At 41.4% G+C, this 230,686-nt stretch carries 221 protein-coding genes, 1 tRNA gene, 6 pseudogenes and 2 riboswitches (2 of these 230 only partly in view); of the genes and pseudogenes, 205 read left to right on the top strand and 23 right to left on the bottom strand.

Going from position 1 to position 230,686, the window contains the following annotated elements; translation table 11 throughout:
* The 127 genes from plsX to ACXAD1_RS08245 all read left to right on the top strand — a co-directional run.
* A protein-coding gene (gene plsX, locus ACXAD1_RS07615) for a phosphate acyltransferase PlsX (RefSeq protein ID WP_206836283.1) crosses the window boundary here: on the top strand, window positions 1–655 show its 3' portion. 350 nt of this gene lie to the left of the window's left edge; the window shows 655 of its 1,005 coding nt (coding positions 351–1,005); its start codon lies off the left edge, out of view; the stop codon is at window positions 653–655.
* A 26-nt stretch (window positions 656–681) separates the two neighbouring features.
* Window positions 682–1,629 (top strand): ACP S-malonyltransferase, encoded by a 948-nt coding sequence (gene fabD / locus ACXAD1_RS07620; protein WP_474909764.1) that lies wholly within the window; start codon window positions 682–684, stop codon window positions 1,627–1,629.
* A complete protein-coding gene (gene fabG, locus ACXAD1_RS07625; protein WP_474909765.1) occupies window positions 1,626–2,369 on the top strand; it encodes a 3-oxoacyl-[acyl-carrier-protein] reductase in 744 nt (247 codons plus the stop codon). The genes fabD and fabG overlap by 4 nt, the downstream gene beginning before the upstream one ends.
* A gap of 92 nt (window positions 2,370–2,461) precedes the next feature.
* Window positions 2,462–2,695 carry an acyl carrier protein gene (locus ACXAD1_RS07630; protein WP_009330799.1) on the top strand — a complete coding sequence of 78 codons (234 nt, stop codon included), beginning with the start codon at window positions 2,462–2,464 and terminating at the stop codon, window positions 2,693–2,695.
* Window positions 2,696–3,184: 489 nt separating this feature from the next.
* A complete protein-coding gene (gene rnc / locus ACXAD1_RS07635; protein ID WP_206836291.1) occupies window positions 3,185–3,925 on the top strand; it encodes a ribonuclease III in 741 nt (246 codons plus the stop codon).
* 43 nt (window positions 3,926–3,968) lie between these two features.
* Entirely contained in the window at window positions 3,969–7,535 is a 3,567-nt protein-coding gene (smc, locus tag ACXAD1_RS07640; protein WP_206836294.1) for a chromosome segregation protein SMC, read from the top strand.
* Window positions 7,536–7,607: 72 nt separating this feature from the next.
* Entirely contained in the window at window positions 7,608–8,609 is a 1,002-nt protein-coding gene (ftsY, locus tag ACXAD1_RS07645; RefSeq protein ID WP_474909766.1) for a signal recognition particle-docking protein FtsY, read from the top strand.
* A 302-nt stretch (window positions 8,610–8,911) separates the two neighbouring features.
* Window positions 8,912–11,287, top strand: coding sequence for a hypothetical protein (locus ACXAD1_RS07650; RefSeq protein WP_474909767.1), 2,376 nt, complete (start codon window positions 8,912–8,914; stop codon window positions 11,285–11,287).
* Complete coding sequence (locus ACXAD1_RS07655) at window positions 11,284–12,219, top strand: ABC transporter ATP-binding protein (RefSeq protein WP_474909768.1); 936 nt, start codon at window positions 11,284–11,286, stop codon at window positions 12,217–12,219. The genes ACXAD1_RS07650 and ACXAD1_RS07655 overlap by 4 nt, the downstream gene beginning before the upstream one ends.
* Entirely contained in the window at window positions 12,216–13,064 is an 849-nt protein-coding gene (locus tag ACXAD1_RS07660; protein ID WP_206836305.1) for an ABC transporter permease, read from the top strand. Before ACXAD1_RS07655 ends, ACXAD1_RS07660 begins: the two co-directional genes overlap by 4 nt.
* A 55-nt stretch (window positions 13,065–13,119) precedes the next feature.
* Window positions 13,120–14,706 (top strand): hypothetical protein, encoded by a 1,587-nt coding sequence (locus ACXAD1_RS07665; protein ID WP_474911290.1) that lies wholly within the window; start codon window positions 13,120–13,122, stop codon window positions 14,704–14,706.
* A gap of 5 nt (window positions 14,707–14,711) precedes the next feature.
* A complete protein-coding gene (locus ACXAD1_RS07670) occupies window positions 14,712–15,716 on the top strand; it encodes an AAA family ATPase (RefSeq protein WP_474909769.1) in 1,005 nt (334 codons plus the stop codon).
* On the top strand, window positions 15,716–16,582 hold the full coding sequence (locus ACXAD1_RS07675; RefSeq protein ID WP_474909770.1) for a DUF58 domain-containing protein: 867 nt from the start codon (window positions 15,716–15,718) through the stop codon (window positions 16,580–16,582). The genes ACXAD1_RS07670 and ACXAD1_RS07675 overlap by 1 nt, the downstream gene beginning before the upstream one ends.
* Before the next feature lie 7 nt (window positions 16,583–16,589).
* Window positions 16,590–18,362 (top strand): vWA domain-containing protein, encoded by a 1,773-nt coding sequence (locus ACXAD1_RS07680; RefSeq protein ID WP_474909771.1) that lies wholly within the window; start codon window positions 16,590–16,592, stop codon window positions 18,360–18,362.
* A complete protein-coding gene (locus ACXAD1_RS07685; protein ID WP_474909772.1) occupies window positions 18,346–21,126 on the top strand; it encodes a VWA domain-containing protein in 2,781 nt (926 codons plus the stop codon). Before ACXAD1_RS07680 ends, ACXAD1_RS07685 begins: the two co-directional genes overlap by 17 nt.
* 258 nt (window positions 21,127–21,384) lie before the next feature.
* Window positions 21,385–21,717 (top strand): putative DNA-binding protein, encoded by a 333-nt coding sequence (locus ACXAD1_RS07690; RefSeq protein WP_009330786.1) that lies wholly within the window; start codon window positions 21,385–21,387, stop codon window positions 21,715–21,717.
* A 12-nt stretch (window positions 21,718–21,729) separates the two neighbouring features.
* Window positions 21,730–23,082, top strand: a complete 1,353-nt coding sequence (gene ffh, locus ACXAD1_RS07695; protein WP_474909773.1) for a signal recognition particle protein — start codon at window positions 21,730–21,732, stop codon at window positions 23,080–23,082.
* Window positions 23,083–23,191: 109 nt separating this feature from the next.
* Complete coding sequence (gene rpsP / locus ACXAD1_RS07700) at window positions 23,192–23,464, top strand: 30S ribosomal protein S16 (RefSeq protein ID WP_009330784.1); 273 nt, start codon at window positions 23,192–23,194, stop codon at window positions 23,462–23,464.
* Between the two features lie 11 nt (window positions 23,465–23,475).
* A complete protein-coding gene (locus tag ACXAD1_RS07705; protein WP_009330783.1) occupies window positions 23,476–23,706 on the top strand; it encodes a KH domain-containing protein in 231 nt (76 codons plus the stop codon).
* 148 nt (window positions 23,707–23,854) lie between these two features.
* Window positions 23,855–24,241, top strand: coding sequence for a YlqD family protein (locus ACXAD1_RS07710; RefSeq protein WP_206836325.1), 387 nt, complete (start codon window positions 23,855–23,857; stop codon window positions 24,239–24,241).
* Between the two features lie 12 nt (window positions 24,242–24,253).
* Complete coding sequence (gene rimM / locus ACXAD1_RS07715) at window positions 24,254–24,775, top strand: ribosome maturation factor RimM (protein WP_206836328.1); 522 nt, start codon at window positions 24,254–24,256, stop codon at window positions 24,773–24,775.
* Window positions 24,775–25,512, top strand: a complete 738-nt coding sequence (gene trmD / locus ACXAD1_RS07720; protein ID WP_206837649.1) for a tRNA (guanosine(37)-N1)-methyltransferase TrmD — start codon at window positions 24,775–24,777, stop codon at window positions 25,510–25,512. The genes rimM and trmD overlap by 1 nt, the downstream gene beginning before the upstream one ends.
* A 137-nt stretch (window positions 25,513–25,649) precedes the next feature.
* Complete coding sequence (gene rplS, locus ACXAD1_RS07725) at window positions 25,650–25,994, top strand: 50S ribosomal protein L19 (RefSeq protein WP_009330779.1); 345 nt, start codon at window positions 25,650–25,652, stop codon at window positions 25,992–25,994.
* Window positions 25,995–26,205: 211 nt separating this feature from the next.
* Window positions 26,206–26,757 carry a signal peptidase I gene (lepB, locus tag ACXAD1_RS07730; protein WP_035328928.1) on the top strand — a complete coding sequence of 184 codons (552 nt, stop codon included), beginning with the start codon at window positions 26,206–26,208 and terminating at the stop codon, window positions 26,755–26,757.
* Window positions 26,758–26,799: 42 nt separating this feature from the next.
* Window positions 26,800–27,672: a ribosome biogenesis GTPase YlqF gene (gene ylqF, locus ACXAD1_RS07735; protein WP_370222805.1), complete on the top strand. Its 873-nt coding sequence runs from the start codon at window positions 26,800–26,802 to the stop codon at window positions 27,670–27,672.
* An 86-nt stretch (window positions 27,673–27,758) separates the two neighbouring features.
* Window positions 27,759–28,538, top strand: a complete 780-nt coding sequence (locus tag ACXAD1_RS07740; RefSeq protein ID WP_474909774.1) for a ribonuclease HII — start codon at window positions 27,759–27,761, stop codon at window positions 28,536–28,538.
* An 11-nt stretch (window positions 28,539–28,549) separates the two neighbouring features.
* Window positions 28,550–30,409 (top strand): hypothetical protein, encoded by a 1,860-nt coding sequence (locus ACXAD1_RS07745; RefSeq protein ID WP_474909775.1) that lies wholly within the window; start codon window positions 28,550–28,552, stop codon window positions 30,407–30,409.
* On the top strand, window positions 30,406–30,702 hold the full coding sequence (locus ACXAD1_RS07750; RefSeq protein ID WP_370222801.1) for an EscU/YscU/HrcU family type III secretion system export apparatus switch protein: 297 nt from the start codon (window positions 30,406–30,408) through the stop codon (window positions 30,700–30,702). The genes ACXAD1_RS07745 and ACXAD1_RS07750 overlap by 4 nt, the downstream gene beginning before the upstream one ends.
* Before the next feature lie 305 nt (window positions 30,703–31,007).
* Complete coding sequence (sucC, locus tag ACXAD1_RS07755) at window positions 31,008–32,168, top strand: ADP-forming succinate--CoA ligase subunit beta (RefSeq protein WP_206836341.1); 1,161 nt, start codon at window positions 31,008–31,010, stop codon at window positions 32,166–32,168.
* A 131-nt stretch (window positions 32,169–32,299) separates the two neighbouring features.
* Window positions 32,300–33,202, top strand: coding sequence for a succinate--CoA ligase subunit alpha (sucD, locus tag ACXAD1_RS07760; RefSeq protein ID WP_009330772.1), 903 nt, complete (start codon window positions 32,300–32,302; stop codon window positions 33,200–33,202).
* Window positions 33,203–33,315: 113 nt separating this feature from the next.
* The gene (gene dprA / locus ACXAD1_RS07765; RefSeq protein WP_474909776.1) at window positions 33,316–34,191 is read left to right on the top strand and encodes a DNA-processing protein DprA; all 876 of its coding nucleotides are present in this window, start codon (window positions 33,316–33,318) and stop codon (window positions 34,189–34,191) included.
* Between the two features lie 496 nt (window positions 34,192–34,687).
* Window positions 34,688–36,763 (top strand): type I DNA topoisomerase, encoded by a 2,076-nt coding sequence (gene topA, locus ACXAD1_RS07770; protein WP_206836346.1) that lies wholly within the window; start codon window positions 34,688–34,690, stop codon window positions 36,761–36,763.
* Between the two features lie 246 nt (window positions 36,764–37,009).
* Complete coding sequence (trmFO, locus tag ACXAD1_RS07775; RefSeq protein ID WP_474909777.1) at window positions 37,010–38,317, top strand: FADH(2)-oxidizing methylenetetrahydrofolate--tRNA-(uracil(54)-C(5))-methyltransferase TrmFO; 1,308 nt, start codon at window positions 37,010–37,012, stop codon at window positions 38,315–38,317.
* 64 nt (window positions 38,318–38,381) lie between these two features.
* Window positions 38,382–39,284, top strand: coding sequence for a tyrosine recombinase XerC (gene xerC, locus ACXAD1_RS07780; protein ID WP_474909778.1), 903 nt, complete (start codon window positions 38,382–38,384; stop codon window positions 39,282–39,284).
* A 70-nt stretch (window positions 39,285–39,354) separates the two neighbouring features.
* Entirely contained in the window at window positions 39,355–39,897 is a 543-nt protein-coding gene (gene hslV / locus ACXAD1_RS07785; RefSeq protein ID WP_009330767.1) for an ATP-dependent protease subunit HslV, read from the top strand.
* Between the two features lie 18 nt (window positions 39,898–39,915).
* On the top strand, window positions 39,916–41,319 hold the full coding sequence (gene hslU / locus ACXAD1_RS07790; protein WP_370222794.1) for an HslU--HslV peptidase ATPase subunit: 1,404 nt from the start codon (window positions 39,916–39,918) through the stop codon (window positions 41,317–41,319).
* 138 nt (window positions 41,320–41,457) lie between these two features.
* A complete protein-coding gene (gene codY, locus ACXAD1_RS07795) occupies window positions 41,458–42,237 on the top strand; it encodes a GTP-sensing pleiotropic transcriptional regulator CodY (protein ID WP_206836360.1) in 780 nt (259 codons plus the stop codon).
* 429 nt (window positions 42,238–42,666) lie between these two features.
* The gene (gene flgB, locus ACXAD1_RS07800) at window positions 42,667–43,062 is read left to right on the top strand and encodes a flagellar basal body rod protein FlgB (protein ID WP_206836364.1); all 396 of its coding nucleotides are present in this window, start codon (window positions 42,667–42,669) and stop codon (window positions 43,060–43,062) included.
* Between the two features lie 2 nt (window positions 43,063–43,064).
* Window positions 43,065–43,517, top strand: a complete 453-nt coding sequence (gene flgC / locus ACXAD1_RS07805) for a flagellar basal body rod protein FlgC (RefSeq protein ID WP_474909779.1) — start codon at window positions 43,065–43,067, stop codon at window positions 43,515–43,517.
* A gap of 12 nt (window positions 43,518–43,529) precedes the next feature.
* Complete coding sequence (fliE, locus tag ACXAD1_RS07810) at window positions 43,530–43,835, top strand: flagellar hook-basal body complex protein FliE (protein WP_206836372.1); 306 nt, start codon at window positions 43,530–43,532, stop codon at window positions 43,833–43,835.
* A 133-nt stretch (window positions 43,836–43,968) separates the two neighbouring features.
* Entirely contained in the window at window positions 43,969–45,573 is a 1,605-nt protein-coding gene (gene fliF, locus ACXAD1_RS07815) for a flagellar basal-body MS-ring/collar protein FliF (RefSeq protein ID WP_474909780.1), read from the top strand.
* 12 nt (window positions 45,574–45,585) lie between these two features.
* A complete protein-coding gene (gene fliG / locus ACXAD1_RS07820; RefSeq protein WP_206836377.1) occupies window positions 45,586–46,602 on the top strand; it encodes a flagellar motor switch protein FliG in 1,017 nt (338 codons plus the stop codon).
* Window positions 46,586–47,371, top strand: coding sequence for a flagellar assembly protein FliH (gene fliH, locus ACXAD1_RS07825; protein ID WP_474909781.1), 786 nt, complete (start codon window positions 46,586–46,588; stop codon window positions 47,369–47,371). The genes fliG and fliH overlap by 17 nt, the downstream gene beginning before the upstream one ends.
* Window positions 47,368–48,684, top strand: a complete 1,317-nt coding sequence (gene fliI, locus ACXAD1_RS07830) for a flagellar protein export ATPase FliI (protein WP_370222784.1) — start codon at window positions 47,368–47,370, stop codon at window positions 48,682–48,684. The genes fliH and fliI overlap by 4 nt, the downstream gene beginning before the upstream one ends.
* A gap of 3 nt (window positions 48,685–48,687) precedes the next feature.
* Window positions 48,688–49,131 (top strand): flagellar export protein FliJ, encoded by a 444-nt coding sequence (gene fliJ, locus ACXAD1_RS07835; protein ID WP_474909782.1) that lies wholly within the window; start codon window positions 48,688–48,690, stop codon window positions 49,129–49,131.
* Window positions 49,132–49,139: 8 nt separating this feature from the next.
* Window positions 49,140–49,751: a MotE family protein gene (locus ACXAD1_RS07840; RefSeq protein ID WP_474909783.1), complete on the top strand. Its 612-nt coding sequence runs from the start codon at window positions 49,140–49,142 to the stop codon at window positions 49,749–49,751.
* Window positions 49,752–49,780: 29 nt separating this feature from the next.
* Complete coding sequence (locus ACXAD1_RS07845) at window positions 49,781–51,037, top strand: flagellar hook-length control protein FliK (protein ID WP_474909784.1); 1,257 nt, start codon at window positions 49,781–49,783, stop codon at window positions 51,035–51,037.
* 12 nt (window positions 51,038–51,049) lie between these two features.
* Complete coding sequence (flgD, locus tag ACXAD1_RS07850) at window positions 51,050–51,688, top strand: flagellar hook assembly protein FlgD (RefSeq protein WP_206836397.1); 639 nt, start codon at window positions 51,050–51,052, stop codon at window positions 51,686–51,688.
* An 18-nt stretch (window positions 51,689–51,706) separates the two neighbouring features.
* On the top strand, window positions 51,707–52,093 hold the full coding sequence (locus tag ACXAD1_RS07855; protein ID WP_370222780.1) for a TIGR02530 family flagellar biosynthesis protein: 387 nt from the start codon (window positions 51,707–51,709) through the stop codon (window positions 52,091–52,093).
* Window positions 52,094–52,176: 83 nt separating this feature from the next.
* The gene (locus ACXAD1_RS07860) at window positions 52,177–53,361 is read left to right on the top strand and encodes a flagellar hook protein FlgE (RefSeq protein WP_370222779.1); all 1,185 of its coding nucleotides are present in this window, start codon (window positions 52,177–52,179) and stop codon (window positions 53,359–53,361) included.
* A 54-nt stretch (window positions 53,362–53,415) separates the two neighbouring features.
* Complete coding sequence (locus ACXAD1_RS07865) at window positions 53,416–53,637, top strand: flagellar FlbD family protein (protein ID WP_206836406.1); 222 nt, start codon at window positions 53,416–53,418, stop codon at window positions 53,635–53,637.
* On the top strand, window positions 53,624–54,052 hold the full coding sequence (gene fliL, locus ACXAD1_RS07870) for a flagellar basal body-associated protein FliL (protein WP_370222778.1): 429 nt from the start codon (window positions 53,624–53,626) through the stop codon (window positions 54,050–54,052). Before ACXAD1_RS07865 ends, fliL begins: the two co-directional genes overlap by 14 nt.
* 40 nt (window positions 54,053–54,092) lie before the next feature.
* Window positions 54,093–55,091: a flagellar motor switch protein FliM gene (gene fliM / locus ACXAD1_RS07875; protein ID WP_206836413.1), complete on the top strand. Its 999-nt coding sequence runs from the start codon at window positions 54,093–54,095 to the stop codon at window positions 55,089–55,091.
* Window positions 55,081–56,379, top strand: a complete 1,299-nt coding sequence (gene fliY / locus ACXAD1_RS07880) for a flagellar motor switch phosphatase FliY (RefSeq protein ID WP_370222777.1) — start codon at window positions 55,081–55,083, stop codon at window positions 56,377–56,379. Before fliM ends, fliY begins: the two co-directional genes overlap by 11 nt.
* An 18-nt stretch (window positions 56,380–56,397) precedes the next feature.
* Window positions 56,398–56,760, top strand: a complete 363-nt coding sequence (locus tag ACXAD1_RS07885; RefSeq protein WP_206836421.1) for a response regulator — start codon at window positions 56,398–56,400, stop codon at window positions 56,758–56,760.
* 26 nt (window positions 56,761–56,786) lie between these two features.
* Window positions 56,787–57,473 carry a flagellar biosynthetic protein FliO gene (locus ACXAD1_RS07890; protein WP_370222776.1) on the top strand — a complete coding sequence of 229 codons (687 nt, stop codon included), beginning with the start codon at window positions 56,787–56,789 and terminating at the stop codon, window positions 57,471–57,473.
* Complete coding sequence (gene fliP / locus ACXAD1_RS07895) at window positions 57,466–58,131, top strand: flagellar type III secretion system pore protein FliP (protein ID WP_370222775.1); 666 nt, start codon at window positions 57,466–57,468, stop codon at window positions 58,129–58,131. The genes ACXAD1_RS07890 and fliP overlap by 8 nt, the downstream gene beginning before the upstream one ends.
* A gap of 17 nt (window positions 58,132–58,148) precedes the next feature.
* Entirely contained in the window at window positions 58,149–58,418 is a 270-nt protein-coding gene (gene fliQ, locus ACXAD1_RS07900; protein WP_009330744.1) for a flagellar biosynthesis protein FliQ, read from the top strand.
* Window positions 58,419–58,422: 4 nt separating this feature from the next.
* Window positions 58,423–59,199, top strand: a complete 777-nt coding sequence (fliR, locus tag ACXAD1_RS07905) for a flagellar biosynthetic protein FliR (RefSeq protein ID WP_370222772.1) — start codon at window positions 58,423–58,425, stop codon at window positions 59,197–59,199.
* A 1-nt stretch (window position 59,200) separates the two neighbouring features.
* A complete protein-coding gene (flhB, locus tag ACXAD1_RS07910; protein ID WP_474909785.1) occupies window positions 59,201–60,286 on the top strand; it encodes a flagellar biosynthesis protein FlhB in 1,086 nt (361 codons plus the stop codon).
* 193 nt (window positions 60,287–60,479) lie between these two features.
* The gene (flhA, locus tag ACXAD1_RS07915; RefSeq protein WP_370222768.1) at window positions 60,480–62,516 is read left to right on the top strand and encodes a flagellar biosynthesis protein FlhA; all 2,037 of its coding nucleotides are present in this window, start codon (window positions 60,480–60,482) and stop codon (window positions 62,514–62,516) included.
* Complete coding sequence (gene flhF, locus ACXAD1_RS07920; RefSeq protein WP_370222766.1) at window positions 62,513–63,661, top strand: flagellar biosynthesis protein FlhF; 1,149 nt, start codon at window positions 62,513–62,515, stop codon at window positions 63,659–63,661. The genes flhA and flhF overlap by 4 nt, the downstream gene beginning before the upstream one ends.
* Window positions 63,658–64,530: a MinD/ParA family protein gene (locus ACXAD1_RS07925; RefSeq protein ID WP_370222764.1), complete on the top strand. Its 873-nt coding sequence runs from the start codon at window positions 63,658–63,660 to the stop codon at window positions 64,528–64,530. Before flhF ends, ACXAD1_RS07925 begins: the two co-directional genes overlap by 4 nt.
* Before the next feature lie 6 nt (window positions 64,531–64,536).
* On the top strand, window positions 64,537–65,640 hold the full coding sequence (locus ACXAD1_RS07930; protein ID WP_474909786.1) for a protein-glutamate methylesterase/protein-glutamine glutaminase: 1,104 nt from the start codon (window positions 64,537–64,539) through the stop codon (window positions 65,638–65,640).
* 19 nt (window positions 65,641–65,659) lie between these two features.
* Entirely contained in the window at window positions 65,660–67,696 is a 2,037-nt protein-coding gene (locus ACXAD1_RS07935; protein WP_474909787.1) for a chemotaxis protein CheA, read from the top strand.
* Window positions 67,697–67,728: 32 nt separating this feature from the next.
* On the top strand, window positions 67,729–68,205 hold the full coding sequence (locus ACXAD1_RS07940; protein WP_206836446.1) for a chemotaxis protein CheW: 477 nt from the start codon (window positions 67,729–67,731) through the stop codon (window positions 68,203–68,205).
* The gene (locus ACXAD1_RS07945; RefSeq protein WP_370221912.1) at window positions 68,202–68,843 is read left to right on the top strand and encodes a chemotaxis protein CheC; all 642 of its coding nucleotides are present in this window, start codon (window positions 68,202–68,204) and stop codon (window positions 68,841–68,843) included. The genes ACXAD1_RS07940 and ACXAD1_RS07945 overlap by 4 nt, the downstream gene beginning before the upstream one ends.
* Entirely contained in the window at window positions 68,836–69,333 is a 498-nt protein-coding gene (locus ACXAD1_RS07950) for a chemotaxis protein CheD (RefSeq protein WP_370221914.1), read from the top strand. The genes ACXAD1_RS07945 and ACXAD1_RS07950 overlap by 8 nt, the downstream gene beginning before the upstream one ends.
* Window positions 69,334–69,614: 281 nt before the next feature.
* Window positions 69,615–70,370: a FliA/WhiG family RNA polymerase sigma factor gene (locus ACXAD1_RS07955; protein ID WP_206836454.1), complete on the top strand. Its 756-nt coding sequence runs from the start codon at window positions 69,615–69,617 to the stop codon at window positions 70,368–70,370.
* A 37-nt stretch (window positions 70,371–70,407) separates the two neighbouring features.
* Window positions 70,408–71,793, top strand: a complete 1,386-nt coding sequence (locus tag ACXAD1_RS07960) for a DUF342 domain-containing protein (RefSeq protein ID WP_474909788.1) — start codon at window positions 70,408–70,410, stop codon at window positions 71,791–71,793.
* Window positions 71,794–71,799: 6 nt separating this feature from the next.
* Window positions 71,800–72,111: a hypothetical protein gene (locus ACXAD1_RS07965; RefSeq protein ID WP_474909789.1), complete on the top strand. Its 312-nt coding sequence runs from the start codon at window positions 71,800–71,802 to the stop codon at window positions 72,109–72,111.
* 138 nt (window positions 72,112–72,249) lie between these two features.
* Window positions 72,250–72,711, top strand: a complete 462-nt coding sequence (locus ACXAD1_RS07970; protein ID WP_370221917.1) for a hypothetical protein — start codon at window positions 72,250–72,252, stop codon at window positions 72,709–72,711.
* A gap of 147 nt (window positions 72,712–72,858) precedes the next feature.
* Window positions 72,859–73,560 carry a 30S ribosomal protein S2 gene (gene rpsB / locus ACXAD1_RS07975; RefSeq protein ID WP_206836465.1) on the top strand — a complete coding sequence of 234 codons (702 nt, stop codon included), beginning with the start codon at window positions 72,859–72,861 and terminating at the stop codon, window positions 73,558–73,560.
* A gap of 190 nt (window positions 73,561–73,750) precedes the next feature.
* A complete protein-coding gene (gene tsf / locus ACXAD1_RS07980; RefSeq protein WP_206836468.1) occupies window positions 73,751–74,632 on the top strand; it encodes a translation elongation factor Ts in 882 nt (293 codons plus the stop codon).
* A 120-nt stretch (window positions 74,633–74,752) separates the two neighbouring features.
* Window positions 74,753–75,478 (top strand): UMP kinase, encoded by a 726-nt coding sequence (gene pyrH, locus ACXAD1_RS07985; protein WP_009330717.1) that lies wholly within the window; start codon window positions 74,753–74,755, stop codon window positions 75,476–75,478.
* Complete coding sequence (frr, locus tag ACXAD1_RS07990; protein WP_206836471.1) at window positions 75,478–76,035, top strand: ribosome recycling factor; 558 nt, start codon at window positions 75,478–75,480, stop codon at window positions 76,033–76,035. Before pyrH ends, frr begins: the two co-directional genes overlap by 1 nt.
* A gap of 354 nt (window positions 76,036–76,389) precedes the next feature.
* On the top strand, window positions 76,390–77,169 hold the full coding sequence (locus ACXAD1_RS07995) for an isoprenyl transferase (protein WP_206836474.1): 780 nt from the start codon (window positions 76,390–76,392) through the stop codon (window positions 77,167–77,169).
* Between the two features lie 17 nt (window positions 77,170–77,186).
* A complete protein-coding gene (locus ACXAD1_RS08000) occupies window positions 77,187–77,981 on the top strand; it encodes a phosphatidate cytidylyltransferase (protein ID WP_206836476.1) in 795 nt (264 codons plus the stop codon).
* A gap of 173 nt (window positions 77,982–78,154) precedes the next feature.
* Window positions 78,155–79,297 (top strand): 1-deoxy-D-xylulose-5-phosphate reductoisomerase, encoded by a 1,143-nt coding sequence (dxr, locus tag ACXAD1_RS08005; RefSeq protein WP_206836479.1) that lies wholly within the window; start codon window positions 78,155–78,157, stop codon window positions 79,295–79,297.
* Window positions 79,298–79,390: 93 nt separating this feature from the next.
* Window positions 79,391–80,653, top strand: a complete 1,263-nt coding sequence (rseP, locus tag ACXAD1_RS08010; protein ID WP_206836481.1) for an RIP metalloprotease RseP — start codon at window positions 79,391–79,393, stop codon at window positions 80,651–80,653.
* 139 nt (window positions 80,654–80,792) lie between these two features.
* Window positions 80,793–82,496 carry a proline--tRNA ligase gene (locus ACXAD1_RS08015; RefSeq protein WP_474909790.1) on the top strand — a complete coding sequence of 568 codons (1,704 nt, stop codon included), beginning with the start codon at window positions 80,793–80,795 and terminating at the stop codon, window positions 82,494–82,496.
* Between the two features lie 433 nt (window positions 82,497–82,929).
* Window positions 82,930–87,240: a PolC-type DNA polymerase III gene (locus ACXAD1_RS08020; RefSeq protein ID WP_474909791.1), complete on the top strand. Its 4,311-nt coding sequence runs from the start codon at window positions 82,930–82,932 to the stop codon at window positions 87,238–87,240.
* Between the two features lie 270 nt (window positions 87,241–87,510).
* A complete protein-coding gene (gene rimP, locus ACXAD1_RS08025) occupies window positions 87,511–87,978 on the top strand; it encodes a ribosome maturation factor RimP (RefSeq protein ID WP_474909792.1) in 468 nt (155 codons plus the stop codon).
* Window positions 87,979–88,070: 92 nt separating this feature from the next.
* Window positions 88,071–89,228 carry a transcription termination factor NusA gene (gene nusA / locus ACXAD1_RS08030; protein ID WP_206836495.1) on the top strand — a complete coding sequence of 386 codons (1,158 nt, stop codon included), beginning with the start codon at window positions 88,071–88,073 and terminating at the stop codon, window positions 89,226–89,228.
* Between the two features lie 17 nt (window positions 89,229–89,245).
* Window positions 89,246–89,530 carry an RNase P modulator RnpM gene (gene rnpM / locus ACXAD1_RS08035; protein WP_206836497.1) on the top strand — a complete coding sequence of 95 codons (285 nt, stop codon included), beginning with the start codon at window positions 89,246–89,248 and terminating at the stop codon, window positions 89,528–89,530.
* The gene (locus tag ACXAD1_RS08040; protein WP_009330704.1) at window positions 89,527–89,829 is read left to right on the top strand and encodes a YlxQ family RNA-binding protein; all 303 of its coding nucleotides are present in this window, start codon (window positions 89,527–89,529) and stop codon (window positions 89,827–89,829) included. The genes rnpM and ACXAD1_RS08040 overlap by 4 nt, the downstream gene beginning before the upstream one ends.
* Window positions 89,830–89,848: 19 nt before the next feature.
* On the top strand, window positions 89,849–92,080 hold the full coding sequence (gene infB / locus ACXAD1_RS08045; protein ID WP_474909793.1) for a translation initiation factor IF-2: 2,232 nt from the start codon (window positions 89,849–89,851) through the stop codon (window positions 92,078–92,080).
* Entirely contained in the window at window positions 92,080–92,361 is a 282-nt protein-coding gene (locus tag ACXAD1_RS08050) for a DUF503 domain-containing protein (RefSeq protein WP_206836503.1), read from the top strand. The genes infB and ACXAD1_RS08050 overlap by 1 nt, the downstream gene beginning before the upstream one ends.
* Before the next feature lie 16 nt (window positions 92,362–92,377).
* Complete coding sequence (rbfA, locus tag ACXAD1_RS08055; protein ID WP_370222687.1) at window positions 92,378–92,758, top strand: 30S ribosome-binding factor RbfA; 381 nt, start codon at window positions 92,378–92,380, stop codon at window positions 92,756–92,758.
* A gap of 65 nt (window positions 92,759–92,823) precedes the next feature.
* Window positions 92,824–93,741 (top strand): tRNA pseudouridine(55) synthase TruB, encoded by a 918-nt coding sequence (gene truB, locus ACXAD1_RS08060; RefSeq protein WP_474909794.1) that lies wholly within the window; start codon window positions 92,824–92,826, stop codon window positions 93,739–93,741.
* A gap of 66 nt (window positions 93,742–93,807) precedes the next feature.
* Window positions 93,808–94,758, top strand: a complete 951-nt coding sequence (gene ribF, locus ACXAD1_RS08065; protein WP_474909795.1) for a bifunctional riboflavin kinase/FAD synthetase — start codon at window positions 93,808–93,810, stop codon at window positions 94,756–94,758.
* A gap of 122 nt (window positions 94,759–94,880) precedes the next feature.
* Window positions 94,881–95,150 carry a 30S ribosomal protein S15 gene (rpsO, locus tag ACXAD1_RS08070; protein ID WP_009330698.1) on the top strand — a complete coding sequence of 90 codons (270 nt, stop codon included), beginning with the start codon at window positions 94,881–94,883 and terminating at the stop codon, window positions 95,148–95,150.
* A 318-nt stretch (window positions 95,151–95,468) separates the two neighbouring features.
* On the top strand, window positions 95,469–97,589 hold the full coding sequence (gene pnp / locus ACXAD1_RS08075) for a polyribonucleotide nucleotidyltransferase (RefSeq protein ID WP_370222691.1): 2,121 nt from the start codon (window positions 95,469–95,471) through the stop codon (window positions 97,587–97,589).
* Window positions 97,590–97,774: 185 nt separating this feature from the next.
* Entirely contained in the window at window positions 97,775–98,791 is a 1,017-nt protein-coding gene (locus tag ACXAD1_RS08080; protein ID WP_206836516.1) for a polysaccharide deacetylase family protein, read from the top strand.
* A gap of 42 nt (window positions 98,792–98,833) precedes the next feature.
* Complete coding sequence (locus ACXAD1_RS08085; protein ID WP_206836519.1) at window positions 98,834–100,069, top strand: M16 family metallopeptidase; 1,236 nt, start codon at window positions 98,834–98,836, stop codon at window positions 100,067–100,069.
* Window positions 100,070–100,211: 142 nt separating this feature from the next.
* On the top strand, window positions 100,212–100,466 hold the full coding sequence (locus ACXAD1_RS08090) for a YlmC/YmxH family sporulation protein (RefSeq protein WP_206837657.1): 255 nt from the start codon (window positions 100,212–100,214) through the stop codon (window positions 100,464–100,466).
* Window positions 100,467–100,841: 375 nt separating this feature from the next.
* Window positions 100,842–101,744, top strand: coding sequence for a dipicolinic acid synthetase subunit A (gene dpaA, locus ACXAD1_RS08095; protein WP_370222693.1), 903 nt, complete (start codon window positions 100,842–100,844; stop codon window positions 101,742–101,744).
* Window positions 101,741–102,340, top strand: a complete 600-nt coding sequence (dpaB, locus tag ACXAD1_RS08100; RefSeq protein ID WP_206836525.1) for a dipicolinate synthase subunit B — start codon at window positions 101,741–101,743, stop codon at window positions 102,338–102,340. The genes dpaA and dpaB overlap by 4 nt, the downstream gene beginning before the upstream one ends.
* Window positions 102,341–102,630: 290 nt before the next feature.
* The gene (gene asd / locus ACXAD1_RS08105; protein WP_474909796.1) at window positions 102,631–103,680 is read left to right on the top strand and encodes an aspartate-semialdehyde dehydrogenase; all 1,050 of its coding nucleotides are present in this window, start codon (window positions 102,631–102,633) and stop codon (window positions 103,678–103,680) included.
* Window positions 103,681–103,721: 41 nt separating this feature from the next.
* Entirely contained in the window at window positions 103,722–104,966 is a 1,245-nt protein-coding gene (gene dapG, locus ACXAD1_RS08110; RefSeq protein WP_206836529.1) for an aspartate kinase, read from the top strand.
* A gap of 136 nt (window positions 104,967–105,102) precedes the next feature.
* Window positions 105,103–105,969 carry a 4-hydroxy-tetrahydrodipicolinate synthase gene (dapA, locus tag ACXAD1_RS08115; protein ID WP_206836532.1) on the top strand — a complete coding sequence of 289 codons (867 nt, stop codon included), beginning with the start codon at window positions 105,103–105,105 and terminating at the stop codon, window positions 105,967–105,969.
* Window positions 105,970–106,136: 167 nt separating this feature from the next.
* The gene (locus ACXAD1_RS08120; protein ID WP_206836535.1) at window positions 106,137–107,804 is read left to right on the top strand and encodes a ribonuclease J; all 1,668 of its coding nucleotides are present in this window, start codon (window positions 106,137–106,139) and stop codon (window positions 107,802–107,804) included.
* Window positions 107,805–107,930: 126 nt separating this feature from the next.
* Entirely contained in the window at window positions 107,931–108,683 is a 753-nt protein-coding gene (locus tag ACXAD1_RS08125) for a ClpP family protease (RefSeq protein ID WP_206836540.1), read from the top strand.
* Complete coding sequence (locus tag ACXAD1_RS08130; RefSeq protein WP_206836543.1) at window positions 108,680–108,895, top strand: YlzJ-like family protein; 216 nt, start codon at window positions 108,680–108,682, stop codon at window positions 108,893–108,895. The genes ACXAD1_RS08125 and ACXAD1_RS08130 overlap by 4 nt, the downstream gene beginning before the upstream one ends.
* Window positions 108,896–109,065: 170 nt before the next feature.
* Window positions 109,066–111,411: a DNA translocase FtsK gene (locus ACXAD1_RS08135; RefSeq protein WP_474909797.1), complete on the top strand. Its 2,346-nt coding sequence runs from the start codon at window positions 109,066–109,068 to the stop codon at window positions 111,409–111,411.
* A gap of 428 nt (window positions 111,412–111,839) precedes the next feature.
* Window positions 111,840–112,565 carry a GntR family transcriptional regulator gene (locus tag ACXAD1_RS08140; RefSeq protein WP_113881995.1) on the top strand — a complete coding sequence of 242 codons (726 nt, stop codon included), beginning with the start codon at window positions 111,840–111,842 and terminating at the stop codon, window positions 112,563–112,565.
* 73 nt (window positions 112,566–112,638) lie between these two features.
* Window positions 112,639–113,745: a BMP family lipoprotein gene (locus ACXAD1_RS08145; protein WP_206836549.1), complete on the top strand. Its 1,107-nt coding sequence runs from the start codon at window positions 112,639–112,641 to the stop codon at window positions 113,743–113,745.
* Window positions 113,746–113,982: 237 nt separating this feature from the next.
* On the top strand, window positions 113,983–115,518 hold the full coding sequence (locus tag ACXAD1_RS08150; RefSeq protein ID WP_370222699.1) for an ABC transporter ATP-binding protein: 1,536 nt from the start codon (window positions 113,983–113,985) through the stop codon (window positions 115,516–115,518).
* A complete protein-coding gene (locus ACXAD1_RS08155; RefSeq protein ID WP_474909798.1) occupies window positions 115,511–116,557 on the top strand; it encodes an ABC transporter permease in 1,047 nt (348 codons plus the stop codon). Before ACXAD1_RS08150 ends, ACXAD1_RS08155 begins: the two co-directional genes overlap by 8 nt.
* The gene (locus tag ACXAD1_RS08160) at window positions 116,558–117,517 is read left to right on the top strand and encodes an ABC transporter permease (RefSeq protein ID WP_009330679.1); all 960 of its coding nucleotides are present in this window, start codon (window positions 116,558–116,560) and stop codon (window positions 117,515–117,517) included.
* Window positions 117,518–117,838: 321 nt separating this feature from the next.
* The gene (gene yfmF / locus ACXAD1_RS08165) at window positions 117,839–119,119 is read left to right on the top strand and encodes an EF-P 5-aminopentanol modification-associated protein YfmF (RefSeq protein ID WP_474909799.1); all 1,281 of its coding nucleotides are present in this window, start codon (window positions 117,839–117,841) and stop codon (window positions 119,117–119,119) included.
* A complete protein-coding gene (gene yfmH / locus ACXAD1_RS08170) occupies window positions 119,119–120,408 on the top strand; it encodes an EF-P 5-aminopentanol modification-associated protein YfmH (protein WP_206836561.1) in 1,290 nt (429 codons plus the stop codon). Before yfmF ends, yfmH begins: the two co-directional genes overlap by 1 nt.
* A gap of 59 nt (window positions 120,409–120,467) precedes the next feature.
* Window positions 120,468–121,190: an elongation factor P 5-aminopentanone reductase gene (gene ymfI, locus ACXAD1_RS08175; protein WP_370222703.1), complete on the top strand. Its 723-nt coding sequence runs from the start codon at window positions 120,468–120,470 to the stop codon at window positions 121,188–121,190.
* Window positions 121,191–121,306: 116 nt separating this feature from the next.
* Window positions 121,307–121,564, top strand: coding sequence for a DUF3243 domain-containing protein (locus ACXAD1_RS08180; RefSeq protein WP_206836571.1), 258 nt, complete (start codon window positions 121,307–121,309; stop codon window positions 121,562–121,564).
* 234 nt (window positions 121,565–121,798) lie between these two features.
* Window positions 121,799–122,590, top strand: a complete 792-nt coding sequence (locus ACXAD1_RS08185; RefSeq protein ID WP_159862727.1) for a YmfK family protein — start codon at window positions 121,799–121,801, stop codon at window positions 122,588–122,590.
* Window positions 122,591–122,611: 21 nt separating this feature from the next.
* Window positions 122,612–123,532 carry a helix-turn-helix domain-containing protein gene (locus ACXAD1_RS08190; protein ID WP_474909800.1) on the top strand — a complete coding sequence of 307 codons (921 nt, stop codon included), beginning with the start codon at window positions 122,612–122,614 and terminating at the stop codon, window positions 123,530–123,532.
* 115 nt (window positions 123,533–123,647) lie between these two features.
* Window positions 123,648–124,226 carry a CDP-diacylglycerol--glycerol-3-phosphate 3-phosphatidyltransferase gene (pgsA, locus tag ACXAD1_RS08195; protein ID WP_474909801.1) on the top strand — a complete coding sequence of 193 codons (579 nt, stop codon included), beginning with the start codon at window positions 123,648–123,650 and terminating at the stop codon, window positions 124,224–124,226.
* 27 nt (window positions 124,227–124,253) lie between these two features.
* Entirely contained in the window at window positions 124,254–125,504 is a 1,251-nt protein-coding gene (locus tag ACXAD1_RS08200) for a competence/damage-inducible protein A (RefSeq protein WP_474909802.1), read from the top strand.
* A gap of 270 nt (window positions 125,505–125,774) precedes the next feature.
* Window positions 125,775–126,815, top strand: a complete 1,041-nt coding sequence (gene recA / locus ACXAD1_RS08205) for a recombinase RecA (protein WP_206836583.1) — start codon at window positions 125,775–125,777, stop codon at window positions 126,813–126,815.
* 420 nt (window positions 126,816–127,235) lie between these two features.
* A complete protein-coding gene (gene rny / locus ACXAD1_RS08210) occupies window positions 127,236–128,798 on the top strand; it encodes a ribonuclease Y (protein WP_474911291.1) in 1,563 nt (520 codons plus the stop codon).
* 128 nt (window positions 128,799–128,926) lie between these two features.
* Window positions 128,927–129,724, top strand: a complete 798-nt coding sequence (locus ACXAD1_RS08215; RefSeq protein WP_206836586.1) for a TIGR00282 family metallophosphoesterase — start codon at window positions 128,927–128,929, stop codon at window positions 129,722–129,724.
* 281 nt (window positions 129,725–130,005) lie between these two features.
* A complete protein-coding gene (gene spoVS, locus ACXAD1_RS08220) occupies window positions 130,006–130,266 on the top strand; it encodes a stage V sporulation protein SpoVS (RefSeq protein WP_026585459.1) in 261 nt (86 codons plus the stop codon).
* Between the two features lie 154 nt (window positions 130,267–130,420).
* The gene (locus tag ACXAD1_RS08225) at window positions 130,421–131,344 is read left to right on the top strand and encodes a dipeptidase (protein WP_206836589.1); all 924 of its coding nucleotides are present in this window, start codon (window positions 130,421–130,423) and stop codon (window positions 131,342–131,344) included.
* A 300-nt stretch (window positions 131,345–131,644) separates the two neighbouring features.
* Window positions 131,645–133,381 carry a 2-oxoacid:acceptor oxidoreductase subunit alpha gene (locus tag ACXAD1_RS08230; protein WP_474909803.1) on the top strand — a complete coding sequence of 579 codons (1,737 nt, stop codon included), beginning with the start codon at window positions 131,645–131,647 and terminating at the stop codon, window positions 133,379–133,381.
* Window positions 133,382–134,248, top strand: coding sequence for a 2-oxoacid:ferredoxin oxidoreductase subunit beta (locus ACXAD1_RS08235; protein ID WP_009330663.1), 867 nt, complete (start codon window positions 133,382–133,384; stop codon window positions 134,246–134,248). It abuts the gene before it with no gap.
* Between the two features lie 307 nt (window positions 134,249–134,555).
* Window positions 134,556–136,106: a tRNA (N6-isopentenyl adenosine(37)-C2)-methylthiotransferase MiaB gene (gene miaB / locus ACXAD1_RS08240; RefSeq protein ID WP_474909804.1), complete on the top strand. Its 1,551-nt coding sequence runs from the start codon at window positions 134,556–134,558 to the stop codon at window positions 136,104–136,106.
* Window positions 136,106–136,531 carry a YlbF/YmcA family competence regulator gene (locus ACXAD1_RS08245; RefSeq protein WP_206836597.1) on the top strand — a complete coding sequence of 142 codons (426 nt, stop codon included), beginning with the start codon at window positions 136,106–136,108 and terminating at the stop codon, window positions 136,529–136,531. Before miaB ends, ACXAD1_RS08245 begins: the two co-directional genes overlap by 1 nt.
* A 102-nt stretch (window positions 136,532–136,633) precedes the next feature.
* On the opposite strand, the gene ACXAD1_RS08250 is transcribed toward ACXAD1_RS08245, so the two are convergent.
* The 3 genes from ACXAD1_RS08250 to ACXAD1_RS08260 all read right to left on the bottom strand — a co-directional run bounded on the left by ACXAD1_RS08250 (window position 136,634) and on the right by ACXAD1_RS08260 (window position 137,763).
* Window positions 136,634–136,984 carry a hypothetical protein gene (locus tag ACXAD1_RS08250; protein ID WP_009330660.1) on the bottom strand — a complete coding sequence of 117 codons (351 nt, stop codon included), beginning with the start codon at window positions 136,982–136,984 and terminating at the stop codon, window positions 136,634–136,636.
* A gap of 64 nt (window positions 136,985–137,048) precedes the next feature.
* Window positions 137,049–137,345 (bottom strand): hypothetical protein, encoded by a 297-nt coding sequence (locus tag ACXAD1_RS08255; RefSeq protein WP_206836600.1) that lies wholly within the window; start codon window positions 137,343–137,345, stop codon window positions 137,049–137,051.
* A gap of 43 nt (window positions 137,346–137,388) precedes the next feature.
* A complete protein-coding gene (locus ACXAD1_RS08260) occupies window positions 137,389–137,763 on the bottom strand; it encodes a hypothetical protein (RefSeq protein WP_206836603.1) in 375 nt (124 codons plus the stop codon).
* A 316-nt stretch (window positions 137,764–138,079) separates the two neighbouring features.
* Between ACXAD1_RS08260 and ACXAD1_RS08265 the strand changes: the two genes are divergently transcribed.
* The 6 genes and pseudogenes from ACXAD1_RS08265 (at window position 138,080) to mutL (ending at window position 145,438) form a co-directional block, all read left to right on the top strand.
* A complete protein-coding gene (locus ACXAD1_RS08265) occupies window positions 138,080–138,625 on the top strand; it encodes an outer spore coat protein CotE (protein WP_206836605.1) in 546 nt (181 codons plus the stop codon).
* Between the two features lie 163 nt (window positions 138,626–138,788).
* Window positions 138,789–139,100, top strand: a pseudogene (locus ACXAD1_RS08270) (VOC family protein); the annotation flags it as partial.
* A 288-nt stretch (window positions 139,101–139,388) separates the two neighbouring features.
* Window positions 139,389–139,838, top strand: a complete 450-nt coding sequence (locus tag ACXAD1_RS08275) for a VOC family protein (protein ID WP_370222759.1) — start codon at window positions 139,389–139,391, stop codon at window positions 139,836–139,838.
* A gap of 117 nt (window positions 139,839–139,955) precedes the next feature.
* On the top strand, window positions 139,956–140,573 hold the full coding sequence (locus ACXAD1_RS08280; RefSeq protein ID WP_113882021.1) for a PH domain-containing protein: 618 nt from the start codon (window positions 139,956–139,958) through the stop codon (window positions 140,571–140,573).
* Window positions 140,574–140,896: 323 nt separating this feature from the next.
* The gene (gene mutS, locus ACXAD1_RS08285; protein WP_206836611.1) at window positions 140,897–143,497 is read left to right on the top strand and encodes a DNA mismatch repair protein MutS; all 2,601 of its coding nucleotides are present in this window, start codon (window positions 140,897–140,899) and stop codon (window positions 143,495–143,497) included.
* A gap of 18 nt (window positions 143,498–143,515) precedes the next feature.
* Window positions 143,516–145,438: a DNA mismatch repair endonuclease MutL gene (gene mutL, locus ACXAD1_RS08290; protein WP_370222709.1), complete on the top strand. Its 1,923-nt coding sequence runs from the start codon at window positions 143,516–143,518 to the stop codon at window positions 145,436–145,438.
* A gap of 254 nt (window positions 145,439–145,692) precedes the next feature.
* Here mutL and mreBH read toward each other — a convergent pair whose 3' ends face one another.
* Window positions 145,693–146,700 (bottom strand): rod-share determining protein MreBH, encoded by a 1,008-nt coding sequence (gene mreBH / locus ACXAD1_RS08295; protein WP_206836618.1) that lies wholly within the window; start codon window positions 146,698–146,700, stop codon window positions 145,693–145,695.
* 275 nt (window positions 146,701–146,975) lie between these two features.
* Between mreBH and miaA the strand changes: the two genes are divergently transcribed.
* The 4 genes from miaA to ACXAD1_RS08315 all read left to right on the top strand — a co-directional run bounded on the left by miaA (window position 146,976) and on the right by ACXAD1_RS08315 (window position 149,868).
* Window positions 146,976–147,938, top strand: coding sequence for a tRNA (adenosine(37)-N6)-dimethylallyltransferase MiaA (gene miaA / locus ACXAD1_RS08300; protein WP_206836619.1), 963 nt, complete (start codon window positions 146,976–146,978; stop codon window positions 147,936–147,938).
* Window positions 147,939–147,965: 27 nt separating this feature from the next.
* On the top strand, window positions 147,966–148,199 hold the full coding sequence (gene hfq / locus ACXAD1_RS08305; RefSeq protein WP_035330690.1) for an RNA chaperone Hfq: 234 nt from the start codon (window positions 147,966–147,968) through the stop codon (window positions 148,197–148,199).
* 420 nt (window positions 148,200–148,619) lie between these two features.
* The gene (gene spoVK, locus ACXAD1_RS08310) at window positions 148,620–149,570 is read left to right on the top strand and encodes a stage V sporulation protein K (RefSeq protein WP_206836624.1); all 951 of its coding nucleotides are present in this window, start codon (window positions 148,620–148,622) and stop codon (window positions 149,568–149,570) included.
* Window positions 149,571–149,634: 64 nt separating this feature from the next.
* Window positions 149,635–149,868: a glutaredoxin family protein gene (locus ACXAD1_RS08315; protein WP_206836628.1), complete on the top strand. Its 234-nt coding sequence runs from the start codon at window positions 149,635–149,637 to the stop codon at window positions 149,866–149,868.
* 65 nt (window positions 149,869–149,933) lie between these two features.
* Here ACXAD1_RS08315 and ACXAD1_RS08320 read toward each other — a convergent pair whose 3' ends face one another.
* Window positions 149,934–150,548, bottom strand: a complete 615-nt coding sequence (locus ACXAD1_RS08320; RefSeq protein ID WP_206836631.1) for a trimeric intracellular cation channel family protein — start codon at window positions 150,546–150,548, stop codon at window positions 149,934–149,936.
* 218 nt (window positions 150,549–150,766) lie between these two features.
* Between ACXAD1_RS08320 and hflX the strand changes: the two genes are divergently transcribed.
* The 4 genes from hflX (at window position 150,767) to glnA (ending at window position 155,360) form a co-directional block, all read left to right on the top strand.
* Window positions 150,767–152,041: a GTPase HflX gene (gene hflX / locus ACXAD1_RS08325; protein WP_370222711.1), complete on the top strand. Its 1,275-nt coding sequence runs from the start codon at window positions 150,767–150,769 to the stop codon at window positions 152,039–152,041.
* 13 nt (window positions 152,042–152,054) lie between these two features.
* Window positions 152,055–153,326: a methionine gamma-lyase family protein gene (locus ACXAD1_RS08330; protein WP_474909805.1), complete on the top strand. Its 1,272-nt coding sequence runs from the start codon at window positions 152,055–152,057 to the stop codon at window positions 153,324–153,326.
* 188 nt (window positions 153,327–153,514) lie between these two features.
* On the top strand, window positions 153,515–153,922 hold the full coding sequence (locus ACXAD1_RS08335) for a MerR family transcriptional regulator (protein WP_035330681.1): 408 nt from the start codon (window positions 153,515–153,517) through the stop codon (window positions 153,920–153,922).
* 103 nt (window positions 153,923–154,025) lie between these two features.
* Window positions 154,026–155,360, top strand: a complete 1,335-nt coding sequence (glnA, locus tag ACXAD1_RS08340) for a type I glutamate--ammonia ligase (protein ID WP_035330680.1) — start codon at window positions 154,026–154,028, stop codon at window positions 155,358–155,360.
* 85 nt (window positions 155,361–155,445) lie between these two features.
* On the opposite strand, the pseudogene ACXAD1_RS08345 reads toward glnA, so the two are convergent.
* Window positions 155,446–155,721, bottom strand: a pseudogene (locus ACXAD1_RS08345) (site-specific integrase); the annotation flags it as partial.
* A 113-nt stretch (window positions 155,722–155,834) separates the two neighbouring features.
* On the opposite strand from ACXAD1_RS08345, the pseudogene ACXAD1_RS08350 reads away from it, so the two are divergent.
* From ACXAD1_RS08350 to ACXAD1_RS08360, 3 genes and pseudogenes are all read left to right on the top strand, one after another.
* A pseudogene (locus ACXAD1_RS08350) lies at window positions 155,835–156,064 on the top strand (HNH endonuclease).
* A 47-nt stretch (window positions 156,065–156,111) separates the two neighbouring features.
* Window positions 156,112–156,603 carry a CBO0543 family protein gene (locus ACXAD1_RS08355; RefSeq protein WP_474909806.1) on the top strand — a complete coding sequence of 164 codons (492 nt, stop codon included), beginning with the start codon at window positions 156,112–156,114 and terminating at the stop codon, window positions 156,601–156,603.
* Entirely contained in the window at window positions 156,600–157,067 is a 468-nt protein-coding gene (locus ACXAD1_RS08360; protein ID WP_206836643.1) for a CBO0543 family protein, read from the top strand. Before ACXAD1_RS08355 ends, ACXAD1_RS08360 begins: the two co-directional genes overlap by 4 nt.
* A gap of 395 nt (window positions 157,068–157,462) precedes the next feature.
* Here the strand turns inward: ACXAD1_RS08360 and ACXAD1_RS08365 are convergent.
* Window positions 157,463–157,959, bottom strand: a pseudogene (locus ACXAD1_RS08365) (DUF998 domain-containing protein).
* Between the two features lie 307 nt (window positions 157,960–158,266).
* Between ACXAD1_RS08365 and ACXAD1_RS08370 the strand changes: the two are divergent.
* Window positions 158,267–158,827 carry a CBO0543 family protein gene (locus ACXAD1_RS08370; protein ID WP_474909807.1) on the top strand — a complete coding sequence of 187 codons (561 nt, stop codon included), beginning with the start codon at window positions 158,267–158,269 and terminating at the stop codon, window positions 158,825–158,827.
* Between the two features lie 207 nt (window positions 158,828–159,034).
* Here ACXAD1_RS08370 and ACXAD1_RS08375 read toward each other — a convergent pair whose 3' ends face one another.
* Together ACXAD1_RS08375 and lexA are read right to left on the bottom strand one after the other, a co-directional pair.
* Window positions 159,035–159,319, bottom strand: coding sequence for a DUF4257 domain-containing protein (locus tag ACXAD1_RS08375; protein ID WP_009330566.1), 285 nt, complete (start codon window positions 159,317–159,319; stop codon window positions 159,035–159,037).
* Window positions 159,320–159,604: 285 nt separating this feature from the next.
* On the bottom strand, window positions 159,605–160,228 hold the full coding sequence (gene lexA / locus ACXAD1_RS08380; protein WP_053436273.1) for a transcriptional repressor LexA: 624 nt from the start codon (window positions 160,226–160,228) through the stop codon (window positions 159,605–159,607).
* 156 nt (window positions 160,229–160,384) lie between these two features.
* On the opposite strand from lexA, the gene yneA reads away from it, so the two are divergent.
* The 9 genes and pseudogenes from yneA to ACXAD1_RS08425 all read left to right on the top strand — a co-directional run bounded on the left by yneA (window position 160,385) and on the right by ACXAD1_RS08425 (window position 169,233).
* Window positions 160,385–160,717: a cell division suppressor protein YneA gene (gene yneA / locus ACXAD1_RS08385; RefSeq protein ID WP_206836649.1), complete on the top strand. Its 333-nt coding sequence runs from the start codon at window positions 160,385–160,387 to the stop codon at window positions 160,715–160,717.
* Window positions 160,718–160,726: 9 nt separating this feature from the next.
* The gene (locus ACXAD1_RS08390; protein WP_206836652.1) at window positions 160,727–161,374 is read left to right on the top strand and encodes a YneB family resolvase-like protein; all 648 of its coding nucleotides are present in this window, start codon (window positions 160,727–160,729) and stop codon (window positions 161,372–161,374) included.
* A gap of 142 nt (window positions 161,375–161,516) precedes the next feature.
* A complete protein-coding gene (locus ACXAD1_RS08395) occupies window positions 161,517–161,750 on the top strand; it encodes a DUF896 domain-containing protein (RefSeq protein ID WP_206836655.1) in 234 nt (77 codons plus the stop codon).
* A 236-nt stretch (window positions 161,751–161,986) separates the two neighbouring features.
* Window positions 161,987–163,993: a transketolase gene (gene tkt / locus ACXAD1_RS08400; protein ID WP_370222714.1), complete on the top strand. Its 2,007-nt coding sequence runs from the start codon at window positions 161,987–161,989 to the stop codon at window positions 163,991–163,993.
* Between the two features lie 268 nt (window positions 163,994–164,261).
* On the top strand, window positions 164,262–164,699 hold the full coding sequence (sirA, locus tag ACXAD1_RS08405) for a sporulation inhibitor of replication protein SirA (protein ID WP_035330668.1): 438 nt from the start codon (window positions 164,262–164,264) through the stop codon (window positions 164,697–164,699).
* A gap of 86 nt (window positions 164,700–164,785) precedes the next feature.
* Window positions 164,786–165,001: a YneF family protein gene (locus tag ACXAD1_RS08410; protein WP_009330559.1), complete on the top strand. Its 216-nt coding sequence runs from the start codon at window positions 164,786–164,788 to the stop codon at window positions 164,999–165,001.
* Window positions 165,002–165,135: 134 nt separating this feature from the next.
* A complete protein-coding gene (locus ACXAD1_RS08415; RefSeq protein WP_370222715.1) occupies window positions 165,136–165,576 on the top strand; it encodes a DUF6376 family protein in 441 nt (146 codons plus the stop codon).
* A 111-nt stretch (window positions 165,577–165,687) separates the two neighbouring features.
* Complete coding sequence (locus ACXAD1_RS08420) at window positions 165,688–167,436, top strand: ABC transporter transmembrane domain-containing protein (RefSeq protein ID WP_474909808.1); 1,749 nt, start codon at window positions 165,688–165,690, stop codon at window positions 167,434–167,436.
* Window positions 167,437–167,440: 4 nt separating this feature from the next.
* A pseudogene (locus ACXAD1_RS08425) lies at window positions 167,441–169,233 on the top strand (ABC transporter ATP-binding protein).
* Window positions 169,234–169,272: 39 nt separating this feature from the next.
* Here the strand turns inward: ACXAD1_RS08425 and ACXAD1_RS08430 are convergent.
* The gene (locus ACXAD1_RS08430) at window positions 169,273–170,034 is read right to left on the bottom strand and encodes an MBL fold metallo-hydrolase (protein ID WP_474909809.1); all 762 of its coding nucleotides are present in this window, start codon (window positions 170,032–170,034) and stop codon (window positions 169,273–169,275) included.
* Window positions 170,035–170,152: 118 nt separating this feature from the next.
* On the opposite strand from ACXAD1_RS08430, the gene ACXAD1_RS08435 reads away from it, so the two are divergent.
* Entirely contained in the window at window positions 170,153–170,560 is a 408-nt protein-coding gene (locus tag ACXAD1_RS08435) for an Lrp/AsnC family transcriptional regulator (protein WP_370222718.1), read from the top strand.
* A 60-nt stretch (window positions 170,561–170,620) separates the two neighbouring features.
* Here the strand turns inward: ACXAD1_RS08435 and ACXAD1_RS08440 are convergent, their stop codons facing one another.
* A complete protein-coding gene (locus ACXAD1_RS08440; RefSeq protein WP_009330553.1) occupies window positions 170,621–170,791 on the bottom strand; it encodes an aspartyl-phosphate phosphatase Spo0E family protein in 171 nt (56 codons plus the stop codon).
* A 347-nt stretch (window positions 170,792–171,138) separates the two neighbouring features.
* On the opposite strand from ACXAD1_RS08440, the gene ACXAD1_RS08445 reads away from it, so the two are divergent.
* The 3 genes from ACXAD1_RS08445 to ACXAD1_RS08455 all read left to right on the top strand — a co-directional run bounded on the left by ACXAD1_RS08445 (window position 171,139) and on the right by ACXAD1_RS08455 (window position 173,122).
* A complete protein-coding gene (locus ACXAD1_RS08445; protein ID WP_071156551.1) occupies window positions 171,139–171,846 on the top strand; it encodes a cytochrome c biogenesis CcdA family protein in 708 nt (235 codons plus the stop codon).
* A 275-nt stretch (window positions 171,847–172,121) separates the two neighbouring features.
* The gene (locus tag ACXAD1_RS08450; protein WP_206836678.1) at window positions 172,122–172,481 is read left to right on the top strand and encodes a response regulator; all 360 of its coding nucleotides are present in this window, start codon (window positions 172,122–172,124) and stop codon (window positions 172,479–172,481) included.
* Between the two features lie 152 nt (window positions 172,482–172,633).
* Complete coding sequence (locus tag ACXAD1_RS08455) at window positions 172,634–173,122, top strand: CcdC family protein (protein ID WP_206836681.1); 489 nt, start codon at window positions 172,634–172,636, stop codon at window positions 173,120–173,122.
* A 48-nt stretch (window positions 173,123–173,170) separates the two neighbouring features.
* On the opposite strand, the gene ACXAD1_RS08460 is transcribed toward ACXAD1_RS08455, so the two are convergent.
* Together ACXAD1_RS08460 and ACXAD1_RS08465 are read right to left on the bottom strand one after the other, a co-directional pair.
* Complete coding sequence (locus ACXAD1_RS08460; protein ID WP_474909810.1) at window positions 173,171–173,665, bottom strand: DinB family protein; 495 nt, start codon at window positions 173,663–173,665, stop codon at window positions 173,171–173,173.
* Between the two features lie 291 nt (window positions 173,666–173,956).
* Entirely contained in the window at window positions 173,957–174,382 is a 426-nt protein-coding gene (locus ACXAD1_RS08465) for a DUF2621 domain-containing protein (RefSeq protein WP_019381898.1), read from the bottom strand.
* A gap of 123 nt (window positions 174,383–174,505) precedes the next feature.
* Between ACXAD1_RS08465 and ACXAD1_RS08470 the strand changes: the two genes are divergently transcribed.
* Together ACXAD1_RS08470 and ACXAD1_RS08475 are read left to right on the top strand one after the other, a co-directional pair.
* Window positions 174,506–174,602: transfer RNA gene (locus ACXAD1_RS08470), tRNA-Sec, on the top strand.
* A gap of 197 nt (window positions 174,603–174,799) precedes the next feature.
* On the top strand, window positions 174,800–175,294 hold the full coding sequence (locus ACXAD1_RS08475) for a YehS family protein (protein WP_206837664.1): 495 nt from the start codon (window positions 174,800–174,802) through the stop codon (window positions 175,292–175,294).
* 251 nt (window positions 175,295–175,545) lie between these two features.
* Here the strand turns inward: ACXAD1_RS08475 and ACXAD1_RS08480 are convergent, their stop codons facing one another.
* On the bottom strand, window positions 175,546–176,514 hold the full coding sequence (locus ACXAD1_RS08480) for a helix-turn-helix transcriptional regulator (protein WP_474909811.1): 969 nt from the start codon (window positions 176,512–176,514) through the stop codon (window positions 175,546–175,548).
* A gap of 97 nt (window positions 176,515–176,611) precedes the next feature.
* On the opposite strand from ACXAD1_RS08480, the gene ACXAD1_RS08485 reads away from it, so the two are divergent.
* Window positions 176,612–177,523: an SDR family oxidoreductase gene (locus ACXAD1_RS08485; RefSeq protein WP_474909812.1), complete on the top strand. Its 912-nt coding sequence runs from the start codon at window positions 176,612–176,614 to the stop codon at window positions 177,521–177,523.
* A 167-nt stretch (window positions 177,524–177,690) separates the two neighbouring features.
* The gene (locus ACXAD1_RS08490) at window positions 177,691–179,757 is read left to right on the top strand and encodes a DUF4179 domain-containing protein (protein ID WP_474909813.1); all 2,067 of its coding nucleotides are present in this window, start codon (window positions 177,691–177,693) and stop codon (window positions 179,755–179,757) included.
* Window positions 179,758–179,804: 47 nt separating this feature from the next.
* On the opposite strand, the gene ACXAD1_RS08495 is transcribed toward ACXAD1_RS08490, so the two are convergent.
* On the bottom strand, window positions 179,805–180,515 hold the full coding sequence (locus ACXAD1_RS08495; RefSeq protein WP_206836693.1) for a FadR/GntR family transcriptional regulator: 711 nt from the start codon (window positions 180,513–180,515) through the stop codon (window positions 179,805–179,807).
* A 199-nt stretch (window positions 180,516–180,714) separates the two neighbouring features.
* Here ACXAD1_RS08495 and ACXAD1_RS08500 point away from each other — a divergent pair, with 199 nt between their 5' ends.
* The 10 genes from ACXAD1_RS08500 to argH all read left to right on the top strand — a co-directional run bounded on the left by ACXAD1_RS08500 (window position 180,715) and on the right by argH (window position 193,503).
* Complete coding sequence (locus ACXAD1_RS08500; protein WP_206836694.1) at window positions 180,715–182,106, top strand: FAD-binding oxidoreductase; 1,392 nt, start codon at window positions 180,715–180,717, stop codon at window positions 182,104–182,106.
* A gap of 4 nt (window positions 182,107–182,110) precedes the next feature.
* Window positions 182,111–183,085, top strand: a complete 975-nt coding sequence (locus ACXAD1_RS08505; protein WP_206836697.1) for a bile acid:sodium symporter family protein — start codon at window positions 182,111–182,113, stop codon at window positions 183,083–183,085.
* 262 nt (window positions 183,086–183,347) lie between these two features.
* Window positions 183,348–184,715 (top strand): glycerol-3-phosphate transporter, encoded by a 1,368-nt coding sequence (gene glpT, locus ACXAD1_RS08510; RefSeq protein ID WP_206836701.1) that lies wholly within the window; start codon window positions 183,348–183,350, stop codon window positions 184,713–184,715.
* 192 nt (window positions 184,716–184,907) lie between these two features.
* Window positions 184,908–185,672 (top strand): NUDIX domain-containing protein, encoded by a 765-nt coding sequence (locus ACXAD1_RS08515; RefSeq protein ID WP_206836703.1) that lies wholly within the window; start codon window positions 184,908–184,910, stop codon window positions 185,670–185,672.
* Window positions 185,673–185,700: 28 nt separating this feature from the next.
* The gene (gene pnuC / locus ACXAD1_RS08520) at window positions 185,701–186,396 is read left to right on the top strand and encodes a nicotinamide riboside transporter PnuC (protein WP_206836707.1); all 696 of its coding nucleotides are present in this window, start codon (window positions 185,701–185,703) and stop codon (window positions 186,394–186,396) included.
* Window positions 186,397–187,419: a multifunctional transcriptional regulator/nicotinamide-nucleotide adenylyltransferase/ribosylnicotinamide kinase NadR gene (nadR, locus tag ACXAD1_RS08525; protein WP_206836711.1), complete on the top strand. Its 1,023-nt coding sequence runs from the start codon at window positions 186,397–186,399 to the stop codon at window positions 187,417–187,419. It begins immediately after the preceding gene.
* 45 nt (window positions 187,420–187,464) lie between these two features.
* Window positions 187,465–187,564: riboswitch (purine riboswitch) on the top strand.
* Window positions 187,565–187,619: 55 nt separating this feature from the next.
* Complete coding sequence (gene add, locus ACXAD1_RS08530) at window positions 187,620–188,621, top strand: adenosine deaminase (RefSeq protein ID WP_206836714.1); 1,002 nt, start codon at window positions 187,620–187,622, stop codon at window positions 188,619–188,621.
* Window positions 188,622–189,139: 518 nt separating this feature from the next.
* Window positions 189,140–190,453 carry a hypothetical protein gene (locus tag ACXAD1_RS08535; RefSeq protein WP_474909814.1) on the top strand — a complete coding sequence of 438 codons (1,314 nt, stop codon included), beginning with the start codon at window positions 189,140–189,142 and terminating at the stop codon, window positions 190,451–190,453.
* Window positions 190,454–190,650: 197 nt separating this feature from the next.
* Window positions 190,651–192,174, top strand: coding sequence for a Na+/H+ antiporter NhaC family protein (locus ACXAD1_RS08540; protein ID WP_474909815.1), 1,524 nt, complete (start codon window positions 190,651–190,653; stop codon window positions 192,172–192,174).
* The gene (gene argH / locus ACXAD1_RS08545) at window positions 192,175–193,503 is read left to right on the top strand and encodes an argininosuccinate lyase (protein ID WP_206836724.1); all 1,329 of its coding nucleotides are present in this window, start codon (window positions 192,175–192,177) and stop codon (window positions 193,501–193,503) included.
* Window positions 193,504–193,647: 144 nt separating this feature from the next.
* Here argH and ACXAD1_RS08550 read toward each other — a convergent pair whose 3' ends face one another.
* The gene (locus ACXAD1_RS08550; RefSeq protein WP_474909816.1) at window positions 193,648–194,148 is read right to left on the bottom strand and encodes a GNAT family N-acetyltransferase; all 501 of its coding nucleotides are present in this window, start codon (window positions 194,146–194,148) and stop codon (window positions 193,648–193,650) included.
* 235 nt (window positions 194,149–194,383) lie between these two features.
* On the opposite strand from ACXAD1_RS08550, the gene ACXAD1_RS08555 reads away from it, so the two are divergent.
* The 11 genes and pseudogenes from ACXAD1_RS08555 (at window position 194,384) to ACXAD1_RS08605 (ending at window position 205,219) form a co-directional block, all read left to right on the top strand.
* Window positions 194,384–194,635: a hypothetical protein gene (locus tag ACXAD1_RS08555; protein WP_474909817.1), complete on the top strand. Its 252-nt coding sequence runs from the start codon at window positions 194,384–194,386 to the stop codon at window positions 194,633–194,635.
* Window positions 194,578–194,913: pseudogene (locus ACXAD1_RS08560) on the top strand (cell wall hydrolase); the annotation flags it as partial. The gene ACXAD1_RS08555 and the pseudogene ACXAD1_RS08560, both read left to right, overlap by 58 nt.
* Window positions 194,914–195,036: 123 nt before the next feature.
* Window positions 195,037–195,510 carry an AraC family transcriptional regulator gene (locus ACXAD1_RS08565; RefSeq protein WP_474909818.1) on the top strand — a complete coding sequence of 158 codons (474 nt, stop codon included), beginning with the start codon at window positions 195,037–195,039 and terminating at the stop codon, window positions 195,508–195,510.
* 114 nt (window positions 195,511–195,624) lie between these two features.
* Window positions 195,625–196,005, top strand: coding sequence for a DUF5367 domain-containing protein (locus ACXAD1_RS08570; RefSeq protein WP_206836734.1), 381 nt, complete (start codon window positions 195,625–195,627; stop codon window positions 196,003–196,005).
* 179 nt (window positions 196,006–196,184) lie between these two features.
* A complete protein-coding gene (locus ACXAD1_RS08575) occupies window positions 196,185–197,258 on the top strand; it encodes a Wadjet anti-phage system protein JetD domain-containing protein (RefSeq protein ID WP_474909819.1) in 1,074 nt (357 codons plus the stop codon).
* Window positions 197,249–198,760, top strand: coding sequence for a hypothetical protein (locus ACXAD1_RS08580; protein WP_474909820.1), 1,512 nt, complete (start codon window positions 197,249–197,251; stop codon window positions 198,758–198,760). The genes ACXAD1_RS08575 and ACXAD1_RS08580 overlap by 10 nt, the downstream gene beginning before the upstream one ends.
* Window positions 198,760–199,506 carry a DUF6063 family protein gene (locus ACXAD1_RS08585; RefSeq protein ID WP_474909821.1) on the top strand — a complete coding sequence of 249 codons (747 nt, stop codon included), beginning with the start codon at window positions 198,760–198,762 and terminating at the stop codon, window positions 199,504–199,506. Before ACXAD1_RS08580 ends, ACXAD1_RS08585 begins: the two co-directional genes overlap by 1 nt.
* Entirely contained in the window at window positions 199,484–202,876 is a 3,393-nt protein-coding gene (locus tag ACXAD1_RS08590; protein ID WP_474909822.1) for a hypothetical protein, read from the top strand. Before ACXAD1_RS08585 ends, ACXAD1_RS08590 begins: the two co-directional genes overlap by 23 nt.
* Before the next feature lie 238 nt (window positions 202,877–203,114).
* Entirely contained in the window at window positions 203,115–203,945 is an 831-nt protein-coding gene (locus tag ACXAD1_RS08595) for a hypothetical protein (protein ID WP_474909823.1), read from the top strand.
* Between the two features lie 75 nt (window positions 203,946–204,020).
* Window positions 204,021–204,127: riboswitch (SAM riboswitch) on the top strand.
* A gap of 93 nt (window positions 204,128–204,220) precedes the next feature.
* The gene (locus tag ACXAD1_RS08600) at window positions 204,221–204,799 is read left to right on the top strand and encodes an O-methyltransferase (protein WP_206836750.1); all 579 of its coding nucleotides are present in this window, start codon (window positions 204,221–204,223) and stop codon (window positions 204,797–204,799) included.
* Between the two features lie 39 nt (window positions 204,800–204,838).
* Window positions 204,839–205,219 (top strand): PH domain-containing protein, encoded by a 381-nt coding sequence (locus ACXAD1_RS08605; RefSeq protein WP_206836753.1) that lies wholly within the window; start codon window positions 204,839–204,841, stop codon window positions 205,217–205,219.
* A gap of 28 nt (window positions 205,220–205,247) precedes the next feature.
* Here ACXAD1_RS08605 and pdxR read toward each other — a convergent pair whose 3' ends face one another.
* Window positions 205,248–206,618: a MocR-like pyridoxine biosynthesis transcription factor PdxR gene (pdxR, locus tag ACXAD1_RS08610; protein WP_474909824.1), complete on the bottom strand. Its 1,371-nt coding sequence runs from the start codon at window positions 206,616–206,618 to the stop codon at window positions 205,248–205,250.
* A 92-nt stretch (window positions 206,619–206,710) separates the two neighbouring features.
* Here pdxR and ACXAD1_RS08615 point away from each other — a divergent pair, with 92 nt between their 5' ends.
* Together ACXAD1_RS08615 and ACXAD1_RS08620 are read left to right on the top strand one after the other, a co-directional pair.
* Complete coding sequence (locus tag ACXAD1_RS08615; protein ID WP_206836759.1) at window positions 206,711–207,283, top strand: GNAT family N-acetyltransferase; 573 nt, start codon at window positions 206,711–206,713, stop codon at window positions 207,281–207,283.
* Between the two features lie 70 nt (window positions 207,284–207,353).
* Window positions 207,354–208,544, top strand: a complete 1,191-nt coding sequence (locus ACXAD1_RS08620) for an aminotransferase-like domain-containing protein (RefSeq protein ID WP_206836761.1) — start codon at window positions 207,354–207,356, stop codon at window positions 208,542–208,544.
* Between the two features lie 126 nt (window positions 208,545–208,670).
* Here ACXAD1_RS08620 and ACXAD1_RS08625 read toward each other — a convergent pair whose 3' ends face one another.
* Genes ACXAD1_RS08625 through ACXAD1_RS08635 form a run of 3 tightly spaced genes read right to left on the bottom strand, consistent with a single transcriptional unit; the run spans window position 208,671 to window position 209,730 of the window.
* Window positions 208,671–208,952, bottom strand: coding sequence for a hypothetical protein (locus tag ACXAD1_RS08625; protein ID WP_474909825.1), 282 nt, complete (start codon window positions 208,950–208,952; stop codon window positions 208,671–208,673).
* Between the two features lie 9 nt (window positions 208,953–208,961).
* Window positions 208,962–209,351, bottom strand: a complete 390-nt coding sequence (locus tag ACXAD1_RS08630; protein WP_206836766.1) for an SHOCT-like domain-containing protein — start codon at window positions 209,349–209,351, stop codon at window positions 208,962–208,964.
* 13 nt (window positions 209,352–209,364) lie between these two features.
* Complete coding sequence (locus tag ACXAD1_RS08635; RefSeq protein WP_206836768.1) at window positions 209,365–209,730, bottom strand: DUF2089 domain-containing protein; 366 nt, start codon at window positions 209,728–209,730, stop codon at window positions 209,365–209,367.
* Window positions 209,731–209,959: 229 nt separating this feature from the next.
* Between ACXAD1_RS08635 and ACXAD1_RS08640 the strand changes: the two genes are divergently transcribed.
* Together ACXAD1_RS08640 and ACXAD1_RS08645 are read left to right on the top strand one after the other, a co-directional pair.
* Window positions 209,960–210,409, top strand: coding sequence for a GNAT family N-acetyltransferase (locus ACXAD1_RS08640; protein WP_206836771.1), 450 nt, complete (start codon window positions 209,960–209,962; stop codon window positions 210,407–210,409).
* A 140-nt stretch (window positions 210,410–210,549) separates the two neighbouring features.
* A complete protein-coding gene (locus ACXAD1_RS08645; RefSeq protein ID WP_206837719.1) occupies window positions 210,550–210,726 on the top strand; it encodes a hypothetical protein in 177 nt (58 codons plus the stop codon).
* A gap of 182 nt (window positions 210,727–210,908) precedes the next feature.
* On the opposite strand, the gene guaC is transcribed toward ACXAD1_RS08645, so the two are convergent.
* Together guaC and ACXAD1_RS08655 are read right to left on the bottom strand one after the other, a co-directional pair.
* Complete coding sequence (guaC, locus tag ACXAD1_RS08650) at window positions 210,909–211,898, bottom strand: GMP reductase (RefSeq protein ID WP_206836772.1); 990 nt, start codon at window positions 211,896–211,898, stop codon at window positions 210,909–210,911.
* 395 nt (window positions 211,899–212,293) lie between these two features.
* Window positions 212,294–212,692, bottom strand: coding sequence for a nuclear transport factor 2 family protein (locus ACXAD1_RS08655; protein WP_474909826.1), 399 nt, complete (start codon window positions 212,690–212,692; stop codon window positions 212,294–212,296).
* Window positions 212,693–212,868: 176 nt separating this feature from the next.
* On the opposite strand from ACXAD1_RS08655, the gene ACXAD1_RS08660 reads away from it, so the two are divergent.
* From ACXAD1_RS08660 to ACXAD1_RS08740, 17 genes are all read left to right on the top strand, one after another.
* Window positions 212,869–213,321 (top strand): SRPBCC family protein, encoded by a 453-nt coding sequence (locus tag ACXAD1_RS08660; RefSeq protein ID WP_206836775.1) that lies wholly within the window; start codon window positions 212,869–212,871, stop codon window positions 213,319–213,321.
* Between the two features lie 28 nt (window positions 213,322–213,349).
* Window positions 213,350–214,000, top strand: coding sequence for a YdeI/OmpD-associated family protein (locus ACXAD1_RS08665; protein WP_474909827.1), 651 nt, complete (start codon window positions 213,350–213,352; stop codon window positions 213,998–214,000).
* 349 nt (window positions 214,001–214,349) lie between these two features.
* Window positions 214,350–214,682, top strand: a complete 333-nt coding sequence (locus ACXAD1_RS08670) for a rhodanese-like domain-containing protein (protein WP_474909828.1) — start codon at window positions 214,350–214,352, stop codon at window positions 214,680–214,682.
* Window positions 214,683–214,787: 105 nt separating this feature from the next.
* A complete protein-coding gene (locus tag ACXAD1_RS08675) occupies window positions 214,788–215,837 on the top strand; it encodes a LacI family DNA-binding transcriptional regulator (RefSeq protein ID WP_206836781.1) in 1,050 nt (349 codons plus the stop codon).
* Between the two features lie 93 nt (window positions 215,838–215,930).
* Window positions 215,931–217,205 carry a Gfo/Idh/MocA family protein gene (locus ACXAD1_RS08680; RefSeq protein ID WP_370222750.1) on the top strand — a complete coding sequence of 425 codons (1,275 nt, stop codon included), beginning with the start codon at window positions 215,931–215,933 and terminating at the stop codon, window positions 217,203–217,205.
* Between the two features lie 217 nt (window positions 217,206–217,422).
* A complete protein-coding gene (locus ACXAD1_RS08685) occupies window positions 217,423–218,673 on the top strand; it encodes an ABC transporter substrate-binding protein (RefSeq protein ID WP_206836788.1) in 1,251 nt (416 codons plus the stop codon).
* A 56-nt stretch (window positions 218,674–218,729) separates the two neighbouring features.
* Window positions 218,730–219,683 (top strand): carbohydrate ABC transporter permease, encoded by a 954-nt coding sequence (locus ACXAD1_RS08690; RefSeq protein WP_474909829.1) that lies wholly within the window; start codon window positions 218,730–218,732, stop codon window positions 219,681–219,683.
* Window positions 219,684–219,697: 14 nt separating this feature from the next.
* Window positions 219,698–220,531, top strand: coding sequence for a carbohydrate ABC transporter permease (locus tag ACXAD1_RS08695; RefSeq protein WP_474909830.1), 834 nt, complete (start codon window positions 219,698–219,700; stop codon window positions 220,529–220,531).
* 141 nt (window positions 220,532–220,672) lie between these two features.
* Window positions 220,673–221,578: an ROK family protein gene (locus ACXAD1_RS08700; protein ID WP_474909831.1), complete on the top strand. Its 906-nt coding sequence runs from the start codon at window positions 220,673–220,675 to the stop codon at window positions 221,576–221,578.
* Window positions 221,579–221,600: 22 nt separating this feature from the next.
* Window positions 221,601–222,773, top strand: a complete 1,173-nt coding sequence (locus ACXAD1_RS08705) for an SIS domain-containing protein (protein WP_206836798.1) — start codon at window positions 221,601–221,603, stop codon at window positions 222,771–222,773.
* A gap of 94 nt (window positions 222,774–222,867) precedes the next feature.
* Window positions 222,868–224,043 carry an N-acetylglucosamine-6-phosphate deacetylase gene (gene nagA / locus ACXAD1_RS08710; RefSeq protein WP_474909832.1) on the top strand — a complete coding sequence of 392 codons (1,176 nt, stop codon included), beginning with the start codon at window positions 222,868–222,870 and terminating at the stop codon, window positions 224,041–224,043.
* Entirely contained in the window at window positions 224,040–224,978 is a 939-nt protein-coding gene (locus ACXAD1_RS08715; protein ID WP_474909833.1) for a hexose kinase, read from the top strand. The genes nagA and ACXAD1_RS08715 overlap by 4 nt, the downstream gene beginning before the upstream one ends.
* 11 nt (window positions 224,979–224,989) lie before the next feature.
* Window positions 224,990–225,976 carry a tagatose-bisphosphate aldolase gene (gene lacD / locus ACXAD1_RS08720; protein WP_206836805.1) on the top strand — a complete coding sequence of 329 codons (987 nt, stop codon included), beginning with the start codon at window positions 224,990–224,992 and terminating at the stop codon, window positions 225,974–225,976.
* A 172-nt stretch (window positions 225,977–226,148) separates the two neighbouring features.
* Complete coding sequence (locus ACXAD1_RS08725) at window positions 226,149–226,925, top strand: SRPBCC domain-containing protein (protein ID WP_206836808.1); 777 nt, start codon at window positions 226,149–226,151, stop codon at window positions 226,923–226,925.
* A 14-nt stretch (window positions 226,926–226,939) separates the two neighbouring features.
* Complete coding sequence (locus ACXAD1_RS08730; protein WP_206836811.1) at window positions 226,940–227,374, top strand: SRPBCC family protein; 435 nt, start codon at window positions 226,940–226,942, stop codon at window positions 227,372–227,374.
* A 182-nt stretch (window positions 227,375–227,556) separates the two neighbouring features.
* Window positions 227,557–228,000, top strand: coding sequence for an Rrf2 family transcriptional regulator (locus ACXAD1_RS08735; protein ID WP_206836813.1), 444 nt, complete (start codon window positions 227,557–227,559; stop codon window positions 227,998–228,000).
* A 160-nt stretch (window positions 228,001–228,160) separates the two neighbouring features.
* Window positions 228,161–228,556 carry a VOC family protein gene (locus tag ACXAD1_RS08740; RefSeq protein ID WP_206836816.1) on the top strand — a complete coding sequence of 132 codons (396 nt, stop codon included), beginning with the start codon at window positions 228,161–228,163 and terminating at the stop codon, window positions 228,554–228,556.
* A gap of 121 nt (window positions 228,557–228,677) precedes the next feature.
* Here ACXAD1_RS08740 and sstT read toward each other — a convergent pair whose 3' ends face one another.
* A complete protein-coding gene (sstT, locus tag ACXAD1_RS08745) occupies window positions 228,678–229,910 on the bottom strand; it encodes a serine/threonine transporter SstT (RefSeq protein ID WP_206836819.1) in 1,233 nt (410 codons plus the stop codon).
* Between the two features lie 292 nt (window positions 229,911–230,202).
* Between sstT and ACXAD1_RS08750 the strand changes: the two genes are divergently transcribed.
* On the top strand, window positions 230,203–230,686 hold the 5' portion of the coding sequence (locus tag ACXAD1_RS08750; RefSeq protein WP_206836823.1) for a GRP family sugar transporter. Its footprint extends 371 nt past the window's final position; the window shows 484 of its 855 coding nt (coding positions 1–484); its start codon is at window positions 230,203–230,205; its stop codon lies off the right edge, out of view.

Genomic DNA, 230,686 nt, shown 5'->3' on the forward strand with positions numbered 1-230,686 from the left:
TGAACGCCCGGCATTATCACCTACACTTCCAACGATAGGCGGGGAAGGGTTCCTTTTGCTGGATGTAGGTGCGAATGTAGACGCGAAACCTGAGCATCTTCTTCAATATGCGATTATGGGATCCATATATACAGAAAAGGTCCGGGGTGTCTCCAATCCGAGAGTGGGCCTTCTAAATATCGGAACTGAAGAGAAAAAAGGCAATGAGCTGGCGAAAAATACATTTGACCTTCTGAAGAATGCTGATATCCATTTTATCGGCAATGTGGAAGCGCGCGATTTGCTTGAAGGAGCTGCAGATGTTGTAGTGACAGATGGCTTTACCGGAAATATGGTGCTAAAGACAATTGAGGGTACTGCTCTATCTGTATTTAAAATGCTAAAAACAGCTCTGACCAGCAGCTTTAAAACGAAATTGGCAGCAGCTGCCTTAAAGCCTGACTTATACCAGCTTAAATCCAAGATGGATTATTCGGAATACGGCGGTGCTGGATTATTCGGATTAAAGGCGCCGGTTATTAAGGCTCATGGTTCCTCAGATGCAACAGCTTTATTCAGTGCAGTCAGACAGACCAGGAATATGGTAGAAAACAATGTCGCTCAAACGATTAAGGAAGCAGTTGAAAAAGAAGCAGAAAAATCAGCCATTAAATAAACTTATTTTACTTGGGGGGAAGCACGATGGGTAAAATCGCCTTTTTATTTCCTGGGCAGGGATCGCAGGCTGCAGGAATGGGAAAAGCACTAGCAGAACAGGATGAGAAAGTAAAATCATTTTTCGAGAGTGCTGATCAAAAACTTGGCTTTTCACTATCAGAACTTATTTTTGAAGGGCCTCAGGAAAAATTGACGCTAACAACAAATGCCCAGCCAGCTTTGTTGACTACTAGCATTGCTATCCTCGATTACTTTAAAAGGTCGGGCGTAGCACCTGATTTTGTGGCTGGCCACAGCCTTGGTGAATATACTGCACTCGTTGCATCGGAAGCTATATCCTTTGAGGACGGTGTTTATGCTGTCCGTAAAAGAGGAGAGTTCATGGAAGAAGCAGTTCCTAATGGCGAGGGAACAATGGCAGCGGTACTGGGACTTGACAGGGACAAGCTTACTGCAGTCACAGAAGAGGTATCTGCAGGCGGCAATCCGGTTCAGCTCGCAAATTTAAACTGTCCTGGACAGATTGTGATTTCAGGTTCAAGGGCAGGTGTTGAACTAGCTTCTGCAAAGGCTAAAGAAGAAGGTGCCAAGCGTGTGCTTCCACTGGAAGTAAGCGGTCCATTCCATTCTGAATTAATGAAGCCTGCTGCGGAGAAGTTCAGGCAGATCCTGGACGAGATTGAAATCAAAGATGCATCTGTTCCTGTCATTGCAAATGTTACGGCTTCTGAAATGACTTCCGCTGCAGAAATAAAAAGCAGATTGATTGAACAGCTCTATTCTCCTGTACTCTGGGAGGATTCAATCCGCAAGATGATAGAGCTTGGAGTAGACACATTTATAGAAATAGGACCTGGAAAAGTACTGTCAGGCTTAGTGAAAAAGGTAGATCGTTCCTTTAAAACGTATGCCGTTTCCGATGCTGAATCCTGCCAGACGGTTACAGAATCCTTGAAGGAGGAATTGAGATGAAGCTAGAGGGAAAAGCCGCTTTAGTAACGGGAGCTTCCCGCGGAATCGGAAGGGAAATCGCTTTGGGTCTTGCTAAGCAAGGTGCAGATATCGCGGTTAACTATTCCGGAAATGAGGCAAGGGCGAACGAAGTAGTTGATGAAATAAAAGCATTAGGCAGAAATGCATTTGCTATCCAATGCGATGTATCCAGCAGTGATTCCGTGGCAAGCATGGTAAAAGAAACAGTAGACAAGTTTGGCAAGCTTGATATTCTGATTAATAATGCTGGGATTACGAAGGATAACCTGATTATGAGAATGAAGGAAGACGAATGGGATGATGTAATTAACATTAACCTGAAAGGTGTATTCCTTTGTACAAAAGCTGTTACAAGGCAGATGATGAAACAGCGCAGCGGGCGTATTATCAATATTTCTTCGATTGTTGGAGTAAGCGGCAATCCTGGTCAGGCTAATTATGTCGCCGCCAAATCAGGTGTTATTGGCCTGACAAAGACCTCTGCAAAGGAACTTGCATCAAGAGGCATAACGGTCAATGCCATTGCACCAGGTTTTATCACAACTGATATGACTGATAAGCTGAACGAGGATGTAAAAGAGCAGATGCTTAAGCAAATTCCATTGGCGCGTTTTGGCGACCCTGCAGATATTGCGAATGTGGCAGTGTTTCTTGCTTCCGAGGACAGCCGCTATATGACAGGGCAAACCCTTCATGTTGATGGCGGAATGGTCATGTAACTTGTAACAGGCTTGTAATGCAAAAAACTTTTATAAAACCTTTCAATTAAGTCTAAAAATAATCTATAATACTTGAGGGGAGGTGAACAAGCATGGCAGAAGTATTAGAACGTGTAACAAAGATCATCGTGGACCGTCTTGGTGTTGAAGAATCTGAAGTTAAATTGGAAGCTTCTTTCAAAGATGATCTAGGTGCTGATTCCCTTGACGTAGTAGAATTAGTAATGGAATTAGAAGACGAGTTCGACATGGAGATTTCTGACGATGATGCTGAAAAAATCGCAACAGTCGGTGACGCTGTAAATTACATAAAAGCTAGCCAATAATCGTTAGTTGAACCACTCTGCAGTGAGGGTATGCCCCTCGCTGCAGCAATTTTTTTATCGCAGTCTAACGGGCAGTAAGACTCCCGTTTCTAGACTTAGAGGAACTCAAAAACTAATAAGCGTGAGCCAAACTGCCCGTGATGGCCAGATTGGTTCAACTAACAATCATTGTGGAAAAGCACCCCACTGATTGAGTTTCAATTTATCAGCAGATGTTTACTGTCCGGTGTTACCTGTGGCATTGAAGGCAGCATGAGAAAAATCTGCAGCCCGGAAGCAGGTGGCTGTGGACAGTAAATATGTAAGGCAAAAGCTCCGTTGAATAACGGGGCTTTCTTCTGTGAAGATGGCTGTACCCAAATGAAACTAAAATTGCTTTGGTAAATAGAAGTTTTTTTGCGTTTTTCATCTTTATTCCGTAAACTTAGGGAAGACCATTTAAGCTTTTTACTTATGCAGAATATTAATTTTTAGCAAGGTGGATGCATTATGCGCAGCAATAAGGATAAGGAAAGAAAATCATTTCGCGCAATCGAAAAACAATTTAAAGAATTCCAGACGGAAATCGGAATTCAATTTGAAAATGAAAAATTATTAAAACAGGCTTTTACCCATTCATCTTATGTGAATGAGCATCGGAGAAAGCCCTATGAAGACAATGAAAGGCTGGAATTTTTGGGTGACGCTGTCCTGGAACTGACTGTTTCAAAGTTCCTTTACCTAAAATATCCTATGATGAGCGAGGGGGAATTAACAAAGCTGAGGGCCGCGGTTGTCTGCGAACCCTCCCTGGTCTCATTTGCCCACGAATTGTCATTCGGCAGCCTTGTACTGCTTGGAAAAGGGGAGGAAATGACAGGGGGAAGAACCCGTCCTGCCCTGCTTGCAGACGTATTTGAAGCCTTTATAGGTGCACTATACCTGGATAAAGGATTAGATACGGTTGTCGGTTTTTTGGAAAAAGTTGTTTTTCCAAAGATTGATTCAGGTGCTTTTTCGCATGTGATGGATTTCAAGAGCCAGCTGCAGGAACTTGTTCAGCGGGATGGTGCAGGTGCAATTGAATATAAAATCCTTCAGGAAAAAGGGCCTGCTCACAATCGTGAATTTGTTTCCACTGTTTCCCTAAATGGCAGGGAGCTTGGGACAGGCACTGGCCGATCAAAGAAAGAAGCAGAACAGCATGCAGCCCAAATGGCCCTTGAAGTATTGAAGAATCATATCAAGTGACATCAAAGAATAGAAACTTGGAGGAGACAGAGGGGGAGCAGGGTTGTTTTTAAAAAGGCTTGATGTTATTGGATTTAAGTCATTTGCTGAGCGGATTACGGTTGATTTTGTTCCTGGCGTCACGGCAGTTGTAGGTCCAAATGGAAGCGGAAAAAGCAATATAACAGATGCCATACGCTGGGTATTGGGTGAACAATCAGCTAAGTCCCTTCGCGGCGCGAAAATGGAGGATGTCATATTTGCGGGCAGTGATTCCCGGAGAGCGCAGAATTTTGCTGAGGTGACACTGACCCTTGATAACGGCGATCAGGGTCTGCCGATCGAGTACAGCGAGGTCAGTGTTACAAGAAGGGTCTACCGATCTGGAGACAGTGAATACCTAATCAATAAGCAAACATGCAGATTAAAAGATATCGTAGATTTATTTATGGATTCAGGCCTTGGCAGGGAAGCTTTTTCAATAATAAGCCAGGGCAGGGTAGAGGAAATTCTAAACAGCAAAGCTGAAGAACGCCGGACGATATTCGAAGAAGCGGCTGGTGTGCTTAAATATAAGACAAGAAAGAAAAAAGCGGAAGGCAAACTTTCTGAAACCCAGGATAATTTAAACAGGGTGAATGATATTCTTCATGAACTGGAAAGCCAGGTAGAGCCTTTGAAAATTCAGGCTTCGATTGCGAAAGATTATCTGCAGCAGAAGGAAGAGCTTGAGAAAATAGAAGTTGCCCTTACAGTCTATGAGATAGAAGACCTGCATTCAAAATGGGAGCAGCTTTCACGTCAGCTTGAACGGCATACAGAAGATGAAATGAAGCTATCGGCAGTTATTCAGAACAAAGAAGCCAAAATGGAAGAGTTAAAGGATCATATTGCTGCAATCGATGAATCAGTAAATGATTTACAGGACGTACTCCTTCATGCCAGTGAAGAGCTTGAAAAACTGGAAGGCAGAAAAGAAGTCCTAAAAGAGCGAAAAAAAAATGCCAGCCAGAATAAAGACCAGCTTCATCGAAATATGGAAGAACTTTCTTCGAAGATAACTGAGTTAAAAGAGCAAGAAGAAAAGCAGTTGACTCTCAAAGGAAAAGTAAAGGCAGAAGCAGTTAAACTTCAGAAAGCATTAAAGGAAAAGCAGGATCAGCTCAAACTCTTCAGTGAAAATACGGAAGAGAAAATTGAATCGCTGAAAAGTGATTATATTGAAGTGCTGAATAGCCAGGCGGCTTCAAGAAACGAACTGCAGAATATTGAACAGCAGCTCAGCCAGCAGGGTCAGCGCAGTTCTAAGCTTGAGATGGATAACGAAAAGTATATTGCCGACCGCAAGAAAAACGAAGAGAAAAAGCAAAAGATACAATCAGAACTTGAAAGCCTGCAAAAAGAAATAGAGAGTCAGGTACATGTGTTCCGCAATGAAGACCGCAAGCTTGAATCATTAAAGAATAATTATCAAAAGCAGGAAAAAACATTGTATCAGGCTTATCAGTATTTGCAGCAGGCAAAATCCAGGCAGGAAATGCTTGAAGAAATGGAAGAAGACTTTTCGGGCTTTTTCCAAGGTGTAAAGGAAGTATTGAAAGCAAGGGGCAGCAAGCTGCAGGGAATTGAAGGAGCCGTAGCGGAATTAATTCAGGTGCCAAAAGAGTACGAAACGGCGATTGAAACGGCTCTTGGCGGTTCCATGCAGCATATCATCGTACAAAATGAGCAGGATGGGAGAAGTGCCATCCAATTCCTGAAAAAGAATTCATACGGAAGAGCAACTTTCCTGCCGTTAAGTGTAGTGAAGGGGAAAAGGCTTAATACCGGGCAACTGCAATCGGTTCAAGCCCATCCCGCCTTTATTGGTGAAGCTGCTTCGCTGATCCAGTTTGAAGGAAGGCATCAGTCCGCTATTGAAAACCTGCTTGGCAATGTTGTTATTGCCCGTGACCTTAAGGGAGCCAATGAACTGGCGAAGCTTCTTCAATACCGTGTGAGACTCGTTACTATTGATGGAGATGTGGTTAATCCCGGCGGGTCCATGACGGGAGGAGCCATGAAACAGAAAAGCACTTCTATTCTTTCACGCAAAGGTGAACTTGAAGAGCTGAAATCACGAATTGTGGACATGGAATCCAAAACAGCTAACCTCGAAAAACAAGTGAAACTGCAAAAAAGCGAAATTCAAAAACAGGAAACACGCATTGAACAGCTTAGAAAAACAGGTGAAGAGCTTCGTTTGATGGAACAGAGGGTAAAAGGAGAGCTTCTGGAAGTAGAGTTTGAGGAGAAAAGCATTAATGAGCGCTTATCTCTTTATGATATGGACAAAGCACAGTTTTCGGAAGATAGAGAAAGACTGCTGAACAGAAAGAGTGAGCTTGCAGATCTATTGGAGCAGCAGCAAAAACAAATAGCTGATCTTGATAATGAGATTAAAGCATTAACAGAAAGAAAAAACACCCAGCAGACTTCAAAGGAAACTGTTGTATCTGAAATAAATGAGCTGAAAATCGGCTTTGCTTCCAAAAATGAACAGCTGAATCATGCTGAGGACAAACTAGCCGCACTAATTTCTGAGCTTGCTGTTAACAGGGATAAGCTGAAGACAGTAAAAGAGGATTTAGAACTGCTATCATCCGAAATGACGAATAGCTCTTCAGGTGAGCAGCATCTGGAAGAGGCAGCACAGCAAAAATTAAAGGAAAAGAATGAAACGCTTGAATTAATTGCTTCAAGAAGGGATGAGCGCTTAAAGCTCCAAACATCCTTAGAGGAACTGGAACTTGAGGCAAAAGAATTAAAACGCCAGCATAAAGGCCTGGTAGAAGTTTTGAAAGATGAGGAAGTTAAGCAGAACCGGCTTGATGTTGAGCTGGAAAATAGGCTGAATCATTTAAGGGAAGAATATCTGCTGTCTTTTGAAGGTGCTAAAGAGGAATATCCGCTGGATATTGAGATTGATGAAGCGCGAAAAAAAGTAAAACTCATAAAGCTGGCAATCGAAGAGCTTGGGGCTGTGAACCTTGGGGCAATCGAAGAATATGACAGAGTATCTGAACGATATGAATTCCTGCTTGAACAAAAAACAGACCTTCAGGAAGCAAAAGATACGTTATTCCAGGTTATCGATGAAATGGATGTTGAAATGAAAAGGCGATTTGAAGAAACGTTCGAAGGGATCCGTTTTCATTTTGAGTCGGTTTTCCAATCTTTATTCGGCGGCGGCAGAGCCGATTTACGCTTGACCCAGCCTGATGATTTATTGAATACAGGTGTGGAAATTGTCGCACAGCCTCCAGGCAAGAAACTGCAGAACCTCGGATTATTATCGGGAGGAGAAAGGGCGCTTACTGCAATTGCATTGCTGTTTTCCATTTTGAAAGTACGTCCTGTTCCATTCTGTATCCTTGATGAAGTAGAGGCAGCCTTGGATGAAGCAAACGTGCAAAGGTTCAGCAAATACTTAAAGAGATACAGCGACGAAACCCAGTTCATCGTTATCACCCACAGAAAAGGAACAATGGAAGAAGCGGATGTCCTTTACGGTGTAACCATGCAGGAATCCGGTGTTTCCAAACTGGTATCTGTACGTCTGGAAGAAACCAGGGAACTAATTACTCAATAGCAGCTTTAATGCGGGACAGCTTATAACACTGTTCCGCACCTATACATATTGCTTTTAAAAGGAAGTGAAAACATGAGTTTCTTTAAAAAACTAAAAGATAAAATCACACAGCAGACAGATAGTGTTACTGAAAAATTTAAAGACGGATTAACCAAAACGCGCGATAATTTTTCAAATAAGGTAAATGACCTTGTTTCAAGGTATCGTAAAGTGGATGAGGAATTCTTTGAGGAACTGGAAGAAATCTTAATTGGGGCGGATGTTGGATTCGACACTGTCATGGAATTGGTTGAAGAGCTGAGAAGAGAAGTAAAGCGCAAGAATATTCAGGATCCTCGCGATGTGCAGGCTGTCATCTCAGAAAAGCTTGTAGAAATTTATGACAGCGCAGGTGAAACCTCCACAGAATTAAATATTCAGTCTGAGGGACTAACTGTTATCCTGTTTGTTGGTGTTAACGGAGTCGGAAAAACGACGACGATAGGAAAACTTGCCCATAAATTCAAAAATGAAGGGAAAAATGTCCTGCTTGCAGCAGGCGATACCTTCCGTGCGGGAGCGATTGAACAGCTTGAGGTGTGGGGCGAACGTGTCGGCGTTGATGTTATTAAGCAGGGAGCTGGCTCTGACCCTGCAGCTGTCATGTATGATGCCGTTCAATCTGCAAAGTCGCGCAAAGCTGATATATTAATCTGTGACACTGCGGGACGTCTGCAGAACAAAGTCAATCTGATGAAAGAATTGGAGAAAGTGAAGCGTGTAATTGAAAGGGAAGTACCTGGTGCCCCGCATGAGGTATTGCTTGTTCTGGACGCTACAACTGGACAAAATGCCATGATTCAGGCTAAGACCTTCAAGGAAGCCACTGATGTTTCTGGTATTGTTCTTACAAAGCTGGATGGAACTGCAAAGGGAGGCATCGTTCTTGCAATCAGAAATGAACTTGAAATCCCGGTGAAATTTGTAGGTTTAGGAGAAAAAATGGATGACCTGCAGGAATTCAATGCAGAACAATATGTCTATGGGCTCTTTGCCGACATAGTCGAAAAAGAAGTAGAAGAAGAGGAACAATAAGAATAGAAAAACAGCCGGAGAGCGAGTTCTCCGGCTGTTTTTCTATCGAAAATGATATATATTTCAATTTAATAAATAGTTTGAAATTTATATTTTTTAGTGTAAAATTACACTATACTGATAAATTTATTTCAAATGAGGTCCTGTAAACGAATTAAATAATTATCCACAGGAACTTTTTGTCAGTAAGCTGCGTCTATACTATGGAAGAAGTCATCAGGCTGTAATAAATTGTAGTTTTAAAGACTGCCTATAAAAAAACAAAAGGCTGATACTTACGATTTTTAATGGGGGAGATTGGGTTGTACAGAAAATTAAAAGTGATCATTATGGCTTTATTCTGCTTTGTGTTAATGATTTATCCATTCCAATCAGCAGAAGCTGCCAGCACAGACATCAAAGTTTCTCTAGATGAGGGCTTTGGAGGAAAAGTGAAAAGAGGAGAGGGGTTTCCTCTGCGGATTAAGATGGAAAATACAGGAGAGGCATTTAGCGGGGATTTGCTGATAAGTTACCATCCATCTTACAATACGAGCGGTGCGGTTACTGTAAAAGTAGAGCTTCCTGCCGGAACAGCTAAGGAATACCTGGTTTCCATCCCTGGCATGACAGAGGACCACCCTTCCATGTATCAGAACATTCCATTGCTGACTCTTTATGAAGGAGATTGGAAAGATAGAAAAAAGGTTAGTTTTAAAGGCGAAAATACATTAAAGCCGAAATTTATAGATATGGCAACTGAAGTAATTGGTGTTCTCAGTGAAAACTATGACCGTGTAAAAGAATTGAGGACACTTCCTTCAAAAACGATGATTGAACTCAATAAGGAAGATTTGCCGGATGAAGCGACAGGATTGGAAACACTCGATTATTTGCTGATTGATGAATACAAGATTTCCCAGCTTAGTGACAAACAGCAATCTGCTATAAGGGAATGGGTCTACAACGGTGGAGCATTGATTGCCGGAGGCGGACCTGATGCAAGTGGTGCCTATGGAGAGCTATATTCATTGCTGCCAATGAAATCTCAAAACGAATCCGCTGGTGCAGTGAAATTCCTGCAGGCGGCAAAGGGAGAGGAGCCGGATTTTAAAGAGCTCAACTTCTATACTGGTCCAGTTGATACGGGTACGGAAGTTATCGCGGAAAGCGGAGATCTTCCAGCAGCGGTGAAAAAGGAGTATGGAAGCGGGACGGTCCTGCAGACAGCTTTTTCACTTGGAGATGAGCCTTTATCTTCATGGCAGGGATACGACACATGGTTTGCCGACTTTATTAAACAGTCATCAGGTGCGGCCATTGGATCCAGCCCATATTCTCAGGATTACCTGGACCAGCTTTATTGGGAATTTGCAGAAGTGAATGAATTCTTCCCTGCATCCAATTTTTCTATAGGGCAGCTTATTGGGCTTTTTGCCGGTTATATTATTCTGATAGTGCCTGTTCTTTATTTTGTCTTAAGAAAGCTTGATAAGCGGGAGCATTCCTGGTGGATCATTCCTTCCATCGCCATATTAATGGGGACAGCTGTCTTTGGAATGGGAGCAAAAGACAGAATTTCTCAGCCTCAGCTGAACCAGATGGGGATCTATAAAGTGAATAACAATCTGCTTACCGGATATCAGGCTTCAACCCTGCTTTCAAATAAAAGCGGTGAATATATCCTCTCAATGCCCAAAGGTGAATTTAATGCAGTGGTTTATTCAAACAATTCCACTTCATCAGATCCCTTTAGAAGCGGAATTATGGCTGAAAAGGTAAAAAACAATGAGATTATTTTCCCTGAGGTAGAATATTGGTCATCCAAAACAATATACGGAAAGGCCAAGACCGAGATCAATGGGAAGTTTAAAGCGGACCTCACCCTTAAGGAAAAAAGATTAACTGGAACAATCAAAAACGAAAGTGAGTATGATTTTGAAGAATTATATATATGGTCAGGCAATGAAGCGATCAAATTAGGGCCAATCAAGAAAGATGAGACAATTAAAGTGGATAAAACCACAAAACAATCCCTGCTGAGCAGACCATATGGAGGAACTTTTAATGGCGCATACCCTGCCAATGGTCAAAATGATATAAATAGGTTAAGAAGAGAAAAGCTGGAATATGCATCCACTACATTTCTGCTTGGGGATGTTGCTCAGCCAGTCATTGCGGGAATCACAAAAGAATCAATTATTGATGTAGCCATGAGAGGGAAAAAGGAAAAGCAGAATAACACAAATATGATCCTTCAGCCATTTGAGGCCATAAATGAGTTCTCCGGAGCCTTTACACTGAAAGATGGAATGATGGCAGCTGATTGGAATGTGATTCAGGGCCAGATTTATGAAAAAGGCATGGGCAGCACGAATGCAGAAATGATGCTTGAAGACGGAGAATATGAATATATTCTCAGCCTCCCGAAGCAGCTGAAAGAGAAAACATATAGATTAGAAGAAATATCGGTAAGGATCAATAGCCAAAACGTACAGTATTCAATAAAAAACCAAAAGACAGGTGAGTGGCTGCCGATTGAATCGGATCAAAGGAGCGTAAAGCTGACAAGTAAAGATGACTTAACCCAGTTCGTTTCGAAAGAAGGCCGTTTTATTATGAAGCTGAATAAATCAGCTCAGGGTGATCCATTCGTTCAATTGCCTGCTATTACGATCAAAGGGGAGGTGGCGAAATGATCGAAATTATGGATTTATCAAAAAGATACGGAAAATTTACAGCACTTGATTCTTTAAATTTAAATATAGAAAAAGGCAGTGTATTTGGTTTTGTCGGACAGAATGGTGCAGGAAAATCCACAACCTTCTCCATTTTGGCAACCTTACTTGCTCCCACTTCGGGCTCTGCTTACGTAAACGGGTATGATGTTCAAAAGGATTCAAAGCTCGTGAGGAAGCAGATAGGCTATATGCCGGATTTCTTCGGGGTTTATGACCAGCTTAAGGCTGATGAATATCTGCACTTCTACGGTGCGAGTTACGGAATACCATTTGCAGAACGTGAGAAGCTGATACCGCAGCTTCTCGACCTTGTCAACTTGTCAAATAAAAGAGAATCATATGTAGACCTATTATCAAGAGGCATGAAGCAGCGCCTCTGCCTGGCCAGGTGCCTTATCCATGATCCTGAAGTGCTGATTCTGGATGAACCTGCATCAGGACTTGACCCAAGAGCTAGGGTTGAAATGAGGGAAATATTAAAAGAATTGAAAAGCATGGGCAAAACTATTTTAATCTCTTCACATATTCTGCCTGAACTTGCAGAAATGTGCGATACCATAGGTATTATTGACCAGGGAAAACTGGTGGCTCAGGGGTCTGTTGCTGATATTCAGTCACAGCTGAGGGGAGAAAGGCTGATCATAGTAAAAGTTCATGGAAGCTCGGAAAAGGCCGTCTCTTTCTTTGAGGATGATCCTAATATATTTAAAATGGCTTTACTGGAGGACGGAGCATCGTTTCAGTTTATTTATAAAGGGACAGCTGAAGAACAAACAGATCTGCTGAAAAGAGCCATTTTAAATAATTTAGCGATCACCAGCTTTGCTGAAGCAGAAACGGATCTGGAAGATGTCTTTATGGAAATTACAAAGGGAGTTGAGCTGACATGAAGAATTTAGTCGTAAATCCTGTTCTGAATAAAGAGTTTAAGCTCCGCTTCCGCAGCTTTAAAAGCTACCTTGGGGTACTCTTTTACCTCCTGGCATTAGGCCTGATCATTGTTGGATTTATCTTTATAGAATCATTGTCAAATAACATGCAGGGCTTTTTTAAACCTGATCAGAGCCGGACAATGTTTATGGTCCTATCAATATTGCAGCTTGGCTTGATTCTGTTTATTACTCCCGGTTTAACAGCAGGGGTTATCAGCAGTGAAAGAGAGAGGCAGACCTTAAATATCATGCTTACAACGACCCAAAGCTCTTCTAGCATTATTTTGAGCAAGCTGATTTCTTCCATTTCATATTTGATTTTGCTTATTGCGGCAAGTTTGCCTCTTTATAGCTTTGTGTTTTTATTTGGAGGTATTTCCCCAGGTCAGCTGCTTACGACAATGGGATTTTATTTATTTACCATCCTGGTTTATGGAAGTCTCGGGATATTATTTTCAACGCTCATTAGAAAAACAATTGTCTCGATGGTTACCACCTATGGGGTTACTTTATTCCTAGCTGGAGGAACGGCATTCCTGACTTTGATTTTTATGCAATTAACCAATGCATATGGCTATACAGGGACTCAGCCAACAAATCCTCTTGCATACTTCCCGGCTATGCTTAACCCGGTCATTATTCTAATGAGCACATTTGAGCCGGAAATGACCAATGAAATTGCCAGATCAACTGGCATTGAATTTCCTTTATGGATTTCATACTTAATATCGTACACTTTGATTTTCATTGGAGCAATTCTGCTGAGCATAAAAAAACTCCGTCCCAATATGAAAAAGGGCTAGTATTTATTCGGGCAAATCCCTGGAGACGGGATTGCCCGTAAATTTTAATAAGGGAATGATATCGGTGGAAAACCGCAATCAATATCTTAGACTTTTAAGACCGGTAAAAAGACAGCTCCTATTTCAGCTGTTCGTTAAGGAATTCCAGGTGTTCCTTTTATCAGCGGCTGTCTTAGCCTTTTTACTTATGATAGCAGCAAGATTTTTTGTTATCCCATTTCTGCAATACTATCTCCTGATGATTTTATTTCTGTCTGCTCTTTATGCAGCTTTTCGAATTTGGAAGAAGCGTCCTGGCATGATCCAGGCTGCATCATTGTATAACACATTTGTAGCGGAAGACAGGGTCATTACGGCCCATTCTTTCCTTCATGATGATGGCATTCTTGCAAGATTGCAGCTGGCAGATGCAGTAAAGCATATGAAAAAGGTGCACCATCATGTTTTAGGCAGGAAGAAGAATCTCCTTCTTCCCAAACCTTTTTTAATGTTTGTGGCTTTTCTTGGTCTTGCAGTCCTCTTATACATGGTTCCAGGTGAGAAAATGGAATTGGCTTTAAAACAGGAAAAAGAAATCAAGATTGTTGAAAAAGCAATAGAAGAACTAGAGAAAAAAGCTGATAAGGAAAAAAATCCTAAAGTGAAAAAAGCATTAGAGGAAGCAAAAGACAAGATTGCAGAAAAAAAGTCAGCTGATGAAGCTTTGAAGGAATTAGCGAAACAAACAAAAAGCTTGGAGTTAAAAGCAATGAAAGAAAAAGAAAGATCAATAGCCCTCCAAAACATGAAAAACAATCTTGATAAGAGCGGGTTAGAACAATTAAGCCGGAAGCTGAAAGAAAAAGATTTGGCTTCCTTCAGGGAAGAGTTGTCAAAGCTTGATAAGCAGAGGACGGAACTGGATGAAGATCAAAGAAAGGCTTTGAAGGAGATTACTGGCAGTGATTCGCAGTTGTCTGAAGAAGAGCTCTCAAGTCTCCTGGATCAGCTCGAAAAGGCATTGCAATCAGAAGAGCTTTTAAAACAGCTGGCTGCAGCACAAGAAGCCCTGCAGAGCTCAGGTGTTTCATTACAGCAGCAAATGGCTTCGAATGGAATGCCGCCTAACCAGCTCGCGTTTTCGCAGCCTGGCCAGACAGGCAGTTCAGGAAACGCTTCAAATACGTCTCAGCAGGGGCAGCAGAATAATTCAAATCAGCAAAATAATCCAAATCAAGCTGGCAATAGCACAAACAGTGGCAATGGCAGCGGAGCGGGTTCAGGCAGCGGCTCAGGCAATGGTTCGGGTTCTGGTACCGGATCTGGATCTGGTACCGGGGCAGGCTCAGGGAATGGGTCGGGCAGCGGTCTTGGAGGAGGTGCCGGGCTCGGACAGGGAGCCAGGGATCTGCTCACCATTCCATCTGGCATGGAAGGGAAGACGAATATTGAAAATGACAACGGCAGCCTTGGACAGGGGAGTACAGGACAGCAGTTTGAAGGGGAAGGTCCTGTCTTAAAAGGGAATATCAGACCGTACAGTGAAGTGTTTGGGAATTATGAAAAGGCATACAGGCAAAGTACGGACCGGTACAAGCTTCCGGCTGATTTAGAGGAAATCGTTAAAAGTTATTTTACTAGTATAGATCCTGACAAGGAGTGAATGCAATGTCGGTAATACAGGAAAAAGAACAGCAATTCGCACAAGCAACAGCTATTATTGCAAGAGTAAAAGATGAAATTCAATCATTTATAGTCGGCCAGGAAGAAGTGGTCGAACATGTACTATGGAGCATATTCTCAGGAGGGCATGTTTTGCTTGAAGGATTGCCAGGACTTGGTAAAACTATGCTGATTAAAACCATTGCTGAAGTACTTGATCTTAAATTTTCACGCATTCAATTCACCCCTGATATTATGCCATCCGATATAACTGGAACCATGCTGCTTCAGCCTGATGAAGCCGGCAGGCAAACATTCAGTTTTCATAAAGGGCCCATTTTCGCCAACATCATCCTGGCAGATGAAATTAACAGGGCAACACCAAAAACACAAAGTGCCCTGCTCGAGGCAATGGGAGAAAAAACGGTCACGATTATGGGCGAAACCAAAAAGATGGAAAAGCCATTTTTTGTACTTGCAACTCAAAACCCGATTGATATGGAAGGGACTTATCCCTTGCCGGAAGCACAAACGGACCGGTTTTTATGCAAGGTGAATGTAGTGTATCCGACGAAAGAAGAATTAAAAGAAATTGCCAGGAGGACTACGGGGACGCAAAAAATCCATTTAAATAAAGCTGCCGGATTGAAGGATGTCATTGCTCTTCAGGAGCTTTCGAGAGAAATTCTCCTATCAGATGAAATCCTGGATTATGCCGTTTGGATGGTCACTGCCACGCACCCGGATTCAGAGGGGGCACCAGAAACAGTGAAAAAGCACGTCCAATATGGGAGCGGTCCACGCGGCCTTCAGAGTCTGATAAGTATGGCAAAAGCAAGAGCCATGTGCTCCGGACGATTCCATGTATCAATAGGGGACATTAAAAACGTTGCCTATCCGGTTTTGCGGCATCGTCTTATTTTGAACTTTGAGGGAGAAGCAGCGGGTATTTCAGCGGATTCAATTATTGAAGCTTTGTTAAACGAAACTTCCTGGGGAGCTAAGAGCTGATGAACAGCCATCATGCTATTCTTGGAAGGCTTCAAAAACGAAAGATTGCTGCAAAGACAAGGAAAAGAGGATATCATTCAGGGTCCAGGAAATCCCATAAATTCGGATCTTCCATGGAATTCTCTGATTTCAGGGCCTATCAGCCCGGTGACGATATTCGGCAAATAGATTGGAATGTCTATGGCAGAACACAAAAACATTATATCAAGCGCTTCCTGGATGAGCAGGAGCTTTCTATTGCAGTTTACCTGGATGCAACGTCTTCAATGACAAAAATCCAGCAGAAATGGGAATATGCCAAAGCGCTGGCATCAGCTTTAAGCTTTATGGTGCTTTCAAGTGAAGACCGGCTTTTCTTTTCAGCTGTTTCTTCAGCAGGCGTACAGCCTATCAAAAGGAAAGGCTCTGTTTACAGCAGGCGAACGTTCATGGAAATCCAAAAAATTGAACCTGCAGCTCAGTCCACAAACTTTCTGGGCTGTCTGAAAGAAACTCTTTCTAAACATCAGCAGCTTGCTGTAATAATAGCGGATGGCTTTGAGCCCCTTCAGGATTGGGAAAGCCTTTTTAGGAAGCTCAGGGGGTTAAAACAGGAGTTCTGGCTATTTCAAGTGCAGGCAGATGAAGAGCTTACTCCTGCATATTCTGGAGATATAAAGTTGATTGATAGTGAAATAGGGACTGCTGTAAATGTCAGCATGAGCCCTTCCATATTAGCTGAATATGAAAAGCGCCTAAAAGAACATAATGAACAGCTTGAGATTTTATGCAAACGGTATGGCGGCCAGTATATCTTTGCTCCGGAAACAAGAGATCTTCAGTCCGTTCTTTTCAGGGATCTGTATGCGAAGGGGCTGGTCAGGTGAGGACACAATGCAATTCTTAAATCCTATCTATTTTGTATTAGCCATTTTCATAGGGGCAGTTATCTTATTTTATTTCTTTCGGAAGCAGTACACTGAAAAGACCGTTTCATCCAATCTGCTCTGGGAGCAGGTGATGAACGAATGGCAGGCTTCCCCTTGGCTGAAAAATCTTCAGCAGAATCTATTATTTTGGCTGCAATTATTGGCTCTGATCTTATTGATGCTGGCCCTTGTGCGCCCATTTTTGCTTGAAGATTCTTTAAAAGGAGAACATTTAATCATCATTATAGACCCATCCGCCTCTATGTCGGCTGAACACGGAGGAAAGAGCCGTTTTGAGATGGCAAAAGAGGAAATGCTTGACCTTGCCGGCAAACTTAATGGCCAGCAGGTAACCCTGATTAAAGCAGGAGAGAAAAATGAGATCCTATTAAGCCGTGAAGATGATCCAAATGCCATTCGCAGAACCATTGATGGGCTGAAACTTACTTATGAACATGAAAATATGGATAAAGCCATTCTTTTGGCAGGTTCCTTATCTTCTGGAAAAGACACAGCTCTTCATATTTTTTCAGATTCTGCTGTAAAGAATGATTTAATGGAGGAACTGGCTGGCCTATACACTGTTGCACATAATATCGGAGAGGGTGCAAGGAACGTCTCGCTGCAATCGTTTGGGACAGCTGCAGCTGGTGATGGTATCTCAGCCATTGCGGTGATAGAAAACCAGTCTTCCGAAAATATAGAAACAGGTTTTACCGTCCAATTTGAGGATGAAGTCTTGTTTGAACAAAACTTATCATTGAAAGCAAATGAACAAACAACCGTCCAAATTAAAAACCTGCCTGAAAAACCTTATTATGAGGCATCCGTTTCCATTAATGACGGCTACAGAGCAGATAATTTCGCAGCCTCTATTTACACAGACCCAAAACCAAAGGTATACACAATGGGGGATGTAAATCCGTTTGCGGTGAAGGGCTTTCAAACCATAGGAGCCGAATTGCTGCAGACGGATCCAGCTGCTCTCAAAGGTTTTGAAATGAAGGGTGTGGTTGTAGCAGAAGGAAGCACATTATCGGAACTTCCAGAGCTGCCAATGATCTTTTTTAACACAGGTAAGGAAAAAACAAAACTAAAAGAGGCAATTTCGGGGGATGAGGATCCTTTATTTGAATATGCAGACTTTGAGCGTGTGTATATCAGTTCCGTTTCCGCTGCATTGAAAGGAGAATGGGAGACTGTTTTGAAAAGTGGAGACATTCCTTTAATACAGAGGGGAATGCAGAATGGACAGCCAATTATTATTGTCAATTTCGATCTATCTGACACAGACTGGCCGCTCCTGCCAGGTTTTCCGATCTTTTTGTATAACTCTTACCAGTGGTTATCCCAACAATCAGATTTCCTTGGATATTTCAGCGCCGGAGAAGAGAGATGGATAAATATTGGCAAAGGAAATGGAAGATGGGAGATTTTCAATAATAAAGACGAAAATCTCTACTCCCTTGATTTAAACCAAGAAAACTTTAAAGCTCCTGTGATTCCCGGAACTTACCAGGCGGTATCAGGAAATCAAATTTATTATTTTTCTGTCCTTCTGGATGAAAGGGAGAAAAATGCAGAAATAGAAGAATCTTTCATAGTGAATGACAAATCATCTGAAAAAAACAGCATGATCCAAAGGCCCAACGAAAGCCTCTGGTTCTGGCTGGCTTTAATTGCTTTTATCCTGATTGCTATCGAATGGGAGGTATATCGCCGTGGGCATCGAGGTTAAATATCCCTTCCTGTTTCTGTTCCTGATTCCTGCTGTCATTATGGTTTTTTTGTTTATTCGAAATCACAGAGGAAAAGGCAACGAAAAATTTTGGATTGCCAGTCTAAGACTGGTCATTTTCTCATTGTTGATTTTTGCACTAACCGTCCCGCAGGTCCTCCTTCCGATTAAGGGGCAGACCGTCGTATATCTCGCAGACCGCTCTGCAAGCATCGGTTCAAATGATGAATCACTTGCCTGGATAGAAAACAGTGCCAGCAACAGGAAAAGTGAGGATCAATTTGCGGTGGCGGCTTTTGGCAAAAATGTAGTGCTTGAACAGAATTTGGGCAGGAACCGTGAAGCTATTACCGAATTTAACGGGAAAGCAGATGATTCTCAATCGAATCTGGAAGCAGGCCTGCAATTTGCCGCTTCACTCATTCCGAGGGATTCTTCTGGCAGAATTGTCTTGATGACGGACGGAAATGAAACGGCAGGCAAAAGCCTGGAGGCTGCCTCAGTTTTAAAGAATCGAAATATCCAGATTGACCATGTGCCATTAAGAACAGCAGCAGGTGACGATGTATCAATTTCAGAATTAAAGATGCCTCCATCACTTTATTTAGGAGAAGAGGCTCCGATTACAATAGAAGTTACCAGCAATATTGCCAAAGAAGCTGATATCAGATTATCTGTAAATCATAAAGAGGTTTTAAAGGAAAGCGTTCAAGTGAATGAAGGGAAAAATGTATATACCTTTACTCACAAGGCAGATACTGCAGGGTTAACGGTATATAAAGCAGAGATAGCTGCTGACCAGGACACCTTCTCTGAAAACAATACACTGCACTCGGTTGTTAATGTTAAGGGAACTCCTAAGGTCCTGATCGTACAAGGGAAGGACGCGGGTGATATTGCGAATCTGTTAAAAGGTTCCGGCCTGGAGACAGACACGGTTCTCCCAGAGAAGCTTCCAACCGTTCTCTCAGGGTATTTGCAATATCAGTCGATTATTTTTAATAATGTTCCTGCAACAGTTATCTCAGAGCATCAAATGACGCTGATGGAGAAGGCAGTTAAGGAATTCGGCACTGGTTTTATTATGTTCGGCGGTGAAGAAAGCTTCGGGCTGGGGGGCTATTTTAAAACTCCGATTGAGAAATTGCTGCCGGTGGATATGGATATCAAGGGCAAGAAAGAAATGCCTTCCTTAGGCCTGGTATTAGTTATGGACCGCTCTGGAAGCATGGCCGGTAATAAAATTGAATTGGCAAAAGAAGCGGCTGTCCGATCAGTGGAACTGCTGCGTGATGAAGATACACTCGGATTCATTGCATTTGATGACCGGCCATGGGAAATCCTTGAAACCGAGCCTCTCAAGGATAAAAAGAAGGCAATTGAAAAAATCAGATCTATAACTTCAGGCGGGGGGACAGAAATCTTTACTTCTCTGGAACAAGCCTACAGTGAGCTTGAAGAATTGCAGCTTCAGAGAAAGCATATTATTTTGCTGACAGATGGCCAATCTGCCACAAATGGAGACTATGAGCTTTTAATCGAAGGTGGGAAAGAGAAAAATATCACTCTATCAACTGTTGCACTTGGTCAGGATGCTGATAGAGGGCTTCTTGAAGATCTTGCGGGAATGGGATCAGGGCGTTTTTATGATGTTACAGACTCTTCCGTCATTCCGAGCATTTTATCACGTGAAACCGTAATGGCTACGAGAACCTATATCGAAGACAATCCATTCTTTCCAAGTGTTCAGCCCTACCCGGACTGGTCCTCACTCTTTGAAAAAGGTGTTCCAGAAATGAATGCCTATATAGCTGCTACGGCCAAGCCGCGAGCACAGGTGCCGCTGTTAAGCGAAAAAGAGGATCCTGTACTTGCTGAATGGCAATACGGAATGGGGCGGGCAGCTGCCTTTACATCCGACTCCTCGGGCAAATGGTCAGGAGATTGGGCCAGATGGGAAAAGTGGCCATCATTTATTAATCAGCTTGTCACCAAAACCCTGCCGCAATATGAAAGTGAACCATACAGGGTTGCTGTTGAGAATAAGGATGGCAATACAGTGCTCAGCCTGGAGTCTGCGGCAAGCAGATCTTTGCCAATTGAGGCATCCATCGTATCGGAAACGGGCGATCAGATAGAAGCCAATATTAGGCTTACTGCTCCAGGTAAATATGAGGCGGCAATGCCTGAAAGTGCAGGAATGTATTTTTTAAATATTAAACAGACAGATCAAAATGGGAATATACAGGTTCATCAGACTGGTTTTACTATTCCCTATTCAGAAGAGTATTTGCAAAAGGGAACAAATAAAGAGCATTTGGAGACACTCTCAAAAATGACTGGCGGCAAGGAGCTGAAAAGCGGAGAAGAAGCTTTCCGACCGCTGAAAAAACCAGCCAGCACCAAACAGCCAATCAGCGAATGGCTGCTTCTCGCTGCATTCCTGATCTTTTTTTCAGAAATCGCTTTAAGGCGCTTTGGCTTAACTGCTATCGCTGCGGGAATTTTGAAGAAAAACAGAAATAAAAAGGAAAAGCCAGAGGCTCCTATTAAAATTCAAAACCTTAAAGCTTCCGGGGAAAAAAAATCTCCTTCCGTGCAGATGCCTGATAAACTTCAAGGGGGAACTTCTGTAAAAGAAACACCGGAAAAAACAAAAGAAAAGAAGAAACCAAACCGGCCAAAACCTCCAGCAGAATCCTCGCCGAAAGAAAGAGAAGAACGCATGAAAAGGCTGCTGGATGCAAAAAACAGGAAAAAGTAAGTGGGATTTTTCAATAACGTATGCTGGATTTAGAAAAGTATTATAGATCGCTGAGCTGATTGCAGCGGAGGGCACTTGACTCCTGCTCAGAGGCTCCCCGCGGAAAGCCAAGTGCCCCGTACTGAAATCAACGGGCTAAATTATAAAGTGAAAATAAAATGAATAATTAACCCTGTAAAGATATTTTCTTGACATGCTATGAACTTCTATGTAAACTTACTTTGTAAAGGCTTTTCACTTAACAAGGGGGAATAGGGAATGCTCGAAAAAACAACGAGGATGAACTACCTATATGATTTCTATCAATCGTTGTTAACTCCTAAGCAGAGAAGCTATATGTCCCTGTACTACCTGGATGATTTTTCGCTTGGAGAGATTGCCGAGGAATATGATGTTAGCCGGCAAGCGGTATATGACAACATTAAAAGAACAGAAGCAATGCTTGAAGAGTATGAAGAAAAGCTATTATTATTTCATAAATTTCAAGAGCGCAGCAAGCTGATTGCAGAAATAAAAGTGATGCTTCAGGAAGGCTCCCCTTCCCGAGAAGCATTGGAAGAAGCAGTGGCAGAGCTTGAGAAATTAGATTAGGAGGCGGCATATATGGCATTTGAAGGATTGGCCGACCGACTGCAAAATACAATTCAGAAGATCCGCGGAAAAGGCAAAATCAATGAAGCGGATGTAAAAGAAATGATGCGTGAAGTCCGTCTCGCCCTTTTGGAAGCGGACGTAAACTTCAAAGTCGTCAAAGAGTTTGTCAAAAAAGTCAGCGAACGTGCTGTCGGACAGGAAGTATTAAAGAGCCTGACGCCAGGACAGCAAGTCATTAAGGTTGTTAAAGAAGAATTAACGGAACTGATGGGCGGAGAGCAAAGCAAAATTGCTGTCTCCAATCGTCCCCCGACTGTCATTATGATGGTCGGTCTTCAGGGTGCCGGTAAAACGACTACATCCGGAAAGCTTGCAAACCTGCTCCGCAAAAAGTATAACCGCAATCCGATGCTTGTTGCTGCAGATATTTACCGCCCTGCGGCGATTAAACAGCTCGAAACACTTGGCAAACAGCTTAATATGCCGGTCTTCTCCCTTGGTGATCAAGTCAGTCCTGTTGAAATTGCAAAACAGGCAATCGCAAAGGCAAAAGAGGATCATCATGATTATGTTCTGATCGATACAGCAGGAAGGCTGCATGTGGATGAAGCCTTAATGGATGAGCTAAAGCAAATCAAAGAGCTTTCCAATCCAGATGAAATATTCCTTGTTGTCGATGCAATGACTGGTCAAGATGCGGTTAATGTAGCGCAAAGCTTCAATGATCTACTGGGTCTTACTGGGGTTGTCCTGACGAAGCTGGATGGCGATACTCGAGGCGGTGCGGCTCTATCCATTAGATCCGTGACGAACACGCCGATTAAATTCGTCGGTCTTGGGGAAAAACTGGATGCGCTTGAAGCGTTCCATCCAGAACGGATGGCGTCCCGTATATTAGGTATGGGAGATGTCCTATCCCTAATTGAAAAAGCACAGGCCAATGTGGATGAAGAAAAGGCAAAAGAGCTTGAGCAGAAGATGCGCACGGCTTCTTTCACATTCGATGATTTTTTGGATCAGCTTGGTCAGGTCCGCAGCATGGGACCGCTCGATGAGCTGCTGAAAATGATGCCTGGTGCAAACAAAATTAAAGGCTTGAATAATATCCAAATAGATGAGAAGCAAATCACTCATGTTGAAGCGATTATTAAATCGATGACGAAGGAAGAGAAAACTCATCCGGAAATCATCAATTCAAGCCGCCGCAAACGGATTGCCAAGGGAAGCGGAAGAACCGTTCCTGAAGTAAACCGTCTGCTGAAGCAATTTGAAGACATGAAAAAGATGATGAAGCAAATGGCTGGCATGCAGCAAAAAGGCAAGAAAAAAGGCGGATTTAAGCTTCCTTTTAACCCTTTTTAAGCTGTCAGTAAAGCTTTTCATAAGATGTAAAGAAAAAAACCTTTACAAACTAATTAACTATCTGATATTATACTATCTTGTGTGAAACTATTCGGAGGTGCTTTTTAAAATGGCAGTAAAAATTCGTTTAAAGCGTATGGGTGCTCACAAAAACCCTTTCTATCGTATTGTTGTAGCTGATTCTCGTTCTCCTCGTGACGGACGTTTCATTGAAACAGTAGGAACTTACAACCCGGTTGCTCAGCCGGCGATCGTTGAAATCAATGAAGAGTTGGCTCTTAAATGGCTTCAGACAGGTGCTAAGCCATCAGATACAGTACGCAACCTTTTCTCTAAGCAAGGCATTATGGAGAAATTCCATAACGCTAAAAACGGTAAGTAATTCATTATAAGATGAAAGAGCTTATCGAAACGATTGTTAAGCCCCTTGTTGATTTTCCGGAAGATGTTCAAGTGAATGTCCAAGAAGAGGATCAGCGCGTAACCTATCAGCTTTCCGTCAACAAGAATGACATGGGGAAAGTAATTGGGAAGCAAGGGCGCGTTGCGAAAGCAATACGGACCGTTGTCTATGCAGCAGGTTCATCAGAACAAAAGAAGATCTTTTTAGAGATCATCGAATAATTATCCTGCACTGAGCAGGGTATTACCAAAAAAGGAGGGGCTTCCCCTCCTTTTTTTACAATCTAAAAAAATAAACATCGCCAACTAAGAATTTGACAGCAGTCAGTAAAGCCGTTTTTTAATCGGATCAATTTGGGAGGCGCTGTACATGAACATTATTCAATCGGTTACAGTTAAGCAGGTGCTGACAGAAAACAGCAAGAACGAACTGCTGGAAGGCTATATTGCCCAAAAAAAACAGCTGCAAAAAGAAAGTGATCAGTTGAGGTTTGAACTGAAAAAACAGGAAAAAACCAAAAAACTGCATCCGGCCAGTCTAAAAAAGCATTTTGAAAAGGAAATTCAAATGAGGCAGGAAAAAGTCCAGCTGCTCGATTTTCAAATAGAACAATTACATATGCTACCATTAGGAAGTGAATTAAAGGAAAAAGAAGTCCAGGCGATTATTGAGGTTCAAAAGGGTACCCGCTGGGAAGACATAGAAAAAGGGAAAACAATCATCATAAGAGATGGAATTGTTGATGAAATTCGCTAGAGGTGATAGTTAATGCAGAAATGGTTCAATGTAGGAAAAATCGTGAACACCCATGGCATTAAAGGAGAAGCAAGAGTCATCTCCAAGACAGACTTTGCAGAAGAAAGGTATAAGCCGGGAAATAAACTTTATTTGTTCATGCCTGACACAAAGGGTGATCCAATTGAGCTGACAGTGAAATCTCACCGTACCCATAAATCCTTCGATCTGCTTACCTTTGAAGGATACGAAAATATTAATGGGATTGAAAAAATGAAGGGCGGCATCCTGAAAATTTCAGAAGATCAGTTAGGCAATCTGGAAGAAGATGAATTTTACTACCATGAAATCATAGGGTGTACAGTTGAAACGCTTGATGGTGAAGAAGTAGGTAAAATCAAGGAAATTCTTTCTCCTGGAGCAAATGATGTTTGGGTAATCAAAGCAAAAGGCGGGAAGGATATTCTGATTCCGTATATTGCAGATGTTGTCAAGGAAGTTAATGTAGAAGACAAACTTGTGAAAATAAATGCGATAGAAGGATTGCTTTCATGATGAATATTGATGTGCTCACGCTGTTTCCTGAAATGTTTGAAGGAGTTTTTGGGCATTCCATTTTAAAAAAAGCAGCTGAAAATGAAGCAGTGAAATACAATGTGGTCAACTTTAGGGAATACGCCGACAATAAACACAAAACGGTAGATGATTATCCATATGGCGGAGGGGCAGGAATGGTTTTGAAACCGCAGCCCATATTTGATGCTGTAGATGATCTTCGCAGTAAAAGCGGGGCATCTCCGAGGGTTATTCTTCTGTGTCCTCAAGGAGAACGCTTTACACAGAAGAAAGCTGAAGAGCTTGCAAAAATGGATCACCTGATTTTTGTTTGCGGCCATTATGAGGGGTATGATGAAAGAATACGGGAACATGTGGTAACCGATGAAATTTCGATTGGTGATTTTGTGCTTACTGGAGGAGAGCTCGGAGCCATGGTCGTAATCGACAGTGTGGTCCGTTTGCTGCCTGGAGTATTGGGCAACGAAGAATCACATATGAAAGACTCTTTCAGCACAGGTTTTCTTGAACACCCTCATTATACCCGTCCGGCGGATTTCAGGGGAATTAAAGTGCCGGATGTCCTCATGTCAGGGAATCATCGCCTTATCGATGAGTGGCGAGCCAAAGAATCCTTGAGAAGGACGTATGTAAGGCGTCCTGATCTTCTTGAGCACTCTGAATTAACAAAAGAACAGCAAAAATGGCTGGAAGAAATAAAAAAAGAAGATAAATAACATTGAAGTTGCCGTCCAAGTATGGTATGATACTTTTTGTGACTTAGGCTGAACCTGTTCAGTTTACGTCTGATAAAGATGTTCCGCTGCAAACATATAGGTTGTGCATGAGCGTCTGCTGAGAGGAGTTGAAAACGATGCAAAAATTAATTGAAGAAATCACAAAAGAACAGCTTCGTACGGACCTTCCGTCTTTCCGTCCTGGTGATACTGTACGTGTACACGTAAGTATTGTTGAGGGAACTCGTGAGCGTGTTCAGGTATACGAAGGTGTTGTGATTAAGCGTCGTGGTGGTGGAATCAGCGAAACTTTCACAGTTCGTAAGATTTCTTACGGTGTAGGCGTTGAGCGTACATTCCCTGTACACACACCTAAGATTGCGAAGCTTGAAGTTATCCGCCGCGGTAAAGTCCGCCGTGCGAAACTTTACTACCTGCGTAACCTTCGCGGTAAAAAAGCTCGTATCAAAGAAATTCGATAATAAAGAAAAGAAGGAGCTTGATAATCAAGCTCCTTTTTCTTTCATGAAGCAGAATGCAAATAATATTACATAAATGTTAAATAATATATAAATGAGATTCCCATCGTGTTTATTAAGATGAATTTTTGTACAATAAACAATAGAAATCACTTACTGCGGTACATGCAGGGATATAAGCATAATTTTTGACGGAAGAATGGTGGGGAAGGCTATGGCAAAAAAGAAAAATGAATTGTGGGAATGGACAAAAGCTCTTGTAATTGCAGTCCTGTTAGCGGCAGTCATCAGATATTTTTTATTTGCGCCGATTGTGGTTGACGGCTTATCCATGATGCCAACATTGCATGATCAGGATCGGATGATTGTTAATAAGTTCAGCTATAAGATTGGAGAGCCGGAGCGCTTCGACATCATTGTATTCCATGCACCGGAAAACAAAGATTACATCAAAAGAGTAATAGGTCTTCCAGGAGATAAGATTGAATATAAAGATGATACTCTTTATGTAAATGGAAAAGCTTATGAAGAGCCATACCTGGATGAATATAAGAAGCAGGTAATTGACGGTCCGCTGACGGAGCCGTTTACTTTAAAAGAAAAGATAGGACAGGAAACAGTGCCAGAAGGCCACTTGTTTGTAATGGGTGACAACCGCCGCTTCAGCAAGGACAGCCGTCACATTGGCCCTGTTGCTATGGAAGAAGTCCTTGGCGATGCCGGAGTAATATATTGGCCTATAGAGGACATTCGAATCGTTGATTGATTCTTCCTATTGTAAATACATATTGGATGGAGGTGGCCAGCTGTGACGATACAGTGGTTTCCCGGCCATATGGCGAAAGCCCGCAGGCAGGTTACAGAAAAATTAAAACTGGTCGATATCATCTTTGAGCTCGTTGATGCAAGGATTCCTTATTCATCACGGAATCCGATGATAGATGAAATTATTCAGCACAAACCCCGGCTTGTTTTATTGAATAAAGCTGACATGGCTGATAAAGAAGCGACAAGAAAGTGGATCAAACATTTTGAAAATAAGGGCATAAAAGCGCTTGCGATAAACTCACAGGCGGGACAAGGCATGAAGGAAATAGTCTCCTCGTCTCAGGGAATTCTTCAGGAAAAGTTCGATCGAATGAAAGCGAAGGGTGTTAAGCCAAGAGCAATCCGGGCAATGATTGTAGGTATTCCAAACGCAGGAAAGTCCACCCTTATCAATCGCCTGGCCAAAAAGAATATAGCCAGGACAGGAAATACTCCCGGCGTTACGAAAGCCCAGCAATGGATTAAGGTAGGGAAAGAGCTGGAGCTTCTCGATACCCCTGGAATCCTATGGCCTAAATTTGAAGATCAGGAAGTAGGTCTTAAGCTTGCTCTGACTGGAGCAATAAAAGATACTATATTAAATCTTCAGGATGTTGCAGTATATGCCCTCCGCTTTCTCGGCGACAAATATCCAGATCGCCTGAATGAGCGATATCAGCTTGATGAAATCCCGGAAGATATTGTTGAAGTATTTGATAAAATTGGCAGGCTGCGCGGCTGTCTGATGGGCGGCGCAGAAATTGATTATGATAAGGTAACAGAGCTCGTAATCAGAGAATTCCGTGCTGAAAAATTGGGGCCAATCACTTTGGAACTGCCTGAAGAAATGGCTGTTCGGGGTGAAGCTGAATAATTTAGATGAAGACCTTCTGTCCACAGGAGGCCTTTATTTTTTTGAAAAAATGCCGATACATACCATAGATTGAAAAGGAGAAGGCCATGGAAAAGTTAACTATCCGCCAAATAGAAGAAAAGATCAAAACAATTAAATTAGAGGATGACCCCTTCCTTCACTCTATAAAACACGATGACAGAAAAGGCGTACAGCAGCTTTTAGCAAAATGGAATTCCCGAAAGCTGCAGCAAAAGAAGATATTTGAAAAGCATATAGAAATGACCCGGTATGAAGTTCGGTACAGGAGCCAGGGTTTTCAGTTTATTGCTGGAATTGATGAAGTAGGCAGGGGGCCTCTTGCAGGGCCAGTGGTAGCTGCAGCAGTTATTTTGCCTGAAGACTTCTGCCTGCCGGGTTTAGATGATTCAAAAAAAGTGCCTGAGAGGAGAAGAGAAGAATTTTTTGAGTCAATTAAGGCTAAGGCTGAAGCAGTCAGCATTGGAATCATTGAGCCTGAAGAAATTGACCGCATCAATATATTTGAAGCGACTAAAAAAGCAATGTTATCAGCAATTGAAGGGCTGAACCCAAAACCAGACTTCCTGCTGGTAGATGCCGTAAAACTTTTAACGCCTTACCCAATGGAAGCAATCATTAAGGGAGATGGCAAAAGCATATCGATTGCAGCGGCCTCTATCATAGCTAAAGTCACGCGAGACAGAATGATGGCTGAAATAGGTGCAGAGTTTCCCCAGTATGGATTCGAGAAAAATATGGGCTATGGGACGAAAGAGCATCTTGAAGCCATAACAAATCATGGAATTTCTTCTTATCATCGAAAGAGCTTTGCGCCAATAAAAGATCTTATTAGTGAAATAGAATAGAAGGTGAAGGCATGAAGCCGTCTGATATTATCCAAAGAATAATAAGGAATGACCAGAACAATGCAGTAAAAACAGCTGCATTTAGGCCTGGGCAAATTGTCAGCGGAAGAATAGTTAAGCTATTTCCAAACCAGAGGGCAGAGGTGCACATCGGGTCTCATAAGGTGATTGCGCAGCTTGAAACCCCTTTGTCAGCCAACAGCAGATATTGGTTTAAAGTTGAGCCAGATGAAGGAATGCTGCGCTTAAAGGTAATGGAATCAGCAAACAGACCAGGTACGTCAGCTCCGGCTGAAAGCCTTCTAAGCCAGCTTGGAATGCAGTTATCCAGAGAAAATAAAATGCTAATTCAATTTTTTCTTAAAGAACAGCTTCCAATAACAGCTGAAACTTTAAAAATGGCATCTGAATGGATCAAGGAAAGCCAATCTGCTGAAGATGGCCTGAGGACAGTAAAAGAGCTGATTGTAAGGCAGCTTCCTTTATCAAAGAATATTTTTTTAGCGCTATCCTCAGTCTTGCATGGTGATACTCTTTCTTCGCTTATGGGAGAATTACAGGAAGAGTTAAGAGATGCTGATTTATCACCCAAAGGGCAGCGATTATATTCGCTCCTTGGGGATCTGATAACGACTTCAAGAGAAAAACTGGGCCAGCAGGCGATATTCCGATTGTTTTCTGAGTGGCTGGATACAAAAAACCTGGCAAGTTCACACACTGCTTTCCAGCTCCTGAAAGTATTGGGGCTGATGCCGGGTGAAGCAGATGAGGATGCGGCTCTAAAGCAGCTTACGGAAGGAAGCCTCCAAAATAAACCGATTAGTCATGTCCTGACAGAACTTCTGAAAGCAAACGAATCGGAAAACAGGCAGGAATTTATATTGAACTTTGCCAAGCTCAATGGGATTATTTCACAAAGATCGGAAAGCATTGGACAAGCTCAAACATTAGAAACCTTATTCAAAGATATTCGAAATGGAAAGATTTCTTTTCCTGCAGAAAAGAATCTGCTTAACGCCCTTTTCAAATCAGCTCTTTCTCACACATTAAACGCTGATTTGGGCCAATTATTGTCAGGTGAACCTGAGTTTAAGCAGGCTGCTGTTCAGGCGGGGATATTACTGGCCGGTGAGAAACCTTCGGCAGCAGCGGCTCTCACTCTGCTGGAAAAGACAATGCTGGATGAACTGAAAAATATCATGCGAACAGAGTTGAATTTCACATATGACCAGGGGAATATTCAAAGTGAATTGAAGAGAATAATCAGAACATTGGGGCTTTCTCATGAACATGACGTTCTAAATTTAATAAAACATCACGATGAGGAAGCCGCCGAAAAGCTGGACACCCTTAAACCGCTCCTAATGGGCCTCTTAAATGAAGAAACATCACATTCAGCTAAAGATGCAGCCGAACGGCTACTGCATAAATTAACCGGCTTTCAGGCTCTCTCACAGGAATCTGGCCCCTTGCAGCACTATATCTTTCAGCTGCCGGTTTCCTTATGGGGGAAGATCACCGATTTGACAATGCAATGGAGCGGCAGGAAAACGGAAAAGGGAAAAATTGATCCCAGCCATTGCCGGGTAATATTTTATTTGAATTTGGAACATCTAAATGAAACGATTGTCGATCTTCAAGTCCAAAATAGAATCATAAATATTTCAGTTATTAATGAGAACAAAGAAATAAAGGACTTAACAGCTCCATTTGCCGCTGACTTAAAAGAAAATCTTTTGAAAATAAATTATAAGCTGTCCTCAGTTTCCTTCCAAAAGCCGGAGTCTGCGGGAGATACACTTTTGGCAAGGGAAACAATGACATCGATTGTGCAATCAAATCAATTCAGCGGAGTAGATATAAGGATATGAAAAAAGATCATGATAGACAAAGGAAAGAAGCGATAGCATTAACCTATGATCCTGTGAATCAGGTTGCTCCAAAAATATCTGCAAAAGGAAAGGGACTGGTTGCTGAGAATATCCTTGCAAAAGCTAAGGAACATGATATTCCGGTTCAGGAAGATCCGGCCCTTGTGGAGCTTCTGGGCAAGCTTAATATCAATGAGGGAATACCAGAAGAACTTTATCAGGCTGTTGCTGAGGTGTTTGCTTTCATCTACAGGGCTGATCAGGAAGCTGGGAATAAGGAAATTAAAAAATAATCTATTCTGGTAAACCAATATGGTTCTTTCTCATCAAATCATTTCGAAGGGGAGAGAGCGGGATTTTACTTGAGTCTAATAGAAAAGAAAACTGTCGAAAAGGCGGTTTTTCTTTATTTTAAAAAAATGTTTTTATAATAAATAATGTTCAAAACAGGTATTATGACTGGGTTTCTGCACTTTTTAATATTTTTAATTTTTAAAGAAATATAATATTTTAGAGTAAATGGTAGACAAGGGGTTTTTCATTTAATAAAATGAAAGCGCAGTCTATTTTTTTGAAGAGTTAGATAGGAGGATGGGAAATGAATATACATGAGTATCAAGGTAAAGAAGTCCTCAGACAATACGGGGTATCAGTTCCGAACGGAAAAGTGGCATTTACAGTAGAAGAAGCTGTTGAAGCTGCTAAAGAACTTGGCACTGAGGTATGTGTGGTTAAGGCACAAATCCACGCCGGAGGACGCGGTAAAGCTGGCGGTGTAAAAGTTGCCAAAAATCTTGATGAAGTTCGTACATATGCAGGTGAAATCCTGGGGAAAACACTTGTTACACATCAAACAGGCCCGGAAGGCAAGGAAGTAAAGCGTTTACTGATTGAAGAGGGCTGTGACATTAAGAAGGAATACTATGTTGGTCTAGTATTGGACCGCGCAACATCACGCGTAGTATTAATGGCTTCTGAAGAGGGCGGCACAGAAATCGAAGAAGTGGCAGAACAGACGCCTGAAAAAATCTTCAAGGAAGAAATCGATCCTGTACTTGGATTAACAGCATTCCAGGCGCGCAGAATCGCTTTTAATATCAATATCCCGTCAAAACTTGTCGGACAAGCAGTTAAATTCATGATGGGCTTATATAGAGCTTATATTGAAAAAGATTGCTCCATCGCTGAAATCAATCCATTAGTAGTAACTGGTGACGGCAAGGTAATGGCTCTGGATGCAAAGCTGAACTTTGATTCAAATGCTCTTTACCGTCAAAAAGATATCATGGCTCTTCGTGACCTTGAAGAAGAGGATGCAAAGGAAATCGAAGCATCAAAATACGACTTAAGCTATATTTCTCTAGATGGCAACATCGGCTGCATGGTTAACGGTGCGGGATTGGCGATGGCTACTATGGATATCGTTAAGCACTATGGGGGAGACCCGGCCAACTTCCTTGATGTTGGGGGCGGAGCTACAGCTGAGAAGGTTACTGAAGCTTTCAAAATCATCCTTTCTGATAAAAATGTAAAAGGTATTTTTGTTAATATCTTTGGCGGAATTATGAAGTGCGACGTCATCGCCACTGGTGTAGTGGAAGCAGCGAAGCAAGTAGGCTTGAATGTGCCTTTAGTTGTACGTTTGGAAGGTACGAATGTTGAATTGGGCAAGAAGATCCTTGCTGAATCCGATATCGATATCATCGCAGCTGAATCAATGGCTGACGGCGCACAGAAAATCGTTTCTTTAGTAGGCTAAGAATCAAAATTGAGCGGCCGTTCAGTGCTAATGTAATTTAGCGGATTCCTAATGGCATTTTGCCTGATAGTTTTATGCTGAAGCCTTTTGAGCGCAGGATGGCACTCTTTAGACCAGAAAGGAGAATTAACGTGAGCGTATTTATTAATAAAGATACTAAAGTTATAGTTCAAGGGATTACTGGTTCAACAGCCCTTTTCCATACAAAGCAAATGCTTGAATACGGAACGCAAATTGTCGGCGGTGTAACTCCGGGTAAAGGCGGTACTGAAGTAGAAGGGGTTCCTGTCTTCAATACTGTGGAGGAAGCCGTTAAGGCGACAGGAGCCAATGCCTCCGTTATCTATGTTCCAGCTCCATTTGCTGCAGATGCTATTCTTGAGGCGGTAGATGCAGAATTGGATCTTGCCATTTGCATCACTGAGCATATTCCTGTATTGGATATGGTTAAAGTTAAGCGTTATATGGAAGGCAAAAAGACTCGCCTTGTAGGTCCTAACTGCCCTGGTGTTATTACTCCTGATGAGTGTAAGATCGGCATTATGCCTGGATATATCCATACTAAAGGTCATGTAGGGGTTGTTTCCCGTTCTGGAACATTGACTTATGAAGCGGTACACCAGCTTTCACAGGCTGGAATCGGCCAGTCTACTGCTGTTGGAATCGGCGGAGACCCGGTAAACGGAACTAACTTCATCGATGTATTAAAAGCATTTAATGAAGATCCAGAAACGTATGCTGTAATCATGATTGGTGAAATCGGCGGAACAGCTGAAGAAGAAGCTGCAGAGTGGGTTAAAGCAAACATGACTAAGCCTGTTGTAGGCTTTATCGGCGGACGCACTGCACCTCCAGGAAAGCGTATGGGCCATGCCGGCGCCATTATTTCAGGAGGCAAAGGAACAGCTGATGAAAAAATCCGTGTAATGAATGAATGCGGTATTCAGGTAGCAGATACTCCATCCGTAATGGGTGAAACCCTGATAAAGGTTTTAAAAGAAAAAGGCCTTTATGATCAGTGTAAAACTCATTAATCTTAATTGATTGACTTAAGAGTAGTCCCTCTTTTTGAGGGGCTATTTCTGCATTGTGAAAAACGGCTATCCCCGCCCATACCCCGCTTTTTAAAAAATTCAGGAGGCTCCCCATGAATGAATTTAATATGAGGCTCATCCATCTCCATCATTGCAGAGGAATGAGCTGGAAGATGATTTATTACATTCTGAAGAAAGATCCCCAATTGAAATTTATGTATAATGATGCAACGCGCCGAATGATGCCCCAGATTTTCACCACTCTAGATTCACTTTCCAATGCACTCCAAGACCTTCATTCCGATCGAATCCAGAAACAAATCCGCCAATACTCAACAAATGGCATTAGAACCATAACTATTTTTGATGAGGAATATCCAAGGCTATTAAAAGAAACGTACCAGCCGCCATGGGTTATTTATGCTAAAGGTGATATCGGTCTTCTGAATAGAGGAACTAACCTCGCCGTTGTCGGATCCAGACAGGCAACAGAGTATGGAGAAAAAGCCATTCAATACATGATTCCCAAGCTTATTGAAAAAGGGATTATTATTGTAAGCGGACTGGCGGCTGGCATTGATGCCATTGCGCATAAGGAAGCAATCAAAAATAAAGGAAAAACAATTGGTGTCATAGCTGGCGGACTGTTCCATATTTATCCCCAGGCTAATCAAAAGCTGGCATATGAAATGATGAAAAATCAGCTGGTTATTTCTGAATATCCGCCAGACACTAGACCCTCAAGATGGCATTTTCCAATGAGAAACCGAATCATCAGCGGCATTAGCAGAGGCACACTGATAATCCAGGCAAAAAGCAAAAGCGGCTCCCTTATCACAGCTAATTATGCAGTTCAGGAAGGAAGAGATGTCTTTGCAGTTCCCGGAAATATATTTAGCCCGTTTTCAGGGGGCACTAATGAATTAATTCAGCAAGGCGCCAAACTGGTAAAATCAGCTGAAGATATTTTAGAAGAGTTCCTTTACTGATCAGTCAATGAAATAGGAGCCTTGATATTAATTAAGTGCTCCTTTTCTTATATCAGCCATAATAATTGTGTTAATTTAAAGGATTTTTTATAAAAAGGTTGAAATTCTATTAAAACTGTTATACATTTTGCAACAGGTATTATGGAAAGAAAAAGACTGCTTCTTTATACATTTTAGAATTTTTTCTTGGAAACGGTTGCGGAAATATTCCTCTTAAGTTTGACAAACTTGAATAGAATGTAGAATAATAATGAATATTTCAATACGCAGGCAGTAAAGCTGATGATAACAGCAAGCTGATGAAGAATAATTCTAATTAATTCAAGTATGCTAAAAAGACACTTAAACCGCTCCTCAGGATATAAATATCCAACCTGAGGCTGTTTTATAGGTTATTGATAAATGAAAGCAGGCAAGTATATCATGGCAACAAATACTGCATTTCAAGATTGATTTTGCCTGAATGTTTAAAAATCCCTCTCAAGGAGGACTATTGATGTCAGAGTTTCTTGTAATCGTTGAGTCACCTGCAAAGGCAAAAACGATTGAGCGTTATTTAGGAAAAAAATATAAAGTTAGAGCTTCCATGGGACATGTCAGGGATCTTCCTAAAAGCCAAATGGGCATAGATGTGGAAAATAATTTTGAACCAAAATACATAACCATTCGTGGAAAGGGCCCTGTTTTAAAGGAACTTAAGTCAGCGGCCAAAAAAGCCAAGAAAATTTATCTCGCGGCTGACCCCGACAGAGAAGGGGAAGCAATTGCCTGGCATTTGGCACATAGCCTGGACATGGATATTACATCGGATTGCCGGGTTGTTTTTAATGAAATTACGAAAGACGCCATTAAAGAATCTTTTAAGCATCCAAGGCCAATCAACATGGATCTTGTTGATGCCCAGCAGGCAAGACGGATGCTTGACCGTTTAGTCGGTTATAATATCAGTCCCTTATTATGGAAAAAAGTGAAAAAAGGATTAAGTGCTGGCAGAGTACAGTCTGTTGCAGTCCGTTTGATTATCGACCGCGAAAAGGAAATTAAGGACTTTATACCAGAAGAATACTGGTCCATTGATGGAGAGTTCCTAAAAGGAAAAACAGCCTTTGATGCAGCTTTTTACGGGCTGGAGAATGAAAAAGTGGAATTGAAGTCTGAAAGCGATGTTCAAAATATATTGAGTAAAATGAAGGGCAATAAATTCAAGGTGGTATCGGTTACCAAGAAGGAAAGAAAGCGGAATCCCGCCGCCCCTTTTACTACGTCCTCACTTCAGCAGGAAGCTGCAAGGAAATTAAATTTCCGCGCCAAGAAAACAATGATGCTTGCACAGCAGCTTTACGAGGGGATTGACCTAGGCAAAGAAGGAACTGTCGGATTAATTACCTATATGAGAACTGATTCAACACGCATATCTGAAATTGCGCAAAATGAAGCAGCAGATTATATTCAAAACTCTTACGGGAAAGAATTCCTTCAGGGTGAAAAGAAAAAAGAAAAGAAAAACAACAATGCTCAGGATGCTCATGAGGCCATCCGCCCGACGAGTACATTAAGGTCGCCTGCAAGTTTAAAAGAATACTTGTCGCGTGATCAGCTTCGATTATACAGGCTCATTTGGGAACGATTTGTTGCAAGCCAGATGGCACCAGCCGTTATGGATACGATGAGTGTGGATTTAAAGAATGGAGAAGTGATTTTCCGTGCAACAGGGTCAAAAGTGAAGTTCCCTGGATTCATGAAGGTCTATGTTGAAGGCACAGATGATCAGTCAGAGGAAAAAGATAATATGCTCCCAGACCTTAAGGAAGGGGATGAAGTCCTTAAAAAAGACATCGAACCCAAACAGCACTTCACACAGCCTCCTCCAAGGTATACTGAGGCAAGACTCGTAAAAACACTCGAAGAACAGGGGATTGGGCGGCCATCCACTTTTGCTCCGACTCTTGATACAATTCAAAAACGTGGTTATGTTGCTCTGGACAATAAACGTTTCGTTCCGACTGAACTGGGGGAAATTGTTCTTGAGCTAATCATGGAATTTTTCCCTGAAATCCTTGATATCGAGTTTACTGCAAAGATGGAAAAAGACCTGGACTATGTTGAAGAAGGCAAAGTTAACTGGGTGCAGATCATTGATGAATTCTATAAAGATTTTGAAAAGCATCTTGAAATTGCGGAAAAAGAGATGCAGGAAGTCGAAATTAAGGATGAACCTGCAGGTGAGGATTGTGAGCAATGCGGAAATCCAATGGTGTTCAAGATGGGTCGCTATGGAAAATTCATGGCATGCAGTAATTTCCCTGATTGCCGCAATACCAAGCCGATTGTAAAGGATATAGGTGTGAAGTGTCCGAAGTGCAAAGAAGGAAATATAATAGAAAGAAAAAGCAAAAAACGCCGGATTTTCTATGGTTGTGATAGATTCCCTGAATGTGACTTTATTTCATGGGATAAGCCGCTGCCAAGAAGCTGTCCAAAATGTGATAACCTTCTAGTTGAGAAAAAACTCAAAAAAGGTGTCCAGGTTCAGTGTGTTGAATGCGACTATAAGGAAGAAAAGCAAAGTTAAGGGTGGGCTTAAATGCTCACTCTTTTCTATTGAGGGATGAGCATCCAGATTACTTCCAGCCCGATTTCTTTCTTTCGTTTATCCCAAGGTAATGCAGCTGCAATTCGTTCATGAAACTTTTTTATTTTTAAATCGTATTGTAAAATGGCAAAATGAATAAGAACAGGGTAAAGTAAGAGAGACTGTTTTTAAAAATACTAATTAATCAGGACATTGTCATCATAAGTATATATGGAGGTTCATTTAATGAGAGATACAGCAGTAAATGTAATAGGAGCGGGATTGGCAGGCAGTGAGGCCGCGTGGCAGCTGGCCAGCAGGGGCATAAAAGTTAAGCTTTATGAAATGAGGCCAGTAAGGCAGACTCCTGCCCATCACACAGATAAATTTGCGGAACTTGTCTGCAGCAACTCACTGCGTGCAAATACCTTAACAAATGCAGTAGGGGTATTAAAAGAAGAAATGCGGAAGCTGAATTCTGTTATCATCCATTCAGCTGACAGCAGTGCCGTTCCTGCTGGCGGAGCCTTGGCGGTTGACCGCCATGATTTTGCCGCTCGTGTAACGGAACAAGTCAAAAACCATCCGAATGTAACGGTAATCAACGAAGAAGTGACAGATATTCCGGAAGGGCCAACAGTGATTGCTACTGGACCGCTGACAAGTGAAGCACTTTCAGGAAAATTAAAAGAGCTGTCCGGAGAAGATTATTTATATTTTTATGATGCTGCTGCTCCAATTTTAGAAAAAGACTCAATCGATATGAATAAAGTTTATTTGAAATCACGATATGATAAGGGAGAAGCGGCATATTTGAATTGCCCTATGACAGAAGCAGAATTTGATCGTTTTTATGAGGCTCTTACCATGGCCGAAACAGTTCCATTAAAGGAATTTGAAAAGGAAATCTTTTTCGAGGGCTGTATGCCAATAGAGGTGATGGCAAATAGAGGAAAGAAAACAATGCTTTTTGGCCCGATGAAGCCGGTTGGTTTAGAAGATCCGAAAACAGGAAAAAGGCCATATGCAGTTGTTCAGCTTCGACAGGATGATGCCGCCGGAACACTTTATAATATTGTAGGTTTTCAAACTCATTTGAAATGGGGGCCGCAAAAAGAAGTAATCCGCTTGATTCCAGGTCTCGAAAATGCTGAAATAGTAAGGTATGGCGTTATGCACCGGAATACATTTATCAACTCTCCAAAAGTCCTGCGCGCAACATATCAGTTCAAGAACCGGGATGATTTATTCTTTGCAGGGCAAATGACAGGGGTTGAAGGGTATGTCGAATCTGCTGCCAGCGGACTTGTGGCAGGCATCAATGCTGCAAGACTTGTTAAAGGAGAAGATCCTATAGAGTTTCCTCATGAGACTGCGATTGGAAGCATGGCGCGTTATATTACTACAGCTAACCCGAAAAGTTTCCAGCCTATGAACGCTAATTTTGGTTTATTTCCTGAACTTCCTGAAAAAATCAGAGGGAAAAAAGAAAGAAATGAAAAACATGCGGAAAGAGCATTAGGAACAATTCAGAACTTTGTGAAAAATTTGTAAATTATGTTGCGTTGGGCTGCTTAGTTGTGATACTATTTAGTAGCCCTTGCGAGGTGAACATTTAATGTCTGAAAATGTGAACGTTTCTTTAAAGTTGTTTATTGAATATTTACAAATTGAGAAAAATTATTCACAATATACAATTGAGCATTACCAGCATGATATTAGTGAATTTTTTATGTTCATGTCTGAACAAGCCATTGCAGATATAACAAAAGTCGAGTATCAGGATGTCAGGATATATCTTACTGATCTATACGATAAAAAGATGTCCCGTAAGTCTGTTGCCAGGAAAATATCAAGCTTAAGGAGCTATTTTAAATTTTTGCTCAGAGAAGAGAAAGTGGCTGAAAATCCTTTTGCACTTGTTTCCATTCCGAAAGCGCAGAAAAAGCTGCCGGAATTTTTCTATGAGGAGGAAATGAAGCAGCTTTTCGATGCTTGTGAAACAAGTACTCCTCTAGGGCAAAGAAATAAAGCACTTCTTGAACTATTGTATGCAACCGGCATCCGCGTTAGCGAGTGCAGCCAAATCCGCTTAAAAGACCTGGATATGTATTTATCAACGGTTCTTGTCCGCGGCAAGGGCAGTAAAGAGCGGTATGTCCCTTTCGGAAGCTTTGCCCAGGACGCACTGGACAAATACATAAACCATGGACGTAAAGAATTGCTTTCTAATGGGAACGTGCAGGATAATTTGTTTCTGAATGCCCGAGGCGGTCCGCTTACAGCAAGGGGAATCAGGACTATACTGAATAAGATCATTGAAAGATCATCCTTATCAGGCAAAATCCATCCCCATATGCTTCGTCACACATTTGCGACGCATTTAATGGCAAATGGGGCTGATATGAGGACAGTTCAGGAATTACTTGGACACGCATTTCTATCTTCAACCCAGGTGTATACACATGTTACGAATGAATACTTGAAAAAAACTTATATGGCCCATCATCCGCGGGCTTAGCAGCAGAATTTAATTACCCGATAGTCTGCAGAAAAATCAAAGGCAATATGCTCCAAAGGAGGAGTCTTTCATGTCCGAATTTCATGCTACAACAATATTTGCTGTGCATCATAATGGAGAATGTGCAATGTCTGGCGACGGCCAGGTTACCTTTGGAAACGCAGTTGTGATGAAACACACTGCAAGAAAAGTCAGAAAGCTATTTAATGGTAAGGTGCTGGCTGGATTTGCAGGCTCAGTAGCCGATGCATTTACGTTATTCGAAATGTTTGAAGGAAAGCTTGAAGAGTATAATGGAAACCTTGAGAGAGCAGCTGTTGAGCTTGCAAAAGAGTGGAGAAGCGATAAGGTTTTGCGCAAACTCGAAGCAATGCTTATTGTTATGAATACCGACAGTCTGCTGCTTATCTCTGGTACAGGTGAAGTTATTGAGCCGGATGATGGAATTCTGGCTATTGGATCAGGTGGCAACTATGCTCTTGCAGCTGGACGATCTTTAAAGAGATTTGCAGGCGAGCACTTATCAGCAAGAGAAATTGCGAAGGCCTCGCTTGAAATGGCTGCGGAAATATGTGTATATACAAACCACAACATCATTGTGGAAGAACTCTAATAAAAGGAGTGCTGTTGTATGGGTAAAGGAACAAATTTAACTCCCCGCCAAATTGTTGAGCGTTTGGATCAATTTATCATCGGTCAAAAAGATGCAAAAAAAGCAGTTGCTGTAGCACTTAGAAATCGCTATCGCCGCAGCTTGCTTGAAGAAAAATTGAGGGATGAAGTAAATCCTAAAAATATACTGATGATCGGCCCGACTGGAGTCGGAAAAACTGAAATAGCACGCAGAATGGCTAAATTGGTTGGTGCCCCATTTGTCAAAGTGGAGGCAACCAAATTCACGGAAGTCGGATATGTAGGAAGGGATGTTGAATCCATGGTCAGAGATCTTGTGGAAACATCCGTCCGTTTGGTTAAAGAAGAAAAGATGATCAGTGTAAAGGAAAGAGCCGAAGAAAGTGCCAACCGCCGCATTCTTGAACTGCTTGTACCGGGTTCCAAAAAGGCAGCTAATTATAAAAATCCTCTTGAAATGCTATTTGGCGGAGGTAATGATCAGCAGCAGGATACGTATCAGACAGAAGATTTAAACCTCCAGGAAAAGCGCAAGATTATAAAAGAAAAGCTTGCACTTGGCGAATTGGAAAATGAAGTTATTACCGTAGAAGTAGAAGAGCAGCAGCCTTCAATGTTTGACATGCTGCAGGGCTCAGGTATGGAGCAAATGGGCATGAATATGCAGGATGCTCTGAGCAGCCTTATGCCAAAGAAAAGGAAAAAAAGAAAACTGACTGTACGGGAAGCGAGAAAGATTTTAACAAATGAAGAGGCCCAAAAGCTGATTGATATGGACGAAGTCAGTCAGGAGGCTGTATTCCGCGCTGAACAGTCAGGAATTATTTTCATTGATGAAATCGATAAAATAGCCAGCAAAAATAGCGGCGGTTCTTCGGCTGATGTTTCAAGGGAAGGGGTTCAAAGAGACATTTTGCCGGTGGTAGAAGGTTCAACAGTAGTAACCAAATACGGTTCTGTAAAGACAGACCATGTATTGTTTATTGCTGCCGGGGCATTCCACATGGCTAAGCCTTCAGACCTGATTCCTGAATTACAGGGACGTTTTCCGATCCGTGTGGAGCTCACGAAGCTAACCGTTGAAGATTTCTATAAAATACTCGTTGAGCCTGATAATGCATTAATAAAACAATATGAAGCATTATTGGTAACTGAAGGTATACAAATTGAATTTTCTGACGATGCTATTCGTAGGATTGCACAATTTGCATTCGAAGTTAACCAAAATACAGATAATATCGGTGCAAGGCGTCTTCATACCATCATGGAAAAACTGCTGGAGGATTTATCGTTTGAAGCACCGGATATCACAATGGAAAAAATCACAATTACCCCTCAGTATGTCGAGGAGAAACTGGGAGCCATTTCCCGCAACAAGGATCTAAGCCAGTTTATTCTATGACCCATTGTTTAATTTTCCGGGTCATAGGGTACACGAGGAATGTATCCAAAATTTTATAAGAATGATCCAATAAGCAATAAGATAATTAATCTTAACAAAATATATGTTTATGGGTTGTAGCAAATAGGAGGAAATACAATGGATTTATTAACAAAAACAAGAAAAATTAATGCAATGCTCCAAAGAGCTGCCGGAAAACCGGTTAACTTCAAGGAAATGTCAGAAACACTAAGTGAAGTAATCGAAGCAAATATCTTCGTAGTGAGCCGCAGAGGTAAACTGCTTGGATTTGCTGTAAACCAGCAAATTGAAAATGAGCGCATGAAGCAAATGCTGGCAGATCGCCAATTCCCTGAGGAATATACTAAAAATTTATTTAACATCCAGGAAACTTCATCAAATCTGGATGTAGAAAGTGAATATACTGCGTTCCCGGTTGAAAACAAAGATCTTTTCGCAAATGGTTTGACTACAATTGTTCCTATCATTGGCGGCGGTGAGCGTCTGGGCACATTAATTCTTGCCAGATTGCAGGAACAGTTCCATGATGATGATTTAATTCTTGCTGAATATGGTGCTACTGTTGTTGGTATGGAAATTCTTCGTGAAAAAGCTGAAGAAATTGAAGAAGAAGCACGCAGCAAGGCGGTTGTACAAATGGCAATCAGTTCTCTTTCATACAGTGAGCTGGAAGCGATAGAGCATATCTTTGAAGAGCTTAACGGCAACGAAGGGCTTCTTGTAGCATCGAAAATCGCTGATCGTGTAGGCATTACACGCTCTGTAATCGTAAATGCCCTAAGAAAACTGGAAAGTGCAGGAGTTATTGAATCCCGTTCATTAGGCATGAAAGGTACTTATATCAAAGTTCTTAACGATAAGTTCCTGGTGGAATTAGAAAAACTTAAATCAAACTAATATAGTCCGTTAAAAACCCGTCCTTAATTGACGGGTTTTTTTATTACAAATAGATTACATTAAATTTTGGTAAATTTATGTATTTTTATCATTTTTTATAAGTATTTTAGTCTTAGTTTACATAATTTGTGATTGTGGTGTTAATCTTGTATGGTCAAAAAGACCTATTGTCGGAATGTAAGATAAAATTAGATGGGAGAATGAAATGGAGGGTCTTTGGTAATTATTAGAAAAATTCAATATAACTTTCAGCATATTTAAAAGATTTGTCGAAAATAGGACAAAAGAATCATTAAAATTAACCTTATGTTCATAGACATATTATTTCATATTCATTACAATAATGTTTATGATGACATATTTTGTCCATTATCACCAAATTTCTACAAAAATTACCAAGATAAAATTGTTTTATATGAGGTGTTATGATTGAAACTGTTTTCAGGCACTATATCAACATTAGAACAAGCATTGGATTACTCTTCGCTTAAGCAAAAGGTAATATCTCAAAATATTGCAAATGCAGATACTCCAAACTATAAAGCAAAAGATGCAAGCTTTAAAGAGGCTTTTCAGAGCGCTCTAGATGGATCAATGGAAGCAAACAAAAGTGATTTCAGGCATTATGACTTTAAGAATGCATCATCCTCAGGACAAGGTGTAGTGACAAAACGCAATGCTTCTTACAATCATAATGGCAATAGCGTCGATGTAGATAAGGAAATGGCTGATCTTGCTACAAATCAGATTTATTATAATGCATTGATTGAACGAGTTAGCGGGAAGTTTTCCAGTCTGCAAAATGTATTGCGGGGAGGAAAATAGTAATGTCTATGTTTCATAGTATGAATAACACAGCATCGGCTCTTACTGCCCAAAGGCTCCGCATGGATGTAATTTCTTCAAATATGGCCAATGCGGACTCTACCAGAAGTGTGAATGGAGATGGACCCTACAGAAGGAAGTCAGTAGTATTGGAACCGAAAGAAGGCCAATTTTCTTCTTTTTTAAATTTGGCAATGAGCCGAAAGGGCGGGAGCTCTCCAGGATACGGTGTAAAGGTGTCAAGAATTGCAGAAGATCGGGAGACGCCAACTAAAATGGTTTATGATCCAACACATGTCGATGCTAATGAGAATGGATATGTTGAAATGCCAAATGTGGATCCTTTAAGAGAAATGACGGATCTGATGAGTGCAACTAGATCTTATGAAGCCAACGTAACTGTTTTTAATGCCTCTAAAGGCATGATGATGAAAGCTTTGGAAATCGGCAAATAAGGAGAACTTTAAATGAATACTGTAACTTTTATGCCAGTGAATGCTTTAAAGCCTGCTGAAAATCAAAAGACTCATACATATACAGCATTCGATGCTCAGCAAAGTTTTTCGTCCGTTTTAAAGCAATCAATTGAAAAAATAAATAATGCGCAAATTCAGTCAGATGTAATGACTGAAAAGCTTGCAAAGGGAGAAAACGTAGACCTTCACCAGGTGATGATTACATCACAGAAAGCAAGCATTACGATGCAGGCTGCGCTGGAAATTAGAAATAAAGTAATTGAAGCCTATCAGGAAGCGATGAGAATGCAAGTCTAATTCTTAAATTTAAAAAATTGAAAGAATCTACTGAATGGTGAGGTTTTTTCAATTTTTTAATGAATGAAAATGATTAAAGCTAAAAACTAGTTAAGGCGGTTATTAGCTTAGACAGAATAACCGGAGGATTGTGATGAATGAGACGCTACAGAGATATATAGGTAAAGTGAAAGAATACTGGGGCAGCAGGACTAAAAAACAGAAGACGTTTATGATTGGTGCTGCTGCAATATGTATATTGCTGATTGCGGCTGCTGCCATCTTAAGTACCAGGACTACTCTTGTTCCACTATACAGCAACTTAACACCGTCGGAGACTGGGACGATAAAAGAAAGTCTCGATACCAGGGGTGTTGTATCTGAAATCGCAGATGGCGGAACAACGATTAAAGTTCCTGAAGAGGTAGTAGATACTCTGAAAGTAGAACTGGCAGCAGAAGGAATCCCGAAATCTGGAAGTATTGATTATTCATTTTTCAGCCAAAATGCCGGCATTGGCATGACCGAAAACGAATTTAATGTCCTAAAGCTGGAAGCAATGCAGACTGAACTGGCAAATTTGATGAAAGGGATCGACGGAGTAAACGATGCCAAGGTAATGATAAACCTTCCGGAGAAAGGCATTTTTGTAAATGATTCTTCTGAGGAAGCATCTGCCTCTATTGTTCTTAACACAAAACCAGGCTACCAATTTGAAGAATCGCAAATCCAGGCGCTTTATCACCTGGCGGCGAAAAGTATACCAAATCTTCCCACAGATAATATCGTCATTACTAATCAGTTTTTTGAGTATTTTGACTTAAAAAATAAACAAAATTCTTCACCGGAAAGCACCTTTGCAGCTCAGCACGAAATTAAAAAAGAGATAGAACGCGATGTACAGCGGCAGGTGCAGAATATGCTGGGCACTTTAATGGGGCAGGATAAGGTTGTTGTGTCTGTAACCGCCGATATTGACTTTACCCAGGAAAACCGAGAAGAAAACCTCGTTACACCTGTTGATGAAGAAAATATGGAAGGTATAGCTATTAGTGCTCAAAAGATTACGGAAACGTTTACTGGCAATGGCGATGCTGCTGGAGGATTTACTCCGGCTGGCGGCAGCGATGAACCTGCAGGCACTGATTCGGCTACTTATCAGGAAAGCGGAAATTCTAATGGGGATTATGAACGGATAGAAGAGACAATTAATAATGAAGTAAATAAAATCCGCAGGGAGATTGTCGAAAGTCCATATAAAGTCAGGGACCTTGGCATTCAGGTTATGGTGGAACCGCCGACAGCTGATGATCCTGCATCACTTCCGCAGGAAAGAATTAATGATATTACCCAAATACTTGGGACTGTTGTTCGTACAACCATTAATAAGGATGCTGCTGATGCTGAATTAACAGACGAAGCAATCCAGGACAAAATTGTCGTCTCAGTACAGCCTTTCAATGGAAAAGTTGAGTTTTCTAATGAGACTAGCACCAGTATTCCTTGGTGGATATATGCAATTGGCGGAGTATTGCTCTTAATCATTGCTCTATTAATCTTCCTTTTTGTTAAAGCTAGAAAGAGGCAGAAGCAGGAAGAAGAGATGGAAGAACAAGCTGCAGAGACATTCAATCTTCCGGATGTGAATGAAGAGCATGAAACCGAAAGTACAATGAGGCGCAAGCAGCTGGAAAAAATGGCGAAGGAAAAGCCTGAAGACTTTGCAAAACTGCTTCGCACCTGGATCGCAGAAGACTAAGGGGGATGAAAAATGCCAAAGAAAGAGCAAAGAGAACTAACAGGTAAACAAAAAGCGGCAATTCTTCTTATATCACTTGGTCCTGATGTAGCATCCTCTGTTTATAAACATTTAAGCGAGGAAGAAATTGAGAAATTGACCCTGGAAATCTCGGGAGTCCGAAAAGTTGATTCGTTTGCTAAAGAAGAAATACTTGAAGAATTCCATCAAATTGCCCTGGCACAGGACTATATCACTCAGGGCGGGATTGGTTATGCAAAAACAGTTCTCGAGAAAGCACTCGGTACCGAGCAGGCATCGGCCATTATTAACAGACTGACGTCTTCTCTGCAGGTAAGGCCATTCGATTTTGCCAGAAAGGCAGATCCGGCACAAATCCTGAATTTTATTCAAAATGAGCATCCGCAAACGATCTCATTGATATTGTCCTATCTTGATCCAGCGCAGGCGGGGCAAATCCTTTCTGAGCTGCCGCAGGAAATGCAGGCGGATATTGCAAGAAGGATTGCCGTTATGGATAGCACATCTCCCGAAATTATCAATGAAGTTGAACAGATTCTTGAGAGAAAGCTGTCATCTACTGTAACACAGGATTATACTCAGACCGGCGGCATTGAATCGGTTGTGGATGTTCTTAATGGAGTTGACCGGGCGACAGAAAGGACCATTCTGGACGCACTGGAAATTCAGGATCCAGAGCTTGCTGAGGAAATTAAGAAAAGAATGTTTGTATTTGAGGATATCGTTACCCTTGACAGCCGCGCCATACAGCGTGTGATCCGCGATTGTGAAAGTGAGGACCTCATGCTTTCTTTGAAAGTGTCCAGTGATGAAGTTAAAGAAATCGTCTTTAAAAATATGTCATCCAGAATGGTTGAAACCTTTAAGGATGAGATGGAATACATGGGTCCTGTGAGATTAAGAGATGTTGAGGAAGCCCAATCAAGAATAGTCGGCATTATCCGAAGATTAGAAGAATCAGGAGAGATCATCGTCGCTCGCGGCGGAGGGGATGATATTATTGTCTAGGCTTATTAAATCATATACTTCCGCAGTGCCAAAAGAAGAAAAGAAAGTCATTTCTATCAGACTGGTGCAAAGCAATTTAAATCATATTGAAGATGTATCTGAGCAAAACACGGATAGAACAGATGAAGAGCTTCAAGCCATGATGAACAGTGCCCGTGAGGAAGCTGAAAGGATTGTAAATGCTGCGAGAATAGATTCAGAAAAAAAGACTCGGCAAATGGAGGAGCAGCTTGAAGCGCTGGAACAGGAAAAACAAAAGGTTCTTGAGGAAGCCCGCTCTGAAGGATTTGCTGCTGGCGCTGATGAAGGCAGACAAAGCTCTCTCCGGGAATACAGTGAACTGATTCATATGGCAAGAGAAGTTGTAAACTCAGCCAAACATGATTATCAGCAGCATATCGAATCATCAGAAAGGACCATTCTAAATTTGGGATTAAAGGTTGCAGGAAAAATTCTTGGAGAAGTTCTAGATCAAAATAGCGACCAATTCCTTTCTATAGTAAAAAGAGCACTAAAGGAAGCGAGAGAATACACTGAGATTCAGCTCCATGTACACCCTATGCATTATGATTTGATTCTATCCCATAAGGAAGAACTAATCCGGGTATTTCCAAAAGAGACGGATTTATATATTTATCCCGATGAGGAACTGAGCAACACAAGCTGCATAATTGAATCGGCAAATGGACGAATTGAAGCCAGTGTTGACAGCCAGCTTGAAGAAATAAAAAGAAAACTCTTTGAGATGCTGGAGAGTGAACCAAATTGAAACTTGAACAGCTGATCAGCGAGGTGGAAAAAATTGATACCTTTAAGCGGTTTGGCAGAGTAAAAAGAGTTGTCGGTTTGATGATTGAGTCTCAAGGGCCTGAAAGTTCTATTGGGGATGTATGCATTATTCATATAGGCAAAGGGCGCACAAGAAGGATCCAGGCGGAAGTAGTCGGTTTTAAGAATGAGAATGTGATACTTATGCCTTATACAGATGTACAGGATATTTCACCAGGCTCTCTTGTCGAGACAACCTCAGGTCCTCTTGAGGTGAAAATTGGCCCAGCTCTTATAGGACAGGCAATAGACTCACTGGGAAAGCCTCTCGATGGAGGGGATTTGCCAAAGGGTTTGACACCGGTTCTAACTGAACAAACACCTCCTAATCCGCTCAAAAGGCCGCCAATCTCAGAACCTATTGAAGTAGGAGTAAGGATGATTGATAGCCTGCTGACAGTAGGAAACGGGCAGAGGGTCGGAATATTTGCGGGAAGTGGTGTCGGTAAAAGTACCCTTCTTGGAATGATAGCCCGCAATACCAATGCAGATTTAAATGTGATCGCCCTTATTGGGGAGAGGGGCAGAGAGGTTAGGGAGTTTATTGAGCGGGACCTCGGTCCGGAAGGTCTGCAAAGGTCCATTGTTGTGGTAGCTACGTCAGACCAGCCGGCACTCATGAGAATTAAAGGGGCATACACCGCCACAGCGATTGCTGAGTATTTCAGGGACAAAGGCTTAAAGGTCATGTTAATGATGGATTCAGTAACCCGGGTTGCAATGGCACAGAGGGAAGTCGGCCTCGCAGTCGGTGAACCGCCAACAACAAAAGGGTATACTCCTTCTGTTTTCGCGGTCCTTCCTAAACTGCTTGAAAGAACAGGAACAAACGAATATGGCTCTATAACTGCATTTTATACTGTATTGGTCGACGGTGACGACATGAATGAACCAATCGCAGATACAGTCAGGGGAATACTGGATGGACACTTTGTTTTGGATCGGGCGTTAGCGAACAAAGGGCAATATCCGGCTATTAATGTCCTGAAAAGTGTAAGCCGGGTTATGAACCATATTGCAGATGCCTCCCATATAAAATCAGCTGAAAAAGTAAGAGAAATGCTGAGCACATATATAAATGCAGAGGATTTGATTAATATTGGAGCCTACAAGCGCGGGTCCTCAATGGAAATAGACGAAGCCATTCGGTTGTATCCTTCGATTATCTCTTTCTTGAAACAAGAAACGAATGAAAAAATTTCTATCTTGGAAAGCATCGGCCAATTAAAAGGATTAGCTGGAAAAGGGGAATAAAAATTGCAGTATCAATTTAAGTTCAAAAAAATCTTGAAGATAAAAGAAAGAGAAAAAGATCATGCGTTTGATGTATACAATCAGGCTGTCAAACGATTTGAAGAAACTGCCAATAAACTGTACGATCTTCTGAAAAAGAAAGAAGATCTGGAGGAATATCAGCATTCAAGACTGGCTGAAGGACTTCCGGTTCAGGAAATCAGGCATCACCAGCATTTTGTAAGCAGTCTTGAGAAAACAATTGACCATTATCAAAAGATGGTCGCCAATGCGCGAACCCAAATGAATTTCCAGCAGGAAAAACTAATGGAAAAGAATATTGAAGTTAAGAAATATGAAAAGATGCAGGAAAAAGATTTAATTGGCTTTTTGGAAAACATGAAGCAAGCAGAAGGAAGGCAAATGGATGATATCTCGATTCAGATGTATATGAATCGGGGAAATTAGGTGGTTAAATGGAAAAAATGCCAGAAGAACAAGAGACACCCAAAACCAGCAGGTTTCAATGGTTTATATTCGCTTTCCTGATTCCGATTCTTTTCGGAATAACAGTGGCCCTGCTGGTTTTTACATTATCAGGAAACAATATTTTTGAAACAGCCAGAGAATATAGCCAAAAAGTTCCATTTTTAGCTTCCGTTATTGATGGGGATAAATCCCATTCGCAGGAGGTAATGGAGGAGCAGCTCATCGGACTGCAGGCAGAAGTTAAAGATCGAGAAGCAAGGATATCTCAGCTGGAAAGCCAGCTTGACAGCAAAGATCTGGAATTAGAAAGAGCAGGACTCGAAAAGCAGAGGCTGGAAGAAGAAATCAGCGAGCTTACGGCTATAAAGGAAGAAAACAAGCGAGCATTTAAAGATATCGTAAAGACCTATGAAAATATTTCCGCTAAAAAAGCAGCACCCATTTTAACTGAGATGAAGGATGAGGAAGCTGTAAAAATATTATCAAATGTTAATTCTGACACGCTGGCCGCCATTATGGAGAAGATGAACCCGGAGGATGCCGCACGTTATACTGCACTCCTGACCGCTGCCAAAGAAAAAAGCGGATCGGATAATTAACAAAAAGTCTTGAGAGGAGGTGAATTTAAGTGCAAATCGGAGGATTAGGATTTATTCAGGCACAATATTCATCCGAAGCTAAAAGATCTCTGCAAGATACAAGCAGAACTGGCTTTGGGAGTCTTTTCTTTTCTTTAACCGGAACCGCCAAACCGCAAGCAGAATGCTTACCTGCATCAGCTGATGAGGAAAAGATCGAACAGTTAACAGAATTAATGGAGTTTCTTAAAGTGAGTGAGATCACCGAATTAGAAAACGGAAGCGAGCTTCTGGAGAAGATTTCCTTTCAAACAGAATCTGGCATCATAGAGGTCATTTCAGAGCAGCTGAATCTTTCACAGGAAGAATTGGTGCAGATGCTGGAGGGGTTTATGGACCAGGTTCTGCCAGGTGTAAAGCTTGAAGATGTATATTCTAATGAAGATATAGGTGATGGCAGCAAAATCCAATTATTAATTTCAGCAATTTTAAATTTTGATCAAAAAGAAGGTATCATCCTGCAAGGGAAAGATTTTAGCGGAGCACTAAAAGTTTTGAAATTGTATGACATTCTGTCTGCAAAGAAGGATTTTTTCAGCAGCAAAATAAATCTGAAGGAATTTCTAAATTATGTCCAGGTAAAAATTGATGGGTTAATAAACAGTACTTCTGTTGATAAAGGCAGTATTATACAAAAAGTTTTTGCCCCGCTTGCAAACGAATTAAATTCTGCAAAGCCACAAAATAACTCAGCTAATGAAAATTCGGGTCAGGCAGCCATTAAGATCATTAACAGACCGGAAACTGCTTTGCAGGGATTTATTCAGGTTCAATCATTTTCAAAACCGGAACAGATGTCTCTGCTGAATCCGCAGGGAAGGGCAGTAAGTCCAGATCAGCTTATGCATCAATTTGAGAACATATTATCCAAGAGCAGCTTTCTCAAAACAGGAGGAACACAAAAGTTGTTTATCAAGCTGAATCCTGACCATCTCGGAGCGCTGCGCATAGAGATTATTCAAAAGGACTCTGCGATGATTGCCAGGATTCTTACATCAACTGGCTCAGCAAAAGAAATTCTTGATTCACATATTAATGGCCTAAAGCAGGCTTTCAGTTCACAAAACATTCAGATTGAGAGAATTGAAATCTCTCAGCAAATGACGCAGCAGGATCGCTCCTTTAACAGGGACCCCCAGCAGCAGGAACAGAAGCATCAGCAGAACAAGAATGAAAATAATCAGCAGCAGCCTGAGAGTGAATTTAACAGCTCTTTTGAAGAAGCCCTTCTTAATACAGAAGCATAGGAGTGATAGTAATTGGCAAACACAATAGATTCTTCCCTAATGCTATCAAACTACCAAAGCCAAAACCGCAAAACGGGCTCAGATATATTAGGCAAAGATGATTTTCTTAAGATTCTAATGACACAGCTGCAAAACCAGGATCCTATGAACCCTATGCAGGACAAGGACTTTATTGCACAGATGGCAACCTTTTCGTCATTGGAGCAGATGACTAATATGAATAAGACGATGGAGAAGTTTGTTCAAGCCAATGAGCAAAATCAATTAATTTCATACAATCAATTTGTGGGGAAGGATGTTACATGGCATAAACTTAAAGAGTCAGATGATCCAACTCAGCCTCCCACAATTGAAGAGGGCAGAGGGAAAATAGCTTCTATTCAGTTTAAGAATAATAGTGTTGTATTTATCTTAGAAGACGGCACAAATCTGGAACCAGCAAATATTTCAGAAGTAAATGAAGCATCAAATGATAGTCATATACTGCAGGCGAGTTTGATGATTGGCAAAAAGGTTACTTTTTTGGATGCTAATGATAAAGAGGTTACTTCCCTAATCAAGTCAGTTTCTTTTAGAGACGGCAAGACACTTTTCCAATTAGATGATGGAGAAAAGAGTATAACAGCGTCACAAATTATAGGTGTCGAATAACCAAAGGAGCGTGGTTGGATGGATAAATTGATGTTTCGTCCGATCCATACACAGCATGTAGTCACCAAACAGGCAAAAGCTGTTCCTACAGCATACCAGGTGCAAAATGGTTTTTCAAAACATTTACAGACTGCCCTGGAAAATAACAGCACACTAATTGTCAGCAAGCATGCTGAACAGCGGATGAACCAAAGAGGCATAGAAATTACAAGCGACCGCTGGCAGCAAATTGAAAATAAAATCCATGAAGCAAAAAAGATGGGCGTAAATGAATCCCTTGTAATACTAAAGGATGCGGCACTCGTTGTCAGCGCAAAAAACAATACTGTAATTACTGCTATGGATCGACAAGAAGCAGGTGCTCAAATATTCACCAACATTAATGGAACTATTATTCTTGATTAAATAAACAAGGCTGGACCTTCATAAAGGAAGCCTGGGCTGCGGACTGACAGAAGCAGCCAATAAAGAGAGGAGCCATTTAAGATATGCTACGTTCGATGTACTCAGGAATAAGCGGAATGAAAAATTTTCAGACGAAGCTTGATGTCATTGGGAATAATATTGCGAATGTAAATACATTCGGCTATAAAAAGGGCCGCGTAACGTTTAAAGATACAATGAACCAGACAATTTCTGGAGCAAGTGCCGCACAGGATAATCGCGGTGGTAAGAACCCGATGCAGGTTGGACTTGGTACAACACTTGCAACTATTGATACGATTCATACTGGATCAAGTTTGCAGACCACCGGCCGCTCATTGGATCTGGGGATTGATGGTGATGGTTATTTTGTTGTAAGACAGGGTGATGCACAATTTTATACTAGGGCCGGTAACTTTTATCTAGATGATAATGGAAATCTCGTAAATGCAGATGGCCTTAAAGTCCAAGCTTATGGAGTTAATCCAGCAACAGGAGATGTAACAAATCAATTAGGAGATATTGCAGTAAATGTAAATTCTATTATGTCACCAACACCTACTTCAAATATTCCTATTGAGGGGGCACTAAGTGCGACTGCTACTGAAGACTACGAGTATATGCAACAAATAAAAGTAGTCGATTCGAAGGGTGTTTCCCATACAGTGGAGGTTACGTTTAAGAAATTAAACGTTGCGAACCAATGGAATGTTTCAGTTAATGGAACGAGTGCCGGAAATATTAACTTTCAAAACACTCCTCCTACTGGGCCAATAACATGGCCACTAGATTTAGATGGTTCTGGAAATCCAGATACAATAACTCTTGATATATCCAAACTTGTGCAAAATGGAAATCAATCAAATGCGTTAGTTAACCCTAATGGAAATACTGAGGGTTCTCTTGAGAGTTTCAACATTGGAGCAATGGGTGAAATAAATGGTGTTTATTCAAATGGTTTAGTTAGGACACTTGGTGTCTTAGCCTTAGCGAAATTCAGTAACACCTCAGGTCTTACAAAAGCTGGAAACAATCTTTTCCAGGAATCTATTAACTCAGGTACGGCAAATATCAACGTAGCAGGTGAAGGACGAGGCTCAATTGCTTCGGGCTCTTTGGAAATGTCCAACGTAGACCTTTCAGAAGAATTCACTGAAATGATTACAGCTCAGCGCGGTTTCCAGGCTAATACCCGCATCATTACAACATCAGATGAAATCCTGCAGGAGCTTGTTAATTTAAAACGATAATCTAAAGGAGGGTCAGGGCTGAAGGCACAGAATTCTTTAGCCCTGGAAATGACATTGATTAAAGTATCTCGCCTGAACGGCAAATCATTTGTATTAAATGCTTTGTACATAGAAACAGTAGAATCTTTTCCAGATACGACGATTACGCTCACTAATGGAAAGAAGTATGTTGTAAAAGAATCTGAAGATCAAGTAATGCAATCGATTTTAGGATTCTATCAATCTGTTAATCTTCTGGGGCAGCTGGCGGAGGGAAATGAAAATGAAGAACAATAAGCTGTTAATGATAATGTTAATGATGCTTGTAGCGATCACACTTGTAGGAGCTATTGCCCTGGTGATTGTAATGAAATTTTCGGGAGATGATGAAACAAAAGAGCCGACCATTGATGATGTACTGGAAGCCTCTGTTGATATCCCGCAAATAACAGCCAATTTAGCGAGTGATGATTATATCAGGATTTCTTTTAAAATCCAGACTGAAAACAAAAAAGCTAAAGAGGAATTGCAGAAAAGAGATTTTCAGGTGAAAAACCTTATCATTCAGGAATTGTCTGAAATGAAAGCTGAGGATATACAGGGGAAAGAAGGTCAAATCAAGCTGCAGGAAGATTTGAAAGCCAAAATTAACGGTTTAATGCAAGAAGGAAAGATCGTTCAGGTGTACATTACTGAATCTCTCCTCCAGTGATAATCAAATAACTAACTGCAATAAATGGAGGTGAGGATTCATGTCAGGTGAGGTTTTATCGCAAAGCGAGATTGATGCACTGCTTTCCGCTCTCTCTACCGGAGAAATGGATGCAGATGAGCTGAAAAAAGAACAAACAGAGAAAAAAGTAAAAGTTTATGATTTTAAGAGAGCATTAAGATTCTCTAAAGATCAAATTCGCAGTTTAACAAGAATACATGAGAATTTTGCCAGGCTCTTAACCACCTTTTTTTCTGCCCAGCTGAGGACCTATGTGCAGATATCGGTTGCTTCTGCAGATCAGATACCATATGAGGAATTTATCCGGTCCATTCCGAAAATGACAATACTTAATGTAATCGAAGTGCCGCCTCTGGATGGAAGAATTCTTATGGAAGTGAATCCAAATGTAGCCTATGCCATGATGGACAGGCTGATGGGCGGCAGGGGGACAAGCATAAATAAAGTTGACAACTTAACAGAAATTGAAACAAAAATCATGTCTGCTACATTTGAAAGGGCATTTGAAAACCTAAGGGAAGCCTGGAGCACAATCGCGGATATTGATCCGCTTCTGGCTGATTTTGAGGTGAATCCGCAATTTCTGCAAATGGTCTCACCGAATGAAACAGTCGTCGTTATTTCATTAAACACGACTATTGGGGAAACGAGCGGGATGATTAATATATGTATACCTCACGTGGTTCTTGAGCCCATAATTCCCAAGCTGTCTGTACATTATTGGATGCAGACTGACAAAAAGGAAAGGGAGCCTGAGGTCATTGCCCGGCTTGAACGAAATATTCATAAAGCGGAAGTTCCAGTCATATGTGAACTCGGCAGTTCCGACATAGCCATTCAGGATTTCCTATCTCTAGATATTGGTGATGTCATTGAGTTAAATCAGGGAATTGACCAGTCGCTCACTATTAAAGTCGGGAATATTCCAAAATTCATCGGTCAGCCTGGAAAATTGAACAAAAAAATGGCCGTGCAAATTTTAGACACAGTGAAAGGGGGAGATGAGGATGATGAGTGATGATATGCTTTCACAAGATGAAATTGATGCTCTGTTAAGGGGAGCAGCTGACGACAGCGATGAAACAGAAAGTTATAATGAAGCATTTTTTCAAACCGAAGATTATCTGTCCCATATGGAGCAGGATGCGTTAGGGGAAATCGGCAATATCTCTTTTGGAAGCTCTGCAACAGCATTGTCTACGTTATTGAATCAGAAAGTTGATATTACAACTCCAGCTGTTTCAGTTGTCTTGCGTCAGAAATTAGCTGAAGAATTCCCACATCCTTATGTAGCAATTCAGGTGAATTATACAGAAGGTTTTTTCGGAAGCAACTTGCTTGTAATTCAGCAGTCTGATGCAGCCATCATTGCTGACTTGATGCTTGGGGGAGATGGAACCAATCCGGCTGAACTAATGGGGGAAATTCAGTTAAGCGCGGTTCAGGAGGCAATGAACCAGATGATGGGTTCTGCAGCAACTTCGATGTCAACCATCTTTGGAAAAAAGGTTGATATTTCACCGCCGGCAATTGATATTCTCGATTTGCCGCAGGGAGAAGGTGCTGATCGAGTTCCTGCTGATGACATGCTAATAAGAATTTCATTCCGATTAAAAATAGGAAGTCTGATCGACTCGAATATTATGCAGCTGCTTCCTCTGGAATTTGGAAAAAGCCTAGTTAATGAATTATTAAATCCGGGTCAGGATCTTCCAGAAGATAGCGCTGTTTCTGATGAGAAGACAGCGGCTCAAGTACAGCCCGATTATCAGGAAAGCCAGCTTTCGTTTGATCAGAAAAATGAAGTACACTCAGGCAGATTTGACCAGCCATACAGTCAAACAGGTTATTCCGGAGAGCAGACGGCATATTCACCGCCGGTTATGAATCAGGCATCAAACAATCAAAGCTATATACCGGCTCAAAACCAGGCTCAGCAATCCGGTCCGCAGCATTTCGGAGGCTCTTATTCAAATGGAGTGCAGCCGAATGTACAGCCGGCTGCTTTTTCGAGCTTTGAACCATACCACATGCAGGAGAATGAAACAAAGAATTTAGATATGCTTTTGGACATACCGCTTCAGGTAACGGTCGAACTCGGAAGGACCAAACGCTCCGTTAAAGAAATTCTTGAACTGTCTTCCGGATCGATTATTGAACTGGATAAACTGGCAGGGGAACCTGTTGACATTCTGGTTAATAACCGATTAATCGCACAGGGTGAAGTGGTTGTCATTGATGAAAACTTTGGTGTGAGGGTTACAGATATTATCAGCCAGAGCGACAGAATAAAAAAACTAAGATGATAAGCGGGGGTTATTAAAATGGCACATAAAATATTAATAGTTGATGATGCAGCTTTTATGCGAATGATGATAAAAGATATTTTGTCCAAGAATGGCTATGAGGTAGTGGGTGAAGCTGCTGACGGTGCACAAGCTGTTGAAAAATATAAGGAAACTCAGCCTGATCTTGTCACAATGGATATAACCATGCCGGAAATGGATGGAATTACAGCTCTAAAAGAAATCAAAAAATTAAATCCGAGTGCAAAAGTCATTATGTGTTCTGCTATGGGCCAGCAGGCAATGGTCATTGATGCCATTCAGGCAGGTGCCAAGGATTTTATCGTAAAACCTTTCCAGGCTGATAGGGTACTTGAGGCAATCGGCAAAACTTTGGGCTAGTGATAATTCTTTTTAGAGGGTGCAAAATGGTGTTGAATGTAAAGAAAGTAATTTCTTTGCTGCTGTTGTTTTCAATTGTTCTGCCGGGCGTGCAGCCGCTGGCCCAGGCAGAGCAATTGAATAATAGTGTTAAAGAATGTATGGAAAATCCCAAGGAATGCGAAAAGCAGGAAACAAAGGAATCAAAAGATTCAAAGACAGACGAAGGGCAGACTCAGCAGGATGAAAGCGGCAAAATTGGTCTTACTTTCTGGGACTTTATAAAGATGATTTTAGCAACAGGTTTCACTATCGGACTTTTGTATGCTCTTCTAAAGTTCATTAACAAAAAAAGTAAGGTATATAACAGGTCGCAGTTAGTTGAAAACCTCGGTGGTACAGCTTTAGGTGCGAACAGGTCAGTTCAGCTGATAAAAGTGGGAAATCGCATTTTTGTAGTAGGGGTAGGAGAAAATATTCAGCTGTTAAAAGAAATAGACGATTCGGAAGAATACAGTCAAATCATCAAAGAACATAATGACAAACTGGAACAGCTTATCCGTCCAAGCGATATTGTGACAAAGGTGATGAAAAGAACACAGCAAACAGAAGGAAGCAAGCAAGGCAGCCCGAACTTCAGCTCGCTGCTCGGTATTCAGCTGGATGAGATCAAAAAGGGCAGAAAGAAACTGTTTGATGAGTTAGAAAGAAAGGGCCAGAAGAAAGATGAATGAATTCATGGAGTTTTTTAATAGCAGTTCTCCTGAAAATGTATCTGCATCTGTGAAGCTTTTTTTATTGCTGACGGTACTTTCTCTCGCGCCAAGTATTCTAATTTTAATGACGTGTTTCACAAGAATTGTCATCGTTCTTTCCTTTGTCAGAACGGCGCTGGCTACTCAGCAGATGCCACCGAATCAAGTTTTAATCGGCTTATCCTTGTTCCTGACATTTTTTGTAATGGCACCGACAATGCAGGAAGTGAACGAACAGGCTTTAACACCTTTATTTAATGAAGAAATAAATCTGGAAGAAGCTTATAACAAAGCTTCAATTCCTTTTAAAGAGTTTATGAGTGCCCACACAAGACAGAAAGATTTGGCTTTATTTCTTGAATATTCCGGGGCTGAGACGCCATCTTCCATTGAAGATATCCCGCTTACGAGTCTTGTTCCGGCGTTTGCCATCAGTGAAATCAAAACAGCTTTCCAAATTGGTTTTATGATTTTTATTCCATTTCTCGTTATCGACATGGTTGTCGCCAGTGTATTAATGTCCATGGGGATGATGATGCTTCCACCAGTCATGATTTCTTTGCCGTTTAAAATATTATTATTTGTACTTGTAGACGGCTGGTATTTAGTTGTTAAATCCCTTTTACAAAGCTTTTAAGCAGGTGAACATTCAGAATGACTCCAGAAACCGTTATATCCATTGCAGAAAGAGGAATTATTACCGTACTTATGATTTGCGGTCCCTTGCTAATTCTGGCTCTAGTAGTCGGCTTGGTTGTCAGCATCTTTCAGGCAACAACTCAAATTCAGGAACAGACGCTGGCATTTATTCCTAAGATCGTAGCAGTCCTAGTAGGTGTTGTTTTCTTTGGGCCATGGATGCTTAGCCATATGCTCTCCTATGCAAATGAAATTTTCTCTAATTTGACCAGGTTTGTTGGCTGATGACATGTTAGATTTCCTGCCTTCTTTTCCTGCCTTTTTACTTATTTTTGTTAGGGTGACATCTTTCTTTTTAATGATGCCCCTTTTTTCATACAGATCCATTCCGGCTGCACATAAAATCGGCCTTGGCTTCTTTCTGGCATGGATAATGTTCCTGGGAATGGACGTGCCAGTGATTGAAATTGACGGCACTTATTTTCTTTTAATAATTAAAGAATCATTAGTAGGGCTGATGGTCGGATTTATAGCGTATTTGATTCTTTCTGCAATTCAAATTGCCGGGGGATTCATTGATTTCCAGATGGGTTTTGCCATTGCAAATGTGATTGATCCTCAAACAGGTGCACAAAGTCCATTAATGGGCCAGTATTTGTATACGATAGCTCTCTTTTTTCTATTAACTGTCAATGGGCACCATTTAATGCTTGATGGAGTATTCTACAGCTATCATTTTATCCCTTTGGATCAGGCATGGATTTCTTTTGGGGATGAGGATATGGCTGAATATGTTATAAAAGCCCTGAATACGATGTTCGTTATTGCCTTTCAGATGTCCATTCCTGTTGTCGGCAGTCTATTTCTTGTAGATGTCGCATTAGGGATTGTTGCAAGGACAGTTCCGCAGCTAAATGTTTTTGTCGTCGGCCTTCCTTTGAAAATTGGCGTAAGTTTTATTGTTCTAATCATTGTAATGAGCATATTAATGTATGCTGTATCCCTTGCGTTTGAAACGATGCTGCAGACAATGAGAGGGCTTATGGAGCTTATGGGAGGTTCTTAGAATGAAGTTTTTGCTCTCTTTAGATCTTCAGCTTTTTTCCGGAGAAAAAACAGAAAAAGCCACTCCGAAAAAGAGGCAGGATTCCAGAAAAAAGGGGCAGGTAGCAAAAAGCCAGGATGTAAATACAGCCATCGTCCTAATTGCGGTGTTTCTGTTTCTGCTGTTTGCCGGATCGTATTTGAAGAATATCATCCTATATATTTTTACGCACTCATTTAATGATTATATGAGGATGCCGCTGACGGAGGCGAATATACAGGTAATCTTTCTCGATGTCTTAAAGGAATTGATTCTTTTTTTAGGTCCAATCATGCTGGTTGCTATGCTGGCGGGTATTGCTGCAAACTTCATGCAGGTGGGCACTCTTTTTTCAACAGAAGCTATACAGCCTAAAATGGAGAAACTGGATCCAATAAAAGGATTCAAGCGGATTTTTTCCATGAGAGCAATTGTGGAGCTGTTGAAGTCGATGCTCAAAATAGCTTTTGTGGGTGTCGCTGCATTTGCTGTTTTATGGCTAAGAATAGATGAAATATTAATTCTCTCGCAAAAATCGGTTGGAACGGCGATGGCCACTCTTGCCAGCCTGACCGTTCAAATGGGTTTGATTGCTTCAGCGGCACTCTTGTTTTTATCCGTGCTGGATTATCTATATCAAAAATATGATTTTGAAAAGAACATTCGAATGTCAAAACAGGATATTAAAGATGAGCACAAAAATATTGAAGGGGATCCATTAATTAAATCCAAGATTAAACAGAGGCAGCGGGAAATGGCGATGAGAAGGATGATGCAGGAAGTCCCTAAAGCGGATGTGGTCATCACCAATCCAACTCATTTTGCCATTGCCCTGAGCTATGATGAATCCAAAAGTGATGCCCCCATTGTGGTAGCGAAAGGCGTTGACTTTGTTGCCCAGAAAATTAAATTAATTGCCAAGGAACATGATGTGATTGCTGTTGAAAACAGGCCGCTTGCCAGGGCACTATACAGCCAGGCGGAAATAGGGCAGGCCATCCCTGAGGAATTTTTCAAAGCTGTCGCAGAGATTTTAGCTTATGTGTATAGAACCAAAAACAAAATTTAACCAGAGAAATATTTATTAGAAATAGCTGGTCTTAGGGGGCTGTTGAATGGCTGCCAAGGCGTTTTCACTATTTGTGAAATAAAAAGAGTATTGATCTTTGAACTGTGATAACTGTCTAGCTCCAGCGCCTACCCCCTCGAGGTGTCGGAGGTGAGCAAGGCACTTGCGCTTTTCTTGTAAGGAGAGAGTTTCGATGCAAGTAAGAGACTTATCAGTATTGATGAGTGTAATTCTAATAGTAGCCATGCTTATTATTCCTTTTCCGCCTTGGCTTTTAAGTGTACTGATCATTATTAATATTGCGCTTGCACTTATGGTTTTGCTGACAGCCATGAATATGAAGGAAGCGCTCGAATTTTCCATTTTTCCTTCATTAATATTGTTAATGACTTTATTCAGGCTTGGGTTAAATGTTTCTACGACCAGATCCATTCTATCAGAAGGGGAAGCAGGGAAAGTTGTTGAAACATTTGGCTCTTTCGTAACAGGGGGAAACGTCATTGTCGGTCTCGTTGTATTCTTAATACTCATCATTATCCAGTTTATCGTCATTACTAAGGGATCTGAGAGGGTTTCCGAAGTAGCAGCGCGTTTTACACTTGACGCGATGCCAGGTAAACAAATGAGTATCGACGCAGATTTGAATGCAGGTATGATTTCTGAGCATGAAGCCAGGGAACGCCGCGAAAAAATCAGCCGTGAATCTGATTTTTACGGTTCGATGGATGGTGCCAGCAAATTTGTAAAAGGTGACGCTATTGCCGGGATCATTATAACTCTAATTAACCTTCTATTCGGTGTGGTCATTGGGATGATGCAGCTCGGACTTCCGTTTGGAGAGGCAGCCATGAAATACTCGACGCTAACGGTTGGTGACGGAATTGTCAGCCAAATCCCGGCACTGTTAATATCCACTGCAACGGGTATTGTGGTAACAAGGGCAGCATCTGATGGAAATATTGGTAAAGATATTACATCCCAGCTGTTTGCTTATCCGAAAATGTTATATGTTACTGGCGGTACTATTATTCTTTTAGGCTTACTGACTCCAATCGGGCTCGTACTAACCTTGCCGATTGGCGGTTTAATGATTTTCGGAGGTTACACGATTGCAAGGACTCCTCAGCCTGATAAGGAACAATTGCTGGAGATGGAAGAAGAAATTGAAACCGACGAAATGAAAAGTCCTGAAAGTGTGGTTAACCTTTTAAATGTAGATCCAATTGAATTCGAGTTTGGCTATGGGCTAATTCCACTTGCTGATACAAATCAGGGCGGCGACCTTCTGGACAGGATTGTTATGATCAGAAGGCAGCTGGCAATCGAGTTAGGGCTTGTCATACCTGTGGTAAGGATCCGTGACAATATTCAGCTGCAGCCGAATGAATATAGATTGAAGATAAAAGGAAATGAAATGGCACGCGGCGAGCTTCTGCTCGATCATTATTTAGCCATGAGTCCTGGTATAGAAGATGATAGCATCGAAGGTATTGATACGATTGAGCCATCATTTGGTCTGCCAGCTAAATGGATAACAGAAGAAATGAAAGAGCAGGCAGAAATATTTGGCTATACAGTCGTTGACCCGCCATCTGTTGTGTCTACTCATATTACAGAAGTAATTAAAAGCAATGCCCATGAGTTATTAGGCCGCCAGGAAACAAAACAGCTGATTGACCATGTCAAGGAAAGCTATCCAATCCTTGTTGACGAGGTGACCCCAAATCCATTGGCAGTGGGTGAAGTTCAAAAGGTACTTGCAAAATTATTAAGAGAAAATGTTTCCATCCGGAATTTACCGGTTATTTTTGAAACACTTGCTGATTTTGCAAAGGCTACCAGTGATACTGACCTTCTTACCGAGTATGCCCGCCAGGCATTGGCCAGACAAATTACTAACCAGTTTTCACAGCAGGGTGACTCCATAAAAGTCGTAACCCTATCAGGGAAAGTCGAGAAAATGGTTGCAGAAGGCGTTCAGCAGACAGAGCATGGCAATTATTTATCCATGGACCCAACGGTATCGCAGAATATCCTGGAATCCATTGCATCGCAGGTAGAACAGCTCTCACTGATGGAGCAGACGCCAATTGTCCTTTGTTCTCCTGCAGTCAGAATGTATGTAAGGCAATTAACAGAAAGGTATTTTCCGCAAATACCGATTCTTTCCTATAACGAACTGGAAGCAAATGCGGAAGTTCAAAGTGTCGGGGTGGTGAATATTGATTGAAGGTAAAAAAGTTTATGGCAGCATCGATGCCTGATGCGATGAAACAAATCCGTGCGGAGCTAGGCAAGGATGCTGTAATTCTAAATTCAAGAATAGTATTTACCGGCGGAGTCCTAGGTTTTTTTAAGAAGAGGAATATTGAAGTGATGGCCGCGGTAGACTCGAATCAGGAATTAGAGCAAAAGCCAGCAGTAAAGCCTGCTGCGGTTCCGTCTCCTTTAGACCATAACAAGTGGAATGAAAGAGAAGCTCAATTTTCCAGTTCGAAAACTTCAGATGAGCTGATTAGGGAGATAAGCAGCCTGAAAAAGATGATGTCATCTTTGACCAGTACAAAGCAGGCAAGTACTGTTTACCCTGAAGCGATAAGAGAAGTCCTGTTCATTCTTGATGAGCAGGAAATTGAAAAGTCCGTACAGGATCTGGTGCTTCAAGGGCTAATGGAAAAGTGGTATCTGTGCAAAGGGAACGCTAAGGATTCTGAAATAATGGCCTGGCTGCACGATGAACTAATAAAGCAAATTGAGGATATTCCATTCAGCGGGATTTCTTTCAGCAAAAAATATATTAATGTAGCAGGTCCAACAGGTGTAGGAAAAACTACTACATTGGCAAAAATGGCAGCAGAGTGTGTAATTAAACATAAAAAAAAGGCTGCATTTATCACAGCAGACACATACAGGATAGCTGCAATCGATCAATTAAAAACCTATGCAAGTATCCTGAATGTACCTTTGGAAGTTTGCTACACAATAGAAGATTTCAGACATGCAGCCGATAAACTGAAAGAATATGACTTGGTTTTAATTGATACAGCAGGGCGGAATTTCAGAAACAAACAGTATGTAGAAGATTTAAAGAATGTCATTGATTTTGAGAATGATATGGAAACCTTTTTAGTGCTTTCGCTTACCGCGAAACAAAAGGATATGGAAGATATCTATAACCAGTTTTCCATTATAGACATTGATAAGCTTATCTTCACAAAGGCAGATGAAACCTCAACTTATGGTTCCATGTATAACATAATTCACAAATATAAAAAAGGTGCTGCTTATATTACAAATGGACAGGATGTTCCTGATGATATCCTGATGGCAGGGCCAGAGGTTATTGTTACTCAACTAATGGGGAATAAGAAATGAACGATCAGGCAGAAAGGCTAAGAGCCAGGCTGAAAGAAGTAGACAGCCGAAATCATCAATTTAAAACAATAGCAGTTGTAAGCGGAAAAGGGGGAGTAGGGAAATCTAATTTTTCATTGAATTTTTCCATTTCCCTATGCAAAAACGGGCACAGGGTATTGTTATTCGATTTGGATATTGGTATGGGAAATATTGAGATTCTAATGGGAAGGTCGGCTAAATATTCAATTGCTGACTTTTTAGAAAAAAATATCCCACTGAAAAATATTATTTCTGAGGGACCTCAGGGACTTGACTATATTGGCGGAGGGTCTGGCCTTTCGCATTTTGTGAAACTGGATGATGAGCAAATTTCCAGATTCACAGGAGAACTTGCTGATCTCATTCAAAATTATGATTATATCATCTTTGATATGGGTGCTGGCATTACAGAAGAATCGGCGAAGTTCATACTCTCAGTCCAGGAAATTGCGGTTATTACTACACCCGAACCAACGTCAATCACTGATGCATACTCAGTAATGAAGCATATACATCTTTTGGATGATAATATTCCATTTCATTTGGTCATTAATCGATCTGAAGGAGAGAGAGAAGGGCAGGAAACGTATAAGAGGATTTCTGCTGTCGTCTCAAGATTTTTAGGGAGGAAAGCTGACCTCTTAGGAATCATTCCGGATGATCGCAGCTTACAGCAGGCTGTTAAACGGCAAGTCCCTTTCATTTTGCATCATGGGAATTCAGCGGCTTCGAAAGCAATTCGGAATATGACTGAGAAAGTTGGCGGAAGGCCTATCGGCCATACTGGTGAACTCCATTCTGCCCAATTTATTACAAAACTGAAAAAATTTCTTTTTAATAGGGGGTGAATCAGCATGAAGATAGTCAGAGTGCTTGTAGTAGATGATTCAGCCTTTATGAGAAAACTGATAGCGGATTTCCTTTCTGAAGATGTCAGAATTCAAGTTGTCGGTACAGCCAGAAATGGGGAAGAGGGACTAAGGAAGATAAAAGAATTAAATCCTGACGCAGTAACCATGGATGTTGAAATGCCGGTTTTAAATGGCCTGGAAGCTCTCAAAATTATCATGAAGACCATGCCGGTCCCTGTAGTAATGCTTTCAAGCACCACGAAGGCAGGAGCTGAAAACACCCTCACAGCTATGGAATATGGTGCAGTAGATTTTATTGCGAAGCCATCAGGTCCAATCTCACTGGACCTGCATAAAATAAAAACTGAATTAACTGAAAAAATAGTACAGGCGAGCAATGCTAATTTGAAAGGGCTGGTTAAATTTTCAGCTATTGGAAAAAAATCTGCCGTACTTCAGCAAAATTATAGTAAAATAGAACCATGTCAATCTATACAGATCAGCCGATCTGCTTCCATACCGAACTCAAACTCAAATCTCAGAAAGCTAGTTTGCATAGGTACTTCGACAGGCGGACCGCGTGCTCTTCAAAGAGTGCTGAGTGACCTTCCTGGAAATCTTAGTGCACCGGTCCTGGTTGTACAGCATATGCCTGCCGGATTTACGAAATCGCTGGCAAGCAGATTAAACGGTTTATCAGATTTAACGGTAAAGGAAGCTGAGGAAGGGGATATTCTTCAGAACGGCACGGCATATATAGCTCCAGGTGGCTTTCATCTGACTGCAGCAAGATCAGGCAATGATCTTGTTATTCATCTGGATGATTCACCGCCAAGGAACGGACACAGGCCATCGGTTGATGTGATGTTTGAGTCATTAGGTGAAATTAATGGGATTCAAATAACTGCTGTTATCATGACAGGAATGGGTGCAGATGGAAAAAATGGCCTGATGGCAATGAAGAAAAACGTTGAAGTAAAGGCCATTGCTGAATCAAAAGAAACATCGATTGTATTTGGAATGCCGAGAGCAGTGGTTGAGTCCGGTCTGGCAGATGATGTGCAGAATATTGAACGTATAGCAGAATCCATATTGAAATTTGTTTAAAGCCGAGGGGTGCAGGCACATGGAGATGAATCAATATTTAGAAGTATTTATTGAAGAAAGCAAGGAGCATTTGCAGGCGTGCAATGAACAGCTTCTTGAATTAGAGAAAAATCCTGAAGATATAAAAATAGTTAATGAGATATTCAGGTCAGCGCATACGCTTAAAGGCATGTCAGCCACCATGGGGTACGAAGATCTAGCAAATCTAACCCATCAAATGGAAAATGTGCTTGATGCAATCAGAAATCAGAAAATTAAAGTAAATGCTGAAATTCTGGATGTCGTTTTTCTGGCTGTTGATGATCTTGAAGCAATGGTCCAGTCAATTGCGGAAGGCGGTGACGGCAAAAGGGATGTTTCCGAAGCAGTAGAAAAATTAATGCTGATCGAAAAAGGGGAAAGTCCGGCACAGTCTTCGGCAAGAGCTGAAACGGCGGCAGCCATTGCAGAACCGCAAGGACTGATCAAGACTACATATGATGATTTTGAATGGACAGTTATTCAGCAATCGAAGGAGCAGGGCTTTGAGTCCTATGAAATATCAATAGCATTGCGGGCAGATTGCCTGCTGAAAGCTGCCAGAGTATATATGGTTTTTGAAGTACTCGAGAAGAGTGGGGAAGTGATCAAAGCAACACCATCAGTTGAGCAGCTCGAAGAAGAGCAATTTGATCAGGAATTCTCCGTAACAATTGTGACAAAAGAAACAACTGAAGCTATCCGTCAGAAACTCTTGAAGGTATCGGAAGTGGAAAGAATAGAAGTGCTGCCGCTATCTATGGGGGACTATAGCCTTCAGGAAGCTGTGAAAGTGGAAGAAGCTGCACTGCCTGCCGCAGAAGAGGTCGCAGAGGCTGCTTCAGATATGCCAAAAGAGGAGAAGAAAGCCACGGCAGCAAAGCAAGTCAGCAATAAAACGATTAGGGTAAATATCGAGAGATTGGATATCCTTATGAATCTGTTTGAAGAATTGGTGATTGACAGAGGAAGGCTTGAACAAATATCCAAGGAATTAAACAATCAGGAACTGCATGAAACGGTTGAGCATATGTCAAGGATCTCAGGAGACCTTCAGAATATTATTCTGAATATGCGAATGGTCCCAATTGAAACGGTTTTTAATCGTTTTCCAAGAATGGTCAGACAATTGGCAAGGGATTTAAATAAAAAGATCAATCTCGAAATTGTCGGGGCAGAAACTGAACTTGACCGGACGGTTATTGATGAAATTGGCGATCCGCTTGTGCACTTAATCCGAAATGCATTGGACCATGGGGTTGAAACACCAGAAGTCCGCAAAGAAAATGGAAAAAGTGAAGAAGGAAATGTCGTATTAAAGGCATATCACAGCGGCAATCATGTGTTCATTGAAATAGAGGACGATGGTGCAGGCATAAACAAAGATAAGGTTATTAAGAAAGCACTGAAAAACGGTATCATTACAGAGCAAACGGCTTCCACTCTAACGGACAAACAAGCTTATGAACTGATTTTTGCTTCTGGCTTCTCGACTGCGGATAAAATCTCAGATGTTTCCGGTCGGGGTGTGGGGCTTGATGTTGTAAAGAATACAATCGAGTCATTGGGAGGATCAGTTTCAATTGATTCAAAAGTGGGACAGGGATCCATTTTCTCCATACAGCTGCCATTAACCTTATCCATTATTTCAGTCATGCTAGTTGAGATTGAGAAGGAAAAATATGCAATCCCTCTATCGTCTATTATTGAAACAGCTATTATCAGAAAAGAAGACATCTTAAGTGCACATAATCAAAAGGTGATTGATTTCAGAGGAAAAGTGGTTCCGCTCCTTTCGTTAAAGGAAATCTTTGAGGTGCCATCCGAGAGTCTGGAAGACGAATTCATTTCTGTTGTCATTGTCAGAAAAGGGGAAAAGATGGCCGGGCTTGTTGTAGATTCCTTTATTGGACAGCAGGAAGTAGTTTTAAAGTCCCTTGGAAACTACTTAACCAGTGTGTTTGCTATTTCCGGTGCAACCATATTAGGTGATGGACAGGTGGCTCTGATAGTGGACTGCAATGCATTGATTAAATAAATTAATTTGACGTTTATAAAGGAGTGAACAGGATGACTGAGACGGCAGCCGCGGATTTAAAATTGATTGTATTTCAGCTGAAAGATAAAGAGTATGCGATTCCGGTTAATCAGGTGCGTTCAATTGAAAAGGTTGAGCATATAACCCGGGTTCCACGAACAGCAGGCTTTGTAAAAGGAGTAATCAATTTACGGGGTGTTGTGACGCCGATCATTAGTCTCAGAAGCAGATTTAATCTGGAAGAGGCTGAATATAATGAGCATTCACGAGTAATTATCGCGGTATTGGATGATATGGAAGTTGGGCTGATTGTAGACTCTGCAAATGATGTCATTGACGTGGCCTTTGAATCGATTGAACCCCCGCCGGAGGTAATCGGTTCTGAAGAGGCCGATTTTATCAAGGGTGTAACGAAAATCGAAAAGCGATTATTTATCCTTATAGATTTGGAAAGAGTCCTCAATCCTGAAGAATTGGCAGCTCAGGATGGACAAGGGATAGCGGGATGAATTTTTTAGACAAGAATATCAGCAGCCTGAAATTGGATATTCTTAAAGAAATCGGGAATATTGGAGCAGGACATGCGGCGACTGCATTATCAACTCTTCTTAATAAAAAAATTGATATGTCTGTCCCGGATGTAAAAATAGTTTCTTTTGATGAAATGATCGATATGGCTGGAGGGGCAGAAAATGTAGTGGCCGGGGTGTTTCTGAGGATAGAAGGAGACGCCCCTGGCAGCATGTTTTTTGTCCTGCCTCTTGAACAGGCTGAAATCTTTATTCGGGAACTGCCTGGAAACATACCTTTCTGTACAGATGAGCTGCCATATGATGAACTTGCATTATCGGCACTTCAGGAGCTTGGAAACATTCTCTCAGGTTCTTATTTATCTTCTTTATCGGATTTTACGAAACTATCACTTTTTCCTTCAGTGCCGATGCTAAGCATCGATATGGTGGGAGCAATAATTGGCACGGGGCTGCTGGAAATTTCACAAGTGAGCGATTACGCTATAGTCATTGATACAGCATTAAATGAAGAAGTCCATAATACGGATGCTGTAAATGGCCACTTTTTTTTGCTTCCAGATCCTGAATCATTTCAAATTATTTTTAAGGCCTTGGGAGTCTCAGAGCATGAATAATCTTCTTGAAGTTGTAAAAGTTGGCATCGCAGATATGAATATTGTGAAAACCCCCAGCTTAATCAGGACATCAGGACTTGGTTCCTGTGTTGGTGTGGTTCTATATGACCTCAGTGCAGAAATTGCCGGGCTTGCACATATTATGCTGCCTGATTCATCTCTTGCCAAAGGTACGAGCTTTAATTCAGCTAAATATGCTGATACAGCTATCAGTGACTTAGTGAGCCTTCTTTTGAAAAGTGGAGCAAGACCAACAGGATTAAAAGCGAAAATTGCCGGCGGAGCTCAAATGTTTAAGTACTCTTCTGGAAGTGATTTAATGAGGATTGGCCCAAGGAATGTTGAGGCAGTAAAAAAAGAACTCTCATCTTTAAAAATTGCCATTTTAGGGGAAGATGTGGGGGGCCATAGCGGCAGAACTATCGAATTCAACCCTCAATCAGGAGAACTAATGATTCGGACTGTAAACAAAGGCCAAGTGATTATTTAAGCTCCAGATTTATGAATTTGCAGTTAGTGAATCAGCTTTTTTATTTCGGCTTTATAAATCTTTAAAGCAAAATCGCATATTACAAGATTATCACCGCTAGCCATAAAAGCAGATTTTTCTCCGGCTTATTTATAAATCTCTACAATAACTCTTCGAAGAAAACCTCCCCTCTTTATCGATTAAAAAGTGAGCGGTGAAGGCTGAAGTTAATATTTTTATAGGAAACATTTTGATATACTAACAATAGTTAATAGAAATGGAAACGTTTGAGGAGGATGGCCATGGCAGACCTGATAACTGAAGAAAGCACATACTGGGCTAAATGGGTCGACTCTCGAGATGCTCAAGCGGGGAATTTTCTTGTGAAAAAATATTTGCCTCTTGTAAGCTATCATGTACAGCGGATATCCGCTACCCTGCCGAAGAATGTTTCAAGAGATGATATTCGAAGCCTGGGGCTAATGGGGTTATATGACGCGCTGGAAAAATTTGATCCTGCAAGAGATTTGAAATTTGATACATATGCTTCTTTTCGCATTCGCGGTGCAATTCTTGATGGATTAAGAAAAGAAGATTGGCTTCCCCGAAGTACGCGGGATAAGGCGAAAAAAATTGAAGCTGCCATTGAGAAGCTGGAGCAGCGGCTGATGCGAAATGCAACTGTTCATGAAATTGCTGAAGAAGCAGAGATGCAGGAAGATGAAGTATATTCTGTTATGAACGAACATTTTTACGCAAACATCCTTTCAATTGATGAACAGCCCGATGCTGAAGAAAAAGATGGCAGTTACTCCATTAAGGATGAAAAAGCAATTATTCCAGAAGAAAAGGTATTAAAGAATGAAATTTTGGAAGAAATGGCTGAAAAAATCTTACAATTAAATGAAAAAGAACAGCTGGTGCTAAGTTTATTTTATAAAGAGGAATTAACGCTGACAGAAATTGGCGAAGTAATGGGTTTATCTACCTCCCGTATATCTCAAATACATTCAAAGTCAATTTTTAAGCTGAGGCAGCTGCTGGAAAAAGCAATATAATCTTATGTCATTTCTTTCTGCAAAGGAAGGAATCAGCATGGAAAAATTTCAAATTTTAGTCGATGCTCAACGATTAGCTGCATTGATTAAGCCGTTAGATATTAATAAGCTGGATGGAGCCGTTCACTCTGAATATTTGCACAAATTGCTTACTGACGAAAAAATCACATTTGGTGTAAGCGAAGAAATAATCCAGAGTATCTGCAAAGACCCTTTCTCAGTGGAATATCCCATTTTAGTAGCAAAAGGAATTCCTGCAGAAAACGGCAGTGATGCATACCTGTTAAATGAAGTCTCTTTTGACCAGCAAACGAGGAGAAAGGGGTTTAATTTTAGAGATATTCTCCATATTCCTTCTGTTAGACAGGGACAGCTCCTGGCATCTGTAATTCCTCCTACCCCCGGTGCTCCCGGAAAAGATATTTTTGGACAGTCCATACCAGCAAGGAATGGAAAACCTTTAAGAGTCAAAGCAGGAAACAATGTATTAGAAAATGGCGGCAAATATTATTCGCTAATGGATGGTCAGGTTAGCTTTACTCCAATTAGCATTTCTGTAAATCCGGTGTTTGAAGTGATAGGCGACCTTGATTTGAAAACCGGGAATATAAATTTTGTTGGGAATGTTATGATACGCGGCAATGTTCCTGCCGGTTATGAAATTAAAGCTGGAGGCGACATCATTGTTACCGGTCTGGTGGAAGGCTCTTTCTTGCAGGCTGATGGCAATGTGCTTATTTCTGGCGGAATTTCCGGAAGTCATAGAGGTTCAGTTATATCGGGTGGCTCTGTTCAGGCAGCATATCTAAATCAGGCAAAAGTGAAGGCTGAACAGGACGTAGTTATTACAAAGTCAATCCTTCACAGTCATGTACATGCTGGCGGAGCGATCAGGTGCGGCGGCGCTTTGGTCATTGGAGGCAAGCTTCTGTCCGGCTCTGATATGGAGATTAAAGAGCTGGGGAATCACTTATTTACTAAAACGGAGCTTTTTGCAGGGATGGACTCCAAATTGGCTAAGGCCGAAAAAGATCTCTTAAACGAATCAGCCAGACTGCAGGAAACAATCAAAAAGCTGGATAGTATTGAAGGAAGACTGACAGAAATGGCCAGGCTTACAGGAAATCTGTCGGAAGAGCAAAGAACTATTATTCTCAAACAAAGGGCCACAAAAGCCCATTTGCAGGATAAATTGTCCAAACTTAATGAAGAGCTTGCCGAACTGGAAAAAGAAAAAGAAGAAAAAATAAATGCTTCGATTCTTATCTATGGGAAGGTTTATCCAAACACTACTATGCATTTTGGAAAATATTCAAAAGTGATCCGGCAGACAGTTAAATCATTTAAGTTCCGTTGTTCAAATGGAGAAATAAGAAGTGATCCTTTAGAAACAGCCAAAAACGATCCTTTAATAAGGAAGTGATCCGGGATGAGTTTAAAATCAATAGAACTGCAGATAGCACTGCCAAGAACGTTTGACGCAGGTAAAATCCAGGATCAGCTTCAGCAGAGGGGACAGGCAATCAGCGGGTTTGCTGCCGAAAGCACACGGGAAAATGCTGAGAAGCGGCGGACGACCGTGATAAAACATGAGCAAAAACAAAATGTCACTCTTTTCAATGATGAAAGCGAAAGCCAAAAAGAGGCCGGTGGACATGATCGGAAAGAAAATCAGAAAAAGGATAGCCATGACAAACAGAACCATCCATACAAAGGGAAGGTTATTGACTACAGCGGATAGAGGGATATCATGACAGCTTTTCTATTAGCTATTAGCCTGCTGCTTAATATTGTAGCGTTATTAGCCATTATTCTGCTGTTTCTGCGTCAGAACAAATTAATGGAAACAGAGAAAAAACAGGAAAGAGTGCTTGTTGAAATGGAAGAAGTCATATCTTCTTACCTTATTCAAATGAAGGAAGAAAACGATGATTTTATAAACAAATTTTCGCAGATAAATGCTAAAAACCAAATATCTGTAAAAGAAAAAAGTATCCAGTTAAATAAGGAAAGAAAAAGTGATGAACATATAGCTGGAGCTGAGGAGAAATCAATGCGATTAGCCAGAGCATCTGTATACCAGGCTTCTAAAGCCTACAAAAATAATTTAAGGGCTTTAGAGGAAGAATTGAATGAAACAGAAGGTTTGAAGGAAGCTGAATCTGTAATGCAGTCAGACAGCAGTCAGCGGGCTAAAGCAGCGATTTTTTCATCATTAGAAGATCAAGTGTTTATGATGAAAAAACAGGGAATGAATGTGGAGGATATTGCAAAAAAATTAGGAAAAGGGAAGACAGAAATCGAATTAATGCTTAAATTTCGTCAAAATCAGCAAGAATAGCTTGATTGTGAAAAACACTTATGCTATATTAACAAATGGTGTTAATACACACGCTTATGGATTTAGCCGGATGGTGCTGTTCACATGCAGTTGCCGGCTGAAAATGATATGGGCGGAGGAAATAAAAACCATTAGGAGGAAACACAAATGTCAGTAATTTCAATGAAGCAATTGCTTGAAGCTGGTGTACACTTCGGACACCAAACACGCCGCTGGAACCCTAAGATGAAGAAATACATCTTCACTGAGCGTAACGGCATCTACATCATCGACCTTCAAAAGACTGTTAAGAAGGTAGAAGAAGCTTACAACTTCGTTAAGGAGCTTGCTGGAAACGGCGGTACAATCCTTTTCGTAGGAACTAAGAAACAAGCTCAAGATTCTGTTAAAGAAGAAGCAATCCGTTCTGGTATGTTCTTTGTCAACCAGCGCTGGTTGGGCGGAACTTTAACAAACTTTGAAACAATCCAAAAGCGTATTGCGCGTTTAAAGGATATCGAAAGAATGTCTGAAGACGGAACTTTCGAAGTTCTTCCTAAAAAAGAAGTTGTTCAATTAAAGAAAGAGCAAGAGCGCTTAGAGAAGTTCTTAGGCGGAATCAAAGACATGAAGAGCCTTCCAGATGCTCTATTCATCATTGACCCGCGCAAAGAGCGCATTGCTGTTGCAGAAGCACATAAATTAAACATCCCTATCGTTGGTATCGTTGATACAAACTGTGATCCGGATGAAATTGATGTTGTAATTCCTGCAAACGATGATGCTATCCGTGCTGTTAAATTGTTAACAGGCAAAATGGCAGATGCTATCCTTGAAGCTAAACAAGGTGAAGAAGTTACAACTGCTTAATAAAAAAGCGGAGGCGCCTTGGAGCGCGTGGAGCTGTACTGCTCTAAGGTGCTTTTTCTTGATTTTAAAGAAGGTGATAAGAGGGAGCACCCTTTATCACCTTTTTTTAAAGAATAGGCAAAGTTTAGTTTTCCATACAGGTATAAATGGTAAAGATATTATTACATAACTCATTAAGGAGGATCTCATAATGGCAATTACTGCTCAAATGGTTAAAGAACTTCGTGAAAAAACAGGCGCAGGCATGATGGACTGCAAAAAAGCACTTCAGGAAACTGATGGTGATATGGAAAAAGCAATCGACTTCCTTCGTGAAAAAGGAATCGCTAAAGCTGCTAAGAAAGGTGACCGTATTGCTGCGGAAGGTCTTACTTCTGTTAAAGTTGACGGAAACGAAGCAGTTATCCTTGAAGTAAACTCTGAAACAGATTTCGTTGCCAAAAACGAAGGATTCCAAACTCTTGTAAAAGAAATCGCTGAGCATTTGCTTGCTAACAAGCCGGCTTCAGTAGAAGAAGCAGCTGGCCAGACAATGGCTAACGGTGCAACTTTAGAATCTCACATCAACAGTGCAATTGCTAAAATCGGTGAAAAGCTTTCTCTTCGCCGCTTCGAAATCAAAACAAAAACTGAGAGCGATGCTTTCGGTGCTTATCTTCATATGGGCGGACGCATTGGTGTGTTAACAGTTCTTGAGGGAACAACTGACGAAGATGCAGCGAAAGATGTTGCAATGCATATTGCTGCCCTAAACCCTAAATATGTATCTCGTGATGAAGTATCACAGGATGAAGTAGAGCGCGAGCGTCAAGTATTGACTCAGCAAGCTCTTAACGAAGGCAAGCCTGAGAACATCGTTGCTAAGATGGTTGAAGGACGCCTTGGCAAATATTTCGAAGATGTTTGCGTAAACGACCAGGCTTTTGTTAAAAACCCTGATCAAAAAGTAGGCAAATTCGTTGAATCTAAAGGCGGAAAAATCCTTGAGTTCGTTCGCTACGAAGTTGGAGAAGGCATCGAAAAGCGTGAAGACAACTTCGCTGAAGAAGTAATGAACCAGGTTAAGAAGTAATTTTTGAATAATAATTAATTCAGCTATGATTCAGGGAACACTTTGTGTTCCCTGTTTTTCAAGAATGAGATAAAATTAAAGAAGCTATGGTGAGTTTTTATACTACATATGGAGGTTCTTATGAGCAGCCCTAAATACAAACGCGTGGTCTTAAAATTAAGTGGAGAAGCTTTAGCAGGAGAGCAAGGTTTCGGAATTAATCCTTCAGTGATTAAATCAATAGCTGCACAGGTTAAAGATCTGGCTGCATTAGGTGTTGAGGTTGCCGTTGTTGTCGGCGGCGGAAACATCTGGCGTGGAAAGATCGGAGAAGAAATGGGGATGGACAGGGCAAATGCCGACTACATGGGAATGCTTGCTACTGTCATGAACTCATTGGCGTTGCAGGATAGCCTCGAGAATCTCGGTGTAGAGACGAGAGTTCAAACCTCAATCGAGATGAGGCAGGTCGCTGAACCGTACATCCGCAGAAGAGCCATCCGCCATCTTGAGAAAAAGCGGGTTGTGATCTTTGCTGCAGGAACCGGAAATCCTTACTTCTCTACTGATACAACAGCAGCATTGCGAGCTGCAGAAATTGAAGCAGAAGTAATTCTAATGGCGAAAAACAATGTAGATGGTGTTTATTCAGCTGACCCTCGCATTGATAAAAATGCTAAGAAATATGATGAGCTTTCCTATCTTGATGTTTTGAAAGAAGGATTGGCTGTCATGGATTCTACAGCTTCATCTTTATGCATGGATAACAACATTCCATTAATTGTGTTCTCAATTATGGAAAAAGGCAATATTAACCGCGCCGTAATGGGTGAAACAATCGGAACAATCGTTAGGGGGAAAAAATAATGCCAAAACAAGTTATTGCAGATGCAAAAGAAAGAATGACTAAGGCAATTTCAGCTTATACAAGAGAGCTTGCAAGCATCCGTGCAGGTAAAGCAAATGCTTCATTACTTGATCGCATCACTGTTGATTACTATGGTGCGCCGACTCCTGTAAATCAGCTTGCCGGGGTGTCTGCTCCAGAAGCACGCCTTTTAGTCATTACTCCTTATGATAAATCCATTCTTGGAGAAATTGAAAAAGCCATTCTTAAATCTGATATCGGCTTAAATCCGTCAAATGACGGCAGTGTTATCAGACTGGCTATTCCTCAGCTTACTGAAGAACGCCGCAAAGAGCTAGTAAAGGTTGTCAAAAAAGAATCTGAAGACGCAAAAGTTGCTATCCGGAATGTTCGCCGCGATGCCAATGATGACCTTAAAAAGCTTGAGAAAAATGGAGAGATCACAGAAGATGATCTTCGCGGTTTTTCTGACGACATTCAAAAACTTACTGATGACCACATCAGTAAGATTGACGATTTAACTAAAGAAAAAGAAAAAGAAATTCTTGCAGTCTAATGACTCTATACCAAGAACCCTCTATCAATAGGGGGTTCTTTTACTCTTTGGGAGCATACATATTCAGATTGTGTGTTTACGTGCTGACATCAATGAAATATGCGCAGAAGTCCAGCAGCCCTATCCTGAATTTAGTTTCTGGCAACATACTCTTTTATAGAGATATATTTAATTATTTTTGGTATGATATTATCATGCGGAAAGAGGAAATATCATAATTTTACCATTAGAATAATCTCTAAAAGATACTATGACTGAATATCAGCTATCAATCAGCGGGGAAAAACCCCCCAATGACTGAAGTTTCACTTTATCTTTTATCGGAGGATTAACCTATTTTAAAGGAGCAGACTTATGTTTGATAAAATGAAGTTATGGAAGTCCCAAAACAGTTCTTCCAATCTCCGAGAGAGAGTTGAAAAAATAAAAGAATTGCAAATTCCTGAGCATGTTGCCATCATTATGGATGGAAACGGAAGATGGGCAAAAAAAAGAGCTTTACCAAGAGTTGCCGGCCATCATGAGGGAATGAAGGTTGTCCGAAAAATCACAAGATTTGCGAGCGATATTGGAGTAAAGACCTTAACTTTATATGCATTCTCTACTGAAAATTGGAAAAGGCCTAAAATGGAAGTGGACTTTCTTATGAAACTGCCTGAGGAATTTCTGGGAACTTTCCTCCCAGAACTGATAGAAGAGAATGTGCAAGTAAGAATGATTGGTTATTTTGACCACTTGCCTGCCCATACCCGCAATGCAGTTTCCAAAGCGATGGAAGAGACAAAAAATAACACTGGTCTGGTATTGAACTTTGCACTTAATTATGGAAGCAGAGCCGAAATACTCGAAGCCGTCAAGCATGTCTTAAATGATTGCAAAAGTGGTATAATGAATGAAAACGAATTGAATGAAGAAAAATTCTCATCCTACCTCATGACGGGCGGGCTGAAGGATCCCGATCTGCTGATTCGTACAAGCGGTGAAATCAGATTAAGCAATTTTATGCTTTGGCAGCTTGCATACACAGAATTCTGGTTTACGGATGTATTATGGCCGGATTTCAATGAAGAGCAAATGCTCGAAGCAATCGAGGTATTCCAAAGCCGCCAAAGGCGTTTTGGGGGAGTACAATAAAGGTGTTGAAATATTGAATGAAGCAGCGTATTATCACAGCAATTATATTTGGGGCAGTCCTCCTGCCAGTCATTATCTATGGAGGCATGCCAATCATCATCCTGGCATACTTGCTGGCATCTATTGCACTATATGAACTATTGAAGATGAGAAATCTAAACTTATTCTCGATTCCAGGCATTATTTCTTTACTATTATTGTGGATTTTCCTTTTGCCTAAAGAATTTCAGTCAATCCTGGATGATTTGAATTATACAAAAATTGAGGTTGCTCTTTTTGGGGTGCTTCTTTTCTTAACGTATACAGTCGCAACAAAAAATAAATTTACTTTTGATGATGTGGCGTTTTCGATTATGTCTACTTTATATGTTGGAATTGGGTTTTACTATTTTATGGAGACCCGCTTCGCAGATCAGGGTCTGACCTATCTCTTTTTTGCATTATTCCTTATTTGGGCAACGGATTCTGGTGCCTACTTCATAGGGAAAGCGATGGGAAAGAAGAAGCTTTGGCCTGAAATCAGCCCGAATAAGACTGTGGAAGGGTCACTTGGTGGTGTGGTCTGTGCTCTTGCCGTGGCGGTATTGTTTATTATCTTCACAGATATTGATGAGTCCATGCTGGGATTATTAGTGATTACAGCCATCTTGTCGGTGTTCGGGCAAATAGGGGATTTAGTGGAATCAGCATTAAAGCGTCATTATAATGTAAAAGACTCAGGGAATATTCTTCCTGGCCATGGCGGGATTCTGGACCGTTTTGACAGCTTATTATTCGTCCTGCCATTGCTCCACTTTTTTCACTTGCTGTAATGCATTGGGCAGAGAGCAGTGTGCGAATACCAGATATCTGCCTAGCTCCAGCGCCTGCTCCCTAGAGGTGTCTGGAGTGGGCGCCAAGGAATGCTTCCTTGGACTAACTTTGCAGGAACAAGCTATCTTTACTTGTTCCAAAGGCGCTTCCGCTTTTCTTATAGGAGGAGACTATGAAACATATCAGTTTAATGGGTGCAACAGGGTCCATTGGTACACAGACTCTTGATATCATTAAGGAAAACCCAGAGGAATTTAAGCTAGCAGCCATGTCTGCAGGCAGAAATATAGATCTTGCCCGGAAAATTATCTCTGATTTTCAGCCGGAACTTGTTTCACTATCAGAAAAAAGTTCTGCAGATATTCTTAAAGCTGAGTTTCCCGGCATAACATTTACATATGGACATGAAGGTTTGATAGAAGTAGCTGTTTACCCAAAATCTGAAATACTGGTTAATGCAGTTTTAGGCAGCGTAGGACTTGATTCCACATTGCAGGCGATTGAGGAAAAGAAGACAATCGCCATCGCAAATAAAGAAACCCTTGTGACTGCCGGCCATCTGGTTATGGAAGCAGCAAAGCGAAACGGTGTAATGCTTCTTCCTGTAGACAGTGAACACTCAGCTATTTTTCAATCCCTTCAGGGGGAAAAAGAGAAAAATATTGAAAGGCTCATTTTGACAGCTTCTGGAGGAAGCTTCAGAGACCGCTCCCGCAAGGAATTGGAAAATGTGACAGTTGAACAGGCACTTAATCATCCGAATTGGTCAATGGGAGCAAAAATAACCATCGATTCAGCCACAATGATGAATAAGGGGCTTGAAGTAATTGAGGCACATTGGCTTTTCTCCATGGATTACAGTAAAATAGATGTCCTTCTTCATAAAGAAAGCATTATCCATTCCATGGTGGAATTTCATGACAGCAGTGTAATCGCACAGCTTGGCACTCCTGATATGAGAGTACCTATTCAGTATGCTTTAACTTATCCTGACAGGCTTCCGCTCCGAACAGCAAACCGGCTGAACCTTGCTGAAATTGGCAAGCTCCATTTTGCAGAAATGGACTTTGAACGCTTTCGCTGCCTGAAGTTTGCCTATGAAGCCGGAAAAGCTGGCGGGTCAATGCCAGCTGTATTAAATGCAGCAAATGAAGCTGCGGTTGCTGCATTCTTAGATGGAAAGATTACCTTTCTGCAAATAGAAGATTTCATCGAAAGAGCACTGGGCAGCCATGACATAATTTCAAATCCAAGTCTTGATGAGATCCAGGAAACAGATTTGGAAACGAGGAAATATGTTAACTCGCTTCTATAAGCTAGCGTTCAAGTGCAGAATGGTGGAAGCAGTATAAAATCATTAACACTCACCAGCGCATTTGAACGACCTCTAAAAAAAGGTGGTTAAAACTTGAGTACAGTAATAGCCTTTATTGTTATTTTCGGGGCACTGGTATTTTTCCATGAACTGGGACATTTAATATTTGCAAAAAGAGCAGGAATTCTCTGCCGGGAGTTCGCTATTGGGTTCGGCCCTAAAGTGTTTTCCTTTAAAAAAGATGAAACAGTTTATACGATTCGTCTATTGCCGATAGGCGGGTTTGTGCGCATGGCCGGGGAAGATCCCGAGATGGTGGAAATTAAACCGGGATACCGCATTGGCCTGATCCTTGATGACAACGAGGAAGTAAGCAAAATTATATTAAACAATAAAGAAAAATATCCAGATGCAAGAATAGTTGAAGTTGAGGATGCTGACATTGAGCATGACCTTGAAATAAAAGGATATGTTGAGGGTGAAGAGGAAGAGTCAATCCAGATCTTTAAAATCAGCCGTTCAGCGGTGCTGGTAGAGGATGGAACAGAGACGCTCATTGCCCCTTATGACCGTCAATTTGCATCAAAGACATTAGGCCAGAGAACAATGGCGATTTTCGCAGGCCCTATGATGAATTTTGTTCTTGCCTTTATCGTTTTTGTTCTAATAGCCTTACTTCAGGGTATTCCGACTAATGAACCTGCGTTGGGCAAGCTGACCCCTGATGGTGCAGCTTATGAAGCCGGGCTTAAGGAAGGCGATTTGGTTCAAAGTGTTGATGGAGCAGAAATTTCAAGCTGGTCAGATGTGGTGGAAATCATTAGACAGAATCCAAGTGAAGAATTGGAGTTTTTAGTGGAAAGAAACGGCCAGGAATATACAATACCGGTTACTCCGAAGGTTCAGGATGTTGAAGGCGAAAAGATTGGAATCATTGGCGTATATAGTCCAATGGAGAAATCACCTTTAAAGGCCATAACATATGGAGCTAAGGAAACCTATTTCTGGACTAAAGAGATTTTTGTCATGCTAGGCAAGCTTGTCACTGGACAGTTTTCCATTGATGCATTATCTGGTCCGGTAGGAATCTATGTTTCAACAGATACAGTAGCCAAATCAGGCATATATTACTTAATGAAATGGGCAGGCATCCTAAGTATAAATCTGGGAATTATGAACCTGCTTCCAATTCCGGCTCTCGATGGCGGAAGATTAATGTTCTTTGCTGTTGAAGCTGTAAGAGGGAAGCCAATTGACCGCCATAAAGAGGGGATGGTCCACTTTATTGGGTTTGCCCTTTTAATGCTATTAATGCTCGTGGTCACTTGGAATGATATTCAGAGATTTTTCCTGTAAAAACTTAGAAGAGCTGCATGAAGAAGAAGGGTGAGGGCTCAGGTCTTTAGGAAGCTAATAGCTTTTTCTGAAGACCGGGAGACCCTTCTTTTGTTTAGAAAGCAGTTTCAATACATATTTTTAATTGAGGTGCAAATAAATGAAACAGAGCATGATGCTTATTCCTACATTAAAAGAAGTGCCTGCAGATGCGGAAACAAGAAGCCACCAATTATTGCTTAGGGCTGGTTTTATCCGCCAGAACGCAAGCGGAATTTATAGCTATATGCCTTTAGCGAAAAAAGTTCTGCAAAAGGCTGAAGCGATAATCAGGGAAGAAATGGATAATGCAGGGGCTGCCGAGCTTCTGATGCCAGCTCTCCAGCAGGCTGAACTATGGCAGGAATCCGGGCGCTGGTATACATATGGACCTGAACTGATGAGAATGAAGGATCGCCATGAGCGGGAATTTGCTTTGGGTGCCACTCATGAAGAAGTGATTACCAGCCTGGTTCGTGATGCCGTAAAATCATATAAGAAATTACCATTGGCTCTTTATCAGATTCAGACCAAGTTCCGGGATGAGAAGCGTCCTCGCTTTGGGCTTCTTCGCGGGCGTGAGTTTATCATGAAGGATGCTTATTCATTTCACTCAAATCAAGGGAGCCTTGATGAAATGTATAATAAACTTTATACAGCTTATTCCAATGTGTTCAGACGCTGCGGCCTGAATTTCAGAGCTGTCATTGCTGACTCGGGTGCAATGGGCGGTAAAGATACACATGAGTTCATGGTTCTTTCGGAAGTTGGAGAAGATACGATTGCTTATTCAGATACTTCCGACTATGCAGCCAATATTGAAATGGCCCCAGTGCTTGCACAATACTCAAAGAGCAATGAGGAACCTGAGGAACTGGAAAAGGCAGCGACAGAAAACCAGAAATCAATTGAAGAAGTTTCGGCTTTCCTAAACGTTGCTAAAGAGCAGTGCATAAAGACGCTTCTTTTTAAGGCTGATGAAAAATATGTTCTTGTTCTTGTCCGCGGCGACCATGAAGTAAATGACATCAAGCTTAAAAATCTGCTTGAGGCCTCTGCCGTGGAGCTTGCCGATGCCGGAGAGACGAAGCAAATTCTCGGCTGTGCAGTTGGTTCTTTGGGACCTATTGGAGTGAAGGATATTGATATTATTGCAGACCATGCAGTGGAAGCTATTGTGAATGGTGTATGCGGCGCCAATGAAGAAGGAATTCATTATGTCAATGCTAATCCAGAGCGTGATTTTAGTGTAACCCAATATGCAGATCTTCGTTTCATTCAAAAGGGCGACCCTTCACCAGATGGACAAGGAACGATTCAATTTGCAAAAGGAATTGAAGTTGGACATATCTTCAAGCTGGGAACTCGCTATAGTGAAGCAATGGAAGCGGTTTATTTAGATGAAAATGGCAGAACACAGCCAATGATTATGGGCTGCTATGGCATCGGAGTTTCCCGCACTATGGCTGCAGTTGCCGAACAGTTCAACGATGAGAATGGCTTTATATGGCCGCGCTCACTGTCTCCATTCGACTTGCATCTCATCCCTATTAACATGAAGGACGAAGCTCAGGCTGCAGTTGCTGAAGAATTATATACAATGCTAAAGAGGGATCGCTATGAAGTATTACTGGATGACCGTCAGGAACGTCCCGGTGTCAAATTTGCAGATTCCGACCTTATCGGTTTGCCAATCCGCATAACTGTCGGCAAAAAAGCTTCAGAAGGCATCGTCGAAGTGAAAGTTAGAAAAACAGGTGAAATGCAGGAAATTCACAAAGATCAGCTTGCAAATAAAATCGCTGAAATGATGTCTGCACTATAAAAATATGGGCAGTGTTCCTTTTGATTTAGAGGAAAAAACGGGTTCCAAAATGGAATCCGTTTTTTCAATCACTATCTGATTCGATATGTTATAATTAAGTCCGTCTGTCTATTTTCTAAATTGTGATAGAGTTTTGCTCTGTTTTTGAACGGTGAAACTTAATTTTATACTGAGTTGATTGTAGCGGAGGGCACTTGATCCTCGAAAATGCATCCACATTTTCTTCGTGCGGTGTTGATTCTTGGAAGTTTATTCAATGTCCTGCGTGAAGTGAGGGATGTGAGAGACCCCGCAGGCGAAGCCGAGGAGGCTCTCATCTCTCCCCGCGGAAAGCAAGTGCCTGAGGCGGAATCAACGGGCAGAATTCATAAGCAAAAACAACTTTAAATAATAGAAATGTAAAAACTAAGTTTATAAGATGGGAGAGAGAAAGATGAGCGAACCTTCTAGATTTCAGCTCTTGCTCCAGCAGATGCAGCTAACTGAAGATGCCTTTGTGCAGCACTTTCATGATGCCCAGATCGAAAGGGTCATAGTCGAGAGACAGTCACGGAAATGGCATTTTTATTTTGCTTTTCCAAAGATTGTGCCTTGCAGTGTATATAGCCGCTTCACAGATCAGCTGGAAAAGACATTTTCCCATATCGCAGAAATTTCTTACAGCATAACTGTGAAGAATCAGGACTTTACTGAAAAGCTTGTACTTGAATACTGGCACAACTGCATCAGAGAAATGGATGGCATGGCGCCGCCTCTCATAAAGCTTTTGAATGAACAGGTTCCATCTGTACAGGGGAACAAAATTATTATTAAGGTCCGAAATGAATTGGAAGGATTGTCTATCAAAAAGAAGTATGCCGGCACTATTTCAGATGTTTTTCAAGTATTTGGCTTTCCTGCCTTAACAGTTGATACAGAATTATCTTCAGAAGGTTCCAATGAAGAATATGAAAAATTCATGGAGGCCAAACGCAAAGAAGACCAGGAGCGCGGTCTTCAGGCTGCAATCGAGATGCAGAAGAAAGAGGCCGAAGCAGAATCAGCAGATTCTTCAGCACCGCAGGGGCCGCTTACAATTGGTCTTACCATTAAAGACGATTCAGATTACCGCAAATTGATTGATATCGTTGATGAAGAGCGCCGAATAGCCGTTGAAGGCTATGTATTTGCTGCTGAAACAAGAGAGCTCCGAAGCGGCCGGACACTCTTAACTTTCAAAATTACTGATTATACCAGTTCCATTCTTGTAAAAATGTTCTCGCGGGACAAAGAGGATGCTGCGTTATTTCAGCATGTTCAAAAAGGGATGTGGCTAAAGGTCCGGGGCAGCATACAAAACGATACATTTGTCCGCGACCTGGTAATGATCGGGAACGATATCAATGAAATTAAACCTATTCAACGACAGGATACATCGCCTGCTGATGAAAAAAGGGTTGAACTTCATCTTCATACACCGATGAGCCAAATGGATGCAGTTTCATCTGTCAGTGCACTGGTTTCACAGGCGAAAAAGTGGGGACATAAAGCTGTTGCCATTACAGACCATGCTGTTGCTCAATCATTCCCTGAAGCCTATGGTGCCGGGAAGAAGAATGATATAAAGATTTTATACGGAATCGAAGCGAACCTTGTGGATGACGGTGTGCCGATTGCCTATAATGATGCGCATCGCAGGCTCACTGAAGATACTTATGTTGTATTTGACGTAGAGACAACCGGCTTATCAGCTGTATATGATACGATCATTGAGCTTGCTGCAGTTAAGATTCATGATGGGGAAATCATTGATCGGTTTGAATCCTTTGCCAACCCTCATCACCCACTGTCGGCAACAACGATCAATCTGACTGGAATCACAGATGATTTGGTGGAGAATGCACCGGAAGTGGAAGAGGTCCTAAAGAAGTTCCATGAATGGACAGGAGATGCTGTTTTAGTAGCCCATAATGCTTCCTTTGACATGGGTTTCCTAAATGTCGGCTATAAAAAAATGGGCATAGGCAAAGCGCCTAACCCTGTTATTGATACTCTTGAACTCGCACGCTTTTTATATCCGGACATGAAAAATCACCGTCTGAATACGCTGGCCAAAAAATTTGATGTTGAACTCACCCAGCATCACCGTGCCATATATGACGCGGAAGCTACGGGTTATCTGCTTCTTAAAATGCTTAAGGGTGCAGAAGAAAAAGGGATCGAATATCATGATCAATTCAATGATAATATGGGACAGGGAAATGCCTATCAGCGGGCAAGGCCGGCGCATTGCACCCTGCTTGCACAGACAGAAGAAGGCCTGAAAAATATCTTTAAACTCGTATCCATATCGCATCTTGAATACTTTTACAGAGTGCCGCGCATTCCTAGGTCAGTCCTGCAAAAGCATCGTGAAGGAATTCTGGTTGGATCGGGATGCGACAAAGGCGAAGTTTTTGAAGGCATGATGCAGAAATCTCCAGATGAAGTGGAAGATACAGCACAATTCTATGATTATCTTGAAGTGCACCCAAAAGCCGTCTATGCACACCTTTTGGAGCTTGAACTTGTAAGAGATGAAAAAGCGCTGGAAGAGATTATCGGCAATATTGTAAAACTGGGAGATAAACTTGATCTGCCGGTAGTCGCAACCGGCAATGTACACTACCTGAATCCCAATGATAAAATTTACCGGAAAATCCTTGTTAATTCACAGGGGGGCGCAAATCCTCTGAATCGCCATCAGCTCCCGGATGTTCACTTCAGGACTACCAATGAAATGCTTGACGCTTTTTCATTCCTTGGTAAAGAAAAAGCGAAGGAAATTGTGGTAGAGAATTCGAATAAAATAGCGGATATGATTGAAGAAATTAAGCCGATAAAAGATGATTTGTATACGCCGAAAATTGAAGGCGCAGATGAAGAAATGCGCAGCATGAGTTACGGAATGGCAAAAAAAATATATGGTGATCCGCTTCCAGAGATCGTTGAAGCCCGCCTTGAAAAAGAACTTAAGAGTATTATCGGCCATGGGTTCGCGGTGATCTATCTGATCTCCCATAAGCTTGTAAAAAAATCACTGGATGATGGCTATCTTGTTGGTTCCCGTGGTTCAGTCGGCTCTTCTTTTGTTGCGACGATGACTGAAATAACTGAAGTAAATCCGCTTCCTCCGCATTACGTTTGCCCGGAATGCAAGACATCCGAGTTTTTCAATGATGGATCAGTTGGCTCCGGTTTCGACCTGCCTGATAAAGACTGCACGAACTGTGGAGCAAAATATAAAAAAGATGGACATGATATCCCGTTCGAAACCTTCCTTGGTTTCAAGGGAGATAAGGTTCCCGATATTGACTTGAACTTTTCAGGGGAATACCAGCCGAAGGCACATAACTACACAAAGGTGCTATTCGGGGAGGATTATGTATACCGTGCAGGAACAATTGGTACTGTGGCAGACAAAACAGCTTATGGTTACGTCAAAGCATACCAGCAGGATAATAATCTTCAAATAAGAGGTGCCGAAATTGACAGGCTGGCTTCGGGCTGCACAGGGGTAAAGCGGACAACCGGACAGCACCCGGGCGGTATTATTGTTGTGCCGGATTACATGGATATTTATGATTTTTCGCCAATTCAGTTCCCAGCTGACGACCGGACTTCTGAATGGAAAACGACTCATTTTGACTTCCATTCAATTCATGATAATCTATTAAAACTCGATATACTGGGGCACGATGATCCCACCGTCATCAGGATGCTCCAGGATCTTAGCGGAATTGATCCAAAAACGATTCCGACAGATGACCCTGAAGTAATGAAAATCTTTAGCGGGCCGGAATCGCTTGGTGTGACAGAAGAGCAAATCATGTGTAAAACCGGAACACTTGGCATACCTGAATTTGGTACGCGATTTGTCCGCCAGATGCTTGAAGATACAAAGCCGACAACTTTCTCAGAACTTGTCCAGATTTCGGGTCTTTCTCATGGTACGGATGTTTGGCTCGGAAATGCCCAGGAATTGATCCATAATAATATTTGTAACTTAAGTGAAGTAATCGGGTGCCGTGATGATATTATGGTTTATTTAATCTATCAGGGTCTTGAGCCTGCCTTTGCTTTTAAAATTATGGAATCGGTCCGTAAGGGTAAAGGCCTGAGCGATGATATGGAAGCGGAAATGAGAAAGAATGAAGTGCCGGAATGGTATATTGATTCCTGCAAAAAGATTAAATACATGTTCCCTAAAGCCCATGCGGCTGCATACGTTTTAATGGCTGTTCGTATTGCGTACTTTAAAGTGCACCATCCGCTTCTTTACTATGCAGCATATTTCACTGTCCGCGCAGAGGACTTTGACGTTGATGCCATGGTTAAAGGATCCCAGGCGATACGTGCGCGCATCGAAGAAATCAATGCAAAGGGACTTGATGCCTCGACGAAAGAAAAAAATCTATTAACAGTGATGGAGCTGGCTTTGGAAATGAACGAAAGGGGCTTTAACTTCCAAAAGGTGGACTTATACCGCTCAAGCGCAAATGAGTTTATCATTGAAGGGAATTCTTTGATCCCGCCGTTTAATTCTATTCCGGGATTGGGTACAAACGCTGCATTCAATATTGTTAAAGCAAGAGAAGAAGGAGAATTCCTATCCAAAGAAGATCTGCAGCAGCGCGGAAAAGTGTCCAAAACAATTATCGAGTATCTGGATAACCACGGCTGCCTGGAATCCCTTCCTGAACAAAATCAGCTTTCTCTATTCTAAAAAGAGTGCAGGCATATGTTCCAAACCCTTCTGCTGACAGCTATTCCATTTGCATAAAAAAATTGGTTATGGTATAGTTTTATTGGAAATACTAAGAATAACTCTCGCAAAAGGAAGAGTGGGGCAACCCACTCTTTCGTGTTGTGTACGGTTTTTTCCTTATATCGGATCTATGTTAAAACTATATGTTAATTAAAGTTTAGCAGGGCCAATATCTAATTTATTAGTGTAAAACAAGAGCTAAGAATCCAGTAAAAAGGAGGGAAATGAATGAGCAAAGTGACTGAAACGGTGGAACAACTGGTCACCCCTATTGTGGATGAACTTAATTTAGAATTAGTCGACATTGAATATGTAAAAGAAGGGAAAGACTGGTTCCTTCGCGTATTTATTGATAAAGAAACAGGCGTTGATATCGAGGAATGCGGATTGGTCAGTGAAAAGCTAAGCGAAAAGCTTGATGCTGAAGATCCGATTCCATACAACTATTTCTTGGAAGTTTCATCGCCGGGAGCTGAACGCCCTCTAAAGAAAGACAGTGATTTTGTTAAAGCAGTCGGCAAGAACGTTTTCGTTAAAACATACGAACCGATTGATGGAGAAAAGACGTTCGAAGGTGTGTTAACCCAATTTGACGGGGAGACCGTTACGGTTGAAGTGAAAATCAAAACAAGGAAGAAAAGAATCGAAATTCCTTATGAAAAGGTAGCGAATGCCCGTTTAGCTGTTGTTTTCTAACGACAGCTGATTGCGGGCTTGCTTATTAATATAAGCAATTGCTACTCAGTGTTGATCATTTGATAAGAGAAATAAAGGGGGATATAAATCTCATGAGCAGTGAACTTTTGGATGCTCTGACATTGCTTGAGAAAGAAAAAGGCATTTCTCGCGATGTGATTATCGAAGCAATTGAAGCTGCATTGGTGTCAGCCTACCGCAGAAACTTTAACCAGGCACAGAATGTGCGCATTGATTTAAACCTAGGAAACGGAACGATGAGAGTCTTTGCACGCAAAGATGTAGTGGATGAAGTATTTGATCCGCGTCTTGAAATCTCAGTTGAAGATGCTCAAAAGATCAACCCAAACTACCAGGTGGAAGATGTGGTTGAAATGGAAGTAACTCCTAAGGACTTTGGGCGCATCGCTGCCCAAACGGCCAAACAGGTTGTTACACAGCGTGTCCGTGAAGCGGAGAGAGGCATCATTTATTCTGAATTTATCGACCGTGAAGAAGATATCATGACGGGAATTGTTCAGCGTACAGATCCTAAGTTCATCTATGTGAGCCTTGGAAAGATTGAAGCGATCCTTCCGGCAAACGAACAAATGCCAAATGAGCGTTATCAGCCCCATGACCGCATTAAAGTCTTTATTACAAAAGTAGAAAAGACAACAAAAGGACCGCAAATTTTTGTCAGCAGAACACATCCTGGCCTGCTGAAGAGATTATTTGAAATTGAAGTGCCTGAAATTTATGATGGAACTGTTGAAATCAAATCCGTTGCCCGTGAAGCAGGGGACCGTTCTAAGATCTCCGTTCATTCAGACAATGAAGAAGTTGATCCGGTAGGTTCATGTGTAGGACCTAAGGGCACACGCGTACAGGCAGTAGTAAATGAGCTTAAGGGCGAAAAAATTGATATTGTAAAGTGGTCTTCTGATCCGGTGGTTTTCGTTGCCAATGCACTAAGTCCATCTAAGGTGCTTGACGTAATCGTAAATGAAGATGACAAAGCGACAACAGTTGTAGTTCCGGATTATCAGCTTTCCCTGGCAATCGGAAAGCGCGGCCAGAATGCAAGACTTGCAGCCAAGCTTACAGGCTGGAAAATTGACATCAAATCAGAAACAGATGCCCGTGAAGCCGGAATTTACCCGCGGGATGAAACACTGTTGAACTTTGATAATGATGATTATGAAAACGAAGACTACGAAAATGAGGAAGACTTCGATTTTCAGGATGAACTTTTAGAGGGAAAAGAATAGGGAAGAGGTGAATGATCGTGAACAATCGTAAAAAAGTTCCTTTGCGAAAATGTGTCGCTACCGGTGAAATGAGGCCGAAAAAAGAACTCGTTCGCATCGTTCGCTCCAAAGAAGGGGAAGTATCTGTAGACCCAACCGGTAAAAAATCAGGGCGCGGGGCTTATCTTTCCAAAGAAAAGGAAGCAGTTTTGTTAGCAAAGAAGAAGAATATCTTAGCCAATCATTTAGAAGTTTCCATTGATGAAGCTATCTATGAAGAACTCTTGGAGTTAATAGAGAAGGAGAAACGGCAATCCAAATGAACTCAAATCAATGGATGTCATTGCTTGGCTTAGCCAATCGGGCACGGAAAATTACTTCGGGAGAAGAGCTTGCTGTTAAAGAGATCAGAAACGGTAAAGCAAAGCTTGTTTTGCTGTCTGCAGATGCATCCGCAAATACGGCAAAGAAAGTTACAGATAAATGTAAATCATTTGGGGTTCCTTATAAGCTGATTCAAAACCGGGAAATGCTCGGTAAGGCTATAGGGAAGGAAGCCCGCGTTGTTGTGGCAGTGTTAGATGCCGGATTTGCAAAAAAGCTGTTAACGTTGCTCGATTAATACTAGCGGGGGTGAAAGTATGAGTAAAATGCGCGTATATGAATATGCGAAAAAACATAACATTTCAAGCAAGGATGTTATTACAAAATTAAAAGACATGAATATAGAGGTTTCAAATCATATGACTACAATTGAGCCGGCTGCAGTCCAGAAACTTGACGGAATCTTTATCAAGAATGACAGCCAGTCTCAAAAACAGAGCAAACCTCAAAGCCAGCAAAAACCGCAAGGGAATCAAAAACCGGCTTCAAATAATAGTGCTGTCAACACAACAGCTCCTAAAAGCAAGCCTCAGAATAAACCAGCCGAAAACAGAAACCAGGGACAGGGCAGCCAGTCCGGCAAAAGCTTCTCCGGAAATAACCGGGGCAATAGCAACAATAGAAACAATAATAACAACAACCGAAACAATAACCGAAACAACAATAAGAATAAAAATAACAAAGGAAAACAGCAGCAGCAGACTCATGTGGCCCCAGCTCCTAAAAAGGTGAAGGAGCTTCCTTCAAAAATTACTTTCAGCGAATCACTGACTGTAGCGGAACTGGCAAAGAAGCTGCACCGCGAACCTTCTGAAATCATTAAAAAGCTATTCATGCTGGGTGTTATGGCAACAATTAACCAGGATCTTGACAAAGATGCCATTGAGCTGATTGCAGGTGAATACGGTGTGGAAGTAGAAGAAGAGATACTGGTTGATACAACTGATCTTGAAGTATACTTCACAGAAGAAGAAAATGCAGAACTAGTGGAACGTCCATCTGTTGTAACCATCATGGGACACGTTGACCATGGTAAAACAACATTGCTTGACTCCATCCGCAACACGAAAGTAACAGCAGGAGAAGCAGGCGGTATCACTCAGCATATCGGAGCTTATCAAGTTGAAGAAAACGGCAAAAAGATTACTTTCCTTGATACTCCTGGACACGCTGCGTTCACGACAATGCGTGCCCGCGGTGCGAAAATTACCGATATTACAATTCTCGTTGTTGCAGCAGATGACGGTGTAATGCCGCAAACGGTTGAAGCAATCAACCATGCAAAAGCAGCAGAAGTGCCAATCATTGTGGCTGTTAACAAAATGGATAAGGAAGCAGCAAACCCTGACCGTGTTATGCAGGAATTGACTGAACATGGCTTGGTTCCAGAGGCATGGGGCGGTGACACAATCTTTGTTCCAATCTCAGCTATTAAAGGCGATGGAATTGATGAACTGCTTGAAATGATTCTTCTCGTAGGTGAAGTGGAAGAATACAAAGCAAATCCTGACCGCAATGCCGTTGGTACTGTTATTGAAGCACAGCTTGACAAAGGACGTGGTTCAGTTGCGACTCTCCTTGTGCAAAATGGTACATTGAAGGTAGGAGATCCAATCGTTGTCGGTAACTCATTTGGACGTGTACGTGCTATGGTTAATGATCTTGGCCGCCGTGTGAAAACTGCTGGACCTTCAACACCTGTTGAAATAACAGGTCTTAACGATGTTCCTCAAGCTGGTGACCGCTTCGCTGTCCTTGATGATGAAAAGACAGCCCGCCAAATTGGTGAAGCTCGTGCCCAGCAGGCATTGCAGGCCCAAAGAAACGAAAAGACAAGAGTAAGTCTGGATAACTTGTTTGAACATATGAAACAAGGGGAAATGAAAGACTTAAACATCGTTGTTAAAGCGGACGTCCAAGGTTCAGCGGAAGCATTAACTGCTGCGCTTCATAAAATTGATGTAGAAGGTGTTAATGTTCGTATCCTTCATACAGGTGTCGGTGCCATAAATGAGTCTGACATCACTTTAGCTGCAGCTTTCAATGCCATTGTAATAGGATTCAATGTCCGTCCTGACAATAATGCCAAACGGGCAGCAGATGCAGAAAATGTTGACATCCGTTTGCACCGCATTATCTACAAAGTAATCGAGGAAATTGAATTGGCGATGCAGGGTATGCTTGATCCTGAGTTCGAAGAAAAAATCATCGGCCAGGCTGAAGTACGCCAGACGTTCAAAGTTTCCAAAATCGGTACAATTGCAGGCTCGTATGTTACAGACGGAAAAATCACTCGTGATAGCGGTGTCCGCTTAATCCGCGATGGAGTTGTTATTTTTGAAGGGGAAGTTGACGCTCTAAAGCGATTCAAAGATGACGCTAAAGAAGTAGCCCAAGGCTATGAGTGTGGTATTACCATCAAAAACTTCAATGACGTTAAAGAAGGCGACGTTATCGAAGCATATATTATGGAAGAAGTGGAACGTTAATGATAATTGGGCTTGCAGCCTGTGAATGTATCATTTATGACACACATTCTTTGAAAGAAAAGCGGGCTGTTTTGCAGCGGATTTTAACCCGGCTTAAGCAAAAATACAATGTATCTGTATCTGAGGTGGACTATCAGGACCTATGGCAGAGGACAAAAATTGCCATAGTGTCCGTTTCGTCTACCCAGGTTTCAACGGAACGCGAGCTGCAAAATGCGCTGAAGATGATTGATTCGTTTCCGGAAATTGAACGGACAATTACAGATTTAGAGTGGCTTTAAGAAGAGGTGATATAGAATGAGCCTTAGAGCAAATCGAGTTGGAGAACAAATGAAAAAAGAACTGGGCGAAATCATCGGCCGGAAAATAAAAGACCCGCGGGTTGGATTTGTAACAGTCACTGATGTTCAAGTTACTGGGGATCTCCAGCAGGCAACTGTATTTATCTCTGTTCTGGGTGATGAGGAACAAAGGGAAAATACGCTTCGCGGGCTGGCTAAAGCAAAAGGCTTTATCCGATCTGAAATTGGCCAGAGAATCCGGCTGAGAAAAACGCCGGAAATTCTATTCGAATTTGATGAATCAATTGACTACGGAAACCGTATAGAATCATTGCTCCATCAAATTCAGGACGAAGGCCGTTCCAAAGATGAGGAACGCTCCAAAGAAGAAGATTAATGGAATGGATAGACAATTTGTCTATCCATTTTTTTCTAATTACAAAAGACAAGGTGGTATTTAATATGGAAGGAATTTTACCGCTTTTCAAACCAAAAGGAATGACATCCCATGATTGTGTCTTCAGGCTGCGGAAAATTTTGCGGATGAAAAAAATCGGCCATACAGGCACACTTGATCCTGACGTAACTGGGGTACTCCCAATCTGTCTCGGCAGAGCGACAAAGGTGGCTGAATACATAACAGATGCAGGAAAGTCCTATGAGGGAGAAGTCACAATAGGATTTTCTACGACAACAGAAGATGCCTCCGGAGAAGTCGTGGAGAGAAAAGATGTTGCAGCACCTATTTCCAGACATCAGATATTGGAAGTTCTTCGAAGCCTGACCGGGGAAATTACGCAGACACCTCCTATGTATTCAGCAGTAAAAGTGAATGGAAAACGCCTCTATGAATATGCAAGAAAGGGAATAGAAGTGGAACGGCCGTCCAGGAAAGTTACTATTTACTCTATCGAACTGCTCGATGACAGAGAAATGTTTGAGGGTGAGAATATTACCTTTCGTTTCCGTGTAGCCTGCAGCAAAGGAACATATATCCGAACGCTTGCTGTCATGATTGGGAGTGAACTGGGATACCCCGCCCATATGTCCGAGCTGGTTAGAATCCAGTCTGCCTCATTGACAATTGATGACTGTCTGACTTTTGAAGAAATAGAAGACAGAGCAGAGAAGGGGACAATGGCCGAGGTTCTCCGACCTATGGAAGCTGCGCTTTCTCATTTGCCGAAATTTCAAATAAGTGATAAAGTAGCAGAGAAAGTAAAAAATGGGGCTGTATTAACTATCCCTGATCATTTACTCGACACCAAGGGCCCAATCGCATTGGAAGCAATGGAAGGCCTTGTTCTGGCGATTTATGAGCATCACCCCAGCAAACCTGGGTTAATGAAGCCAGTAAAGGTGTTAAGGAATGATCAATAAGCACTCGTTATAAAGCTGTGCATTTTTATAGGTCCAGGCTCTGTAGAGAAAAGGTGAATTAATAATATGGAAGTTATTCATATACATCATCCCCATCGATTGGATAGAACCGGCATGCCTGAACTGGCAATAGCACTTGGATATTTTGATGGTGTTCATTTGGGTCATCAGAAAGTCATCCGTGAAGCAAAATCTATAGCTGAACAAAAAGGATTAAAAAGTGCTGTTATGACATTTGACCCGCATCCATCGGTTGTTCTGGGGAAAAGCGTTCAGCATGTGGAGTATATTACTCCTATTGAGGATAAAATTGCTATCATAGCGGATCTGGGCATCGATTATTTGTTTATCATCAATTTTACAAGGGAATTTGCAAACCTTCTTCCCCAGGAGTTTGTTGATCAATACCTGATTGGTCTTAATGCAAAGCATGTCGTAGCAGGCTTTGATTATTCCTACGGGCGGATGGGACGCGGCACAATGGAAACGCTGTTGTTCCATTCCAGAGATCAATTTGATTATTCGGTTGTTGCAAAGCTTGAAAAAGAAGACGAAAAAATCAGCTCTACGTTAATAAGGAAATACATCCGGGAAGGGAAAACAGCTGAGCTTCCCGACCTTTTAGGGAGATTTTATAAAACATCAGGAACCGTTATCCATGGTGATAAGAGAGGCCGTACAATCGGCTTTCCAACTGCGAACGTGGATGTTTCGGATGACTGCATCATTCCTCCGCAAGGTGTATATGCTGTGAGATTCTTAGTAGATGGCAGCTGGTATGAAGGTGTATGCAATGTTGGCTACAAACCTACCTTTAATAAGGAAAAAGGGGACAGGCCATCGGTTGAAGTCCATATTTTTGATTTCTCTTCAGATATTTATGGCAGGAAAGTTACGGTTGAATGGCATAGACATCTTAGAAGTGAAAGGAAATTTGCTGGCGTTCAGGATTTAATCGCCCAAATTGAGAAGGATAAACAGCAGACTGAGCAATATTTTGAGAAAAACAGGGTTTAGCCTTGCTTTTTGTCATAAAAAGTTGTATTCTAAGTAACGTACCAAATGAACCTTTGCTTGGCAAGTCGAGTCACCGACGCTTGCTCAGTAACAGGGGATTGAAAATTTAGGAGGTGAACCGGATGGCAATCACTAAAGAACGTAAAAATGAGCTAATCAATGAGTTCAAAACTCATGAAAGCGACACTGGATCTCCAGAAGTTCAAATCGCTGTCCTTACTGAAGAAATTAACAATTTGAACGACCATTTACGTACTCACAAGAAAGACCACCATTCACGTCGCGGTCTTTTGAAAATGGTTGGTAAGCGCCGTAACCTATTAACTTACCTTCGCAACAAAGACGTTGCTCGTTACCGTGAGTTAATCAATAAGCTTGGCTTACGTCGATAATCAACAGAAGCGGGATTTTTTCCCGCTTTTTTATTAGCTTTAAAAACTTGAATTTTGTTCCTAATCATGTACATACATAAGTTATTCTTATTTTAGCAAACAGAAAAATTGTGCATACTATAAGATGCCTAATTTTATTATGATTAAAGAGCATTTCATGCTTTTATATAAAACTGGACTGCTGGCAATGCAGAGCTCTTAAGCCTCTGCTGCTGTCATGGCAGGATTATCTGCAGCTTATGCAGGATAAACAACAATTGGAACGGACCAGGCAGAACTGACGCCTGTCCTTAAGTGAAAGCAGAGAGGGGTACAAATATGGGACAAGATAAACATGTCTACAGCCTTGAGTGGGCTGGGCGCAAATTGACCGTTGAGATTGGCCAGCTGGCTAAACAGGCTAACGGTGCGGTTTTAGTGCGCTATGGCGATACTGTAGTATTAAGTACTGCTACAGCATCAAAAGAACCAAAAAATCTGGATTTCTTTCCGCTGACAGTTAACTATGAAGAACGTTTATATGCTGTTGGTAAGATTCCGGGCGGTTTTATTAAGAGAGAGGGCCGTCCAAGTGAAAAAGCAATTTTGGCCAGCCGATTGATTGACAGGCCAATCCGTCCATTATTCGCTGACGGTTTCAGAAATGATGTACAGGTTGTAAGCATGGTGATGAGTGTGGATCAAAACTGCTCATCTGAAATGGCTGCAATGTTTGGGTCATCTTTAGCCCTTTCTGTGTCGGATATCCCATTCAGCGGTCCGATTGCAGGGGTCAGCGTAGGGCGCATTGATGGAGAATTCATCATTAATCCATCTGTGGATCAGGCTGAGAAGAGCGATATCAGCCTTGTTGTAGCCGGTACAAAAGACGCGATTAACATGGTAGAAGCAGGTGCAGATGAAGTGCCTGAAGAAACAATGCTTGAAGCGATTATGTTTGGCCATGAGGAAATCAAGCGCCTTATTGCTTTCCAGGAAGAAATAGCATCAGAAATCGGCAAAGAGAAAATGGAAGTTGTCTTATACCAGGTTGACCAGGACCTTGAGGCTGAAGTTCGCGGCATCTGTGAGAAAGAAATGATTCAAGCAATTCAGGTGCAGGAGAAGCATGCCCGTGAAGCTGCCATTAAAGCAGTTAAAGAAGAAATTACAGCTAAATATGAAGGTGAAGAAGCAGACGAAGACAAGCTGAAGCAAATCAGGCAGATCCTTGATAAAATTGTTAAAGCTGAAGTGCGACGTCTTATCACAGAAGATAAAGTTCGCCCGGATGGACGTGGATTGGATGTTATCCGCCCGCTATCATCAGAGGTAGGCATTCTTCCGCGCACACATGGTTCAGGTTTATTTACACGCGGACAAACTCAGGCTCTGAGCATTTGTACCTTAGGAGCTCTTGGCGATGTACAGATTCTTGATGGGCTGGGAATTGAAGAAGAAAAAAGATTCATGCACCACTACAATTTCCCTAACTTCAGTGTAGGTGAAACTGGACCAATCAGAGGGCCAGGACGCCGCGAAATCGGGCATGGAGCTCTTGGAGAACGTGCTCTTGAGCCTATTATTCCATCTGAAAAGGACTTCCCTTATACAATGCGCCTTGTATCTGAGGTATTGGAATCAAATGGTTCAACATCACAGGCAAGTATTTGTGCAAGTACTTTGGCTATGATGGATGCAGGTGTGCCTATTAAAGCGCCAGTTGCCGGTATAGCAATGGGTCTTATTAAATCAGGCGAGCATTATTCAATTCTGACTGACATTCAGGGTATGGAAGACCACCTGGGTGACATGGACTTCAAAGTGGCGGGTACTTCCAAGGGTGTTACTGCTCTCCAAATGGATATTAAAATTGAAGGCTTGTCACGTGAGATTCTTGAGGAAGCATTGCAGCAGGCGAAGAAAGGCCGCATGCAGATACTTGATTCCATGCTTAGCACTATTGGGCAGCCAAGAAAAGAGCTGTCTGAATATGCTCCTAAGATTCTGATGATGTCAATCAACCCTGATAAAATCCGTGATGTTATTGGGCCAAGCGGAAAGCAGATCAATAAGATCATTGAAGAAACAGGCGTTAAGATTGATATCGAACAGGATGGAACAGTATTCATCTCATCAGTAGATGAAGAGATGAATCAAAAAGCGAAGAAGATTATAGAAGATATCGTACGTGAAGTAGAAGTTGGACAAATGTATCTTGGCAAGGTGAAACGAATTGAGAAATTCGGTGCATTTGTTGAAATCTTCTCCGGTAAAGATGGATTGGTTCACATTTCTGAACTTGCTGAAGAGCGTGTAGGGAAAGTGGAAGATGTTGTATCCATCGGTGACGAACTTCTAGTAAAAGTTACTGAAATCGATAAGCAAGGCCGCGTAAACCTTTCCCGCAAAGCCGTTTTGCGTGAACAGCGTGAGCAAAAGGAAAAAGCACAGCAATAATACTAACCTCTATTTAGGAGAGAAGCATTTTGCGGGGCGAAATTTCCTGAAAGCCAGGGGAAACCCTGGCTTTTTACATATATGAATATCCATGGGCGTTTGCCCTATACAACATACCTTTGTAATACGCTTCCGTTCTACCTTGTCCCTTTGAATCATACTATGAATTGAAGGAGGCATGAAGAATGAGAAAGTTTATCCATATTGCTATCATGTTTGTTATGGCACTTGCTTTTATCAATAATCCTTTTACTGATCAGTATGTATCAGGCCTCAAACAGGAGACAGGAGCCGTAACGGTTTCCAAGGCTAAGGATTCACTTTATGAAGAGATTACAGCAAAAAAAGAGGAATACAGCATTCCTGCACAGGATGCTAAAATAGACCGTGTATGGAAAGCCATTCCAGGGCTTAACGGAATTGAAATAGATGTTGAGGCATCTTATAGAAAGATGAAATCAGAGAATGAGTTCAATGAAGATAAACTTGTATTTAAACAAATTGAACCGAAGGTGAAGTTAAAGGACCTCCCACCGTCACCTGTATATAAAGGCCATCCCGATAAACCGATGGTCAGTTTCATTATTAATGTGGCATGGGGAAATGAATATTTGTCAGGTATGCTGGCTACTTTAAAGGAACATAATGTGTCAGCAAGTTTTTTCCTTGAAGGAAGATGGGTAAAGAATAATCCGGAACTTGCCAGAATGATTATAGATGCTGGACATGAAGTGGGCAACCATTCGTATACTCATCCGGATATGAAAGTGATTTCTTCTGCAAAGACAAGGGAAGAAATCCAAAAGACAAATGATGTGATCGAAGCCACGATGGATGAAAGGCTGAATAAGCCCATTACTTGGTTTGCTCCTCCCAGCGGCAGCTATAGGGATGAAACAGTGAAGATTGCTGCTGAGAAGAACCTCGGCACCGTTATGTGGACTGTTGATACAGTGGATTGGAAAAAGCCACCCCCTGATGTCCTGATAAATAGGGTGTTATCAAAGGTCCATAATGGAGCACTGATTCTGATGCACCCTACTGAATCCACCGAAAAATCACTCGATAGACTTATAACAGGTCTTAAGCAGAAGAACCTGCAGATTGGAACAGTATCTGAATTGTTAAGCGAGAAGAGAATCCAGAATCGGGAAAATAATAATCAGGATTTTGGAAAAAATAACAATAATAATATAAACTAATGGAAGCATATGTCATTGGGTTTCAGAACAGGAGGAATTTATTTGATCAAGAAATATACATGCCAAAACGGAGTAAGAGTCGTTCTAGAAAACATTCCAACCGTCCGTTCTGTTGCGATCGGAGTATGGATCGGAACAGGTTCGCGAAACGAAATTCCTGAAAATAATGGAATCTCTCATTTCCTCGAGCACATGTTTTTTAAGGGAACGAAAACAAGATCAGCCCGGGAAATTGCCGAAAGCTTTGATAGCATTGGAGGCCAGGTGAACGCCTTCACATCAAAAGAATATACATGTTACTACGCAAAAGTACTGGATACCCATTCTGACTTTGCTCTTGAAGTGCTTTCTGATATGTTTTTTAACTCCACCTTTGTGGATGAGGAACTGAATAAAGAAAAGAATGTTGTTTACGAAGAAATCAAAATGTATGAAGACACGCCTGATGATATCGTACATGACCTTTTGAGCAAAGCAATCTATGAGAACCACTCTCTTGGCTATCCGATCCTTGGCACAGAAGGAACGCTGGCCACGTTCAATGGTGATACATTAAAACAGTATATGCATGAAACATACACACCTGAAAATGTAGTAATCTCCATTGCCGGAAATATCGAGGAGTCTTTCATCAAGGAAGTAGAAAAATACTTTGGATCCTATGAAGGCGGAAAGAGAGAAAGCTCTGAGCAGAAGCCTGAATTCCATTCAAACCATCTTGCGCGTAAAAAGGATACTGAGCAGGCACATCTTTGCTTGGGATTCGAAGGATTGCAAGTAGGGCATGAGGATATATACAATCTGATTGTTTTAAATAATATATTGGGTGGAAGCATGAGCAGCCGTTTATTCCAGGATGTTAGGGAGCAAAAAGGATTGGCATATTCTGTTTTCTCTTATCATTCTGCCTTCCAGGATAGCGGAATAGTGACGCTATACGGCGGAACAGGCGCTAAACAGCTGGACGTCCTGTTTGATACGATTCAGGAAACCCTTGCTACTCTTAAAAAAGAAGGCATTACAGATAAAGAGCTGAATAACAGTAAGGAACAGCTCAAAGGAAGCTTGATGCTTAGCCTTGAAAGCACAAACAGCAGGATGAGCCGAAATGGCAAAAACGAACTGCTTCTGGGCCGCCACCGTTCTATGGATGAAATTGTTGAGGAAATCGATGCAGTTTCCATGCAGGGAGTAAATAACATGGCGAATTCCATTTTCACAGATCAATACTCTGTTGCTTTAATCAGCCCAGAGGGAGAACTTCCAAAAAATCTTTAATAAATTTGTTGTGGGCCGTTTGCAAAAGCGGTGGACTAAAAACAGCCTGTTTTCCTGCAGGCTGTTTTCTTTTGTCTTGGACTTCTAAAACTACTGGCTGAACGATAAAAATATAGAGAAAGAGAAAAGAGGAGGGCAGATGATGAGATTAAGTGAGCTGAGCGGAAAGGAAATCGTGGATGTGAAGCGGGCGGAACGACTGGGGGTACTTGGGCAGACAGATCTTGAAATAAATGAAAAAAATGGTCAGATCCAGACCTTGCTCATCCCTTCATTAAAGTGGTTCGGCTTCAAGCGCCAAGGTGACGAAATCCGGGTTTCGTGGCAGCATATAAGGAAAATTGGCAATGACATGATCATTATTGATATTCCGGAAAATGCTGATCAGCAGGAATAGTCTTGAAAGAAGGGCCGATTAGGTCCTTTTTGTTTTTAGCTGTTTTTAGGCAATCTCCTTAATATCTTCAAAAATCCCCTTCCATAGCTGAACCATTTTCTTTTTAGTGGAAAACTCACCTATTGCCCCGTTCATACATAAGATGTTGAAGTAGTTCAATACACAATTCCATTATGGTTATTAGATGAATTGCCGGCCAAAAATAACGCCACATTTCGTTTAAGATAAATCTGCTTGTGCAATTGCTGTCTCGTGCCGCAGCTATTGTATAGTGGCGTTGCCGGTGCGAGGTTACTTTTTACCAGGAGTCATGCGGTCATTGGCTTCAAAAATATATGCTTTCTAAAAAGAAAGAAAAAAGAAGGTGAGTGTTGCATGCTGACAGGAACCCAAATAGCAGTCATCGGCGGTGATGCACGGCAGCTCGAAATCATCCGGAAATTGACTGAGCTTGATGCAAAGCTCTCATTAATTGGATTTGAGCAGCTGGATCATGCGTTCTCTGGTGCGGTAAAAGAAAAAATAGATGAAGTGGATTTTTCCAATATAGACGCGATTATCCTGCCTGTTCCCGGCACGGGTCTGGAGGGTCAGATCGAAACGATTTTCTCCAATGAAAAAGTGACTTTTGAAGAGGAAATTCTTTCGCAGACTCCAGCACACTGTACAGTTTATTCCGGCATAACCAATTCGTATTTAACAGGAGTTACTAAATCGGCAGACCGCCGTCTTGTGCAATTATTTGAACGGGACGATGTTGCTATTTACAATTCAATTCCAACAGTAGAAGGAACCATCATGATGGCTATCCAGCATACTGATTTCACTATTCATGGATCTAATATAGCCGTAATCGGCCTTGGCAGAGTAGGAATGAGTGTAGCAAGAACCTTTCATGCACTGGGTGCAAAAGTGAAAGTGGGGGCGAGAAAAAGTGAACACATTGCCCGGATAACGGAAATGGGTCTTACCCCATTCAACCTGAAAGAGATTGAGGATGCGGTAAAAGATGTGGATATTTGCATAAATACAGCTCCTCATTTAGTTGTAACAGCATCCGTCATTTCAAAAATGCCTACACATACGCTTATCATTGACTTGGCTTCAAAGCCGGGAGGAACCGATTTCCGCTACGCGGAAAAACGGGGAGTGAAAGCCCTGCTCGCACCAGGCCTGCCGGGAATCGTTGCTCCGAAAACAGCCGGGCAAATATTGGCGAATGTTCTTTCTCAATTGATTATGGAAGATTTGCAAAAGAGAAAGGGGAATTCAATATGAGTTTGAAAGGGAAAAGAATCGGATTTGGTTTAACAGGATCACATTGCACGTACGATGCAGTGTTTCCGGAAATAGAAAGGCTTGTTCTTGCAGGGGCTGAAGTGCTTCCGGTCGTTACCTTTACGGTAAAGAGCACTGAGACAAGATTCGGGAAAGGGGAAGACTGGGTTCAAAGAATTGAAGATCTGACTGGCAATAAAGTGATCGATTCAATTGTGAAAGCGGAGCCGCTTGGACCTAAGATTCCTCTGGATTGTATGGTGATTGCCCCGCTTACTGGAAATACCATGAGCAAGTTTGCCAATGCCATGACTGATTCGCCCGTACTGATGGCAGCCAAGGCAACCCTTAGAAACGGCAAACCAGTTGTGCTTGGTATCTCCACAAATGATGCGCTGGGTTTAAATGGGGTAAACTTAATGAGACTAATGGCTACAAAAAATATTTATTTTATCCCTTATGGCCAGGATGATCCTGTGAAGAAGCCAAATTCAATGGTAGCAAGAATGACAGCATTACCTGAAACAGTTCTTCATGCCATGGAAGGCAAGCAGCTGCAGCCTGTTTTAGTGGAAAGATATAAAGACGAAAATTAGCCCCCTATTTTTTCTAGCAAAAATTTTAGTCCTTTAGTGAGCGAATATGTTAGAATAAAGATTATTAAGATAACCAACCTCCAAGCTATGTTTAAAATAATATTAACCTCTTGGAGTAATGACAATATGCTGATAATATAAATGGAAGCCTGCCATCTTTAAAATCAGGCAGGAAAACGGCTGCCAATTGACTTTGGCTGCCGTTCTATTGAATTTTGGGCATATAGTTTTTTCACTAAAAAACTAATTTTGCTAGAAAAATATAATGGTACTGGAAGGGGAAAAGGAATTTGGAACAGAAAAAAGGATTTCATGTCGCGGTAGTTGGAGCAACTGGTGCAGTTGGCCAGCAAATGATCCAAACACTTGAAAATAGAGATTTTCCGATCTCTAAATTAACACTTTTATCATCAGCCCGTTCTGCAGGCTCGAAGGTAGCGTTCAAGGGCCAGGAGTATACGGTTCAGGAAGCAAAGCCAGAGAGCTTTAAAGGCGTGGACATCGCATTATTCAGTGCCGGAGGAAGCGTTTCCCAGGAACTTGCTCCTCATGCGGTTGAGCATGGTGCCATTGTGGTAGACAACACAAGTGCATTCCGTATGGATCCAAATGTGCCTCTTGTCGTACCTGAAGTAAATGAAGATGACCTTCATTCGCATAATGGCATAATCGCTAATCCAAATTGTTCTACGATTCAAATGGTTGTTGCCCTAAAGCCGGTAAAAGAGAAATACGGTTTGAAAAAAGTGATTGTTTCTACTTACCAGGCTGTTTCAGGTTCAGGAGCAGCTGCAGTTCAAGAGCTGAATGAGCAGACAAAAGCCATAATAAATAATGAAGAGTATGTGCCTGTCATTCTTCCTGTTAAGAGCGATAAAAAACACTATCAGATTGCTTTCAATGCGATTCCGCAAATTGATAAGTTCCAGGATAATGGCTACACATATGAAGAAATGAAAATGATCAATGAGACAAAGAAAATCATGCATATGCCCGAGTTGCAAGTGGCTGCTACATGCGTTCGTCTACCAGTGGCAACTGGGCACTCAGAGTCCCTTTATTTTGAAGTGGAAACTGACAGTGTGACTGCAAATGAAGTAAAGAGCCTTCTTGAAAATGCGCCGGGTGTTGTCCTGCAGGATGATCCGGATAACCAGATTTACCCAATGCCTGCTGATTGTGTTGGTAAAAATGATGTTTTTGTCGGCCGTATCCGCAAAGATTTGGATGAGGATAAAGGCTTCCATATGTGGGTGGTTTCTGATAATCTTCTTAAAGGGGCAGCATGGAATTCCGTGCAGATTGCCGAAAGCTTAATTAAACTTGGCATAGTGAAATAGTTAACGTATTCTCTTCATGTTGAGAGGTTAGAGGTGTTTTAATGAATATCATCGTTCAAAAATATGGGGGCACATCAGTCCGCGATGAAAATAGCCGCGAACATGCGCTTAAGCACATAAAAAAAGCGCTGGCTGATGGATATAAGGTTGTTGTCGTTGTTTCGGCGATGGGCCGAAAAGGCGATCCTTATGCAACAGATACACTGCTTGCGCTTGTACAAGGCAATAACAGCAAGATCAGCAGACGCGAAACGGATCTGCTTTTATCCTGCGGTGAAGTCATCTCAAGTATCGTTTTTTCAAACATGCTAAATGAACATGGAATCACAGCAGCAGCTCTAACAGGGGCACAGGCAGGATTTAGAACAAATAATGATCATACAAATGCAAAAATTATCGATATGAAATGCGACAGACTTTTGAAAGAGCTTGAGAATCAAGATGTTATCGTTGTCGCGGGATTTCAGGGTTCTTCTAAAACTGGTGATGTCACAACGATCGGAAGAGGCGGCAGTGATACCTCCGCAGCGGCTCTTGGCGCAGCCCTAAATGCTGAGTGGATTGATATCTTTACAGATGTGGAAGGCATCATGACTGCTGATCCGCGCATAGCTGAAAATGCACGTCCATTATCAGTTGTCACTTATACGGAAGTCTGCAATATGGCGTATCAGGGTGCAAAGGTGATTCACCCTCGTGCTGTCGAGATTGCCATGCAGGCCAAAATTCCGATCAGAATCCGCTCAACCTACTCCGACAGTCTCGGAACACTTGTCACAACATTAAATAAAGACAGGCGCGGTACAGATATTAAAGAGCGTTCGGTAACAGGAATTGCCCACGTTTCCAATGTCACACAAATAAAGGTTCTTGCGAAGAAAGATCAATATGATCTTCAGTCTGAGGTCTTTAAAGCCATGGCAAACCAGGGGATCAGCGTTGACTTTATCAATATATATCCAAATGGCGTCAACTACACGGTTACGGAAGAAATGACGGATAAAGCGATTAGTATTCTTAAAGGTCTGGGTCACGATCCGCTGGTTGAAAGAGAGTGCGCAAAGGTTTCGGTTGTCGGTGCAGGAATGCAGGGTGTTCCTGGCGTGGCTTCACGAATCGTGACGGCATTGTCCGAGCAGGGAATCCGCATCCTGCAATCTGCAGACAGCCATACAACAATATGGGTTCTTGTAAAGCAGGCAGATTTGATAAAGTCTGTTAATGCATTGCACGATGCTTTTCGCCTGGAAGAAGAATTGGCAGAGTATGAGAGAAAAGACATTTAATCTTAGAAATCTTAGAAAAATATCATGTTTAAAAAGGGGAAGAAAGCCCTTCAGGGGGTAACGACTGACTTGCATCTTAATCGGCAGATCCGCCCGTGTCTTCCCGGTCTTTTAAACATCTGCAAGGAGTGTAAACATGATTCTATTTGGCCGAGTATCAACAGCAATGGTAACGCCATTCGATCATAAGGGACATATTGATTTCCCTAAAACGACACAGCTTATCAATCATCTTATAGAAAATGGTACAGATTCATTGGTCATTGCCGGAACTACCGGCGAGTCGCCAACACTGACAAAAGAGGAAAAGCTGGCATTATTCAAACACGCAGTGAAGGTGGCTGACAAACGTGTGCCTGTTATTGCCGGCACTGGAAGCAATAATACGTACGAATCCATTGAATTAACGAAAAAAGCAGAGCAAATTGGTGTAGATGCCATCATGATTGTAGCACCTTATTATAATAAGCCAAATCAGGAAGGGCTCTATCTGCATTTCAAGGCAATTGCGGAAAGCACGAGCCTTCCAGTAATGGTTTATAATATTCCGGGACGCTCATCCGTCAATATTTTACCTGAAACGATCATCCGCCTTTCGGAAATCCCTAACATCGCTGCTGTTAAAGAAGCAAGCGGAGATCTGAATGCAATGGCAAAAATCATTGCCAATACGGATGATGACTTCATGCTTTACAGCGGTGACGATGGCCTTACTCTTCCCTGCATGGCAATTGGCGGAACTGGAATCGTATCTGTCGCTTCCCATGTGATTGGCAATGAAATGCAGGAGATGATCACAGCTTACCTGAATGGTGAAAATGAAAAAGCTGCAAAGATCCATCAGCGAATTCTTCCGATCATGGAAGGCCTTTTTGCTGCCCCAAGCCCAGTGCCTGTAAAAACAGCGCTGCAGCTTAAGGGGCTCGATGTCGGATCCGTCCGTCTTCCAATGGTTCCGTTGACAGAACAGGAACGCAGCGCAGTTGCTGACCTATTTAAATAATTGCTTGCCAACCAGTGTTTTGCTGGTTGGTTTTTATTTTTTAAGGGGTTCATTAGGCAGCCTCAACTTTTCCCATGTATAAATTTGGTTGTCATGGTTTTATGACTTCAAGTATAATATGGATAACTGATCTTGATCGGCTGAACATGCATGGGAGGATACGTACATTGAAAAAGAGACAGAATGAAAGCATCAAGCTAGCAGCACTCGGAGGAGTCGGAGAACTTGGGAAGAATATGTATTTGGCAGAGGTGGATGAGGAAATATATGTTATCGATGCCGGATTAATGTTCCCTGAAAATGAAATGCTCGGAATTGACATCGTTATACCGGATATTACATATTTAGTTCAAAACAAGGAAAAAGTGAAAGGGATTTTTCTGACACATGGACATGAAGATCACATTGGCGGGCTGTCTTATGTGCTGACAAAGGTCAATGTTCCTGTCTATGGAACAAAGCTGACTCTGGCACTTGCCAAAGCCAAAATGAAGGAACAGGAATACAAAGGCAAAGCGCAGTTTATTGAAATTAATTCAGACACCAAAGTGGAATTTGATTCGGCAGATGTAACTTTTTTCAGGACTTGCCATAGCATACCGGATAGTGTCGGGGTGGCTATCCATACGTCCGAAGGTGCGATTGTGTATACAGGAGATTTCAAATTCGATCAGGCATCGACTGCCTTATACAAACCTGAAATCGGCAAAATGGCGCGCTTGGGGGAAGAGGGAGTTCTTTGCCTTCTATCTGACAGTACAGAAGCAGAAAAGCCGGGATACACCAACTCAGAATCGAAAGTGGCCAGAGAGATGACAGCCGCATTCTATGCAGCAAAGGGGAGAGTCATTGCTGCTTCATTTGCGTCTGACTTAATCCGTATACAGCATATTTTTGATGCTGCTATGGAAACGGGCAGGAAAGTGGCAGTGGTCGGGAGAAGTCTGCAAAAGATCTATGATATTGCCATGCAGCTTGGTTATTTACAGGTAGGGGAAGATGTGATTATACCTGTCGCTGAAATCGGGAAATACAGGGAGGACCAAATCGTTGTACTTACCACAGGTACTCAGGGGGAGCCAATAGAGGCCCTTCAAAAAATGGCGAAGCAGTCTCACAGACAGGTGAATATAAAGAAGGGTGATACCGTTTTACTGGCGGCATCCCCTTTAAGAGGAACAGAGGTATTAATTTTTAAAACGATCGATATGCTGTTTAGAGCGGGAGCTGAAGTCATTCCTGGGAAGGGAACTTTTAATACCTCCAGCCATGGCAGCCAGGAAGAACTTAAATTTATGATTAATCTGATGAGCCCAAAATTCTTCATCCCGGTTCATGGGGAATACCGAATGCTGAAAGCGCATGCTAACATTGCCATGGACTGCGGATTATCAGGCGGACAAATTTTCATCCCGGATAAAGGTGATGTAGCAGAAATTAAGGATGGTGCAATCGTTCCCGGAGGAAAAATTCCTTCAGGAAATGTGCTGATTGATGGGATCGGTGTTGGCGACGTCGGAAATATCGTATTAAGGGACCGAAAGCTGCTATCGCAGGATGGAATCTTATTAGTGGTGGTCACTCTCAATAAAAAAGAAAAGAAAATATCCGCTGGCCCTGAAATTATTACTAGAGGTTTTGTATATGTCAGGGAATCAGAAAAGCTTCTCGAGGAAGCTGTAAAAATCGTGAGGGAAGCTGTAGAGCAGAACCTTGCCAGAGAATCCTTTGACTGGTCCGGCATTAAGCAGGATATGCGTGACAGCCTGAATCAGTATCTGTATGAAAAAACAAAACGCAGACCAATGATCCTTCCAATTCTTATGGAGGGATAACAATAAAACACAGCCCGTCATTCAATGCCGGGCTGTGTTTTTTACGCTCACTCTTCAGCAATAAAGCGCATGAAAAAGAATCCCGCGTTCATACTAACAATATATTGCTTGAAGGGAGAAATAAGGATGGAAAACGATTTGAAAAATAACCGCAATGAGAGCGGGGAAGGGCAAGAACAGCCGAAAGAGGATAAACCGTCTGCCCTTATGGAGAAGATTCAGCAGCTTGGACAGACGAATGTGCCGCAGCTGTCCCAGGACTCCAAAATTCATTGCTTGACCATTGTCGGACAAGTAGAAGGACATCTGCAGCTTCCGCCGCAAAATAAAACAACAAAATATGAACACTTAATTCCTCAAATTGTTGCGATTGAGCAAAACCCAAAAATAGAAGGTCTTTTGGTCATTTTAAATACAGTAGGCGGTGATGTGGAAGCCGGGCTGGCAATATCAGAAATGCTGGCTTCTTTATCAAAGCCAACCGTCTCCATTGTCCTGGGAGGAGGCCATTCCATTGGTGTGCCTATTGCTGTGTCATGCGATTATTCATTTATTGCAGAGACGGCTACGATGACCATCCACCCGATCAGACTGACTGGCCTGGTAATCGGTGTGCCGCAAACCTTTGAGTATATGGATAAAATGCAGGATCGGGTAATTAATTTTGTAACGAAGCATTCAAATATTTCGGAACAGAAATTTAAAGACCTGATGTTTGATAAAGGCAACCTAACCAGGGATATTGGTACAAACGTGGTCGGCAGGGATGCTGTTGAATATGGCCTGATTGATGAAGTAGGCGGGGTAGGGCCAGCGCTGGCAAAGCTGAATGAGCTTATTGATATGAATAAACCTAAAGAAGAAGTGATGGTTCAATGATCCTTTATACCATGATGCCACAGGAACTCATTTATCAAAATGAGCAGGATGATTTTGGAAAACAGAAAATTGTGTCATATGAAGGAATTCCCCTCCTAGTGGAAATGAATGCAGGACAGGAATGCCGTATCTTAAGAATAATGAGCAGTGACCCCTCCCATTATATGGATGAAAGATATACTCCGGGGTCCATGATCACTTTAACTCAGTAAAACTGAGAAATACATTCAAAAAACAACTTAATTAAGAATCGATATGATATAATAAAAGTAATTTTAGAAGCAGCCAAAAAATGGCTGCTTCTTCTTTCATAGCTAACATGATGTATTACATAATGGGATTTTGATGATGATGTTAATAAGAACAATGATAAGGTGATAATATGGCCAAAAGAAAGAAAAGAAAATCTAAAAAGAGCGAAACACTAAAACGGACAATGAAATTTGAATTAATAGGACTTACAATGCTGGCACTTGGGATAGTAGCATTAGCTAATTTTGGCAGAGTAAGTGATTGGACTGTATTGTTTTTCCGTTTCTTTTTCGGGAACTGGGATATTATAGGCATAATAGGTATGATGCTATTTGGGACCTATCTATTGTGGAAGAGGACTATACCTCTCCTCTTTACATCCAGATTATTTGGGATTTATTTAGTAATAGGAGCAATTCTTATACTTAGCCATACGAACTATGTTGAATTAATAACTACTGATGGAAGAACAAATAATCCGAGTATCATCAAACATACATACGAATCATTTGTCATGATTAAAAATGGGGAAACAAGTTCAGACCAATTAAATGGAGGTATGATAGGAGCAGTTCTGCTAGCAATTCTCTACTATTTATTTGATGTATCGGGATCTAAGTTTATTTCTTTTATAATGATTATAATTGGTTTTATTTTAATCACTGGTAAGACATTTGGCGAAACTATTGGGAAGTTTTTTAATCTGGTAATAACCTTTATTAAAAAACAGTGGTTTGGTTTTGTTGATGACTGCAAAGGATGGATACAGAATCTAAAAGATAAAAGTGAAGAGAGAAGGTCACAAAAGGAAGAAAGACGTGCCCAAAGAGAAGAACAGCAGGCTCTCCGGGATGAAGAAGAACCTGACACTGTCATAACCATCAATCATACTCCTGAACCGGCACCAGAACCGATTATTTCAAGCTTTGCCGAAAGAGCTTATCAGGAGGATCCCAGGGAAGCAGCTTCTAATCAGCCTCAGGAAGAAGCAGATACTGAGCCGGAGGATGTGACTGCGCCGCCAATTGCGTTTACTGAAGTGGAAAACAAAGACTATGAGCTGCCGCCAATCAGACTATTGAAATTGCCAAGGCAAACCGATCAAAGCGGTGAGTATGAGCTTATCCATGCGAATGCTGCTAAGCTCGAAAGAACGTTTCAGAGTTTTGGGGTTAAAGCGAGAGTGACACAGGTTCATTTAGGACCGGCTGTTACAAAATATGAGGTGCACCCCGATGTTGGGGTAAAGGTAAGCAAAATCGTTAGTCTCAATGATGATTTGGCCCTGGCACTGGCAGCTAAGGATATCCGGATAGAAGCACCAATTCCCGGTAAATCTGCCATTGGAATAGAGGTCCCTAACTCTGAAGTGGCCATGGTTTCTCTAAGGGAAGTAATTGAATCCAAGCAAAATGACAAACCGGACTCCAAGCTTCTGATCGGGCTTGGCCGTGATATCACCGGGGAAGCTGTCCTCGCAGAACTTAATAAGATGCCCCACCTGCTTGTTGCCGGTGCGACAGGAAGCGGGAAGAGTGTGTGTATTAACGGAATCATTACCAGCATTTTGATGAGGGCAAAACCTCATGAAGTAAAATTAATGATGATCGATCCTAAAATGGTTGAATTGAATGTATATAATGGGGTGCCGCATTTGCTGGCGCCGGTTGTGACAAATCCGAAGAAAGCAGCCCAGGCGCTGCAAAAAGTCGTCAGTGAGATGGAAAGGCGCTATGAGCTTTTCTCCCATACCGGCACAAGAAATATCGAAGGATACAATGAGTATGTAAAAAGGCATAATGCCGAAGAGGAAGCACAGCAGCCCCTTCTGCCTTACATTGTGGTCATAGTGGACGAGCTTGCAGATTTAATGATGGTAGCGTCTTCTGATGTCGAAGATGCCATCACGCGCCTTGCTCAAATGGCAAGGGCAGCAGGCATCCATTTAATCATCGCAACCCAGCGTCCGTCAGTAGACGTTATCACAGGTGTAATAAAAGCGAATATACCATCAAGGATTGCATTTGCCGTGTCATCCATGACGGATTCCAGAACCATTTTGGATATGGGCGGAGCGGAAAAACTTCTGGGAAGAGGAGATATGCTCTTTCTGCCTGTAGGTGCTTCCAAGCCAGTCCGTGTACAAGGTGCCTTTCTGTCTGATGAAGAAGTCGAAGAGATTGTGGATTTCGTCATCGGTCAGCAGAAGGCACAATATCAGGAAGAGATGATTCCAGAGGATATTCCTGAAGCGGCAGGAGAAGTGGATGATGATTTATATGAAGAAGCTGTTGAATTGATTCTGGAAATGCAGACTGCTTCTGTATCCATGCTCCAAAGGAGATTCAGGATCGGCTATACCAGGGCTGCAAGGCTGATTGATGAAATGGAAGCCAGGGGCATTGTCGGTCCATATGAAGGCAGCAAGCCTAGAGCTGTGCTGCAGGGCAAGCCTTCGGAAGAAGCAAGTTCTTAAATTTTATAAGAATAACACATTAAAAAATGGCCAGTCTTCGGACGGTCGTTTTTTAATGTTTTTGAGAGATATATAACCAAAAATTGACGTCAATAAAAAAAGGTATCGGAATATGCCATACTACTAAAAACGCTTACATAAAATGAAAGAGGTATGGTACTTTCAACTCATCATAAAATAAGATTTTTTGCCAGGTGCATTTATCACTAAAAACCAAAATGTAATCGTTTTCAAAGTAGTATTATACCAGAAAAAAGGAATTGGTACAGAGGGATTCACAAACATTTTGTTCTTTTCACCTTTTTTCGACAAATTGATAAATTTCTATTTCTTTATTGGGTAAAAAGTGTTATAGTATTTTCGATTAGTAGGAATGATTGAACATCAGAGGTCTGATGTCTTGAGAACTGAAGTTGGAGGAACCCTGCATGTCTATTAAGTCAGATAACCGGCATTTATATTTGCAAGTCATCGATCGATTAAAACAAGACATTGAAGATGGAGTGTATAAAGAAAAAGAAAAACTTCCGTCCGAATTTGATCTTGCCAAACAGCTTGGTGTTAGCAGAGCTACACTGCGGGAGGCGTTGCGCATTCTTGAAGAAGAAAACGTAATTATCCGCCGTCACGGTGTAGGCACCTTTGTCAATGCAAAGCCGCTTTTTACATCAGGCATCGAACAGCTTAATAGTGTCACAAATATGATTTTGCAGGCAGGGATGAAGCCGGGAACCGTTTTCTTAAGTTCTGTAACTATGGGACCGACTGAAGACGATATCCGCAGATTCTCATGTTCGTTAGACCAGGAGATTGCTGTGATTGAGCGGGTAAGAACTGCAAATGGTGAACCGGTCGTTTATTGCGTGGATAAAGTTCCTGAGAATATTCTTCCAGACACATTTTCCCACGAACAAGAGTCGATCCTCAACATGCTTGAAGAAGAGGCAAACCGGAAAATCACCTATGCTGTTGCCCAAATCGAGCCTATCGGCTATCACGAGAAAATTTCACCTATTCTGGAATGTGACCCGGAAACCGCATTGCTTGTATTGAAGCAGATGCATTTCGATGAAGCGGATACTCCGATTCTCTATTCGGTCAATTATTTCAGAGCTGATAAGTTCAGTTTCCATGTCCTCAGAAAGAGAATCTAGCTTTGGGGGGATACACGAAAACACAATCACTCATTCCGCTAATGCAAAAACAATTTCTTAGGGGGTACCAACCTTGAAAAAGCGTAAATTTGGATTGGCGCTATCTTTAGTTCTTGCTGCTGGAACGATTCTCGGTGCTTGCGGCAAAAGTGAAGAAAAAGGCGGAGAAACAGCTGGCGGAGACGAAAAAGAAAAAGCATTCTCTGTAGCAATGGTAACAGATGTCGGCGGTGTAGATGATAAATCATTTAACCAATCTGCCTGGGAAGGTTTACAGGCATTTGGTGAAGAAAATGGCCTTGAAAAAGGAAAAGGCGGATTTGACTACCTTCAATCACAGTCAGATGCTGACTATTCTACAAACCTTAATACATTAGCTCGTCAAGATTTTAATCTTGTTTTCGGTATCGGCTTCCTAATGGAAGGCGCGATCAATGAGATTGCTCAACAGCAAAAGGATGCGCATTTCGGTATCGTTGACGCAGTTGTCGATCAGCCAAACGTAGCAAGCATCATGTTCAAAGAGCAGGAAGCTGCATTCCTTGCAGGTGTTGCTGCTGCCAAAGCAACTAAAGAAAACAAAATTGGTTTCATCGGCGGTATGGAAATTCCGGTTATCGAGCGTTTTGAATCTGGATTCCTGGCTGGTGTTCAAGCGGTAAACCCTGATATTAAAGTAGAAGTTCAATATGCTGGAGCGTTTGATAAAGCTGAATTAGGTCAGACAATTGCTTCGAAAATGTACTCTTCTGGCGTAGACGTAATCTTCCATGCTGCTGGCGGAACAGGCAATGGTCTATTTAAGGAAGCTCGTGACCTTAAAAAGAAAGACCCGGCAAGAGAACTTTGGGCAATTGGTGTTGACTCAGACCAGACAGCTGAAGGTGTAGTTGAAATCGATGGCAAAGAGCACAATGTAATCCTTACATCTGCACTTAAGCGTGTTGACAATGCTGTTAAGGACCTTTCTACAAAGGCAAAAGACGGCAGCTTCCCTGGCGGAGAAACGACTACGTACGGATTGGCTGAAGACGGTGTAGGCCTTGCTCCTATCAATCCGGAAGTAGCTGCAAAAGCAGAAATCGAAGGTGCAGTTAAAGAATGGCAGGAAAAGATCAAGAGTGGTGACCTGACTGTTCCATCTACAAAAGATGAACTGGCTTCTTTCTCAGCTGAATAATTAACTTACAAGGAATAAGCAGGTTGCACTGCGGCCTCTTATTCCTTTTTTTAAAAAATTAAAATTTTAATTGAAGGACAGAAAGAATTCTGTATTTCACTTAGATTTTTAATGCCTTTATATTATTCAATTCTTTAAGGGGAACTTGGCGTTTTGGCCAGGTTTTTCTAAGAATTGCCAAGGTCTGACCTCTTACTACTAATGATTTCCTTATATTTTGAGCAAGGAGTGAAACAAATGGATTATGTTATTGAAATGCTCAACATCCGCAAGGAGTTTCCTGGAATCGTAGCCAATGATAATATCACGCTTCAGCTGAAACAAGGTGAAATTCATGCGCTGCTTGGCGAAAACGGTGCGGGCAAATCAACATTGATGAACGTCCTTTTTGGCTTATATCAGCCTGAAAAAGGTGAAATAAAAGTTAAAGGAAAACCGGTGCGCATCACCGATCCAAATATAGCAAACGACTTGGGCATCGGGATGGTTCACCAGCATTTTATGCTAGTAGACCGTTTCACCGTCACTGAAAATATTATTCTAGGAAAAGAAACGACGAAAAGCGGAAAAATAGATATTAAAAAAGCGGAGAAGGAAGTCAGGGAAATTTCCGAGCGATATGGACTTGCTGTAGACCCTCAGGCGAAAATTTCAGATATTTCTGTAGGAATGCAGCAGAGGGTAGAGATTTTAAAGACCCTATATCGGGGAGCGGAAATCCTTATTTTTGATGAGCCTACTGCTGTGCTGACTCCACAGGAAATTAAAGAGCTTATTCAGATCATGAAAACCTTAATCCAGGAAGGCAAATCTATTATTTTAATCACCCACAAGCTGAAGGAAATTATGGAAGTTTGTGATCGTGTAACAGTAATCCGCAAAGGGGTAGGTATCGGTACGGTTAATGTCAGCGAGACGAACCCTAATGAACTTGCCAGCTTAATGGTGGGAAGGGAAGTTACTTTTAAAACGGATAAAACAGACTCGAAACCGCAGGAGCAAGTGCTTGAAATTCAGGATTTACATGTAAAAGATTCCCGGGGGCTTGGCGTGGTTAATAAGCTTAACCTCAATGTACGGGCCGGGGAAATTGTCGGTATTGCCGGTGTAGATGGAAATGGACAGTCTGAGTTAATAGAAGCAATCACAGGTTTGAGGAAGTCTGAAAGCGGTTCAATTAAATTGAATGGCAAGGAAATTATGAATATGTCTCCGCGTAAGGTAACGGAGAAGGGGGTAGGTCATATCCCTCAGGACCGTCATAAGCATGGACTTGTCCTCGATTTTCCAATTGGAGAGAATATGGTTCTGCAAACCTATTACAAAGCTCCATTCTCTAAAAAAGGTGTTCTGAACTTTAAAGAAATCTACAGCAAAGCAAAAAAGCTGATTAAAGAATTCGATGTCAGAACCCCAAGTGAATATACACTTGCAAGAGCACTTTCTGGAGGAAACCAGCAGAAAGCCATAATCGGACGCGAAATTGACCGAAATCCAGATCTCCTGATCGCTGCTCAGCCGACACGCGGATTAGATGTTGGAGCGATTGAATACATTCACAAGCGTCTGATTGAACAGCGTGACCAGGGGAAAGCAGTGCTGCTTATTTCATTCGAATTGGATGAAATTATGAATGTCAGCGACCGTATTGCTGTTATTTATGAAGGTGAAATTGTAGCAGTAGTTGATCCGAAACAAACAACTGAACAAGAATTAGGTTTATTGATGGCCGGTTCTAAACGGAAGGAAGCGGGTGGCGAAAACCATGTCTAATCGCATGAAGAATATTGTCGTACCTCTAGTTGCCGTTCTGCTAGGTGTATTAGTAGGTACAATCATTATGATAGCAACAGGTTATAATGCCGGATCTGCATTTATTGCCCTATGGAACGGTGCTTTCGGAGAAATCTACTACGCCGGTGAGGTAGTCAGACAGGTGACTCCATATATTCTTGCCGGTTTGGCAGTTGCATTTGCTTTCCGTACAGGCTTATTTAACATCGGAGTTGAAGGACAGCTGATCGTCGGATGGCTAGCAGCTGTTTGGGTAGGAGTTGCATTTGAACTTCCAAAGTTCATCCATCTGCCGCTTGCTGTTCTTGCAGCAGCAGCAGCGGGTGCGCTATGGGCATTCATTCCAGGACTGCTGAAAGCCAAGTTTAAAGTCCATGAAGTAATTGTCACGATCATGATGAACTATGTTGCATTGCATGTAACGAACTATATAATCCGTACAGTTCTTTCAGAAAAAAGTGACCGTACTGAGATGATTGCAGACTCTGCATCACTGCGTTCCCCGTTTCTTGAGGGATTAACTGATTATTCTCGTCTGCATTGGGGTATTTTAATTGCTTTAGCTTGTGTGTTTATTATGTGGTTCCTATTAGAAAAAACATCAAAGGGATACGAATTGCGAGCTGTAGGCTTTAACCAGCATGCATCTGAATATGCAGGCATGAGCGTCAGCAAAAACATAATTCTTTCAATGGTCATCTCAGGAGCATTTGCTGGTCTTGCAGGTGCGATGGAAGCTTTGGGTACATTCGGATATGCTGCCATCAAGGGCGGTTTTACCGGAGTAGGATTTGACGGTATCGCAGTTGCACTTCTAGGCGGTAATGGTCCAATCGGAATTATTTTTGCAGCATTGCTATTTGGAAGCTTGAAGGTCGGCGCATTAAACATGCCGCTTGAAGCTGGAGTGCCAAACGAACTGGTAGATATTATCATTGCTCTTATAGTGTTCTTTGTTGCAGCAAGCTATATGATTCGCATCTTTATTGACCGTATCAGCAAAAAGGGGGTGAAGTAAGTGGGCTTAATGGAGATCCTATTAATTATTATTCCATCAACTTTGCTTTGGGCAGCCCCGCTTATTTTCACTGGATTGGGCGGAAATTTTTCAGAAAGCTCCGGTGTTGTAAATATTGGTTTAGAAGGCTTGATGGTAATTGGAGCATTCACTGCCATTGTCTTTAACCTTACGTTCGTGGATGTATTTGGCAGCATGACGCCATGGGTGGCATTACTCGCAGCTATGGTTGTCGGGGCTCTTTTATCCATCCTGCATGCTGTTGCTTCTATTACGTTTAGAGCAGACCAGGTAGTCTCAGGTGTTGCGATTAACCTTCTGGCAATTGGAGCTGCACTGTTCCTTGTTAAATTCATTTATGGGAAAGGCCAGACGGATATCATTCAAAAAGGTTTCAGCAAGGTGGATATACCATTTTTAAGCGATATACCTGTAATCGGTAAACTGTTTTTCTCAAACACATACTATACTTCATTTGCAGCGATTGCCGTTGCATTCCTTGCCTGGTTTGTGATGTTTAAAACTCCATTCGGACTAAGGCTGAGGGCGGTTGGTGAACACCCAATGGCTGCCGATACAATGGGTATTAATGTTACCAGAATGAGATACATTGGGGTATTAATCTCCGGTGCCTTAGCAGGAATTGGCGGCGGTGTGTATGCACAATCCATTTCTTCAGATTTCGGCCATGCAACAATCAGCGGCCAGGGCTTTATGGCATTAGCAGCATTGATCTTTGGTAAATGGCATCCGCTTGGTGTTATGGGTGCGGCTTTATTCTTTGGATTTGCGCAAAGCTTGAGTATCATTGGCTCAAGCCTTCCATTCCTGGAGAATATTCCAAATGTATATCTTCTCATCGCACCATATGTTTTAACGATTCTGGCATTAACTGGTTTCATAGGACGCGCTGATGCTCCAAAAGCCTCTGGTACTCCATATATAAAAGGAAAACGCTAAACAGGAAAGCCTCATTTCTTTTGGAAATGGGGCTTTTTATTGCTTATTGAAACCCTGTCTTCTTATCTTTTGTTCCTCATTTGGAGATATGCAGTTAATCTGCAAGCATTCATCGGCATAGCTTCCCGATTTTCTTATATAACCTTCCAATACAGCCAATAACTTGAAATAAAGAAATAGGGCAAGGTATAGTAAGAATATGATTTAATACAAAGGATATTATAGAAGATAGCAGCAAAGTGTTTACATATAGGCGATATTCCCTATTCTTCATATTGACCGTACTTTGGATTCATCAATTTACCGACAGGAGGAAAAGAAATGGCTGTAATCTCTGAATCCGTAAAAGCCATGAATGGCTATAAGCTTCATGTAGTTAAAACAGAGAAATATAAAACCAACACACTGGTTTGGAAAATGAAAGCCCCGCTTGAAAAGGATACTGTTACATTAAGATCTTTATTGCCGCATGTCCTGCAAAGCAGCAGTTCGTCTTACCCTGCAACCGGAAAGCTTCGCTCTTATCTTGATGAATTATATGGTGCAACTCTTTTTGTGGATTTGGCGAAAAAGGGCGAGTATCATGTCATTACCATTTCAATTGAAATTGCGAATGAGAAGTTTCTCTCAGACCCAACTCCTTTATTGAAAAAAGCGTTCCAATTTTTATCGGAGATTCTGACAAAGCCAAATGTGCAAGGCGTCGCTTTTGACCAGGATACGGTTGAAAAAGAAAAAAGGACGCTGAAACAGCGAATTCAATCCGTTTATGATGATAAAATGCGCTATTCGAATTTCCGGCTGGTACAGGAAATGTGTAAAGATGAGCCTTATGCGCTGCATGTGAATGGCGAAAAAGAAGATGTGGACAAAATTACGCCTGAAAGCCTTTATGAATATTATCAGCAGGCAATGGCGCAGGATGAGCTTGATTTATATGTTATAGGTGATGTGGATGAGGCAGATGCCGAATCCTATGCAGGTGAACTATTATCTTTTGAGGAAAGAACACCTCAGTCAGCTGCGGCATCTGCAGGAAGAGCCAAGGAATCTGTTAATGAAGTCAGGGAAGAACAGGATGTGAAGCAGGGGAAACTTAATATCGGCTACCGGACAAATGTCGTTTACGGTGATCCTGGTTATTATGCCCTTCAGGTATTCAATGGAATTTTTGGAGGCTTTTCTCACTCAAAATTGTTCTTGAACGTCCGCGAAAAAGCCAGTCTCGCATACTATGTAGCCAGTCGCCTTGAAAGCCATAAAGGCTTAATGATGGTTATGTCGGGAATCGATAACAGTAATTATGACCAGGCAGTGAATATTATTAAAGAACAGCTGGAAGCCATGAAAAACGGGGACTTTACGGAACAGGAAATGGAGCAGACCAAAGCAGTCATAAAAAATCAGCTTCTGGAGACTGTTGATACAGCCCGCGGAATTGTCGAAGTCCTCTATCATAATGTTGTGTCAGGCAAAGAAATTACGCTTCAAACCTGGATGGATGAAATGGATAAGGTAACTAAAGAGGAGATTGCCGAAACAGCTAAGAAGGTCAGTTTGGATACAGTGTATTTCCTGACAGGAAAGGAGGAGGGGAAGTAATGGAAAAAATCACTTTTGACCAGCTTCAGGAAGAGCTGTATTATGAAAGCCTCGAGAATGGGCTGGATGTATATATTTTGCCGAAAAAGGGATTTAACAAGACTTATGCCACGTTTACAACGAAATATGGTTCGATTGACAATCATTTCCTGCCTCCCGAAAAAGATGAATTTGTAAAAGTTCCAGATGGGATAGCTCATTTTTTGGAGCACAAGCTATTTGAAAAAGAAGATGGCGATGTATTCCAGCAATTCAGTAAGCAGGGAGCATCAGCTAATGCCTTTACTTCTTTTACAAGGACGGCTTATTTATTCTCCAGCACATCTAATGTAGAGTTGAACCTTGAGACGCTGATTGATTTTGTACAGGATCCTTATTTTACAGAAAAAACTGTTGAAAAAGAGAAAGGCATCATCGGTCAGGAAATTACCATGTATGATGACAATCCTGACTGGCGTCTATATTTTGGCCTCATCGAAAATATGTACAAAAACCATCCGGTTAAAATCGATATCGCAGGTACGATCGAGTCCATTTCCCATATCACAAAAGATATGCTGTATGAATGCTATGAAACCTTCTACCACCCAAGCAACATGCTTCTGTTCATCGTCGGACCCGTTGATCCGGATCAGATAATGTCCCAGGTGAGGAATAATCAAAGCAAGAAGAATTATAAAGAGTTGCCTGAAATAAAACGCCAATTCGAAGAAGAGCCTGCTGAAGCGGCTGAAAAGAAAAAAGTGCTTGAGATGAATGTCCAGACATCAAAGTGCCTTGTTGGGATAAAGAGCAGTAATGCAAACCAGTCCGGCAAGGAAATGCTTAAAAATGAGCTGAGTCTGAATGTGCTTCTGGATATCCTATTCGGTAAAAGCTCTGAGCACTACAGCTCACTGTATAATGAAGGATTAATTGATGACACGTTCTCTTTTGATTATACACAGGAAGAGGGCTTTGGTTTTGCCATGGTCGGCGGGGACACAAATGATCCTGACCGTTTGGCAGAAACATTGAAAAAGATGCTGCTGGATGCGAGGGAAAAGGGAGCTGTTTCACAGGAAACACTGGATCGGACAAAGAAGAAGAAAATAGGCGCATTCCTGCGTGCTGTCAATTCTCCTGAATATATTGCCAATCAATTTACCCGGTATGCTTTTAATGAGATGGATTTGTTTGATGTAGTGCCGACGCTTGAAAGCATTACACTTGAGGATGTGGAAAATGCGGCTGGTAATTTGATAAGCGAAGAACGGTTTACGGTTTGTCAGGTCGTGCCTAAGAAATAAAAAGCTGTTTCAGCAGAGCGCCATAAAAGGCGCTTTGCTTTTTTTGAGGAGTGTATGAAATGAGAAAATTTGCGTTAATAACTGGAGCGAGCGGAGGAATCGGCCAGGCAATCAGCATCAAACTGGCGGAGGAAGGCTATTCACTTTATTTGCATTACAATCAAAACAAGCAGAGTATAAACAGTCTGCTGGACCGCCTGCAGACCTTTGACGGAGAATATATTCCGATCAAGGCTGACCTGTCTGTACAAGGCGGCTATAAAAAGATTATACCAAATATCTTCTCTCTTGATGCCATTATCCATAATAGCGGGTCAGCACAATATGGACTTCTTACGGAATTGCCGGAAAAGGAAACAGAGTCGCTGATGAATCTTCATGTGACCTCACCGCTCCTGCTGACCAAAGAGCTTCTGCCAAAACTTATTTCAAAGGGCAGCGGGAATGTCGTAGTTATTTCCTCTATATGGGGCCAGACGGGTGCGGCTTGTGAAGTTGCATACTCAGCAGCAAAGGGTGCACAAATTGCTTTTGCCAAAGCTTTAAGCAAGGAAGTTGCCTTAAGCGGGGTGAGGGTTAATGCTGTTGCACCAGGTGCCGTCGAGACCGCCATGCTGAATGATTTTACTGAAGAAGAGCTCGATGCCGTTAAAAGCGGCATTCCCATGGGCAGGCTTGCACTGCCTGCTGACATTGCCAACTCCGTTTCCTTCCTTCTTTCAGAAAAGGCAACCTATATTACCGGACAGGTCTTGGCTGTAAATGGCGGCTGGTATACGTAACTCCCAAATGTTCAAAAAAGTGTCACTTGTTTTTTGGTTATGTCTATTAGTGCATGCATATTTTACTCAGCCCCTAAGCACAATATAATTGTACAACATTTAAAGGAGGCAAAATTATGTCTGTACTAGATAACTGGCAGCAGTGGAAAGATTTCCTTGGCGATCGTCTTCATCAGGGAATGGATCAGGGAATGAATAAGGAAACTGTAAATGACCTTGCTTTTCAAATTGGCGATTATTTAGCCAAGCAGGTTGAGCCAAAGAATGACCAGGAAAAAATCCTTGCTGATCTTTGGTCCGTAGCAAGTCCAGAAGAGCAGCATGCCATTGCAAATATAATGGTAAAGCTTGTTCAAAATGACGGTACTCACTAAGAATTTTATAGCAATCAGCGAAAAGAGAGGAAATCCTCTCTTTTCGTTTTTCCCCCAGAAAGATTTCCTTACCGGTCAAACGGGTTTTTTCTTTCATATTAGTAAAAAATCATATATTATAGAACCTAGATGAAAATTTAGGATAAGTTTAATAAAAATTTACATAACCAAAAGTTATATATATACATATAAAATGTGCAAATAGGTGCGCATCATGCAGGAGGAGGTTTTCCGGTGGAGAAAACAGAATGGTATTTGGAATATGAAATCCAAAAGAATCGTCCCGGCTTGCTTGGTGACATTTCTTCCCTGCTGGGTATGCTTTCAATTAATATTGTCACGATCAATGGTGTGGATGAAGGCCGAAGAGGCTTGCTGATCTTGGCAAAAGACCACGAACAGATTGAACGCTTAAAGTCTATTCTTAATACAATGGATACGATTAAAGTGATCAAACTACGGGAGCCTAAACTCAGAGACCGTCTTGCCGTGCGCCATGGAAGATACATTCAAAGGGATGCAGATGACAAGAAAACGTTTAGGTTTGTAAGGGATGAGCTTGGTCTGCTGGTCGATTTCATGGCCGAATTATTTAAACAGGAAGGGCACAAGCTAATAGGGATCAGAGGAATGCCAAGGGTTGGAAAGACAGAATCCATTGTCGCTTCAAGTGTCTGTGCGAACAAACGATGGCTATTTGTTTCATCCACTCTGCTTAAGCAGACGATACGCAACCAGCTGATCGAGGATGAGTACAATGAAAACAATTTGTTCATAATAGACGGAATTGTCTCAACCAGACGTGCAAACGAACGGCACTGGCAGCTTGTCCGGGAAATTATGCGCCTTCCTGCAGTAAAGGTAGTTGAGCATCCGGATATTTTTGTGCAAAACACTGAATACTCTCTTAATGATTTTGATTATATTATTGAGCTCCGTCATGATCCTGAGGAAGAGATTACTTATGATGTAGTAGAGAAAAACAATATGTTCTCGGAATCTGATTTTGGAGGCTTTGATTTTTAGTAAGTTGGAAGGTGTTGTAAATTGACAGAACTAGGCAATCGTTTAAAAGAAGCGCGGCTGGCTAAAGATATGAGCCTTGACGATCTGCAGAAGGTCACAAAAATACAAAAGCGCTATTTGATGGGAATTGAAGAGGGCGATTATAGCATGATGCCCGGAAAGTTTTATGTCAGGGCATTTATAAAGCAATATGCTGAAGCGGTTGGAATTGAGCCGGAAGAAATTTTCGAGCAGTATAAAAATGACATTCCGGCACAGGTGGATGATGATATTCCGGAAAAGCTTTCCCGTGTTCAATCCAGAAAAGATCTATCGGGCAGGACTTCAAAGGTATTCGATATTCTTCCAAAGGTACTCATTGGTGTCTTTATAATTGGTCTCATCGCGGTCCTTTATAATTTCCTTGGGGCCAAAGATCATGCGGATAATGATGAAAAGCCATCAGATCGGACAGATGGGCAGACGGTCATAGAAGAGTCTGAAAACCTTGCTGATAGTAAAAAAGATGAAAATGATAAAGATGAATCAGCAGGTAAGAAAGAAGAATCTGCTGACAAAGAGACTGCTGAGGATAATTCTGAGGAACAGGAAGCCGAGGAAGCGCCAAAGCAGGAGGTTTCTGTGGTGCAATCCAGCGGAAATGGAACAGTTTATGAATTGAAAAATGCGGACAAGTTTGAACTGGAGGTTTTGTCTACAGGAGAAACTTGGGTGAATATCAAGAACGGCAAAGGGGATTCCCTCTTCCAGGGAATGCTGACTTCGAGTGGCACGAAAAGCCAGAAGGTAGACTTTTCAAAGGAAACGGAAGCTTCCATTGTAGTCGGAAATTCGACTCAAACTGAAATCTATGTAAACGGCGAAAAAATTGAGTATAAGGTGCCGCCTTCACAATCCGTCAAGCAGGATATAACCATAAAGTACGCGCCGAAGAACGAATAGTCATCTTTAGATGACTATTTTCGCTTTTTATGTAAAAATTATCAGTAAAAGGATTGAGCAATTGTCTTAAACTTTTTCTGCAAGAAGCTTCATTTATAATACTTGGAGGTAAAACATGAATCTGCCAAATAAAATTACAGTGTCCCGTATCTTGCTGATACCAATATTTCTGCTCGTTATGCTCATCCCTCTTTCATGGGGAAATGTAGAGTTGTTAGGAGCTGAAATGCCCGTTACGCATCTGATTGGAGCTCTTATTTTTATTATTGCTTCAGTTACCGATTGGGTCGACGGCTACTTTGCCCGCAAGTACAATCTGGTTACAAACCTGGGCAAGTTTCTTGATCCGCTTGCAGACAAGCTTCTCGTCTCTGCAGCATTAATTGTTCTGGTTGATCTTGGTATGGCTCCATCATGGATTGTCATTATAATAATCAGCCGGGAATTTGCTGTAACAGGTTTAAGGCTTGTTCTGGCGGGGGAAGGAGAAGTAGTCGCAGCGAATCAGCTTGGCAAAATCAAAACCTGGGCACAAATCGTGGCCATTTCTGCACTGCTTTTACATAATATTATTTTTGAAATGGTTTCAATCCGGTTTGACCTGATTGCCCTTTGGGTTGCGATGTTCTTTACGATCTGGTCCGGCTGGGACTACTTTGCTAAAAACAAGCAGGCCTTCATTAACTCAAAATAATTACTTTACCCAGAAGGGGGCTTTTGAATGAATGCTGAAATTATAGCTGTCGGGTCTGAGCTTTTACTTGGACAAATAGTTAATACAAATGCCCGCTTTCTGTCCCGGCAGCTTGCAGAACTGGGCATTAACGTTTTTTACCATACAGTGGTTGGAGATAATCCCGAGCGCCTAAAATCGGTGATCAAAATTGCCGAAGGCCGTTCTGACCTGATCGTCTTCACGGGCGGACTGGGACCGACAAAGGATGATTTAACGAAAGAAACGATTGCCCGCCATCTTGGCAAAGAGCTCGTCATGGACGAACAGGCGCTTGAATCTATACAGCTTTATTTTAAACGCACCAACAGAGAGATGACTGAGAATAATAAAAAACAGGCCCTGGTTCTTAAGGATGCGCAAGTGCTTCCTAACGAGCATGGAATGGCACCCGGAATGATTGACGATAGTGGCCGGCATGTTTTTATGCTTCTTCCGGGTCCGCCAAATGAGATGGAGCCAATGTTCCTCAAACATGCCTTTCCAGCCCTGCAATCCAAGCTGGGCACCGAGGATGTGATTGTTTCCCGGGTGCTGCACTTCTTCGGGATTGGAGAAGCCATGCTGGAAACGGAGATTGAAGATATTATCGATGCGCAGAGTAATCCAACCATTGCCCCGCTTGCATCTGATGGGGAAGTTACACTGAGGCTCACAGCAAAGCATAGTCAGTCTAACACGGCCATGATGCTGATGGATGAAACTGAAGCCAAGATCCTCGACCGTGTCGGAGAATTTTTCTATGGCTATGATGACACTTCCTTGATGCATGAGCTTACCAAGCTGATCAAGGAAAACAATATGACTATTTCCGCTGCTGAGAGTTTAACAGGAGGGATGTTCCAGCAGGAGTTTACCTCTATTCCGGGAGCAGGCGGTCTTCTAAAAGGCGGAGTGGTTTGTTATACAAACGAAGTTAAGGCTGAAGTGTTAAAAGTCCGCAAAGAAACGATTGATAACGACGGGGTCGTCAGTGCTCAGTGTGCAGCAGAGCTTGCTGAGAATGTCGCAAGTCTGACTAACTCAGATATCGGGATCAGCTTCACAGGAGTTGCAGGTCCTGACGAACTGGAAGGCAACCCGGTGGGAACCGTATATATAGGCATCTGGATAAAAGGAAAGCCAGTCCAGACTGAAAAGCTGAACCTTGGGGGAACCAGGGCAGCAAACCGGGTCCGTACGGTAAAATACGGCTGCCATTTTCTTATAAAAGCATTAAAAGAAAGTCAGAACGCCTAAAAGCGTTCTGATTTTTTAATAGCCTGAAAAATAGGCAGAATTCTTATCAAAATGCTATTTCTTCTATTGATTTACACCTGAAAATTTCATTTTCCTCCGCATGAATTAATATTTTCGGGCAAAACGTCCCGGTGAAAAAAATCGAATGGATGTTCGACTTTTTGCTCGACAAATGCATTGAAAAGGTTTATAGTAGAGTTAGGATTTGAGATGAGACAAAACGAATCTAATCAAAAGATAGATTCGTCTATATAAAAGGAGGAACTATTAGTGAGTGATCGTCAAGCAGCTCTTGAAATGGCGTTAAAACAAATAGAAAAGCAATTTGGTAAAGGTTCTATCATGAAGCTTGGTGAACAGACTGACCGCAAAATTTCCACTGCACCAAGCGGATCCCTTGCCCTTGATGCAGCTCTTGGGGTAGGCGGCTACCCAAGAGGACGTATTATTGAAATTTATGGACCTGAGAGCTCAGGTAAAACAACAGTTGCCCTGCATGCAATTGCAGAGGTTCAGGCAAGCGGCGGACAAGCTGCTTTTATCGATGCTGAACATGCTCTAGACCCTGTTTATGCACAAAAGCTTGGTGTAAATATTGATGAGCTTCTTCTTTCCCAGCCGGATACAGGTGAGCAGGCGCTTGAAATTGCAGAAGCTCTTGTTCGAAGCGGCGCTGTTGATATCCTGGTAATTGACTCTGTTGCAGCTCTTGTGCCAAAGGCTGAAATTGAAGGGGAAATGGGTGACTCCCATGTTGGTTTGCAGGCCCGCCTTATGTCCCAGGCACTTCGTAAACTATCAGGTGCAATCAACAAATCTAAAACCATTGCGATTTTCATTAACCAGATTCGTGAAAAAGTCGGAGTTATGTTCGGGAATCCTGAAACCACTCCTGGCGGACGCGCATTGAAATTCTACTCTTCTGTCCGTCTTGAAGTGCGCCGTGCAGAAACCCTTAAGCAGGGCAATGAAATGGTTGGTAATAAGACAAAGATCAAAGTTGTCAAAAACAAAGTCGCTCCTCCATTCAGAGTAGCGGAAGTAGATATCATGTACGGTGAAGGAATCTCGAAGGAAGGCGAAATCATCGATCTTGGATCTGAACTGGATATTGTCCAAAAGAGCGGTTCATGGTACTCATTTAACGAAGAGCGCTTAGGCCAAGGCCGTGAAAACGCCAAAGTATTCCTAAAAGAAAACCCGGAAATCCGCCTCACTATCCAAAAACAAATCCGTGAACACTACGGACTTGACGAAGATAAAGTAATCAGCGGAGACGAAGAGCAGGAAGAATTCGAGCTTATCGATTAATACTAAGAAAAAGCAAAGCCCGGGCGGCTTTGCTTTTCTTATGGATAATTAGTGATTCACTAAGCATTTTTTTTATAGCCAAAACTTGCTTATAATTATTAAGAGTTCAAACCAATCGAAATATTAAGAAAAGCCTTTAGGACAAACCCTTGACAATAAAATTCCACAGCTTTACAATTAAAAATGTATATTTTACATTTTATATGTAAAGAAATTCTTATTGAGTTAGACATTGTCTGGCTCCAGGCTCCATTGGCTATTCATACGTTAATATAATGCCAGCCCAAAATGGATGCCCAATGCTTTTTTAAGATTGAAACGTTTAAAAGCCTTAGTGCTGTATGTTGAATTGGACAATGTACATGCCGACACTTTAAAAAACGTAACACAAACAAGTTCATAGCAAGAGGAGGTGAAATGATGGATCTAGTAACAGCAATCATCTCCATTTTGCTTGGCCTAATCGTCGGTGCTATTGTTGGCTATTTTGTTCGCAAATCTATTGCCGAAGCAAAAATTGCAGGAGCTAAAGATGCTGCTGAGCAGATTTTGGAAGACGCAAAGCGAGAAGCTGAGGCTACGAAGAAAGAAGCCCTGCTTGAAGCGAAAGATGAAATTCACAAGCTTCGCACAGATGCGGAAAGTGAAGTTCGTGATCGAAGAAATGAACTGCAAAAACAAGAAAATCGCTTAATGCAAAGAGAAGAGAACCTTGATCGTAAAGATGAAACGTTAGATAAACGTGAAGTGCTTTTAGAAAAGAGGGACGATTCTCTTAGCAAAAGACAACAGCATATTGAAGAGATGGAAAGCAAAGTGGACGAGATGATAAAAGAGCAGCAAGCTGAGCTGGAACGTATCTCAGGCTTGACTCGTGAAGAGGCAAAGTCCATCATTTTAGAGCGCACGGAGCAGGAAGTGGCTCACGATGTCGCTATTATGGTAAAAGAGAGCGAGACTAGAGCGAAAGAGGACGCAGATAAGAAAGCGAAAGAAATCTTGTCACTGGCTATCCAAAGATGTGCAGCGGATCATGTAGCAGAAACTACTGTATCAGTTGTCAATCTGCCAAATGATGAGATGAAAGGGCGCATTATTGGCCGTGAAGGCCGTAATATCCGTACTCTGGAAACTCTGACTGGAATTGATCTCATAATCGATGATACGCCGGAAGCGGTTATTTTATCCGGTTTTGATCCGATTCGCCGTGAGACTGCACGCTTAGCTTTAGACAAACTGGTTCAGGACGGACGCATCCATCCAGCCCGAATTGAGGAAATGGTTGATAAGGCCCGCCGTGAAGTGGATGAACACATCCGTGAAATCGGTGAACAAACTACTTTCGAGGTTGGTGTTCACGGTCTACATCCAGATTTAATCAAAATTCTTGGCCGTTTAAAATTCCGTACAAGCTACGGTCAGAATGTGTTAAAGCATTCAATGGAAGTGGCTCAGCTTTCAGGTTTGCTGGCTGCCGAATTAGGACAGGACGAAACATTGGCACGCCGTGCAGGATTGCTTCATGATATCGGTAAAGCAATCGACCATGAGGTGGAAGGAAGCCATGTTGAAATAGGTGTGGAGCTTGCCACTAAGTATAAGGAGCATCCTGTTGTCATCAACAGTATCGCTTCCCACCATGGTGACACAGAGCCTACATCGATCATTGCCGTACTTGTCGCTGCAGCTGATGCTTTATCAGCAGCAAGACCTGGAGCAAGGAGAGAGACGCTTGAGAACTATATTCGCCGTCTGGAAAAGCTTGAAGAGATTTCAGAATCCTATGATGGCGTTGAAAAATCTTTTGCCATTCAGGCAGGACGCGAAATTCGCATTATGGTTAAACCTGAACAAATTGATGACCTTGAAGCTCATCGTTTGGCAAGGGATATCCGTAAGAAGATTGAAGAGGAACTTGATTATCCAGGCCACATCAAGGTCACGGTTATCCGTGAAACGAGGGCCGTTGAATATGCAAAATAAAGCGATGCTCATGCATCGCTTTATTTCTTTTTCGGGTGTGCTTTATATTGATGCAGGAAACTGTGTTAAACTAATAAAAATGACTGGGAAAGAATACATATATCTTTAAAAACAGAAAGGGATATGACATGAATATATTGTTTGTCGGAGATGTAGTGGGATCACAGGGGCGGGATATGATCACTGAATATGTACCGAAGCTAAAAGAAAAATACCGCCCGCATATCACAATTATTAATGGGGAAAATGCAGCGGGTGGAAAGGGTATTACGGAAAAGATTTACCGCAGCTTTCTTGAGGCTGGTGCTCAGGCGGTAACTCTCGGTAATCATACCTGGGATAACCGGGAAATTTTTGAATTCATTGACCGCGCTAAATATATGGTTCGTCCGGCCAATTTTCCTTCAAATAATCCTGGAAAAGGCATGGTGTATTTAAAATTTAATACAGAGGAAGTAGCGGTGATCAGCCTTCAGGGCAGGACTTTTATGAATACAAGTGATTGCCCTTTCCAAAAGGCGGATGAACTGATAAAAGAAGCCCGTGAAAGGACTCCGTTCATTTTTGTTGATTTTCATGCGGAAGCAACAAGTGAAAAACAGGCAATGGGCTGGTATTTGGATGGAAAGGTATCAGCAGTCGTGGGTACGCATACACACGTGCAGACAGCCGATAACCGTATTTTGCCTGGCGGGACAGCCTTTATGTCTGATGTGGGAATGACAGGCCCTTATGACGGTATCCTTGGTGTTGAAAAAGAAGCTGTAATCAAAAGGTTTTTGACTGGACTGCCGGTTCGGTTTGAAGTTCCGAAAGAAGGAAGGACCCAATTAAGTGCAGCATTCATTGAGCTGAGTCCAAAAACGGGTTTGGCAAAAAAAATTGACCGGATCTTGATTAATGATGACCATCCTTTTTACTCATAAACTGATAAAAACTGCATTCGGATGTCCGAGTGCGGTTTTTTTGGTTTTTGCAGAAAATTCAGCCTAAAACCATGCTTTTTTTGTCCAAGCCGGAATATGTGAATTCTAAGCTGAATATAGTAGCAATGGAATGATATATAGACCTGGTGCTAAATTCCATCAAAGCGGGATGTGCATGAACGGAAAGTAATTGCTTATCTGAAGGCATTCAGCCTTTACAGAAGGCGAATCAGCGCTTTGAGCAATGCATACAGGAGGGGTAAAACGAGGAGGAGCTAGGAATGGAAATATTAAAAGTTTCAGCAAAATCTAATCCTAATTCTGTAGCTGGTGCGCTTGCTGGAGTTCTTCGCGAAAGAGGAAGTGCGGAAATCCAGGCAATTGGTGCGGGTGCATTGAACCAGGCTGTTAAGGCAGTAGCGATCGCAAGAGGATTCGTAGCGCCTAGCGGAGTGGATTTAATTTGTATCCCTGCATTCACGGATATCCTGATTGACGGCGAAGAGCGGACTGCCATTAAGCTGATTGTGGAACCGCGTTAGGCAAAAGCTTCAGAATGGGAAATCATCCTTTGTCATATGCATAAGTCAGCAAAATATAAATTCGTGCAAAAATATTAAAACCTGTTTGCATCATAGGCAAACAGGTTCTTTTTTTAATAAGATAAAGCTATGCAGAAAAAGGGAGGAAAACAGCATGAAAATATTTGATGCACATTGTGATGTCCTATATAAAATGTTTATGGACAGAAAGGTTGACTTTAATAATTCAGGCAGTCTTCAGGTGAACCTTGCTGGGCTGCAGGCTTCCAGTATAAAAGTTCAATGCTTTGCCATATATGTTCCTGAATCTGTCCATCCAGAAATGAAGTTCAACGCAGCCCTATATATGACCGATCTGTTTTACGATAAAGTGCTTAAACCCAACCCGCAATTAAAGCTCATTAGAAGCAGCCGGGACATCGACCTGCTGCAGGATGATGAAGTGGGGGCAGTGCTTACACTGGAGGGATGTGATGCTGTTGGCTGCGATCTGCTTAAATTGAAGACGCTTCTCAGGCTGGGAGTGTCTTCAGTGGGATTGACCTGGAATTATGCTAACTGTGCAGCTGATGGAGTGCTTGAAGAAAGGGGGGCAGGGCTTTCTTCATTTGGCAAACAAGTGGTCTATGAATTAAATGCCAGCAAAGCATGGTGCGATGTATCCCATCTTTCTGAACGCGGGTTCTGGGATGTGATGGAATGGGCGGATTATCCTTTTGCCTCTCACTCGAACTGCTATTCGCTGTGCCCGAATCCACGCAATTTATCAAACGAACAGATTGAAGCACTGATTGATCGGGACAGTGTGATGGGCATTACATTTGTGACGGAGTTTTTATCAGGAAAACAAACAGCCACGATTACAGACATCCTAAGACATCTTGAACATGTATGTTCACTTGGAGGAGAAAATCATGTGGGCTTTGGTTCGGATTTTGACGGTACGGATGGAAGAGTTGCAGGTTTGGAGGATGCAAGAAAATACGATAGCCTGATAAATGAACTAACAAAATATTATTCCGATATACAAGCTGAAAAATTTTCATTTCGGAACTTTTATAACAGATTTCCAAGGTGAAAATGGTGAAAAAACTGTATATCAAGGGATGTGAAAGACCTGATAAATCCAAAATGAAATAATCTTTTTAGTATTTTTCAAAAAATAAAAAAATATTCATCTTTTAGCCAATAAATATTCAGAAAGGGTTGCTTTTTTAGACACATAGGTCTAGAATTGAAAGCGTTTAGTACCCATCCAGCTTCCAGAATATAGCCTTTAAGGTATGGTGAAATAACAGGATTGACTGGACAAGTACTACACTTAAATTAAATAAACGTTTTTACATAATTTCTTAACGTATCTAAAGGGGTGTAAGACATGATCAATCAACTTTCATGGAAAGTTGGAGGACAGCAAGGGGAAGGTATCGAAAGTACCGGGGAGATTTTTTCCATTGCATTAAATCGTTTAGGCTACTACCTGTACGGTTACCGCCACTTTTCATCACGTATTAAGGGCGGGCACACGAACAACAAGATTCGCGTCAGCACGTCACAAATTCGTTCTATTTCGGACGATTTAGATATTCTGGTAGCTTTTGACCAGGAAACAATCGATTTAAACTACAAAGAACTTCACGATAATGGGATCATGATTGCAGATGCGAAATTTGATCCAAAACAGCCAGAAGATACGAATGCAGCTTTGTTTGCAGTACCTTTTACAGAGATTGCTACAGAGCTTGGAACATCCCTGATGAAAAACATGGTTGCTGTTGGTGCGACATGTGCAGTTCTAAATTTAGATATTAAAGTATTTGAAGAAGTAGTTCAAGAGATTTTTGGGCGAAAAGGACAGCAGGTTGTCGATAAAAACATGGAAGCCATTCAGGCTGGCTTTGATTTCATGAAAGAAAAGCTCAGCGATGATGTGGAATTAATGGAGCTTGAAAAAGCTGACGGACTGAAGCGTTTATTCATGATCGGAAACGATGCAATCGCTCTTGGTGCTCTTGCAGGAGGATGCCGCTTCATGGCCGCTTACCCAATCACACCTGCATCCGAAATCATGGAATATCTGATAAAAAAACTTCCGGCGCTTGGCGGATCTGTCATCCAGACAGAAGATGAAATTGCCGCAGTAACAATGGCAATCGGTGCAAACTACGCCGGTGTCCGCTCAATTACAGCATCTGCGGGTCCTGGACTTTCCCTTAAAATGGAAGCTATCGGCCTTTCAGGAATTACTGAAACACCGCTTGTTATCGTAGATACACAGCGTGGGGGCCCTTCTACAGGACTACCTACAAAGCAGGAGCAATCTGACTTAATGGCAATGATTTACGGCACTCATGGCGAGATTCCAAAAATCGTACTTGCTCCAAGTACTGTACAGGAAGCATTCTATGATACGGCTGAAGCTTTCAACCTTGCAGAAGAATACCAGTGTCCGGTTATTGTCCTCTCAGACCTGCAGCTTTCTCTTGGAAAGCAGACAGTGGAGCCGCTTGATTTCAGCAAAGTTGAAATCCGTCGAGGAAAGCTTGTTACAGAAGAACTTCCTGAAATTGAAAACAAAGGCTACTTCAAGCGCTTTGAGGTTACAGAAGATGGTGTTTCACCTCGAGTGATCCCTGGCATGAAAAACGGAATCCACCATGTGACGGGTGTGGAGCATGATGAAACTGGAAAACCTTCAGAATCAGCTGCAAACCGCAATGCTCAAATGGATAAGCGTTTCCGCAAGATTGAAAATATAAAATTCAATACACCTGTTCACAAGAATGCTCCTCATGAAGAAGCAGACTTGCTGATCGTCGGCTTCAACTCAACACGCGGTGCAATTGAGGAAGCAATGAGCAGACTTGAACAGGACGGTATTAAAGTGAACCATGCACAAGTTCGCCTGATTCATCCTTTCCCAACGGATGAGTTATTGCCGCTTGTGAAATCAGCTAAAAAAATCGCTGTAGTAGAAAACAACGCTACAGGACAATTAGCGAACATCATGAAGATGAACGTCGGACATGCTGAGAAAGTACATAAGCTATTAAAGTACGACGGAAATCCATTCTTGCCGCATGAAATTCACACAAAATGCAAGGAGTTGTTCTAAATGGCCACATTTAAAGACTTTCGAAATAATGTAAAACCAAACTGGTGTCCAGGCTGTGGAGACTTCTCCGTGCAGGCTGCGATTCAGCGTGCGGCAGCAAATGTTGGTTTAGAGCCGGAGAACTTAGCTGTAGTATCAGGCATTGGATGCTCCGGACGTATTTCCGGCTATATCAATTCATACGGTTTCCACGGCATTCATGGGCGTTCACTGCCGATCGCTCAGGGTGTGAAAATGGCTAACCGCGATTTAACAGTTATCGCATCCGGCGGTGACGGAGATGGATTCGCGATCGGTATGGGCCATACGATTCATGCGATCCGCCGTAATGTGAACATCACTTATATCGTAATGGATAACCAAATCTATGGTTTAACAAAAGGCCAGACTTCACCGCGTTCTGCGGCTGGTTTCAAAACGAAGTCTACTCCTCAAGGTTCTATTGAGCAGGCGATTTCTCCAATGGAAATGGCATTAACAGCAGGTGCGACTTTCGTGGCACAAAGCTTCTCAACTGACCTTAAAGATCTGACAGCGTTAATCGAAGCAGGCATCAAGCATGATGGCTTCTCTTTAATTAACGTGTTCAGTCCATGTGTTACATACAATAAAGTCAACACATATGACTGGTTTAAAGAAAACCTGACAAAGCTTAGCGATGTGGAAGGCTATGACAACTCAAGCCGTGAAATGGCAATGCAGACTCTTATGAAGCACAGCGGCCTTGTAACTGGCTTAATCTACCAGGACACAGAGCGCAAGTCTTATCAGGAATTGCTTTCAGGTTACTCTGAAACTCCTTTATCACAAGCGGATCTGGAACTAGATCAAGCTCACTTTGATAAACTTGCAGCTGAATTTATGTAATCATAAGAAGTCCGGGAATCCCGGGCTTCTTTTTTCTTGTATTGAATGAGATTAGATGTGACAACTATCACACACAATATATTAAATTTAGTCTAGTATAAGTAAATGTGGAGGATTAAAATTATCTCTGTTCGTACATACAAGTAATAGCTGCTGATAAGAGACCGAGTGCTGTTTTCTATTGTTTTAACTATCAGAAAGCCTTATACTATAATAATGTGCACATATATAAATTGCACAACTTAATAAAAGCTGAAAATGGAGTTTAAATGATAGATGCAGCTCAGGAGAAAGAGAAAGGGGATACATGATGAACGAAAAACAGCGTTTAGAAAGCCAGCAAGTGCAAACAGCAAATCCTTCGGACAAAAAATCCGTAAAGGATTACAGCAAATACTTTGAAACTGTTTATACTGCACCTTCCTTAAAGGAAGCGAAAAAACGCGGTAAAGAAGAAGTGAAATATCATAAAGATTTTAACATACCAGAAGAATTTCATGGAATGGGAAAAGGCCGCAAATTCTATATCCGCACTTATGGCTGCCAAATGAATGAGCATGATACCGAAGTTATGGCTGGTATTTTCCTTGGTCTTGGCTATGAGCATACAGAATCTGTAGAAGATGCAAATGTCATTTTGCTTAATACATGTGCCATCCGTGAAAATGCCGAGAATAAAGTGTTTGGAGAACTTGGCCATCTAAAACATTTAAAAAAGGAAAATCCCGATCTTCTAATTGGTGTCTGCGGATGTATGTCACAGGAAGAATCAGTTGTTAACAAGATTCTTAAAACATATAACCAGGTAGATATGATATTTGGAACACACAACATTCACCGTCTTCCTAACATTCTTCAAGAAGCGTATATGTCGAAGGAAATGGTAATTGAAGTTTGGTCTAAAGAAGGGGATGTTATTGAGAACCTTCCAAAAGTGCGCCGCGGCAATATTAAAGCATGGGTCAACATTATGTACGGCTGTGATAAATTCTGCACATACTGCATCGTTCCTTATACACGGGGAAAAGAGCGGAGCAGACGTCCTGAGGATATCATTCAGGAAGTGCGTCAGTTAGCTGCACAGGGCTACCAGGAAATTACCCTGCTTGGGCAAAATGTAAACGCGTATGGAAAAGATTTTGAGGATATGAAATACGGTCTTGGCGATTTAATGGATGAAATGCGCAAAATCGACATTCCGCGAGTACGCTTTACAACCAGCCATCCACGAGATTTTGATGATCATTTGATTGAAGTGCTTGCCAAGGGAGGCAATCTGGTAGAGCATATTCACCTGCCAGTTCAATCTGGTTCTACAGATGTCCTGAAAATCATGGCCCGTAAATATACAAGGGAACAATACTTGGAGCTGGTTCGCAAGATTAAAGCGGCTATTCCAGAGGCTACTTTCACAACTGATATCATCGTAGGCTATCCTAATGAGACAGAAGAGCAATTTGAAGAAACAATTTCCCTGTATCGGGAGGTAGGGTTCGAAGCTGCTTATACGTTCATTTACTCACCTCGTGAAGGCACACCAGCGGCCAAAATGGTGGATAACGTGCCAATGGAAGTGAAGAAAGAACGTCTTCAGCGCCTGAACGCAGTTGTTAATGAATTATCTGCAGAAGCAATGAAAAAATATAAAGGTCAGACTGTCGAAGTTCTTGTGGAAGGGGAAAGCAAGAACAATCCTGAAATTCTTGCAGGCTACACAAGAAAGAACAAGCTCGTAAACTTTAAGGGACCGAAAACAGCGATCGGCAAAATCGTGAATGTAAAGGTAACCGATGCGAAGACTTGGTCCCTAAACGGAGAAATGGTAGAAGAACTAGATGCGGTTGAGGTGAAGCAGTAATGGCTAAATACACAAAAGATGAGATAGTAGAACGTGCGAAGGAACTGGCACGCATGATTGCAGAGACAGAAGAGGTAGATTTCTTCAAGCGTGCAGAAGCACAGATTAATGAAAACGAAAAGGTTAGTGCTACCATTACAACAATCAAAGGCTTGCAAAAACAGGCTGTCAATCTTCAGCACTATGGTAAAGCTGAAGCATTAAAGAAAACGGAAGAAAAAATTGCCCAATTGGAACAGCAGCTGGATGAAATTCCGGTTGTCCAGGAATTCAAGCAATCCCAGGTGGATGTTAATGAATTGCTGCAGATTGTGGCTAATGCGATTTCCAACACTGTAACAGACGAAGTCATTACTTCTACAGGCGGAAATCTCCTAAGCGGTGAAACGGGATCAAAAATCAGCAACAGCAGCTGTACACATTAATAAACAGAAAGCGGAACACCCTGCACCAATAAGTGCAGGGTGTTTTTTACGTTCTATATTTAAGGGAGGAATTGGTATTGGCCATGGGTTGTGGGGGGCCTTTTATTGGTTTCGCAATAATTCTACTGCCTTTAAAAATTCTTTTCTGTACTCCTGCTGTTCGATGATTGCAGCATTTAACGTTGACAGCAGGGATTGATTCAGCATTTTAGTCCCTGCATCATCAGATTTTTTGTCCAAAAAGTTGAGGAGAAAAGTATATACAAGGAGCAATGTCGAGTAATTATCCACATATGTGAGATTGATAGCCCGTCCGCCCTTTCCGCCGGCAGCATGGTTATTGATAGACGGTATTCCGGCTTCTGCAGCCATATCAATAAACTCCTTTGGAATACCCAGCTGTTTGAGGACTTCCGGATCCAAATCCAACTTTTGCATATTTTGACTTAACATGGTACTCCCTCCCTTCTTTTTGGACATTTAAGACTCTGCATAGAAAAAATTGCTTTATCTTTAATTACGCTTTATTGCTTTGCTGCTGAGTTGTAGTGTTCACAGAAATGGCTGTGGAGTCTCCTCCATTTGCAATATTGTATTGAGCTGAAAGAATTGGAATGTTGATCAGTGCAGCGTTAATAGCAAAGCCTCCACCAGAAATCGGCAATTGGCCATTTAGGTTTGTTTGAGGTAGGTTTGCTTGTGCAGCGAAAGTAAAAGCTTCCGCTTCATTGCCGCTGTCTGCTCCATTTACTGCTCCGCCGCTCGGCAATACGCCATTGTCTTTTTCGTAATCGTCATTGCATCTTGATAGCATATTTTTCACCTCCTTCAATTGATTGAAGTGGCTGTTTTCTAGATTATGAGTCTTTCTTCATCATGTCTGAAAGATCCAGATCCAGAAGTTTTTTTCCGTTTACAGAAAGTTTCACCTGTTTATAATCCTCTGATGTTTCCACAACAGGCAGCAGATTTTTTAATGCAGGAATCATATTCCCGATCCCGGAGGAATTTTTTGTGAAGAGCCCTTCTAAGTTTTTCAACGGCTTAAGAGATTCCATAAGATTTCCTTTTAACTCTTCAGACTGAATTTTTTCTAATCCTTTTGTATAGAATTCGCCCAATGTTTCAGTAAACTTGGCTGCCATTTGTTCAGCATATTGTTTTGCTTCTTCTCCTGTCAGCTCTTTGCCATTGATTGAAACTTTATAGTTGGAGTTCTCCTTGTCTGCCATTCCTGTTCACCTCCTTATCGATAGTTTATTATATTGATTCATGAGCCAAGCTGTCTCCGCAGATGGAGCAGGACAAACGTGCATTTTTCAATCACATACCTATCAGTGAGTTTTAAGGCCTTACCATAGGCAGGCACTTTCCTTATTTATATAGAGAATTCTCCTGCTGGATTTGTTCAGACCGGAACATTCGCCCGCTCCCGGCATACTATAAATCATGCCAATACTTTTGCCTAACATTCATCAAAATTATCGCACACTAGTCTAATATCCCGCATAGGATGAATTGAAAATGAATGAGGAGGGTTCGCTCGCAATGGGAGATTACAGAGAGATTATAACGAAAGCGGTCGTTGCGAAAGGACGTAAATTCACACAGTCCAATCATACGATCTGCCCGTCACACCATCCGTCAAGCATACTTGGCTGCTGGATCATAAACCATACGTACGAGGCGAAAAAAGCTGGAAAAACAGTGGAAATCTGCGGCCATTATGACATTAACGTTTGGTACTCTTTCAACAACAATACAAAAACCGAAGTTGTTACCGAACGGGTTGAGTATAAAGATGTCATTAAATTGAAGTACCGTGATCCGGACTGTTTGGATGATCATGATGTCATCGCCCGTGTTCTGCAGCAGCCGAGCTGCTGTGAAGCAGTCATTTCTCCAAACGGCAACAAAATCATCGTCACTGTGGAAAGAGAGTTCATGGTCGAGGTGATCGGCGAAACAAAAGTTTGTGTAGCTGTTTACCCAGACAAGTGCGAATGCGATGATGACGATTGGGGACTTGATGTGGATGATGAAGAATTCGAGGATTTAAATCCAGATTTCTTGGTGGGAACTGAAGAAGAATAATGACAAACTAGGAGGTTTTGCTTCCTAGTTTTTCTTTTTATATTTTCATAATGGGAGCCATATTCCAGCGAATTATCGACTGTATCTTCAGCCTTTAGTCTGAATTCATCTGCAGAGTCTTTCCTTAGAATGGAGGTATAAGATGTAAAGGGGAGAGGCAAGGATGAAAATATTTCAATTGAATTTGAAGTGCAATGATTTAGACAGGATGAAAGAATTTTATACAGATGTGCTGGAAATGGAGCTGCTGATGGAGACTGAAAGTTATTTTACGATAATGGCCGGTTCAACAAAGATTCTTTTTGAGAAAGATGCAGCAATTCCATTTTATCATGTATGTTTCCGGACTAATACTGGATACTTTGATCATATGTATCAAAAATTAGGGGCTGAAAGCGTGCTGCTGGCAAATGAGAGCGGTGAGTACAGTATGTTTTGGAAAGGAAAGCAGGCCTATTTTATCGATCCGGACGGAAATATTATGGAGATGCTGGAGCGCCCATTGGATGGTGTAAAAAAGGAGGATATCCGCTGGCATGATGTTGGGGAAGTTGGCTTGCCTGTCAAAGATGTTTCCGCAATGGCGCGGGAATTAGATCAGTATTTGTACAATGAACAGATGGATTCCAGCGAGACGTTTGCTTTTTACGGAGACAGGAAAGGGGTTTTTGTGCTTGTGAAGGAAGGGCGTAACTGGTATCCAACTGAAAGGGCTTCCGTTATTTCTCCGATTAAGATATTTGCTTCGGGACCAGAGGATGCTATGTTTCAGCATCAGGAATATCCTTACGAAGTGATCGTGAGAAAGGAGTGGGAAGGGAGCATTCCAGCTGTGCAATTTCGCATTGCACGTCCCACAAACCAGCTTGATAAACTCATTTCCTTTTATGAAAAAGGACTGGGTCTGAAAAGAGTCGGCGAGTTTCGGAATCATGAAGGCTATGATGGCATTATGATTGGTCTGCCTGATAGCCAGTACCATCTTGAATTTACTCAATCCAGGGAAATAATGGAGCTTCCGAAGCCAACAAAGGAACATCTATTAGTCTTTTATGTTGGAGACCGCCTGGAGCGGGATAACATTGCCGAAAGGCTTGCAGCTATTGGGTATTTGGAAACAGATCCGGAAAATCCATATTGGGGCAGAGGCGGAGTGACGATAGAAGATCCTGATGGATGGCCGATTGTATTGATGAATACGCCAGGAATATGAAGCTTCCGGTTTGCCGGGAGCTTTTCCAATGTTAATTAAAAAATGAATAAGCCATCGTTTTCCTAAATATGTTAAAATAGCAAAGTAGTATAATGAATAATGAAAGGTTGAGGGTTTATGTTTAAAAAGGTTGCATCTGATGTGCTGGGATTAAGCGATGTGGGAAGCGTCATCCAGCCGGCTGATTATGACAAGGTTGATGCTGACGATTATGTCCTGCACGAAGATAATGAGAAAATTTATTTCCTGATCAAGTCCAAGTCGGATGAATACTGCTTTACGAATAAAGCGCTTATTCATCTGGATGGTACAAGTGCAGTCAGCAAAAAACGAACTCTAAAGCGCTACAGCTACCGTGAATACAGCATTTCCAATGTGATGCTGGAAACAGCTGGTACAGTTGATTTAGATGTAGAAATCAAATTCGTGATCGGATCCCAGGCTTTCTCTATTGACGTACATAAAAAGCATATCGAAGAATTGAAAGATTTATATAAAGCCCTGATCCGCATTTCCGAAATCTGCCGCGAAAATGAAGTGTCGATGGAGTATGCTGAAAAAAGCCTGAATTTGGCATCAAGCACTCTTGGTCGTTCAGTGTCCAGTCAGGACGCCAATGTAGTGGATAATTTCCGTGTATTGAATGAAACAGCCTTCAATTGGCTGATGAACAGCCGCAAGAAATATAATGTGAAAGATTTCGGTTATGTGTTTGAAAAATACATCAATAACTAAGAAATACTGGCAGCTCTCCATTTGGGGAGCTGCTGTTTTTCTAAAATAAGAAGTTTTAAGTTTTGAACTTCGATAACTGTCTAGATCCAGCGCATACCCCCTCGAGGTCACAAGCCAATCCTCCCAAAAAGGCAAAGAACGCCTTTCCGTGAGGATCATCTTGTGCTTGTCGGGGGTGGGCAAGGCGCTTCCGCTTTTCTAATCGCCAAATATTGCACGTCTGAGTCAGCCGATAATCTATGATATAATGAAAAAGACGTTTTTAGAGAAAATCTCTAAAACAGGATTATAAAATAATAGATTATGGATCGTTGGAGGAAGTTATGGCAGCAGCTTACACGCCTATGATACAGCAATACTTACGGGTAAAGGCAGAATATCAGGATGCCTTTTTATTTTTTCGCCTTGGCGATTTTTACGAAATGTTTTTTGATGATGCACTTAATGCATCACAGGAGCTTGAAATCACATTAACCAGCCGCGAGGGAGGTACGGAAGAAAGGATTCCCATGTGCGGGGTGCCGTATCATTCAGCACCGGTTTATATTGAACAATTGATTGAAAAAGGATACAAAGTCGCAATCTGCGAGCAAACAGAAGATCCGAAACAGGCAAAAGGAGTTGTGAAGCGGGAAGTCGTTCAGCTTATCACACCTGGAACAATGATGGAAGGCAAAGGCCTTCAGGAAAAAGAAAACAACTATATTGCATCGATTTCGGTCTTTGAAGATGAAACCTTTGGATTTGCCACCAATGATTTATCAACAGGTGAGACGAAGGTAACGATGTTAAGCAGCGGGTTTGATGAGGTCTTGAACGAGCTGTCTATGTCAGGTGCAAAGGAAGTAGTCATCTCTTCCGACTTTGATGGAGAATGGCAGAGGAGAATGAAAGAACGCTCCGTCATGGCGATTTCATTCGAGGATGATTGCGGAGTCCGGGACTCTTTCGAGGGACTTCTGGCTGGTTTAAATCAGGACAAGCTCAGGACAACTTCTTGCAGACTGATTAATTACCTGTACCGTACGCAAAAGAGGAGCCTGGATCACCTTCAAAAGGTGGCTACTTATCAGATTAATCAATACATGAAAATCGATTATTTTTCAAAAAAGAATCTTGAGCTGACAGAAACCATCCGCAGCAAAGGGAAGAAGGGCTCACTGTTATGGCTCTTGGATGAAACGAAGACTGCCATGGGAGGACGCCTGTTAAAGCAATGGATCGACAGGCCGCTTATTGATGAACAGGAAATCAAGCGCCGCCATTCGCTGGTTGAAACGCTTATTCACTCTTTCTTTGAACGGGAAGAAATCCGGGAAAAGCTGAAGGAAGTTTATGATCTGGAACGCCTTGCAGGAAGAGTGGCATTTGGAAATGTAAATGCCCGCGACCTTGTACAGCTTAAGAAATCTCTTCAGCAGATACCTGTTTTAAAAGAAATGGTCTCAAATCTGCCGAGTGAAGAAGCAGTGAGGCTTGCTGAGCGCCTGGATGCCTGTGAAGAAGTCACTGATACTTTGGAAAGCGCGATAATGGAAAATCCGCCGCTGTCTTTGAAGGATGGAAACATCATTCAGGACGGCTATCATGAAGAGCTGGATAAATACCGTGATGCCAGCCGCAACGGGAAAACCTGGATTGCCCAGCTTGAAAAGCAGGAACGTGAAAAAACAGGCATTAAATCATTAAAAATAGGTTTTAACCGTGTGTTTGGCTATTATATTGAAGTAACCCGCGCCAATCTTCATCTATTACAGGAAGGGCAATATGAGCGCAAACAGACCCTGACCAATGCCGAAAGATTTATTACGCCTGAATTAAAGGAAAAAGAGGCACTCATACTGGAAGCGCAGGAAAAGTGCGTGGAGCTGGAGTATGAATTATTTACTAATGTCCGCGAACATGTAAAAGAATTTATTCCGAGATTGCAAAAGCTTGCGAAAACAGTAAGTGAGCTGGATGTTCTTCAGTGCTTCGCTGCTGTCAGCGAGCAGAGGCATTATATAAAGCCAAACTTTTCAAATGAAAGACGGGTTAATATTAAAGACGGCCGCCATCCAGTCGTTGAAAAAGTACTGAATGCACAGGAATATGTGCCGAATGACTGTTATATGGATGCCGACCGTGAAATGCTGCTAATTACAGGGCCGAATATGTCCGGTAAAAGTACGTATATGAGGCAAATCGCCCTAACGGCGATTTTAGCGCAAATCGGCTGCTATGTGCCTGCTTCTGAAGCCGTGCTGCCGATTTTCGACCAGGTATTTACGAGAATCGGAGCCGCCGATGACCTAATTTCCGGCCAGAGTACGTTCATGGTCGAGATGCTTGAAGCGAGAAATGCGATTGTGAATGCCACTCAAAACAGTTTGATACTATTCGATGAAATCGGGCGCGGAACATCCACCTATGATGGGATGGCATTGGCGCAGGCAATCATTGAATATATTCACAACCGGATTGGTGCGAAGACTTTATTTTCCACTCACTATCATGAATTGACGGTGCTTGAAGAAGAACTGCAAAAGGTGAAAAACATCCATGTCAGCGCAGTCGAGCAAAATGGACGGGTTGTGTTCCTTCATAAAATTAAGGAAGGAGCGGCAGATAAGAGTTACGGAATCCATGTTGCCCAGCTTGCAGAGCTTCCGAATGAACTGATTGTAAGGGCAAATGAAATATTAACGGGGCTGGAATCGAACGATCCTCATCCTGTGAAAAAAGAGAGTCCTGCCGCAGAAAAAATGGCAGAGCCTGCTGGCCAATTATCTTTTTTTGAGGAGCCTGAAAATGTGAAGAAACCTTCAATAGGCTCTAAAGAAAAAAAGATAATTGATAAAGTCAAAGCGCTCGATATCCTGGATATGACGCCAATGCAGGCATTAAATACATTATATGAATTGCACAGGAAATTGAAAAATTAGTAAACAGGGGGTGACGAGATGGGGAAAATCATTCAGCTGGATGATGCTCTTTCTAATAAAATCGCTGCCGGCGAGGTGGTGGAGCGGCCTGCATCAGTGGTAAAAGAATTAATGGAGAACTCGATTGATGCCGGTAGCACGATTATTGAAATCGAAGTGGAAGAAGCCGGCCTGGCTAAAATCCGTATCATCGATAATGGTGATGGCATTGAGGAAGATGATGTCCTGAATGCCTTTCATCGCCATGCTACCAGTAAAATTAAAGACGAAAATGACCTTTTCCGCATCCGCACTCTCGGATTCCGCGGCGAGGCATTGCCAAGTATTGCGTCTGTTTCCAGGATTGAGATGAAAACCTCAACCGGGGTTGCCGGCACACGGGTTGTCATCGAAGGCGGAAAAGTGGAAGTAATGGAAAAGGCGCCCGGCAGAAAAGGGACTGACCTGACCGTGACGGATTTATTTTTCAACACGCCGGCACGGCTTAAATATATGAAGACGATTCACACAGAGCTGGGCAATATTACAGATGTGGTTAACAGGCTGTCGCTCGCCCATCCTGAGGTCGCCATCCGCCTGATCCATAATGAGCGAAAGCTTCTGCAGACGAACGGAAACGGGGATGTCCGGCAGGTGCTTGCGGCTATTTATGGGCTCAATATTGTGAAAAAGATGGTTCGGATTGAAGCAAGCTCACTTGATTTTAAAATCAGCGGCTATGCCGCACTGCCTGAGATTACAAGGGCATCAAGAAACTATATTTCTACCATGATCAACGGCCGCTTTATCAAGAATTATTCGTTGGCCAAAGCCATTCAGGAGGGGTATCATACTCTGCTGCCAATTGGCCGCTACCCGATTGTGCTCCTGAACATTGAAATGGATCCGCTCCTTGTCGATGTGAATGTCCATCCGTCGAAAATGGAGGTACGCTTAAGCAAGGAAAATGAATTGAATGAGCTTGTATCAGGTGCCTTGAAGACAGCATTTAAAAAAGAGGAACTTATTCCTTCCGGATTTACACAGCCGAAAAGCATGAAACCTAAATCGGAACAGACTGCTCTTGATTTGGATCATCTGCCGGAGCATCGGGAGCATGTGCCTTCTTATGTGCGTGAAACAAGGGAGGAAGCTGTCCGGCAGTACCCGAATGGGAGAGTTCTGAAAAGCCCGCAAAGTCCTCCAGCTGAACTGCCAGCAGCAGAATCACCTGATGTGCAGAATACACCTTTCATGGATATTAGCACATCAGCAGAAGAAATGCCTGAAGCGGATCAGCATTTATTCCAGCCTGAAGAGCCGAGAGCTGCAGGACTGAAACAATTTTTTGCAGAGACTGCAACAGTGGAAGAGCCGTCCCGGGTGCCGCCGCTCTATCCGATCGGGCAAATGCATGGGACGTATATTTTTGCCCAAAATGACCGTGGCCTCTATATCATTGATCAGCATGCCGCGCAGGAGCGGATCAAGTACGAGTATTTCAGGGAGAAAGTAGGCCAGGTTGAAAGCGAATTGCAGGATATGCTCATACCGCTGACCTTTGAATACTCAACAGATGATTACATTAAAATTGATGAATACAAAGGCGAGCTTGAAAAAGTGGGGGTATTTCTGGAGCAATTCGGACATAACAGCTTTATTGTCCGTTCCCATCCGCAATGGCTGCCTAAAGGCGAGGAACAGGAAATCATCGAGGATATGATTGAACAGCTCTTAGCCATGAAGAGAGTCGATATTAAAAAGTTGCGTGAGGAAGCTGCCATTATGATGAGCTGTAAAGCTTCCATTAAAGCGAATCACCATCTCCGCAATGATGAAATCCAGGCGCTGCTTGATGAATTGCGGAGGTCTTCCGATCCGTTCACATGTCCGCATGGACGGCCGATCATTATTCATTACTCCACTTATGAGATGGAGAAAATGTTTAAGAGGGTAATGTAGAAAATTGGGACGCTGAACCTGAGTGGTTCGGCGTTTTTAATCTATAAACTATAATAATATTATGTAAACTAAAATAGGTTTTCGCTTAAAAGTACTATCTTTTCGCTCATAAATTTAGAAATTCGCTCATAAAGAATTCGAATCGCCGATAAAATCCAATTTTCGCTCATAAAAACGAAATACCGCTCAAAATGTCACTCTATTAAACAAAAAAAGCATCCATTCCGCAAAATGGGTGCTCTTAATCTATAACCTTATCTTACCAATGTATGCATCTTATCAATATATTTTAATGCAACCCCTGTTCCAACCGCTACTGATTCAAGTGGATTTGGAGCAAGGTGCACAGGCACTACAATTTCTTGGGATAGCCAATCCTGCATGCCATTAAGGAGAGCGCCGCCGCCGGATAAAATAACACCGCGGTCAACGATGTCACCGCTCAGTTCGGCAGGACTGTCTTCTAAAGTGGCACGGATAGCCTCCAGAATATGCAGGAGTGCTTCTCTCATTGCATCACGAATTTCATATGAAGACAATATAATTGTTTTTGGCAAACCAGTCACAAGGTCCCGGCCACGGACTTCCATTGTCATTTCTTCATGGTCGACTAATGCATAGCCTATTTCCATCTTAATTTTTTCAGCTGTTCTTTCCCCTATAAGGACATTGTATTCTTTGCGGACATGCTGAATAATGTCATCATCGAGTCTGTCACCGCCAATACGGATGGAATGGCAGGCAACAACGCCGCCAAATGAAATGATGGCGACTTCAGTTGAACCTCCGCCAATATCTACAACAACGTTCGCAACGGGCTCATCAACAGGCATGCCTGCACCTATTGCAGCTGCTACAGGTTCTTCAATAAGATGTACTTTTTTTGCCCCAGCATTTCGTACTGCGTCCTGAATAGCTCTTCTCTCTACAGAAGTAGAACCTGAAGGAGTACATACGACCACGTTAGGCTTTCTGATCGCGAATCCGACTTTTTTCGATGCTTTTCGCATAACCTGGCGAAGCATTTCAGTCGTCGTATCATAATCCGCGATAACCCCGTCTTTTAGCGGACGGATGGCAATGATACGGCCCGGTGTTTTCCCAATCATTTCTTTTGCTTCTTTACCAACAGCTAACACTTTTTTCGTTTCTGTATCAATTGCTACTACAGACGGTTCGTTTAAGATAATTCCTTTTGTTTTGCTGTATACAAGGATATTAGCAGTCCCTAAGTCAATTCCAATTTCAGATGTATTTATCATGAATTATTCACCCAATTTCAAATTTATATTGTCACGATATAACCTTCTAATAAATTAACATGATTTTGGGGGTTAGCCTTGATTTGTTATGGAATCGTTAATAAAATGTAATTTTATAAGAAAATTTTAGGAAAATTGTCGAATAGAACGGACAAAACTTGTTCATAATGCATAAATGTTCTGTTTTTGTAAAAAGAATGGTAAGATGATACCTGAAAAATTTTCCTGTCATATGGTAGGATAATAAATAGAATGGCAGTAAAGGCAGTGAACAGATGAGTGAGAAAGAAAAGCTGGCAGTGCTTATTGGCCCTACAGCAGTTGGAAAAACAAAATTAAGCATTCTGCTGGCGAAAAGATTTAATGCCGAGATCATCAGCGGAGATTCTATGCAAATATATAAAAGCATGGATATCGGCACAGCAAAAATTAAGGAAGAAGAGATGGAAGGAATTCCGCATCATCTAATCGACATCAAAAATCCTGAAGATCCCTTTTCTGCAGCTGAATTTCAGGAGCTGGTCCGAAGCAGAATCACAGAGATAACTTCAAGAGGCAAACTTCCCATGATCGTTGGAGGCACAGGATTGTATATTCAATCTGTTATTTATGATTACCAATTCTCTGATGCGCCTTCAGATGAAGAATTCAGAAAAACATTGGAGGAGCGCGACGAAAGGGAAGGGAAAGATGCCCTTTTTAAGGAGCTTTTGGCAATAGACCCTGAAAGTGCAGAAAAAATTCACCCCAATAACATTCGAAGAGTGATCAGGGCATTGGAAATTTACCATTGCACAGGGAAAACAATGTCTCAGTATCAGGAGAATCAGGATCCGGAACTTCTTTATGATACGGCACTGATTGGGTTGACCATGGATCGGGAAACCTTATATGAACGCATCAATCTCCGAGTTGAGATCATGATGAAGGAAGGCTTGCTTGAAGAGGTGAGATCACTATATGATCAGGGATTAAAGGATTGCCAGTCCATACAGGCTATCGGGTATAAAGAGCTGTATCAATACTTTAATGGACGTGTTTCTCTGGAGGATGCAGTAGGAAATCTGAAGCAAAATTCAAGAAGATATGCAAAAAGGCAGCTAACATGGTTTCGAAACAAGATGAATGTGGAATGGTTTGATATGTCCGATACAGCCGACCCTCATGAGTTTGAAAAAAAATTCGCTGAAATTTCTGCTCATATTGAAGGAAAGCTGAAAATAAAATCGAATACATAATGTTAGAGATAAAAGAGGAGGATTATAATGAAATCAGCAATCAATATTCAGGATCAGGTTCTTAACCAGCTACGCAAGGATAATACGAATTGTACCGTGTTCTTATTAAATGGATTCCAAATTAGAGGCTGTATTAAAGGCTTTGATAATTTTACTGTACTATTTGAATCAGAAGGAAAGCAGCAGCTTGTTTACAAGCATGCGATTTCAACATTCGTCCCCCAGCGCAATGTTCAGTTGGATTTAGAAAACCAGCAATAAAAGATAATAGAGTCAGCAAGAAAAGCCCGCTTTAAATGAAGCGGGCTATTTTCTTTTGCGGAGACCGATAAGAAAGACAAAAATATTTAATGAAATGGACGCCATCTGAATACATATAGGTATGGGAATTTATTGTTTCTATGTGGGCAAGCTGACTGCGGGCTCGTTTCCCTTGGCCATCATGAACGGTTTATTTACTCTTTGCCATACTGAAAGGGAGTATAGCCATAGCTGATGGAAGTTTCACCTTATTTCTCGGGAAACCGCATGAACCGACACTCCTGCATCATTGATTGCTGAAATGGACGGGAACTTGTCGTATTTTAGCCTAATAACCGTAATCTCGCGGATGCATATAGGCTTTTGTCACAACGATTACTTCTATGCGTATACTGTGCTAAGAATGTGAGGTGATAGCTTTTGGACCAGCCGATTCGCCTGAAGAATAACGGACAGATCAGCATCGTGCTCAATTCACAAAAGCGAAAAACATACACAAAAGAGCTTCCCGAATCCCAAGCGGCTCCAAAAGCCATTCCGGCTGAGCATACAGCTCTGAAAGAAATTGAAGAAGAACTTGGCGCTCTTGTGGGAATGGAAGAGATGAAGAAAATGATCAAGGAGATCTATGCCTGGATTTATGTGAATAAAAAGCGGGAAGAAGCCGGTCTCAAAGCTGGAAAGCAAGCATTGCATATGATGTTCAAAGGAAATCCCGGCACAGGTAAAACAACAGTTGCCCGATTAATAGGCAAGCTTTTTCAAAAAATGAATGTGCTGTCAAAAGGCCATCTGATTGAAGCAGAGCGGGCCGATCTTGTCGGTGAATACATTGGTCATACAGCCCAAAAGACAAGGGATTTGGTGAAAAAAGCAATAGGCGGGATCCTGTTCATCGACGAAGCATACTCTTTAGGCAGAGGCGGAGAAAAAGACTTCGGCAAGGAAGCCATTGACACCCTCGTCAAGCATATGGAAGATCGCCAGCATGAATTTATTTTGATTCTGGCGGGCTACTCAAGAGAAATGAATCATTTCCTGACACTGAATCCAGGTCTTCATTCCCGATTCCCCCTGGTTGTTGACTTTCCTGACTACTCGATTGAACAGCTGATGGAAATCGGGGAGCGGATGCTGAAGGAACGGGAGTATACCTTAAGCCACGAATCCGAAAGAAAGCTAAGGGAACACTTACACTATGTAAAAAATAATCTCAGCCCGAACAGCTTTTCGAACGGGCGCTACATCCGAAATATTATAGAAAAATCAATCCGGACTCAGGCCATGCGCCTGTTAATGCAAAACAGCTATGACAAACATGATCTGATGACCATCAGAAGCAATGATTTGGTGTTTGAAGAAGCTGATTAAGGGGATATTGTAAAAAAAGACAGTGTCAAAAAAGCATTGTTTTTTATTGAAGGAGGAATATAAAATGAACAATATTACAGTTTATACAACAAATACTTGCCCTTACTGTACAATGGTGAAGAATTTTCTGGATGAGAAAGGGCTGGAGTATATAGAGGTTAATGTGCAGAATGATCAGAGAGAGGCACAAAAATTGGTTGCAACAACCGGACAAATGGGAGTTCCGCAGATCAATGTGAATGGCAAATGGGTCATTGGCTTTGATCCAAATACAATTATGGCGAATGTGAAGCAATAATATAGGAGGCCTGCTCATGGATTGAGCAGGTCTTTTAATATAGTTCGACAAATAAAAGCACCAGCTTAAGCCGATGCTTTTGTCCCAAGCCTCTTAACCGGAAGCTTCCAATTATATGTGTATGATAAAACCCGCAAAGCAGTAATAATGATAAACAAAGTGTATAACTCAAACGGAGCTGAGGCGATTCCGAGTCCGACTGCGAAACCGCAAAGGATAGCCCAGACCGCATAGATTTCAGACCGCAATACAAGCGGTTTTCTCCTTGCCAGAAGGTCACGGATGATGCCCCCGCCGCTTCCTGTCAATACAGCAGCCACAATTACAGCGCTTAAAGGATGATTCATTTCAGTTGCGTATAGTGCTCCTTGGATAGCAAAGGCGGATAATCCGATTGCGTCAGTGAAATTACCCCACTTTTGCCAATGTTTGAGCAGATTGTTAGGGAACAGCATTACTGCTGTGATGGATAAAAGGGCAATCTGAAAAAATAAACCCTGTTCCCAAAGGGCAGAGACAGGAACACCTATTAGCAGGTTTCGGATGGCCCCGCCGCCAAAAGCGGTAACAATACCCAGAATATAAACACCTAAAATATCATATTCTTCTTCCATGGCCACAATTGCTCCGCTCACAGCGAAAGCAACAGTGCCGATCATACTTAAAACTTCCCATGTCATATGCCATTTCTCCTCTTGATGCAAATCTATAAATATATTTTTATTTAAGTTAGTAAAACGTAAATTCTTTCCAAACAATATGATTTTAACACGGGAAATAAGAAATACAACCATTTTTTTATTCATTTATTATGGGCGGTGCAAAAGCCTATGAATAGCGGTAAAAATTAGTATTTGAATATGTTTTTTGTTATGATGTTATCAATTAAAATAAGCATATGAAAGAGGGATGCTGGTTGGAACATAAGCCAGATTATGAAAAAGTCATTCTTGTCGGCTGCCATACTGATGAAGATGACCAGCGGTTTGAATATTCAATGGAAGAATTGGAGTCGCTGACTGAAACGGCAAACGGAAAAGTTTTAGCTTCGATTACTCAAAAAAGGGAACGGGTTCATCCGTCTACATATATAGGAAAAGGGAAAGTGGAGGAACTGGCTGCGCTTCAGGAAGATATGGAAGCAGATATTATCATTTTTAACGATGAGCTTTCACCAAGCCAGGTTCGCAACCTATCTGCAGATTTGGATGCACGGATAATTGACCGCACACAGCTGATTTTAGATATCTTTGCGCAGAGGGCGCGCTCTAAAGAAGGGAAGCTGCAGGTCGAATTGGCACAGCTGCAGTATTTGCTGCCGCGCCTGTCAGGCCAGGGTGTCCAGCTTTCAAGGCTTGGAGGGGGAATCGGCACAAGGGGACCGGGTGAGACCAAGCTTGAATCAGACCGCCGCCATATCCGCCGCCGAATTGATGATATTAAGACCCAGCTTTCTGTCATTGTGCAGCACCGTGACAGATACCGTGAACGAAGGAAGAAAAATAAAGCATTCCAAATAGCGCTTGTCGGCTATACAAATGCAGGGAAATCCACTATTTTTAATAGATTGTCGGAAGCGGATTCCTATGAAGAAAACCAGCTGTTTGCCACACTTGACCCGATGACCCGCAAGCTGATATTGCCAAGCGGATTTATCACACTTGTGACAGATACAGTCGGATTTATTCAGGATTTGCCGACTACGCTCATTGCAGCCTTCCGTTCCACTCTGGAAGAAGTAAAGGAAGCAGATCTTCTTCTTCATGTAGTCGATATGTCCAATCCGGATTATTACCAGCATGAGCAGACAGTCAATAAACTGATAGAAGATTTGGAAAATGATAAAATACCGCAGCTTACGGTATATAATAAGAGAGATTTAAGGCATCCTGATTTTGTCCCGACCGCCAGAACAGAAACGATTCAGATCAGTGCCTTTGATGAAGATGACCGCAATGAACTGAAACGGAAAATCGAGCAGATGATCCTGGGAATGATGAAGCATTACCATGTGGAGGTGCCTTCGACAGAGGGAAAACTGCTGTCACAGCTCAAGAACGAAACCATCCTGAGGGAATTGACTTTCAATGAAGATAAAGAGCTCTATGTTTGCAAGGGCTATTACCTCGAAGACCATCAGATTTCAGGGCCTTTAATGAAATATACCGTATAGTTAGGAGAACATCATGTTTCAACAGTTATCAAAAGGAGAAAAGCTCCAGCCGATTGTAAAAGAAGTGGAGCAGCAAATTTCAGAGGTATTAAAGAGTATTGATGAGCGGATTGATGAGAATCAATTCCGTGTATTAAAGAGCTTTCAAAATTTCAAAGTCAGCGATTCGCATTTCATTCCTTCAACCGGATATGGATACGATGATATCGGCAGGGATACATTGGAGGAAATATATGCTGAAGTTTTCGGCGGGGAAGCAGGATTGGTCCGCTCTCAGATTATATCAGGGACGCATGCCATTTCCATTGCACTCTTTGGCGTATTGCGGCCGGGTGATGAATTGCTGTACATCACCGGAAAACCATATGACACACTGGAAGAAGTTGTTGGAATCCGGGGAACTGGAAACGGTTCGCTGAAAGAGTTCGGGATTGGATACAATAGCATCCCGCTGAATGAAGATGGAAGCATTGATTATCCTGCAGTTGAAAAAGCAATTAAACCGAATACGAAAATGATTGGCATACAGCGTTCTAAGGGATACGCAACAAGACCATCATTCACAATCGAACAAATAGAAGAAATGATTCATTTCGTAAAAGAAATTAAGCCGGATGCGATTGTTTTTGTTGATAATTGCTATGGAGAGTTTGTTGAAGACCGAGAGCCTTGCCATGTTGGGGCAGACTTGATGGCCGGGTCGCTTATTAAGAATCCCGGCGGGGGAATTGCCAAGACAGGCGGTTATATTGTCGGGAAGAAGGAATGGGTCGAAGCTTGTTCCTTCCGTATGACTTCACCGGGAATTGGTGCAGAAGCAGGTGCGTCCCTTTACAGCCTTCAGGAAATGTATCAGGGCTTTTTCCTGGCTCCACATGTTGTCGGTCAGGCTTTGAAAGGGGCTGTTTTTACAGCAGCACTGCTTGAACGGCTTGGAATGAACTCCAATCCAAAGTGGGACAGTAAAAGAACCGATTTAATCCAATCTGTTCAATTTGATGATAAAGAAAAAATGGTGGCTTTTTGCCAGGCGATTCAATTTGCATCTCCTGTTAATTCCCATGTAACTGCCTACCCTGCTTATATGCCAGGATATGAAGACGATGTTATCATGGCAGCGGGTACTTTTATTCAGGGTGCAAGCATTGAACTGACAGCTGATGGCCCCATCAGGCCGCCTTATGTTGCTTATGTTCAAGGCGGGCTGACTTATTCCCATGTGAAAATGGCTGTATGCATCGCGCTGAACCAATTGCTGGAAAAAGGTTTAGTCCAAATAAATTAGGTGAATATTAAGAAGGACAGCTACATAGTTAGTTGTCCTTTTCTGTTTCTTTATTGAGATTTATATGAAAATATGAAAGGCAAAATTTTTTTGAAAAAATCATGTTATAAAAGCTAACATATTGTTGACAGATAATCTGACATTACATATAATAAACTCAAGAAGTAATTGAAAAGGGGGAGAAATAGTTGACTGGAAGCGAAATTCGACGTTCCATGCCGCTTTTCCCAATTGGTACTGTCATGCAGCTGACTGACCTGACCGCCAGGCAGATTCGCTACTATGAAGAGCACCAATTAATTTCTCCAGCTAGAACTGACGGAAATAGAAGGCTTTTTTCCTTAAACGACATCGATGTCCTTCTGGAAATTAAAGATTTGATTGATCAAGGCGTGAACATGGCTGGGATCAAGCAGCTATTTTTCGTAAAAGAACAGCAAGCGATAACTGAAAACATGAATAAGCAAGCAGAAAAAGCGAGACGCGATCTATCAGATGAAGAAATCCGGAAACTCCTTCGCAAGGAAATAGTGCAGGCGGGCCGATTTAATCGTTCATCATTGCGTCAGGGCAACATGCACCGTTTTTTTCATTAAAAAAAGCCGTTTTTAAGCTCGTTGATATTGTCTTGGATTTCTGAGCGCACATTAACAGAGCAAAAAATAAATCACTCATGTAAATTTAAGGGAGGAACTACCAGTGGCAAAGTTTACTAAAGAAGATATTAAGCGAATTGCAGAAGAGGAAAATGTAAAATTCGTCCGTTTACAGTTTACGGATATTCTTGGAACTATCAAGAACGTGGAAATTCCGATCAGCCAGCTTGAAAAAGCCCTTGATAACAAAATGATGTTTGATGGATCTTCAATCGAAGGCTTTGTACGTATTGAAGAATCAGATATGAACCTTTATCCTGACCTTGATACCTGGGTGGTATTCCCTTGGACAGCTGAAAAAGGGAAAGTTGCACGCCTTATCTGTGATATCTACAATCCGGATGGAACTCCATTCCTCGGTGATCCCCGCAGCAACTTAAGACGAATCTTACAAGAAATGGAAGAGTTGGGATACTCTGATTTCAACTTAGGACCTGAGCCGGAATTCTTCTTATTCAAGCTTGACCAGGCTGGTGAGCCGACTCTTGAATTGAACGATAATGGCGGATACTTCGACCTTGCGCCAACTGATCTTGGAGAAAACTGCCGCCGCGATATCGTGCTTGAGCTTGAAGAAATGGGCTTTGAAATTGAAGCATCCCACCATGAGGTTGCACCTGGACAGCATGAAATCGACTTCAAATATGCAGATGCATTAACAGCTTGTGACCAAATCCAGACGTTCAAGCTTGTTGTTAAAACAATTGCCCGCAAGCACGGCCTGCACGCGACATTCATGCCAAAACCGCTGTTCGGTGTTAACGGATCAGGTATGCACTGTAACGTTTCCTTATTCAAGGATGGCAAAAATGCATTCTTCAACGAAACTGGTGATCTTCAATTAAGTGAAGATGCACGTCACTTTATCGCAGGCATCATCAACCATGCGACAGCATTTACTGCAGTAACAAATCCAATCGTTAACTCTTATAAGCGTTTGGTGCCTGGTTATGAAGCACCTTGCTATGTTGCATGGTCTGCTCAAAACCGTTCACCGCTTATCCGTATTCCGGCTTCCCGCGGTGTAAGTACACGTGTTGAAGTAAGAAGTGTAGACCCTGCTGCAAACCCATACCTTGCAATGGCTGTACTTCTAAAAGCTGGACTTGACGGAATCAAGAACAAATTGACTCCTCCGGCACCAGTAGACCGCAACATCTATGTAATGAACAAGCAGGAACGTGAAGAAGAAGGCATCAAGGATCTTCCGGCTACATTGGCTGCTGCACTTGATGAGCTTAAGAAAGATGAAGTCATCGTGTCCGCTCTTGGCGAACATATCTTTGAACACTTCATTGAAGCGAAGGAAATTGAGTGGGATATGTTCCGTACGCAAGTGCATCCATGGGAGCGCGAGCAGTACTTGAGCATGTATTAAAAAGTAAACCCCTTGACACCATTGGTGTTGAGGGGTTTTTATTTTCGGGCAAAAACTGTAATGTGGCTTTAGTTTTTGCTTTGCCCTAAAAATGCCCGATTTTAAAGCAAAAAATTAATTCAAGGACATTTTTCATGTTTTCCTCGAATATACTCATTCTTTTAGTTTCAATCTTTTTACTAATATGCGAATAGACATCTGCAGTTATTTGAATACTTCCATGAACCAATCTCTCTGGGATGTATTTCATGTCTGCCCCTGCTTCTAACTGGAGAACCACATGAGTGTGTCTTAATGAGTGAATTGGTAAAGAGGGGAGATCACAGTTCTTTAGGATCCTAAAAAATGATTTAAATAAGGCCAATAAAGCCAAACAGAAAAGGCCGTTGGGCAAATCTCTTGCCCGCCGTCGCAAAGAAGGGTGCCAGGGATTGGAGAAATATTTTCGTTAAAGCATTATTCCTCCAATACTGGATGAGTGATACAAATAAATACAATGAAAGTGCTAAGCGTAAGAAGATTCAACTGGTTGTTCACCATATCAAGGAGCTTGAGCATCATCAAGAGTTAGTACTTGATGAAAATAACCTAGAGAGTGTTGTTTGTGTCGTTTGCCATAACATAGAACATGGCCGAGACTTCAGGAATATAAGAAGCCAAACAAATGGCAGCATGATGAAAAGTGGTGGTATCGATTTATTTAATTATGTGAACAAATAGTATTAAATGGTTTCGATGAAAGGTGACTTAAATGAATCTTGAAAGATGGATTATATTGGGGATATTAATACTAAGTATCATGTGTCTCAAGATACTAGTACCGAGAGAAAAGGTTAGAGATACGTGGGTTATCTTTTTTTTTCTACAAGTCATTACATGGCCAGCCGGTTTAATAGCAGTAGAAATGGGTTGGATTGAATATCCGATTCAATTGTATCCTAAGGCAAATTTATATAATAGGACTAGTTTTTCCTTTGAGTTCTTCTTATTCCCGGTAGTCGCCATTATTTTTAGTTTGTATTTTCCAAGGAATAAAAAATGGTTTGGCTCACTATTGTATTATGTTTTCTTTGCTGGATTTTTTACCTTCTTAGAGGTTGTATTAGAATCAAATACTGAACTGGTTGAGTATCATAAATGGAAATGGTATTGGACACTGGTAACAGTAATGATTTCTCTCTATATAAACGATAAATTTTATCGATGGTTTTCTAAAAGATTAATTTTGGTGGAGTTAAAATGAACAGAGAAGTTCTTATTTTAATATGTTCGTGGATTTTATCATTGTACTTGCTGTTTAGATATATTCCAATCGAAAGTAAAAGGTTAGCGTGGATAACCTTTATATTTGTTCAAGCAATAACATGGATACATGAATATATACAATTAGTATTTGGATTGGTTGAGTTTCCGTATAGAGAATTTAATAAAGCAACAAATATGAGCTTTTCATTACATTATATAGTTTATCCTGCAATTGCCGTGTTTTTTATACTTTTTTATCCAAATGAAAAAGGGACAAGAAGAACATTTTTGTACTACTTACTATTTTCAATGGGGATAACAACTTATTCTTATCTTCTCGAAAAATTTAGTTCATTGTATCACTATATTCACTGGAACTGGTTCATTGGTTTAATTACCAACGTGATTATTCTTTATCTTGTAAAGATATATATATTTTGGTTTAAAAAAGGTCTGGTGTAACCAGTTGTAATATCTAGGCTCCCCCAGGTCAAGAAATTTGGACTTTTTTTCAAAATGGGACACTGGGGAGATGGAACCTATTTTCCAGATTTATGAGCAATCATTAAATTTCTGGAGAAACATGTTTTAAGTCATGACGATTTTTTATCTCTGTATGTTCTTCCGTCAGAGTAATAATACCAAACTTGTATAAAAGTAAACCTCTTGACACCATTGATGTTAAGGGGTCTTTTTTTTGGACAAAAAAGATTTAGTTTTAGTTCTTGGCCGTCGTTGTAAAAAAGTTTTTCAGGACCATCCAGTTAAGGCTTAGAGAAATATTGTTGTTTAGTTCTGTTTTTTGACGAATATTAAAACAAGGCAGCGGGTGTTAATTGATAAAAAAGAATTATGAGTCAGGTAAATTGCAATAGACCGGCGGGCATAGGGATGAAAAAGATTAACATAATGAATATGGATATGACTAGTAATGTGACTAAACAGTATTGAGTCCAGCGTTTTCCGTTTTCTAATGATTTTCCATAAAGCCAAAGACCGGGCATGACAGTAATCATGCCAACTTGAGCTGCTATTCAATGCCAAAATAGATTTATATCAGCCGGTATAAAGCCAGAAACAATATTACCTAAAGCTAAGATAAGAATGAAAATTGTCGCTAGCCGGTTTAATCTTGTCTTCTCAAGGTTTTGTGAAAGGTGCAAAATACCAAATGAAAAGGTTAATCTGTTAATAATAAACAATACATTCATCCAGAAATGGTAAGGAGAACAAATCTCATGAGGTGCAATTGAATAGGTGTATTCCCCGCAAGAAGTAACGCCAAGTTCGCTCATTGCAAATGTTCTAAAAAACTGTACGGAGCTGTAGAAGTCAAAATGAAGATTGGTTCCATTAAAAAATACAAGCAAGTAGCAAACCAATATAAAATACCGAGCCATTTTGATATGCTCAGACGACTCACCCTTTACAAAAGTGTTATACATGAATTATAAATCCAAAAAATGTTAAGAGGGATAGTCTTGGAGACTATATTTGAATAGGGCTAGAGGTTGATACAGGTGATATTGAAATTATTTTTAATAAACACAAGATAGAATTAGTTAATTACGTGATAAAGGGACCGAATAAGAATAAAAGATATAAAATTTGAAATATTAAGGATTAGACGCGAAGCAAGGAATGTAAAAGGTGGGTGAATCATGACATTCCAGGAAGGATTAATTCAACTTGATAAGGCGAATAAGATTATTACAGAAGCAAATAAATTGATTACCGAGGTGAATTTAAACACTTTCTTATTTACTTTAAGTTGGTGGGTAGCCTTAGCTATGTTACTTGTTCCTTGGGTTTTGTGGGCAATTTTTCGGAAAAAGGAGAGTTCAGCCCGGCTGTTATTTGCCGCTTTTATAACGATGATAATCTCTACAACCATTGATGGATTAGGTGTTGACTTTGGAAAATGGTCCTATCCCATTAAGGTTATTCCAATACCAACGATCAGCTACTCATTTCGATACGGAACTGTTCCAGTGGCTATAATGTTATTAATTCAATTTAAACCAAATATGAATGCGATAGTTAAGGCTGTATTATTCGGTGGGTTTGGTGCTTATGTAGGAATGCCTATTATGGCAATGCTGCACTTGTATAAAAGAATCGACTGGGCCTATACTTATTCCTTTTTTATATTAGTTTCACTTTATTTAATTGCCCATTGGTTCAGCAGAAGGAGCAGTTTTGAAAAAATAGTCGAAAAATAAAAAAGGCAGGATTTCTCCCAGCAGGTGGTGTGTTTTTTCACGTATGCGAGTGCATTCTTGGGAGGGCGGGCAGTACATGTTCTCGTACTAAGAAAATTTGAAATTCCCTGGCCACTTTAGCCGGGGAGTATTTTTAAAAAGGCAAATACAAAAACCCCGTTTACAGATGAACGAGGTTTTAACTAATTCGTATTTCTCTGCATCTCTCTATTCTTTATGTCTGATCTTTAAGAAATCGAGACATGTCAGCAGTGCATCTCCTCCAAACCCTGCAATCACCGCCAGGAGAACTACCTTTAAGGCAGAGTCAGGATCTGAAGATACGACCAAAAAAACAGCCGCTAAAGCCCCCATGATTACTTCTTCAAAGACCCCCAGATAGATGAACTTTTTTGTTCTTCTGGGTTTGACCATTTTGCCTTCTTTCCGAATATGTCCAACGACACCAACCAGCCCACCAATCAACAAAGCGAAGGTAATGTTCAAAAACATTTTTTCTTCACACTCCTAAAGTCGAGATTTTGGACAAGCGACCTTAGGTTGATTCTCGGTGTATTACCATTATATAGAAAGTGGCTATAAATTAATATGCATAAAAATACCGAATTTTCAGAACAATAAAATAGTCATACTTGACTGTAACTTTATGCCAAAAGAAAAAGTATCCGTTACTTTCGTATGATTTCGCTAATAGCATCAGGTAATAGGAACTGATAACCTTCTTAAAATTGGAAAAAATAAAAAGCAGGCAGAGGCTGCTTGCTTTTTATCACTCTATTAATGCATATGGCGGTATACACCTATAACCTTGCCAAGGATGGAAACATTTCGAAGGATGATAGGTTCCATTGTAGAGTTTTCCGGCTGAAGACGGATAAAGTCTTTTTCTTTAAAGAATCTCTTGACAGTTGCTTCGTCTTCCTCTGTCATGGCAACCACGATATCTCCATTATTGGCAGTGCTCTGCTGTTTGACGATGACATAGTCGCCATCAAGGATTCCGGCTTCAATCATACTTTCTCCCATGATTTCAAGCATGAATACATGCTCGTCAGCTGGTGCCATTCTTTCTGGAAGAGGGAAGTATTCTTCGACATTTTCAATGGCCGTTATCGGCTGCCCTGCAGTTACTTTACCGACGATCGGAACATTAACTGCACTGACTTTAGGAATGTGAGAAGACTCGTCCAGGTCTAAAATTTCAATGGCGCGCGGTTTAGTAGGATCTCTGCGGATCAGCCCTTTGCTTTCAAGTCTGGCGAGATGGCCGTGAACTGTTGAGCTTGAAGCAAGGCCGACTGCTTCCCCGATTTCCCTTACAGAAGGCGGATAACCCCTCAATTTAACTTCTTCTTTTATAAACTCTAATATATCTTGCTGCCTTTTTGATAATTTCACCATCTTTACGCACCTCGTATGTTTTTGTTGTCTCAATTATAGCACCAATTACCATATGATACAAACATAAGTTCGAATTTTTATTGACACAAAACAAATGTTCGGTCTATAATAAAATCATCAAATGCGAACATATATTCTTTTTAGAGGTGGTATATCATGTTTAAAAAATTGTGGAAATCATATTCTTATGCTATTATTCTCTTCGTTTTAAGCCTGGCAGCATCGTTTATTATGCTCGTGCAAATAGAAACACCCGATACGGAAAAGTTTGTGAAAGTCACTGTTGCAGAAGGCGACTCTTTATGGAAAATTGCTGAGAATTTTTCGGCTGAACATTCGCTGTCTACAGATCAATTTATTAATTGGGTGGAACAAAATAATGAGATTGCGTCTGGAAGGATTTTTCCGGGCGATGAAATTGTAATTCCAGTAAAAGCTCTGGATGACGAGCCTTATAAAGAGCTTGCCAGTTCAGACCTTTATGAATAAGGAGAAGTTATGAAAGCTATTATTTACTGCAGGGTTAGTACAACAAAAGATACTCAGGAAACGTCCCTTTCAAGGCAGGAAGAAGAGCTGGTGATTCTGGCGAAAAAGCATAATTTTGAAGTGGTCAAGGTGATTCGCGAACAGGCCAGCGGATACGATCTTGAAAGAGACGGTATATTGGAGCTTTTAGACTTAATTAAAGAAAAGGATATCAAGGTTGTCCTCATTCAGGATGAAACCAGGCTTGGGCGGGGCAATGCAAAGATTGCAATACTCCATTGCATTTTAAAAGAAGAAGTCCAGCTATACAGCATTTCGAATAACGGCCAGCTCGAACTTTCGGAATCAGATTCGATGGTGCTGAACATTGTTGGAATGGTAGAGGAGTATCAGAGAAAGCTTCATAACATCAAAATCAGACGCGGCATGCAGCGGGCTATTGATAAAGGTTACCGGCCCGAGAAGAACTTAAGCAATCAGGGAGCAAATGGAGGCAGGGAAAGAATAGAGGTGCCGATAGAGGAAATTGTCAGGCTAAGGAAAAACGAATTAACATTTGCAGAGATTGCTGCAACGCTTAGGGGTTTTGGCTATAATATCTCAAAAGCAACTGTCCATAGAAGGTATAAAGAACATATTGAATTACTTCCTGAATAGAGCACTTTTCTTGTCAAAAGTGTTCTTTTTTAGTATGATGGCAGTTGAGTTTCAGTATTGTTCTATATTTGAAGCTATTGTATAATAAGAACTTCTATTTAGAATATTCAAAGGTAAACTTTTGATATAAAGGAGCTTTAATATGCTGCCAAAACAAAAACTTGCCCGAATTAATGCACTGGCAAAGAAGGCAAAGGAATCCGGATTAACAGAAGCAGAAGCGAAAGAGCAGACTTCTCTCCGCAAAGAGTATTTGGAGACTTTTCGCTCTGGCATGTTAAACACGCTTAAAGGTGTTACAATTGTTGACCCGAAAGGAAACGACGTTACTCCTAAAAAGCTGAAAGAATTCCAAAATAAAAACCGCCTTCACTAATATTATAAATGCAAGGGATACACAATGCTGTATTCCTTCTTTTAATAGAATGCGGAGAAGACTTTACGGATTTATTGCCGGATATCTCCGCTTTTTTACATATGCCGGGTCTATTTGTGTCAATATAGTAACAAACCGGCTTTTTTTGTCCTTTTCTGACCCTATTGGTTGTGAAAAAAAGGGACACCCGATAATATAAAAAGAGTAAAGAATTACTACTCGAAAGGATGTATTGAATGTTTAATCACACAGATGAACTATCCATCAGTTCCATTCGTACTTTATCAATCGACGCCATTGAAAAGGCGAATTCCGGCCATCCGGGCATGCCGATGGGTGCAGCGCCAATGGCTTATACACTTTGGACACGCTTCATGAACCATAACCCGAAAAATCCAGAATGGTTCAACCGTGACCGGTTCGTCCTTTCTGCAGGACATGGCTCTATGCTTCTATACAGCCTTCTTCATCTTTCCGGCTATGATGTTTCCATGAATGACATTAAAGAGTTCAGACAGTGGGGAAGCAAGACGCCTGGCCACCCTGAATACGGCCATACTCCAGGTGTTGATGCAACAACAGGCCCATTAGGTCAAGGTATTGCAATGGCTGTTGGTATGGCAATGGCAGAGCGCCACCTGGCTGCAACATACAACAAAGACAACTTCAATGTGGTTGATCACTATACATACAGCATCTGCGGTGACGGAGACCTTATGGAAGGCGTTTCGGCTGAAGCTGCTTCCCTTGCTGGCCACTTAAAGCTTGGAAGACTGGTTGTTCTATATGATTCAAATGATATCTCACTTGATGGTGACCTTGATAAATCTTTTTCTGAAAGTGTTGAACAGCGCTTCAAGTCATACGGCTGGCAGTATATCCGCGTAGAAGACGGCAATGATCTTCACGAAATCGCAAAAGCAATTGAAGAGGCGAAGCAGGATGAAAACCGGCCAACAATGATTGAAGTCAAAACAGTCATTGGCTACGGTTCTCCAAACAAATCAGGCAAATCTGATGTTCATGGTGCTCCGCTAGGTGCTGACGAATTGAAATTAACGAAAGAAGCCTATAAGTGGACTTTCGATGAAGATTTCCATGTTCCACAGGAAGTATATGATCACTTCAAGCAGCAGGTTGTGGAAAGCGGCTCTAAAAAGCAGCAGGAATGGGAAGACCTTTTTGCACAATACAAAGAAGCACATCCTGAGTTAGGAAAACAGCTGGAGCAGGCAATCAATGGCGAGCTTTCTGAAGGCTGGGATAAAGCCATCCCTGTTTATGAAGAAGGAAAGAGCCTTGCTAGCCGTGCTTCTTCCGGAGAAGTGCTAAATGCAATCGCACAAAACCTTCCTTCATTCTTTGGCGGATCTGCCGACCTTGCAGGCTCCAACAAAACAATGATCAAAGGTACAGGAGACTTTACGGCTGAGTCATTTGACGGCCGCAACATCTGGTTCGGTGTACGTGAATTTGCAATGGGTGCTGCATTGAATGGTATGGCTCTTCACGGCGGATTAAAAGTATTCGGCGGAACATTCTTCGTGTTCTCTGATTACCTGCGCCCGGCAATCCGTCTGGCTGCACTTATGAATCTGCCTGTTACGTATGTTTTCACACATGACAGTATCGCTGTCGGTGAAGACGGTCCTACACATGAGCCTGTAGAACAGCTTGCTGCATTGCGTGCAATGCCAAACCTTTCTGTTGTCCGCCCTGCTGACGGAAACGAAACAGCAGCTGCATGGAAAACAGCAATCGAATCAACAAACAAGCCAACTGCACTAGTATTGACCCGCCAAAACCTTCCTACATTAAAAGGAACGGATTCAGCAGCATACGAAGGCGTACAAAAAGGTGCTTATGTTGTTTCACCAGCTTCCAACAGCAGCGCGGATGTATTATTGCTTGCTGCAGGATCTGAGGTAAGCCTGGCTGTTGAAGCACAAAAAGCGCTTGAAGGCGAAGGCATCCATGCATCTGTTGTAAGCATGCCTGCTTGGGACCGCTTCGAGGCTCAATCAAAAGAGTACAAAGAAAGCGTAATTCCTAAGACAGTCAAGAAGCGTCTTGCCATTGAAATGGGATCTTCACTTGGATGGCACCGTTATGCAGGAGACGAAGGCGATGTTCTTGCAATCGATACCTTCGGCGCATCTGCTCCAGGTGAGAAGATTATGGAAGAATACGGATTCACAGTTGAAAACGTTGTAGCACGCGTAAAAGCATTGCTGCAGGGATAATATTAACTGACGAGGGAGAGCTGAGAGGCTCTTCCTTTTTTGTGTGATGTGTTAAAAAAAAGGATTACATTTCAGTAAAACCGGGAAATTGACATAGTAAATATTTTGATCAGCTAATTTAGCAGCTCTTCCACCAAGAATCCTCATAATCAACTGAATTCTTCGTTTTCGACAAAATTAGTGAAATTTTTTAACATCTTCAGACACATTCCTTATTTTTGGTTGCTTATAATTGAAAGAAATGGATTGTCCCGGAAGGAGGGGCCAGATGAGAGCTTATCAATTGTATTTAATAGAAGATGAATTTGCGTCCCATTATTTTGGCAGAGAGCGAATGTTTTTTCAGTTGTTTGAAGAGTATGAGTGTTCATCAGGTGAAATGAAGTCTATTCTATCGAAGCAAATTGATTTTGTGACTAAGCCAATCCCGGGTTTGAAAGTGCATCAATATATCCATCAGCAGCTGCAGCGAAAAAAAGACTTTATTATAGAAAAAAGTGCATACTATATAGAGATGAGCAAAAGAAGCAGGGCGAAGCTTGAAGTATTTGAACGGAGCCTGGTTTTAGAAGCAGCTGGCAGCTATGAGGCAGAGACGGTATTTTTCGAAGTGCTGCGAAAAAGCGAGTCTTCCTTCCTGGCTGTTGACCTCCAGCATAAGCGCTATGGGTGGCTAAAACCGATAAAAGAGAGAAAATTCGTCTAAAATAAGAGAAAAAACAAAGCAAATATTGTATAATAACCTTTGGTCTAGTACACTGTATGATAGACAACATGAAGGAGGAAGTTAGTATGGGTATGTACATTCTAGTTGGTGTACTGGCGCTTCTTGCCGGTGTAGCACTAGGATTTTTCATTGCTCGAAAATATATGATGAGCTACCTGGAGAAAAATCCGCCAATTAATGAACAAATGCTTAAAATGATGATGATGCAAATGGGCATGAAGCCATCTCAGAAGAAGATCAACCAAATGATGAATGCCATGAACAAGCAGACTGGCAAATAATCAGGGACAAGCATCCCATCGGAAACCACTTTTCTGTTACAATACAAGGAAGGTGGTTTTTTTATATCCAAAATGAAACCTTCTTTTATACTGACCGTATATATACTATGACAAATCATGAAAGGAACGAGCAAATGAAAAAAGTAATACTAATAGGGCTCCTTACCGTTTCTATGTTATTAAATGGCTGTTCCGTTCTGGGTGAAGTGAATAATTCCATTGACTATGTTAATGAAGCGACTGAGCATATCAATACATTAAGCGACTTTGCTGAAGAGGCGCCGCAAATGATTCAGGAGGCGGCAGCGGATCCGGCATTAAAGCAGGAACTTGAAGACAGATTGACGACGCTTAAGCAGGAAGTTGAAGAATTTATCGCCCTTCAGGATATCCCGAAGCTGGCAGAAGATGTTCATCAGGAGCTGGTGACACAGAATGAAGCGCTTCTGGCTGAAATAAATAAAGTATTGGAGAACGGCAACCTTGCGCTGGATCAGCTGGAGAACTCAGAGCTGTTCACTACCATTCATGAAGCAACAAGCCTGATAAACCGAATAGAAGCATTAGGACAATAAAGCATCCAAATGAATGGGTGCTTTTTTCTTTTCGAGAAAAAATCTTCCTTATTTTCTCAATATTTGTTAAACTATTTAAGCTATTATGTTTCGAATTTCGGAGGATGGGGTATGAAGGTTTTTTGGGATTTGATGTGGTTTTTTAAGAAGGAGAAAAAGGCTTATGTAAACGGGATTATTCTGCTGTTATTTGTGGCAATGCTTCAGCTGGTGCCGCCAAAGGTGGTCGGCATTGTGGTCGACTCGATTAAAAATGGCGAGCTGACTTCAAAGGCATTATTAATGTGGATAGGACTTCTTGCTGTTACAGCCCTCATGATGTATGTGCTCCGCTATTATTGGCGCATTATGATTTTCGGATCAGCCGTTAAGCTGTCCAAACTCCTGCGCAACAGGCTTTATCAGCATTTTACGAATATGTCACAGTCCTTCTACCAGAAAAAGCGAGTGGGGGACTTGATGGCCCATGCGACAAATGATCTGCAGGCAATTCAGCAGACGGCAGGAGCGGGGGTCCTCACATTTGTCGATTCACTGGCGACAGGCGGTTTCGTTATCATCGCCATGGCGACAACAATCAGCTGGAAGCTTACACTAATCAGTCTGATTCCGATGCCGTTCATGGCACTCTTAACGAGCTGGTATGGAACACTGCTTCATAGACGGTTCCACAAAGCACAGGAGGCTTTTTCTTCACTGAATGACAAAACTCAGGAAAGTGTTTCAGGAATTAAAGTGATTAAAACATTCGGACAGGAAAAAGAAGATATTGAAGATTTCCGCAGGCAGTCTGAAGATGTAGTGCAAAAAAACATTTCTGTTGCACGTGTTGATTCTTTGTTTGATCCGACGATCAGCATTATTGTAGGAATCTCTTTCTTCCTATCTATTGCTTTTGGGTCCAGATATGTTATTGCAGGAGAGCTGACCATCGGGCAGCTGGTTTCATTTACTGCCTATCTGGGTCTCCTGATTTGGCCAATGCTCGCATTTGGCTGGCTGTTCAACATTGTCGAGAGAGGCCGCGCCTCCTATGATCGAGTCTCTGTGCTTCTTGCAGAAGAAATCGATATTAAGGATGATGAGACTGGCATCAATGAAGTTCCGAGCGGTGATATTGAGTACAAGATTGAGGAGTTCGCCTATCCGGGTGAACAGGAAGCGCTGCTTAAGGATATTCATTTTAGGCTGGAAAGAGGAGAGACTCTCGGCATAGCAGGTAAAACGGGTGCTGGCAAAACCACACTTCTGAAGCTTTTGATCCGTGAGTTTGAAGGCTATGAAGGGGAAATTCTTTTTGCAGGACATACTATCAACCGCTATAAAATCGAAAAGCTGAGGGAAGCGATTGGCTATGTCCCGCAGGAGCACTTTCTGTTCTCTGCCACTGTTGCTGAAAATATAGCTTTCACGAGGCCGGATGCAGATCTTGAAGATATTTATGCAGCAGCGAAACTGGCCAATATCCATGAGGATATTCTAGAATTCACAGATGGCTATAAAACCGTTGTGGGTGAAAGAGGGGTCTCGCTTTCCGGAGGGCAGAAGCAGCGTATTTCCATTGCACGAGCCCTTCTGATGAAACCGGAAGTATTGATTTTGGATGACTCACTTTCCGCCGTTGATGCGAAAACAGAGGAAGCTATCCTTACTTCATTGCGTGGTGAGCGGGCAGGCAAGACAACGATCATAACCGCTCACAGGCTGAGCGCCATTCAGCATGCGAATCTCATATTGGTGCTGGATGAAGGGAAAATTGTTCAGCGGGGTTCACATGATGAACTGATGGCTGAAGAAGGCTGGTATAAGAATATGTATCTGCGCCAGCAGCTGGAAGAGCTTGTGGAGCATGGGGGATAAGCCGATGGAAAAGACACCGATTATGAAAGGGAAAGAGCAGCGGAAGGTCCTTTTCCGGCTGCTTTCCTATACAAAACCGCATAAGAAAACAATCATACTTGCCTTCAGTTTGCTTCTGCTAACGACGATTGGAGACATATTGGGGCCGATTCTTGTCAAAATTTTTATCGATGATTATTTAACACCAAGGAACCTGGTTTTCGAGCCGTTATTTGCTCTTGGTGCAGCATATCTGGGCATTCAGATCATGAATGTGCTGGTATCCTATTTTCAGCTGCTGAAATTTCAGGAAATTGCGCTTAAAATCATTCAGCAGCTGCGTGTGGATGTCTTTTCAAAAGTTCAGTCACTGGGCTTGAAATACTTTGATAAAACGCCTGCCGGAAGTATTGTATCAAGAGTTACCAATGATACAGAAGCTATTAAGGATATGTTTGTCAGTGTCCTGGTTACCTTTATTCAGGGTGCCTTCCTGCTGACAGGGATCTTTGTGGCGATGTTTATCCTGAATGTGAAGCTGGCACTATTTTGCCTGGTGATTCTCCCGATTCTTTTTATGATCATTCATACGTACCGTAAATACAGTTCGGTATTTTATAAGGACTTAAGGGAAAGGCTGAGCCAGCTGAATGCTAAGCTGAGTGAATCACTGCAGGGAATGTCCATCATCCAGGTATTCAGGCAGGAAAAAGGCTGCGGAAGGAATTTGGCGATATCAATGAGCAGCACTATCAAGCAGGTATGCGCAATATCAAAATGGATGGGCTGCTGTTAAGGCCTGCCATCGACCTTGTGTATGTACTGGCACTTATTATTGTATTGAGCTTCTTTGGCATTTCTTCCTTTAACAATCCGATCGAAATCGGTGTGCTGTATGCCTTTGTCAGCTATCTTGACCGTTTTTTTGAGCCTGTGAATCAGATCATGATGAGGCTTTCCATGTATCAGCAGGCAATCATTGCCGCTTCAAGAGCGTTTGCGCTGCTGGACGAGAAGGAACTTGCTCCTGAACAGGAGGATAACCTGTCTGCTGGAATTAAGGAAGGAGAGATTGAGTTTAGGAACCTCAGCTTCTCCTATGACGGCAAACGGGATGTATTGAAAAATATTTCTTTTACAGCCAAACAGGGTGAAACCGTTGCCCTTGTTGGCCATACCGGCAGCGGCAAGAGCTCAATCATTAATTTAATGATGCGATTCTATGAATATGAGCGCGGCGGTATTTTCATTGACGGAAAAAGCATTAAGTCTTATCCAGCGGAAGAATTGCGCGCGAAAATGGGACTCGTCCTTCAGGATCCTTTCCTATTTTACGGGACGATTAAGGATAACATCAGACTTCATAATGAGAAAATGACAGATAAAGAGATCAAAGCTGCGGCTCAGTTTGTTCAGGCCCACACATTCATAGATAAGCTGGAAGACGGATATGAGCATGCGGTGGTAGAGCGCGGATCGACTTTTTCGAGCGGGCAAAGACAGCTTATTGCCTTTGCAAGAACGATTGCTGCCAATCCGAAAATTCTTGTGCTGGATGAAGCAACAGCCAACATTGATACAGAAACAGAGGAAGCGATTCAAACTGCACTGGAGAAAATGCGGAAGGGCCGCACGACGATTGCGATTGCTCATCGATTGTCTACGATACAGGATGCAGAATTGATTCTCGTTCTTCATCAGGGGGAAATAGTAGAAAGAGGAACGCATCAGGAATTACTTGCCAAGCGCGGTTTGTATCATAAAATGTATCTGCTGCAGAATGGGTCCGCTGAGAAAGTGGAGGATGCAGTAGGCTAATAGAAAAGACGTGTGAATGGCCACACGTCTTTTCGTCTCTTAAAAGGAGTAGGATTCTCCATCTTCAGGCACTAATAATTGATCGGAAAAGTCTTTGTCTTTACTGTAGCTTTTTAACTCTTCCTTTGATAGTGTCCAATGGTTGACGGCCTCCATATGGACTGAAATAATCTTAGCATCCGGGGCAGCCTTGGAAACTTCATAGATATCCTCTTTCCCCATAACTAGCGAGCCGCCTTCAAGAAACTGGTTATCTCCGCCATTTACAACAATGACTTCAGGATTGTGTGTTTCAATGACTTCCTGAACAGCATCATACCAAACTGTATCTCCAGCTACATAAAGTGTTTTTTCACTGTGATGTTTGAAGACAACTCCGCAAACAAGACCGGCCAGTTTTAAAATTTCGCCCCTGCCATGTTCGCCCTTTGTTTTGATTAGTTGGATATCTTCAAAAACATTATCTTCATGGAGCACTTCAATATTATTAAAACCAGCATTTCTCACTTCAGCAGCATCTTCTTCATTTTGCACAAACATTTTAATGTTTTTTGGCAATGCTTCTTTGGCTGCATCATCAAAGTGGTCTAAATGCAGGTGGGTAACAATCACTGCATCCACATTATGAATAATTTCATCAATGGAAACCGGAAGCTCTGTTAAAGGATTGTTTTGATCTTGTCTCAATGAATTTGGAAAAGGCGGGTAAGTTCCTTTTTCTGCTAAAAAGGGATCAATTAAAATCTTTTTGCCTGCATATTGGACAACTAGTGTAGCGTTGCGGATTTGCTGTATATTCATATAAATGTACTCCTTTTCTTTGATTTAGGTTTAGTTTATACTAAGACCCATTGGTACTTACATAGATAAAATCAAGTCTTTTTGCCGTTTAACTTGAAAAGTGAAAGGAGTTGAAAAAATGCTGGATCACACGGATTGGCGTATTTTGGAGGAACTCTCCAAAAACAGCCGGATCACCATGAAGGAGCTGGGGGAGAAAGTCCATTTAACTGGCCAGGCAGCCGCATCAAGATTGGCAAAATTAGAAGATCAGGGCGTAATTGAGGGATACACAATCAAAGTGAACCAGGAGAAATTAGGGTATTCCATCCATGCTTTTATTACGGTTATTACTCAAAGTATGAATCATCAGCCGTATCTGACCTTCGTAAAAACACAGCAGGAAATCATACATAATTATAAAATCAGCGGGGATGGCTGTTACATACTTGAATGCAAATTCCAGTCTAATGAACGGTTAGATCAATTTTTAACAGACTTGAATAAGCATGCAAATTATAAATTATCGATTGTTATTAATAAATAACTGCTTAGATTCAGAGGGATAAATGTAAGAAACAGCCTGCATAGGTTGCATGGCTGTTTCTTAATGTGTCTGCACTTTTTTTATAAAGGTTCGGTTATATTCATTTAATAGGGCATCCAGCTCCTGGCTGTACCGGATTGCTGCGGCAGAGCTTAAGCCGCTTTTCATGGCCACTTGAATTAACTCTGTTCTTTTCTGTTCAATCAATGTAAGCAGTTCCTGTTTACACATGGCCAATAGTTCCTCTCTGATTATTTCTTATATGTAGGCTTTACTCTGCCAATTCTATTCCATGTCAAAAGATGAAAGATAATAACAGAATTTGTTAAGTCCTATACTAGTATATCGAATAATGGTAATTAATTCAAAAGAAACTTGTTTTAAACTTTAGTAACATTTACATTAAAAATACATGTTTTATGTTGAAATCTAATATGAATTAATATAATAGCCGGTGGTTTATTCAGAAATGTGTGAAATATTCGGGGACACAAAATGTTCACATTCTATCCATTATCTTTTCTATATGGGATTTGTTAGAATGAAATGGGAATGAATGAGTATCAGGAGTTGTGACTATGACAGATTTGAATGTATTTATTGCCTTAGGGGCAGGGTTTTTAAGCTTCATTTCTCCTTGCTGCCTGCCGTTATATCCAGCATTCTTATCGTATATTACAGGAATGTCTGTAGGGGAGATAAAAGAAGAGAATGCGATGCTGCAAAGACGGAGCATGCTGCACACGTTATTCTTCCTTCTTGGATTTTCGGCTATTTTTATTGCTATTGGGTTTGGCACTACTTTCATAGGCCGTTTCTTTACTGAATATCAAGACCTCATCCGCCAGCTGGGAGCTATATTTATCTTCTTCTTTGGATTGCTGGTAGTGGGAGTCATCAAGCCGGAATTCTTAATGAAAGAAAGGCGGTTCGAGTTTAAAAACCGTCCTGCCGGATTGCTTGGTTCGGTACTAATCGGGATGGCGTTTGCTGCCGGCTGGACCCCATGTACAGGACCAATTCTGGGAGCTGTGATTTCACTCGCAGCTTCTAATCCAAGCTCAGCAATGGTTTATATGATTGCCTATATTCTTGGTTTCGGAATCCCATTCTTCGTGCTTTCTTTCTTTGTTGGCAAGCTGCAATGGATCAGACGAAACAGTGCCAAGATTATGAAAATCGGCGGCGTATTGATGATGATCATGGGTGTTGTCTTATTCTTTGACTGGATGACAAAAATCATTGCGATTCTTTCACCGCTATTTGGCGGATTTACAGGTTTCTAAAAGCAGGAGCACATTCAAATTGGGAATGTGCTCTTTTTTTGTTATATGTAAAAAGGGCTATGTGACGTGGTCGAAATTTGTCATATTCTTTCAATTGAAATTTATCTGATACTTCGATATATTGAAATATGTGTTCTTTGGGCGTGGAAAAATGTGTCTCTCTTAAGGAATTTTGTTCGATTAGATGTTTAATAATTGTTTTTATGGGTATTTTTTACTATGAATGTAGTATAATAGAGATATAGCTTCCAATGCACTACAAGGGGGAAACAGTGGTGGCGAGAATTTTAATAGTAGACGATGCAAAGTTTATGAGGGTTACCCTTGGCAGCATTTTAAAAAAAGCCGACCATGAAATTGTGGGCGAAGGGGAAAACGGTAAAGAAGCCGTGCACCTATTTGAAAATCTGAAGCCTGATCTGGTAATGATGGATATCACAATGCCTGAAATGAGCGGGCTTGAGGCTGTCAGGGAAATTAAGAGGGAAAACCCTAATGCAAAAGTAATCATGTGTTCAGCCATGGGCCAGCAGAAGGTAGTGGTTGAATCCATTGAAGCTGGCGCGAAAGATTTTATCATAAAACCATTTGATGAAGGCCGTGTATTAGAAGCTGTGAATCGGGTATTAAGCTAAGAGCTGACTCAGGGTACCCTGGACATACGGATGTGTCCGGGTATCAGCTGGAGTGGCTTTTTTTATTGAACTTTTATCCTTCTGAGTACCTAAATCAAGCCTATTAAGATATAATATGGTTAGTAATCAAATGAAATAGAGGATGAAATCGAATGGACTTTGTATTAATTTCATCAATCGGTGCCGTTTTTATGGCGATCTTCGTAATGTTCATCCGCATGAAGGCCGCAAAAAAGCCGGCTTCCGCCAAGAAAATCATCTTGCCGCCGATTTTTATGAGCACAGGTGCTCTTATGTTTGTCGTTCCTTATTTTCGCGTTACCCCAATGGAGATCCTGGAAGCAGCCGCAGTTGGAATGCTTTTTTCCATCCTTTTAATTAAAACATCCTCCTTTGAAGTCAGAGACAGCGATATTTATCTGAAACGTTCCAAAGCATTCGCTTTTATATTGATAGGCTTGCTTATAATCCGGATTATTGGAAAAATGGTCCTTAGCTCAACGATTGACTATGGCCAGCTGAGCGGCATGTTCTGGATTCTCGCATTTTCAATGATCGTGCCGTGGAGGATAGCGATGTATATGAATTATCGGAAGCTTCATCAGGAGCTGCATGAATCGGGGAATCCGAAAACAACTTGATAGAATGAAATCCGCCGGGCATAGGCTCGGCGGATTTTTTGTTATTGATTAATGGACACCATTTTTGGGGTCCCAAAGTCCGTACATCTTCCGGATTTCGACAATCTGTCCGATGTGATAGGCGTTGTGGATGGTTAGATTGGAAATGACAGACGACCAGGGTTCAATTGGTTCCTTATAGGCGGATAAGAGGAGCTTTTCTTCACTGCATTCTTCCAGGGCTTTGATCCACTCAGACAATACGTTTTGAAGAGCTTTTTTAGCAGATTGCCAATCCTCTTCTGTAACGGATTCTTTTGTGCTGAATGTATCGTCATTGGCGATATGGGTTTGGGCGAGCGGCAATTCTTTGAATCTTGTTAGATAGCGGTCATTCCAGAAGGTAAGGTGGGTGACGATCTGCCAGACCGAATTGGCGGTTCCTGACTTGAAAGATGCTTCTTTTGCTGATAGTCCTTCGATGGCAGCTGATAAAGGGACAAACCAATTGGGCTGGTCGAGGCAGGCGGATAGTTGTTTTAATAAGACTTCTTTTGTGGTCATTGGACTTCTCCTTTTTGGATAGAGTACTCTTCATTTCTATTCATTAGATATTCTGACTATCCTATTTAATTTCAAGAATTGAATTAAGCATGTGTGGATTTCCGTTCCAGACACTCGCTTTCCGCGGGGCTACCGGGAGCCTCCTCGACGCATTCGCGTCTGTGGGGTCTCCCTTGGTATGCTACTCCCGCAGGAGTCGAGTGACTTCCACTCCAATCCACACGTGCTGAAACTATGTGTGGCTTTTAAAAGCCCGTATAATAAAAAACCATTCCGATGATACGAAATGGCCTAAAATAAGTGCTCGTATGGAGTCATATTTATCTGTTTTTCCGTCAATTTCTTGCGGAGAAATTTATGATCTCTTTTTGGAGTGGCTAATATATAGCCGCGAATCAGGAGGTCCTGATCGATTTGTGCTGCCTTTTCCTTTAGGGCAAGTTCACCGATTTTGCCGGCTATTTTCATTCTTGCTACATCTCTGAACAGTTCAGGAACTGGACTTACCAGATCCTCCAGCAGATCTTTTTCCTTCTGCTGCCATAGATGGCGCGTTTCATTGACATAATGCTCTTCCCAATCCAAATCTGATTTGCCATCTTCTTTGGGCATGCGCTTTAAGAATTTGCGGAACATAAAAAATCCGCCGATCGCGAAGAACGAAATCAGAACGACAACCCAAAACAATATAAAATACATAAACCAGCCTTCTAGCATTTCCTTCACCTACACACATTTTTTCCTGTCCTTATTATAAGCCTTGTCCCGCGATACGACAAGAAAGGAAGCATTAGTCTTGAAAACAGCATCAATTGCCCTTATAATAGGAAGAGTCTTTACGGGGCTGATTGGGGTGCTGGTGCCCTCCACGGTCTTCAAAACCGCTTGTGACCACCGTGTGTGGTCAGCTGGGTTCGATTCCCAGGCGGTCCCGCCAAATATACATATAATGGCCGCATAGTGGGACGCTGTGCGGTTTTTTGTGCTATCCACTTACTCGCTTTTGGTGCTAAAGCATATTAAATGGATTGTTTCCGTTCTACTCATTGTGAGGCTTCGGCTATGATAGACTTAAGATATTTAAATGCATACTGTTGTAATAAAGAGCAGTGAAAAATAGGAGGAAGTAAGTTGATGGATAATAATGATATATTAATTCGATTGAGATATGCGCTAGAAATCAAAAATAGTGAAATGGCAGAAATCTTTAAACTTGGAGGAATAGAAGTGACCGTACCAGAGGTGGTGAAGATCCTCAAAAAGACAGATGATGAAGAAGAGAATGGCAGCCAAATAAAATTGACAAATAATATGTTAAATTCATTTTTGAATGGCTTCATTATTTATAAAAGAGGTAAACAAGAGCCAAAACCAGGTCAAAATAATACGCCAGAACCATCCATAGAAAAAACTACAAATGTAAACAATATCCTTTTAAAGAAAACCAAAATCGCCTTGTCCTTAACAACAGAGGACATGATAGATGTATTCAAAAAAGCTGGATTAAACGTATCAAAAGGAGAACTCGGAGCGTTTTTAAGAAAAGAAGGACACAAAAATTATAAAATATGCTTAGACAATTTTGCCAGAAATTTCTTAAAAGGACTGGCAATTAAATATAGAGGATAATGAATGAAAGAATTCGAGTGATAACATATTAATAGTCTATAAAGAAAAGCTGTCTGATATCATTGAAAAAGTGAATTGTTCATGAAATTAATTTTTCTTTAGTAGTTACATAAGTGGACTATGGACAAAAACGAGCCTCAGAAATGATTGAGGAGGCTCGTTTTTAATATTGGTGCCTGACCCTGCGGGGGTTAATCCGTTATGTACTGTTGGAAAGGCTCTGGTCAATTAGAGACCCCTTTTTTCCTTGTTTACTCCTCATATTCTTTATAAAAATTAACAACACTCTCAGCCATTTCCCACACACTTTTCCTAAGCGAAACAGGCCTTACAATCTTAATCTGATTCCCAAACCCAAGTATATACTCTCTCGCCTCTTGTTCAGTATCAAAGCTAAGGCTTACAGGAATCCATCCATTATCCCTAGGGTTATCCATGTGTATCACCCGTACAAATCGCCCAGTAAAATTAATCCGCTGAATAATGGATGGAGACATCTCCACTTCCACCTCAAACTTAGGAAGGCTGCTAATAAATTTCTGCTTAGATTCCTGCCAATAATCAGCGAGATCAAAGTCACTCGGCCTGCTGAATTTCTCATTAATAAGATCTGCATCCACTATTCTCGAAGCACGATAGCTCTTTATCTGTTCGTCAGAAGCAGCGATTAGATACCAAGTGTTCCCTTTAGCGACCAGTCCTAATGGCTCAACAATTCTTTCACTCGTTTGTTTATCAGCCTTTTCGTATTTAATCTGAAGTTTTTTCTCCTCCCAAACCGCCTGCTGCAACATTCCAAATGACTTCATTTCCCGTGGTGTTTGCCTCCAGGTGCTGGTATCTATATGAATTCTGTTTGAAATGTCTTTTACATCCTCTTTTAGGGGAGCTGGAATGGCCGCCAGGAGTTTCTGGCGTGCTTCCTTCCAGTCTTCGCTGATTCCAAGGTCCGCAAGATGCTCGAAGGAAGGGGAGAGAAGCAGTGTTTTGATTTCATCTGCCTTTAATCCCGTTAGATTTGTTCTGTATTTTTCAAGCAGTCTCCATCCGCCAAATTTTCCGCGTTCAGCCAGGACGGGAATGCCTGCAGCGCTTAAGGCTTCCATATCCCGGTGTATGGTGCGCTCAGTTACCTCCAATTCTTTTGCCAATTCCCTTGTGGTCATTCTTTCGTTATTTTGAAGCAATAATAAAATAGAAATGAGTCTGTCTGCCCGCATTCAGTTCACTCCTGAACAATAAAAATGTTAAATATGACATTGGATGTCAACATTAAAGATTATAGTATAGATATAACACAAAAGGGGGCAGATAGGAATGACGTCATTAAAAGGCAAGGTAGCATTGGTAGCCGGAGGAACACGGGGAGCTGGCCGCGGCATCGCCATGGAACTGGGAGCAGCAGGTGCGACAGTGTATGTTACAGGGCGTACGACACGAAATCAGATGTCGGAATATGGCCGTAAGGAAACCATTGAAGAAACAGCTGAATTAGTCAGCGAACTGGGAGGTAATGGTATTGCTGTCCAAGTGGATCATCTGATACCTGATCAGGTGCAGTCATTGATTGAAAGAATAGAGAAAGAACAAGGAAGGCTGGATATCCTTGTCAATGATATATGGGGAAGTGAAAATTTGATGGAATGGGATATTCCTGTCTGGGAGCATTCCCTGGAGAAGGGGATGAGAATGCTTCGTCTGGCGATTGATACGCATATTATCACAAGTCATTATGCCCTTCCGCTCCTGATCAAAAACAAAGGCGGATTAGTTGCCGAAATCACAGACGGAACAGAGGAGTATAATCAAAATCGCTACCGACTGTCTCTATTTTATGATTTGGCTAAAAGCTCGGTTATCCGGATGGCCAAAGCACTGGCACATGAACTTGCTCCTTATGACTGCACAGCGGTAGCTGTTTCACCCGGCTGGATGCGTTCTGAAATCATGCTTGAGGTATTTGGGGTAAAAGAGGAAAACTGGAAAGATGCGGCCATTAAGGAGCCTCATTTCGTGATTTCTGAAACACCAAGGTATATAGGGCGTGCAATTAGTGCCATAGCAAAGGATCCTGATAAAAAACGGTTGAACGGAGGGTCCTATTCCAGTGGCCAGCTGGCCAAAATGTACAACTTTCATGATCTGGACGGTTCTCAGCCTGATGCTTTCAGATATCTGGTGGAGGTCCAGGAGGCGGGGAAACCGGCCGATGTGGAGGGATATAGATAGCTTATCATTCGAATAACTCCTTTGCAGAACTTCTGCAAAAGGAGTTTTTTTATTTGCCTGAGGGAACATGAATTTCTTATCCAAATTTTGGTGAACAATTCCACACTAATCGTTATAATTAAACCAGGTAAATAAATAATTAGACATACATAGAGGGGAGACTGGTCTTGATTATCCCAGCAAAAAACAATCCCAGTTTACCAGTGATGATAAGAGTAAAAGGTATAGAATCCATCGTTAACTGGTTTGAACAGCATCAGCGATCCTTATATGCAATTGGCTTGTCCTATCTTGGGAACCAACGCAAGATAGAGGAGCTTTTTTATCGGGCCATTTTACAGGTGCACAAGGAGCTGCCAAGGTTTAAAAGCAGCACATCTTTCGAAATATCGGTTTTATCTATTTTTATCCTTATCTGCCGGGAGCTTTCTCTTAATAAAAGTATACAAGCTTCGGAGGTAAGTGATTACCATCAAGAGATATTTCATGCACTCCATCCGTTAAAAGAGAAGAAAAGAGAAGTACTGGTTTTAACATACATAAAAGGACTCTCAAAGGACGAAACAGCACAGCTTCTCCAGGTTTCAGCCGAACAGGTTAAGGCGCTTATATTCTCAGGACTCCAGTCACTCAGAAACGGAATGGGAGATGGAGAGCACTATCACGGCTGTAAAGAATTCCAAAAGCTTTACGTTGATTATCTGGAGAGAAACATGGACCGGCCGCGAAAGATTGATTTTGAAATACATATCTATCATTGCCAGGACTGCCAGGAAGATTTAGCAGCCTTACAGGAAGTTATGCTGGGCTTTAATGAAGCCATTGCGAAATTCAGTGAACCGCCTGGTTTTATGGAAAATGTCAAAGAACGAATTGCAGAAAGGGAAAGTCTCAATCAGCAAAAGAAGAATAAACGTAAAAGAAATGGGTTTATTGCCGCAGGTATATTCGCTCTGGCCATTTTTGCAGGGCTTTTTACAGGCGCCTTTTCAAAGCTCTATTACACCTGGACCGAGGAAAATCAGGAGCTGCGTGCCTTTCTGCAGGCGGATGTGGGTGAGAGGCTGAACCTGGAAGCAGAAAGTGATGGGGTGAAAATAAAGATTAAGAGTGCGATAGCTGATGATGTTCAGACTCTTATTTTTTATGAGATTGAGGATACCAATGAAAATAATCAATACATGATTAATTTTGATGACGGTGTTTTTATTGAAGACGAACGTAATATCATGAATGATCATACTTCTCAAAGGTACTATCCGCCTGATTTTGGATCGGAGCTTAACAATGAGGAAAAGAATACTTATCATGGGAAGATTAGTCTGCCCCCACTTAAAGAGGATAAAAGCACAATTAAGCTCAAAATTAATAAGGTTATGAAAATAGTAGGTGACTCATCTGATTCTTACAAGAGTATTGAGCCGGAAGAAGGAGAGTGGAATTTTGAGATTCCCGTAACAAAACAGCCTTCTACCGAGTATGCATTGGAGGAAGATATTGAAATTGAGGGAGTACCGGTTCGGTTCGATAAACTAATCCTTGCTCCAACAGCGACAATACTGCAATATGGCCTCAAAACTGAACAGAAGAAGAAGCGGATAGACATGATCAATTTTAAAAATATGAAAATTAACAATAAAATAACGGAAGCCGATTTATTTGGAAGTTCCTATGTATATACACAGCCGGATTTTAGATGGAGTAACTTCCAGGCGCACTTTGAACCTCTTTTTGAAAAAGAAACTGATGAGGTCAAAATTCAATTTCATAGTGTGAATTTATCAATTGAAGAGCTTAAAACTGTCGAACTGGATACTTCCAAAAAGTATCCTCAAACCTTCGAATATGCAGGCAGTACCATCTCAATTGACAAGGTGGAAATTGGCCAGCCTACCAGAGTTGTCTTTAGCAATCATGAAATTAAAAATCGAGAGTATGAATCACTTCATTTCAATATTGCTACTGAGGAAGAAAATATTTCAATGGAAGGGGATTATGAAGGAGTCATCGTTGATAAGAATGGAAAAGAATATGATATGAATAAAGCACCTTTTATTTACGAAGATATTGAACAGCCTCGTCACTTTTTTACAGTTCAAAGCTTTAAGATACAAGGGGATAACGTGGTTCCGAAGAGTCTGGATATTTTCGGATATAATACAACGAAATATTTGGATGATATAGTAGAGATTGAAACTGAGCTGATAGTAAAAGATAAAGCAGGAATCCGATAATGGTTTCCTGCTTCTTTTCAATTAAAGCCTTAGCTGCATTTATGCCTTCATCTCCCTATATCAATCACCATCGACTCCACCAATTCGGCCCTAATATTCGTAATGTGCCCCTCCATTAATTCCTTCGCTCTATCCCCATTTCCAGAGGCAATAGCCAGATAAATTTCCTTATGTTCTTCCATTGTATCCTCGTAACGGGACGGATCCTTAAAGCGATGATTCTGTGTAGCTCTAATGGTATCTTCCATATGTCCTTTTAGAGTATGTATTAATTCAATGAAAATCGAATTATGAGTGGCCACGGCAATCCCAATGTGAAAGTCAAGGTCGGCTTTTAACGCTAATTCCGGGTCTTGTTTGGACAGAGCCATATGATTCAAAGCTATCCGTAGCTTCTCCAGGTCTGCCGAAGTGGCTCTTTTGGCAGCAAGAAAGGAGGATTCGACTTCCAGTGCACGCCTGAGCTCCAGCATTTCATATACTAGGGGATTTTCCGATTTGACAGCTGTGATGATTTCTTCTTTTCTTGCATGGACATCAGAGACTTTAACGTAGCTTCCGCCTCCCTGGCGGATATCGATGAGCCCGTTCAGTTCCATGGTTCTCAGGGCTTCTCTGATGGTTGTCCGGCTGACATTGAATTGGCCTGCCAATTCTCTTTCTGAAGGCAGTCTATCACCCGGTTTCAGATTTCCTCCTAAATAGCATTCTATAATTTTATCTACTAAAACCAGATAGGTCTTTTTTTTCTCTGCCATTCCCCGTAACCTCTTTTCAAAATAGGCCTCATTCACTTTTCTAAATGTAACAGACCTAAAATCTATTAATCAATACTGAAAAATAAATAAAATTAATAATTGAATTTTTCTGATAAGTTAGTATAATTGACTTAACTTGTTGGACCAATTATAACATTGGTTTGACCAAATTTTTAGCAGAAGAAAGAAGGAGTATAGGATGGAAACAGCTAGTATGAGCCTCGTACATGCTTTAAAAGAGGTTCTTTCTGAGCAGCAGGTAACAGAAAATCAGACAGTCAGAGAATTGCATGGAAGGGATGAATCATACCACAAGGAGAGCCTTCCCGATATTGTGGTTTTTCCTGAAACAGCCCAGCAGGTCAGTGAAGTGGTCAAGCTTGCAAATCAATATAAAGTGCCAATCGTTCCTTTTGGTCTGGGGTCCAGTCTCGAGGGGCACGTCATACCGTACGAACATGGAATTACAATTGATTTTTCCTTAATGAATAAAATCCTCGAAGTGCGTGAAAATGATTTCCTTGTCCGGGTACAGCCTGGAGTAACCCGCACGCAGCTAAACAAGGAATTGAAAAAATATGGTCTGTTTTTCTCTGTGGATCCGGGGGCGGATGCTACGCTTGGCGGAATGGCGGCAACTAATGCCAGCGGAACAACATCGGTAAAATATGGAGTGATGCGTGATCAGGTGCGTGATTTGGAAGTGGTTCTGGCTGATGGTTCGATCATACATACAGGAAATTTAGCTGCTAAATCCTCATCGGGATACCATTTAAATGGTTTATTCGTTGGTTCTGAGGGGACGCTTGGCTGCTTTACGGAATTGACTTTAAGAGTATATGGTATTCCGGAGCATGTGATGGCGGCAAGAGCTTCTTTCCCTTCATTGAACGATGCGGTGGAAGCGGTTGTTTCTATTTTACAGGCAGGGGTTCCGATTGCAAGAGTGGAGCTTGTGGATGAACCATCCATGAAGCAGGTGAACCTGTTCAGTGAAACAAACTATAACGAAAGTCCAACACTCTTTTTGGAGTTTCACGGCAATGAAGCCGGTTTGAAACAGGATGTCGCCTTCACAAGAGAAATAGTCGAGGACCATCGTTGCCTCGATATTGAATTTGAAACCGATAATGCCGCAAGAAATCGCTTGTGGGAGGCCCGGCATAACCTTGCTTATGCTTATATCCATGGCCACCCCGGGAAGAAAATGATGGTAACAGATGTATGCCTGCCGATTTCAGAACTTTCTGGCGCTATCAGCCATGCCAGGGAAGCAGTCGATTCACTGAGACTACCTGGAGGGATCGTCGGACATGTAGGAGATGGAAATTACCATACACTTCTCATGATTGATATGAGTAATCCGGAAGAGGTGGCAAAGGCAGAGAAGTTCAATGAACAAATTGTCATCTATGCGCTTGAGCGGGGCGGAACATGCACAGGTGAGCATGGAGTGGGTGTAGGCAAGCAGAAATACCAGCAACAAGAACATGGCCAGGCTCTTCAGGTTATGGAAAAAATCAAACAGGCCCTCGATCCAGATAACCTTTTTAACCCAAATAAAATCTTAAAGACAAGAGAAGGAGCGTGATGTAATGAAGGTATTAGAAGCGGTCAGTACCATTGCCGGAAAATATTTTGCCGTGTGGGTGATCTTCACATCGGTTATTGCCTTTATGTTTCCTGACCCATTTTTGGGGTTGGGAGGCTATATCACCATCCTTCTCGGTGTCGTCATGTTTGGAATGGGGCTTACACTGAAGGCAGTCGATTTTAAAATCATCTTTACCAAACCGCTGCCTGTGTTAATCGGAGTTTGTGCACAGTTCATTATCATGCCGCTGGTCGCTTTCGTCATTGCGAAACTTTTGAATTTGCCGGCGGAATTGGCAGCGGGACTTGTTTTGCTTGGCTGTGTACCTGGGGGAACGGCTTCTAACGTTATGGTGTATCTGGCAAAGGGAAATGTACCGTTATCCATCGCCATGACTTCCGTTTCAACTCTATTGGCGCCGATCATGACACCGCTGCTTCTCCTGATGCTTGCCGGCCAATGGATGCCGGTTGATGCTGTTGCCATGTTTATGTCTATTGTGCAGGTTATCATTGTACCGATTGTTCTAGGCCTGGCCATCAAGAAATTCTTCCCTGTGGCTGTGGAAAAAAGTTTAACTGTTTTACCTCTTATTTCCGTAGCAGCGATTATCACGATTGTGGCTGCAGTCGTTTCGGGCAATTCGGCAACCATCGCCGCATCTGGGCTTCTGATTTTTACAGCCGTCATGCTCCACAATGGATTCGGACTCCTGCTTGGCTATTTTGCAGGAAAAGTGCTTGGTCAGGATGAAGTAAACCGAAGAGCGATTGCCATTGAAGTTGGCATGCAGAACTCCGGTTTAGGTGTTGCCCTTGCAACTGCCCATTTTGGGCCGTTGGCAGCACTTCCAAGTGTGCTGGCAGCTGCCTGGCATAACATTTCAGGGCCGATTCTGGCGACTTATTGGTCGAAGAAACCTGCTGTGAAAAGTGAACTAGAAACGGCAGTTAAGCCAGTTGAGGTGAAACTGTAAATATGGGTTTAGGTGTCTGGCCCTTAAAGCTTAAGAGGGCAGGCACCTTTTTTGTACGTATCGAAAACAATCTAAATAGTTTTATAGGCTATTGACAACGTTTACAAATAATACTAGAATGTGACATAACAAGTTAACTATGGTGGAGAAACGGAGAACCCATGCTTTTTGCACTTCCATTCCTGGAAGTGTTAATAAAGTATGGGTTTTGTTTTTTTTAACAGTTAATATTGTTGTCAAATCTATCTTAGGGGGAACCTGAATGTTCAAACTGTTTAAGCCTGCTCCCCCAATTGAAAGATTGCCTGAAGAACAAATTGATTCTGAGTATAAAAAACTTAGATTTCAAGTATTTCTGGGAATTTTCATTGGTTATGCAGCGTATTATTTGATCCGGAAAAACTTCTCATTGGCCATGCCGTACTTTATTGAAGAAGGTTATTCCAAAACAGAACTTGGCTTTGCGTTATCTGCTATTTCTATTTCCTATGGCATCAGTAAATTTGTCATGGGGACCTTTTCAGACCGGAGTAATCCAAGGATATTCTTGCCTGCAGGTTTAATTCTTTCTGCTATTATTTCTTTATTAATGGGGTTTGTTCCTTTCTTTACTTCATCTGTTGCTATTATGTTTATTATGCTTTTCTTAAATGGCTGGTTCCAGGGAATGGGCTGGCCGCCTTCTGGCCGTGTTCTTGTACACTGGTTCAGCATCAATGAAAGAGGAAACAAAACAGCCATTTGGAATGTAGCCCATAATGTCGGCGGGGGGCTAATGGCACCTCTTGCCGTGGCTGGTGCGGCGATGTTCGCAGGCATAGCCGGAAGCTCTTCTTCAGGCTATGAAGGTGTATTTATATTACCTGCTCTTGTAGCCATTGTTGTTGCATTCATGGCCTACTTCCTCATTCGTGATACTCCTCAATCGGTAGGACTGCCAACCATTGAAGAATATCGCAATGATTATCCAAGTAAAACCAAGAAAACCTTTGAAACAGAATTAACAACTAAAGAAATTCTGTTCAAGTATGTATTAAATAATAAATGGGTTTGGGCCATTGCTATTGCTAATATTTTCGTTTATTTCGTCCGCTATGGTGTACTGGACTGGGCACCAACTTATTTGAGTGAAGAAAAAGGCTTCGATATGAGCAAGTCCAGCGTAGCCTATTTTCTATATGAGTGGGCGGGTATACCAGGAACACTATTATGCGGCTGGATCTCAGATAAGTTTTTCAAAGGGCGCCGTGGTCCTGCAGGCTTTGTGTTTATGCTGGGAGTATTGATCGCCGTTCTTATTTATTGGTTTAATCCGGCAGGAAATCCAACGATCGACATGATTTGTTTGATTGCAATCGGTTTCCTTATTTATGGACCGGTAATGTTAATTGGCCTTCAGGCACTTGATTTCGTTCCTAAAAAGGCTGCCGGAACTGCAGCAGGATTAACTGGTTTGTTTGGCTACCTCGGAGGTACTGTAACTGCTAATGCGTTAATGGGTGTTATCGTAGATGCATCTGGATGGGATGCAGGATTTATGCTGTTAACCGCATCTTGTGTCCTTGCAGCCATCATATTCGCTGTAACGTGGAATGTCCGTGGTCAAGAAGTTGTTAAAAATCAACATTAAGATAAAAAAGAAAGTGTCTAATCATTAGGCACTTTTTTTTTATGCTCAAAAATGCGTTAAAAAACTAAGGTAATAAGTATCTTTTTCTTAAAAGAAAATCTTTTTTTAAAACTATCTTGACTAACAGCAAATTATGGAATATATTTTAATTAACAATTAACAAAATGTTAATTAAAAAAGAGGTGAACAAAATTGAAAAAAATATATATTACCCCAGACGGTTACACAAGCGATATAGCGGTTTTTACAATTACATCTGAGCTCTCGGGAGAATATAAACCTCCAAAAAAAGAACTGAAAATCATGCTTATAAAAAGATCCGAGCTGGACCATGAAGGAAATCCAAATATAGAAGCAGGAAAGTGGGCACTCCCCGGGGGTTTTGTACGTCCCAATGAGACAGCGTTTCAGGCAGCTTTGCGAAGGTTAACCGAGGAAACCGGGGTGGAAGGACTGAAAATAAAACATTTTGGTGTCTATGATTCTTCTGGCCGGGATCAGCGGGGATGGATAATTTCTAATGCTCATTATGTCATTGCAAATGAAGCGGCATTAAGGAGCCGGAAAAAGACTTTTGATGCTTCTGAAATTGAGCTGTTTACTCTTGAAGAGGCACTTGAACTTGATCTTGCATTCGATCATCGGACCATTATGGATGATGCACTTTGGTTTATTAAAAAAGATATGGCGCTCACAACACTTGCTAAGCACTTTCTTCCTGAGGAATTTGTGCTCTCTGAACTGCAGGGGGTATTACTGACGGTCTTGGATGATCCTTCGATCTCGACTGATGCTGCCTTTTTCAGAAAAGCACCGACACTGCCTTTTATTGAAGCGGTATCGGAAGACGGAAAGTCTAAGAAATCAAACCGCTATTCCAAAACGCCTGCCCAGCTTTATCGATTCAATGATTTCCAGCCGATTGTGTCCGTGTATAGAAATAAGCTGCAGGGGTGAAAAGCAAATCATAAAAGGGGAGATTCACATGGGGATCTTTAAGAACTGGACGCGGTTCGAAATAATATGGCTGATCACGTTTACATTTGTTAACATTTATCTTTTCTTTGCCTGGTCGGATTCAATGCTTGGCCTGATTTCCTCCATAAGCGGCATGTTATGTGTGGTGCTGGTGGCAAAGGGGAAGATTGCAAACTATTACTTTGGCATTGTTCAAACTTTAACCTATGCTTATATTGCATACGGCTATGGTCTATATGGAGAAGCCATGCTCAATGCACTGTTTTATTTTCCGGTGCAATTTATCGGTATTTATCTGTGGAGACAGCATAAAACAATTCGGGATGTTAAAGGGGAAGATGTAAAAGTTAAAAGCCTGACTAAAAAGGGCTGGCTCTATACATTAGTAGCTATTGTCGTACTTACAATTGGATATGGGTTTTTTCTTAGATATTTAGAAGGCAATTTTGTCTGGACGGATTCAGCTACAAATGTCCTTTCGATAACTGCACAAATATTGATGCTGAAGAGATTTGCGGAGCAATGGCTCCTGTGGATTTCCGTTAATGTATTATCGATTATTCTTTGGGCGAGTGCTCTCATCTCACAGGGAGGCAATGACTTTTCGATGCTGGTCATGTGGACTGCTTTCCTGGTCAACAGCATTTATGGTTATATCAACTGGCGGAAATTGTATGTGAACCAGAAGAAGGAGGCGATTTAAATGACAGTTGGGTTTATTGGAGGCAAGTTTCTCCCCCTCCATCTTGGCCACGTCTATGCCATCGTGCAGGCCTCATCCATCGTCGATGAACTGTACGTTGTGCTGTCCCATAGCGAACTGCGTGACAGGCAATTGTGCCAGCATTCTAAAATGAATTATATTCCGCCTCATATCCGTTTGCGCTGGCTCAGCCAATTAACAAAAGATATGCCGCATGTTAAGGTCATTTCCATTAAAGACGATCAGGGGAATAACGATTACAATTGGGCTGAAGGTGCCGGGAATATAAAAAAGGCAATTGGAAAGCGCATTGATTATGTATTTAGTTCAGAGTATGAATATAGCGATATCTTTAATGAACTTTACCCTGAGGCGAAACACGAATTGATTGATCCGAATCGGGGACATGTGAATATATCAGCAACAGTGATCCGTAATGAAGGCGTCTTTCATCATTGGGAGTACATTCCTGACTTTGTTAAACCATATTTCGTTAAAAAGGTTGTTTTGGTTGGAACCGAAAGCTGTGGAAAATCGACACTGACAAGGAATCTTGCTAAAGTTTATAATACTTCCTATGTTGAGGAATATGGCCGAAACGTATGCGAAGAACTAGGCGGCTGCGAAGGTATCATAGTTAAGGAAGATTACCACAAAATTGCTTACGGCCATAAGCTTAGTGAAATTAAGGCGATTGAAAAAGCGAACAGGGTTGTTTTTATCGACACAGAGGCAATCGTGACCCAGTTTTACTCCAACCTATACAACAATGAGCATCAAACAGTGCTGGATGAAATAGCGAACCTGCAGGATTATGACCTATGGCTATATCTTGAAACTGATGTGAAATGGGTGGATGATGGACTTCGTGTTCATGGAGAGCATGAAGTAAGGCTCCAAAACAACGATGCTCTAAAAACACTGCTGAACAATCATAAGATTGATTACAAAACCCTTAACGGAGATTATAAGGAACGGCTTCAGAGTGCAATAGGGCATATTGAAGAGCTGCTGAAATGTTAAATAAGTGATTGACAAAATAGATAATATTATTTATCCTTTTAAAAAACCTAATGAAATACTTTTATTCGTATAACTCCAATAATATGGTTTGGAGGTCTCTACCAGGAACCAATAATTCCTGATTACGAAGAAGATACATGTGCTGTATTTTCTTCGTAATCAGGAATTTTTTTTTGTAAAAAAATCTAGGAGGTCCAGCTATGAATTTTACTATTTTGCCTAAAATTGAACTTCACTGCCATTTGGACGGGAGTGTCAGACCAGAAACCATCATTGATATCGCGAAGAGAGAAGGCATCAGCCTGCCTTCTTTTGATAAAGAAAAAATCAAAGAAGAACTAATTGCACCGTTGGATTGCGAATCCCTGGATGAATATTTAAAAAGATTCTCCATTCCTAACTTAGTTATGCAGTCAAAGGAAAATTTAAAAAGAATTTCCTTTGAGCTCTTTGAAGATGCAGCAAAGGAAAATGTGAAGTACATGGAGGTCCGCTTTGCCCCATTACTTCATACGCGAAAGGGATTATCCGTAGTAGAAATCATCCAAAGTGTGATTGAAGGGATGAGAGAAGCAGAAGAAGAATTTGATATTAAAGGAAATATCATTTTGTCATGTATGCGAACGATGAGTGTGGTAAGTGCATTTGAGGTCGTCGAAAAGGGAAAGGCATTCCTTGGGAAAGGGGTTGTCGCAATCGATTTATGTGCTTCCGAGGAGGAAGGGTTCTGCGAAAAATTCATTGAACCGATCGCGCTGGCCAGAGAATATGGATACAAAGTCACCATCCACGCCGGTGAAACGGGAATCGGTCAAAATGTGCTGGAGGCCGTAGAATGGCTGGGAGCTGAAAGAATTGGACATGGCGTATTTATTAAGGACTGTGAAAAGGCTTATAAGCTTGTAAAGGAAAAACAGGTTGTGCTTGAAATGTGCCCAACCAGCAATGTCCAAACGAAAGCGGTAAACCAATTTAGCGAACACCCAATTTCCGACTTCCATCGGGATGGAATTAAAGTAACGGTTAATACGGATAACAGAACAGTATCGGATACAACGATGGCAAAGGAATGTGATATTGTTTCCAATGAATTTGCTATGAGTGCTGAGGATTATAAACAAATTTATATGAATAGTGTAGAAGCAGCTTTTGCAGATGAAGGGACAAAGGAAAAACTGAAGAAATATCTACTGGACATTTAAAGTTAATATTGCCTAAAAAAGAAATTTCAACTTGAGCAAGAAAGATGCATGACCCTGGCTGCATTAATACAATCATGAGCAAGGGACATGAATAGGGGGACAGTACCTTTATTTGTTTCCAACAATATTAAAAGTAAAAAGGCACTAGTAAATGCAGCTTTTCCCTGAATACTTTTTATAAAGTAATCTTATCAGATAAGCATTTTAAAAAAGCAATGCGCCTGATTGATGCTTTATACTTTTGATACTCCTTCTTACTAGCTAACCTTTCCATTACTGAAACTAGTAAAAACATGTGATTATTCTTTAGGCCACTCTTTATAAAGGGTGGCTAAATTATTCACAAAAAATATCGAGAGATACGGGGGGATTGGAATGAATATTTAGGTATACTGATTAAAGAATATAATCGAAGAATACAAAATTAAAAATCAAACTTAATAATTTACAGAATAATGTGTATCATTAAGATAGAATTCTAGATTGTATCATTATTATTATTAAAGGAGTGCTTGTCTATGTTAAGGGTGGGGGTCGTCGGTCCACAATCCACTGTAGAAAGAATCATACATATCGCACAAGACTTAAAGTTAGATGTAATTTTTTTAACGTATCCGTATAAAGAAGTGCGGGAAACTGAAGATATAATAAGAAATAATAATAACAATGTTGATTTGTGGATTTTTTCAGGGAAAATTTCTTATAACATTGCATGTGAAGCGGTAGGAAATACGGAAAAACAAATTTATATCGAACATACTGAAGCTGGAATTTTCAAAGGGCTCTTGGAGTTTGCATTCAAAACGGGTTCTTTTTTAGATCATTTAAGTATAGATGAAATTTCAAAAAGTCATTTAGAGACTGCTTTTAACCAACTCAATATTAATCCCGAAAAGATTTATGTGAAAACTTTTTCCGAAAAAACTTCAACAGAAGAATTAATAGGTTTCCACAGTCATTTATGGGAAAATGGTGAGACAAAAGGAGCAATCACTTGTTTTGAAGAAGTTTATTTACAACTTAAAGAAATGAGTGTTCCTGCATTCAGAATTTCAACAAGTGATATTGAAATCCGCCATACATTAAACATCCTTTCTGAAAAAATAAAGACTTTCTACTTTATGGAGTCCCAAGTTGCAGTTCAGCTATTTGAAATGGGACATTTGGAAAATCATTTCAAAAGTTCGAAACAAACATATCAGCTCCAGTATATGGAATTGAAGTTAAAAGAGATTTTAATAAACCTAAGTGAACGGTTGAATGGATCACTAATAGAAAAAGGGCTTGGCCGCTATTTAATATTTAGCTCGCGCGGTGATAGTGAACGGGAAATACAAAGAATTGAAGAGACAGTAAACAAATTGATTTTGGAGTCTGGGTTGAAGGTGGGTGTAGGCATAGGGTTTGGTGAAACTATATTTTCAGCGGAACTGAATGCAAACAATGCACTAAAACAATCCAAAGAGAGGTTTGGTTCAATTATTATTATTCACGAAAATGGTGAAGTCGTTGAAGTTGATAGTGAAAACATAGAAAAGATGGATTTTCCGTATTTTAATGATAAAAGCTTTATGACTAAACTTAAAAACGAGAAAATCAATGTTAAACATTATATTGAACTATTTGCTTTAATAAGGAATGCAGGAATAAAAGAATTTACAGTTAAAGACATTTCAATTCAACTATCCAGGGATGAAAGAAATACAAGACGTTTCATAGAAAGTTTATGTGATGCCGGTTTAGCTGAATGTACCGGGGTGGAAGAATACCCGGCGAGGGGAAGACCGAGACGCGTTTACAAACTGACAAACTCACCAAATAAAGTTGTTTAAGACTGTTGGGAATTATCACCTCAACAGTCTTTCTAATTTTAGGATAATAACTGATAAAAAATTGTCTAAAAATTTTAAATTGTTATTGCGTTTCATGGATGCGTTAAAATATAATTTATTTTAGGGTAAATATTAATTATTTACCCATATGTAAAATGATGTATTCGATAATATTTAGTTTAAGGGGAGATTTGTTTATGGATCACATGGGTTTGGTGTCTTTAATACCACCGATTATTGCAGTAATTCTCGCAATACTTACAAAGAATGTTATCGTGTCCCTGTTCTCCGGAGTGTATATTGGAGTCCTGATTCTTGTCGGTGGCCGCCCTCTCGAAGCGACAATGGAAGTAATCGGAAACTTTATTTTTCCGCAAGTAGCGGATAGTTACAATGCAGCAGTTTTAGTTTTATTATTCTTTATTGGCGGGTTTGTAGCCCTTATGGAGAAGTCGGGTGGAGGGGCAGCACTTGCCTCAGGTGCCATAAAGTACATTAACACACGCGCAAAAGCACAAATCTCTGCGTGGTTTGGAGGAATTATCATTTTCTTTTCCGATTTGGGCACACCACTAATCGTTGGACCGGTTTTTGAAAAGATTTTCGATAAAGCCAAAATCTCAAGGGAGAAGCTTGCATGGATCATCGATTCAACGTCATCTCCCGTCGCAGTATTGATCCCATTCATCGGATGGGGCGTATATATAATGGGGCTTATAAAAAAAGAATTTGAATTGCTGAACATAAATACATCTGAATTCAGTACGCTTATTCAAGTCATTCCATTTCAGTTTTATGCACTATTGACCGTTTCAATGGTGCCTATAGTGGCGTTGACAAAATTGGACTTTGGACCGATGGCAAAGGCGGAAAAAAGAGTGCAGCAAACGGGCAATCTGTATTGGCCTGAGTCGAAACCTCTTAGAAAACCAGAAGATGTGGAGGGGATTACCAAAAATGGACATGCCGTATTAATTTGGCTGCCGCTATTGGTATTATTCATTACCCTTTTCGGATTGTTAATTTCATTCGGCTTCCCGTTTGAGCCGGTACCAGGAAATGAATTCAGGGTTTCGTTAAGTGCTGCATACTTATTTGCGGCGTTATCGATTGTCGTCTTAATGATTATGTACAAAGTGAAAAAGTTCGGCGAGATTATTGATATTTATACAACTGGAATGCAGAAAATGGTTTACGTTGCAGTCACACTTGTCCTTGCTTGGTCGCTTGGCAAAGTAATTAATGAAATGGGAACGGCAGCGTTTATAGTTGAGGCGATGAAAGGAAATGTTCCATCGTTCATCATACCTGCAATCTTATTCTTAGTTGGAGCGGGGATGTCTCTTGCATCAGGGACGTCATGGGGGACATTTGCGATTATGCTCCCAATAGCCATTCCTATGGCTGTAGGTCTCGATGCGCATTTGTTAGTTTGTATAGGAGCTGTATTGTCAGGTGGTATCTTCGGAGATCACTGTTCACCAATTTCCGATACGACGATCTTATCGTCAACAGGGGCAGGAGCGGATCATATCGATCACGTAAAAACACAGTTTCCATATGCACTCATTAATGCATCGATTGCATTAATCGGATTTCTCGTTGCCGGGATCACAGGAAGTGCATTCACTTTAATCTTGACGATAGTACTGCTAATAGCAGCTGTTTTTGTGATATCCAAGATACACACAAGAAAGTATAGTGAAAGGGTTGAATTATAAGTGAAACTTTGGGGCGGACGATTCACTAAACGTGAAGATGAAATCATGGAGAAATTCAATACATCTTTACCTGTTGATAATAGGCTGTATTATGAGGATATAACGGGAAGCATTGCACATGTAAAAATGCTTGTAAAATGTAAATTACTCACAGAGTCTGAAGGTGATTTACTTATTAGTGGGCTGGAATCGATCATGAGCGATATAGAGTCCGGTGTATTAAAAGTGGAAGGCGAATATGAAGATATCCATTCTTTTGTTGAAATGAATCTGACATCGAGAATTGGTGACACAGGAAAGAAACTTCATACTGCACGAAGCAGAAATGACCAAGTGGCGATTGACATGAGACTTTATGCAAAAAATAAAGCCGGAGAAGTGGTGTCTGTCCTTCAGCAACTTATCCATTCGTTAAATGAGAAATCAGCAAATAATAACGTCATTATGCCTGGATACACACATTTGCAAAGGGCACAGGTCATAACATTCGGCCATCATCTCGGTGCATACGTACAAATGTTTAGCCGGGACAAAAAGAGAGTCCAGAATGCCATTGATATTTTGGATGAAAACCCGCTCGGATGTGGTGCATTGGCGGGAACAACACACAACATCGACCGTCAAATAACTACAGACCTGTTAGGATTCGCTAAACCGGTAGACAACTTTTTAGATGGGGTAAGTGATCGGGATTACTTACTGGAAATCATGTCAAGTTTTTCAATAATAATGATGCACTTGAGCCGCTTGAGTGAAGAACTCATTCTCTGGAGCAGCCAGGAATTCAAATTTATTGAAATGGATGATGCCTATTCAACGGGCAGCAGCATCATGCCTCAAAAGAAAAATCCGGATGCAGCTGAACTTATTAGAGGCAAGACAGGCAGAGTATACGGTTCCCTCTTTTCATTGCTTACGACACTGAAAGGATTGCCGCTCACATACAACAAAGACATGCAGGAAGATAAAGAACAGTTTTTTGATGCAGTCGATACAGTGATAGATTGCCTTGATATTATGTCAAAAATGATTGATACGCTTCTTGTAAAGGAAGAAAACATGAAAGCTGCCATTAAAGCAGGTTTCTTGAACGCAACCGAAGTTGCAGATTATTTAGTGAGCAAAGGGACTGCATTTAGAGATGCTCACGAAATCGTCGGCAAGCTCATTATTTATTGTGAAGAGCAAAAGAAGGCGATTGAAGATTTAACGGTCGAAGAGCTGGCGCAGTTTAGCAGCAGCATAACAGACGATATTTACGAATACATTGACTATGAGAACATATTAACCAAAGGGAACAAAAAACTAATCAAGCAGATTTCGGGATAAAAATTAAGCAAACGGGACCAATCGAAGAGGGTTGGTCCTGTTTGCTTGCCCGTTATCAATCGTATCGGTGTCGGCCCCAGGCTTAATTTTTATTGGTTGGGAGGAGACACCTTTTTTCAGGATAGAAATATACTCAAGAATTCATTATTCGGATACAAACAATTTAAGCTCTTCCTTATCCAAAATAATTGTTCCTTCATATTTCATGCCGATTTTTTCAAGCAGTCTGGAGGAAGCATGATTTGCCAAGGATGTGATGGCAAGGATCCGTTTCAGATCCAGCTGCTCATGACCATATTTCAATGTAGCAGAAGCTGACTCGAACCCATAACCTTGCGTTTGATATGTAGATAAAAAAGCAAAGCCAATATCAACATTGTCTAGAGTATCTCGTTTTATCAATCCGCACATTCCAATAGGAGTGTTTCCTTCCTTCCGTTCAACCATAAAAAGGCCATAGCCCAGCTGAGAGTACATTTTCATTGGGCCGGTAACAATATAATTCTTAGCATCCTCTAGTGTACGTACACCTTTATCGCCAATATAACGAATCCATGCAGGTTCATTTAAAAGATCGAGAATGAATGCTGCATCATCTGGTGTTAACCAGCGAAGAATTAATCGATCTGTTTCAAGTACTTTCAATTAAAGTAGCACCTCTTTCAATTTTTTATAACTGTTGAACCGATTCATAAAAAAATTTGTTCATCAGTCATGCTAGTACAAATATATAAGTTAAGTTATTATATGAGCAAATTAAAAATTCCATTTTCTAGATTGGTAATTCTCCCATAGATTCACTAATGAGTTACCACTGTAAACCTGTTAGCCTTATAAGTGGCCTGTTTTTGCCTAAAAACTACAAACAGGAGGTTTACAAATGAAGAATTTAGTAACGTTTGTTGCTGCCATTTCACTCATTATGGGTTCATATAGCGTGTTTCCTGCAGATCATTTCGATGCTGAGACAGTGGATCAGAAAGCTGCAGAGACACTAACATTTAAAAAAGTTGAGGTTGACGTGAAGGAGTCATCATCAACAGATCATCGTTTCATCAAAGAGGAAGAAAAAAAGTCCTTGCCCGTCTTGTACAGGCTGAAGCAGAAGGGGAGCCGTTCGAAGGGAAAGTAGCGGTTGCTGACGTGGTGCTGAATCGTGTTGAGCATGAACAATTCCCGGATACAGTCAAGGACGTTATTTATCAGAAGAATGCTTTTGAACCTGTTCAAAATGGTTCCATCAATGAACCGGCGAGTAATGAAGCAGTTCAGGCCGTTGAGACAGCTCTTATTGATAAGGAGCAAAATGAAGAGCTCCTTTATTTTTATAACCCTGACACAGCTACAAGCCAGTGGATCTTTTCACGTGAAGTTGTGAAAAAAATCGGCAATCATGCATTTGCTATATAAAAGCGCGTACAGCCATAAAAGCTGCGCGCTTTTTTTATTGGAAAAAAAGCAAAGGAAGGAGGAAATTTAAATATGGTGCCGAAATTTGTTTGAGGTAAATACTTCCATAAAGGAGATGTGAAAATGAATATCATTGTAATGGAATTACCCCAAACTGAAGTTGCATTTATCAGGCGCACCGGAAGTTATTTTGAACTGCAGGATCATTGGAGAGATTTGATTAGCTGGGCAAACACCAATGGGCTGTTGCCGCCGAAGCAATCTTTTATCGGCATTTCATTGGATAATCCTGAACTGGTGGAAAGCAAGGTTTGCCGCCACGATGCCTGTGTTACCATACCCGAGGGATTTGATAAAGAAAAACATCAAGAAGTGAAATTTAGAAAGCTGCCTGGCGGAGATTATGCTCTGTATCATTTCTTTGATATCCCTGATAAATTGAATGGTGCCTATCAGTACATGTTTGGGGAATGGCTTCCAAATAGCGATTATGAACCGGATTACGATCGGCACAGCCTTGAGTATAATTTAAATAATCCCGCTGAAGATGAAGAGGGGAAATGTAAGGTTGATTTATATGTTCCAATCAAAAAATAATTTCATATGCAGAGTAATGCCTGCAGAATCTTTACATAAAATTCACCAATTATCAGCAGGATGTAACTGACTTCCAGCGAATAATAAAGCACATCTTTGCAGGAGGTGTATTTTATGCTTAACTTTGCATGGGGCTTTCTATTATGGGTATCAGCAACAATATTATTCCGTTTATTTGGACAGATCTTTTTAATTCCTGGACAGGCTTTTTTAGCGCTTTCGATTTTTATTCTGGCGATCCCTTTAATTTCAATTGCAACCTATCCTTACTATTATTTTAGGCATATTCCAGAAACAGAACGTCTGAAGGCAGCAGTGCAAATTGCTCTTCCAGGAATGCTGCTTGATATCATAAGCATTATTTATTTTGCAAAAGTGTTTCCGAATTTAACTAATGATTCACTTCCTTTATTCGCTTCCTGGCTGCTTTGGGCGTATAGCCTGATTTTATTGTCAGGGTTCACAATAAAGGTAAGATCAAAGGATGCCTTTTGAGAAAAAAGTGCCGGGCCCTGGTTGCAGGGCAGGCATTTTTTTCGTTTATTGCATCTTAGGCCATTTACTTCATCAATTTTAAAAATCAAAATTACCATCAATTCTTCAACTAGTTTATAATAAAAATGATGTCCTTATGGATAATAGAGGTCTCTACTGACCCCAAGATGTTTAAGAAGGTGAAAAAAATCAACATCATCGAAACTAGGGTGAGAAGTTTCATTGAAGATATTCAGCACCCGAAGCAAAAGAAGAAGTTAAACATAAACGATTTAGAATTTCAGCTGCGAAAATTGCTGGATGATTACTATGAAATGGATGGTTATTCGCAGTTTTATGAAGCCATAGAATCATTGCAAATTGATGGGCAGCTGACTCCTATACATAATAATCAATACAATGGGAAAACACCGTCTTTGCCTTTATATTACTGGGTTAATGTGAAGGCTCAAGCCGACAAATGGGATCGGCTCGGGATGATGAAGCTGAGTGATCAGTTCGATTTTTCATTTTATGAACGGCACCCGGAATGGCAGACGAAAGAGGAGTGGAGCCGTATTCAGAGTTTATATGGTTTTCTCCAATCCAGCAATGAACGGGAAATCGTTTCACTCGAGGAAAGAAGCCTGGAACTGTTCGGCCATGAAAAATTCCTGCAGGACGGGATTAGTTTTCCTGATGGAAAAGGCTTTTTAGCGCGCATTGGAATATCTGAAGAACAGCTTAAAGTTGTGAAATACGGGGAGCCTTTTGTATTTTGGATGAAGCAGGGAAAAGAAAGGAAAGAAATTCAGAGAGTGCTGATTGTCGAGAAACTATCATTCTTTCATACTTCCATTCAATTATTGGAAAGTGAACTGCTTGATTATGAGCCGGAACTCATCATTTATGGGGAAGGCACGAAAATTGAACGGAGCTTTTCGTTTTTCTTTAAAATTTTCCCGGCAAAATCGTATCTCTTCTACTATGCAGGAGATCTTGATGCAGCAGGTTACGGGATCATTTCCCGGCTGATTGAAAAATATCCGCTTTGCTGCATTCAGCCTGCATTAAAGATTTATCGTAAAATGCTTGAATGTCTGGATCAAAGAAATGAACAGAAATCCGGTCAGCTTCAAAATCTTAAGTACCGTGATGCGTTCTTCCAGTGGTTTACAGAGGAAGAGCAGGAACTTTTAATGACATTATGGAAGGAAAATAAACGGATTCCCCAGGAAGTCTTAACAATTGAAACATGGAGGAGATGGATGTGAACGAATCATGGGAAGGATTCGCCCAGCGGATGCAGCGATTGAATCCGCTGTTTGAGCTTGGGAGAGGAATGGAAGTCGGAGAGCTGAAGCCTCATATCCAAACAATTCTGATGCAGGTGCTCCTCACCATTTTTTATCGGGAATTGAATGATGATGATCATCGGGGGAAATCGGATATCAAGTATATGGTTGAAGATTCAATCAAGCAAATGAAGCTTTTAGCCGATGAGAAGCAGATTGAACGGATCACAAGCGGGCTTCTGTATCAGGGGAAAGAGGAATACAGCAGACCTTTTGAAGCCCTCTATTACGATGAAATCAGGCAATCATGGGAGACGCAGGTTTTCCGCTATGTGACGATGGATGAATTATATACGAACCTGGAGATGGGCGGATCCATTGTCTACAAGCTCACAGATGTCTCACAGGAGATGATCTTCATGAGCAGGGAAATGGCAGAGGAATTCTCAATCACCATTGAACAGCTTTATAGTATGCAGCTGATAAAAAACGGTAATTTCCGCAAAGCCACTCGAAACCTCGATCACCTCATTTCACGGGTCAACCGCTTAATGGCAAAAGAATTTTCCTTTCAAAAAGAAATGATCAACAATCCCAAAATCTTATTGATGGAAGAAGAAATGCAAAGGGCTGATAACCGTGGGGAAATTGAAAAGCAGTTCGAAGAAGAGAAGAATCACTTCCGCACCATCAGCAGCATGATAGAGAAAACGAAACGAAGAAATAAGGAAGATGATCTCATTCAAAAAGAATTAATCCTTCTTCAGGAAAAGATCGGCCATACGAGGCAGCTGCATGACCGTTTCGCCAAGCTTGTGATTCAAAATATCTCCTATGAAATGAAGATGAAAGCAGAAAACCCATCCCTGTTTTGGGAAACGAGCCTTGTTTCATTCAGGGAGCATATTTATGAGAACTGGTTCATGAAAGAAGGGTTTTCTTCATTCGATAGGGTTGAAAAAGTATTAGGTCCTTTATTTTCGCCAAAGAATGAATTTATCTTGCCTTTGGACTGGATTTGGGGAGAGCAGGAATTTGATGAAACGCAGCTTACAGAGGTAATGGAGGAAGAAGTGCAAGAGGAAAGCATTACCCATCAGAGGGTAACGAACTGGGATTCTGTCATCAATGCCTGGAGCTATGTGTTTCAATATTTGCAGACATACGGAGAGTTTTCACTGGCTGATTTAACGACATTGCCGCTTGAAGTACAGGATTTATGGTTTGAAGAATCAGAAACGATTGATTTATGGATGATGTTTGATAAAAAGCCGCTGAAGGTCCAGGTACTGCAGCGGAAAGAAGAGACGTTAAGTGATGAACGGGAGATTCTCCTCTATAAACTGATGCAGGAATATCCGCAGTTCCAGGTGTTTGAAGGCTTGAAAATATATACTGAGTTTGATCATCGGGCGGAACCCTTCCTCTGGTATCAAATGAAAATCACTCCCTTTAAAATTTGTGTGCAGGAGGAGAAATGATGAGTGCAGAAAGTATCAAAAAAGCATCAGCGGTTTATTTTACGCTTTTAAAAGATAAGGTCATCGACGAAAACAGCGAGTACTTTCAGGCGTATTTCGATCCTGATGTAAGACAGACGGTTCTCTTATTGGCAGACGAATCCGGCACCTTTATCATTGAATCGCCAAAACGGATTCAGCTCGTCGTGCAGCCGACCGGCTCTGTTTTTGCTACAAATTTTACTCATATGAAAGACCGGCATAAGCAGATTGAAACGAAGAAACACTTTCACCTGATGAGCGTAGTCATTATGGCATTCCTGGCAAGCATCGACCGCAGCCAGGCGGCGAAAATCCGTACGAAACGCGAAGGGATTAGCTTCTATACCCTGGAACGGCAAGTGAATGATGTTATCATGAATTGGGATAGCATTCTTAAAGCAAAACCGGATTTCGGAGCAGATGAAAAAATTGATATGAAGGACGTTGTGACTACATGGAAATACATGGAGGTCGACACGGATGATTATGGATCTAAGAAAGCCAATCGCAGGACGCGTATCGGTTTGATAGCAAGCAGCATGCGTCTTTTGGAGACAGAAGGACTTATCGTCATTCTCGATCGGGAGGATATTCCAAAGGCGATTCCTAAACAGGAATTATTTGAGCGGATTGAATATCTGTATCATGATTATGACCGTTATGAAATGTTCAAGGAACTAATGAAGGCAGAGGAGGAGCAGCATGCCGAAAATCCATCGAATTAGAATTGCCGGCCTGAAATATGATGGCATGCAAAAGCAATACAAGGATACAACATTTAACTTCCATAATGAGGAGACCTCCACAAACGGCCTTATTTCCATGATGAATGGAGGCGGGAAAGGGGTGTTCCTGCAGACCATCTTCCAGATTCTCAAGCCGGGAACGTCTTGGGGAAAGCAGAACAACCGCTATTATCAGCAATTCTTTTTTAATAATAAAGAGCAATTCATTCCTTATACCTTTCATGTTCTCATTCAATGGGAACTCGACGGGGCTGACCGCAGGCATTTGGTGACGGGCGGAATGTTTTCAGCAGAACAGCGGATTTCCATGAACGAAGAAGGCGGAGAAAGCAAAACGCTTGAACAGGAAGCGAAAATTGTCCCGAATATTGCGTTTTATACAAGGGAGTTTGAACGGAAAGAAGAAGCATCACTTGAACATATTCCGCTCTATGAAGATGGTGAACTGGCTGATACGGATGGCCTGAAGGATTATTTAAAATGGAATGGCTATGATGTCTACCGTGATACAAAGAAGCACTACCGCATTCTTGATACATACGGCATTAACCGCAAAGACTGGGATATTATGAAAGACATTAACAAGGATGAGGGAGGCGTAGGAAAATTTTTTGAAGGTGCTGAAGATGATCACTCCCTGTTCCAAAAGCGGATTATTCCTACAGTCAGCCAGGTTCTGCACCGGACTGAGCATCAGAAGAACGATCTGGTGGAGATTTTTAAGAGTCAGGCAAGCATTGCAAAGGACCTGCCTGTTTTGCTGAAAAGAGAGCAGGCTCATAAAGAGTTCCTGGAAGATATTCTTCCATTTGAAGAGAGTCTGGCAAAGGGCATCGAGCATAAAGAAATTGTTGAGGACAGCATTAAGGTCGGGAGACAGCTGCTTGGTGCTTTAGAGCATTTGAAGAAAACGGAAGAAGAAACACTCATTGAGCTGGAAAATGAAAACGATAAATTAATGGGCAAGCAAGTGGAACTGCGTTTTCAGAAAGATAACCTTGAGTACGCAAAAGCTCACAGGGAAGTGCTGGATTGGGAGAAGAAACTAGGGGAAGAGCAGAAGAAGCATAGCATTCTGCAGGAAACGGTGAAAGAAAAGCAGGAGAGAAAAGATGAGCTGGCTTTTCAGCTGTTATTGAAAGAATGGCATGAAGGGGAACAGAGCATTCGCGCGCATTCCCAGCAGATTGTGAAGCTTGAGCAAAACAGCGGCCTAGAGCAAGTGAATCAAAGAATGGATGAAATCAAAAAAGAAGCGGCTCAGCAGTGGGAAAAATCCTCCGCGGCTATTAGGGAAGCCGTTCAGCATTATGCCGGATATCAGAAATTTTTAAAGAAAAAAGCAAACGATCTGTCTAAGCAGGATAAACAAAAGACCCAGAAGATTGCCCAGCTTCGTACGGAAATTGATTTTCTTTATACCCAAATTCATGAATTTGAATCAAAAGAAGAACAGCTTATCAAAGAATTCGGTGATCGCTTAACCTATGATTTAAAGGGCTTTATCGAAAATCTTAACAAACAGATAGAAACCAAAAAATCTGCTCTCGAAGATTTGCAGGCAAAAGAGAAACAATCCAATGATAAGCAGAACCAGCTTGCATCTTCACATGGAACGCTCGCTCAATCCATTCAGTTTTCTGAAGAAAAGTGTGAAGAGTTTAAGATGAAAAGTGAAGAGCAGCAGCGAAAAGAAGGGAAGCTGTACGATAAGCTGCAAGGTGTGCTGGATGATGTCACAGCACAGTTTACGAATGCTCTTTTATCCAAATATGCCCTGCAGGTGGAAGAGCTGCTCGTTCAAAATCGTGAGCAAGGGGAAGACATTAAAAAAGTGCTCTGGGAAAGGCAGCTGGATTATGCTTTGAATGATGAGCATTTCTGGATTGCGAATAATGATGTGAAGGAACTAAAGGAATGGATTGATGAGAAAACAGGGATAGATGTGTTTTACGGCTCACAATTTCTCCAATCCTTAAAACCGGATGAAATCGCGAGCCACATACTTTCTCATCCTCTCCTGCCCTATGGCTTAGTGGTAAGCAGGCCGCAATGGGAAAAAATGAATAAGCAGGTCCTTGCCGGAAGAATGTTTAAGAACCCGGTTCCGATTTTTATGCGGGAAGACATGACGGGCGAAAATCCGCAGTATTCCTTTGTGATGATCACCGGTACGGAGAAGGAACTGCTGACAGATAAAAGTCAGTTCATGAACTGGAAAATTAAGATTGCCAAACAAATAGAAGAAAAGAAAGATACACTTCTAGAAATTGAAAAAACGGAGAGCTCTCTCCGCCGTATTTTAAAAGAAATCGACCGTTTCCTTTCCAATGACCTTGCCGGTGATATCGAAAGAGCGCTGCTTCAGGAAAAGGAAGCCATGCTTTCCAAGAAAACGGAATTGCAGGCCATCATCGTGCAGGAGGAAAAAGAAAAAGAACGGCAGCGGGAACTTAGAGAACAGCTGGAAAAGACGAAGGTAAAGATTGAGAAGCTATTAAAAGATGTGGAAACATTAGAGAACTTTAAACATGAAAAGTCGCTGCATCAGGAAAATAAACGGGTAAAGCAGGAAAAAGAGAAACAAAAGGAAGCTTTCGAAAGTGTACAGAATGAGCTTGCAAACGAGCATCAGACCATCGCTGAACTGCAGGAAGAGTGGAGCCAAACGTACTTGGAATGGAAGCTATCAGCGGAGCAAAATATTAAGGAGATTAGCTTTTTTATAGATGGTGCTGTTTTTCCAGCCGCTGAGAAAGCAGAAGCCTCTGAAGAGGTCCCGCGATTATCATCTCATATGCTGGAAGAAACCATTGGAAGCATTGAGGAGCTTAAACAGCTGCAAAAATCAAAAGAAGTACAAGCCAGTGAATTGCTGGCGATCCAGGCGACAAAAGAATCGGAGCAAAAACAGCAAAAGAAGCTCGAGAAAAAACTTCATGCTCTTAACGTAGAGTGGAAGGATGCGTCTGTACCGGATGAACCAATGAGTATTTTGGAAAAGATGGTTCAGACAGCTGCAAAGGAAACAAAGGCAGCAGAGAAAGAAGAGCGAGAGCAGGGAACAGCTGTAACAGTTGCTGATACGTCTTTAAAGCATGCGAAGGCGCAGCGTGATAAGACTGTTAAAAAGGTGGCCAAGCATGATAAACATCCTGAAGAATGGGAAGAACTTGATCTGGAAGTGAAGACGATTGAAATTACTGACCAGACCAAACAGACGAATGCAGAAATAAAGAAAACGGAAGAGCGCAAAAAAGAGACGGAGCAAAACATTGCTGAGTTTGAAAACAATCAATTGCATCTATCCGTAATCCTTAAAGAGGAAGCAGGCAGCTTTTACGGATGAAGATATTGAAAAAATAAAGAGCCAGGGAAAGCAAAGCATCATTTCCTGGAGTGAAAAACATCAGGGTATCCAGGATGAAGGCCAGGAGAAGCACGCAAAAATTGAACAATCCCTGCGCAATTTAAAACTCAATATTGAAGGAAAGGATTGGGAAATCCGCTTTAAGAATGAAGTTTTAACTACGCTTGATCATATGGATACCAGGCATTATGCGCATATTCAAAGTGTGGTCCAAAACATGAAGCGCTTTTCACAGAGCGGCTTAGAGCAGCTGGAACGAGATAAAGAACGGGCAGAAAAAGCGCAGAACTTCTGGGCCAGCCGTGCGAGCATGAAGGTAATGAGCATTTCAGAAGCGATTCGCTCGATGATTGCGAAAATGAAGCTGAAGAATGAACGGGGTTCTTTCCCGCTCGTTCAGCTCAAAGAAGACATCCTTCCTAAAAAAGCGGAAGATATTGAACCTTTACTGAAACAGCATTTCGTTTCGGCCATTAACAAAATTACGAAACGATTCGAGATGATTGATGACAATAGTCTGGAGCAGGATCAGGAAATCAAACAGCTCATCAGTGATGAGCAGATTTTATTTGTCTCCCTCAGGAATCGTTACCCGGAGCTGCTGGTATATAATATGCGTACTGATAATGCATTCATGTACGGAAAACCGCAGCGAGAGCATTATTCAACCTGGCAGACGATCAACCAGGGTTCAAAGACTAAATCCGATGGCAGCGGCGGTCAAAAGCTATCTGCCCGCATGGTCATGATGATGATGCTTCTTTCGGTCAAGAGTGAAACCGATCAAAGCTGGGTCCCGTTAGTCTGTGATAATCCGTTCGGACAAGCTGCTTCTGCCCATGTACTTGACCCGATTTTCGCAGTAGCAGATAAGCTGAAGTTCCAACTCATCGTCGTTACTCCTCCTGAGTTGGTGAAAACAGAGATCAGCCAGAGATTCGATGCGTATTATAAATTGGACTTCATCCGGGAAAAAGGGAAAGAGATTGTATCGGATACGATTATTCCGGCATTCCGGATTTATCAAGGGGAGGAAGCTGTTCATTAGATTAAAAGAATTAAAGTGTTGCCATTTTGCAAAAACTATGCAATACTTGGTTGAAAATATAAAATTTTATACAAATTCTTATCCAGAGAGGTGGAGGGACTGGCCCTGCGAAGCCTCAGCAACCCCTGATTATGTCAGGAAGGTGCTAATTCCAACAGAGTTGATGCTCTGGGAGATAAGAGGTCGTTTTGATAAGTAAAGGCCTCTTATAATGAGAGGCCTTTTTTTGATGCTCTTTTATGATTTGATAACGAATAAAGAGGAGGAATGGCAAAATGGAAAACGGTGTTATACAGGTACCGGAAGCATATTCGAGGATATTGCAGGATTCTGATGTGCTCGGCTTCGGGCAGTCATGTGATCGAAAAACAGGATTTTTACTGAAGGGGCTGGCTGCCTCAAAACCAGGAGGAAGCTTTTTGGAGCTGGGAACAGGAACGGGAGCGTCTGCTTCCTGGATCATTGATGGGATGGATGAAGGCAGTAAGCTTACAACCGTTGATATAGATTCTAGTGTGCAATCGATCGCGAGAAAGTACCTCGGGAATGACAGCAGAATCACATTTTGCTGTGAGGACGGAGCAGCTTTTATACAAAACCTGTCAGAAGGCTTCGATTTTATTTTTGCAGATACATGGCCGGGGAAATTCGAGCTACTGGACAAAACCCTGGATCATTTGAATATCGGCGGTTTTTATGTGATTCATGATGTGTTTCCGCAGCAGAAATTGCCTGAGGAATTTAGGATAAAAGCCACTAAACTTCTTAAAACTCTGCAGGACAGACCTGACCTGGACATAACAGAATTGGATTGGTCTACCGGGCTGATACTTGCAGTGAAGACAGCGGTTTGATAGATGAAATTATTTACTGAAAATGAGGGGGATAGTTCCATGCATAGCGTTAGAAGTCAGGTTGAACATGTATTGAATGAAGGTGAAAACATTATTGAATGTTTAAGCTGTTCATTAGTTGCCCATTACTGTTTAACTCCGCACGCAGGCTTCTTTGCGGCAACGAACAAAAGACTGCTATTCATTGGAATCCCGGTATCAGAAACAAATAAGGAAATAATTGAAGAATTTGCGTATAACCAAATTACTTCCATTGAAGAAAAAAGGGGAATCACCGGGAAGCATATTCATATGTACTATAAGCAGGACTTGTATAAATTCCAGCAAATCCAGGGGATGAATTTGTTTGATTTTATGGTGGCTGTTAAGGAAAAGATATGCATGTTTACCGCTTCACCAAAAGAGCGTTATCCTGTTTGATAAACGCTCTTTTAGTTGAATATATGACTTAGTCTAAAAGATAACCTTTCCATGCTTTAGCGATTAACTGGACTCCTCTCTCAATCTCGTCCATCGATGGTGCGCCATATCCAAACATCACATGATTATTTGGCTTGTGAAGCTGATACATAGGCGAAACAGCATCGATTTCAACTCCCGCCGACTTTGCCAGAGCAATTGCTTTAGGTTCATTCAATCCATCTGGTAATGTCACGATGATATGCAAGCCCGCTGTATCTCCAATTATGTCAAAGTGTTCTCCTAAATGCTTTGACAGGCTATCTATTAAACAGCTCCTTTTAGCTCTATATAAAGTTCTCATTTTTGCTATATGAGATGAATAAAGTCCTTCTTCCATAAATTTTGCAGCAGCTCGCTGATCGATTCTTGAAACAGTCGACTTTTGATAAGCATTAAATTTTTCGAAGTTCTGCTGCAGTGCTGCTGGCATAATCAGATAGCTGATCCGAAGTGATGGCAACAGTGTTTTTGAAAAGGTGCCGAAATACAGTACCCGCCCGGTGGAATCCATATGTGATAATGCTGGGATTGGTGCCCCTTTGTAGCGAAATTCAGAATCATAGTCATCCTCGATAATGAAAGCATCCTGATTAATTGCCCATTTCAACAGTTCAACCCTTCTGGCAATAGACATAATTGTACCAGTAGGGTATTGATGAGCAGGTGTCGTATACAATAATTTTATTGGCTCATCAGGCACACAGCATCCTTCCTCATCCACAGAAATCGAATAACAAGGCAGCTGTAATTGATCAAAAACAGATCTTGCCCGACTAAAACCTGGATCTTCTATTCCGATGGCTCTCCGTTTAAAAAACAAACAGACATTTAGCAGCAGCTGCTGAAACCCGCTGAAAATATACACTTGCTCCGGCTGGCAGGCCAGCCCTCTAGCTTGCTGTAAGTATAGTGCAATTTGAACACGCAAAGAATATTCGCCCTGCCACGGTGCATTGCTGGCATTAGATTCATTAAGCTCTTTTCTGTATAATCGGTTCCAATGTTTATAGGGGAAGGCAGAGGCATCAATTTGCCCATTTTTAAAATTTATGAGGAACTCATTCTGAATTCTTTTCTCCAAGTCCATTGTATTAATCTGATTAAAGTGCATTTCACCCTGAATTTCAGAAACAAAATAGCCTTTGCGTTCTGCTGAATAACAGTAGCCTTCACTCTGCAATTGTTCATAAGCCATCTGAACAGTTATGATGCTTACGTTTAATTGTTCAGCCAGCCGCCGCTTTGCAGGAAGTCTTGCATGAGCTGACAATTTATTATCTAAAATCGCCAGCCGAATTTGTTCATAAATTTCTTTGTACTTTATTCCATTTTCCGAAAGCAGAATTTGAATTTCCATCGAATCATTCCCTGGTATTATATTAAAATTCATTTTTGGTTATTTTTATCATACCAGAATTCGGCTTTAATAGATTCAAGGAGAGTGATAGCATGCAAAAATTAGAAAACAATGTTGTGCAGTTAATTCCCATGGAGCTTGAGCATGTTGACGTAATTTATGAAGCAGCTCAGGATAAACGCATATGGGAGCATATGTCTGTTGATTTAACAGAGAAAAGCAGGGTCATTCATTATGTCAAAGATGCCATACAAAAACGGGAGAGAGGCACCGATTTTGCTTTTGTCATTGTCCATAAAAAATCAGGGAAAATCATTGGCGCTACCTGGTTTCTTGATATTTCAGCCCAGCATAAACATCTTGAAATCGGCTCCACTTGGATGAGCCCTATTTATTGGCGCACGGATCTTAATACAAACTGTAAATATTTATTATTAAAATACTGTTTTGAAGAACTGTCACTTAATCGCGTCCAAATCAAAACCGGACATGAAAATGTCCGCTCACAGAAAGCGATAGAACGAATCGGTGCGGTAAAAGAGGGCGTTCTTCGAAATCATATGATACGAAAAGAGGGGACTATTCGTCATACTGTCCTGTATAGTGTCATAAAGGAAGATTGGGTAAAGGTAAAAAGACATTTTCAGGAGCACTTGCTTTTATAGTTTTTGTGGAGCATCTCTTGCAAGAGGTTTATAATGAATAAATAAAACTGCTGGAAGGGTGTGGATTCAAGTGAATGCCGCTTCTTTTTTTCCTGACAACATCAAATTAGCACTTCAGAATAATCCCCCTGGGGAGTGGATTCCGGAGATTCCAGATGAGTGTATACGCCTGCATTGCGGCTATCCAGCTCCTTCCCTTATGCCTGATGAAGAGGTAAAGGCAGCTGTTAACAGTCTATTAGAGGAAGAGCATGATTTGCCGCTCCATTATATAGGAAGTCCCAAAATAATAAAACTCAAGGAACAGGTTTTAATGAGATTGAAAGAGCGGGGAATATCTGTTGCTGAAAAAGAGCTTTTGATCACTTCGGGTGCATGCCAGGCGATCGATTTGATTGCCCGCATTCTCCTTGATGAGGAGTCAATCGTGGCAATAGAATCTCCTACTTATATGGAGGCTTTAGAAATTTTCCAAAACTACACAAAACATACAATTAGTATTCCTGTAGACAAGCACGGACTTCAAACAGATGTATTGGAAGAGATTCTAGAGGAAAGAAAGCAAAAAGGGCTCGCTCTGCCTCGTTTTCTTTATACGATCCCAACCTTTCAAAATCCTACAGGCACGACAATGACAGAAGAGCGCCGGCAGCATGTATTGGAGCTTGCCAATAAGTATAATTTCCTAATAGTTGAGGATGATGCTTATGGGGAATTATCATTTAATAAAAGTCTCCCCACTCTTAAAGCAATGGATCAAAGCTCCCGGGTTCTGCATGTCGGTTCGTTATCCAAGATAGTGGCCCCCGGCATGCGTATAGGATGGATAGCGGGAGCAAGTGAAATCATCCATGCATGCGCCTGGTTTAAAAAAGATCTGAACCATCCGTTTGCTCAATCTGCCATGGCTGTTTATTTGGCAAACACGGATTTTAATAATAAACTAGTAACCTTGAGAGATACATACCGGTCCAAATGCAATGTTCTGATCTCAGCATTGGAACAGTACTTTCCTGATTCAGCTTCCTGGTATGTGCCTGAAGGGGGTTATTTCGTGTGGATGAAGATTCCCGGTGCCGATACATCGGAACTGCTGACACTTGCCCTTGCAGAGGGGGTATCTTTTATTCCTGGCAAGTACTTTTTCAAAGATCAGGGAGCCGGAACTGAATTTCTGCGCCTTTCCTTCAGTTATGCGGATGAGAAGGAAATAACAGAGGGGATTCGCAGGCTGGGAAAAGTCGCAGAGGCCTATCTTTAAATGTATTTCTATGGAACTTTTAAAAATGAAGAGGAATAAAGGAAACAAAGGCCTAATTTTCTTGGTTTTGTAAGCCAGAAATTAGGCTTTTTCTTTAAATGCCGAATAGTGATAGATATAAATAAATTAAAGTCTTACATGAACCTCAGAACCGTCCTTAGCTTTGACATCTACTATCACGATCCCCTTTTGATTTTTCAGTTCCTTGACAATAGGCTTGAGCGCTTCTTTATCTATTAATGGAAAGGTAAAGTCCAGTTCTTTTCTTTCGAAGTGCTCTTTTGTCCATTTGTTTACATTTTGATGAAACATTTTTGAACAAAAAATTGAAATGGCAATGTTTAAAATTGCATATGGAATTGGGATGGTTAACCGAACGTCTTTTGCTTTCACTTTTACTTGCAGCATAGGCATTCACTAATCGATGATGACAGAAACGGTATCCCCGTTTGCCGATTTAATATCAACAATTTGGCCATCTAATTCGTTTTCGATTGCTTCTATAATAAGGCTTATGTCTATATCTTTAACGTATTTTTCTGATTGGGGGATACTAGCTGCGATGCTGTGTCCAGCCATTAATACTGCCTTGACAAGTTTTATTGGCAAATTGACCGTAACGTTATCATCTTCGGCGGATACAACACGAATTTTTAAAGTTTTATCTAAATATTTAGCCGTTTTCACTGCCAGCTTATTACCCGTTTCTTCTTTCTCTTTTAATACCTGGATCAGTTCTGATCCCTTATCGGCATCAATTTTCCCTTCTTGAACCATTGTTAGCACTCTTGAAATTTCCTCTTTCATGATAACTTCCTCCCTATTCCTCTTTTAAAAGCTTTATGGCTTCTTCTGGTGTGATCTCGCCATTTTCCAACATGGTGACAATTTTTTTCTCGTCTGCTTCATTCTTCTTTTTCTGCACATATCCGAGGGATGAAATGATGTCTGTTAGCTTGCCTCGTACCGTAGGATACGAAATACCCAGTTCCTTTTCAACTTCTTTGATATTTCCTCTGCATGTTAAGAATACTTCCACAAAATGAAGCTGATCCTTTGATAATGATGCCAGCTTAGATAATTCAAACTCATTTTCAATGGTCGTGTGACAATGAGAGCACTGCAGCTTCGTAATTTTCAATGTTTTACTGCAGACAGGACAATCAGTTATTAATTTATAAGCCATAATGAAAATCCTTCCTTTTATTTGACTTGATTATATAACAATGAATCAAAAAAATAAATAATTATAATTAAAAATATTAATAATTTTAATTGGGTATTTAATTTTATTGATTGTTAGGCGGTGGTGCAGATGTTTTGTGAAAAGAGCCTAATAAAGGGAAAATAAAATATTAATAGAAAATAATCAGTGATGTATTTAAATATTTTTCGTGCTGAAGGAGTGATTTTCAATGCATTTTCGAAAAGCTAATGAAGAAGATTTACAAGCTATTGTCCGCTTGCTTGCCGATGATGAATTAGGAGCAAAGCGTGAGAGGTATGAAGAACCTCTGCCGGATTGTTATTATAAAGCATTTAAGGCAATAGAAGTACAGTCGGGAAATCAGATCATTTTAGCTGTAGACGGTCAGTCGGTGATTGGCTGCCTTCAGTTAACAATCATTCCTGGTTTAGCGCGACAAGGGATGAAACGTGCACAAATTGAAGGTGTGCGTGTTGATCAGCGCCACCGTGGTAAAAGGGTAGGAGAAGCCTTGTTTAAAGAAGCGATTGCAATAGCGAAGTCTGAGGGGTGTGGCCTTGTCCAATTGACAACAGACAAGCAGCGTGATGATGCACATCGTTTTTATAATAGGCTGGGGTTTTTTGCGAGTCATGAAGGGATGAAATTAATTTTTTAATTTGATAGCTTTATTAAACTGGCGTGATTTTTGGACCAGCTAGAATACCAGTTTAATACTGAATAATAATAATGAAGGAAGGCTGAATAATTTTTCGTTAAATGGAAATTATATAGTTGAATTCAAAAAGGAGGAATGATGTGGAAACAAGCATGAGTGTTGAAGAAGTATTGACCGGGATCTCAGAACTGTTGGAAAAAGAAGGGCAGCCGCCCCGAAAGAAGCAAGTAAAAAAATCAAATCCAGAGCTAATGAAAAATGCATTGTATTATTTTCCGAGCTGGGAAAATGCAGTAGAGCAGTCTATGGGATCTTAACCTCAAGGTGTACATAAGATATCTGCTTTTTAAAATTGGAGTTCTTCGTAAGTGTTTTTCCAATTTAAAAGGTAATGATGAAACCACAGAAGATGCCTTCCTGATGGGAAAGTGCTGACATCTTCTGTGGTTTTATTAATTGGAGGAATGTTTCGCAAAGATTAGAAAGTCACATGGGCGGGTTAAAAAGCCCGGTCACCATTAAAGATCGAATTTTTTACAATAACATAATCAACATGACGGATGGCATCCAGCTTGTTGCCGCCAGCGTAAGAAATGGAGGACTGGAGATCCTGCTCCATTTCTTTTAGAGTATCTGCTAATGATCCTTTGTGCTCTACTAAAATTCTTTTGCCTTCAACATTTTTCTTTTCGCCTTTTTGAAATTCAGAGGCTGAGCCGAAGTATTCTTTATAGAGCTTTCCGTCTTTCTCATTCTCAATGGTTTTACCAGGTGACTCCTCATGTCCTGCAAACAAGGAACCAATCATCACCATGGTTGCACCAAATCGAATTGATTTAGCAATGTCACCATGGGTGCGAAGACCTCCATCTGCAATGATCGGTTTGCTTGCTGCCTTTGCACACCAGCGAAGTGCAGCTAATTGCCAGCCGCCCGTTCCGAATCCTGTCTTGATTTTTGTGATGCAAACCTTGCCAGGCCCAATACCAACTTTTGTGGCATCAGCACCAGCATTCTCTAATTCTCTGACTGCTTCCGGAGTTCCGACATTGCCGGCAATCACAAAGCTTTGAGGAAGGTTTTTCTTAATATGCTGAATCATTTGGATGACAGCATTGGAATGGCCATGAGCAATATCAATAGTAATGTATTCCGGTGACAGCTCTTCATCAGCTATTTGCTGTATAAACTCATACTCGCCTTCTTTGACGCCAACACTGATCGAAGAGTATAATCCGCGTGCCTTCATATCTTTCATAAAAGATATTCGCTTCTCTGGTTCGAATCGATGCATGATATAGAAATACCCGTTCTCTGCTAAATATATGGCAATTTTCTCATCTACAATCGTCTGCATGTTGGCAGGCACCACTGGCAGTTTAAAAGCACGGTCCCCCAAGAAGACCGTTGTATCACATTCAGATCGGCTATTGACGATACTTTTTGCGGGAATTAATTGAATATCTTCATAATCGAATACATTTTCCATTGTAATCCTCCTATTGAACGAAGCTGAATACGTACGGCCATTGCAAGGATAGGTTTTTCAGTTTCAGTCGATCTTATACAGGCTGGCAGGGAAGCATCATTAAAAAAGAGCTTAGAAAATTCCTAAGCTCAATGGATAATAGGGGGTCGAATTGTGAGGGTTCGACCACTTTAATTTTATACAATTCTGTTTATTATTTCAACTTATTAAAGTAAAAACGCATAAAAGTGATAATGCAATAAAAACTTTCCCTCTTACTAACATGAATTATAAGACAATTATCGCTTTGGCTATTCCCCCAGTATTTCAACTATAGGGGCCTTGAGATAGCGATAGCAGGACAGATGAGGATCCTTCATACATTGCTGCAGGAGCAGTAGGCATTTTTAATTATGTTAAAACATCCCATTCTCATTAGGCGATTCATCTGGTATGGGCTGTCCTACATCCCACAGTTCAGCAATCTTGCCGTTTTGAAACCGAAAGATATGTACTACTGCTCCACCGAGGTCCTCGGGGTTTTGCTTCACGTGGGAATGAACGGCAACGGTTTCATTTTCCTGGATTGCGAGTTTGACTTCAAGTAATTTGCTGGGGTTTTGCGCTGCATTCTCTTCCATCGCGTGCATGAGAGATTCTGCATCGCCACGGAAATAGGGATTATGGTGGGAAAAATCTGGGCTGATGTAACGCTTGTAGGCTTCACGGACCTGGCCTGATGCTACCAGCTGCAGAAAAGAAACAGCTTTTTCTTTCAGTGATAGGTTTGACGTTGATTGCTGCTCTGTACTCATTTGTATCATCCTCTCATCTCATTAATGAATTTAATTGAAGTATAAGTTATAGATATCCTAATGACAATATGTTGCGATAAGGAGAATCTCGATTCGTTAACTTATTTTAATTTAGAGTGAGCACTTTATTAATTTGTGATATATTTTAGAAAAAAGTTATAAAGGAGGCAGTTAGCTTGAGTATCCATTTTGAAGTGAAAAGATCCATTCAGGTATCTGCACAAAATGCCTACAAAGCTTTAATCGATCTTGATTCGGCAAAGGACTGGATGAATGGTCTAGTTGGAATAGAGCGGGAGGAGAGCGGGCCATTAAAAGTGGGGAGTCAGTGGAAAGAGACAAGGAAAATGTTTGGAAAAGAAGCTGCTGAACATTTTGAAGTTGTCGAACTCGATGAGCCCAATAAAATTGTACTGCGCTGTGATGGAACCAAAGGAACAACAGGCAAAGGAGAATTTTTATTTACATACATAATCGTTTCAGCAGATGATGCTTCAGAAGTTACTTTACTTGGTGAGATTAAGGGACTCACAGGCTTTTCAAAATTGTTTGGAAAGATGATGGCTGGAGCCTTTAAGAAAGCCTGTGCGAAAGATTTGGATGCTTTAATAAACTATTTAGAAAAGTGAAAGTAATAATTAAAAGGAGCAGTATGTTATGTCAATCATTGATAAATTAAAGCTTAATAAATATAATAATTTGGCTGTGCTCAACCAGCCAATTGACTATGCTGTATTTAATGAATACAAAACCACTTTATCAGGTGAGCATGATGCAATCTTCATCTTTGTTGAAACCATTGATGAAATGACAGAGTTTACCCGAAAAGTGATCGATGAGGAGCAGCTGCTCGAAAAAGGATATTTATTTTTCGCTTATCCTAAAAAAGGAAATAAACGGTATGATACATACGTTCATAGGGATGATATTTTTCCGGCGATGAAAGTGGGAGAAGATGGGTATGTGGAAAATAGCGATGTGAAATTCTCGCGGATGGTGAGCATGGATGATGTCTTTACGGTTGTTGGATTGAAGCGTGAAAAGAAGAAGGAGAAAAAATCAGCCGCTCCTAGTCAATGTGTGGCTGATTATGAAAATAACGTGAATGATATTGAAGAGATCTTAGCAGATCATCCAAATGAATTGAAATTTTATCAGGAACTAACCCCAGGTTACAAAAAGGATTGGGCCCGCTACATCTTTTCTGTTAAACAGCAGAAAACCCGTGAGAAACGCGAAGCACAAATGGTCGATATTTTATCACAAGGGTATAAATCGGCTGATTTGTATAGGCAGAAGAAGAAATAATATGGTTCCTGCCCCAGGTTACTTTAGTAATTAGGGGACAGGAACTTTTTTAAACTATAAATTATTTAATTCACCTATAAATACTTTTAATTCATCATCAGAAGTAAATTTGTATGCATACCCATAGCAGATCGTTTCATTGCCAGTATGTTCACGTTTTAGGAATTCCCGGAGAGCTGTGCTATGTGCAGTTAATGCTGGATTTGATACGGTTAAAAAAAGACATCTGTCTATGCAGTAATTTTTTTTTACAGCATGGATAGCATGTCTTGATTCTATGAATAATGAGAGATATTTTAATTTGAGGTATTATTAATTTAAAGTTAAGTCAAAAAAGGAGCGGATCACAATGGCACTTAACAAAATTACTCCAAAGGAATTATATGAAAAAATGAAGCAAGAGAATGTCACCTTATTAGACGTACGTGCAGAGGAAAAATACAAAGCGTATCATTTAGAAGGTTCTAATATCGAAAGCTTAAATATACCAAAAACACACATCTTAAATCACACTTTTGAAGCTGAAACTGATTCATTGCCAAAGGGGAAAGAAATAATTGTAGCATGCACAACAGGGAATTCCGCGGCAAGGTGTGCAGCCATCCTTTCTGAAAAAGAATTTAATGCTACTGTTTTAGAGGGTGGGATTACTGCCTGGAAGGAGTTTATAAAAACAAAATAAATGTTAAAAGCTATTGACTTAAAATAAATTCAGGTGCTATAGTCTATTTAAATTCAAAAAATTCCGGCGATTACTGCGGGAAGTTACAGCCTAGAGGTGTGTTTTGTGGTTAGATTAAAGGATATTGCGGAGTATGTTGGCGTTTCTATTTCTACTGTTTCCAGAGTTATTCAGAATGACCAGACAAGGAATGTTAACCAGGAAACGAGAAATAAAATCTGGCAGGCTGTCAAGGAGCTGGGGTATACACCCAATCAGCATGCAAGAAATCTGGTTAGCAACAGACAGAATAAAAGTGATGCCAGGACAATGAAAATTGGCTGGGTTGCCAATCCTACACAGGCTGAAATAAATCCATATTTTTCCAATATCTATACAGGTATTCGTGATACTTTAACAGAAAATGATTATACATTAATAAGTATCACTAAGGATGAGATTGAAAATGAAGCACTTCTTCTCAAGACCATTCATGATCTCGGGATTGAAGGACTTCTGCTGATCGACAGTATTGATGAAAGCCTAATTGATTACATACAGCAAACGATTCCTGTTGTGGGACTTGACTTCTACTATTCCGATAAAGATATTGCGATTATAGATTATAACCGTGTGGCCGCATTGGAAAAAGTTGTACAGCATTTAGTGAATCAGGGTCATCGTGATATTGGGTTTATCGGCGGGGGAATTAATGAAGCTTACCAGGACTTAAATGAAGAATTACGATTTAAAGGTTATCAATCTGCTATGAAAGATGCAGACCTTTCTATTCGAGATGAATGGGTTATCAATACCAGATGGAAAATGGAAAACAGTTATGAGGGAATGAACCAGCTCATTAAAAGCAGTTCGGGAGATTTGCCGACAGCTATGGTTTGTGCAAGTGATTTAATGGCTCTGGCTGCAATGAGAGCAGTTATAGAAAATCAGCTGAGAATTCCAGAAGATATTGCATTCTTTGGAGTGGATAATATTGAAATGGGGAAATATTCATCACCGCCGCTTTCAACAGTAGAAATCCCCAAATATGAAATGGGAAAAATGGCCGCGAAAACGATTATGGAAATGGTAGAGGAAAAAGTGGTTTTGCCAATCAAAATTATTTTACCATTTGATTTAGTTATTCGTGAATCATCTTCTAAAAAACGGACCTAAGCGGTTCTTTTTTTGAAAACGTTTGGAAAACGTTTGGATAAATTACGGAAATTTTCCGGGGTTTATACGGCTAAATAGAGAGGAGAAATATACATGAAGACAATGACAGCGATCCTTATAGGAGCTGGAGACAGAGGGGCGAGAGCATATGCACCATATGCTCTGGATTATCCGCATGAATTAAAAATTATTGCTGTTGCAGAACCGAATAAGGAAAGGAGAGGGAGAATACAGCAAGAACATCAAATTCCAAATGAAAATTGCTATGAATCATGGGAAGAGATCTCACAGCTGGACAAACAAATTGCCGATATTGCCATTATCTGTACCCTGGATAGAAACCACTTCAAAGTGACCATGAGAGCTTTAGAGCAAGGGTATCATGTCCTCCTGGAAAAACCAATGTCACCTGACCCCTTAGAATGTATATTAATGGAACAGCAAGCCAAAACATTTAACCGTCAGCTGACCATCTGCCATGTGCTCAGGTATACCGATTTTTGGAAAGCAATAAAAAAGGTAATTTCCCAAGGGGAGATCGGTGATGTTGTATCTCTTCAATTAAATGAAAATGTTGAAGTTATGCATATGTCACACAGCTTTGTAAGAGGCAATTGGAAAAACAAAGAAAAATCAAGTCCAATGATTCTCCAAAAGTCCTGTCATGACATGGATATCATTTCATATGTACTCGGAAAACCATGTAAAAGACTAAGTTCGTATGGATCCCTGATGCATTTTAAAGCAGAAAATGCCCCGGAAGGAGGCCCGCTGCGATGCTTGGATGGATGTCCTGCCGAGCTTGAGTGTCCATTCCATGCAGGACGGTATTACCTCGGTGAAGGAAGAGGCTGGGCAAAAAAATTTACAGAAGATTATACCAATGAAGGCATAATTGAAGCCTTGAATAGAACGCCTTATGGAAAGTGTGTATATCGTTCAGATAATAATGTCGTCGACCATCAGGTTGTCAATATGGAATTTGAGGGAGGAGCAACCGCTGCCTTCAGCATGTGCGGTTTTACAAGAGAACAAACTCGAATCGTTCAAATAATGGGAACCAAAGGTGAAATTCGCGGAAACATGGAAGAGAATAAAATCTCAATTTTTGATTTCCTAACCAGGCAGGAAACAGTGATTCATTTTGATCAGCCAGTAGGCGGGCATGGCGGTGGAGACCGCGGAATTATGAGACTATTCCTGGAAGAAGTCCGGAATGGCAATAAAGAGGACAGTGTTTCTTCTGTTTCCGCATCTGTAAGAAGTCATCTAATGGCATTTGCGGCGGAAGAGTCACGGTTAAACCAGGGTCAATCTATCAATATAGATGAATATTATCATGGTTTAGTTGGGAATATTCAAGTTTAAAAGATTGTAAACACAGCTCTTTAAGCAGTGTTGCAATATATTTAGCCAGTTAAGATTATATCTTAATGCAGAAACCTGAGTGTTTGGAAAACGTTATCCGAGGAGGTGGTAAACGTTATAAATAACTTTCGTCCATAACATTTTTATTCATCTAGAGATAAACCCCTTATGTTTTGAGTTAGGCAAACAAAAAACTTTAGGAAAGAAGGGAAATGGGATGAAGAAATGGATCATCATGCTATTAACCGTTGTATTAGGTGTGATTGGCCTATCAGGCTGCAGTGATAATGATGCAGCATCCGGCGGAGGAAAAGATGGCAAGGTTGAGATTACGTATGGATTCTGGGATAAAAAGCAGGTTCCTGCGATTGAAGAAATTATAAAGTTATTTAATGAAAAATATCCGGACATTCAAGTGAAAACAGAAATCACACCTTATGGCCAATACTTTCAAAAGCTTGAAACAGCGGCAACGGGCGGTGCTTTGCCAGATGTTCTATGGATGAATGGAGCACACGTTGTTCAGTATGCAGAAGGGAAGGTCATTCTTCCATTAAGTGAAATGGCGGAAAAGGACAATTATAGCTTAGAAAATTATCCGGAATCATTGATTGATCTGTACACAGTAGATGGAGATATTTATGGGATTCCAAAAGATTACGATACAACTGGGCTATGGTATAACAAGAAAATCTTTGATGAAGCCGGAGTATCCTACCCGGATGAAACATGGGATTGGGAAAAATTGAAGGAAGCTGCGAAACAGCTGACTGACAAAGATAAAGGAATTTGGGGCTATGCGGCATTAATGGGCAATCAAGGCGGATATTATGATTTCATCTGGCAGAATGGCGGCTATATCATTTCTGAGGATGGCAAGTCCGCAGGGTTCGACAAACCTGAAGCAATCGAGGCATTAGAATACAATGTCAGCTTTATTAAAGAAGGACTCTCTCCAACACAAGCGCAGATGACCGAAACGGCTGCTTCTGAATTATTCTCATCTGGAAAGATAGCGATGATGTTTGATGGTCCTTGGATGGTTCCTGAATATAAGAAAAATCCCGATTTAGATGTAGCGGTGGTTCCACAAGGGAAAAAACGTGCCGTTTCTATTCACGGGCTTTCCAATGTAATATCTTCGAATACAAAACATAAAGAAGAAGCTTGGAAGTTTGTTCAATTCCTTGGTTCCAAAGAAGCAGCAGAAGTCTTTGCCAAAACGGGAACCGTCATTCCGGCATTTAATGGTACACAGGATGCATGGAAAGAATCAGTCCCTAATATAAACCTTCAGGCATTTATTGATGGAGCCGAATATTCAGTGCCTCTGCCAAGTGTGGAAAACACAGGGGAAATCTGGCAGTACGAAACAGATGTACTTAAAAAGGCCTGGAGTGAGGAAATAAGTATTGAAGAAGCAGCAGAAGAGCTGACAAAGAAAGCAAATGAGGCATTGTCCAAGTAACTACTAATTGAAGAGAAGGATTTTGCAATTCTTCTCTTCCATTTATATAAGGAGGGATGACTTTGAAGGAAGTACCTCTTCAGACAGAAGTAAAAACAGCCAAAAGGATAAAGGTTTCGAGCCTCGCCAAAACAAGGAAGCGGTCAGACTATTTTTGGGCTTATCTTATGATTGCACCAACAATGCTTGGATTGTTTATTTTTTATCTCTGGCCCATTATTCAGAATTTTTACTTTAGCTTCACCGAATGGGGTTCATTTGGACAGTATGAGTGGACAGGCTTAGACAATTATAAGAGATTGCTTGAGGATGCAACTCTTCTTCAAGCATTTAAAAACACAAGCATCTATATTATTTTTACAGTGCCGATTGGAATTTTCCTGTCCATTATTGTGGCTGTTCTTTTAAATCAGAATATCAAAGGTAAATCTATTTACCGGACTTTGTATTTTTTACCAGTCATCACAATGCCAGCTGCCATTGCGATGGTCTGGAAATGGCTGTATAACGCAGACTACGGGATGTTTAATTATATATTATCCTTGGTCGGAATTGAAGGGCCGCAATGGGTAAGTGATCCCAATATTGCTTTATATTCGATTATTGCGGTAGCGATTTGGAGCGGTATTGGCTACAATATGGTCATTTTCCTTTCAGGGCTGCAAGGCATTCCAAAGATGTATTATGAGGCAGCAGAAATAGATGGGGCAGGTCCTGTCACCGTGTTTTTTAAAATTACACTGCCGCTGCTTTCACCGGTTATTTTCTTTGTGTCCATTATGTCACTGATTGGTGCATTTCAAGTATTCGACTTGATTTTCATGATGATTGGAAAAAGCAGCACGGCGCTTGAAAGTACACAGTCTATTGTTTATTTGTTCTATCAGCATGCATTTGTACTAAATGATAAAGGATATGCTGCGGCTATTGCAGTTCTTTTATTAGCGGTCATTTTAATAATTACAGCCATCCAGATGGTTCTTCAGAAAAAGTGGGTTCATTATGATTAAAGGAAGTGATGCCGATGGACAGAGCACTCAAGCTTATTGCAAGTAGAACATTCCTTTTCCATTTCATCCTGATTATTGGGGCTGCAGCAATGGTACTGCCTTTCCTATGGATGATCCTTACCTCGTTAAAAACGTATGCTGAATCGATTCAAGTACCCCCGGTTTTGATACCCGAAGATTTTCAGTGGGGAAATTATAAAGAGGTATTTGGACTCCTGCCCTTTTTCAAATTTATGTACAATACCGTAATTATTACAGTTCTGCGGACAGCAGGCCAATTGTTCTTATGTTCATTAGCTGCATATGCCTTTGCCAGAATTGAATTTCCGGGGAGAAACATTCTATTTTTGTTAGCGCTTACTGTGTTAATGGTGCCTGGGCAAGTTTTCCTGTTGCCGCAATATATGATTATGGTGAAATTAGGATGGCTCAATTCCCTGCAGGCTGTCATTGTACCAGGGTTGTTCAGCGCGTTTGGCACGTTTCTATTGCGGCAGTTTTTCATGGGACTGCCCAAAGAATTGGAGGAGGCAGCCAGACTTGATGGCTGCAACCATTTTCAAATTTATTGGAGGGTGATGCTCCCGCTTGCAAAGCCGGGTTTAATCGCTCTAGGAATCTTTACAACACTCTGGAGCTGGAATGAATTGATGTGGCCGATGATTGTCAACAGTTCTCCTGAGTCTATGACTCTATCAGTGGGATTAACCTCGCTTCAGGGGCAATTCTTGACAAATTACCCAATTCTGATGGCGGGATCTTTCTTAGCCATCCTGCCAATGCTGATCTTGTTTATCTTCCTGCAGAAGCAGTTTATTGAAGGGATTGCTGTTACAGGAGGGAAATAAGCTCTTTGCTTAAATAACCTCAAGCTTGCAAGGGCAACCATATATTCATAGCTTTTTTGTCTATGAGTTTTTTATTAGTAAATTGGATATAAAACCGTCCTTTTAAGGTCGATTCCTATTATTAGTTTCGGGGTGAGGGATTTGAAGAAGGCTATTGGCATTGATATTGGCGGGACCAAGATTGCAGCTGGGATCATTTCAGAAACAGGGGAGATACTGAATCGGGCAGAAGTAAAAAGCGATCCATCAGATAGAGAAAAGATGTTTAAGAAGGTAATAGATGCGGTTGAACGACTTTTTACTGAGTCCTCTATGTCTATCCATGACATGGAGGGACTGGGCGTGGGTATTCCTGGAAAGGTGGACAGGGAGAAGGGAATGGCTATTTTTCAAAATAATTTGCCATGGGCTCTATTTCCCATCAAGGAAAGGCTTCTTGATCAATTTGGACTTAAGCGGGCTGTCATAGACAATGATGTTTATATGGCTGCATTTGCCGAGTGGAAGGCTGCCGGGGCAAACAGTAACGAGACATTTGTTTATGTAACGATTAGCACAGGCATTTCCTGCGCCATTATCAACCAGGGGACATTTTATAGAGGAGCTGGATTTGGAGGGGAGCTTGGTTTAATACCCGTTTTGTCAGGAGCAAAAGGAACAAAGTGGAATCGTCTGGAAACTGCAGCAGCTGGTCCGGCTATTGAGAAGCTAGCTAGAAGGAAATTACAGGAAGAATCGCTGTCATCGAAAGATATTTTCGAACACTATAAATCGGGAGCATTTGAGTATCAGTCCATCATAGGTGAGGTGACAAACCTGTGGGCTCAAGGACTCTACTCCATATCATGCTTATTGGACCCGCATAGAGTTGTGTTAGGCGGAAGCGTGATTGCAAATAATCCCTCTTTGCTTAACATCATTAAGGAAAAACTGGAAACCTTCCAAATCAGTGAACAAAAGCATCTCTTAGGAAATATGACGATTAGCACCATCAGACAGGATAATGGAGTAATTGGTGCGGCCTTACGGGTGTTTGAAGAAATCTAATAGATTAAGAGGGGTGTAGAAAATGTTCACATTAAGCCGAGAAAAATTAAGGACATTAGGAGCAGAAATTACAACTGCAGAAATCAAACAACAGCCTGATTTATGGGCTGAAACTATAACTATTTATAAAGAGAAAAGAGAGCTCATTAATGAATACTTGCAGAATTTGAGTGAAAAGCACCAACGGGTCCGGGTGATCTTTACAGGTGCCGGAACCTCTGCCTATGTTGGTGACACCGTTACTCCTTATTTAAAAGGGAAAGCGGATGAAAATCAGTGGGACATGCAAAGTATTCCTACGACGTCTATTGTGTCCAATCCATATCAATTTCTTAAAGCTGAAATCCCGACCCTGCTCGTATCTTTCGCCAGAAGCGGCAATAGCCCTGAAAGCATTGCTGCAGTCGAGCTGGCAAAACAAATCGTCACGGATCTATATCAAATCACCATTACTTGTTCAAAGGAAGGCAAATTAGCTCAGCTGGCAGCTGGAGATAATTACAATCTGCTGGTATTAATGCCTGAAAAGTCTAATGACCAGGGATTTGCGATGACTGGAAGCTACACCTGTATGACGTTAACTGCCTTACTTATTTTTGATTCCCTAACTGATGAAGAAAAAGAAAACATTGTCAGAACCATTCGCCGTATGGGAGATAGTGTCATTGGCAGGAAAGTGGAAATTGAAAAGATAATGAATGCAGAATTTGATCGGATTATTTATCTAGGGTCAGGGGGATTTGAGGGCTTGGCAAGAGAAGCGCAATTGAAAATCTTGGAGTTGACTGCCGGAAGAATTGTGACCGCATACGATTCATCCATGGGATTCCGGCACGGTCCAAAGTCTTTTATCAATGATAGAGCCATTGTATTTGGCTTTGTCTCCAACCAGCTTTATACCCGCCAATACGATTTAGATATCTTAAACGAGCTGAAACAGGACCAGATTGCCAGCACTGTTTGTGCTATTGCTGTTGAGGGGGACATCAATTATGCCGGAAATGCATTCTTGTTCGAAAGGGAGGCGGGGGCTGTACCAGATGCCTATTTGTCTTTGCCATTCGTTATGGTCGGTCAAACGATTTCTTTGCTGGCTTCCGTTAAAGTCGGGAATAAACCGGATACCCCCTCACCAAGCGGAACTGTTAACCGCGTTGTAAAAGGTGTCACAATCCATGAATTCAAGTGTAAATAGCAGAAGGGCTGAATTAAATGGCCCTATCGGAAAGATAGGGCCGTACAGGAAGAAAGAAGGCGGCGCTAAGCTTTAAAAAAACAGAGGTGCTGGTATGAAAAAATTTGTTTATGCTGACAAGTTCTTTTTGGAGGACGGTGTTGCCGGTCCAGGCTATCTGGAAATCAATAAGGGGAAATTTGCTGGTTTCATTGAAACATTTCCGGAGGAGTCGGAAGTGCTGAACTATACAGGACATTGGATTGCTCCTGGCTTAGTTGATACACATATTCATGGATTTATGGGCCATGATGTTATGGATAATGAATTGGTTGGATTAAACGCTATTTCTAATGGATTGCTCGAATGTGGAGTGACATCATTTTTGCCCACTGCTTTAACCTCTTCTTTTGAGACATTGTCCGATGTGGTGGCAATGATTGGCGAAAATTATTCAAAGGTGCAGGGGGCGAAAATAAAAGGAATTTTCCTGGAGGGTCCATTTTTTACAGAGGTACATAAAGGAGCACAAAACCCAAAGTATTTTTGTGATCCTTCGATTGAAATGCTGGAAACATGGCAGAAGCAATCGAACCATTTTATTAAAAAAATTGCCATTGCTCCTGAACGAAAGGGAGCAGCTGAATTTATTGAGCATGCTGTGAAGCAAAGGGTTACTGTAGCGTTAGCCCATAGTGATGCCAGTTATAAAGAAGCAAAGCGGGCAGTTGAAAAGGGAGCTTCCGTATTTGTTCATACGTTTAATGGCATGAGCAGTTTTCATCATCGTGAACCTGGCATGGCAGGAGCTGCGATGAACCTGCCTAATGTGTTTGCTGAAATTATATGTGATGGACACCATGTCCATCCTGCAGCCGCAGCCATTTTAATGAATACCCGGGGACGGGATCAAACGGTCTTGGTGACCGATTGTATGATGGCTGGAGGCATGCCTGAAGGCTGCTATCAGTTAGGGGAATTCCGCGTTGATGTGAGGGGAGGAGCAGCCAGATTAAAAAGTGGCAGTTTAGCAGGCAGTATATTGCAATTAATACATGCAGTAAAAAATGCTGTAGAGTGGGGGATTGCTGCACCTGAGGAAGCGATCTATATGGCAAGTACTGCACCTGCGAAAAGTATTCAGCTTGATGGAGAATGCGGAAAGATTGCGGCTGGATATGATGCGGATTTTATTGTACTGACTCCACAGCTTGAGTTAATGGGAACGTATCTTAATGGTATTTGCAGGTATCAAGCTGAAAGCTTTATTCAGAAAGAGGGAGAAGGATGATCTTAGCTGTTACGATGAACCCATCGGTTGATATTTCTTATCCGATTCCTGATTTCAAACTTAATGATGTGAACCGTGTCGAAGGAGTCTGTAAAACCGCAGGCGGAAAGGGCATTAATGTTGCCCGCGTCGTGAAGCAGATGGGTGAAGCCGTTTTGGCTACGGGTGTACTTGGTGGCACAACTGGAAACTTCATCGTTCAGGAATTGACGAATGACAGGATTGATAATCATTTCTTAAAAATCAACCAAGAATCCCGAAATTGTATAGCAATTCTCCATCATGGCAAACAAACGGAGATTTTAGAGTCAGGACCGGCTCTAATGCCTGAAGATGGCACGGACTTTCTCGAAAAGTTTGAAATCCTGCTGTCAGCTGCATCTATTGTGACGATTTCAGGCAGCTTGCCAAAAGGGTTGCCCTCTGAATTTTACCGGTATATGTCCGAAATGTGCAGAAGAAAGAAAATCCCTGTGATTGTTGATACATCTGGGGAACCTCTGAGGGAGGTTCTGCTGCATAAGGATAAACCAAATGCCATTAAACCGAATATTACGGAGCTTTCACAGCTTCTTGGTATAGAAGTAGATCAAAGCCTTAGCAGCCTGAAACAAGTCTTGAACTCTGATATGTTTCTTGGGGTTGACTGGATCGTTGTATCGATGGGCGGTAAGGGAGCTTTTGTGAAGCATGCAGGAGATTTTTTTCAAGTTACCATTCCTGAAATTGACGCTGTAAACCCTGTTGGATCGGGTGATGCTACGGTCGCAGGGTTAGCGGTATCTCTGAATAACAATGTTTCTGTAGATGCTGTACTGAAAACAGCCATGACCACTGGAATGCTCAATGCGATGGAGGCAAAGACCGGTCATATTAATATAGCTAAGTTCAAACAGTTTTATGAGTTCGTTCAGGTGAAAAAAATAGATTCATAGAGGTGATTGGCATGTTACAGCTTACGGACAGCAAAATTTCTGCCCTAAAGCGTTTATCTAGTGAAAATGGGATTATTGGAGCATTGGCGATTGATCAGCGCGGTTCGTTAAAAAAGATGCTTGCTGAAGGAAGCACAGGTGGAGTCGGGGATGAAGGAATCGTCCTCTTTAAAGAATTAGTTTCTCAAGAGTTAACTCCCTATGCAACTTCGATCCTATTAGATCCTGAATATGGCCTGCCTGCTGCAAAAGCCCGGCATCCTGAGGCTGGCTTATTAGTGGCTTATGAAAAAACGGGCTACGATGCAGCCGCTGCGGGTCGATTGCCAGATCTATTGGAGGACTGGTCCGTTAAACGCTTGAAGGAAGCTGGAGCGGATGCAATAAAGTTCTTACTGTATTACGATGTGGATGAAGATGAAAAAATTAATGCATATAAACATGTTTATATGGAACGTGTGGGATCAGAGTGTATGGCAGTGGACATACCGTTTTTCCTTGAGATTATCACTTATGATTCGGAATTGGATGATGTAAAAAGCATAGAATACGCAAAGGTCAAGCCGCGTAAAGTGATTGAGGCTATGAGGGAATTTTCAAAGCCTCAGTACCAGGTGGACGTTTTGAAAGTTGAAGTTCCGGTCGATATGAATTTTGTCGAAGGGTACACAAATGGAGAAACAGCCTATGACAAAAAAAGAGCTGCTGCATATTTCAAAGAACAAAGCGAAGCAACAAAGCTGCCGTTCATTTTTTTGAGTGCAGGGGTAAGTGCAGAACTGTTCCAGAAAACTTTAAAATTTGCTAAGGATTCAGGTTCCACTTTTAATGGCGTATTATGCGGACGTGCTACCTGGAAAAATGGTGTAGCTCCATTTTCTGAAAAGGGGCCAGAAGCAGGACGTGCATGGCTGCAGGACACTGGCAGAAAGAATATCCAGGAACTCAATGAGGTCTTGAATGAAACGGCAAGCCCATGGTTTGAGAAGTTATCATAGAAATACTGGATAATTAACATTATTAATTGATATTATTCCCCTTTATCTTAATGGATAAAGGGGGTTTTATGGTTATCTTGACTGGTAATGATAGATATGTTACCATAAGGTCACATAAAACACGTTACCATTTGATCACGTGTAAATGATCATTTTGGAAAGGGCCGATGGAATGGACGATGAATTATCTACCGTTTTTAAAGCATTGGGACATCCGATCCGCAGGGAAATTCTCGATATTCTTAAGGTATCGCCAAGAACAACTGGAGAACTAGACGACCATTTTCCTGAAGTCACTAGGTATGCCATTATGAAGCATCTAAATATTTTAGAGGAAGGGAATTTGGTCCTGGTAAGGCGTGAAGGAAAATATAAAAGGCATTTTCTTAATGCAATTCCACTTCAGGAAGTGCATGAGCGCTGGGTTGACAAATACATGCAATCTACAGCAAACTCGCTGCTTAATTTACGGAAGACAGTAACAGAAAAAGGAGGAGAGAAAACGATGGAATCAACTAAGGATTTTCGTATTGAACAGGAGATTATTCTTGATGCACCACGTGAAGAAGTATTCAGAGCATTAACCGAAAAGGTGGAAGATTGGTGGGAGTTCCGCATAGCTCCAAAAGGAGTAGATTCTCACTTTACTTTTGAGCCAGTTATAGGCGGACAGTTTATCGAAAGATGGGGTGAAAAAGAAGGTGCAGTGTGGGGGAATGTTTATTATGTGAATGCTCCTGAAGAAATACGGCTGCATGGCCATCTTGGCATGCAGGGAGCGGTCAACAGTGCCTATACGTATCGTCTTCTTGAAAAAGAAGGTGGTACACTGCTTCAGCTTTCCCATACAGCTTCTGGTGTTATTCAGGACCAATGGGAAGAGGAGCATTCCAAGGGATGGGAATACTTGCTTGGCACCCTATTAAAAAACTACGTAGAAGACAATTAATTTAGGAGGCCGAGATGGTAGATGTTTTTACAGAAATAACAATTAATTGCCCTATTACACAAGTTGCTGAATATGCCGCTAACCCTGATCATGCTCCTGATTGGTATGTGAATATACAATCTGTTGAATGGAAGACACCAAAACCGCTTCAGCTGGGCTCCCAAGTTGCTTTTAAAGCAAAATTTCTTGGCAGGGAGCTTGAATATGTATATGAAATTGCAGAATTCATTCCTGAAAGGAAAATGGCAATGAAAACAGCAAACGGCCCATTTCCCATGGAAACCATCTATACATGGCAAGCTATAGATGAAAACCATACTCAAATGACTATAAGAAATAAAGGAAACCCAAATGGCTTTAATAAGATCATGTCTCCATTCATGGCACCCATGATGAGAAGAGCAAACATGAAGGATTTGAAACTAATAAAAGCCATTCTTGAAAAATAATTTTTATTGCAGGTTTCCTGTAGGTTGAATAAGGGTGTCTGCCTCAAGTATACAGAGGCTGGCACCTTATTTTTCATCAGTAACAATAAGTTAGAATAGTGTTACTTGATTATTATTGAGATTTTGGTTAAGGTAATTACAGATATTAAGGGTCTTTAATGTATTAATAAAGGAGACTGCAAATGAAATATTCAAAAGCCACCAATTATGCATTGCACACGATGGTCTATTTAACTATAACACCGAAGGGGAGATCCGTTGGCGTTGAACAGCTGGCTAAAATCCAAAATCTTTCGCCGACCTACCTGTCCAAAATTCTTACAAAACTAGTAAAAGCAGGACTGATCGAATCAACTCCTGGTGTTAAGGGCGGATACAGCATTGTAAGCCGTACTCGTAAAACCTCTTTTTTGGATGTAATTCATGCCATTGAAGGGCACACCACTTTGTTTAATTGTTCTTTGGAGCATGAGGATTTTTCAAATGAAGATTGCCCAATTGAAAAGGTGATGATCGAAGCAGAGAAAAGGATGAAAGATGAGCTGAACAATAAATATATCGCTGATATTGCAAAAGAAATTGAGTTCACAAAGAATCACAAAATGAATTTTAATCAATCTGTGTAATTTTTTTTGGGGAAATTTATATGATTATGCAAAGAAATTATCATTGAGTAATAAGAAGAATGGTAAAGTTCTACATGTGAAGGGTGCCTTTTTAAGTTGTACTTTTTTCCACAAGCCTTATAATTAACTTGTAAGCGATTACGAGTATAAGGAGGAGACTATGGGCAGATTAGTTCATTTTGAAGTTCATGTAGACGACATGGAACGGGCCAAGAAGTTTTATAGCGAGGTATTCGGATGGTCATTTCAGGATTGGAGTGAGTATGCCGGAATGCCTTATTATGGAGCAGTCACTGGAAATGAAGATGAGCAGGGCATTAACGGTGCTCTAATGAAGAGGCAGGGACCACCTCCAGAGGCTAATCAAGCGCTAAATGGATATGCCTGCACGATGGGTGTGGAGGACTATGATGCAGCTGAAGCCCGAATCCTTGAGAATGGCGGCACTGTCGCATTGCCGAAGTATGCTCTTCCTGGAATGGCTTGGCAGGGGTACTATAAGGATACTGAAGGGAATATTTTCGGTATTCACCAGCCGGATGCAAATGCCAAGTAAACTTACCTAAAACTTATAGCATCATATGGGAAAATACATAAATGAAAAAAGCCTTCTCCATCGCGAGAGGGCTTTTTTTCATGGGGGAGCCAGTCAGAGGACTGGCTCCTCTATTTTGTTATCAGGCACTGATTTTCACAATCTTGCCTTCCTTGCGTTTCTTTGCATATTCAGCAGTTGCGGTAAATAGAACATCTGATGACGAGTTAAGGGCCGTTTCACATGAATCCTGAAGAACTCCAATGATGAATCCTACACCGACAACCTGCATCGCGATGTCATTCGGTATTCCGAATAAGCTGGCTGCTAAAGGAATTAGAAGAAGCGATCCGCCTGCTACACCTGAAGCACCTGCAGCAGAAACTGCTGCTAATACGCTAAGGATAAGGGCAGTTGCAAAGTCCACTTGAATGCCCAGCGTATGGACAGCTGCAAGAGTCAGAATAGAAATCGTAACAGCTGCACCTGCCATGTTAACCGTGGCGCCTAATGGGATGGATACAGAATAAGTATCTTCATCCAGCCCTAGCTTTTCGCATAAGCTCATATTTACAGGGATGTTTGCTGCTGAACTGCGCGTAAAGAATGCTGTAATTCCGCTTTCTCTCAGGCACTTAAATACTAGAGGATATGGGTTCCTGCGAATATTTAAGAATACGATCAGCGGATTTACAACAAGGGCAATAAAGAACATGGAACCCAGCAGGATTGCAAGCAGTTTTCCGTAATCAAGCAGTGCAGAAAGACCATTGGTGACAATCGCATCAAACACGAGACCCATAATCCCGATTGGGGCGAAGTTAATCACCCATTTTACTAGAGTCGAGATGGCATCCGAGAAGTTTGCGAGCATGTTTTTTGTTGTATCAGCAGCTTTTCTTAAAGCCATGCCGAGGAGAATCGCCCAAGTCAGAATACCGATATAGTTGCCGTTGATCAGTGCATTGACCGGATTGTCCACCACGTTTGTCAGCAGGGTTTTAAGAACTTCTGCAATCCCTCCAGGAGGTGTTACATCCTCAGCTCCGGGAGCAAGTGACAGGGTAACCGGAAAAATGAAGCTCGCAACAACTGCGACAAATCCAGCAAGAAATGTACTTAAACCATAAAGGGCGATAATAGATTTCATATTCGTTTTATGGCCGCTTCTATGTTTGGAAATGGCGTGCATTACCAAGAAAAATACCAATACCGGTGCTACAGCTTTTAATGCACCTACAAAAAGAGTGCCGAAGATGGTGATCCATCCCGCTGCTTTAGGAATAGTCAAAGCCAGGGCAATACCTGCAATGATACCCAGCAGAATTCTTTTTACCAGGCTTATTTGATTCCACTTGCTGAGTGCGTTTTTCATAGAATTCCCTCCGAAGTCCTTATTATATAAAAGAGAATAAATGCCTTTCACTGTTATTCGACAGTGATATTAGTTAGTTTAACACAAATATTATAAATTGTGCGATAAATTATTATATTGAAATATCTGTTAAACGGTCTTTTTTGAGATAGAATGCTGATGCTGTTGGTTTCACTAGTTTATTTTTGTGGAATGATACTAAAAAATTCAATACTTTTTTGCTTGTGGAATAGAAGCCTTTCTATAACCGCAATCTAAAAATGTACATAAAGCGAAAGATGGGGTACACACCATGACAGGAATTCTATTAGCCCTCATAGCAGCGGTTTCCTGGGGCAGCATTGTATTTGTCAGCAACAAGCTTGGCGGGGATGAGGACAGCCAGACACTGGGTACGACAATAGGAGCCCTGTTATTTGCCATCGCTGTTTATCTTTTCAAAAGGCCGGATTTGTCCAATATTGTTTGGGCAGTCGGCTTCATTTCTGGCTTATTCTGGTCGATTGGGCAGAAGAATCAGTTTGGGGCAGTCCGCTATTTGGGGGTTGCCAAGACAGCTCCGATGTCCACAGGCCTGCAGCTTATAGGAACAACTTTCTTTGGGGTATTCATTTTTAAAGAATGGGAAACAACGATGAGCATTATAATAGGGGTCGGCTCTCTGGTCTGCATCATTGTCGGTGCCGTTCTGACGTCTCTTAAACAGGGGGATGCAAAGGAACAGGGAAAAAGTCTCAAGAAAGGCCTGCTTGTACTGCTTTTATCTACGGCAGGAT

This window comes from Cytobacillus sp. ABV4_503 (assembly GCF_056158445.1).

What these genes read in the sequence shown, in the direction of transcription:
- fabD (WP_474909764.1), top strand. Translation starts at nt 682, where the DNA reads ATGGGTAAAATCGCCTTTTTATTTCCTGGGCAGGGATCGCAGGCTGCA.
- fabG (WP_474909765.1), top strand. Translation starts at nt 1,626, where the DNA reads ATGAAGCTAGAGGGAAAAGCCGCTTTAGTAACGGGAGCTTCCCGCGGA.
- ACXAD1_RS07630 (WP_009330799.1), top strand. Translation starts at nt 2,462, where the DNA reads ATGGCAGAAGTATTAGAACGTGTAACAAAGATCATCGTGGACCGTCTT.
- rnc (WP_206836291.1), top strand. Translation starts at nt 3,185, where the DNA reads ATGCGCAGCAATAAGGATAAGGAAAGAAAATCATTTCGCGCAATCGAA.
- ftsY (WP_474909766.1), top strand. Translation starts at nt 7,608, where the DNA reads ATGAGTTTCTTTAAAAAACTAAAAGATAAAATCACACAGCAGACAGAT.
- ACXAD1_RS07655 (WP_474909768.1), top strand. Translation starts at nt 11,284, where the DNA reads ATGATCGAAATTATGGATTTATCAAAAAGATACGGAAAATTTACAGCA.
- ACXAD1_RS07660 (WP_206836305.1), top strand. Translation starts at nt 12,216, where the DNA reads ATGAAGAATTTAGTCGTAAATCCTGTTCTGAATAAAGAGTTTAAGCTC.
- ACXAD1_RS07665 (WP_474911290.1), top strand. Translation starts at nt 13,120, where the DNA reads ATGATATCGGTGGAAAACCGCAATCAATATCTTAGACTTTTAAGACCG.
- ACXAD1_RS07670 (WP_474909769.1), top strand. Translation starts at nt 14,712, where the DNA reads ATGTCGGTAATACAGGAAAAAGAACAGCAATTCGCACAAGCAACAGCT.
- ACXAD1_RS07675 (WP_474909770.1), top strand. Translation starts at nt 15,716, where the DNA reads ATGAACAGCCATCATGCTATTCTTGGAAGGCTTCAAAAACGAAAGATT.
- ACXAD1_RS07680 (WP_474909771.1), top strand. Translation starts at nt 16,590, where the DNA reads ATGCAATTCTTAAATCCTATCTATTTTGTATTAGCCATTTTCATAGGG.
- ACXAD1_RS07690 (WP_009330786.1), top strand. Translation starts at nt 21,385, where the DNA reads ATGCTCGAAAAAACAACGAGGATGAACTACCTATATGATTTCTATCAA.
- ffh (WP_474909773.1), top strand. Translation starts at nt 21,730, where the DNA reads ATGGCATTTGAAGGATTGGCCGACCGACTGCAAAATACAATTCAGAAG.
- rpsP (WP_009330784.1), top strand. Translation starts at nt 23,192, where the DNA reads ATGGCAGTAAAAATTCGTTTAAAGCGTATGGGTGCTCACAAAAACCCT.
- ACXAD1_RS07705 (WP_009330783.1), top strand. Translation starts at nt 23,476, where the DNA reads ATGAAAGAGCTTATCGAAACGATTGTTAAGCCCCTTGTTGATTTTCCG.
- ACXAD1_RS07710 (WP_206836325.1), top strand. Translation starts at nt 23,855, where the DNA reads ATGAACATTATTCAATCGGTTACAGTTAAGCAGGTGCTGACAGAAAAC.
- rimM (WP_206836328.1), top strand. Translation starts at nt 24,254, where the DNA reads ATGCAGAAATGGTTCAATGTAGGAAAAATCGTGAACACCCATGGCATT.
- trmD (WP_206837649.1), top strand. Translation starts at nt 24,775, where the DNA reads ATGAATATTGATGTGCTCACGCTGTTTCCTGAAATGTTTGAAGGAGTT.
- rplS (WP_009330779.1), top strand. Translation starts at nt 25,650, where the DNA reads ATGCAAAAATTAATTGAAGAAATCACAAAAGAACAGCTTCGTACGGAC.
- lepB (WP_035328928.1), top strand. Translation starts at nt 26,206, where the DNA reads ATGGCAAAAAAGAAAAATGAATTGTGGGAATGGACAAAAGCTCTTGTA.
- ACXAD1_RS07740 (WP_474909774.1), top strand. Translation starts at nt 27,759, where the DNA reads ATGGAAAAGTTAACTATCCGCCAAATAGAAGAAAAGATCAAAACAATT.
- ACXAD1_RS07745 (WP_474909775.1), top strand. Translation starts at nt 28,550, where the DNA reads ATGAAGCCGTCTGATATTATCCAAAGAATAATAAGGAATGACCAGAAC.
- ACXAD1_RS07750 (WP_370222801.1), top strand. Translation starts at nt 30,406, where the DNA reads ATGAAAAAAGATCATGATAGACAAAGGAAAGAAGCGATAGCATTAACC.
- sucC (WP_206836341.1), top strand. Translation starts at nt 31,008, where the DNA reads ATGAATATACATGAGTATCAAGGTAAAGAAGTCCTCAGACAATACGGG.
- dprA (WP_474909776.1), top strand. Translation starts at nt 33,316, where the DNA reads ATGAATGAATTTAATATGAGGCTCATCCATCTCCATCATTGCAGAGGA.
- topA (WP_206836346.1), top strand. Translation starts at nt 34,688, where the DNA reads ATGTCAGAGTTTCTTGTAATCGTTGAGTCACCTGCAAAGGCAAAAACG.
- trmFO (WP_474909777.1), top strand. Translation starts at nt 37,010, where the DNA reads ATGAGAGATACAGCAGTAAATGTAATAGGAGCGGGATTGGCAGGCAGT.
- xerC (WP_474909778.1), top strand. Translation starts at nt 38,382, where the DNA reads ATGTCTGAAAATGTGAACGTTTCTTTAAAGTTGTTTATTGAATATTTA.
- hslV (WP_009330767.1), top strand. Translation starts at nt 39,355, where the DNA reads ATGTCCGAATTTCATGCTACAACAATATTTGCTGTGCATCATAATGGA.
- hslU (WP_370222794.1), top strand. Translation starts at nt 39,916, where the DNA reads ATGGGTAAAGGAACAAATTTAACTCCCCGCCAAATTGTTGAGCGTTTG.
- codY (WP_206836360.1), top strand. Translation starts at nt 41,458, where the DNA reads ATGGATTTATTAACAAAAACAAGAAAAATTAATGCAATGCTCCAAAGA.
- flgC (WP_474909779.1), top strand. Translation starts at nt 43,065, where the DNA reads ATGTCTATGTTTCATAGTATGAATAACACAGCATCGGCTCTTACTGCC.
- fliE (WP_206836372.1), top strand. Translation starts at nt 43,530, where the DNA reads ATGAATACTGTAACTTTTATGCCAGTGAATGCTTTAAAGCCTGCTGAA.
- fliF (WP_474909780.1), top strand. Translation starts at nt 43,969, where the DNA reads ATGAATGAGACGCTACAGAGATATATAGGTAAAGTGAAAGAATACTGG.
- fliG (WP_206836377.1), top strand. Translation starts at nt 45,586, where the DNA reads ATGCCAAAGAAAGAGCAAAGAGAACTAACAGGTAAACAAAAAGCGGCA.
- fliH (WP_474909781.1), top strand. Translation starts at nt 46,586, where the DNA reads ATGATATTATTGTCTAGGCTTATTAAATCATATACTTCCGCAGTGCCA.
- ACXAD1_RS07840 (WP_474909783.1), top strand. Translation starts at nt 49,140, where the DNA reads ATGGAAAAAATGCCAGAAGAACAAGAGACACCCAAAACCAGCAGGTTT.
- ACXAD1_RS07855 (WP_370222780.1), top strand. Translation starts at nt 51,707, where the DNA reads ATGGATAAATTGATGTTTCGTCCGATCCATACACAGCATGTAGTCACC.
- ACXAD1_RS07860 (WP_370222779.1), top strand. Translation starts at nt 52,177, where the DNA reads ATGCTACGTTCGATGTACTCAGGAATAAGCGGAATGAAAAATTTTCAG.
- fliL (WP_370222778.1), top strand. Translation starts at nt 53,624, where the DNA reads ATGAAGAACAATAAGCTGTTAATGATAATGTTAATGATGCTTGTAGCG.
- fliM (WP_206836413.1), top strand. Translation starts at nt 54,093, where the DNA reads ATGTCAGGTGAGGTTTTATCGCAAAGCGAGATTGATGCACTGCTTTCC.
- fliY (WP_370222777.1), top strand. Translation starts at nt 55,081, where the DNA reads ATGATGAGTGATGATATGCTTTCACAAGATGAAATTGATGCTCTGTTA.
- ACXAD1_RS07885 (WP_206836421.1), top strand. Translation starts at nt 56,398, where the DNA reads ATGGCACATAAAATATTAATAGTTGATGATGCAGCTTTTATGCGAATG.
- ACXAD1_RS07890 (WP_370222776.1), top strand. Translation starts at nt 56,787, where the DNA reads ATGGTGTTGAATGTAAAGAAAGTAATTTCTTTGCTGCTGTTGTTTTCA.
- fliP (WP_370222775.1), top strand. Translation starts at nt 57,466, where the DNA reads ATGAATGAATTCATGGAGTTTTTTAATAGCAGTTCTCCTGAAAATGTA.
- fliQ (WP_009330744.1), top strand. Translation starts at nt 58,149, where the DNA reads ATGACTCCAGAAACCGTTATATCCATTGCAGAAAGAGGAATTATTACC.
- fliR (WP_370222772.1), top strand. Translation starts at nt 58,423, where the DNA reads ATGTTAGATTTCCTGCCTTCTTTTCCTGCCTTTTTACTTATTTTTGTT.
- flhB (WP_474909785.1), top strand. Translation starts at nt 59,201, where the DNA reads ATGAAGTTTTTGCTCTCTTTAGATCTTCAGCTTTTTTCCGGAGAAAAA.
- flhA (WP_370222768.1), top strand. Translation starts at nt 60,480, where the DNA reads ATGCAAGTAAGAGACTTATCAGTATTGATGAGTGTAATTCTAATAGTA.
- ACXAD1_RS07925 (WP_370222764.1), top strand. Translation starts at nt 63,658, where the DNA reads ATGAACGATCAGGCAGAAAGGCTAAGAGCCAGGCTGAAAGAAGTAGAC.
- ACXAD1_RS07930 (WP_474909786.1), top strand. Translation starts at nt 64,537, where the DNA reads ATGAAGATAGTCAGAGTGCTTGTAGTAGATGATTCAGCCTTTATGAGA.
- ACXAD1_RS07935 (WP_474909787.1), top strand. Translation starts at nt 65,660, where the DNA reads ATGGAGATGAATCAATATTTAGAAGTATTTATTGAAGAAAGCAAGGAG.
- ACXAD1_RS07940 (WP_206836446.1), top strand. Translation starts at nt 67,729, where the DNA reads ATGACTGAGACGGCAGCCGCGGATTTAAAATTGATTGTATTTCAGCTG.
- ACXAD1_RS07945 (WP_370221912.1), top strand. Translation starts at nt 68,202, where the DNA reads ATGAATTTTTTAGACAAGAATATCAGCAGCCTGAAATTGGATATTCTT.
- ACXAD1_RS07950 (WP_370221914.1), top strand. Translation starts at nt 68,836, where the DNA reads ATGAATAATCTTCTTGAAGTTGTAAAAGTTGGCATCGCAGATATGAAT.
- ACXAD1_RS07955 (WP_206836454.1), top strand. Translation starts at nt 69,615, where the DNA reads ATGGCAGACCTGATAACTGAAGAAAGCACATACTGGGCTAAATGGGTC.
- ACXAD1_RS07960 (WP_474909788.1), top strand. Translation starts at nt 70,408, where the DNA reads ATGGAAAAATTTCAAATTTTAGTCGATGCTCAACGATTAGCTGCATTG.
- ACXAD1_RS07965 (WP_474909789.1), top strand. Translation starts at nt 71,800, where the DNA reads ATGAGTTTAAAATCAATAGAACTGCAGATAGCACTGCCAAGAACGTTT.
- ACXAD1_RS07970 (WP_370221917.1), top strand. Translation starts at nt 72,250, where the DNA reads ATGGAAGAAGTCATATCTTCTTACCTTATTCAAATGAAGGAAGAAAAC.
- rpsB (WP_206836465.1), top strand. Translation starts at nt 72,859, where the DNA reads ATGTCAGTAATTTCAATGAAGCAATTGCTTGAAGCTGGTGTACACTTC.
- tsf (WP_206836468.1), top strand. Translation starts at nt 73,751, where the DNA reads ATGGCAATTACTGCTCAAATGGTTAAAGAACTTCGTGAAAAAACAGGC.
- pyrH (WP_009330717.1), top strand. Translation starts at nt 74,753, where the DNA reads ATGAGCAGCCCTAAATACAAACGCGTGGTCTTAAAATTAAGTGGAGAA.
- frr (WP_206836471.1), top strand. Translation starts at nt 75,478, where the DNA reads ATGCCAAAACAAGTTATTGCAGATGCAAAAGAAAGAATGACTAAGGCA.
- ACXAD1_RS07995 (WP_206836474.1), top strand. Translation starts at nt 76,390, where the DNA reads ATGTTTGATAAAATGAAGTTATGGAAGTCCCAAAACAGTTCTTCCAAT.
- ACXAD1_RS08000 (WP_206836476.1), top strand. Translation starts at nt 77,187, where the DNA reads ATGAAGCAGCGTATTATCACAGCAATTATATTTGGGGCAGTCCTCCTG.
- dxr (WP_206836479.1), top strand. Translation starts at nt 78,155, where the DNA reads ATGAAACATATCAGTTTAATGGGTGCAACAGGGTCCATTGGTACACAG.
- ACXAD1_RS08015 (WP_474909790.1), top strand. Translation starts at nt 80,793, where the DNA reads ATGAAACAGAGCATGATGCTTATTCCTACATTAAAAGAAGTGCCTGCA.
- ACXAD1_RS08020 (WP_474909791.1), top strand. Translation starts at nt 82,930, where the DNA reads ATGAGCGAACCTTCTAGATTTCAGCTCTTGCTCCAGCAGATGCAGCTA.
- rimP (WP_474909792.1), top strand. Translation starts at nt 87,511, where the DNA reads ATGAGCAAAGTGACTGAAACGGTGGAACAACTGGTCACCCCTATTGTG.
- nusA (WP_206836495.1), top strand. Translation starts at nt 88,071, where the DNA reads ATGAGCAGTGAACTTTTGGATGCTCTGACATTGCTTGAGAAAGAAAAA.
- ACXAD1_RS08040 (WP_009330704.1), top strand. Translation starts at nt 89,527, where the DNA reads ATGAACTCAAATCAATGGATGTCATTGCTTGGCTTAGCCAATCGGGCA.
- infB (WP_474909793.1), top strand. Translation starts at nt 89,849, where the DNA reads ATGAGTAAAATGCGCGTATATGAATATGCGAAAAAACATAACATTTCA.
- ACXAD1_RS08050 (WP_206836503.1), top strand. Translation starts at nt 92,080, where the DNA reads ATGATAATTGGGCTTGCAGCCTGTGAATGTATCATTTATGACACACAT.
- rbfA (WP_370222687.1), top strand. Translation starts at nt 92,378, where the DNA reads ATGAGCCTTAGAGCAAATCGAGTTGGAGAACAAATGAAAAAAGAACTG.
- truB (WP_474909794.1), top strand. Translation starts at nt 92,824, where the DNA reads ATGGAAGGAATTTTACCGCTTTTCAAACCAAAAGGAATGACATCCCAT.
- ribF (WP_474909795.1), top strand. Translation starts at nt 93,808, where the DNA reads ATGGAAGTTATTCATATACATCATCCCCATCGATTGGATAGAACCGGC.
- rpsO (WP_009330698.1), top strand. Translation starts at nt 94,881, where the DNA reads ATGGCAATCACTAAAGAACGTAAAAATGAGCTAATCAATGAGTTCAAA.
- pnp (WP_370222691.1), top strand. Translation starts at nt 95,469, where the DNA reads ATGGGACAAGATAAACATGTCTACAGCCTTGAGTGGGCTGGGCGCAAA.
- ACXAD1_RS08080 (WP_206836516.1), top strand. Translation starts at nt 97,775, where the DNA reads ATGAGAAAGTTTATCCATATTGCTATCATGTTTGTTATGGCACTTGCT.
- ACXAD1_RS08090 (WP_206837657.1), top strand. Translation starts at nt 100,212, where the DNA reads ATGAGATTAAGTGAGCTGAGCGGAAAGGAAATCGTGGATGTGAAGCGG.
- dpaA (WP_370222693.1), top strand. Translation starts at nt 100,842, where the DNA reads ATGCTGACAGGAACCCAAATAGCAGTCATCGGCGGTGATGCACGGCAG.
- dpaB (WP_206836525.1), top strand. Translation starts at nt 101,741, where the DNA reads ATGAGTTTGAAAGGGAAAAGAATCGGATTTGGTTTAACAGGATCACAT.
- dapG (WP_206836529.1), top strand. Translation starts at nt 103,722, where the DNA reads ATGAATATCATCGTTCAAAAATATGGGGGCACATCAGTCCGCGATGAA.
- dapA (WP_206836532.1), top strand. Translation starts at nt 105,103, where the DNA reads ATGATTCTATTTGGCCGAGTATCAACAGCAATGGTAACGCCATTCGAT.
- ACXAD1_RS08125 (WP_206836540.1), top strand. Translation starts at nt 107,931, where the DNA reads ATGGAAAACGATTTGAAAAATAACCGCAATGAGAGCGGGGAAGGGCAA.
- ACXAD1_RS08130 (WP_206836543.1), top strand. Translation starts at nt 108,680, where the DNA reads ATGATCCTTTATACCATGATGCCACAGGAACTCATTTATCAAAATGAG.
- ACXAD1_RS08135 (WP_474909797.1), top strand. Translation starts at nt 109,066, where the DNA reads ATGGCCAAAAGAAAGAAAAGAAAATCTAAAAAGAGCGAAACACTAAAA.
- ACXAD1_RS08140 (WP_113881995.1), top strand. Translation starts at nt 111,840, where the DNA reads ATGTCTATTAAGTCAGATAACCGGCATTTATATTTGCAAGTCATCGAT.
- ACXAD1_RS08150 (WP_370222699.1), top strand. Translation starts at nt 113,983, where the DNA reads ATGGATTATGTTATTGAAATGCTCAACATCCGCAAGGAGTTTCCTGGA.
- ACXAD1_RS08155 (WP_474909798.1), top strand. Translation starts at nt 115,511, where the DNA reads ATGTCTAATCGCATGAAGAATATTGTCGTACCTCTAGTTGCCGTTCTG.
- yfmF (WP_474909799.1), top strand. Translation starts at nt 117,839, where the DNA reads ATGGCTGTAATCTCTGAATCCGTAAAAGCCATGAATGGCTATAAGCTT.
- yfmH (WP_206836561.1), top strand. Translation starts at nt 119,119, where the DNA reads ATGGAAAAAATCACTTTTGACCAGCTTCAGGAAGAGCTGTATTATGAA.
- ymfI (WP_370222703.1), top strand. Translation starts at nt 120,468, where the DNA reads ATGAGAAAATTTGCGTTAATAACTGGAGCGAGCGGAGGAATCGGCCAG.
- ACXAD1_RS08180 (WP_206836571.1), top strand. Translation starts at nt 121,307, where the DNA reads ATGTCTGTACTAGATAACTGGCAGCAGTGGAAAGATTTCCTTGGCGAT.
- pgsA (WP_474909801.1), top strand. Translation starts at nt 123,648, where the DNA reads ATGAATCTGCCAAATAAAATTACAGTGTCCCGTATCTTGCTGATACCA.
- ACXAD1_RS08200 (WP_474909802.1), top strand. Translation starts at nt 124,254, where the DNA reads ATGAATGCTGAAATTATAGCTGTCGGGTCTGAGCTTTTACTTGGACAA.
- rny (WP_474911291.1), top strand. Translation starts at nt 127,236, where the DNA reads ATGGATCTAGTAACAGCAATCATCTCCATTTTGCTTGGCCTAATCGTC.
- ACXAD1_RS08215 (WP_206836586.1), top strand. Translation starts at nt 128,927, where the DNA reads ATGAATATATTGTTTGTCGGAGATGTAGTGGGATCACAGGGGCGGGAT.
- spoVS (WP_026585459.1), top strand. Translation starts at nt 130,006, where the DNA reads ATGGAAATATTAAAAGTTTCAGCAAAATCTAATCCTAATTCTGTAGCT.
- ACXAD1_RS08225 (WP_206836589.1), top strand. Translation starts at nt 130,421, where the DNA reads ATGAAAATATTTGATGCACATTGTGATGTCCTATATAAAATGTTTATG.
- ACXAD1_RS08230 (WP_474909803.1), top strand. Translation starts at nt 131,645, where the DNA reads ATGATCAATCAACTTTCATGGAAAGTTGGAGGACAGCAAGGGGAAGGT.
- ACXAD1_RS08235 (WP_009330663.1), top strand. Translation starts at nt 133,382, where the DNA reads ATGGCCACATTTAAAGACTTTCGAAATAATGTAAAACCAAACTGGTGT.
- miaB (WP_474909804.1), top strand. Translation starts at nt 134,556, where the DNA reads ATGATGAACGAAAAACAGCGTTTAGAAAGCCAGCAAGTGCAAACAGCA.
- ACXAD1_RS08245 (WP_206836597.1), top strand. Translation starts at nt 136,106, where the DNA reads ATGGCTAAATACACAAAAGATGAGATAGTAGAACGTGCGAAGGAACTG.
- ACXAD1_RS08250 (WP_009330660.1), bottom strand. Translation starts at nt 136,984, where the DNA reads ATGTTAAGTCAAAATATGCAAAAGTTGGATTTGGATCCGGAAGTCCTC.
- ACXAD1_RS08255 (WP_206836600.1), bottom strand. Translation starts at nt 137,345, where the DNA reads ATGCTATCAAGATGCAATGACGATTACGAAAAAGACAATGGCGTATTG.
- ACXAD1_RS08260 (WP_206836603.1), bottom strand. Translation starts at nt 137,763, where the DNA reads ATGGCAGACAAGGAGAACTCCAACTATAAAGTTTCAATCAATGGCAAA.
- ACXAD1_RS08265 (WP_206836605.1), top strand. Translation starts at nt 138,080, where the DNA reads ATGGGAGATTACAGAGAGATTATAACGAAAGCGGTCGTTGCGAAAGGA.
- ACXAD1_RS08275 (WP_370222759.1), top strand. Translation starts at nt 139,389, where the DNA reads ATGTTTCAGCATCAGGAATATCCTTACGAAGTGATCGTGAGAAAGGAG.
- ACXAD1_RS08280 (WP_113882021.1), top strand. Translation starts at nt 139,956, where the DNA reads ATGTTTAAAAAGGTTGCATCTGATGTGCTGGGATTAAGCGATGTGGGA.
- mutS (WP_206836611.1), top strand. Translation starts at nt 140,897, where the DNA reads ATGGCAGCAGCTTACACGCCTATGATACAGCAATACTTACGGGTAAAG.
- mutL (WP_370222709.1), top strand. Translation starts at nt 143,516, where the DNA reads ATGGGGAAAATCATTCAGCTGGATGATGCTCTTTCTAATAAAATCGCT.
- mreBH (WP_206836618.1), bottom strand. Translation starts at nt 146,700, where the DNA reads ATGATAAATACATCTGAAATTGGAATTGACTTAGGGACTGCTAATATC.
- miaA (WP_206836619.1), top strand. Translation starts at nt 146,976, where the DNA reads ATGAGTGAGAAAGAAAAGCTGGCAGTGCTTATTGGCCCTACAGCAGTT.
- hfq (WP_035330690.1), top strand. Translation starts at nt 147,966, where the DNA reads ATGAAATCAGCAATCAATATTCAGGATCAGGTTCTTAACCAGCTACGC.
- ACXAD1_RS08315 (WP_206836628.1), top strand. Translation starts at nt 149,635, where the DNA reads ATGAACAATATTACAGTTTATACAACAAATACTTGCCCTTACTGTACA.
- ACXAD1_RS08320 (WP_206836631.1), bottom strand. Translation starts at nt 150,548, where the DNA reads ATGACATGGGAAGTTTTAAGTATGATCGGCACTGTTGCTTTCGCTGTG.
- hflX (WP_370222711.1), top strand. Translation starts at nt 150,767, where the DNA reads ATGAAAGAGGGATGCTGGTTGGAACATAAGCCAGATTATGAAAAAGTC.
- ACXAD1_RS08330 (WP_474909805.1), top strand. Translation starts at nt 152,055, where the DNA reads ATGTTTCAACAGTTATCAAAAGGAGAAAAGCTCCAGCCGATTGTAAAA.
- ACXAD1_RS08355 (WP_474909806.1), top strand. Translation starts at nt 156,112, where the DNA reads ATGAATCTTGAAAGATGGATTATATTGGGGATATTAATACTAAGTATC.
- ACXAD1_RS08360 (WP_206836643.1), top strand. Translation starts at nt 156,600, where the DNA reads ATGAACAGAGAAGTTCTTATTTTAATATGTTCGTGGATTTTATCATTG.
- ACXAD1_RS08370 (WP_474909807.1), top strand. Translation starts at nt 158,267, where the DNA reads ATGACATTCCAGGAAGGATTAATTCAACTTGATAAGGCGAATAAGATT.
- ACXAD1_RS08375 (WP_009330566.1), bottom strand. Translation starts at nt 159,319, where the DNA reads ATGTTTTTGAACATTACCTTCGCTTTGTTGATTGGTGGGCTGGTTGGT.
- lexA (WP_053436273.1), bottom strand. Translation starts at nt 160,228, where the DNA reads ATGGTGAAATTATCAAAAAGGCAGCAAGATATATTAGAGTTTATAAAA.
- yneA (WP_206836649.1), top strand. Translation starts at nt 160,385, where the DNA reads ATGTTTAAAAAATTGTGGAAATCATATTCTTATGCTATTATTCTCTTC.
- ACXAD1_RS08390 (WP_206836652.1), top strand. Translation starts at nt 160,727, where the DNA reads ATGAAAGCTATTATTTACTGCAGGGTTAGTACAACAAAAGATACTCAG.
- ACXAD1_RS08395 (WP_206836655.1), top strand. Translation starts at nt 161,517, where the DNA reads ATGCTGCCAAAACAAAAACTTGCCCGAATTAATGCACTGGCAAAGAAG.
- tkt (WP_370222714.1), top strand. Translation starts at nt 161,987, where the DNA reads ATGTTTAATCACACAGATGAACTATCCATCAGTTCCATTCGTACTTTA.
- sirA (WP_035330668.1), top strand. Translation starts at nt 164,262, where the DNA reads ATGAGAGCTTATCAATTGTATTTAATAGAAGATGAATTTGCGTCCCAT.
- ACXAD1_RS08410 (WP_009330559.1), top strand. Translation starts at nt 164,786, where the DNA reads ATGGGTATGTACATTCTAGTTGGTGTACTGGCGCTTCTTGCCGGTGTA.
- ACXAD1_RS08415 (WP_370222715.1), top strand. Translation starts at nt 165,136, where the DNA reads ATGAAAAAAGTAATACTAATAGGGCTCCTTACCGTTTCTATGTTATTA.
- ACXAD1_RS08420 (WP_474909808.1), top strand. Translation starts at nt 165,688, where the DNA reads ATGAAGGTTTTTTGGGATTTGATGTGGTTTTTTAAGAAGGAGAAAAAG.
- ACXAD1_RS08430 (WP_474909809.1), bottom strand. Translation starts at nt 170,034, where the DNA reads ATGAATATACAGCAAATCCGCAACGCTACACTAGTTGTCCAATATGCA.
- ACXAD1_RS08435 (WP_370222718.1), top strand. Translation starts at nt 170,153, where the DNA reads ATGCTGGATCACACGGATTGGCGTATTTTGGAGGAACTCTCCAAAAAC.
- ACXAD1_RS08440 (WP_009330553.1), bottom strand. Translation starts at nt 170,791, where the DNA reads ATGTGTAAACAGGAACTGCTTACATTGATTGAACAGAAAAGAACAGAG.
- ACXAD1_RS08445 (WP_071156551.1), top strand. Translation starts at nt 171,139, where the DNA reads ATGACAGATTTGAATGTATTTATTGCCTTAGGGGCAGGGTTTTTAAGC.
- ACXAD1_RS08455 (WP_206836681.1), top strand. Translation starts at nt 172,634, where the DNA reads ATGGACTTTGTATTAATTTCATCAATCGGTGCCGTTTTTATGGCGATC.
- ACXAD1_RS08460 (WP_474909810.1), bottom strand. Translation starts at nt 173,665, where the DNA reads ATGACCACAAAAGAAGTCTTATTAAAACAACTATCCGCCTGCCTCGAC.
- ACXAD1_RS08465 (WP_019381898.1), bottom strand. Translation starts at nt 174,382, where the DNA reads ATGCTAGAAGGCTGGTTTATGTATTTTATATTGTTTTGGGTTGTCGTT.
- ACXAD1_RS08475 (WP_206837664.1), top strand. Translation starts at nt 174,800, where the DNA reads ATGGATAATAATGATATATTAATTCGATTGAGATATGCGCTAGAAATC.
- ACXAD1_RS08480 (WP_474909811.1), bottom strand. Translation starts at nt 176,514, where the DNA reads ATGCGGGCAGACAGACTCATTTCTATTTTATTATTGCTTCAAAATAAC.
- ACXAD1_RS08485 (WP_474909812.1), top strand. Translation starts at nt 176,612, where the DNA reads ATGACGTCATTAAAAGGCAAGGTAGCATTGGTAGCCGGAGGAACACGG.
- ACXAD1_RS08495 (WP_206836693.1), bottom strand. Translation starts at nt 180,515, where the DNA reads ATGGCAGAGAAAAAAAAGACCTATCTGGTTTTAGTAGATAAAATTATA.
- ACXAD1_RS08500 (WP_206836694.1), top strand. Translation starts at nt 180,715, where the DNA reads ATGGAAACAGCTAGTATGAGCCTCGTACATGCTTTAAAAGAGGTTCTT.
- ACXAD1_RS08505 (WP_206836697.1), top strand. Translation starts at nt 182,111, where the DNA reads ATGAAGGTATTAGAAGCGGTCAGTACCATTGCCGGAAAATATTTTGCC.
- glpT (WP_206836701.1), top strand. Translation starts at nt 183,348, where the DNA reads ATGTTCAAACTGTTTAAGCCTGCTCCCCCAATTGAAAGATTGCCTGAA.
- pnuC (WP_206836707.1), top strand. Translation starts at nt 185,701, where the DNA reads ATGGGGATCTTTAAGAACTGGACGCGGTTCGAAATAATATGGCTGATC.
- nadR (WP_206836711.1), top strand. Translation starts at nt 186,397, where the DNA reads ATGACAGTTGGGTTTATTGGAGGCAAGTTTCTCCCCCTCCATCTTGGC.
- add (WP_206836714.1), top strand. Translation starts at nt 187,620, where the DNA reads ATGAATTTTACTATTTTGCCTAAAATTGAACTTCACTGCCATTTGGAC.
- ACXAD1_RS08535 (WP_474909814.1), top strand. Translation starts at nt 189,140, where the DNA reads ATGTTAAGGGTGGGGGTCGTCGGTCCACAATCCACTGTAGAAAGAATC.
- ACXAD1_RS08540 (WP_474909815.1), top strand. Translation starts at nt 190,651, where the DNA reads ATGGATCACATGGGTTTGGTGTCTTTAATACCACCGATTATTGCAGTA.
- ACXAD1_RS08555 (WP_474909817.1), top strand. Translation starts at nt 194,384, where the DNA reads ATGAAGAATTTAGTAACGTTTGTTGCTGCCATTTCACTCATTATGGGT.
- ACXAD1_RS08565 (WP_474909818.1), top strand. Translation starts at nt 195,037, where the DNA reads ATGAATATCATTGTAATGGAATTACCCCAAACTGAAGTTGCATTTATC.
- ACXAD1_RS08570 (WP_206836734.1), top strand. Translation starts at nt 195,625, where the DNA reads ATGCTTAACTTTGCATGGGGCTTTCTATTATGGGTATCAGCAACAATA.
- ACXAD1_RS08580 (WP_474909820.1), top strand. Translation starts at nt 197,249, where the DNA reads ATGGATGTGAACGAATCATGGGAAGGATTCGCCCAGCGGATGCAGCGA.
- ACXAD1_RS08585 (WP_474909821.1), top strand. Translation starts at nt 198,760, where the DNA reads ATGAGTGCAGAAAGTATCAAAAAAGCATCAGCGGTTTATTTTACGCTT.
- ACXAD1_RS08590 (WP_474909822.1), top strand. Translation starts at nt 199,484, where the DNA reads ATGCCGAAAATCCATCGAATTAGAATTGCCGGCCTGAAATATGATGGC.
- ACXAD1_RS08595 (WP_474909823.1), top strand. Translation starts at nt 203,115, where the DNA reads ATGAAGCGCTTTTCACAGAGCGGCTTAGAGCAGCTGGAACGAGATAAA.
- ACXAD1_RS08600 (WP_206836750.1), top strand. Translation starts at nt 204,221, where the DNA reads ATGGAAAACGGTGTTATACAGGTACCGGAAGCATATTCGAGGATATTG.
- ACXAD1_RS08605 (WP_206836753.1), top strand. Translation starts at nt 204,839, where the DNA reads ATGCATAGCGTTAGAAGTCAGGTTGAACATGTATTGAATGAAGGTGAA.
- pdxR (WP_474909824.1), bottom strand. Translation starts at nt 206,618, where the DNA reads ATGGAAATTCAAATTCTGCTTTCGGAAAATGGAATAAAGTACAAAGAA.
- ACXAD1_RS08615 (WP_206836759.1), top strand. Translation starts at nt 206,711, where the DNA reads ATGCAAAAATTAGAAAACAATGTTGTGCAGTTAATTCCCATGGAGCTT.
- ACXAD1_RS08625 (WP_474909825.1), bottom strand. Translation starts at nt 208,952, where the DNA reads ATGCTGCAAGTAAAAGTGAAAGCAAAAGACGTTCGGTTAACCATCCCA.
- ACXAD1_RS08630 (WP_206836766.1), bottom strand. Translation starts at nt 209,351, where the DNA reads ATGAAAGAGGAAATTTCAAGAGTGCTAACAATGGTTCAAGAAGGGAAA.
- ACXAD1_RS08635 (WP_206836768.1), bottom strand. Translation starts at nt 209,730, where the DNA reads ATGGCTTATAAATTAATAACTGATTGTCCTGTCTGCAGTAAAACATTG.
- ACXAD1_RS08640 (WP_206836771.1), top strand. Translation starts at nt 209,960, where the DNA reads ATGCATTTTCGAAAAGCTAATGAAGAAGATTTACAAGCTATTGTCCGC.
- guaC (WP_206836772.1), bottom strand. Translation starts at nt 211,898, where the DNA reads ATGGAAAATGTATTCGATTATGAAGATATTCAATTAATTCCCGCAAAA.
- ACXAD1_RS08655 (WP_474909826.1), bottom strand. Translation starts at nt 212,692, where the DNA reads ATGAGTACAGAGCAGCAATCAACGTCAAACCTATCACTGAAAGAAAAA.
- ACXAD1_RS08665 (WP_474909827.1), top strand. Translation starts at nt 213,350, where the DNA reads ATGTCAATCATTGATAAATTAAAGCTTAATAAATATAATAATTTGGCT.
- ACXAD1_RS08670 (WP_474909828.1), top strand. Translation starts at nt 214,350, where the DNA reads ATGGCACTTAACAAAATTACTCCAAAGGAATTATATGAAAAAATGAAG.
- ACXAD1_RS08680 (WP_370222750.1), top strand. Translation starts at nt 215,931, where the DNA reads ATGAAGACAATGACAGCGATCCTTATAGGAGCTGGAGACAGAGGGGCG.
- ACXAD1_RS08685 (WP_206836788.1), top strand. Translation starts at nt 217,423, where the DNA reads ATGAAGAAATGGATCATCATGCTATTAACCGTTGTATTAGGTGTGATT.
- ACXAD1_RS08690 (WP_474909829.1), top strand. Translation starts at nt 218,730, where the DNA reads ATGACTTTGAAGGAAGTACCTCTTCAGACAGAAGTAAAAACAGCCAAA.
- ACXAD1_RS08695 (WP_474909830.1), top strand. Translation starts at nt 219,698, where the DNA reads ATGGACAGAGCACTCAAGCTTATTGCAAGTAGAACATTCCTTTTCCAT.
- ACXAD1_RS08705 (WP_206836798.1), top strand. Translation starts at nt 221,601, where the DNA reads ATGTTCACATTAAGCCGAGAAAAATTAAGGACATTAGGAGCAGAAATT.
- nagA (WP_474909832.1), top strand. Translation starts at nt 222,868, where the DNA reads ATGAAAAAATTTGTTTATGCTGACAAGTTCTTTTTGGAGGACGGTGTT.
- ACXAD1_RS08715 (WP_474909833.1), top strand. Translation starts at nt 224,040, where the DNA reads ATGATCTTAGCTGTTACGATGAACCCATCGGTTGATATTTCTTATCCG.
- lacD (WP_206836805.1), top strand. Translation starts at nt 224,990, where the DNA reads ATGTTACAGCTTACGGACAGCAAAATTTCTGCCCTAAAGCGTTTATCT.
- ACXAD1_RS08725 (WP_206836808.1), top strand. Translation starts at nt 226,149, where the DNA reads ATGGACGATGAATTATCTACCGTTTTTAAAGCATTGGGACATCCGATC.
- ACXAD1_RS08730 (WP_206836811.1), top strand. Translation starts at nt 226,940, where the DNA reads ATGGTAGATGTTTTTACAGAAATAACAATTAATTGCCCTATTACACAA.
- ACXAD1_RS08735 (WP_206836813.1), top strand. Translation starts at nt 227,557, where the DNA reads ATGAAATATTCAAAAGCCACCAATTATGCATTGCACACGATGGTCTAT.
- ACXAD1_RS08740 (WP_206836816.1), top strand. Translation starts at nt 228,161, where the DNA reads ATGGGCAGATTAGTTCATTTTGAAGTTCATGTAGACGACATGGAACGG.
- sstT (WP_206836819.1), bottom strand. Translation starts at nt 229,910, where the DNA reads ATGAAAAACGCACTCAGCAAGTGGAATCAAATAAGCCTGGTAAAAAGA.